We start from the raw sequence: 230,686 nt of genomic DNA on the forward strand, positions 1-230,686 counted from the left end.
CCTGTCAGCTCTTGTGCAGCATCATCTAACTGTTGGTGGGTCGTACTTGCCGGATGTATGATCAACGATTTACTGTCGCCAATATTCGCCAAAAGCGAGAAAATCTTGGTCTCATCGGCTATTTTCTTCGCAGATTCGTAGCCTCCTTTCACGCCGAAGGTCACCAATCCGCTCTGCCCTTTCGGCAAATAAGCATCTGACTGTGCCTTGTATTTACTCGATGACAGGCCCGGGTAGTTGACCCAAGCGACCTCTTTGCGTTGTTCAAGCCACTGTGCCAAGGCCAAGGCGTTTTCACTGTGTTTTTTTATACGTACTTCCAACGTTTCCAATCCCTGAATGATTTGAAAGGCATTGAACGGACTCAACGCTGCACCATGGTCGCGCAAACCTTCTATTCGCACTTTTGCGATAAAGGCAGCAGGCCCCAATGCCTCATGATAGACCAAACCGTGATAACCAGGGGAAGGTTCGGTGAATTCTGGAAACTTTCCGTTTGCCCAATCAAAAGTGCCCGCATCGATGATCGCACCACCCAGGGCGGTACCATTGCCGTTGATATATTTGGTCAAGGAATGAATGACAATGTTCGCACCGTGCTCAATTGGGTTCAATAAAGCTGGAGTGGCCACAGTATTATCGACGATAAAAGGTACTTTTGCTTTTTTGGCTTCTGATGAAATCGCCTTTAAATCCAATACGTCAAGTTTCGGATTGCCCACCGACTCCACAAAGACGGCTCGGGTATTCTCTTGTACCGCATTCCCAAAATTTGACGGATTGGTCGGATCTACAAAGGTCGTGGTGATGCCCAACCTCGGCAAGGTCACATTCAACAAATTATAAGTGCCCCCATATAGACTATTGGAAGACACAATATGGTCGCCAGCCTTTAAGAGTACCAACAACGTAGTGTTCAAGGCGGCGGTACCCGAAGCGGTGACCACCGAAGCGATGCCACCCTCCAAGGCGGCCAAGCGCTGTTCAAGAATGTCATTGGTCGGGTTGTTGATACGGGTATAAATGTTGCCAAACTCAGCCAGTGAAAAAAGGTTCGCGGCATGGTCGGCATTGTTGAACACATAGGCTGTGCTCTGATAAATGGGTACTGCCCGTGTACCTGCGTTGGTGGTCACATCGTGCCCAGCGTGCAGGGCATTGGTAGAAAATTTTTGATCGCTCATGATTTTAATTTTTTTTAGGTTAACGATTAAATTAAAAACACAATGATCATTTCGCTTCCGCGGAATGACATAATCAAAAAGTTACAAGAAAGAAATATCGAGGTTATTCGATGGTTGCTATCTTTTCCTATCTCGAGTACGGTCTTATTCGACAAGAGATCCTGAAACTCCCGATAGCTATCGGGACAGGACAAGGATAGAATGTAGCACCTTCTCCGCAAAGAGCGGAGGGTTGCCAAGGCTTCATAGGGTCTATTCCCTCCACCTTTCTTGATAACTATTCAATACGTGTTTGAACTTCGAACCACAAATATAAGTGCAGATTTTTCTAAAATCCTAATGATTTGGGAAATTTTCACATACTATCAGACTATTTGGGTAAAACTGAAAACTCTAAATTGGAGTCTGTAAACACCGTATGGGTCTGGGTTTTAAAGTCGTCTTCCGCTGCTTTGAAAATATTCTCAACGTATGTCTGCGGATTCAAGTCAATCAATGGAAACCATGTGCTCTGTACCTGTACTTGCAGTTTATGACCTTTTTTGAAGGTGTGAAATACATCTTGCAATTTGATATTGACGTTTGTTTTTTGGTTGGGCACAAAAGGTTCTGGACGGGAAAAACTATTTCTAAACCTACCACGAAGCACCTCACTGCGCACCATTAAATGATAATTGCTCATTTTTAAATGATCTTGCATCTCATCATTGGTTTCGACATCAGGTGGGTGTACATCGATGATTTTTACGATCCAGTCAGCTGCTGTACCTGTTGTTGCGACCTTCAAATTCGCCAATATGGGTCCTGCCAAGGTCAAATCTTCTTCCAAAACATCGGTCTCGAATACCAGTACATCAGAACGGCGTGCTGCGAAACGTTGGTCATCGGTCATGTATTTTCTGGGCGTGAACACGGTTTTGACATCCTCAGAATAGGGTACCGGTTTTTTGATATCGCTGACAAATTTAATTGCTGACATATCTTTTTGTTCTGAAGTCAATGCTTCGTTTTCAGAAAGAAACATGGTTCGCTTTTGTATCGCCTTTGGGGGCCAAGAGTCGTATGCCGCCCATTCTTTCGCGCCCGAATCATATACATAGGCTTCGGGGAGTCCCGTTTTGCCATCGCCTTCCCCTTTCAAAAAATGGTGAAAGAACTTGGTTTCTATCTTATCTTGGTAAAACTCTGAAATGGAATCCCCGAAATAATAGTTGCCCACCAAGCTGCGTCCGTTACGCCTTGCCCAACGGCCATGGTCCCAAGGGCCAAAAACCATGGTATTATAGGCTCCTTCGTTATACTTTTCAATGTTCTTATAGGTTTCCAATGGTCCGTATAAATCTTCTGCATCGAACCAGCCACCCACGATCATGGTGGCCACATGCGATTTGGTCTTGTCAAGATGTTGGATCAAACCGCGGCTTTGCCACAATTCATCATAATTGGGGTGCTCTTTGAGCTCATTCCAGAAAAAATCATCCGTCATCTCGTCTGGGGCCAAGCTGGGTTTATCCCCAATATCATATTCAAAGAAGGAATTGAGATTTTCCAAAGGGCCCATATCCAGAAAAAATTGATATTGGTCTTCGGTGCCAATATCAGGCAAGGTGTACCAAGCTGTATCAATGGGCTTGTCTCCGTTGGGCCTTGGTGTGCCAAATAAAGAAGTAATTCTAAAATAACTCAATAAATAGGCTCCATTGTGATGAAAATCATCAAAGTAGAAATCACCTATGCATGCTTGCGGTGATGATGCCTTCAATGCTGGATGCGGATCAATCGTACCATAAGTAGCATAAAAACCGGGATACGAAATGCCCCATAGACCCACTTTGCCATTGTTGTTCTCTACATTGTTGATCAGCCACTCAATGGTATCATAGGTATCAGAACTTTCATCAATCTGATCGTTTGAGGTTTTTTCAGGAATATAGGCCCGCATATTTTCATAATGGCCCTCGCTCAACCAACGGCCCCGTACATCTTGGTACACCACGATATAACCCTCTTTCATCATATTGATATTGGGACTGATCTGTTTTCTGAATTGTCCCTCACCATAGGGTCGAGAGCTATAAGGTGTTCGTTGCATCAAGATGGGATATTCTCTTGAAGTATCTTTCGGGGAATAAATCGTGGTATGCAATTTCACCCCATCGCGCATCTCAATATCGACTTCTTTTTTGTTGTAATGGTCCGCTACATAATTTTCTTCGACAAGAGTTGTCTTGGCTGCTTTTTTACAGGAAACAATGACCGCAAAAGCCACAAAAAATAAAATGAAAACATGAAAGCGCAATTTCATTTCGATAGGTTTTAGTAAGTGCCTAAAACTACGAAAGAAATCTTTTTATATCCAGATTCCTGCTTTACCATATGAATGACAGGACTACAAGCCAAAAGCAACTTTCACCTGATCGACCATATCCAGTTTTTCCCATGTGAAAAGCTCGACCTCCATTTCAACACGGCCGTTATAGGGCGATTCAAAAATCTTGGTCACCATCTGTGGTTTTTTGCCCATATGGCCATAAGCGGCGGTTTCTAGATAAATCGGATTTCGAAGTTTCAATCGTTCTTCAATGGCAAATGGGCGCATATCAAACAATTCGGCCACCTTTTTGGCAATTTCACCATCTGAGAGCGATACTTTCGATGTGCCAAAAGTATCGACGAAGACAGATGTGGGCTCTACCACTCCAATGGCATAGCTGACCTGTACCATAATCTCATCGGCCACACCGGCCGCCACCAAGTTTTTTGCGGCATGGCGAGCGGCATAAGCCGCACTTCGGTCTACTTTGCTGGGATCTTTACCACTGAATGCCCCACCACCATGGGCACCTTTGCCGCCATAGGTGTCGATGATAATTTTTCTGCCTGTAAGTCCTGTATCCCCATGCGGACCACCGATCACAAACTTTCCTGTCGGGTTCACGTGGTAGGTAATATTGTCAGTGAACAATTCTTGTACATATTTGGGCAATTGTGCTTTGACCTTGGGAATCAAGATTTCAATTACATCCTTTTTGATCCGGGCCAACATATTCTCATCGGTATCAAATTCATCATGTTGGGTCGACACTACTATGGTATCGATACGCTGCGGTACATTATCCTCAGAATATTCAATGGTCACCTGTGCTTTCGCATCAGGTCTTAGATAGGTGATTTCTTTGCCTTCTCTCCTTAACTCTGCCAAAGCCTGAAGAATCTTATGCGAAATATCCAATGCCAATGGCATATAATTCTCCGTTTCTTTGGTCGCGTAGCCGAACATCATACCTTGATCACCGGCACCTTGCTCTTCTTTTGACCCACGATCGACCCCTTGGTTGATTTCTTGTGACTGCTCGTGAATCAACGAAATCACCCCACATGAATCACCGCTGAACTGATACTCGCCTTTCGTATACCCAATTTTGTTAATGGTATCACGGGCAATGTTCTGCACATCTAAATAGGTGTTGCTCTTCACTTCACCGGCCAGAACCACCTGCCCCGTGGTGACCAATGTCTCGCAAGCGACCTTGCTATTGGGGTCAAAGGCAAGAAAATAATCAAGTAAGGCGTCACTGATTTGATCGGCCACTTTATCGGGATGGCCCTCACTGACAGATTCAGAAGTAAAGAGATAAGGCATGCATACTATTTTTTCAGAAAGATTTGACGCTACAGCCCAAAGAAGTTTACACCACTTTTTAGCATTTCTTAGTGAGGTTGTAATCAGTCAAATCTGTCCTCTAGTTTCGAAAGGCAAAAGTACATATTCACCAACGAAATCAAAATTTTGTTTTGAATTGTTTATAATGGAAAACGGTTGCGCATTTCAACATAATTTTTTCAGTAAACCCATTTGAGTTTGTATATTGCAACCCCCCGATTTTAAAATGGAACCATAGCAATTTCCACAAAACTAAATACACCATGCATATTGCAGTTGCCGGAAACATTGGAGCTGGAAAGACCACCCTGACCACTTTATTGGCCAAACATTATAGATGGGAGGCCCATTTCGAAGATGTGGTCGACAACCCCTACCTCGATGATTTTTATACCCAAATGGAACGATGGAGCTTCAATCTGCAGATTTACTTTTTGAACAGTCGTTATCGGCAAATTCTGAAAATACGTGAAAGCGGCAAAAATGTGATTCAAGACCGTACCATTTATGAAGATGCACACATCTTCGCCCCCAACCTGCACGCCATGGGACTCATGACCAATCGTGATTTTAGCAACTACAAGAGTCTTTTTGAGCTGATGGAAAGTTTGGTGCAACCCCCCGATCTGTTGATTTATCTGCGCAGTTCGATCCCTAACCTTGTAAATCAGATACACAAAAGGGGACGTGAATATGAAAACAGTATCTCCATAGACTACCTGAGCCGCTTGAACGAGCGCTATGAGGCATGGGTGAACACCTATGAAAAGGGCAAGTTATTGGTGGTAGATGTCGATGAGGTCAACTTTGTCGATAAACAAGAAGATCTGGGCCAGGTCATCACTAAAATAGATGCCGAGATCCATGGGTTGTTCTGACCGGCAGCCTTCTCATCAGGTGCCTGAAGCGGAATTTCGTCACTTTGATTTGCGCCTTCATAGAAATATCAAAACGTTCCCTCATCCAAAAGGTGCGTTCCCTCATTCTTGGTTTTTTGCTTCATGATTTCAAGCTAGTTTCATCTTGATTACTAACAGGCCCTTTAAAGGCCAAAAATTGTAAAGATGGAACCAAAGAAAAATCCAAAGTCAAACCTTGAAAAAGACCTAACGCTTTACTTCATGATAGGGCTGGTCGCAGTACTATCGATGAGCTATACAGCAATTGAATGGAAAACATATGACAATGTCATTACATGTCCTATAAATCCTGATTTTGACACCGATATGGGAGAAATACCCCCTATGACCTTTCAAAAATTGCCCCCTCCACCAAAACCCAAGATTCAGGCGCCTCCGATAATTGAAATTGCACCTGACGATGAAGAAATCATTGAAACTGTAATTGAATCGAATGAGCCTGACCAAAGTACTGAAATCGTGAATTACACCGATATAGATGTTGCCGATGTGGACGAACCTGAAGAAATTCCCTTTTCAGTAATCGAAAACGTACCCATTTTTCCGGGCTGTGAGAATGCCACCAATCAAGGGACTTGTTTTCAAGAAATGATGCAAAAACACATTAAAAAGAACTTTCACTACCCTGAACTGGCCAAAGAAATGGGGTTGCAGGGGCGTGTCAATGTGATATTTACCATTCAAAAAGATGGCAGTATCAGTGGCATCAAAATGCGCGGACCACATGAAGTTTTGGAAAGAGAGGCAAAAAGAATTATTTCGAAGTTACCGAGAATGACCCCAGGTAAGCAGCGTGGCACCCCGGTCAAAGTGCCATTCGCCATTCCGATTACATTCAAGTTGCAGTAATCTACCATAAGACATTACTGAAACGATAAAAACAAAAAACCACGCCAAAAGGCGTGGTTTACACTTATTATATATTCGAAGTTCTATTTCTTAGTCGATATCGATAGTACTGTTGTATTCTTCGACCGTTTTTTTCACTTCTTCTTTGGTCGCGCCAGTGAACTCGCGCACCTCTTCTTTTCCATCGACTATCGAAGTGACCACCGCTTTATAGGTGCCCTCATCAGTTGTGTTGATTTCAACTTTCACCTGTTTTTCCATAGTTTCAACCGCATCGTTCAACACATTTATTTCTATCGCTTCTTGGTGCAACATGCCCATCTCATCAGCAGGTGCAAGGCTTACCAAACTTGGGGCGATCACCAAGGCCACTACCGACATCAATTTCAACAAAATGTTCAATGATGGGCCAGAAGTATCCTTGAAAGGATCACCGACGGTATCACCCACAACGGCTGCCTTGTGCGCATCAGAACCTTTGCGGCCTTCGCCCTCGATGGTCTTCTTGGCATTGTCCCATGCACCGCCTGCATTTGATTGAAAAATCGCCATCAATACGCCTGCAGTGGTCACCCCGGCCAAAAGACCGCCCAACATATCGGCACCGCCCAAGAAACCAACGGCAACGGGCACGGCAATGGCCAAAAGACCCGGCAATACCATCTCTTTGATGGAAGCCGTGGTTGAAATGGCCACACATTTTTCGTATTCGGCCAATCCGTCGGCAGCATCAAAAATCTTTCTATCGGCTTCTGAAGCCTTCGAAAGGTCTGAATCGTATTTGCGCATGACTTCCAACGCCGCTTTCAATTGGGGAATATCTTTAAACTGACGGCGAACCTCTTCGATCATTGCCATGGCCGCACGGCCCACAGCATTCATTGAAAGGGCCGAGAACACAAAGGGAAGCATACCCCCGACCAATAGTCCCGCCATAATCTTTGGTTGCGAAACATCAATGGACTTTACCCCTGCCGTTTGCATAAAGGCAGCAAAGAGTGCCAATGCGGTCAAAGCCGCAGAAGCAATCGCAAATCCTTTTCCAATGGCTGCAGTGGTGTTGCCCACAGCATCCAATTTATCGGTACGCTCACGTACTTCACTCGGTAGTTCGGCCATTTCGGCAATACCCCCGGCGTTGTCAGAAATAGGCCCATAAGCGTCAACGGCCAATTGAATTCCCGTATTGGCGAGCATACCAACGGCTGCAATGGCTATTCCGTAAAGACCTGCAAAATGGTGTGACACCAAAATCGCAGCAGCAATCAAGATGATGGGAACCATGGTAGACATCATACCTACACCCAGACCTGCAATGATATTGGTGGCAGAACCAGTCTCAGACTGCCGTACGATAGAGTTAACCGGTTTTGTGCCGGTACCGGTATAATATTCGGTCACCTTACCAACCAAAAGACCGGCCACAAGACCTGCAATGGTAGCCCAAAAGACTCCCATGGCACCAAATGGCAATCCTTCAACCGATTCTGGAATAAATGCATTGATCAAAAAGTAAGAAGCCACCAACATTAAACCGGCAGAACCAAACTCGCCAATGTTCAATGCCGTTTGTGGATTACCTCCTTCTTTTACACGCACGAAAAATGTTCCAATGATAGACATTACAATACCTACTGCGGCCAAAGCCAGTGGCAGATAGACCGCTCCCAAACCGTCAAAACCTGGAGTAACTATGATTGCCCCCAATACCATGGTACCGATGATCGATCCCACATATGACTCAAAAAGGTCGGCACCCATACCGGCCACATCCCCTACATTATCTCCAACATTGTCAGCTATGGTAGCGGGATTCAATGGGTGGTCTTCAGGAATACCTGCTTCAACCTTACCCACAAGGTCAGCACCTACATCGGCCGCTTTGGTGTAAATACCACCGCCCACACGGGCAAAAAGGGCAATCGAAGATGCGCCCAAAGAGAAACCAGAAAGTACGTTCAATACTTCACCGATACTCCAGCCTTGTCCGCTATATAACATAAACAAACCGCTGAGACCAAGCACCCCAAGGCCTACAACACCAAGGCCCATTACCGAACCACCGGCAAAGGCGACTTCCAAAGCCTTGCTCAATGAGGTTCTCGCTGCGTTGGTGGTGCGAACATTTGCCTTGGTGGCAACTTTCATACCGATAAAACCGGCCAAAGCGGAACAAATGGCCCCCACGATGAAAGAAACCGCGACCATACCGTTCGACCCTTCTTCATTTTGACCTTTGAAGAATAACAATACGGCCACTGCGGCCACGAAGATGGCCAAAATCTTATACTCTGCCTTAAGAAAAGACATGGCGCCATCGGCGATATTCTTGGCAATACGTGCCATTTTTTCCTCTCCGACAGCCTGTTTTGAGACCCATGCATTCTTTACAAAAACATAGAGCAGTCCCAAAACTCCAAATCCCCATAAATAAGGTACAAGTGATTCCATAAATAAAGTTTTAAGGTTTTTTAAGTGGCTGCAAAAGTAGTAAAATGGGCCTTAATAAAAAAAGCCCTCTTTCGGGTTTAAAAGAAGGCTTTCCTTTTCATAATGAATTCTTTAAATCATGAAGGTTCGTTTTGTCTTATGGTCGCTGTTTTCGTAGCGTTCGACACATTTTTGATAAATCTCCCTAGCCTTTTCGGCACCGCTCCATCCACCGGTATCGACCTTTTTCTCTTCCAAATCCTTATATACCTGAAAGAAGTGCTCTATTTCTTTCAATCGATGTGGATTCAAATCTCGTATGTCATCGTTTTTGCTCCAAATGGGGTCATTGACCGGTACGCAGATAATCTTTTCATCAGGACCCTTTTCATCGGTCATATGAAAAACACCTATGGGCTTTACCTGCATCACCACCATGGGAAAAGTGGGCTCTGTACCCAAGACGAGCACATCAAGTGGGTCTTGGTCCAATGCCAAGGTTTCAGGAATAAAACCATAGTCGCCCGGATACATCATCGATGAGAACAAGGTTCTATCGAAACGGATTTTATGCAATGTGAAGTCGTATTCGTATTTATTGCGGCTGCCTTTCGGAATTTCTATGAGTACATCAAAGGTAACCTCTTCGTTTTTGGCCATGTTCCAGATTTTAGGGTGCAAAATTACGCAGAGAAGACTGGTAATTAAAAGAATTGGAAATTTATTTAGAAGCTGAACCCAAAACTTCCGGTAATGCCAAAGGCCCGGGCATCTGGGTTGTCCAAATAATTTCCACGGAAGTTAAAATCGATACGAAAAATCTTGAAAATATTACCGATTCCGAAAGAATACTCCCAATAGATCTGGTCTTCTGGTGCCACCAAGGGAATGTTACTGGGCGAACTCAAGGCGATGTTCTCATCTGACAAAGAACCCCAAGCACCTCGTAGCCCAACTATTTCTCTCAAGTTGAACTTGCGAAGCAACGGAATACGTGAGAAGATACGGCCATTGAAATTATGTTCTAGATGCACCGTTGCATAGGTATCGGTCACGAACTCATAAAAATCAAGGTTCGGAAAGGTGTTATATAGCGAAAAAACCGTCTGGTTGCCCGGTATCACACTCAATAGCCCCAAGGGTACCCCACCAAAAGTCTTTCCCAGCTCAACGGTGCTCAATAGCCTACCAAAACCACCGACCTGCCAAGGTTGGGTGTATGAAAACTGTATTCTTTCATATTCAAAATCACTTTTCATGAATCCCTCGAGGCCTTTTGTATAGTTGAGCACCAGTGTGCTATAATTGTCATTGACATCACGGCGCTCGACTCCATAGCCAATGGTTCGCTTACCGGGGGTGTAGATCAATGTGGTGTTGATATCGAACTGCTTTACTTCAGAAGAAATTCCCGTGGGTGATTCCGGGTCTATATAGTCTAAGCTGAATTGATCGGGCAAAGCAGAACTCAACGTTCGATACGATCCTCCCAGCCTAACCCTAAAGTTTTTTAAAGGTTCCATTTCCAAGGCCAGCACCGATAGGTTGATATTGCTCAATCTGTTGTTGTTGCCCACTGTGACCAAAGCCGATGAAGCGATACTTCGCCCCAACACATCTGTGGTGCTCGTCAGGCTGATGCCCAGCTGTTCTATATCACGTCTATTGCCGCCTGACAAAATAAGCCTGGTCTTTCTATCCAACAAAAACTTGCCAGAAAAGCCATGTTTGAACTTTCGATCATCAAAACCATAGGCCATATATCCTTCCAATCGCCATGGGTCATTTTGGCCAAAATAGGTTCGTGCACCTCCACGCAACCGTATTCCCTCGGCATCATTGAACCCGAAAGTGCTGTAAATGTCCCCGATATCGAGATTCCATTTGTCGATTTCAATATAACCAGACCCCAGTACGCTCACAATGTTATAATAGGTGTTGAATTTGGGTACCGTCTTTAAGGTATCGAGCAATTTAAATATACCGGCTTCGTCTTTGCTCAGGCTTTCCAATCGAGCGTCTCTCCAAAATAAACTGTCGCGCTCGAACACACGGGGGTCGTATGGGTCTGATTCGGCCTCGTAAAACGTCTTGGACTTGTCAAGATCGAACACATAATTATCATAAACCGTTGTGCGCTTGCCATACACGCCCCTAGATTTCTCCTTCTTTGAAAAGGCAAAATCGCTGAGCATATAATCTCGTTTCAGCAAAAAAACAGAGTCGTTGACCACCTCAAAATCTTGCTCGATGTAGATTTCCTTGACCCAGTTTATGTTGGCACTCTTGGTGACCTGTAGATTGATATTTTTTATGGCATAGGTGGTATCGTTCACCCAAAAATCTCCTTTGAAGGTCAATTCGTTCTTTCGCCGCGGATAGTAGATGATGTTGTAACACCATTTGCCATCGATGAACGTACTATCAGAAAGCACATAATTGTACACATCGACCCCAGTTCGTGATAGCGGACTTGTGAAACTCTTGTCAAAGAATTTCAGGTAATTGTCATAGACATCATAATCGGAATACAGATCTTCAACAAATGCCGTAATGGCTTGATTACCAGAGAATCCTGAACTTTTATTCCCTAGAACATCTTCCTTTTCGAGTTCATGGCGATTGTCACCGTACACTTTTGAAGATACCTCGTTCAAGAAAAGCGGTAGATAGGTCTTGCCCGTGATGCGCGAGGTGTCAAGGTCTTCAAAAATGAATTCCAACCCCTTGAAAAGCTTGCTCTTGATCAAAGCACTGTCAATGGTGTTAAGGTCAAACTCTACCTTTTCATATTTATCATATTGGTAGCTCTTGAACTGGCGTAGACCGTTCACTCTTTTTTTCGCCCATATTTTCTTGAGGATGTCAATGGCCGGATTGTTCTTTTTTGATTGTTTTCCGGTATACACGATCACTTCCTGCAATTGTTCCGCAGCTTCGGAAAGGTTGATTTCCAAATTATAGTTCACTCTTCCCGACAAGGCGATTTCCTTGGTTTCATATCCGATGTATGAAACCACCAGGGTAGTGTACGTTGCATCGGATTCAAAGTAGAACCGGCCATTTTCATTGGTGATGGTGCCTTCGGAAGAATTTTTGAAAATCACGTTCGCAAAGGCAATGGGATCGCCCGATTCATCAATTACAGTACCACCGGCCTTGGTTTGCCCAAAGGCCAAAAAAGGAAGCATAAGAAAAATAAATAGGAATCTTATCATGTTTGATAGGTCGATAGCCCTGCATTTTGAAATAATGCCAGGTTCTTTTGGATCAATTTGGTTTTGGGTAGAATTCTATCAATAACCGTTCCTTAAAATGAAGCCTCGCCGACGTTGGTCGGCGAGGCTAATATACCTTACAATTTTATGCACACTACTTATATAACACTTTCTTAACAGCCTTGATAACATCATTGCTATTGGGCAACCATTCTTGCAGTAGTACGGGTGAATAGGGTGCCGGTGTGTCTGCAGTGTTGAGTTTCACGATCGGAGCATCCAAGTAATCAAAGGCTTTGTCTTGTACTTGGTATATAATCTCGGTGGCCACATTGCCAAAGGGCCAAGCCTCTTCCAAGATTACCATTCGATTGGTTTTCTTGACGGAGTTGAGGATCGTCTCATAATCCATCGGGCGCACGGTTCTCAAATCGATAACCTCACAGCTGATGCCCTCTTTTTCTAGCTCATCGGCTGCTTTATAGGCCTCTTTAATGATTTTTCCGAAAGAAACAATGGTGACGTCAGAACCTTCCCTTTTTATTTCGGCTACCCCGAGCGGAATGGTATATTCCCCTTCTGGCACCTCGCCTTTATCGCCGTACATCTGCTCTGACTCCATAAAGATAACGGGGTCGTCATCACGTATAGAAGATTTCAAAAGGCCTTTGGCATCTGCGGGATTCGAAGGAACCACCACTTTTAGGCCAGGACAATTGGCATACCAGCTTTCAAAAGCCTGCGAGTGCGTTGCCGCCAATTGACCGGCTGAGGCCGTAGGACCGCGAAACACGATCGGAATATTGAACTGCCCACCTGACATTTGCCTCATCTTTGCCGCATTGTTGATGATCTGATCGATGCCCACCAATGAAAAGTTAAAGGTCATGAATTCTATAATGGGGCGATTGCCGATCATGGCAGAGCCAACACCGATACCTGCAAAACCCAATTCTGAAATAGGAGTGTCTATGACACGGTCAGCGCCGAATTCATCGAGCATGCCCTTAGAGGCCTTATAAGCCCCATTGTACTCTGCCACTTCTTCTCCCATAAGGTAAATGGAATCGTCTCTGCGCATCTCTTCTGTCATGGCCTCTGCAATGGCCTCCCTGAACTGTAATGTTTTCATATCGTTTTTTCCGACTGGTGATTCTTAAAAAAATGCAAGCAAAAATAGGAAAATATATTAGGAAAGGAGTGCTTGCAAAACTCAAAAAAAGAACAAAATTTATTATGCATGCATAATAAATTATTGGATTTTATACCTATCTTTGGCGTCAAATTTTTATCACTATGAAGATATTGGTCTGCATTAGCAATGTCCCTGATACGACCTCAAAAATCAACTTTACCGATGACGATACCAGATTTGATGCCAACGGTGTACAATTTGTTATCAATCCGAATGATGAGTTTGGCCTGACCCGTGCCATGTGGTTCAAAGAGAAGCAAGGTGCCACGGTTCATGTCGCCACGGTAGGCGGGCCTTCGGTCGAGCCTACCATGCGAAAGGCCCTGGCCATTGGTGCCGATGAGGCAATTCGTATCAATGCCGAACCCACAGATGGTTATTTTGTCGCTCGCCAGTTGGCCGAAGTGGTCAAAAACGGTGGCTACGATCTGGTTATCGGCGGAAGGGAATCCATCGACTATAACGGAGGCATGGTACCCGGCATTATGGCCACCTTGCTCGACATGAACTTTGTCAACACCTGTATCGGACTTGAAATAGAGAATGGCCAAGCCACGGCCATTCGTGAGATCGATGGCGGAAAAGAAAAATTGGAGGCCTCACTGCCCTTGGTCATCGGCGGCCAAAAAGGATTGGTTGAAGAAAGTGATCTTCGCATTCCGAATATGAGGGGTATCATGATGGCCCGTCAAAAGAAATTGAATGTGGTCGATCCTGTTGATGCACCTTCTTTGGCCAAAGACAGAAAGTTCGAAAAACCAGCTCCGAAAGGACCAGTAAAATTGGTCGATGCCGGAAATGTCGGTGAACTGGTAAATCTTTTGCACAACGAAGCCAAGGTTATATAAATTCCATTTTTAGGAAATCAAACAAAAAAATATGTCAGTACTCGTATATACGGAATCATACAACGGAAAATTTAAAAAAAGTGCCTTTGAAGTGGCTTCTTATGCCCATGAAGTGGCCCAGAACATGGGCGCTTCGGTCACCGCTATTTCATTCAATGCTGAAAATAATCACGAATTGGGCGATTACGGTGCCTCAAAAGTGTTGAACATACAGAATGTCGATCTAAAAACGTTCAATGCCAAGGCCTATGCAAAAGCCATTGCAGAAGCCGCAAAAGCCCAAGGTGCCAAGGTCATTATTATCAGTTCAAGTACCGATAGCAAATTTTTGGGAGGCATATTGGCCGCTAAGCTCAATGCCGGATACGTACCCAATGTTGTGGGTGCACCTGAAAGCACCGATCCCTTGGTCGTTAAGCGTATGGCATTCAGCAACAAGGGCTTTGCCCATACCGAGATTACTGCTGAAACTGCGATCATAGGGGTTTCGAACAATGCCTTTGGCATACATGAAAACAAGGTTTCTGCCAATGTCGAAGATTTCAGTCCTTCTTTGGGCGATGCCGATTTTTCGACAAAATCACTGGAAGTTGACAAAGTAGTCGGTAAGGCGACCATCGCCGATGCCGATATCGTGGTCTCTGGTGGTCGTGGATTGAAGGGTCCTGAAAATTGGGGCATGATCGAAGAATTGGCAGCTGTTCTCGGCGCGGCCACGGCATGCTCAAAACCCGTTTCAGATATGGGCTGGCGGCCCCATAGCGAACATGTGGGCCAAACCGGAAAACCTGTTGCCAGCAATCTTTATGTCGCCATAGGTATCTCTGGGGCCATACAACATTTGGCGGGAGTCAATGCCTCGAAAACCAAAGTGGTCATCAACAATGATCCCGAGGCCCCGTTCTTTAAAGCGGCCGATTATGGTATTGTCGGTGATGCGTTCGAAGTAGTGCCGAAACTCATCGAAAAATTAAAGGAATTTAAAGCCCAAAACGCTTAATTTTTGTTAATTTGTCCTTTCGAGGGGCTGTTCAGATAGATGGCAAAGCCGCCTATTTGAACAGTCTTTTTTGATTTGAGAAGGATATATGAGTTTAGTACGGCTAAAAATAAAGGGAATATCGTATAGTCAGACACAAAATGGGGCCTATGCACTCATTTTGAACGAGGTCGAGGGTGACAGAAAGCTTCCTATTGTCATAGGGGCCTTTGAAGCGCAGTCCATTGCCATTGCACTGGAAAAGGAGATCAAGCCCCCGAGACCCCTGACCCATGATCTATTCAAAAACTTTTCCGATCGCTTCGACATTGTGGTCAAACAAGTCATTATACATAAATTGGTCGATGGCGTCTTTTATTCGAGTATCATTTGTGAACGCGATAAAATTGAAGAAATCATCGATGCCCGAACCAGTGATGCCATAGCATTGGCCCTCCGTTTTGATGCCCCTATTTTCACCTATAAGACCATTCTGGACAAAGCAGGGATTTTCCTCAAGTTTTCTTCGAAGGAAAAAGATGAAGATGAAGGTGATGATAGTATCGTGGTCGACGAAATCTTGCAAGAAGGAGAGACCGTTGAAATCGAATCGAGCGGCAATGAAGGCTACCGCGAAATGACCCTCGAAGAGCTTCACAAAGAACTGGACAAAGCCGTAGCCAATGAAGATTACGAGAAGGCGGCCAAACTGCGTGATGAAATCTCGAAGCGCAAATAACCAATAACCACTCTATGGGAAAGAGATTTCTAGGTTTTACTTTATTTTTTTTGTTCATATCCGTTTCTCTTTTTTCTCAAGATACCATTCCCCAAGAAACTATGGCCTCAATGGCCGATACGGTGACCATTGATGATTTGGCACCGAAAGATGAGATCGTTCCCAACCAAGGGTTTTCATTCGGGTCGTTATGGCGCGGCATGTTGGGCATGCTGGTTTTAATTGCCATTAGCTATTTGTTCAGTTCAAATCGAAAGGCCATCAATTGGAGAACTGTGGGGCTTGGGCTTTTGGCACAGTTTCTATTGGCCATTGGGGTATTGAAAGTGCCTTTTATACGGGCCTTTTTCACCATCATGGGCAAGGCTTTCAACAAAGTACTGACCTTCACAGAAGCTGGTACAAAATTTCTGTTCAGTTCGATGAGCACCAATGAAATTGAGGAGCCATTGATCACCTTTGCTATCATAATTTTGCCAACCATCATCTTTTTCTCAGCGCTGACCTCTGTTTTATTCTATCTGGGAATCATTCAAAAAGTGGTCAAGGGTCTCGCCTGGGCCCTTACCAAACTTTTGAAAATATCTGGAGCGGAAAGTTTGAGTGTTGCCGGAAACATCTTTTTGGGCCAGACCGAATCACCGCTAATGATCAAGGCCTATCTTGAAAAAATGAACAAGTCAGAGATTTTACTGGTGATGATCGGGGGCATGGCCACCGTTGCAGGTGGGGTCTTGGCTGCCTATATCGGATTTTTAGGCGGTACGGATCAGGCCCTACGAGTAGAGTTTGCCCGTCACCTCTTGGCAGCCTCGGTCATGGCAGCACCAGGGGCCGTTGTCATTTCAAAAATTTTGGTGCCCCAAACAGAAGCCATCAACAAAGATGTAAAGGTATCAAAGCAGAAAATTGGCTCGAACCTGCTTGATGCCATGGCAACAGGCACTACCGAAGGGCTCAAATTGGCGGTCAACGTAGCGGCCATGCTGTTGGTCTTTGTGGCCTTCATCGCCATGATCAATTATATCTTTCTAAAAATGGGTACTATCGGAGGGCTCAACGACTGGATCCAGAGTAACACACCCTACGCTGCTTTGTCGCTCGAAATGATACTCGGGTACATTTTTGCCCCTCTGATGTGGTTGATAGGTGTCGCCAAAGAAGACATGGCCCTGATGGGCCAATTATTGGGCATCAAGCTGGCTGCCAGCGAGTTTGTGGGCTATATTCAGTTGGCCGAACTCAAAGATGTCAATAGCGTACTGCACTTCAAATACAACAAGAGTATCATCATGGCCACGTATATGCTCTGTGGTTTTGCCAACTTTGCTTCCATTGGCATACAGATCGGAGGTATTGGCAGCTTGGCGCCCGGACAGCGCAAGACCCTCTCCAAATTTGGCATGAAAGCCCTTTTGGGGGGCACCATTGCCTCGTTACTTTCCGCTACCATGGCGGGAATGATTTTGGGATAGGAAGGTGAAAGGTATAGGGTAAAAGATGTCAAATAGCAGATTTTTAGAAAGGATTGATCTTTTATGAGAAACTTCAGGGATTTGGAAGTATGGCAAGATGCCAGAAATCTTGTGAAAGAAATTTACCATTTGACCAAGCAATTGCCCGAATCAGAAAAGTACGGGCATACTTCACAAATCAACCGATGCGCCATTTCCATTCCAACAAACATTGCTGAAGGTTGCTCCAAATATTCACAAAAAGACTTTATACGTTTTCTTCAGATAAGCTTAGGTTCTTTATTCGAATTGGAAACCCATATATTGCTTTACACTGATTTACAGTTAGTTGATACAAAAAAAGCGACCGCATTGATTGAAAAAATTCAGTTACTTCAAAAACGGATAGCATCGTTGATAAAATACAATAAATCATAGCCCAAAACCCTTTACCCTTTACCCTTTACCCTGTACCTTTATGGGCTATGAAACAATATCACGATCTTTTAAAGCACGTTCTAGAACACGGCAACCAAAAAAGCGACCGTACCGGTACGGGCACCATCAGTGTTTTTGGCTACCAAATGCGGTTTGACCTACAAGATGGTTTCCCCATGGTGACGACCAAAAAGCTGCATTTGAAGAGTATCATTCATGAACTGCTATGGTTTTTGAAAGGGGATACCAATATCAAATACCTGCAGGAAAACGGCGTGCGCATCTGGAACGAATGGGCCGATGAACATGGCGACCTCGGACCTGTGTACGGCCATCAATGGCGCAACTGGAACAGCGAGGGCATTGACCAGATCAAAACGGCCGTTGAGATGTTGAAAAACAATCCTGATAGCCGTCGCATCATCGTTTCGGCCTGGAACCCCAGCGTGCTGCCCGATACCACTGTCTCGTTTTCAGAAAACGTGGCCAATGGCAAAGCAGCCCTACCGCCCTGCCATGCTTTCTTTCAATTCTATGTAGCTGACGGTAAATTGAGCTGCCAGCTTTACCAGCGCAGTGCCGATATCTTTTTGGGCGTACCCTTCAACATTGCCAGCTATGCCCTGTTGAATTTGATGATGGCGCAAGTTTGCGGCTACGAACCGGGCGAATTCATCCTCACCTTTGGCGATGCCCATATCTACAGTAATCATCTAGAGCAGATAGAACTGCAACTCAGCCGTGACCTGCGGCCCCTGCCCACCATGGTACTGAACCCTGAGGTGAAGGACATTCTCAACTTTACGTTTGAAGACTTCACCTTGTTGAACTATGACCCGCACCCGCATATCAAAGGGGTGGTCGCTGTTTAAAATAAATATCACTCCAAAATTTCGAGGGTGAATCTTAGAAGCAAGCAAACTATCAACCAAAGTGTATTTTATATGAATAAATTGAACCCTGTCATCTTTTTTGTCCTTTTTCTCACTATGTCAATCAGCGGGTATTCTCAAATAACCTTTGAAAAGGGGTATTTCATTAAAAATTCTGGAGAGAAAGTCGAGTGTTTGATAAAAAACCAAGATTGGAAGAACAACCCAATACGTTTTGATTACAAATTGTACGAAGGTGACCATGTCAAAATTGAAACCATTCAAAATGTAAAAGAATTTAGGATAAACAATACTTTGAAATATGTTCGCCATAAGGCAAAAATTGACAGGTCTAGTGGCTCTGTCAATACAATGAGTGAAGACAGCCGACCTATATTTAGTGAAGAAGAGGTTTTTTTAAAGATTTTGGTTGAAGGCAAATCGTCTTTATATCAATATACCGAGGGCAATTTGTTCAGATACTTCTTTGATACTGAGGAAGTAGCTATCACGCCACTGGTGTTTAAACGCTATAAAACCAGACATTACCAAACAAAAGGTTACGAATCAAAAAGTTTTAGAGTAGCACAAAATGATGCATACAAGCGACAACTATGGAACAACCTCAAGTGCGAAGAATTATCTAAAAAAAGGTTTGAAAAATTGAAATACACAAAAGATGATCTTATAAACATCTTCATAGCTTACAACCAATGCGTCGATCCTACTTATATAGGAACAGAACAAAAGCAAAAAAGGGACTTGTTCAATCTAACACTAAGGCCCCGTTTGAATATCTCATCACCAAGCACTCCCGACCCCGTTATCGCATCAAGGAACATAAACTTTGACGATAATCAGAGTTTCGGATTTGGACTTGAGGTAGAGTATATTCTTCCTTTCAACAAAAATAAATGGGGTATTATAGCCGAGCCCACCTACCAATATTATAGTGCTGAAAAAGATGTAGAGAACAGCAGCATTTCGGGAGGTAGAATCATTACAACGTTTGATTACTCCTCAATCGAGGTGCCAGTTGGCATCAGGCACTATATTTTTTTAAATGACTCTTCGAAACTTTTTATCAATGTAGGTTATACTTTTGATTTCACTTTAGACAATTTTGTTGAATTCAGAAGAGCCGACAATTCAATACTTGATTCTTTTGAGTTTTTAACAGGTGAGAATCTTGCTTACGGAGTAGGTTTTAAGTTTAAAAACCGTTACTCTGCAGAATTTAGATACCAATCTTCTAGAGATATTCGCTTTTCTGGATCTGCCTATGAAAGCATGTCCTTCATTTTGGGGTATACAGTGTTCTAGAATCATCGTAACGAACAACGGCTATCTTTTACAAGAATAGATTTCATCATTTTTAAAGATTAAAGCGCCCAAACTCTCGTCTGGGCGCTTTCGAACAATCAAACAAAGCGTACTTGGTGCTTTTCTCTTCCCTAAAAAATTTTCTTTTTCATAGTTACATAAATTTTTTCTGCAAAAAGCAACCGCTTCGCTTTCGCACAGCCTAATTTCTTGTCACGGTAATGGCGTTTGAAAGTCCGTACAAGCCTTCGAGATCAGCCACATTGTTGCCCATGGCCAGACCGGTGAGCCCATCTTCGTAGCGCATATACCATATCAGGCACACCCCAACGCCCGCTGCATCAAAATCGACATTTTCAACATCGCCCAATGTAGGTGGTAAGCCCAAAATATTGTTCTGGTCATCGGTAATGACCCAAGTACCATTGCTGCCCGTGGCATTGCTGCTATCTAAGGTGATACCACTGACCATATCGGGCGTACCGTCAACGGTAAATTCAAAGGGGCCACCTGAAATAGTGCCTGCATTGGGGTTGCGATACACGCTAATGGAATTTGACAAGGCAAAGTAACCTCCCAAATCGCCTGCATTTTGACCTGCTTCAAGACCAGTGATGCCATCTTCGTAAGTCAAGTGCCAAATCAGGCATAGGCCCACACCGGCACCATCAAAATCAACGCCTTCTACAGCCTCCAATGTTGGGGGCAGACCCAGAATGTTCAAATCGTCGTCGGTGATGACATAGGTCTGGTTGCTTCCGTTGAGCATGGCATCGTCCAAAGCAATTCCGCTCACCATATCGGCTGTACCATCAACAGAGAACATAAACGGACCACCCGATAGCGTACCGGCATTCAGTGCGTTTCTGGTCACGGTAATGGAGTTTGACAAGGCATAATAGCCATCAAAATCAGCAACGTTATTGCCAGCTTCCAATCCCGTTAGGCCATCTTCATAGGTCAAGTGCCAAATTAGGCAAATACCAGCGCCGGCAGCATCAAAGTCAACGCCTTCGACAGCCTCTAATGTTGGGGGCAGACCCAAAATGTTGTTCTGGTCATCGGTAATGACATAGGTTTGGTTCGAACCGTTCAAGTCAGTATCATCTAAAGTAATGCCACTGACCATATCAGGAGTGCCATCGACCGTGAATTCGAACGGACCACCAGACAAAGATCCACCGTTCAGTGCATTTCTGGTCACGGTAATGGAATTTGACAAGGCATAGAACCCATCAAAATCGGAAACATTGTTACCTACTTCCAACCCCGTCAGGCCATCTTCGTAGCGCATGTACCAAATCAGGCATATCCCTGCACCCGCTTCATCAAAATCAACCCCTTCGACCGCTTCTAGAGTAGGTGGAAGACCCAAAATGTTGTTTTGGTCATCAGTGATCACCCAGGTCATATTGGTGCCCAAAGCATTGCTGTTGTCCAATGTGATGCCACTGACCATATCTGGTGTACCATCGACAGTAAATTCGAACGGGCCACCAGCAATTGTACCGGCATTCAGACCATTTCTGTTGACTGTCACAAAATTCGAGAGGTCAAATTCTCCGCCGAGATCGTCAAGGTTCTGGCCCATTTCCAAACCTGTTAACCCTTGATTATAGGTCAAATGATAGATATAACAAGAGCCTTCGCCCGCTTCGTCAAAATCTACTCCTTCAACAGCCTGTAAATCTGGGGGCAGGCCCAAAATGTTTCGGCTGTCGTCGGTAATGACATAGGTCTGCATATCACCGTTGCCATCAAAATCGGCCAACGAAATACCACTGACCATATCTGGTGTGCCATCGACCGTAAAATTGAAAGGTCCTCCTGATAAACTTCCCGCATCAAGTACTATCGGAGCATCATCGGTATCATCTTCCTCACAACTGAAAAGAAAAACTCCGAAAGAAAATAAAAGTAAAATTGTTTTTAAATTGTTCATAGCTGTATGTTTTTAAGTGTTGTGGCAAAGAAATCGGCGAGGTGTTGCAAAAACATCACATAAAAATCATATTTGTTTACGTGCTGAAAACCAGTTAGTTAAAATAAAATCAATTCAATTTTTGCAAGAATTGGCCTTTTTTAACGACCATTCTGAAACGAACCGGACATTTTGTGGAAGTCATTGTGAACTTTCCGTGAGATTTTACCCTTTATTTCGCCATGATGAAAAAAGTATTGGTCATTGAAGATGATACCGAGATCATCCACTTGTTGGAAATTCATTTGAAAGATCTGGGCTGTGACGTATTGTCTGCCTGTGAAGGAGACACCGGACTGCGCATGGCCATCAATGAAGTGCCCGACCTAATTATATTAGATGTGATGTTACCGGAAATGGACGGTATCGAGGTCTGCCAAAAAATACGGGCCAATCAAGTAAAGTCGCCCATTATGATGTTAACGGCCAAATCTGAGGAAATCGACAAGGTACTGGGCCTTGAGGTCGGTGCCGATGATTACTTGACCAAACCTTTCAGCGTGCGCGAGTTCATTGCACGGGTCAAGGCCATTTTCAGGAGGCAAAAGATGGATACCCAAAAAGCTGACGGAAGCAAGAACAATGGCTCCATGCAATTTGATAACCTTACTATTGATGTGGAAATGCGAAAAGTGGCCTTGGATGGAAAAAGAATAGAACTCTCACCCAAAGAGTTTGAGCTGTTGGTGCTGCTTTCTTCAAATCCTGGTAAAAGCTATGACCGCACCAAACTTTTGAACCTCATTTGGGGGTATGATTTTCAGGGGTATGAGCATACCGTGAACTCACACATCAACCGTCTGCGGTCAAAAATCGAACCTGATATGGGCAACCCCAAGTTCATTTTGACCACTTGGGGCGTTGGCTACAAATTCAATGAAGAACTATGAAGCACTCACTACTTTCAGATAGGCTCATCGTAAAATTGTCATTGTCATTCTTGGCCATCTTGGTTTTGGCCGGGGTCGGGTACATGTTCACGGCCCTTTATCTTTCAGACAATTACTTTTATGAGACCTCACAGCGCCTTCATGCCAATCTTGCGCAAGACCTAATTGATGAAAAGTTCGGTAATGAGAGTCCGTTTGACGAAGAGGGCAATGTGAACAAGGCCTTGTTTGGCGATATCATGCATGACATGATGGCCGTGAACCGTGCCATAGAGGTCTATTTATTGGACAAAGAGGGTTATGTGATGTATTCGGTAGTTTTAGATCATGATGCCCCCGAGACCAATCAGAAAAAAGTGGCATTGGGGCCCATCAACCAATTTATAGCGCAAAATGGTGAAGGGTATATTTTAGGGGATAATCCTAAAAATCCCGATGTGCAAAGTGTGTTTTCGGCCGCTCCTTTTGATAAAAATGGAAAGGAAGGTTACGTCTATATCGTTTTGGCAAGTGAAGATTACTTAATGACCCGAGAATCGCTCATGAACAGTTATTTTTTGCGATTGGGGTTACGGGGCTCTATTCTCACCTTGATTTTTGCCGCTCTCTTAGGAATACTTTCTATCTGGTATCTCACTAAAAACCTTCGTAAAATCGTCTATGCGGCCAAACGTTTTCAACAAGGTGACCTCCATTACCGTATCGAGGATGCCAAAAAAACCGATTTGGCCGGGGTCGCCAAGACCTATAATGAAATGGCCGATACCATTTTGGCAGATGTTGAGAAAATCAAATCGCTCGAAAACTTACGCCGTGAACTGATCGCCAACATTAGCCATGATCTTCGAACACCACTTTCCATTATACAAGGGTACATCGAAACCCTTCAAATGAAGAATACCCAACTGAGTACCAAAGAGCGGGAAGAATACTTGATCACCATCAATAAGAGCTGTGAACGCCTATCAAAACTTATTGCCCAGCTCTTTGAGTACTCAAAGCTTGAAGCCAATCAGATCGAACCCCAAAAAGAACCCTTTTTGATCACCGAACTGGCCCATGACATTTACAGAAATTACAAAGTCTTGGCAGCGCAAAAAAATATTGATTTGCAATTGGAAATGGAAGAGGGTATTCCTTTAGTGTTTGCAGACATCTCATTGGTTGAAAGGGCTATACAGAATTTGATGGACAATGCCTTGAAGTTTACTCCCGAAGAGGGTAAAGTGATTGTCAAGATCATTCCGAAAGAAGCCAATGTAGAGATCGTCATCAAAGATTCGGGGCCAGGTATCGCCAAGGCCAATCAGGCCTTGATATTTGAGCGATATCGCCAAACCAAAACCGGGCAAGAAAAAGAAGGTGCCGGTCTCGGACTTGCCATTGTCAAAAAAATCATGGAATTGCACAATGCCAGTATTAAGGTATTGAGCAAGCCAAACGAAGGCACTTCTTTTAGTTTCAGTTTGCCCGTTTACAGTGTCACATGACCATTGACCCCATTGATTAAGTCAAGCGGTATCGGGCAATTTCCGTATTTTTAGCAAAATACCTGCTATGATCGTTACCGATTCGCTTCTCGATTTTTTTCTCAAGACCCGAAAACACACTGAGAAAATATGCAAGCCCCTTGAAAACGAAGATTATGTCGTGCAACCTGTGGTCGATGTGAGTCCGCCGAAATGGCATTTGGGGCACACCACTTGGTTCTTTGAAGAGTTCATATTAAAACCTTATGCCAAAGATTACAACGTCTTTCACGACGATTTTTCTTTTGTGTTCAACAGTTACTATGAGACTGTGGGCAAAAGGGTCGTTCGGGCAAACCGCGGCAATCTATCTCGACCCTCGGTCAAAAAAGTGTATGAATATCGAGACTATGTGACCAAGGGCATTAAAAATCTCTTTCAGATCGAGCAATCACCCGAATTGTATGATTTATTGGAAATCGGCATCCACCATGAAAAGCAGCACCAAGAGCTTTTGTTGACCGATATCAAATACATTCTGGGCAACAATCCGCTGCTTCCGAAGTATTCAGACGATTTTGAAGACCATCCCATAGAAAAGCATGAACGCGAATGGATCGCTATGGATGAAGGTGTCTTTGAGGTCGGGCACAATGAAAAAGAATTTTGTTATGACAATGAGCTGGGTCGGCACAAAGTCTATCTACAACCCTATCAAATCGCCAATAAATTGGTCACTAATCAAGAGTATATCGAATTTTTAAAAGATGGTGGCTATCAACGGTTTGACCTTTGGCATGCCGAAGGGTGGGATTGGGTGAACGCAAACAACATCAATTCTCCCCTGTATTGGCACAAGATCGGAGCTGAATGGTACCATTACACGGCAAAAGGCTTACAAAGAGTCTCATTAAATGCCCCAATCACCCATATATCGTATTACGAAGCCTTTGCATATGCCCAATGGAAAGGTTTGCGATTACCCACAGAGTTTGAATGGGAGGCAGCCCAACAGTTTTTTCCATGGGGCAAGCGGTGGGAGTGGACCGAGAGTGCTTACCTACCCTATCCCAATTACAGAAAAGCCGAAGGTGCCCTAGGTGAGTATAACGGTAAGTTCATGGCCAACCAAAAGGTGTTGCGGGGCGGTTCTGTGGCCACACCAGAGAAACATACCCGACCCACCTATCGAAACTTTTTTCATCCACATTTACGTTGGCAGTTCACGGGATTAAGGTTGGCGCAATAATCACGACAAACCATCTATGCAAGAAAAAACAGCTACGGCTTTGAATACTGATTTTGCCCAAGAAGTACGAGAGGGATTGACCGACTACCCAAAGCATTTATCCTCAAAATATTTTTACGATGAAGTCGGTGACAAATTGTTTCAAGACATCATGGCAATGCCCGAGTACTACCTGACCGATTCTGAGTTCAATATCTTAGAGACGCATAAAGAGGGTATCTCAAAACTTTTTATGGGGAATGGAGGCGCTTTTAGTCTTTTTGAATTGGGGGCTGGCGATGGTAAAAAAACCAAGATCTTACTGCGAAATTTGGTCGAAAAAGAGGCTGATTTTGACTACCGCCCCATTGATATCAGTCAAAATGCACTGAACCAACTGGAAGCTTCTGTATCTTTTGAAATTCCCGAAGTGCGCATTAATACAATTCAGGGCACTTATTTTGAGACCTTGGCCGATATTGCCAAACAGAACGGCAGACGTAAGGTGATTTTGTTTCTTGGTTCGAACATCGGAAACCTTCTGCACCCGCAGGCAGTTGAGTTTTTAAAGAACATTCGTGATATCTTGAACGAAGATGACCTTGTTTTCATGGGGTTCGACCAAAAAAAGCATCCTCAGAAAATATTGGATGCCTACAACGACAAAACCGGCATCACAGAAGCCTTCAACAAAAACCTATTGGCAAGGATCAATAAAGAATTGGGGGGCAATTTTGAACTTGATAATTTTTTGCACTGGGAAGTCTACGACCCAGAAACAGGTACGGCCAAAAGTTATTTGGTGGCCAAAAAAGCACAAAAGGTCTTCATTGAGGCCCTTGGCCTAAAGGTGAATTTCAAACAGTGGGAAACCATACACACCGAAATCTCACAAAAATATGACGATGAGGTGGTCAATTGGCTGGCCGATAAAGCAGGATTAGACATCATTGCACAGTTCAGTGATGGACAAAGCGAGTATAGGGATTACGTATTCAAAAAGAGTCAAAGATGAAAGCCATTTGGAACAATCGAGTGATAGCGGAAAGCAACGACACAGTGGTCATTGAAAATAATCACTACTTTCCTGCTGATAGCATTAAGGAAGAATATTTCAAACCCAGCGGTACCCATACCACTTGCCCATGGAAAGGCGTAGCTTCTTATTACACTATTGAAGTTGACGGGAAAAAAAATATGGATGCGGCCTGGTACTATCCTGAGACCAGTGAATTGGCCAAAAGCATAAAAGGCCGTGTGGCCTTTTGGAAAGGGGTCACCATTGAGGAATGAACCTCAACGGCGACCAGTTATTTTTTTATTATAGTTCAAGAACAGCGTTCTCGGCACCAGCGTAATCATTCCACTGGTAACGGTCGGCCGCCTCGTCGTTTACATAGTTACCGTCAACCAAATAACGGAACTCATAAGAACTCTCGGTCGCTAGGTCAAAAGTACCTTTGAACGAACCGTTCTTTAATTTCTTCAACATGCTGCCCTTAGGGTTCCAATTGTTGAAATCACCCACTACAGCCACTTTTTTTGCCTCTTCTGCAGGTACCGTAAAGGTTACCTTGCATACCGGCTTGCTTTTCAAGTATTGTTTCTTTATTGCCATGATGAAATAATTTTCGAATTAAAATTCAGGACAAAGCAAAATATAAAAGCATTAGCAGTCAATAGGTTAGATACGATTTAGCAATTTTTTAAAAAACCGATCCCAAGATGGGCCGCTTTATCAAAAAAGAGATGCGATTTTGAGCTATTCATCAAACAAAAGCACTTTTTTAACAATCATTAACAACCGTTAACAATTTTTGCAAGCTCTTCCAATTCTTGCAAAGTGTTGTAAAAGTGAAAGCTAAGTCGAATTCCATCGCCTCTTTGGGCGCAAACGATATCATTTTGCCTCAAATGTTCAAGAAGGGTTTTATCTCCTTTTATATTGAAAATGGTACTGTGGGCAATTCTCTTTACTACGGCTTCTTCCAACAATCCCATATCTCCAAAAAGTTGCTTGCCGGTTTCAGAAAGGGCTTTGTTATGGTTTCCTATTTTTTGAAGCCCGACCGCTTCTAAAAAGCTGAGCGAAAAATTCAGGCTTCCGAAAGTAAGGGAGTTCAAATGGCCCGGTTCAAAATGTTTACAAAACCGAAAGTTGTCCTTTTTGTCAAAATCTCCCTCAACTGAACCAAAACCAACAGATTTTGGCATAAATCGCTCTTTGCTCTTCTCTTTAAAGAGCATAAATCCGTTGCCATAGCCCGAAAGCAACCACTTATAACCGCTGGCTCCAAGAATATCGATGCCCGATGCAGAAAAATCAAAGGGGAACATACCACAAAACTGTGTGCCATCGGCAACAATTATCAAGTCTTTGAATTCATTCTTCAAATCCTTTAGAAAATCGAGGTCAATGAGAATTCCGTTCAGCCATTGCACCAAGCTCAATGCCAGAATATCGATATGCCTATTTTTGACCGCCTCATAAATTTGGGACTCCAAATCATCGACCATGGCCAAATATTCAATATCAAAGTCTCGAAATTCAAAGGGCCAGTTCAGCGAAGGATAATCGTTGCTCAACAGCAATACCTTGGCTTTTTTTGGAAAAGAGTCCAACAACATGTTTAAGCCAATGGTGAAATTGGGTGTCAGGGCTATATTTTCGGTAGGGCAGCAAAAAAATGAACCCAAACTTTTTCGCGTTTCCGAAATAATTTTTAGTCCTTCGACGAACAGCCCACTTGCTTTCATCAGCAAATCGAGTTCATGTTCTTGCCGCCATTCAAACAGTGAATCGTAAAGCGGACCAGCGGCTGCGGTATTTGCATAAATACCATGCTGTACCGCAGGGAACTGTTTCCGTATTTGGTCGATTGTCACTTTACAACGCCTGTTTTCGGTTATCTTTGTTGCTAAAGATAGCCAAAGATGTTCTCGAAAAAGAAATCAGATCCTGAAATAGGCCTTGAACAACATGAGCTGCTCGAAAATGCCCAAAAGCGGATCAAACAGAAGAAACGATTATTTTCACATTTCGTCATTTTTTTGATCGGAAGTGTTTTTTTGGTGCTCATCAACAAAATTTTGAAGTATGGTGAATCGTACGATTGGTTTATTTGGGCCATCTTGGCGTGGGCTTTTTTGTTTTTGATCCATGCATTCAACGTGTTCGTGACCCACAAATTTATGGGACAGGAATGGGAACGCCTACAGCGAGAAAAATTGGTCGCCAAGCAAAAACAGCGTATTTCAGAACTTCAAAAAGAAATCGAGACCGATTTTCCGATGTCGGGCATCAATAAAAAAAAAGAGCAGTGAGGTCATTGAGCGAAGTCGAAATGAGCAAACTCATCATCATTGCAGCCGCAGGCGAAAACAACGCTTTGGGCATCAACAACGATTTGCCTTGGCACTTACCCGATGATTTCAAGCGGTTCAAGCAATTGACCTCTGGCCATAAAATCATAATGGGTCGAAAAACATTGGAAAGTTTCCCTAAACCGTTGCCGAACCGAGAGCATATCGTGGTGACCAGCCAGAAAAATTACAGTCCGAAATTCGAATGCCGAGTGGTGCATTCATTGGAGGAGGCCATTGCCCTGACAAAAAAAGATGAACGATCTTTTATCATTGGCGGCGGTGAAATCTACAGACAATCGATGGATTTTGCCACCCATATCGAGCTTACCCGTATTCACGCCGATTTTGAGGCAGACACTTTTTTCCCTAAAGTAGATTTGAATGTTTGGCAATTGGTCAAGCAAGAATATCATCCTAAAGATGAAAGACATCAATATGATTTCACGTATCTGACCTATACTAAAAAGTAGGCTATCGCGGATTATTTGGTGTTCGGCCAATCAAAATTCTGAAGTTAATGACCATATTTCCACTACTTGTACCAATTCCATAAAGGTAGAGTACCAAAACCAAATAATCTTGAATCTTGGCTTTACTCAATTCTTTAATAATAAAAACGCAATAAAAAGAAAGACATTTTTACATCTTTTATCTTTGCCATACGTTAAGAACCGGATATGCGTTTCATCAGTATGTTTTTGGCCTTTCTGATACTGTCATGCCATCTTTATGGGCAGACAAATGAGACTACCGTCGATAGCCTTGAACGGGTCTTAAAGCGGTTTCCTTCCCTAAATAAGGAGCGTGTCGATGCTTTGAACGATTTGGGCTATCGCTATTGGATCGTCAATTCAAACAAGTCCGTTTTAAATGGCACCGAGGCTTTGACATTGGCCAAAAAACTTGTTTATCCCCAAGGAATTGCCAAAGCCAAGCGGGTTCTCGGAGTAGCCTATTGGACACTTGGCAAACCCAAACTTGCCCTTGAAAACTTGACCGATTGTCAAAAAACATATGAGGAGGTCAGTGATTTGGAAGGTGCTGCCAATTGTTTGATGAACAGCGGAATGGTATATGCCGATATCGGAGACTTGGACAAGGCACTGGACATTTATGAACGCTCTATCGAAAAATTTACCCAGCTCGATCTGAAATCGCGCATTGCCACCACCTTCAACAAAATTGGTTTGGTACTTATGCAAAAAAATCAACTCACGGAAGCAAAAGAGTATCTAACCAACGCATTGAACATGCATTCCGATGACAAGTTTTTTTATGGTATGGCCGAAGCCCATAGTTTACTGGGCAGGCTGTTCATTCTCGAAAATGAGTTGGAACAAGCCGACTACCATTTGAAAAAAGCAACGACTTTGGGAGAGACCGTAAATGATGTCGACGGATTCATTGGCAATCTTATACAATATGGAAAATTACAGCGTCTAAAGGGGGAATATGAAGATTCAGAAAACCACTTGTTGGAAGCTTTGGAAAAAGCCGAGCAAAATAAATTGCGTAAATATATTTTAGAAGCCTATCAAGAACTTAAACTATTAAAAAAAGAGCAAGGCCAGTTGGAAGAATCACTTTCATACTATGATGCATTTATCAATTTAAGGGATTCGATTTATGATATCGACAAATCCAAACAGATCGCTGCACTAGAATTCAATAACGAACTTACCAATAAAGAAAAAGAAATTGAATTGCTTCAAGAAACCAAGCATTCACGTACATTGATGAATGTTTTTCTGTCTCTATTACTGGTGACCCTGGCCATTACGGCATTGCTTATGTTACGACATCAAAAGCAACGCGAGAAAAGGGAAACTGAACTTTTAAAATCAAAAGAGGCGTTGGCTCGAACAGAATTGGAAAATGCAGCATTGAAGCAACGTGAATTGCGTCAACAATTAGAGTTCAAAAACAAAGAGCTTACCTCGTACACCTTAAATTTTGCACAAAAAAACGAACTGTTTCTACAACTACTCGAAAAAATAAATCTACTTGCAGACACAACCCAGACCAAACGAACAAAATTGCTTTCTGAAATAAAGCGTACCATAAAACAGCAGGTCAACGTTGACAGGGATTGGGAAGATTTTAGGCGGCATTTTGAAGAGGTCCATACCGACTTTTATAGCAGATTAAAAGAACTGCATCCAGACATCAGTGCAAACGATTTGAAAATTTCTTCGCTCACGCGGCTGAATCTGAACATAAAAGAAACGGCGAACATTCTAGGCATTTCACCTGAAAGTGTAAAAACCGCACGTTATCGCCTTCGGAAAAAATTGGGAATAGAACCCGATAAAGAGCTCTTGGATTACTTTTTAGACATTGAAAAAGCGTAATCATACGCCTTTCACCCTTTTTCTTCATCTTATAAAGTTAAAATTCTACACTTTGTAAATATTTGTTTATCAAATACTTACATATTTTTGTCCACTTCATGTTCCCCAAAATTTAAGGCAATCGATTTTTTGTACACTTCACGTATTGGACCGTACACCAATGGTCTACCCCATTTGTTTTCAACATCTTGACTTCCGAAATACTTTTGCCCTTCGAAAATTAAAAATTGTGAAAAGATGAACAGTCCAAAAAAAATGATGGAAGACCGCACGACCGTAAAGGTCATATGGTTGAGAAGAAAAGAAAACGTAAAAAGAAAGTTGCACAGAAAACTATTTTAAATGAAAGAAGTCTTGGCAAGTTTGCCCACACCTACAGAATTGATTTTTAATCCGATATCATACATCATATTTGCCATGTATGGTGGCCTGATGCTCTGGGAGACCCTTTTCCCTGCACGACGATTGCCCAAAATCAGGTTTTGGAAACTAAAGGGAATGCTGGCTTTTGCCTTTTTCTTTTTCCTATCCTCATATCTGCCTTTGTTTTGGGATGGTCATTTGGCCAATTATCAGGTTTTTGACCTGACCAGTTTGGGAACTTTTGGTGGAGCCGTTGTAGGGATACTCGTTTATGAATTTGGGGTCTATGTATGGCACCGTGCCATGCACAAAAGTGACACCCTTTGGAAGATATTCCACCAAATGCACCATAGCGCAGAACGTTTAGACAGCTATGGGGCATTTTACTTCAGTCCGATGGACATGATTGGTTTCACTTTTCTAGGAAGTTTGTGTTTGGTAGTGGTGGCAGGATTTACCCCAGAGGCAACAACGTTGATAATTCTGGGGACCACGTTCTTCTCCATTTTTCAGCACAGCAATATCAAAACCCCTAGATGGTTGGGTTACATTATACAAAGACCCGAGGCCCATGCCATTCACCATGCCAAGGGCATCCATGCCTACAATTACTCTGATATTTCCTTATTTGATATCATATTCGGTACGTTTAAGAACCCAAAAAAATACGAACATGAATCGGGGTTCTATCACGGTGCATCAGATAAGGTGTGGAAAATGATAACCTTCAAGGATATAAGTAAAAAATAGAACTTATGGTATCGATGAAATGGAAATGGTCGATAGTAATTTTCAATTTGGTCATGCTGGCATTCGTATCCTGTAGCAAGGAAGGGGAAACGGAAAGTCCCTTGCCCAATGACCCGAAAGAAGGGGTGATTTTGCTCCCACTAGTGATTCATGTAGTACACAATGGCCATGAGATTGGGGAAGAAACCAATCTTTCAATTGAGCAAATCGAAAGACAAATAGAGATTCTCAACGAAGATTTCAGAAGAAAGGAAGGGACCAAGGGGTTTAACGATCATCCCGATGGGGGTGATGCCATGATTGAATTTGTATTGGCCAAACGAACTCCCGAAGGTTTGCCCACCAATGGGATAAACCGAATCGACACCACAAAGATTGCAGAACCGTTACTTGGGCACAGCTTCAACGACTATGCGAAAATTGGGTATTGGGACCCGACCCAATACATCAATGTTTGGATCGCTCCGTTGCCCGAATCGTTCGAATGTATACTATCAGGACAGGCAACGGGCCCCGAGACAGACCTTCCCGGAACTGAGTTTTTGAGTTTGCCAGGTCCGGGGGATGCTGAGGGCATTATCGTCAACTGGAAAAGTTTTGGGGAATCGGACACAAATTGCCATACCAAATACGGAAGGACACTGACCCATGAAATGGGGCATTATTTGGGGTTGTTACATACTTGGGGGGCAAGTGATTGTGAAAACAATGACTATTGCGATGACACTCCTGCAGTCGACAAGCCTGTTTTTGGCAGCCAGCCCTTTTTGGGTTGTAAGGGAGAAACCGTCATGATGGGCAACTATATGAACTGGTCCCATGATGAGGTCATGAACATATTCACAAAAGACCAAATAGCCCGAATGCACTATGTGTTGGAAAACCATGAAGGGAGAAAAGCACTACAAAGCAGTCCGGCATTGGATTGACTTTAACAAGGCGATGGAAAGAACGAAACACTCCTGATCATCCCAAATTAAAACGAATCACTTAGAAAGCTCCTTCTTTCATTCATGCCCTTCCTATTCGGTAAGGGTCTTAATTCATTTCATTAAACAAAAAATAAAATGGAAAGATCTGGTTTTTCCAGCAAAGTTGGATTTATAGCCGCAGCCGCAGGTTCTGCTGTTGGTCTGGGGAACATTTGGAAGTTTCCCTTTGAAGTAGGTGAAAGCGGAGGTGCCGCTTTCGTGATCGTTTATCTGGCCTTTTGCCTTATTCTTTGTTTTCCTTTAATGGTAGCTGAAATTGCAATTGGTAGAAAGGCCCAGAGAAATCCCGTTGGCGCGTTCGTTGCCCTGGGATATGGCAAATGGTCTATTGTGGGCAAGCTGGGCATCTTGTCCTGTGTACTGATTTTGTCTTTCTATAATGTAGTTGCGGGTTGGTGTTTTGGCTATTTTGTGGAAATCTTGTTGGGTAATTTTTCCATAGGTGAGCAGTTCCCCGTTTTCGTTAAGGACATTATCAAGGTGGGAAGCTATTCCATTCTCTTTATGGCGACCACAGCTTATATAGTATCCAGAGGAATTTCCGGGGGAATTGAAAAGGCCGCCAAAATATTGATGCCTGTTTTGTTCACTATCATTTTGGTGTTGGCCGGCTATGCCATGACCCTGCCCGGTGCATCAAAAGCGACCCAATTCTACCTTTTTCCCGATTTTTCAAAGATTACCGGTGAGGTGGTCTATAATGCCTTGGGGCATGCATTCTTCTCCCTCTCTTTGGGGATGGGGGCCATGATAACCTATGGAAGCTATGTGGGCAAAAAAGACAATATCATTTCTTCCGCAGTGGCCATAACCCTACTGGATGTGGGAATCGCATTTATGGCAGGACTCATGTTGTTCCCAATGGTAATCTCGCAAGGACTTGATGCACATGGAGGTGCCGGGTTGGTGTTTATGTCACTTCCTGGGGTATTTGGTAATATGGGTCCCGTCATGGGCTTGGTAGTTGGGATTTTGTTCTTCCTACTATTATCTTTTGCAGCCCTGACATCCACCGTGTCCATATTGGAGATTCCCGTTTCCTATTTGGTCGACGAAAAAGAGATGAAAAGACCAAGAGCGGTATGGCTGGTTGCAGCCGGAATTTTCGTCTTGGGAATACCTTCATTGTTATCGAACGGTTATTCAGGTTTCTTCACAAAGTTTATCACCTACTTTGGAGCATCTGACCCAACTGATTTTATGACATTCATCTCTGATGTGGCCAGCAATTCATTCTTGCCATTGAACGGCTTTCTTATAGCTCTTTTTGTGGCTTTCGTTTGGAAAAAGGAAAATCTGTTCGAAGAGGTTTCCAACGGAAATAAGCGTTTCGCAAATACCCTGATTGCCAATTTCTTGGGGTTCTCCATCAAATACTTGTGTCCGTGGATTCTCGGAATCGTCTTTGTCCTGAATGTTCTGGACACATTTTTTGGGCTGACCCTATTTGGATAATAGCATGGCTACCCATGAAATCAATAAGCCACTAGCTGTTTCCAGAAAGTTTGGCAAATTTGTACTCAGAGTCTGCCTTACAAACCATAGAAAAACCAAAGAACTTACAGCGTTCTTGTTGTTTGTTGTCATAGAAATCGGACAGACACTAAAAAAAGAAATCTAAGAAACCCGAAAAAGATATGAAGCATGTTAATCCGAGAGGCCACACATAACGATTATGATGCAGTATGGGATATTTTCAAACCGGTTATAAGCACAGGTGACACCTATGTTTTTGATCCGGAAACCCAAAAATCCGATTTAAAATAGCATTGGTTTTCAAGTGCTGTTCGAACGTACGTCTTGGAAAAAGAGAAAAAGATATTGGGCACCTATATCATTAAACCCAATCAGATTGATTTGGGATCACATATTGCCAATGCCAGTTACATGGTACACCCAGAGGCAAGAGGCCTGGGAGTTGGCCAATCGTTGGGAAAGCACTCGTTGATCACAGCAAAAGAACTGGGGTTTCTTGGGATGCAGTTCAATTTTATAGTGAGTACCAACAAAGCGGCAATAGCGCTATGGATCAAATTGGGTTTCAAAATCATCGGAACCGTTCCAAAGGCATTTAAGCACAACCGTTTGGGATTGGTGGATGCTCATATCATGTTTCGGGAACTTTAGTCTTTGAAGTGCAAATGACTTTTTCGAAGACTTTGTTTCAAAGTTTAAGCACTTGTAATGCGTATTGAAGTACCAAAGAACCCACATTTTATAAGGATACCAAAAAGTAAGCCTACAAATACGCCACTAAAAATCCAAAAAGGATATTTTGGTTTCTTTTCGATTTACAAACGTATTTAAAACGGTCAAATCTTTGTTCGTGTAGAATACATACTGCGGATTTCTACTGAGTGCAGAATTCAACAGTTCTTTTTTTTCCAAAACATTTTTTGTCTGTCTCGCGACAGCTTCACCTGAATCGATGATTTTGACATGTGGGGGCAATAATTTTTCAAGCACAGGAATCAGATAGGGATAATGTGTGCAGCCTAAGACCATACAATCAACATTCTCTTGTACCATTGGGTGTAGATAGCCTTTTAGAAGTTGCTCGGTCTCTTCAGAAGCTGTCTTGCCCGCCTCTATCAGTTCTACCAATCCCCTGCCTTCTCTTTCGAACACTTCGATCCCTGAAGCGTGTAGCTTTGCCGTACTGTTGAAAAGATCGCTTGCCAAGGTACCTTTGGTGGCCAACACCCCCACTTTTTTCGTCTTGGTCTGTAGGGCAGCCGGTTTAATGGCCGGTTCTATACCGATAAAAGGCACTGAATAATGCTCGCGTAGATAGTCAATGGCATTGGTCGTTGCGGTATTGCAGGCCACCACTATAAGTTTACAATCTTTTTCGAGCAAGAGTTCTACATTGTTGATACAGCGTTCAAGAATTTTCTCTTTTCTTTTTTCACCATAGGGCGCATGTCTACTATCGGCCAAGTAAATGGTGCGCTCGATGGGCAGCAGCTTTGTGATTTCCTTCCAAATGGAGGTGCCGCCTACCCCAGAATCAAAAATACCAATAGGTGAATCCATATTTCAACAAAAAAACCGCTCTCTTTAAAGGTAAAGAGAACGGTTCCAATATCCTTATCAAAATGATTTTAGAAGCCCAATTCTTGCTTGACCTCGGGCAACAAGTCTTTTCCTTTTGCCACAATAAGGCTCAACCCCGGGCTGGCATCGATAACATACTCATAACCTTGGGCGGCCGCTACCTTCTCAATGGCAGTTTTTGCCTTATCGGAAATAGGGGCAAACAGTTCTTGCTGCTTTTTTTGCATTTCTTGCAATGCCGCTTGACGCGCTTCTTGAATGTTTCTTTCATGGCCTTGAAGCTCAAGGGCACGTTTTTCGTTTTCTTCTCGCGTTTTTGAAGCAGACTCATTTTGGTATAATGTAGCTTTATTCTGAAATTCTTTAAAAGATTCTTCAATATCAGCTGTATAGGTTTCCTCTAACTTCTTCAGTTCAGCCTGGGCGGCTTTCATCTCGGGCATTTCAGACAACAGCTGTTGCACGTTGATATGGGCCACTTTACTTTGTGCATTTACAAAACCCGTAACTGCTACAAACAATACCAGTGCTACGGCGATCTTCTTTACATTTTTCATGATTCTAAGTTACTATTAATTGAGTATTTTACTTTTAATTTAGTTTTTGCCTTTATTATTGATTCGTTGAATCTTTCTGCTGTTCTTGGGCCTTTTTACGCTCTTCCAGTTTTGCCTTACGTCTGGCTTCTCGTTCTTCCAACAATTTCTGTCTTCTTTCTTCGTATGCTTTTTTGCGTTCTTCTCTCAATCGCAATGCCTCTGCCCTTCTATCTTCGGCCGCTTTTTTCTTGGCATCTTTTGCCTCATCGGCCTTCTCTTGACGTTCTTTCAAGGCTTCACTGATCTCTTTGTCAACTTCGGCCTCTTGCTCTTGAAATTCTTTCAATCGGTTGTTGAGCTTTTCTTTTTTGTTTGATTTGCTGACCTTTCGTGTCCTTGCAATTTCCCTCAAAACCAAATCGCTGATATCGTGTCTTTTTTCGGAGTACAACATTACGACATCTGCTGATTTATCGAAAATAAAATCATATCTTTTGTTGCCTCCTATTTTCTGCACCTCATTGAAAACCTGGTCTTGTATGGGCTGTATCAGCAGTTGTTTCTGCAGTACTAAATCACCTTGAGGGCCAAACCTGTCTTGTTGATAATCCAACATTTCTTTTTCAAGAATCTGGATTTCCTCTTCACGTTCGGTAATCAATTCGTCAGTGAGCAATACCTTTTCGGCCATCAAATCTTTCTTCATCTGCTCGATAGTGCTCTGCTTCAGCTCAATCTCTTGTTTCCACTTAGCGGCTTTTGTATTCAATTGTTCGCTGGCTTCGCGATACTCTTCGACATTCTCAAGAATATACTCCATATCAACGTAACCAATGCGAACGCCTCTTTGTGAAAACCCAAAATAGGATGCTAAAACACAAACCACAAAAAAAAGAACTTTTCTATTCATTTTGAATTTCCGCTTTGTACATTGAAAATATCGTGCCAAAATTAAGAATTCATTTAAAATGAGGTATTTAGCTCAAATGAAATGGCCCATTATTTTCATATTGGTTAAAATTGTTGACCGATGATGAAGTGGGTCTGCCAACCACTTGGGCCTACAGAACCCGGATTGGCATCTGTATCGAAGCCATATCCAAAGTCTATTCCCAAGAGACCAAATGCCGGCATAAAAATTCGCAGCCCCAATCCAGCCGATCTCTTTAACTCAAACGGATTAAAGCTATTAAAATTGTTAAATGAGTTACCGGCTTCCAAAAAAGCAAGACCATAAATAGAAGCCGATGGTTTCAGGGTAAACGGATACCGCAGCTCTAACGAGAACTTATTGTATATCAATCCACCCTCGCGTTCTTGTTGACCTGTAATGGGGTTTACGCTCAACGGGGTCAGTGAGTTGTTCTCATAACCTCTTAACTGCACTATATCACGACCATCCAAAGTAAAATTACCAAGGCCATCGCCCCCGACAAAAAATCGTTCGAAAGGTACATCCCCGATATCATTGTTATAGTTGCCCAAGAAACCAAACTCAGCATTGGTACGCAGTACCAGTTTATCGACCAGTCTTGTGAACCAATCACCACGAAATTTCACCTTGTAGTATTCCAACAATTTAAAGCGCTCTTCTTCTATTTCTTGTAGTTCGTTGATCTCGGCCGTCGTAAGTGGGGTTCCATCGGTGGCACTTTCAGCAATCTCATCGCTTCTCTCTTTCAGAGCCTTGAAGTCTTTGTTGCTGAAAAGTGAGTAAGGGGGTGTAAATTTCGCGGTAATCTCGAAATTAGAGCCTGTTAGGGGAAATATTCGGCTAGGCCCTTGTGAGCTTCTTGAAATACCGAGAGTATACGTCAAAGCATTCGAGGTACCATTACCAAAATTGAACAGGCCAATGTTATAGTCATTGAAATCATATAATTGATACCCCAATGCATGGGATATAGTAAAAAAATCATCTGGCCATTGCACCCTCTTGGCCAAACCTGCCGAAACGCCAGTGATTGAAAAGCCCCGATCTCTGTCAACCTCAAACCGATTTCTACTCGTCGGGTCAAACTCGGTCGCAAACTGTTGGGTTCTTGAAAATGAGAGGTTAAAGCGCACAGGTTTTTTGCCACCCAACCAGGGTTCGGCAAAGTTTAAGCTATATACCCTAAAAGTTCTGCTCGCCTGTACACGTAACGCAAAGGTTTGCCCATCACCCATGGGCACAGGTTTGTATGCTTTGCCATTGAAGATGTTCTGTAGTGAGAAATTGTTGAATGAAAGACCCAAGGTGCCAATAAAGCCACCACCGCCATAACCACCTTGCAATTCTATCTGGCTTGACCCCGACTCTACAAGACTATATTTTATATCTACTGTACCCGCATTCGGGTTTGGATTTTCAACATCAGGTACAATTTGTTCTGCATCAAAGAAGCCCAACTGGCCTAGTTCCCTTATACTTCTAACTATATTTTCTTTGCTATATTTCTGCCCGGGGCGGGTTCTTAGTTCTCTATAGACAACATGGTCATTGGTTTTGTCGTTGCCCACTACCGTGACATGATCAAGAAAAGTCTCCTTACCTTCAATGATCCGTATCTCAAAATCGATGGTGTCATTGACCGCTGAAACTTCAATAGGGTTTATTCTTGAGAAAAGATATCCGTTGTTCTGATAGAGATTGGTCAAATCTTCTGCATCAGGCTTTGAATCGTCTGCTATACGCTCTTTCAAGAGCACACCATTGTAAGTATCTCCTTTTTTGATTCCCAAAACTTGACTCAAGCGTCTATCCGTATAGACTGAATTGCCAACAAATTCTATGTCGCCAAAGTAATACTTGTTGCCTTCTTCCAGTGCAATCTTTAATTTAATGTTCTTTTCATCGACCTTTATAAAGGTATCTGACAATATTCGGGCATCTCGATAACCTTTTTCGGCATACGTATCGATAAGGTTGTCTAAATCTTCCTTATAGTCTTCCTCGATATACTTTGATTTTTTCCAGAAACGGTAGAACTTCTTTTTCTTGGTATTCTTCAGTGATTTTCGCAATCTCTTATCGGAAAACTTTTCGTTACCCTCAAACTCAATGGCATTGATTTTGACCTTATCGCCTTTTTTGACACTGATCACCATGTTCTGGGTATTGGTGCCGGTCGTATCAGGGGCGGTTACAATGTTCACTTTTGTATTGAGGTAGCCCTGTTTCTTGTATTTATTCTGCAAAAAGTTCTTGGTATTGGCGATCAGGCTCTCCGTAATCTTCTTACCCTTTTTTAGGTCGGTATCGTTGATGATGTCATCTACCTTGCGTTTTTTGACCCCGTAGATGGTAACATTTTGCAATGTAGGACGCTCTAATATATTTAGCTCAAGAAAAATCTTCTCGCCCTCAATTTTTGTGTAGTACATAGAGACATCGCTGAATAGTTCGAGTCCCCACAATTTTTTGATGACCCCACTGATCTCTTCACCAGGAACCATGATTCTCTGACCGATCCTAAGACCTGTATACGTCTTTACCGTTTGCTCGTTATAGCTTTCAAGACCCGTTACCTCTATTCCGGCCAGAACATATTCTTTGCCACTTTCCAATGAGGTTTCTTGGGCTTGGAGTAGAGGTTGGCACAGAATTAGTAGAAGTAAAGCTTTTAAGTGTCGGCACAGGTGTTTCTTTAGTCCGTCAACTGAGTTGTTCGCTAGTTTTTCCAAATCTTCGTTCTCTATTTTGGTAACTTAAGATAGCTTGCATCAAATGTTGCTCACTAAAATCGGGCCAAAATACGTCAATAAAATATAATTCTGCATAGGCTATCTGCCAAAGTAAAAAATTGCTTATCCTGTGTTCGCCACTGGTACGGATAAGCAAATCGACGTCTGGCAAAAAATGCGTGTAAAGATGGGCATTTATAACGTCTTCATCAATATTTTCAGGTGAAATTATGTTATTTTTAACTTTGGAACTTATAGCTTTTACGGCCGTTTTTATCTCTTCCCTTGACCCATAGCTAAGTGCCAATGTCAAGGTCGTTCCAGCATTTTCTGATGTCTTTTCAATGACCTCTTTCAATTCGTTTGATGCTTTCTTGGGGAGCGAGTCCAATCTTCCGACAGCATTGAGACGAATATTGTTTTTATTGAGGGTTTTCAGTTCTTTTCTAAGTGATGCCACCAAAAGGCGCATGAGTGTTTCAACCTCTAACTTGGGGCGATTCCAGTTTTCGGTAGAAAATGCATAGAGTGTGAGGTACTGTATTTGCAGACGGGCACATTGCTCAACAGTTCTTCGCACGGCTTCGACGCCATTCTCATGACCGAAAATGCGCATCTTGCCCCGTTGCTTGGCCCATCGTCCATTGCCGTCCATGATAATGGCAACATGTTTGGGAAGCTTATTAATGTCTATTTCTTCATTGTTGTTCATCTTACTCAAAACAATCTTGGCAAGGCTTGCGTCCAAAAGTATATGTCAGGGTAAACCCTGAGAAAACATACCAATCATCGCTCAAAATGTTACCGAACCTAAATTGTTCAAAGTTAGAATTTTCAGGATTACTGGCATCTAAATTGTCGGTAAAGGTGTAACGCGCCCCTATTTCTGCACCCAAGATTAAAAATTGGTTGAGGCGAAGTTTCGCCCCGACCGTCATGGGTATGGCAAAGCTACCATCTTTTTGGCCAATATCCTGCACCTGCAATGCATCAAAATAATGGAAATCGTATCGAAAATATGTAACCCCGGTATAAAGGTAGGGCGTGAAGGCACGACCCAGCTTGTGAAGATTGTACTCCACAAAATTAAACTCAAGGCCCGCGGAAATCTCCAGCACCGAATTATCGATCACATATCCTCTTTGTTGACGTGAAGACTTGCTCGATTTGGTATCATCAGCTGTGAAAGAACCATAAATTACACTGCCGCGCCAAGCATATCGTTTACTTTTGTTCCACTTGAAAACACCTCCAAAAGCGATACCTGACGGCAATACGTAGTTGGTTCTACCAACATCGCCGATCATGTTCGTTCCGCCTCCAAATAGGCCAATCTCGTAGGTCTGCGCATTCATTTTAAAAACGATGCACATGAAAAGCAATAACCATTTTCTCATATAGATATTAAAAGTGTAGTAATGAGTGTGCCAGAAATTCGTCTTTAGACCTATTACGGATTGTTCTCTTTGTTAAACAGTTTTTGGGCCTTTTTATTGTTTGGGCACCTATATCAATTACGACGATCTTCGCCCCATAAAAGTTTGTTACGAAGGGTCTTTAAGAAGCTTTCTGATTTATATTCCACCATTTTGATAGCAAACGATGATTTCTTTATGGTGATTTGCTTGCCATTGGGTATTGTGGCAATGCGTGAATCAAGTGAGACCAAGTGATTTTCTTCCCTACCTGAAACAATAAGCCTAATCTCGGTATCATCGGGTATGACCAAAGGTCTCGCGTTAAGGTTATGCGGTGCAATAGGCGTTAGCACAAGGGCTTTGGTACTTGGTGAGATAACAGGCCCTCCGCAGCTCAAAGAATAACCTGTAGAGCCGGTTGGTGTGGAAATAATGAGCCCATCGGCCCAATATGAGGTCAGATATTCTTCATCGAGGTAGGTTTCAACGGTTATCATTGAAGTGGTGTCTTTACGGCTGACGGTAATTTCATTCAATGCAAAATTCATATCGCCGAACTCGGGCACTTCAGAGTCTAAACAAATTTCAACCATACTGCGTTCTTCGATGGAAAAAGCCCCGGCAGTAAATTCGGTGACCACTTTTTTGACCTCCTCCTTTTTAAAGGTTGAGAGAAATCCTAAGCGACCCGTGTTCACGCCCACGATGGGGATACCCAGTCGACCGATATAAGTTATCGCCCGAAGCATGGTACCATCTCCTCCAAAACTTACAAAAAGATCGAATGATCCATCTAACCCTGATTGTTGATCAAAGGTGCCATGGCCCACTTTTTTTCCATCAAAGAGTTTTTTGTTGAACTCTTTTTCAATATAGATCTGGGCTTCGACATTTATCAGCTCATCGTAAAGGGTCGAAACATAAGAACGGTCGTCTTCATGAAGCACTTGACCATAAATCGCGACTTTCATTCTAAACGTTTAGGTATTTGTCAAGGTAGTCTGACCGTTGTTTCAAATCTTCCATGAACTGGTCATCATTGTTTCCAAAGAGTATGGTATAGTTGTAGCGCCTGAATGTTTGGGTGATCTCATTGAGGTTGCCGTTGTTGATCTTCATGGTAATCTCGATGACATCGTTTTGGTTTCCGGTCACAAAAGCACCCAATAGCTTGGCATTATTGCTCTCGACAATTTGTGATATCTCACTAAAAGAATAGTCTTTGATACCTTTCGCCACCACTAAAATTCCACCAGGTTCGGTGAAAAAGGGCGTGCCTATGAAAGACCCCACCACATCGTTCAGATAATAATAGCCCATCAACGTATTTTCACCTGACAATACCGGTGTTACATTGGCTTCATTTCTTGCAAAATTTTCAAGCACATCAAGCCATGATGTTTCCTTGGTCACATGAAAGGTCTCCAGTGAAAATCTAAACTCCTCGATTTTTTTGTCGGGCTCGAAGCAGCCAAGGTCATTTTCTGCCAGCAAGCCCAAATAAGTACCATCCTCAACTACCCCGATGTGTGAGAAAGTGGTTTCCTCGAAAAACTTAATGACCTCTTTCAAGGTATCCGATACCTCAAAAACGGGAAGTGTGGTCAATATCTGGTCTTGAATCTGCATGGGTTTTAATTGAAACGCAAAATACGATTTTTAAATCGCAAAAGGTGTGCCCATTTTGTATTTTTGCCCTCTTAAAAAGACAGGCCCAATGACCAAACTCAGTGTCAACATCAACAAATTGGCCACCTTGAGAAATTCAAGGGGTGGCAATATGCCCGATTTATTGCAATCGGCAAGGGATATAGAAGCGTTCGGTGCCCAAGGCATCACCGTTCACCCTAGGCCCGATGAGCGCCATATTCGTTACCAAGATACCCGAGCGTTGAAAGAAATCGTCACCACAGAGTTCAATATTGAGGGCAACCCGATACCAAAATTCATCGATTTGGTACTTGAGGTCAAACCCACCCAGGTTACCTTGGTACCCGATGCCGAGGATGCCATCACCTCAGATTCTGGGTGGGACACGATAAAGCACAAAGATTTTCTTGTGGAGGTGATAAGCACTTTTAAAGAGAACGGTATACGAACCTCTATTTTCGTCGATCCGGTCGCAAAAATGGTCGAAGGTGCGGCAAAGACCGGTACCGATCGCATAGAATTGTATACAGAAAACTATGCCAAGGCTTTTGCAAAAGGTGACAAGGCGGGCATCAAGCCTTTTGTGGAAGCTGCAAAAGTGGCACACGATACGGCACTGGGCATTAATGCCGGTCATGACCTAAACCTCGAAAACATTCAATTTTTCAAACAAAACATACCACATTTGTTAGAGGTTTCCATAGGGCACGCACTGATCTGTGAGTCAATTTATTTAGGCCTTGAAAATGTTGTTAACATGTATTTACACCGCTTGAAATAATGCACACCTTACATTCAATTATTCTTGGGGAAGGAACACCGCTTATCATTCTACATGGCTTTTTGGGGATGGCAGATAATTGGAAGACCCTTGGTACGCAATATTCTGAAAATGGGTTTCAGGTGCATTTGGTCGACCAACGGAACCATGGCAAAAGTTTCCATTCAGATTATTTTGACTTTGAGATCTTGGCCGATGATATCAAAAACTATCTACATTACCACGGGCTTTCCTCAGCAGTGGTCATGGGGCACTCAATGGGCGGCAAAGTGGCAATGCAGTTGGCAGTCGATTTTCCTGAAAGGGTCGATAAACTGATAGTGGCCGACATTGCCCCGAGATACTACCCGCCCCACCATCAACACATTATGGATGCCTTGAACAAGCTTGACTTTGACACCATTACATCACGGAAGCAGGCTGATGAAGCGTTGGCACAATACTTTCCCGAATCGGGGATTCGACAATTTTTGCTTAAAAACCTATATTGGGTGACCAAAGAAAGATTGGACCTTCGCTTTAATCTGAAAGTGCTTCAGAACAAGATGGAAGAAATCGTTGAGGCCATTCCGCCCCATTCCACCTACTCAAAACCCACACTGTTCATCATTGGAGACCGTTCTGAATATGTTCAGCCGTCAGATCATGGCATAATCAAAACCCATTTCCCAGAGGCCATTATTGAAACCGTTGAAAATGCAGGGCACTGGCTACATGCCGAAAATCCAAAAGAATTCTTTAGAAAATCAATGGCTTTTTTACAACGCTAAAGCGTACTTTGCGAGTAAATATCATATAGAACGTCTCTCTATCACAAAGTCAGGCCGCCAATGTTTTTTAGTGCAAGGCTCTGTGCCCGATATCGATTGATACGAAAAATCCTTACTTTTATATGGATGTCATTGGGCATCTCTTTTTTGTACGTTAAAACCTGAATAGCATGAAGTCAATACTTAGAATTTTGCTCAGTGCCCTCGCCGTGGTCATCTTGTCATATGTCTTGCCCGGTGTAGGGGTCGATTCGTTCACCACAGCCATTATCGTGGCCATTGTCTTGAGTTTGTTGAATTTCTTGGTCAAACCCATTTTAGTGATTTTGACCTTGCCGATCACCATTGTCACCCTCGGTCTTTTTTTATTGGTCATCAATGCCATTATCATTCTGTTGGCAGCCAAATTCATCGGTGGTTTTCATGTCTCTGGCTTCTGGTGGGCCATTCTGTTCAGCTTGCTTCTATCGCTGTTGCAATCAATTTTATATTCCCTTTTGAAAGAGGACAAATAATAGTGGTTGCACGACCACTAAAGGAAACTTAAAAACTTGTGGCAGTCAGTTTAATATGCTAATTTTGCCACCCTTTTTGAGGGTTAAATCAATGCAGATGAACATCACGAAAGAACAAATTGATGAATTGAACGCGGTGGTCAAAGTGGCCATCAACAAAGATGATTATGAAGAGCGGGTCAATAAAATATTGAACGACTATAGAAAGCAGGCCAATATTCCTGGGTTCCGCAAGGGGCAGGTTCCTCTCGGGCTCATAAAAAAGCAGTACGGTAGGGCCGTATTGGTCGATGAAGTCAACAAATTGCTGCAAGACAATCTGAACAAATACCTTACAGAAGAAAAGTTGGATGTTTTGGGCAACCCACTTCCCAAACAACAAGATGATTTTGATTGGGAGAGCGATGAGTTCGCATTTGAATTCGAATTGGGTCTCGCCCCAAATTTTGAGGTAGAGCTAAAGACCAAAAAACCGGTTGTACAGTATAAAATTGTCGCTGATAAAAAGATGGTCGAAGAGCAGGTTGACCGTATCAAAAAGCAATATGGTAAATTGTTGGCCAAAGACCTTGTTGAAAAGGGGTTTGAAGTCACCGGAACCTTCGCCAACGAGGAAGAAGAAATCGAGAATAAAGCTACCATTGAACTAGACAAACTCAAAAGCAAAAAGGCCATTGATGCTTTGGTAGGAAAGAAAGTAGGCGATATCGCCACCCTTAAAACCAAGGGACTTTTCAAAGAGGACTATATGCTTTTGGGCGCTTTGGGCATCAACCATGAAAAAGGCCAAAAGTTAGATGTTGAAGTGACCCTTACGATTGAAGAAATCAATGAAAGACAACCTGCGGAATTGAACCAAGAGCTGTTCGACAAACTCTATGGAAAAGACAAGATAACCTCTGAAAAAGAGTTGAAAGAAAAAATAAAGGAAGATAGCGAGAAGCAGTTTGAGCAACAATCAGACCAGAAGCTTTTGAACGATGTCACTGAAAAGCTGATTGAGACAACATCGTTTGACCTACCCTCTGAATTCTTGAAAAAATGGATTCAGATCAGTGGCGAAAAGGTACTCTCTGAAGACGAGGCGAAAGATGAGTTTGAACGCTCTGAAAAAGGATTGAGATATCAATTGATAGAGGGCAAGATCATCAAAGAGCACGATCTTCAGGTACAGCTCGAAGAGCTCAAAGAATTTGCCAAGGGCTTCATCAAGTCTCAAATGGCACAGTATGGCCATATGGACCCTCAAGAAGAAGAACTTGAAAATATTGCCAATCGTGTGCTGGGCAATCAAGACGAGGTCAAAAGGCTCTCTGAGCAATTAATGAGCCAGAAATTATTGAACCTCTATAAAGAAAAGGCCAATTTGAAGACCAAGGAAGTGACCTATGACAATTTTGTAAAAGAAGTGTATCAATAATTTACCAAATAAAATAAGTATCTTTACAGTGCCGAAAATGCTATTTTCGGCACCTTTTTTTTAAAACCTTTTGATTTAAATCGAATGGATTACGGTAAAGAATTCAAAAATTACGCCACCAAACATCGTGGTATCAACAGCCTATATTATGAGCAACTGGTCAGTAGCCTGTATCCAGTGAACATGACGCCCAATATCATCGAAGAACGTCAATTGAATGCCATTGCCATGGATGTCTTTTCACGTTTAATGATGGATAGGATAATCTTCTTGGGCACGGGCATCAATGATCAAGTGGCCAATATCGTGCAGGCGCAACTGTTGTTCTTAGAGAGTGCCGATGCCTCAAAAGACATACAAATCTATATCAATTCGCCAGGCGGAAGCGTTTACGCAGGTCTTGGCATTTATGATACCATGCAGTTCATCAAACCAGATGTCGCCACTATTTGTACTGGTATTGCCGCATCGATGGCTGCCGTTTTGCTCTGTGCCGGCGAAGCGGGCAAAAGAAGTGGTCTGACACATTCGAGGGTCATGATACACCAGCCCATGTCAGGGGCCCAGGGCCAGGCCAGTGATATCGAGATTGCGGCCAAAGAAGTGCTTAAGATAAAAGACGAACTCTACCATATCATCTCAAAACACTCAGGTCAGCCGTTCGAAAAGGTATATGAAGATAGTGACCGTGATTATTGGATGAAAGCCGAGGAAGCCAAAAAATATGGTATGATCGATGAAATTTTGGTAAGGGAAGATCAATAAAACGACTTATCCGTAAGCCAATAACCTGTTTTTGGCTAAACTTGTAGAACAAAACATAGTTTTCAACGTTTAGAAACAGCAGTTAATTCTGATTTTATGGCAAAGGAGAATCTGGAATGTTCATTTTGCGGAAGAAAAAAGCCCGAGACCAATCTTTTGATTGCAGGTCTTGATGCGCACATCTGCGACCGATGCATCGAACAGGCCCATACGATCGTTGCCGAAGAATCAAAGCAATCGAAGAGCAACGACCTTTCCTCTGAATTGGTGCTGAAGAAACCCATGGAGATCAAAGGTTTTCTAGACACCTTTGTCATTGGGCAAGAGCGTACCAAAAAAGTGATGTCAGTAGCTGTTTACAATCACTATAAGAGACTTTTGCAACCAAAGGGCAATGAAGATGATATTGAGATACAAAAGAGCAATATCATCATGGTTGGTGAGACGGGTACCGGCAAGACCTTGATGGCAAAGACCATAGCAAAAATGCTAAATGTACCTTTGGCCATTGTCGATGCCACTGTATTGACCGAGGCAGGTTATGTGGGAGAAGATGTTGAGAGCATTCTGACCCGATTGCTTCAAGCGGCCGATTACAATTTGGAAAAAGCGGAAAGAGGCATTGTCTTCATCGATGAGATAGATAAAATAGCTCGAAAGAGCGACAACCCTTCCATCACCCGTGATGTTTCGGGCGAAGGGGTACAACAAGGGCTTTTGAAGCTATTGGAAGGTACTTTGGTCAACGTTCCGCCGAAAGGGGGCAGAAAGCATCCCGATCAAAAATTCATCGAGGTCAACACCGAGAATATCCTTTTTGTCGCAGGCGGTGCCTTCGATGGCATTGAGCGCATCATCACCAAACGTCTCAACATGCAAGCGGTAGGTTACAGTGCTTCAAAGGCAGAAGACGACCTTGATAAAAAGAACATTCTTCAATACATTATTCCAAAAGATTTGAAGGAGTTTGGGCTCATCCCCGAAATCATCGGAAGATTGCCAGTGCTTACACACATGAACCCTTTAGATGAAAAGACACTTCGGGCCATTTTGACCGAGCCCAAAAATGCCATCATCAAGCAATATGAAAAATTGTTCGATATGGATGGCATACAGTTTACCATCACCGAACAGGCCCTCGACTTCATTGTTAAAAAAGCGGTTGAATACAAGCTTGGTGCCCGTGGCCTTCGATCACTTTGCGAAGCCGTTTTCACCGATGCGATGTTCACCCTGCCCAGTACCGACGAACAAGAATTCAAGGTAACCAAGGCTTACGCAGAAGAAAAACTATCGCATGAGACCGTAAAGAAATTGAAAGCGGTTTCTTAGTTAGATCAACTGGCGTTTCGGGTCACTTTTTGTAGCAACTCAAGACAGATATCCCCTATGATTTTTTCATCGGTATAGAGCTGATGGCCAAAACTGGGTATAATACGTAAACTTACCCCTACTTCCTTGGCCCATTTCATATCTGGCTTGAATTTGTCACATTCGCCATAAATCAGATTCAGCTCACAATCGGGATGTTCTTTTTCAAACCGTACCCTTGTGGCCGAGAGGGCCGTCAGAGACTTCATGGGCAGTCCGCTTAAGGCAGCTTTCCAGACGATGGTGCCCCCCGTACTGAATGCTAGATAATGACTGGCCTTTTCTTCCTTTTTTAAAAGATGGGCAGCGGCCGTTTCAATACCGCCATTTACAAACGCTTCATGAATGTTCTTTTCGGTACAGATAGGCACATCAAGATTGGCCAATTGTTGGCAATCATAAAATGAAATATCGTAGTACTGTTGAAGATAGCCAAAGTAAGAGGTGATCCAGAGGCCCTTTTTGACCCCCCACATGTCAGAGACAACAACAAGTTTTTCAGCCATAACTTTAATTTCTGTTTGGTAGTAGTAAGGTTATATTTAAGATGAGGGAACTATCTTATCGGTTCAAACTTCAGCCATAATGAACACAAAACCATATTTTTTTGTTCAAAAGAGAGATTTGTTCGATAAGAAGCAAGAGTTTACGAAAACGTTTTCGTAAATAGATGTTATGGACAGTTTCCCCTAGGATCTAGGGACTATTATTTGGTGATTCCGTTCATTTGCAACAGTTCTTCCATATACTTGCGATTATTGCACAATCTAGGAATTTTATGCTGCCCGCCCAGTTTATCATTGCATTTCAACCACTCATAAAAAAGATGTTCTCGGGCCACGTGTATCTTGGGCATGCCCAACGTCATGTTGTTGTACCGTTTGGCCTCGTAATCTGAATTCAGCGACTTCAGGGCATTGTCTAAAAACTCGGTAAAGTAATCAATATCTTCAGGCGGTTTGCCAAATTCGATCAGCCATTCGTGCCCCCCTTTTTCACTTTGGTTCATAAAAATAGGAGCAGCGGTATAGTCTTTTATTTGGGCGTTTGTCTTCTTACAGACCTGCCTTAGTGCCTCCTCGGCATTTTCAATGATCAATTCTTCACCGAAAGCGTTTATGTGGTGTTTTGTTCGGCCCGTGACCTTTATTCGGTACGGACTCGTAGAGGTAAAGCGTACGGTATCCCCAATCTTATAACGCCACAAACCTGCATTGGTGGTAATGACCACAGCATAATTCACTCCCGTTTTGACTTCCCAAATAGGAATGGCCCGTTGGTTTTCCTTTCCATATAAATCCATAGGAATGAATTCATAGAAAATACCGTAATCGAGCATCAAGAGCAAGTCATCGGCATTATTGCGATCCTGTATCCCAAAAAAGCCCTCAGAGGCATTGTAGATCTCATAATACCTGAAATGCTTACGGGGCAGTAATTTCTTGTACTGTTCTTTATATGGGGCAAAACTGACACCCCCATGAAAATATACCTCTAGATTGGGCCAAATCTCGAAAAGATGGTTTTTTCCCGTTGTTTTGATCACTTCATTGAGCAAGACCAACATCCATGACGGTACGCCCGCCATACTGGTCACGTTTTCGGCCACGCTTTCTTGAATTATGGCACCCAACTTCGACTCCCAATCGCCCATCAGGGAAACCCTGTTGCTCGGCGTACTACTGTATTCGGCCCATAATGGCATATTATCGATGAGAATGGCCGACAAATCACCAAAAAAAGTGCCGTTGTCTTCGTACAGTTCTTTACTGCCCCCCAATCGCAGGCCCTTGCCAGTGAACAACTGTGAATTTTCGTTGTTGTTCAAATACAGGCACAACAGGTCTTTACCCGATTTGTAATGGCAATCTTCAAGTGCCTCGATGCTCACGGGAATAAACTTGCTCTTCGCATTCGTCGTACCGCTACTTTTTGCAAACCACTTGATCTGTGTGGGCCAAAAAACATTTTGTTCTCCCCTTCGTGTACGCTCTATGGTATTCGCAATGCCCTCGTAATTCACTATGGGTAACCTGTCGGAAAAATCTTGATAGCTGTCAATTGATTCAAAACCGCATTGCTTGCCCAGTTCGGTATCTTTGGCGAATGATACCAATTGTTGCAACACCTCGTTCTGCACCTCATCAGGATATTTCAAAAAGAGCTCTATTTGGTGGTAGCGCTTTTTGAGCAGCCAAGAGGCGATCGAATTGAACAACGGTATGGGCATTTTTGGTATATTTAGCCGAGCAAGCGGTAATTGCTAAAATAAGAAACTTCTCATTTTTTCACCCATGTTGTACGAAGGCGTTTTACGAAAAATGCACACCGAAATCGGTTCACCGGTTCAGTATTACCTACTGTTCGAAAATGATTTTTTGAACATGAACCAAGCCCTTGACAAATCATTGAAGATCGAATTCATCAAATTTCAGTGCTTGAACTGCGGCGAAGATTTACCGATCTACCGTCAGGGGTTCTGTAAAACCTGTTTTTATGAAACCCCGGTCGCTGGAGACTGGATCATGAAACCCGAACTCAGCACGGCCCATTTAGATAAAGAGGATCGCAACCTTGATTACGAAAAAAGAATGCAGTTGCAGCCCCATGTGGTGTATTTGGCCAATTCGAGCAACATAAAGGTGGGCGTGACCCGAAAATCGCAGGTACCCACCCGTTGGATCGATCAAGGGGCCCATGAGGCCATCGAAATCGTAGAGGTGCCCAACCGTTATTTGGCGGGCATTACCGAAGTGGCCCTGAAAGCACATGTAAGCGACAAGACCAGTTGGCAAAAGATGTTGAAGAACGATATCGAAGATCTAGACCTTGTCGAATGGCGCAGCAGGTTGAAAGCCCATGTGCCCGATGAAGTGGCCGAGTATTTTATCGATTCAAATACAGAGACCGAAATCGAGTTTCCGGTACTGCAATACCCTGAAAAGGTAAAAAGCCTGAATTTGGGCAAAACCCCTTCGTACCAAGGCGTTTTAAAGGGCATCAAAGGGCAATACCTCATCTTTGAAGACAATACGGTGTTTAACGTGCGGGGCAGTGAGGGGTATTTTGTGGGGATTGACATCAACTAACTAGCCTATAAAATAAGTATGGCTCATAGCCTATATTGCTGTTTTGCAATTAATTGCGTTAAAAATGTTTGCTGTAGTCTATCAATTTATCGTCAAAGAGAATAGGGAATCTGATTTCATAGATGCATGGAAACAATTAACACGGTTAATTTATGAACATGAAGGAAGTTTGGGTTCTAGACTACATAAACAAACTGATAGGGTTTATCTGGCCTATGCCCAATGGCCCGATAAAGAAACATGGAAAAACTCTGGAAATACACTTCCAGACTCTTCTGGCAATGTTAGGTCAAAAATGAGGGCGTCTTGTGCTAAAATCGAAATTCTGTATGAATTGGATTGTACCGCAGACTTGTTGAAATCAAAACCTAAACCACATTAAGATACGGCTTGGCCTGATCATCACTCCACAGAATCTTTTTTCTTTTTGCCCAGCAGACCGCCCAAAATATTCTTGGCCGCTTTTTTGGCCGCATCTTCTGTTGAAACCGAATCGGACTGTGTAGCGGTACTGTCTTTTTGTTCTTCTTTGAAGATATCGCCAAGTATGTCTTTTTTTGAGGTAGTAGTCGAATCTGTTTTTGTGGAATCTTCTGTATCGCCCCCGAACAGTCCCCCGATCAAATCTTTGGCGGCATCTTTGCCCTTGTCGACCATTTTCTGTTTTTGGATCTCTACCAATTGTGCCGTCAGTTTTTTGACCCCTGAGGTCAGGTCGGTGCTCACATTTGGATTGGTATAGTTGCCCCCGATAGTGGCGATAACCGGTATGGTCAAATTCTCTAAGCTGTTATCGTCAATTTGGGAAATCAACTTATTGACCTCGGCCCCCAAATACTTCGCGGGCACATCCAACGTTGCGGAATATTGCAACTGTTGGTCAAAGGTATGGTTGCCGTTCACCTTGATCGCAATGTCTTTATAGGTCAAATCGAAGGGCTTTACCTGCACTTTTCCATTGTTGAACGATAGTGAGGTCTTGAGTCCGTTCAGATCTAGCTCTTTCAAATCCAAAAAGTTCAACTTATTGTCCAAGCTGCTCAGCAATGGTGCATTTTTTGGGTTCAGTTCGGTTGAAAACAGTTGTGCCAGCACATCACCTGACAACGAAGCCAAATTAGGGGTGAAATCGTCTTTCAGGTTACCCGATAGCACAATGGAAGAATTCAATCTACCCTCAATCACCTTGGCAATCGGGGCCAATACTTTCAGAAGCTCCATAGACGCAAACGACTCAGAAATCTTAAAATCGTCGATGCCCAAGGCCATATCAAAAACGGGCACCTTTGGTTTTGTGGATACTTTTCCGTTCAGATTCAGTTTTCCACCGAACAAAGATGAGGTAAGATTTTGAAGGGTGGCCGTTTCGTCTTTCACGAGCAATCGGCCTGAAACCTCGGTCAGGTTGAGATTGTCATAGATTACCTGATCGGCCGTGGCATCAATGGTACAATCTAAAAACGAGGGAATCTTCACGCTTTCTTCAATAGGGGAAGAGTCTTGTGTACCACCCGCTTCCGTCGTTTCCCCTACCATGAAATCATCAATAGCGAACGTCTTTGAATTCAACCTGAAATTACCTTCAATGTTCTCGTTGTTGAACAGATACCCCAGCAGATTGGTGATGGTGCCATTGGCATTGAAATCGGTGCGGCCTGTTTTTCCTTCAAAAGAATTCAACGCGACGGTCTGCGGATTAAAGGTCATGGAGGCCGTATTTATCGCCACCGGATGCTTCAGCTCCGGAGATTTGTATTCAAATCCGCTTACGCCCATCGTACCCGTGGTCTTGGTATTTTGATATTGGTGCTGCTCTACCGAAGCCATATCAAAGGCCGTGGATACATCTGCCGTCAAGGTGCCTGAGAGATTATAGTCTTCAGGCACTGGATAGGCCTCGGAAATATTGGCGAGATTGATTTTACCGTCTAAATCGGCGCCTACCCGGGTATTGCCCAATAAGTCGGTAATACGGGAAACCATATCGAACCTATCCCCATCAATTTCAAAAGACAGTTTTTTGATGTGAACATAGGTGTCTTCGGCAATGCCCGTTTGATTGGCCACCTCGGTATCGATGAACACATTTTTGACCGATTTGGGCAAATCAGGATACTTGAACGAAGCGTTATCGGCATTGATATTGATGATGAACTCGGGAATGTGTTCTTCGTCGACAATACCCTCAAACTTTCCATCTACCTCAAAATTGCCCGTGGTCTGCACGTTTTCGATGTTCTTAGAATATTCTTCGGGAATCACGGCCAGAAAGTTTTTGAAATCGGAAGAAGGGGTCTCAAATGTGATGGCTACTTCTTGGTTGTCTTCATTCACCTTTACAAATCCATCAAAAACCAACGGTAATTGGTTCACCAAGGCCTTGTTCTCTAAAAAAGTGTATTTGTTCTCTTTTAAATCAATACCGATAAGGGCCTCAAGGGCTACCTTGTGGTTGTTGAGATAATTGGTGCTATCCATCTCGAACAACACCTTTGCCTCGGTATTGGTGCGTAGTTCTGAATTTTCAAGTGAGAGGTCTCCTGTGCCCGAATGGTTCATTTCTGAAATGACCAGTTTTAACCCTGAAACAGCATCTAGATAACTGATCTTCGAATTGTTGATGGCGTACGATTGCAGATCAAAGGTAAAATTGCCGGAAGTGTTTTCTGAAACTGCACCACTTTCACCACTTTCTTGGGCGATATCGTAATTGGCATTTTCATCGGCATCGACCTTAATGTTCAAATTTGCCCCATCAATGACCAAGCTCTTGACGCCTATGGGCTCATCGGCACCCTTGAACAGTTCTTTGATGGCCATCGTAAGCTGTATGTTCTCTGAGGCAAAAAGGGTATCACCTTCAAAAGGTTGTTTGTTGACCAGTGAAATGCCCTTCAACTTCACTTCGGCATTCGGAAAACTGGCGAGCAAACTCAGATCGGCTTCCTCAAAATCGAGTGTGGCGTTCACATTCTGGTTTACCTTGTTCTTAATGATATCGGCAATCTTTCCTTCCAAAAAAAAAGGAACGGCGATCAAGAGTCCGACAAACAGCAACAATACTATCGCGACAATGCGTATGATTTTCTTTTTCATGGATTTGGGCAATCTTTAGAATTAGGGAAATCAATGCAAGGCAATCTCCTCCCCTATTTTCAACTTAAATCGTTTTCTGAACATATATACGAAAAGATACAGCAATGGGGTATCAAGAAATGCTATAATTATCTTAAAAATAAAGCCGCTGACGACGAGGCCATAAAATTTATTCCAAGGCAGCACACCAAAGACGCACAATAAACCCACCACTGTCAAGGTATCGATGAACTGTGAGGTAAAGGTGGAAAAGTTGTTGCGCAACCAGAGCAACCTACCCTTGGTGAGCCTTTTCCAGAAGTGATAGATCGAAATATCGATGTATTGGGCCGAGAGATAGGCCAACATCGAGGCCAAGACACCCAGAGGGGTAAGGGCAAAGACTTTGGTGAACGTCTTATCATCAACTCCTGAGGAAGGAATAGCCGGGGCCTCATTGGCGACAAAAATGATCAGTATTGAGAAAAACGAGGCAAAAATGCCGGCCGTGACCACTTGATTGGCCTTTTTCTTGCCATAAATCTCTGAAATAAGGTCGGTAATCAAAAAAGTGATGGGATAGGGCAAAATACCCACTGATATCTCAAATAGCGGGGCCCCAAAAATAGTGGCATCGCCAAAGGGCTGCCAATAGAAGAATTTTTGAAAAATGAGGTTCGAGACCACCAATGAGGTGATGAAGAGTGCCCCAAGATACAAGTAGATGGAGAACGCAAGTTTTTTGTCTTTTGGCGTCATCCGCGCTTATTGTATGTTCAAGGTATAGGGCATGCGGGCCTGAATGCCCTCTTGTTGTATCATTTGTTTGAGATCGCGAAGCACTTGATAGGCCTCTGGACCGATTTCTTCCTTGATAAACGATTGGCCTATACTGCTTTTTACGCCTTCAAGATCGTCCATTAAACGTTCAAAATCTGATTTGTACTTTGGATATTTGAGCACCCCATATGATTCTAGTTCAGCAAGCTCAGCAGCTTTTGACAGGGCATCGTCCAAACCGCCCAAAGCATCGACCAAACCCAATCTTTTGGCATCAACACCGCTCCACACACGACCTTGCGCAACAGCATCGACCTCGGCGAGAGACATGCCCCTGCCGTCTGCCACTCGTTTCAAAAAAGTCTGGTACGTATCTTCGATACCTTCTTGCACCACGTTTCGAAATGAATCTGACATAGGCTCAAAAAGGGAATAATCGACTGAATTGGCATTGGTACCCACCTGTTCGGCATTGATGCCGATGTTATCGGCCAATTCACTGACATTCGGTATTGTGCCAAACACCCCGATAGAACCTGTGACCGTGGTCGGTTCGGCCACAATATGGTCGCTGGCCACCCCTATGTAATAGCCCCCTGAGGCAGCCACATTTCCAAAAGAGACCACCATGGGCTTTTCTTTTCTGGTCAATTCGACCTCACGCCAAATAATGTCGGCCGTAAGGGCATTGCCCCCAGGGGAGTTTACCCGTAGCACAACCGCTTTTATCCTATCGTCTTCCCTTGCTTTTTTCAAAGCACGGGTAATGAGACCTTGCCCCAAGTAGTCTTTGTCTCCCTCGCCATAAAAAATTTCCCCTTGGGCATAGATAAGGGCAATTTTATCATTGCCGGTGGCCAGCTTTTTACGGTTGGCCAATTTTGCATAATCAACAAGTTTGACATACTCGATATCATCATCTTCGGAAAGGCCCAGTTGGGTTTTGATCAGCTGGTGGTACTCATCTGTGAAGACCAACTCATCGACAAGACCATTGTGCACCGCATATTCTGGCATTCTAGCCCCCAAGGTATCAGCAATGTTGTTCAATGCCCTGGTACCGATACCCCGTGATTCGCCAATATCGTCGATCATCACATTCCATAATGATGTAATCAGTTCTTTGATCTGTTGCCGGTTCTCATCACTCATTGAATCGGTCAAAAAAGGCTCTACGGCACTTTTATATTTACCATGGCGCACCACCTCCATTTTAATTCCGCTTTTTTCTTGTAACTCTTTGTAATAAAGTACTTCTGTGGCCAGCCCTTTGAAATCGATGCCCCCTTGCGGGTTCAGGTATAGCTTGTCTGCCGAACTGGCGAGATAGTAATCTTTTTGCGTGTAGAAATCTGAATAGGCATACACAAATTTGCCGTTCTCCTTGAAATCTTGGAGTACTTTCCTCAATTCTTGTGCCTGTGCCATACCGGCCATTAAAAAACCTGTGTTCAAGCTGATGCCCTTGATGTTCTCATCATTCTTGGCCACCTTTATGGCATGCAAAATTTCATCAAGCCCCATACCAACCTCAAAAAGGCCCGCAAAAGGGTCTGACTCATCCTTTCCCTGATAATCGTAAATCGGTTCTGTAAAACTGATTTCCAAAACGGAATTCTTTTTTATGGTAACCGTGTCATCAGCACTTCCCATCAAAGCCAGTAAAAAGAAGAACATAATGAAAATGATGCCAAAGGCAATCAAACATCCCAAGATAGCTGCCAAAAGATTTCTCAAAAAATTCATGGTACCCGTTTAATTGAATCGCAAAGATAACCATTGTCACAATGTTTTGTTTACTTTGTTGACCATATCATGGACAAGGCACAAATCGCATATTTATCGATAGGGAGCAATCTTGGTGACCGCCACAACCTGCTTCAACAGGGCATTTTTGAGTTATCAAAACATGTCGGAAAAGTCTTGAAGATATCATCGGTTTATGAAAATCCCCCGATAGGTTTCAATGGCGAACCATTTTTCAATGCCTGTCTTCAACTCGAGACCAGTCTATCGCCTAATGAACTGCTCGAAAGTCTTCTAAAAATCGAAAGGAAATTTGGTCGCGTGCGCTCAGGCGGCAAGAACTTTGGGTCAAGATCATTAGATCTTGATATCATTTATTATGGCAAAGAGATCATCAGCACATCGACCTTGACCGTTCCGCACCCTGAAATGGCCAATCGGCGTTTTGTACTGAGGCCATTGACCGACATAGCACCACAATATTATCACCCGGTTCTCAAAAAAGATACCCGAAACCTGTTGCAGCAGTGCACTGACAAAAGCGAAATGCAAAAACAGCCTTTCAAATTGTATACGTCACGAGTGGCTCTTTTTTCACGGTTGCAATTCATGGCCATCGAGGGCAATATCGGGGTCGGAAAGACCACTTTGACCAAAAAAATAGCACAGGATTTCAATGCAAAATTGATTTTGGAGCGTTTTGCCGATAACCCTTTCCTGCCTAAATTCTATGATGACCCCTCGCGCTATGCCTTTCCGTTGGAAATGTCATTTTTGGCCGATCGGTACCAACAATTCATGGACGATACCACCCAGCTCGACCTTTTCAAGAATTTTTTGGTCAGTGACTACGATATTTTCAAGTCGCTCATCTTTGCCCAAATAACACTGCAAAAAGAGGAATTCAACCTGTATCGCAAACTGTTCAATTTTATGTACAAAGAGGTCAAGAAACCAGATCTATATGTTTACCTCTACCAAAGCCCCAAACGTTTACTCGAAAATATAAAGAAGCGGGGACGACAGTATGAACTGAACATAGAAGCGGGCTATTTAGAAAAAATCAACCGGGGCTATCTTGACTTTATCAAGGGATTGCCAAAGCAAAATACTATGGTCATCGACCTAGATGAACTTGACTTTGTGGCCGATGAAACCGACTATGAAACCATCTTGGAACAACTGCAACTTAGAATTGCCACACTTTTTTCTTAACAAAGTTTTATGAATTTTACTTGCATATAACGATTGGTTTTATTTTATTAGCCCCAGTTTTACTGAAACTAACTAACTCAAACTATATGCAAAACCCTGTCTTCGTGTCAGGGTTTTTCTATTTCAGGCCCTCCAGCTTTGACCAAATATCCCAAACGACCACTCCTGCACAGACCGAAATATTAAGTGAATGTTTGGTGCCGTACTGAGGAATCTCAAGCACTATGTCACTTGCCGTGACCACTTCTTGTTGTACGCCCATGACCTCATTGCCGAAGACCAGGGCGTAGGTTTGGGCATTGTCTACCTCGAATGAATTGAGCATGGTCGCCCCCTCTGCCTGTTCTACGGCCACTATCTTGATTTTTTGAAGCTTCAGTTCTTCAACCAGTTCGAAGATATCTTTTCGATATTCCCAATCAACGCTCTCAGTGGCCCCCAAGGCTGTTTTTCGAATGTCTTTGTGCGGAGGCCGGGCCGTAATACCGCAGAGGTATATTTTTTTGACCAAAAAGGCATCGGCAGTTCTGAAAACAGAACCGATGTTGTTCAGGCTACGAATGTTATCGAGAACAATGACCACCGGAATTTTTTGAGCGCCCTTGAAAGCGGCCACATCTAAACGGTCCAATTCTTCATTTCGCAATTTGCGCATACGTATTTTTCAACTATTGCCCCGAAAATATCAACAAAAATTTTTGGGGCATTGGTAAAACCATATTTTCGGTAAAAATACCCTTTTACGGTTTGGCAACAACAAAGAAAAGTAAGAAGACAACCCCTTTGATGCAGCAGTACAATGCCATTAAGACCAAGCATCCTGATGCTTTGTTGCTCTTTCGGGTGGGTGATTTTTATGAAACCTTTGGTGAAGATGCCATCAAGGCCTCAAAGATTTTGGGCATTGTGCTCACCCATCGCAACAATGGGGGCGACCAGACCGAATTGGCCGGTTTTCCACACCACTCATTGAACACTTATTTGCCGAAGTTGGTGCGGGCCGGTGAACGGGTGGCCATATGCGATCAACTTGAAGACCCGAAGCAGACCAAGACCATTGTAAAAAGGGGCGTGACTGAATTGGTTACCCCCGGGGTGGCTTTGAACGATGACATTCTCAATGCAAAGAGCAACAATTTTTTGGCGGCCGTTCACTTCGGAAGGAACAAATTGGGCGTTTCTTTTTTGGATATTTCCACTGGCGAATTTCTCACTTCGGAGGGCAACTTGGAACAGATCGACAAACTTCTACAGAACTTTTCGCCCAATGAGGTATTGCTTTCAAAAGACCATCGCCAAGAGTTTTTCGAATCGTTTGGAAACCACTGGCATACTTTTTTTCTAGAAGATTGGATCTTTCAGGCCGATTATGCCGAAGAAAGCCTTAACGGCCATTTCAAGACCAAGAGCCTTCAAGGTTTTGGTATTGACCATTTGGCCCAGGGCATCATAGCTTCAGGTGCGGTTCTACACTATCTTTCAGAAACACAGCACCGTCAATTACAGCATATCAGCAAGTTACAGCGCATTACGGAAGAAGAATACGTTTGGATGGACCGTTTTACCATCCGTAACCTTGAACTCTACCAATCGACCCACGAGAATGCGGTGACCCTGCTCGAAATCATCGACAAAACAATTTCTCCCATGGGTGGCCGATTGCTCAAACGGTGGCTGGCACTTCCGCTGAAGAACCCTGAAAAAATAAGGGAACGGTTGTCGATCGTCACCTATCTGTTGCCTAAAGACGCCTTGCTTGAAAAGATACAGCACCATATCAAACAGATGGGCGATTTAGAACGTTTGGTCTCCAAATTGGCAACGGGCAAAATAAATCCGAAAGAAGTGGTGCATTTAAAAAATTCACTCGAGGCCGTCTTGCCCATCAAAATGGCAACGGAACAAAGCGAATCCGCAACCTTGAACGTTCTTGGCCAACAGCTCAATACCTGTGAGCCACTTCGTACCAAGATAAAGCAAATGCTGTACGAAGAAGCCCCCGTTAACATCTTAAAGGGCCAAACGATAGCCAAAGGCTATTCGGAAGAGCTCGATGAATTGAGAAATCTGGCCTTTTCAAGTAAAGACTATCTCGACCAAATGCTCGAACGTGAGATGGGGCAAACGGGCATTTCTTCATTGAAAATATCCTCAAACAATGTATTCGGGTATTACATAGAGGTACGCAACACCCATAAAAACAAGGTGCCCGAGTCTTGGGTGCGCAAGCAGACCTTGGTAAATGCCGAGCGCTATATCACTGAAGAACTGAAAGAATATGAGGCCAAGATATTGGGTGCCGAAGAACGCATCGCGCAGCTCGAGCAGCAATTGTTCGAACAGCTGTTGGTATGGCTGCAAGAGTATATCGGCCCTATTCAGCAAACCGCCCGACTGCTGGCCAAATTGGATTGTCTTTGCGGATTTGCCCAACTGGCCAAGGAAAACGGGTATACGGCCCCTGAAATCGATGACTCGACCCAAATTCGAATCAAGGGCGGCAGGCATGCCGTGATCGAAAAACAGTTACCGTTGGGTGAGAGCTATATTGCCAATGATGTCTTTCTGAACCGTGATGACCAACAGATCATCATGATCACGGGTCCGAATATGAGCGGTAAATCCGCCATTTTGCGGCAGACGGCCCTTATTGTGCTGCTCACCCAAATGGGAAGCTTCGTACCTGCAGAAAGTGCTGCCATAGGCCTGGTCGACAAGATCTTCACACGGGTCGGGGCCAGTGACAATATTTCGATGGGCGAATCGACCTTTATGGTCGAGATGAACGAAACGGCCTCTATTTTGAACAACCTTTCAGAGCGCAGTCTAGTGCTGCTCGATGAGATAGGGCGGGGCACCAGTACCTATGACGGTATTTCAATAGCTTGGGCCATTGCCGAATACCTGCATGAGCACCCTGCCCGTGCCAAAACGCTTTTTGCCACCCATTACCATGAACTGAACGAGATGACCGAAACCTTTGACCGCATCAAGAATTATAATGTTTCGGTCAAAGAACTTAAAGACAATGTACTTTTTCTACGAAAATTGGTCCCTGGTGGCAGTGAACATAGTTTTGGCATACATGTGGCGAAGATGGCGGGCGTGCCCCAGCAAGTGGTGCAAAAGGCCAATAAAATTCTAAAGAAGCTTGAAAAATCGCACAGTAGTGAAGAGATGACCGATACCCTACAAGCGGTGAACCAAGAAATGCAGCTGAGCTTTTTCAACCTTGACGATCCCTTGCTCGAAGAGATCAAAGAAGAGATATTGCACCTTGACATCGATACCTTGACGCCGGTCGAGGCCTTGATGAAGCTCAACGAGATCAAACGCTTGCTCACCAAAAAGAAAAGGGCCTCATCGTAAGAGCCTGTCTAGGGCACGAACATAAAAGGTTTTCACCAAAAGTTCTTTTTGATTCAAAGAATTATTTTAAATTTGCACCTGCCTATCAGCAGACGGGCCCGCATCGATAAAAAGGTGTTTTTGTTCTTATATAACATGCGAAAATAGCTTCCCGATAACTATCGGGAGTAGAGCGTCGAAACTCAGTGGTAGTTTTCGCTTTTTAAAGCTATTTCGCGGCATTTGCGAAAATAGCTCAGTTGGTAGAGCGCCACCTTGCCAAGGTGGAGGTCGCGGGTTCGAATCCCGTTTTTCGCTCTACTTCGACTCCGCTCAGTCACCAAGGGTGGAGTTTTTTTTTAGAAATGAGTCCAAGAAACGCTCGGGTGGTGGAATTGGTAGACACGTTGGACTTAAAATCCAATGGCCATTGTGGCCGTACGGGTTCAAGTCCCGTCCCGAGTACAAAGAGATTGGCCGAGATTTTATCTCGGCCTTTTTCTTTAAAAAACAACTCCCGGCACAATACAGTGTATACTTAATTACAGTAGAATTTTCGACTGTAAAATCTTACCTGATTCGCTATCTTTAGGGCAATGGCAGAAAAGTCTGTTTTGGCCAGCGCACCAATTCGCCTGCTGCTAAGGTAGACGACGTGAAACGTGCCATACCGTGACCATTGTCAATAAACTTAATACCTACCTCCTATGATTCAAATAGTCAAAACAATAATGCCAAAAGCGCTGTTCTATACCGTTCTCATCGGATCATTACTGCTTACATCCTGTAAGCAAAAAGAGAATGAAGTGAACGACGGTACAGATCAAGTAGATATGTCTGTTCTAAAAAAAGAGATAGCGTCTCGTCTTCGTGATTATGAGAACAATTTGCGAAATGGAGACTCGATTGCTTTAGGTGCAATGTACATGGAAGACGCAGAAATAATTCCCTCAACTGTCGGTCGAGAAAATATTGTTAAGGCTTTCGGAGCTATGATCAGAGATGGCATTACGGGCTCAAGTTTTAAAACCGTAGGTTTATGGGGCAATGATCAGTTACTTGTTGAGGAAGGTACGGGTGAGTGGTCTCATGAAAGCGGCCAAGTTGTTGGTCGTGGAAGGTATCTTTTGGTTTGGCAAAAAGACAATGGCGAATGGAAAATATTGAGGGACACCTGGTTTCCAGAAAAGACGGACTAAACACCAATGCACAATAATACCTATAATTCAGGGTGGTTGCATGCCACACCAACCCGCCCGAACGTGCCGTTCGGTACAGGCGGGAATAAAAGTATTAATCAACAGTTGGATTTGTCACGCTTCGTCAAGCTCAGCACGGGCTTTTGGAAATCTCACGATTAACAACGCCGCCACAAACCATGGCCTTGACCGTTGGCAATAATGTGAAAAATAAAAATATGAAAAAATCATTTCTTCTTTTCTTCAGTTTGGTTATTACTGGTTTATCATTTGCACAGTTAACCGACAATACGAAACGTGAAGGAGATAAAGCAGACCCTGCCATTAATCCGATCTATGCGTATTATGAATGGAAAAACGAAATTCCTGATGATTGTCCCTATGAACGCTCTGAAGACATTGCCAAAGTCATGTTCACTGGCCGATTTGCCAATTATACAGCTGCCGACACTTGGTATTTGCAATCTGCAAGCGATGGAAATCTCTATTCTCCCTGGACCGATGGGGAAATGGAAGGCTTTTCGACAAACTCAAATATTCGATCAAATGCAGTGGGGCAAGCCAAGGTGATTGGCAAAGATCCTGTCAACCTTAAATTTGAAAACCTTGGCAGAATGTGGGCGGGTGGCACCAATTATTACCCTTGTGTGAGTCTTATCGCAGATGACGTTTTCTATATAGGCACGTACAATGCCTTTAATCATGAAGGTTATTTTAATGGGTTTAGATATTCAAAAAATTGGAATCATTTTACGGCCAATACAGAGCCCGAATGGCAAAACGAATATTGGATCAACGCCATTGATCCAGATGGTAACTTTTTCAATGAGACCGGTAAAGCAAAATTTCGTACTGTTCATGCGGTAAACTTTGCCAAAAATAACAAGGCGGAAGATGGTCGCATTTATTTGAGCGCACATGGATATAGCTCCGGAAGTGGGCAAAACAACTGGGATAAAGGTGACGCCATCTATTTGTGCAGATCTGATGCAACACCCGGGGGCATTACCAAAGCAGAAAGCTATGAGTTTTTTGCAGGGCATGCGAAAAATGGCAAACCAATATGGGCCAAGGGCGTAGAGAATGCCAAGCCTATTGTGGATTGGCCCGACCATCTTGGTAGTGAGTCCATTACATACTTTCCAAAGATGGAAAAATATATCCTCATGACCTGCAGGTTAAAGGAGAATGAAGAAAATCTTCCCTACAACATTACCATTTTTTGGGAAGCAGATGAGATATCAGGGCCTTACAAAATTGTTCACTACATGAAAGATTGGGGGGCTCAAACTTATTTTCCCAACATAACACCCCAATTCATCAATGAAGAGGGCACGAGTGCATGGATGACAGTTGCAAGCAATTATAGCGTGCAGAACATCAATCCTCACCAAAATCGCTATGCGGCTTCAATGCACGAGTTTGCTTTTGTTTTAAAAGATACACCCTTTAAAGAGGTAAAGCTGAATCTAAAAAACATTGCCCCATTGGCGAAAGTTTGGGCAACATCATCTGAAGAAGACAGTAAACCAGAGGCCGTTATTGATAACGTCATTGATATTGAAAACAAGGACAAAACAAAGGAGTGGATTTCTCACGAAGGAAAAGGTGCCATGATCAAATTGGAATGGGATGAAGAAAAAGTGATAGACAGAATACGAGTATATGACAGTCCGGCCAGCGACCGTTGGACCAAGGAAGGCTATTTTGTATTCAGTGATGGTTCCATGGAATGGATGTATGCCGCCCCCTCAAATAGTGCCCAAACTCCAGCAGAGATCAAATTTCCACCAAAAAAGGTGAAGTGGGTAAAGTTTACCATCACCGACGGATTTGCTGAAATGTCAACTGCGTGGCTTCCCGGGCTGAGATTGGGGGTTTCGGAGATTCAAGTATTTGAGGTTAATCGATAAACCATTGCCAACAATGTATACCATTAAATCATAAAAAATACCAAATGAACATGCGCTATATTTCAATGACCGTTCTGGTCTTTCTGCTAAGTTGCCAAACCAAAAAGAAAGAAGTTAAAGATGACGTTCAAAGTGTTGCCCCAGAAAAGGCCCTAAAAAGGTCTGTTGAGACCAATGTTCTGATTTCTAACCACCTCCCCAAAATTGAAATTAAGGTGGATAATGAATTTGACTTCATTGGTCAATTTGATTTTGAAATACTGGCATCTTCCGATGAATACCCTGAAGATGTGCAAGGGAAACCAGTAGCAGCGGGCGAACGATATATTTTTGCCGCCATTGATGATGATCGTTACATAAGCAAGCTCTTTATAGTTCAGTTTGAAGGATTTTTGCCCGAAAATGATTTCATATATAACTATAATTTTAGTGCCGCAGACTCCATAGGTGAAAATAGATATCGTCACAATACCTGGTTCTATGACAGTAAAAAATTGGCCCAAGAAAATCCGAATGGAGAAGGTGCTAAAACAAGAGCTTTTTTAGAAGGTAAAGGTTATGTGCTGGAAGATGAATTTATGATGTCGCGTTTTGTCGGTTTGGCCAGTGAAGACAGAAAAAACGAAATCATTATTTTTTATCTCGAAATGCTGAATAAAACTACTGGAATCTCTTTGGAAGAATATGAGAATTCGATAGACGATGAGAAAGCTGAGTCTATCAGAAATTCATTTGTAGAGCGCTCGAGAAAGAGTTTTGACATAACCAAAGGATAACGAACGGTATACTGCTATGGCCATAATTCATTGTGTTTTAGTACCACACCAAAACAAATGGCTGATTATGGAAAGTCCTAGTCCATAGAATTGCTTATCGAATAAATATTTGGAAAGCCATAGTAGTCACCATAAATATCTTTGGAAATACCCGATTCATTAACTTTGGTGAACATCGCCCCATTAAACCGGCCAACAACCGTGAATAATCTAGCGCTTGTCGATAGAATTTGACATTTTGGCATAAATGTTCGAACTTATATAGCTTTTTGCTTTGCAATAACCTATGCAATTATTGGTAGATTTTGGCGTTTGGTTAAGTAAAAGATTATAAAAAGTTTATGATTGTCAACTGTAATTTTGGCACAATATTTTAGTCCTTTAATATGGAATATTATGCGGAATGAAGGAAATTTCGCATCATTTTAATTTTTTTTTGTTATGTTTAAAAATCTTTTCAAATACATATACGAGAACATAACAAACCAACTAATGACAAGAACGTCCACGATTATTAGAAACAACCGCGGGGAGGATACAGGTCTGAGGGGTAACAACGATGGGTCATTGACAGTTGATAAGACTGTCTTCTTCAAAAGGCCAGTAGTTAGAGAGCTTTTAACAGAAATTAGCGAAAAAGTATTGGCTAAAGCCGGTAAATAAGTCGGATTATGCCTTATAATTTATTGTTGCTCCCATTAATAGGGGGGTACTTCTTCATTACCACTTTTGTCTATCTAAAATATAAGTACAGACGCTTATCAGCCCAAAGAATACTGTTTGCATCGATAATAACGGGAACCATTTTTCTTTTCATTGTTTTTATTATAAGAGCGATTTTGTATTGGTATTTTCCTGAACTTAAGGATCTCGTTTTACTTAAGCTCGATAATTTTCCCTTAAGAAAAATCGATTATCTATGGACTGCCATCTTCACCTTTCTATTAGCATTCATAGGAACTCATGTAGCCAATGGGGTATTATCAATAATAGGGTACCGCGGTTTGCCCAACCCGATGGCCTGGGCCGTCAAACGCTATGGAAATGAATTGGAACAACTGTTTATGCAATCTGCAATCGATGGGTCAGCTATCCAAATTACATTGAAAAATAGAAAGGTCTATATTGGTTTTGCAACAGAAATACCAAAACCCGGGGAGACCAATTATCTAAAATTGACCCCGATTCTAAGTGGTGCCAGAAAAAGTGAGACCATGGAATTTAGGGTTACCACAAATTATTTTGTCGCTCTCAAGGAAATTGAGAACGAATATTTTGGCGCACCTCGCTTCAATTATGATATCACGATAAAGCAAGATGAAATCCTGACTGCAACCCCATTTAATCCTGAATTGCAATCATCTTTGGAAAAAATGGAAAAAAAGAACTAAGGACGATATTGTTAACACAAAAGGCATATAGAAATACCATTAGCAAAAATCAATGAATTAGAACATTTGCTGATAAACCTTTTTTTGTCTTCTTATCACTGATATGGTGCTTGATTATTTCTGCTTTATGCCAAATATAGTTCTGCACCCCTAAGAAATGAATATACTTGAAATTTAAAGGGTAACCTCTCACCCAATGTGCAGAAAAGCCAAAATCTAAGTTTCGGTCTTTTAATCTCCTTCTTCAAGTTCAAAAATCTCATTGACCGAAATGCCGAACACTCTTGAAAGTTTTAACGCCAATAGCGTTGAGGGCACATAACGGTTTTTTTCAATGGAATTGATGGTCTGCCGTGACACACTCAACAGGTTGGCCAACTCTTCTTGGGTCAAATCTTTTATGGCCCTTTGTACCTTCAAATTGTTTTTCATTTCATTGCACGCTTCAACATATTGAAAAACATGATCTGAATCAACAGAATGAACAAAATCACCTGAAAGTAACTAGTACTCATTTCTGCTTTGCCATTGACCAAATAATTTACTCCATATTCCACATACGGCTGTATAAGGGTGTATAAGACCCCCATGATGAATGCCAGTCTATAGCTCAGCCCCCTAAGACTTACCATCAATTCATCTTCAACCTTTTCTTTTGAAATGGACACTATTAAAAAACCCAGAATCATCAAGTTGTGCATTATAGGTTTGACCCACTCTGGCCCATCGACAAATTTGTTGGCCACCATGAGCAAAAAAGCTGCGATGACAATGATCCATCCTATTTTTTTATACCGATTTGACAATTGAAAATTGCCCCAGCGACGTAGTTTGGCAACTTCTGACTCACAAAACTCTTTCATAATTATACGGTTTAATCACTGTAAAAGTATAGTTTTTTTTACTTAATGACAAATAAACTTTACATTTCATTACAGCACACTTCTTTGATTCCCGTTGAACCGTGATGTGCAAATACTGTCTCCGAAATACAGATGGATTTTCTAATTTTAAAAGATGCTAAACTAGATTGTCCATGAAAACCACCATCATCTCTGACATACACGACCATGTCTGGAACCTTCAAAAAGCACTTGAAAGGCCCGAATTACAGGCTACGGAGGCACTTATTTGCTGTGGTGACCTTTGTTCACCCTTTATAATCAAACTTTTGGGGCAAGGGTATGGTAACCCAATCCACATCGTGCTTGGCAACAACGACGGTGATGTCGCTTCTATCGTTAAAGTGGCCCAAAATTTTTCGAACATCCATATTCACGGCGAATATTTCAGGGGTGATTTGGGAGGCATCTCGGTTGCCGCAAACCACTACCCCGAAAAGGCTCGATCGTTGGCCGAAAATGGGGGTTATGATGTAGTCTGCTATGGTCATAACCACATCTTGCTCGCTGATGAAATGGTCGGTGATACCCTACTCATCAATCCTGGGGCCATTATGGGCTATCATGGCGGCGAACTAAAAGACCTGTCCGCCACTTTTTTGGTTCTGGACACCGAGACACGCGAAGCAACAGTTTATCACTTGTAGAAACACTTTGCCGTAAAATGCAGTTTTTTTCTCCCATCCCATAAAAAAACCTATTTTTAGTGCACCGCATCTTTTGGCTTTTCTATGTCAAAGTTCAGACGACTGATAAAACTTGTAGGGCCTGGGCTATTGTTTGCCAGTATGGCCATCGGCACCTCGCATCTGGTGCTCTCTACAAAAGCAGGTGCCCAGTATGGCTGGGTTATGGTCATCCCCATCATTTTGGCCAATGTACTGAAATACCCCTTTTTTGAATTCGGTGTCAGGTACACCAACGTGACCCACAACAGTTTGATACAGGGGTATCGAAATTTGGGCAAAAGCTATCTCTGGGTCTATGCACTGGTAACCGTAGTATCTATTTTCACATTATTGGCCGCCCTTTATGTGGTCACTTCCGGATTGCTCATCAATCTTTTAAAGATATCGGGAATAAGTATCAGCATGACCGCTTTGGGCCTTTTTGCCTTTATCAGTACCCTGCTCATCATTGGGCGGTATAAATTTCTGGAGAATTCATTGAAAGTGGTCATTTCCATCTTGTTTGTGGCCCTTTTGGTCACTACGGCCATGGTACTGTACAAAGGCCAAATCGAGCCCGTTGAAAATTTTCAGCGACCTGAAATATTCAACGAAGTGGGCATTTTATTCCTTATCAGTCTTATGGGATGGATGCCCACAGCCGTCGAGGCCTCTGGATGGGTAAGCTTATGGAGCATCGAAAAACTTAAGGCCACCGAAGAAAAACCAACAGTCAAAGAATCGCTCAGTGAGTTCAATCTGGGCTATTTTATGACAGCCCTGCTCGCCATTTTCTTTTTGATCATTGGTTGGATGACCTTATACGGTTCTGGCACAGAGCTTAGCGGCAATGCGGTGGTCTTTGCCGATCAAGTGGTCAACCTTTTTACCGCCCATATTGGCAACTGGGCCTATATTTTTATAGCGGTGGCGGCCTTTGCCACCATGTTCAGCACCTGTATGACCGCTCATGATGCCATCGCTAGGGTCAGCCTCGATGTGTTGGACAAGTTGTATCCCAATAAAAAAGTCTTTACCCAAAAATCTTCTTCTTTTGCCTTAACAGTTTTGCTCATGGCTCTTATCAACTGGATCGTCATCACGCTGTTCAGCGCCAATATGGGGCAATTGGTGGCCTTGGCCACTTTCGTTTCTTTTGTGATGGCCCCTATCGTGGGCTGGATGAATCTCAAGGCGGTACTGGGCAAGGATATGCCCATGGCCTACCGTCCCAAAAAAGGACTGCAGGGACTTACCTATGTCGGAATGGTCTTTCTTTCGCTATTTGCACTTTACTACTGTTGGGTGCTCTGGTTCTAACGGCACACCATTCAAAATCAATCAAATAGAATATTGTCGTTCAAGATCACAATAAGCGAACGCTGGTTCTGTAGGTGCAGCATTTCCAAACAAAACGCCCCGTTGTGACAATTGTTCAAAATTTTCTGTTCACCATACCCAATGGAATACAAAATATTGGAAGCGGGCACACCCTTTTGAAGCAAGTATTCTTTAATGGCATCTGACCGGCCCTGAGTCAACCTAAAGTTTGCTGCACTACCGCCACGGCTATCGGTATGGGTCTCGATGCGCAATTGTACCGCGGGAAACTGCCCAACAAAACTCACTACTTTGTCCAACTCCGTGGCAATTTCAGGAGTAATCTTCTTTAGGCCTCTACCAAAGTAGAATTTACGGAGCTTGATTACCTTTTGGTCTTCTTTTTCTTCTACCAGATCATCGTATGCTGCTAGGCCTATAGGTATCTTGAAACCTTCCTTTTGATCTAATCCTTCCAAAAATTGGAGTTTTTCGGCAAATAGTGAGTGTCGATCTTTGGTGGCCTGTAAAACTACCTCTTCACGCCAAGGAATCTCCAATCGATAATCACCATCTTCATTTGTGTATACCTCTTTTAAGACACCGCCATTGCCATCCATTACACGTACAACAGCTTTGGCCACTCCTTCATCATTATCGTATGACTTGATGACCTTTCCACGCAGCGCAATCGTTTTTAGACCTGGTTTTCGGTCTACCTTGAACCCATAGATATCATCCTTGCCTTTACCCCCAGGCCTGTTTGACGAAAAGTAGCCCAAAAGCCCATCGCCCTCATTCTTAATAATGAGCCCAAAATCATCGTCTGTCGAATTGATTCCCAGACCCAAGTTTACGGGAATACTGAAACTGTTCTCCCCTTCCAGATTACTCTTATAGGTATCCATGCCACCAAGGCCATAGAAGACATCTGAAGAAAAATAAAGACTGTTCTCAAAAATAAATGGGGCTATCTCATTGCCTGGCGAGTTGATACGTGACCCTAAATTGACCGGTGCCGACATAATTTGGCCGTTATTGGTAGCGACATAATAGAGGTCGGTGCCCCCATAACTATCCTCAAAATTTGCCGCAAAGTAAAGCCTTCCGGTTTCAGCATGGTAGAACGGGTAATAGAAAGAGGTGCTCAGGTCACGCAATAAAAGCCTAAAAGGGCCATTGATGATCTGCATACCTATTGCCAATGCATTCTTGCCATTGTCATCGAAGGCCAATTCACCATCCTCGGTATTTGAAAGCACATACAGAATCGCATGTAAATTATCTGAATAATAGGGTGTTGCCTTATGGTAATTGGAAGTTGGTACGCCCGTATAGGGGTTGGGATTCAAGATTTGACCGTCAGCACCGATTTGCCCTACAAAAAGATCAAGGTATGATTCAGCCATCGGGGCATATTGCTTTTTATTTTCTTGTGGCCGACCGCTACTGAACAACAGTTTCTCTTCATAGAATGAAGGAGCGAAATCTGATTGCGGACTGTTACTTTCTACATTGAAAATCTGATAGTCCAATTCGTTGGCCACGTTCGATTGAAGCAATTCTCTATTGAAATCGGCATTTTCAAGGAGCTCTTGTTGCAAGTTGTCAGCTTTGGTGGCCAAAAAAGCCATCACCCTTTCGTTATTGCGGGTCTTTGAAAAACTTTGCAACATCTTGTTGAAGTGATGGTTACCCATTAAACTGTCTTTCTTATAGGCTTCAAGATACATCTGTGAGGCCTTGTCAAAAGCATTGGTCTTAAAATAGGCATCTGCCAAATTCAGCTCTTGCTGGGGACTCAGACCCTTTTCGGCCTTTTGGGCCTCATACTCCGCTATGGCCTGCTGGTAGGCATACTGAAAGAAATAGTTATCGCCCTTCGATTTTTTGTCTTGACCGGCCATACAAGTGAATACCAGTATAAAAACAGCCCATAAAGTAGATTTCATGATCTTCATCTTAAAAAAATCTCGGTGAATCTATTTGTTTGGGTTTCCCCTTTAATTTATTCTTGTTTTTACTGCCCTTTGTACGGGAACCACCATCACCACGGCCTAAGTAAAATTTCAATATGGCCTCGTGGGAGCCGCCACTGAAATCACCCAATCCGTTGGTATTGTAATCATACGAATAACCCAAGAACATGCCGTTCGAAATCTGGAAACCTGCCAAACCACTAAAGGCGTTGTCGAAACGATAAGCGGCCCCAATGGTCAATGCATCGATGAACTGAAAGTTCGCCGATAGATTTACATTTACCGGAGCACCGCTTATGGCATTTACTAAAAAAGCGGGTTTGAACTTTGTACGGTCTGACAAATCAAAAACATAACCCCCAATGAAGTTATATTGCATTTTTTCGGTTACCAAGGTCGCCACTTCATCATCCAATAACGCATTGGTCAAAAAGTTGGGAATGGAAAGCCCTAAATACCAATTGTCATCATACATAAAAGTACCCGCACCAATGGTCGGATTGAAATTGTTCAACTCTTGTTGCGTGATTACGGGTTCATTCGGATTCTGAAGATTGCCTTTTGATAAATCTATATCGAAAATTGCACCGCCCACGTCTATACCAAAAGACAGTTTTGCGGTTTCAGAGATATTGACCTGATACGAATATGATATATCAACGAAAGTCTGTGTGACAGGGCCCAGTGCATCGCTTATGGCATTGATTCCTATACCCATTTTCTCGTTTCTCAAGGGGAAGTTTCCCCCAAATCGAAAATTTCTGGGTGCGCCGGGTATATCTATCCATTGACTTCGATACAAGCCAGAAATCTCGGCATTTTCAACCGTGCCCACATAAGCCGGATTGAAACTACCTATATTGTACATGTATTGGGTGTACTGCGGTTCAATTTGGGCATTACACAATATCACTGCTTGTAGCATTACAAACAGCAGTAATAGTGGTTTTTTCAATGCACTCTCCATGAACAAGTCAGATTATCGTATGATTTGAATCCAGCCCTTGGTCGGTTCTGACCCATCACCTAGATCCAAAATATAAAAGTACGTGCCTTTGGGCAAATTGCCATTAGTTCCAGTACCATCCCAAGTGCTATCATAGCCTGAGGCGCTGTACACGCTATTGCCGAAACGATCGAACACCTCAAAGGTATTGTTCGGAAAATCTTGGTGGCAATTCAATACCAAAAAGTCATTTATACCATCGCCGTTGGGCGAAAATATGTTGCAAATGGTACCACAGTCTTCACAGGGGCTTCTCCCTATCCTTATCTCTACCGTTGAAGTGTTGTTTGTTTCATCGGCATCCAACGGAAAGGAATCAAGCAATAGGGCAGTGTTCTGCAAATCGCCCGCTACAACCACTGTTATGGTAATTTCTAACGTGTTGGATTCTTCGGGCAGTATTTCATCTATCTGCCAAACCCCTGTAATTGGATCGTACGTTCCTGTTGAAGCCTGATGGGATTCATAATCAAATCCTTCGACCAATACATCTTGAACCGAAACGTTGATGATGCGATCCATGGTCAAATTCGTAAGTGTTATGGTAAAGGTTATCTCTTCACCCAACAACGGAATGGCGTTGTCAACTTCTTTCAACACTTCCAAATCGATGGGTTCTGCATCACAATCGGGCGTCAAGAAAGGGTCACAGTTATCCAAAGGATCGCTGGCACGATCGGGAACTGCGGTTGTGCTTGGGTCATCGACCACCAAAACCTCTTCGCCATCGGTGAGTCCATCGTCATCGGTATCAGGGTCATTTGGGTCGGTGCCCAAATCGATTTCCTCTCCATTGGTCAAGCCATCACCATCGGTATCTACTATACAATCGTTTACTGTTATGGATACTTCTACTGATTGGTCGGTACAAGGGGGTTGTGCCGTATTGGTTGTAAAGGTAAATACGTAATCCCCATCGGGCAACCCTTCAAAATTCACTTGATTTTGATCATCGATAATCACATCGCCTCCTGAAGGATCAGTGGTAATGGTCCAAGTGCCAGGGTCAGCTCCGGTCAACGTATCATCTAAATCAATAAGGGTAGGTCCACCATTTCCCGCCACATTACAGGCAACCGTATTGGTCGGTACACCAGGGTTGGGCTCATCGTTGACCGTGGCCACTACTTCAACTCTCTCTGAGTCACAGCCATTTGCGGTCGCTTCAACATAAAAAGAAGTGGTTGCTGAAATACTGGGAGTGACAAAAGAGGTACCCGTGCCTAAAATGGCGCCCCCTGTAGCGACATCATACCAATTCAAGGTGCCCCCTTGACTTGCCGTAGCTGAAAGGGTCACCGTACCCTCACCACATCGCTCACCACCCTCGGTGCTTTCGACTGTTGGTGTACGGTTCAGCACCAATGTTATCTCTAAGGTCGGGCTCGCGCAGTTATTCGCTTCATCGAAGAAAAATCCGAAATAGGTGCCGGGAGCACTTACTTGACCGCTTCTATGTGCCGAGGTTACCAATGGGTCAGGATTGGTGCTCCAGGTCAATACGCTGCCAGCAGGAGCTGAATTGGTCACATAATCGTCTAAATCAACATCGATCGAGTCACAGAAGTTTGTGGGCTGGGAAGTATCTAACGTAGGGGCGGTAGTACCCGCATCGCAAGGCAAGGCACAATCGGTTACAGAAACGGTCAAATTGACCGACTCATCGATACAAGGTGCCTGTGCCCCTGAAGTGGTAAACGTAAACACATAATTGCCATCAGGAAGCCCCGAGAAATTGATGATGTTACCCGGTAATAATATGACACCACCTCCAGAGGGGTCGGTGGTTATGGCCCATGTTCCGGCATCTTCACCTGTCAATTGATCATCGAGATCTACAATGCTATTACCATTAGCTGGCACACTGCAGGCCGCAGTATTGCTAGGTGTACCTGTGGAAGGCGTTGTGTTCAACACCAAGGTCACCGAAAGTGTCGGACTTGCGCAGTCGTTCACATTGTCCCAATAAAATCCGTAATAGGTATCCGGGGCATCGGTCACTACACTATTTGCCAAATGGGCGCCCGTATTTGAGGGATCGGGATCGGTACTCCATCTCAACTCTGCATCTGTAGGAAGGATGCTGACCACATAGTCATCCAACTCTTTTATAAAAGTGTCACAAAAAGATGTGGGTTCATCTGCATCCAATACCGGGGCATCACTACCTGCAGCACAGCTGTCATCATCTTGTATCACCCCCAAACCTGTGTCATCTGAAAAAGTCACCGATGCATTTGATGGTGCAGACAAGATAACGGTAAAATCTTCTGAACTTGGCGTTTCAATAACATTGTCATTCAATATACCAACTGAAATGTTCTTGGTTTCGGTATCATTGCCATTAAAGGTCAATTGCGCAGCATTTGCCGTATAATCAGATCCGGCTATCGCCGTGCCATTAGCTGTGGTGTATGATACGGTAAAACTACTAGAAACGCCCCCGGTCAAGGTCACGGTAAATATGGCATCACCATCACTCTCATCAACCGTCACATCATTGATGGACAGGGTAGCTGTATCGTTATCGGCAATGGTCACCGTGGCCTGATCGTCAGGTGCCGTCGCCACCGCATAGCTCGTGCCCGTCGCTAGGGTGAGCGTCACGGTCTCAGTGGGCTCAACCGTGCTGTCATCAACCGGGGTGACCGTCACCGTGGCCTGTTGCTGGCCATTGGCAATCGCAACGCTGGTGCCCAGCGCCGCATAGTCGGCGCCCGTGGCCGTACCGCCCACAGTGTAGTTCACCGTGATCGCGGAACCCGTGTTGTTCACCTGGTCAAGGCCTATAGTGAACTCGCCCGTCTGGTTCGAGGGGGTGTTCTCGGCGGCGTCGGCATCGCTGGCCGCCACCGTGGCCGTAAAGGAGTCGTTGTCGGCTATGGTCACCGTGGCCTCGTTGTCGGGGGCCGTCGCCACCGCATAGCCCGTGCCCGTTGCAAGGGTGAGCGTCACGGTCTCAGTGGGCTCAACCGTGCTGTCATCAACCGGGGTGACCGTCACCGTGGCCTGTTGCTGGCCATTGGCAATCGCAACGCTGGTGCCCAGCGCCGCATAGTCGGCGCCCGTGGCCGTACCGCCCACAGTGTAGTTCACCGTGATCGCGGAACCCGTGTTGTTCACCTGGTCAAGGCCTATCGTGAACTCGCCCGTCTGGTTCGAGGGGGTGTTCTCGGCGGCGTCGGCATCGCTGGCCGTCACCGTGGCAGTGAACGCGTCGTCATTGTTTATCGTGCCCACCCCCGTGCCGTCCGTAATGGTGCCGTTCGTCGCCCCGCTCAGCGTAACGTTGAAGGTCTCGTTGGCCTCAACGTCGGTATCACCGTTGACCGTTACCGTCACCGTGGTGCTGGGGTCTCCGTCATCTATGGTGCCACTACCGCCGACGATGGCCACATAGTCAACCCCCGCAGTCGCATTGCCGCCGCCGGTGTTCACCGTGAAATCTATGTCCTCGAACGCGTTGGCCCCGCCGTCGACGCTTACCGTGAAGACAAAGTCGGTCGTGCCCCCGTTGCCCTCTGCAAGGGCGACGTCGTCGATGCTTATCGATTGGCTGTCGTCATTGTTTATCGTGCCCACCCCCGTGCCGTCCGTAATGGTGCCGTTCGTCGCCCCGCTCAGCGTAACGTTGAAGGTCTCGTTGGCCTCAACGTCGGTATCACCGTTGACCGTTACCGTCACCGTGGTGCTGGGGTCTCCGTCCAGTATCGTGCCGCTGCCGCCGACGATGGCCACATAGTCAACCCCCGCAGTCGCATTGCCGCCGCCGGTGTTCACCGTGAAATCTATGTCCTCGAACGCGTTGGCCCCGCCGTCGACGCTTACCGTGAAGACAAAGTCGGTCGTGCCCCCGTTGCCCTCTGCAAGGGCGACGTCGTCGATGCTTATCGATTGGCTGTCGTCATTGTTTATCGTGCCCACCCCCGTGCCGTCCGTAATGGTGCCGTTCGTCGCCCCGCTCAGCGTAACGTTGAAGGTCTCGTTGGCCTCAACGTCGGTATCACCGTTGACCGTTACCGTCACCGTGGTGCTGGGGTCTCCGTCCAGTATCGTGCCGCTGCCGCCGACGATGGCCACATAGTCAACCCCCGCAGTCGCATTGCCGCCGCCGGTGTTCACCGTGAAATCTATGTCGCCGAACGCGTTGGCCCCGCCGTCCACGCTTACCGTGAAGACAAAGTCGGTCGTGCCCCCGTTGCCCTCTGCAAGGGCGACGTCGTCGATGCTTATCGATTGGCTGTCGTCATTGTTTATCGTGCCCACCCCCGTGCCGTCCGTAATGGTGCCGTTCGTCGCCCCGCTCAGCGTAACGTTGAAGGTCTCGTTGGCCTCAACGTCGGTATCACCGTTGACCGTTACCGTCACCGTGGTGCTGGGGTCTCCGTCCAGTATCGTGCCGCTGCCGCCGACGATGGCCACATAGTCAACCCCCGCAGTCGCATTGCCGCCGCCGGTGTTCACCGTGAAATCTATGTCGCCGAACGCGTTGGCCCCGCCGTCCACGCTTACCGTGAAGACAAAGTCGGTCGTGCCCCCGTTGCCCTCCGAAAGGGCGACGTCGTCGATGCTTATCGATTGGCTGTCGTCATTGTTTATCGTGCCCACCCCCGTGCCGTCCGTAATGGTGCCGTTCGTCGCCCCGCTCAGCGTAACGTTGAAGGTCTCGTTGGCCTCAACGTCGGTATCACCGTTGACCGTTACCGTCACCGTGGTGCTGGGGTCTCCGTCCAGTATCGTGCCGCTGCCGCCGACGATGGCCACATAGTCAACCCCCGCAGTCGCATTGCCGCCGCCGGTGTTCACCGTGAAATCTATGTCGCCGAACGCGTTGGCCCCGCCGTCCACGCTTACCGTGAAGACAAAGTCGGTCGTGCCCCCGTTGCCCTCCGAAAGGGCGACGTCGTCGATGCTTATCGATTGGCTGTCGTCATTGTTTATCGTGCCCACCCCCGTGCCGTCCGTAATGGTGCCGTTCGTCGCCCCGCTCAGCGTAACGTTGAAGGTCTCGTTGGCCTCAACGTCGGTATCACCGTTGACCGTTACCGTCACCGTGGTGCTGGGGTCTCCGTCCAGTATCGTGCCGCTGCCGCCGACGATGGCCACATAGTCAACCCCCGCAGTCGCATTGCCGCCGCCGGTGTTCACCGTGAAATCTATGTCGCCGAACGCGTTGGCCCCGCCGTCCACGCTTACCGTGAAGACAAAGTCGGTCGTGCCCCCGTTGCCCTCCGAAAGGGCTACATCGTCTATACTTATATCATTTTGACCAAAACCAGATAAACCTACTAGAAAAAGAAGGATGAAAACAGTTATTTGTAGGGAATCTTTTTCTCTAAAGAAGCCAAAATTCCTTAAGTAGGACCCTATTTGTTTTGTTAGATTGTGGACCAAAACCTTGTATTCTTTTCAGTATTTGGGGAACGCCAATATTACTAAAATTCAAATGATTGTACCAACATAAAGGATTAAATCTAAGTTTCCTTGGATAAAATACCTAATTGCCTGAGCATATGGTTCTAACCCAACTGAGCGGAACTCGTTTCCATGGTGGAATCAATCTTTCTGACCAAACCTTGGAGTACTTTTCCCGGGCCTACTTCCACAAAGCTTTTGGCACCATCGGCGATCATATTTTGAACACTCTGCGTCCATTTTACGGGAGCTGTCAACTGGGCAATGAGGTTTTCCTTTATTTCTTTGGACACCGTAACGGCCTTTGTGGTCACATTTTGATAGACCGGACAACTTGGTTCATTGAAATTTGTTTCGTCTATAGCTGCTGCCAATTCTTCTCTGGCGGGTTGCATCAATGGTGAATGGAATGCCCCTCCCACCGGAAGCACCAATGCTCTTCTGGCTCCGGCTTCCTTCAGTTTTTCACAGGCAGTGTTCACGGCATCGACTTCCCCAGAAATGACCAATTGCCCCGGACAATTATAATTCGCAGGCACAACGATCCCTTCGGTTTCGGCACATATCTTTTCTACCACGGCGTCTTCCAATCCCAATACGGCAGCCATGGTGCTCGGTTGGTTCTCACAGGCCTTTTGCATCGCCATGGCACGTTGTGAGACCAGTTTGAGCCCATCTTCAAAATCTAAGGCACCATTGGCAACCAGTGCGGAAAATTCGCCTAGTGAATGGCCCGCAACCATATCAGGTTTGAAACTATCGCCCAATGCCTTGCCCAAAATCACGGAATGTAGAAAAATGGCTGGCTGGGTTACTTTTGTCTGCTTCAGGTCATCAGCTGTACCTTCGAACATGATATCAGTAATGGAAAAACCTAGAATGTCATTGGCGCGCTCAAACAATTCCTGTGCTTCTGAATGATTTTCATAAAGGTCTAATCCCATGCCCACAAACTGGGCGCCCTGACCGGGAAAAATATAGGCTTTCATAGTGTTTGGTTTAGTGGCGCAAAAATAGACAAATTTTTAGGTTCAGTATTTCTTGAACATGATCCCATCTTAAGTTTAACACGAATTGCACGAATTAACAATACGCTATTATGGGTCGGGGTTTTAGAATTTGTCATTTCTATTTGAACCAACCCGAATACTTGACATAGTTATTGGCGATACGATCAATCTCACCGGCACTCAACTCAGAACTTACCTCTTTCAGTTTCTTCGCGGGCATACCTGCGAAAATGGTACCTGATGGCACATGGGTACCTTGGGTGACCACTGCCCCGGCCGCTATGATGCTATTGCTTTCAATAATGCAATCATCCATCACAATGGCCCCCATACCTATGAGCACATTGTCTTTTACAGTACAGCCGTGCACAATGGCGTTATGACCGATAGATACGTTATTGCCAATGGTAGTAGGTGACTTTTGGTAAGTACAGTGAATTACGGCTCCATCTTGCACATTTACCTTGTTGCCCATTTTAATAAAGTGCACATCGCCCCGTACCACTGCATTGAACCAGATACTGCATTGGTCGCCCATCGCCACTTCTCCCACAATAGTGGCATTTTCGGCGATGAAGCAATCGTCTCCAAAACTTGGGGATTTTCCATTTACGGGAAGAATTGTCATAATCTTGAATTTGGTAGCGAAAATTACTTAAAAAATGATAGCAAATTTGCTTTTTGGGAAGCCGAAACCGAGAGTTCTTTGCCATTCGACAAGACTACACTGCCTCCTTTGCCCTTTTTATATTTTCTGATTTCGTCAATGTTCACCAAATACGATTTGTGGATGCGGGCAAAAGGGAAGTCTGATAAAGCTTCCTCAAAATATTTCAAGGTTTTGCTGACCAGTATTTTCTTTTCCTTTAGAAAAATCTCCGTGTAATTGTCATCGGCCTTGCAGAAGAAAATATCAGATACCTCCAATACCTGAAAACCGTCTTGTTGGGGCAATGTGATCTTACCCTCTGCCCTTTTTATCTTTGGTTGCAAGATTCGGCCCTCCAATGCATTTTCTCGCACTTTTACCTCACCTACATACGCTACGGCATTAATGAGTTCGTCAATATTAATGGGTTTCATCAGATAATAGGCTGCATGGCTGTTCAGGGCATCGATCGCATATTGGTTGTAAGCGGTCACGAACACGGTCTCAAAAGTCCGGTCAGGTATGGCATCCAACAGATCAAAAGCATTGCCGAAAGGCATTTCCACATCTAAAAAAACAAGGTCGGGTTGTGTCTCTTCAATCAACTTCACCCCTTCCTTGATGGTTGCGGCCTCACCTAAAAGGGAAACATTTTTGCAATATTTATCGAGGTAACTCCGTAAAATCTCACGGCTATTCGCCTCGTCTTCAACTATGACCGCTTTTATCTTCATCAATCTTTTCTAAGTTTTAGGATGACTTGGGTGCCTGTCTTGTCATCGTACAGATCACGTACACTTACATCAACCTTGTTTTTGTACATATCATTGAGAATGGCAATTCGCTTTTTGATATTGCCCATACCCTTCGATTTTTGCTTTTTCTGATTGGATGTCTTGAGCGCTGCTGAACGCTTTCTACCGATGCCATTATCACTTATCGATATTTGAAGCAGGACTTCGTTCAGTTGTTCCATCCCAATCTTTAAAAAGCCCTTTTCTTCTTTATAGCGTAAACCGTGCCATATGGCATTCTCGATATAGGGCTGTAAAAGCATGGGCGGAATCCCAAAAGCATCAACATCTACCTTTTCATCGATATGGATCGTATAATCGAACTTATCGGGAAACCTCGAATGCTCAAGTTTTACGTAAAGTTCCAGTAATTCCAATTCTTTTGAAAGTGGAATGAAATCTTCTTCTGAATTCTCGAGTACGGCCCGCATCAGCACAGAAAATTCACTTAGAAAGCGATTGGCACTTCGCTCGTCACTTTTCGCAATGAAATTGTTCACCGAATTGAGGGCATTGAATATAAAATGTGGATTCATCTGTGAGCGCAGTGACTTTAAGGCCAGAAGGTTGTTCGCCAATTTCTGTTGCCTGTTGCTCCGGTAGTAGAAAAAGGCCGTTGAAGCCATCAAGAATAGCCCGAAAATCAGCGAATAGATAATCCATTTTTGTCGTTTGTTGCTTTCTTCAGAAAGCTGTCGCTCAGCCAAGGCCAAACTATATTTGCTCTGCGAAAGCTCCCTGTCTTGTTCAAGGCTTGCAATACGATTCTGTTTAGTGACTATCTCACGGTTCAGTCGTACCACTCTCGAAATTTCCTGCTCTTTGCGCACGTAAAGGGTATCGACCAATGAGACATAGTCTTGATAGGTCTCCAATGCCTTATTGAAATCACCTTGATAACGATACACCTCTGACAGTTTACGGGTCGCATCTTTCTGCACTACAAGATCGTTTTCATTATCGGCCTCGGCAATACTTCTTTCTAAATACGGAATGGCCTCATCCAATTTCTCTTGGGCGATGTAGGCATTGGCAATTTTATAGTTGATACGCTGTGCGGTGATGGAATCACGGGTAATATTAGATTTATCTGCCGCAATGGTCTCGGCAGGCAACTGCTCAAGTTCTTTCAGACTTTTCTTTCGAAGCTGGATTTCATCATCGAATCGTCTCTCATCATTATAAAAGTCTGCCACTTTTTCGTTCTCTTGAATGGCACGTTGTGGGGCTTCTTGTTTCGATAACCGTAGTGAATTTGAGAAATAGCCCTCAGCTTCTACGGGACGTTTTTCTTTGGCATAGGTTTCGGCGATTTTTGAGTTCAGGTCGGTCACCTTTGGCGAAATCTGATTTTTCTCCGCAACGGTCAATGCCTGGTTATAAAAACCCAAAGCTTTGTTTTCATCGCCAAGGCCTTTATGGGCATCTCCCAAGCCCTCATATAATTCTACCCGTTGATAGGGCACCATTTTCTTAATATCCAAAAGTGGTTCAAAAGTTGCCGTTGCTTCTTGAAATTGCCCGTTGCGAACGTATGTTTCCCCTAGTAATAACGATGTCTTAACCGTACTTCGCAGTTCAAGGGCATAGTTGAAATTATCAATGGCCAGATCATACTGTTTGTGATATTGATAAATCTCTCCCAATACGGTATAGGCATGCGCCAACTCTCTCTTGTTTCCTCTTTTGCCCAAATTCTCAATGGCCTGCACCACAAAATCTATACTCTTTTCGATACTTGCTTTTTTGTAATGATTGGCCGAATCAAGAAAGACCTTATGGTCTGCCCTACTTTTTTGAACACTGCTGGGGTCGTAATCCTCTACCAGTACCAAGATTTCCTCATCAGATGTAATGCGATGCCTGACCGTTTCAAAATCAAGGTTCTCGACAATCAGCATATCGCCCATTTTTACTCGAATTCGAAATTCACCGAGGCCGTTGGTTATGGTGTATTGCCCTTTATCTGTTCTGACCTCGACCCCCGAAATCGGCATCTGACCATCTTTGCTCTTGACCGAGCCTTCGAGCATAAAGGTATTGGCGCCCGTATCTCGTGACTCTTGTGAAAAAAGAAATCCACAAAGCAGCATGAATACTATCGTTATGTAGTCTTTTCGGTTCATTTTTAAGCAATACCCAAGGATAAACTTACTCGTTTTATCGCTTACCAAAAAATGCTGAAATGCCCAAACAGTCAAAAATATTGGGTGTTTTGCCCACTAAGCTAAAAGCATATGCACGTTCACTCACCAAAAAGGCATGTTCACTCATTATTGATTTTTATCAAAAAAGTTCAGCAATACTTTTAGCGCTATAATTCAAAAACAATTCGACTATGAGAAATGCAAAACAATTATTGACCACAGGAGTTCTGGCCCTCACCTTAATAGTGCCCCTGGCCTGTAGGGCAAACACGGAAAAAAGTGAACCAACGGTTTTGTTGGCCGATGCCAAAACGCACAAACCCTCGAAACAATATGTCAAAATCGCCTTGTTGCTCGACACAAGCAACAGCATGGACGGACTCATCAACCAGGCCAAGGCACAACTTTGGGATATTGTCAATGAGTTCACCTACGCCCGTTGTGGCAATGACAGTCGACCATCATTGCAAATTGCGCTTTATGAATACGGCAATGACCATCTTTCATCACGCGAGGGCTATATACGGCAGGTCATCGGTTTTAGTAGTGACCTTGATGAAATCTCTGAAAAATTGTTCTCATTGACCACCAATGGTGGGGAAGAATATTGCGGCCAGGTCATCAACACCTCGTTAAAACAACTTGAATGGGGAAAGAACAGAGATGACTTGAAGATGATCTTTATCGCAGGCAATGAACCTTTTACCCAAGGCAAATTGAATTACAGGGATGCCGCCTATCAGGCCAAAGAAAAAGACGTTATCGTCAACACCATTTTCTGCGGTAATTATGAGCAGGGTATTTCAACCCAATGGAAAAAGGGGGCAGAACTTACAGGTGGAGATTATATGGCCATCGACCATAATCGCCAAATCGTACATATTGATACCCCCTATGATGACATTATCATACAGTTAAATTCAAAATTGAACAATACCTACATCTCGTATGGATATGCCGGTGAACGAAAGAAACAGATGCAAGTGGCCCAAGATGCCAATGCCGAAGCCCTTGAAGAAGTGGTGGTCGTAAAAAGAGCCGTGAGTAAAAGTTCAAGACTTTACAATAATTCGTCGTGGGATTTGGTAGATGCTTCTGCAGACAAAGAATTTGATGTATCAAAACTCAAAAAAGATGAACTGCCTACAGAGCTCAAAGGAAAATCAACAGCCGAAATTGAAAAGTTCATTGAAGAAAAGAAAGCGGAACGTACCCAAATTCAAAAACAGATTCAAGAATTGAACGCCAAAAGGGAAGCCTATATCGCCAAAAACCAAAAGGAAGAGGCCGGTGAACTAGAGAATGCCATGATCTCGGCCATTAAGGCGCAGGCCGCCAAGAAAAACTATAGCTGGGAATAATCGTTATTGTTGAACACCATTTCGGCCCTGGGAAGCCCAGAGGGGGAAATCTCTTCACATCGGATTTCTCGTCCAGTTTTGGACTCGAAATGGTTTTTCACTTTTTAAAACTAAACCACTATAGACTGAACGCCCATAGGTTTCGATGCGCAATGAAATTTCTTTTTGTTAAATGTTCATGGTCAATAGTGATAGCACTATAACCATTCACCGATAACGAATAACGTTTTGAACGATAAAAATTTATAGAAACCGAAGGTAACCGCGATCAATACCGATGGCTATCGGGATCAGGGTTTTAAACTTTAACTGGATAATAAAGATTTAATAATTCGCAGCTGGGCAGTAGCAATCATATCGGTTGCCCCTTTCTTGGCCAATATCATAACCCAATGTAATCTGGTGAAAACCACCGTTGTCAAACCGAATATCGCCCATTTGGTATGAATAATTGTAAGAGAACATGAATTTGCCCCAATTGACCCCTACAATGGGGGTGAACAATTGTAAACGTTGTTCACCAAAGCTTCCGTCTTGTTGAAATTGCGCGCCGTCAAAACTTCTTCGATATGAAAGTCCGCCCCAAATGGTTCCAAAGCCGACATCCTTATATACCTTGGCATTGAAATCAACCGTTTTTTCTTCAGTGAACTCGGTCATTTGAAACAAAACGGAAGGCTCTACCCGCCACTCACTTCTTCCAAAGACATATCCGACAGAAAATAAATACCGCCGCAAATTATCAAATTCGGCCGCTGTATAGAGGTCACGGCCCGTACCGAGCAAATTGAGTATGGCAGCATGGGCATAAAACTCGAAAAGACTGTATGAGACACCCAAATCGATATTATAATAACTTGTGGTGTTTTTAACCCCGGAAACCACTGGATCGGGAATAACAGACCTAAATTCGGTCTCATCAAGACTGCTTAAAATAATCCCTGCACTAAGTCCGAACGAGAGTTGGTTCAACACCCTGAAATCGCCGGCCAAGCGCAAGTGGTGCGCATAGGTCATTTTAAACCCGACTTGCGAATGGTATCCGTTTGAATCGTTGAACAGAATACCGCCTACCCCACTTCTATCACCAACCCTAAAATGCGCATTGAACGTCTGTAAGCTTGGCGCCTCATCAACATTGAACCATTGCTTTCTGGCGGTAAGCCGCAATTTGCCTCCCTCTCCAATACCGGCCATCGATGGATAGACCAAATAATAATTGTCTGCCAAATAATCGAAATATACGGGAATGCCCTCTTGTGCTCGAGAGTTGATACTAAATGCAAACAAAAGTGCCAGTACGAACAAAAGGCGTTTCATAAAAAAGTTTGGGGTCAATTTCATCAAGTGGTGTGTTCGAACAGTAACTATAACGGTTAATGTAATACATTATTATATATTTCAGGCTTCATATTTCCTTTGTATTTTTGAAAAAAAATCTTATGAAAGAATATCATATAACCGTTGTTGCCACCAACAATCCCGCTATATTGAAATTCGAGGCCAATGATTTTCTGGTCAAGGGCAGCTACGAGTTCAAGAACATTGACGAGGCCAAAGATTCACCACTGGCGCAGCAGCTATTTTATCTTCCTTTTATAAAGACCATTTATATTTCTGGAAATTTCATTGCCCTTGAGCGTTTTGACATTGTTGATTGGAAAGATGTCAAAGACGAGGTTGCACAACAATTGGTCGAATATCTGAATGCCGGAGAACCCGTTGTCAACGAGCCTGAATTTTCAAAAAAACAGGCGATTACAGTCTATGGTGAGGTGACCCCAAACCCAGCGGTCATGAAATTTGTGGCCAACAAAAGAATTGTGCCCGCCACTTTTGAATTCAAGAATATCGATGAGGCCAAAGATTCTGAATTGGCGAAAGAACTCTTTCACTTTCCATTTGTCAAAGAGGTCTTCATCGATGAAAACTATGTTTCGGTCACCAAATATGATGTAGGCGATTGGGATGAGGCTGCACCACAGTTGCGAGAGTTTATCAGGGGTTTTCTGTCAGATGGTAAAGAAGTGGTATCATCAAGTGCCATCAGCAAAGAATCAGAAGCACGTTCGCAATCTGCAGAAAAAATTACGCTCGATGACACTTCAAGGCAGATAGTCGACATTCTTGAAGAATATGTCAAGCCCGCCGTGGCCAGTGATGGGGGCAATATTGTTTTTCAATCGTACGAAGAAAACAGCGGTACGGTCAACGTCATTTTGCAAGGGGCCTGTAGCGGTTGCCCATCATCGACCTTTACCCTTAAAAATGGCATTGAGAACATGCTCAAGAACATGCTCGGCGATAAGGTGAAAGAAGTGGTCGCCCTTAATGGCTGATTTTCCATTTTCCATAAGAGAATTGTGCTTATTATTTCATAACTTTAAGGAAATCAAAAATCATTAACTATGGCAGTTTTAAAAGTAATAGAAGTTTTGGCAAATTCTGATGAAAGTTGGGAAGATGCCACTCAAAAAGCAGTAACGCAAGCCGCTAAATCGGTCAAAAACATACGTTCGGTATATGTCAACGAGCAAAGTGCCACCGTCAAAGATGGCAAAATCGATGATTACCGTGTAAACGTAAAAATTACATTTGAGGTCAAATAAACGGCTTTGAAAATGTATTGAGCGCCCGTTTGGGCGTTTTTTTTTCACCATTCGGTATCATTATGGCAAAATATCTTTCTATTTGCACGCTTTTCGTGTTTATGTTAAATGCCTGTGCACAAAAAAAGGATGAGATGAGACACAAGTACACCAACGCATTGATTGATGAAACGAGTCCATATTTGCTACAGCATGCGCACAATCCCGTGAATTGGCACCCCTGGAAGCCCGAAGTGCTTGAACGTGCCCAGAAAGAGAACAAGCCTTTGCTCATAAGCATTGGCTATGCGGCCTGTCATTGGTGCCATGTTATGGAAAGGGAGTGTTTCGAAGATGAAGAGGTCGCCAAATTAATGAATGAAAGCTTTATCAATATCAAAATCGACCGTGAAGAGCGCCCCGATGTCGACCAAATCTATATGGACGCCATTCAAATGATGTCGGGTAATGGCGGTTGGCCACTGAACATTGTGGCATTACCTGATGGACGGCCATTTTGGGGAGCAACTTACGTGCCCAAAAAAAATTGGTTGAAATCGTTGGCCCAACTCGTTGACCTCTACAATAACCAACCTGAAAAGATACAGGGTTATGCCGATGATTTGGCAAGAGGCATCAAGGCCATCAATTTAATCGAAAACAAAGAAGAGGGTGATTCATTTACCACTGAACGGCTCAACGATGCCATTGGTAATTGGTCAAAATACTTCGATACGTATTTGGGCGGCTATAAAAGGGCTCCCAAGTTCATGATGCCCAATAATCTGGATTTTTTACTGCATTATGCCACGGCCAATGAAGATGATTCAGTAATGGAATATGTCAATACCACACTTACACGTATGGCTTATGGCGGCATCTTTGACCATGTGGGGGGCGGATTCTCACGTTATTCGGTTGATATGAAATGGCATGTGCCCCATTTCGAAAAAATGCTGTACGACAATGGCCAATTGATCAGTTTGTATGCCAAGGCCTATGCTGTCACCAAAAATGAGCTATACAAAAATGTGGTTGAAGAGACCTTCATTTTTATAAAGGAGGAATTGACCGATGCGAATGGCGGATTCTATTCCTCATTAGATGCCGACAGCCTTGATGAAAACGGTGAGTTGGAAGAAGGGGCTTATTATGTTTGGACGGAAACGGAACTACAACAATTGCTCCAAGATGATTTTGAGATCTTCAAAGATTATTTCAATATCAACTCTTATGGCCTTTGGGAGAATGGAAACCACGTGCTGATACGCGACAAATCCTCTGAAGAAATTGCCGAAAAGCACGGGATTTCTGGCGATGAACTCATAAATCGCATCGATAACGATCTGGCAACATTGAAGGAAGCACGTCAGAAAAGGGAAAAACCCCGTCTCGATGACAAAATACTGACCTCTTGGAATGGTTTGATGCTTCAAGGCTTGATCGATGCCTATCGCTATCTGGGCGATGAAGCCTATCTCAATACGGCCTTAACGAATGCCGAGTTCATAAAAGAAAATATGCTTAAAAGTGATGGCGGACTTCATCGTAACCATAAAGAAGGCAAAAGTACCATCAATGGTTTTTTAGATGATTACGCCACAGTAATAGAGGCCTATATTTCTTTATATGAAGTCACTTTTAACGAAACTTGGTTGAAAGAGGCCAAAAACTTGACTGATTATACCATTGAACATTTTCAAGACAAAGACAACAAACTTTTCTATTACACCTCAGACGAAGATGCCTCGCTCATTAGACGCTCGGTCGAAACCTATGACAATGTAATTTCTTCATCGAACTCGATAATGGCAAAAAATCTATTGAAATTGCATAAGCTTTACCATGAAGAGCCCTATGGTGATATTGTTCGTCAAATGGTCAATAATGTTCAGGATAATTTTGCGGAAAACGCCCAGAGTTTTGCCAATTGGCTGCATTTGGTGATGTATGGCAACAATAACTTTTATGAGATTGCCATTATCGGTGATGACCATCAACGTTTGGGTACTGAAATTGCAAAAAGCTATATTCCCAATAGTATACTGGTCGGGGCTGAAAGAGAAGGTAATATCGAGCTATTGAAAGATAGGTACAGTGAAGGGGAAACATTGGTATACGTATGTATAGAGGGCACTTGTAAGCTACCCGTCACCACTGCCCCTGACGCACTGCGGCAAATTCAGTCCTTTCGATAAGGTTAACAATTTCTTTGATTCAAAAAACTTGACTTCACCGCTAATTTTCTTATGTTGAATAATGAAAAATAATGTCTATGGAACAACTAAAAGACTACGAACAGCATATTGAAAGAGCCTTGGATTGGTTCTGGAACCTACTACCCAATCTTTTATTGGCGGCAATAATTCTCATTGTCGGGCTTTGGGTCATTAAATTCATAAACAGGTTGGTTCGAAAATTCTTTGAAAAGAAAGACTACGACCCCGCCCTTGAATCTTTTCTGCAAAGTTTCATAAGAATCACATTAAAAGTTCTGTTATTAGTCTTGGTGGTCACCCAATTGGGGGTCAAAACCTCGTCTTTGGTCGCCATGATCGGTGCTGCTGGTCTTGCCATAGGCCTCGCTCTACAAGGGTCTTTGGCCAATTTCGCGGGTGGCGTACTTATTTTATTGTTCAAGCCTTTCAGAATCGGGGATTGGATATCGGCCCAGGGTGTGGATGGCGCCGTAAAGGAAATTTCCATTTTCAATACCAAATTGAACACCTTTGGCAACCAAATCGCCATTATTCCCAACGGGCAATTGGCAAACGGGAATATCATCAACTACAATGCCGAACCCATGCGAAGGGAAAACTATGTAGTGGGAATTGGGTATGGATCCAACATAAAAACCGCGAAAGACATCTTATTGGACATTTGCGCCAACGACGGGCGTATTCTAAAAGAACCTGCCCCAGAGGTCTATGTAGACAGTTTGGGCGATAGTTCGGTAAACCTCACCCTCAGGTTTTGGGCACCCAATGAAGTCTTTTGGCCGGCACGGTTCAACCTTATTGAGCAGTCTAAACTTCGTTTTGACGAAGCAGGTATCGAAATTCCTTTCCCACAACGGGTGGTACACCAAATCGATGACTAAGTTTTCTTTTTCTGTAGGATAAAATCTTTGAGGTAATAAGGTTCAAAATAGGCCACATCTTCGAACTGGCCCGTTTCAAATTTTTTATGGGAGAGTACGGCCATTTCCTTTGAGGAAGGAAAAGCCCCTGTATGAAAAATGAAGTTTCTATCTTTTGGCAGTATTTCCCGGCATTTTTCTGCACCACTGCCGATCAAATGTATTTTTGGGCGCTTTGAAAACTCCATGAACGATGCTGCATCGATCACTTCTGCCCTCGTTTCCCTGATTTCTTCACCATGATGATCATATACGGCCGAATAGACTTCCATTCTACGGGCATCCAACATGGCAACGATCACTTCATCTTCGCTCACATCAAGCTGGCTAGCCATGCTCTCAAGGGTCGGAACGGAAATCAAGGGCACATCCAAAGAAAAACAGAGTCCTTTTGCCGCCGACACCCCTATGCGCAAGCCGGTATAGGAGCCAGGTCCCTTGCTCACGGCAATGGCATCTAAATCTGAAAACGCCATTGAAGCCTCTTGCAGTGCCTGCTCGATAAAGACATGGAGCTGTTCTGAATGGGAGTAGTTCGCTGAGTTTTCTTCCTTCAAGCACACTAGGTCGCCTTTGTCCGCAATGCTGACCGAACAGTTGGTGGTCGCTGTTTCCAAATTCAGGATTTTTGCCATTTGGCGAAGATAAAAAGACCTGACAGGTTTTAAAAACCGTCAGGTCCAGCTATTAGGATGCACATTTTTCTAATCTAACCTCAAAGGAATACCAAAGTAAAACTCGAGTATCTTCAATCTGAAGATATAGTCATATTTGGTACGAACGACATCGGCCTCGGCATTATCCAATCTTGCCTGCGCTTGGCTGAAATCAAACGAGTTCATCAGTCCGACATCAAAACGCTCTTTGGCATACTCATAGGCTGTTCTTCTCGCCTCAAGGGTTTTTTGTGCCGCTTCATAGGCCTTTTCAAAGGTATTTACATCAACATACGCCTGTTGTATGTTCGACTCTAGTTCGAGTTTGGTCTGTTCTAATTGCAGCCTTGCGCTTTCAAGGCTGATTTTTGAGCGCTTCACATTGTTTCGGGTGCTCCAGCCATTGAACAGGGGCACGTTGAGCGAGAAACCATAAGCCAACCCATCAAACAAATACAATTGATCGGTAAACGGTATTATTGAAAAATCTGTGGGCATACCATCTGTATCAAATGCCGTGGGAACAAGGTTTTGATCTGAATACCGTGTGTTATAATTTATGAATGCCGACAATGAAGGGTAATTTGCACCCTTAGCGATCTTTAAGTCTTCTTCGGCAAGTTCTACATTCGATTCTGACAATTTTATATCATTTCTAAATGTCAACGCCTTATCAAAAATTACTTTTGCTGAATTGTCTAAAATATCAGAAGGAGGTACGTCAAACGATTCATCGGCAATATCAAAATTCTCATAATCGGTAATTTGAAGTAATTGTGCCAAATTCACTCGAGAAATCAATACCAAGCTTTCCCCATTGATGATCTGCTGTTCTTGATTGGCGGCAGTGGCCTCGATCTCCAATAGGTCACCCCGTGGTACTACACCAGACTCTACCAGTTCTTTCGTACGCTTCAAATCTTGCTCTGTCACCGCATACTGCGCCCTGAAGACCTTTAATTGTTCTTTGTTGCTCAACACCTGTAAATAGGCATTGGCCACATTCAAGCGAATATCGTCTCTCAGATCATCTAATCGATATTGGTTGGCAATGGCATTTAGTTTGGCCCTTTGCAACTGTCTAATATTTCGTAGTCCATCAAAAAGAGTCCAAACCGAAGTTAAGTTACCCGTAAAGTTAAGCTGCGTATTCACAGGTTCTTGAGAAGTTGGGTTAAATGATAAACCCAAGTTTTCGGTTAAACGTGCATCACCGTTCAAATTTGGCAATAAAGCACCCAGGGCATCTGATTTATCGATTTTTGCATTTTCAAGATCGAGTTCAAATTGCTCTATGGTCAGGTTATTGTCAACAGCATAGATAACGCATTCTTCAAGCGTCCATTTTTTCATCTGGGCGTTAGCAAGGCATAAGGCAAACAGTGCTAACAATAGTGTCAGTTTATTTCTCATTCGTTTTTTGATTTTTGTTGGTAATTGGCTATTGTTGGTGCCTACTCGTCAGATTCTTCACCTTCCTCCTCTTCTTCTAGGCCTTTTTTGATTGGTTCTGTTTTGTTCCATTGCTTCACGTTGTCTTCTTCGGTCAGTCCTGAGAGTATTTCTACATTGATTCCGTCAGAGATACCGATTTCAACATCACGCCTTTCAAACTCTTGTTCTCCGGTGGCCACCTCAACATAGGGCTCGTCGGTTTCTTTATCGAATTGTAGCAACGCTTCCGGTATTACCAAAATGCTGTCTTTTTTCTCTAATGTCAATGAAGCATTGGCGCTATAACCTGCCCGCACCATAAAATCATCGTCTACATTGACATCGCCCTCAATCTTGAATTGAACGGCACCTGCCTCTTCGACCCCTTTGGGCGCTATGAACTTCAATGTGGCATCAAATTCTTTATCTTCAATGGCACCTAGGCTTATTTTCAATGGCATGCCGACTTCAAGCTTACCGACCTCGCCTTCATCGACCTTTCCTTCAAAAATCATTTTGCCCAAATCGGCAATGGTGGCAATCGTGGTACCGTCATTGAAATTATTGCTCTGAATAACCTGATCGCCCTCTTCAACAGGAATTTCCAAAATTGTTCCGTCAACCGTGGCACGAATATTTGTATTGGCACTGGCAGAGCCACCCGCAGAACCCCTAAGGATTATCTGATAATCATTTTGGGCATTTTCAAGTTCTAATTTTGCCTGTTCATATTGTAATTGAAGGTTTAGAAAATCTTGATTTGAAACCACACCCCTGTCAAAAAGGGTTTTATTTCTATTATACTCTATTTCAGAGTTCTTGAGGGCCACCTTGGCGTTGTTTACCCGGCCTCTTGCCTGAAAAAGGGCCTGTTCATTAGGCACCACCCTAATAAGGGCAATCAAATCACCCGTTTTTACCTCATCGCCCTCTTCATTGTATATCTTGTCGATAATGCCCGAAATCTGTGGCTTGATCTCAACCTCTTCTTGGGGAATCACCTTACCCGTGGCCACAGTCTTCTTTTCTATGTTTGAAATAAAGGGGTTATGGGTTTCGTATTCTATCGGTGACTTGCTGTTAGAGCTGATAAAGAAAGATGCGGCCCAAAGGGCACCGATTACCAAGACTGCAAGTCCTACCCATTTTAGAATTTTCTTCATTTTCTGATTATTTAGTTTCTTATATCCAGTTTTTTATTCTTCTCTCAATGCATCGATCGGCCGAATGCTGACGGCCCTTTGCGCTGGTATCAGCCCTATGAGCACACCTAAAACCATCATCAACATGAATGCCCCCACCACCAGTGGTATCGGCACCGTCGGATTGGTATATGGAAAATCAATGCCCTGTGTCGCATTATCGACAATTTTTAGCACTACCGCCCCTAAGATGATCCCTATTATTCCTGAGATCAATGTCAAAAAGAGGCACTCCAAAACAATCAAGGTACGTACTTCACCGGGCGTGGCACCCAAGGCCCTTCTCACGCCCAATTCTTTGGTACGCTCTTTGACCGAAATCAACAGAATGGCCCCGATACCGATAATACCCGCCAAAATGGTGGCTATGCCCACTACTAACGAGATAAAGGTCAACCCTTTCGAGAAGCCCATAATCTTATTGAATACTTCGCCCAAATTGAATGTGCCAAATGCCCTTTCATCAGTTGGATCTACGCGGTGTATGGATTTGAGAACCGATTTTACATCTTCTTCAACCTGAACCACATCGGCATCATCGTAAGCGGCAATAGAGAACCAGCCAACATTTTCGCCAGAATTGTACAATCTTCGATAGGTTGTAAAAGGGATAAAAATGTCGCTATCTGAGTCAAAGGGTGCCGTTTGTACAAATTTGTGAACCCCGACCACTTGAAAATAGATACCATCAATTCGAATGTACCCCCCGATCGGGTCTTCATCTTCTTCAAACAATTCTTGTTGGGTGCGCTCACCGATCACACACACCTTTCGAGCCTGCTCAATATCATCGTCGTTGATAAAACGACCACCGTCATATATCTTTTTGGTGGCGATTTTCGTAAAAACAGGAAAATCGCCATAAACAGGGTAACTGCCTGATTTTAATCCTCGGGATATGGATGCCGGAGAAGAACCAAAAGTGCCTTTTACGTTTCTAGGGGCGATATATTGAATTTCAGCGATTCGGTTTTCAAGTACAGTGGCATCACCAAGTTTCAACTGTAATTGTCTTCCTGTCTTGAAGCCTGAATAGGGTTTGCTGGTACTTTGCGCCCAAGCAAAAAGGCTGTTCATGGCTACTGTTTCAAAAGACTTTTCAAAACCGTTGTCCATTCCTTTAGCGGCACCTGACATGGCTATGTAAACAAAAATACCCCAGAGTACCCCAACGATGGTAATTATGGTGCGTATTTTATTTTTTCGGATGGATCCGAAAATTTCTTGCCAGGTATTTCTATCAAATAACAATCTCATCTTATTCGTCCCTTAATGCCACTATGGGTTTGATTCTTGCTGCACGTCTCGCGGGAATATAACCGGCCAAAGCTCCGAAGAGGATCAAAAAAACGGTTGCGATAATGGCAAGGCCCGTGTTGATATATGGATTCTTGATGAAGAAATCCTCAAGACTGGTACCAATCGATTGCAATACGACCAGACCAATCAACATGCCTATATAACCAAACGCTGTGGTAATAAAAACAGATTCCAATAAAATAGATCCAATGACCGAAGCCGGTGTAGCCCCCAAAGCCTTTCGAATACCAATTTCTTTGGTACGTTCTTTTACCACGAAAACCATAATATTACTGATCCCGATGATACCTGCCACCAAGGTGCCCAAGGCAAATACGGATGCAATAATGCCCAGTATATTGGCGAACTGCTGGTTTTGTTTTAGTTGGTCGGCCACATTTCTGATAAAAAGCCCATTTTGGTCTTCAGGGCTTATGTATTTTTTCTCCTTCAGAAACTTTTCTAGACTTGTTTCAAAAGCCATTGCCCCTGCATATCCTATCTCTGGTTTGAAGCCAAGAATGATTTGATCGATCTTATCAGTGTTTTTTTCAATCAACTGTCTGGTGGTATAGGGCAAATAAATATATCGCTCTTCATTGTCGCCCCCATCATCTTGAAAAACCCCGATGACCTTAAATGCACTTCCTCCGATATCGATGTATTTGCCAATAGCGTCGACTGCGCCGAAAAGGTCTTGTTCCACCAACCTGCCAATGACCGCATATTTGGTCTTCTTGGCAATATCTTCTTGATTGAGGTACCGCCCCTTCATCATAATGGTCTTTTCATTGAATTGATGACCGGGGGCCACGGCCCTTGTGTTGTAGTTATTTGACTCTTCACGGTACTTCACCAAGGCATTTCTACTTATTCTTGGGGTTATATAGTCAACAAAGAGCGCAAAGTTCTTCTTGATATCGGCCAAATCAGAATTATCGAATTCTATTCTTCTTCTTGATTTGTAACCTTTATATGGCATGGTCGTTCTGCCGGGAAATAGGAAAAAAGTATTGGTGGCATCGTCGCTGAAAAACTCATTGAAGGTGTTCTTCAACCCATTGGTCAAGCCTACCAAAGAGACAAAGATGAGAATACCCAAAGCCACTGTAAATCCCGCCAAAAATGTGCGGAGTTTATTTTTCTTGATGGATATGAATATTTCTCGCCAAGTATCTCTACTGAACATATGCGGAGGCCCTTACCTGTTTTATTTTTTCGTCTTTTTCAATGACACCGTCCTTTAGATAGACAATACGTTTGCACATATGCGCGATATCATCTTCGTGGGTGACCACCAAAATGGTGTTTCCTTGATCATTTATCTTTTGAATGAGTTCCATGATCTCATATGAGGTGGTACTGTCTAGAGCACCCGTCAACTCATCGGCCAACAAAACCTTTGGCTCGGCCGCCATGGCCCTTGCTATCGCCACCCGTTGCTTTTGGCCACCAGAAAGTTCGTTCGGTAGGTGGTGCGCCCACTCTTTGAGACCCACTTGCTCTAAATACTTCATTGCCTTTTCTTGACGCTCTTTTCTGGGCATTCTTTGATAGTACAGTGGCAATGCCACGTTCTCTAAGGCGTTTTTATAATTGATAAGGTTGAAAGATTGGAAGATAAACCCTAGAAACTTGTTTCGATATTGGGCCGCTTTTGTCTCTGAGAGGTTTTTGATCGGAACCCCATCCAATGTGTATTCTCCTGAATCTGCTTCATCCAACATGCCCAAAATGTTCAGCAGGGTTGATTTTCCAGAACCAGACGAGCCCATAATGGCCACCAATTCACCTTCTTCAATTGAAAAGTTCAATCCTTTGAGTACATGCAGGGAATTGCTTCCCATTTTATAGGATTTGTGAAGATCTTTGATTTCTATCATGATTGGTTTGTTAGCTATCCCGTAACGAAGATTCGTACAATATGACTCACAAGATGTTAAATTGTTACAAGAATTGAATAAAAATTTTGTTAAATGATCAGTTGGCCGTGACTTCTGGCTCAACGTTGTTCCAGACCTTGATTTTGTCATCTGGACCAACGCCTGATTTTACCTCCACGAAAATACCATCACTGATACCGAGCTGGATCTCTTTTCTTTCGAATTGTTGTTCGCCTTTTTCGATTTCAACAAAAGGTTCTTTGGTCTCTGTATCAAACTGTACCAAAGCTTCTTTTAAAGCTAGAACGCTGTCGGCCCTTGCCAGAATAATGGAGGCATTGGCACTCAGGCCAGCGCGGATGAAGGTGGTATCCTCTTTTGTCAAAGTGCCCTTAATCTCAAACTGGATCGCTCCATTTTCTTCTTTTCCCTTTGGTGCGATGTAATCGAGAACTGCATCAAAAACTTGATCCTCAATGGCCCCTACGGTAATTTCCAACGGAAGGTTTTCGGTTATTTTACCGACTTCAGATTCATCGACCTTGCCTTCAAAAATCATTTTCTCAACATCAGCTATGGCGGCTATGGTAGTTCCTTCATTGAAGTTGTTGCTCTCGATAACCTGATTGCCCTTTTCGACGGGTACATCTAAGACCATACCGCTGACCGTAGAGCGAATGAGGGTATTGGCCTGGTTGCCATAACCACTCGCCGTACCTGTTTTGATGATGTCGTATCTTTTATTGGCGGCATTGTACGATTGTTTTGCTTGGTCAAACGTGACTTCGGCCCGTTCAAGGTCTGCTTGGGAAATAACCCCTCTATCGAACAGGGATTTTTGCCGATCATAGTTACGCTTCTGATCGTTTAAATTGATTTTGGCCTGATCGATCGCGTCGCGAGCATCATTGAGCGCATTCAAATTAGGGACCACTTTGATTTTGGCAATCAAATCACCCGACTTCACATAGTCACCTCCCTCAACATAAACTTCTTCGATTACCCCTGAAATATTGGGCTTTATCAATACTTCTTCTAAAGGAAGGATACTTCCCGTAGCCACGGCTTTTTTTATGATGGTCTGTTTTGACGGTTTTTCAGTTGAATAGATTACCGGATCTTCAGCATCCTTTTGATATAGATAGTACATCGCTCCACCGAATCCGATTAAAATGATCAGGAGAATGATAATGGTTACTGACTTCTTCATTTTAATTATTTTGATTGATATTTAATTATTCATTTCTTAATGCCTCAATGGGTCTGACACGTATAGCACTCTGTGCGGGTATGAACCCTGCCAACAGCCCCGATATCACCAATACCAAAAGTGCGGTCGCGACCACACGAACGCTTACACTGGGGTTCATGAACATGTCTACCGGCCCCACATTTGCCAAAAGCGCATTGACCGCATAAATAAAGAGTGCCCCAAAAATTATACCGGCCATTCCTGAGATTATGGTCAAGAATATCGACTCTAATATGACCTGCTTCTTAATCGACCAAGGATGTTCGCCCAGAGCCCTTCGTATGCCGATCTCTTTGGTACGTTCTTTTACCACTATGAGCATGATATTACTGACACCGATGATTCCTGAAAGCAAAACAAAGGTTCCCACTATTATGGCAATCCATCGCATACCGGCAAAAAGGCTCTCTACGCGGTTATATTGTTCATAGAGATCGAAATGGCCTATCGCGCGATGGTCTTCAGGATGCACTTTGTGCTTTTTCTTCATCACATCGATGATTTTTTCCTTGAGCACCGATATCGAGTGGCCATCTTCGGCAGTAATGGCCATCCAGCCTACATCTTCGCCGTAATTGAAAGCCTGCGAAAATGAAGTAAAGGGGACAAAAATTTCTTTTTGGGCTTCTTCGCCCCCATCACTACTGTTCTTTTTATACGTACCTACCACCAAAAAATTGACACCTTGAATCTTGATATAGGTACCCAACACCTCTTCATTCTTATCATAAAGATCATTTTTCACTCCTTGCCCAATAATGGCCACCTTGCGCTTTTCGTTGATATCGTTATAATTGATAAACCTACCGGACGTCACGGTCATGGGGTCTTGGTTGATAATTTCGGGATAGTCGCCATACACATTGTACGCACCGGCATTGAGCCCCCTTACCACATTGTTACCGCCCGAACTGAAGCCACCTAGTTGGTTTCTTGGAGAAAGAAATCTCAGATTTGGCACATTATCCCTAATGGTCTGTACATCTTCGCGCTTAAATTCGAAACTCCTATCTTTTGGCAGGCCTTGGTAAGGTTTTGTGGTCCTTCTTGTCCACATGAACATGGTATTGGTGGCAATATCACCGAAATCTTGGTTAATACCATTCTCCAGCCCTTTGCCTGCCGCCAAAAGAATGATGAGTATGAAAATGCCCCAAAAGACTCCAAAAGCGGTCAAGACGGTTCTAAACCAGTTACTGGTCAATACCTCCAAAATTTCTTTCCAACGATCTCTATTGAACATGGTTATTCGTCTCTCAGTGCTTCGATTACTTTTATTCTGGCAGCCCTCCATGCTGGGAAAAACCCAGCGATCGTTCCTGCCAATATCAGTACCAGAACGGTCGCTACCGCAACTTTTAAGTTTACAGATGGATTTACCACATAGTCAATCTCAACATTTGGCCCAACGACTTCTAACAACAACATACTCAGTATGAGTCCTCCAAATCCTGAAATAGCCGTTACAAATATCGATTCGTGAAGAATCATGCCCACAATCGACCAAGGTTTCGCGCCCAAGGCTTTTCGAATACCTATTTCGCGAGTTCTTTCCTTAACGACAATCAACATGATATTGCTTACGCCCACTACTCCAGCGATGATGGTACAGACACCTACGAACCAAAAAAACAGTTTGATGTTGCCGGTAAGGCTATAATACCGCTTAGCTTCTTCAAGGGCACTCCAGACCTCGACCGCACTGGTATCATCAGGTGCCACGGTGTGAACTTGCTGTAAATGTTTTTTTAGCCCCTCTTTGAACATCGTCGCTTCGGCCACAGCTTGGTCAAAATTCTCTTTGGGCGGCAAGGTATACGATAGTGTGTTTAAACGATCACCGCCATTAAAAACCTTTTGTGCCGTTGTTATAGGAATATAGATTCGCTCTTCTTCGCGGTCTTCATATTCTTTAAAGACACCGACAATTTTGAAGGGAATGCCACTTATCTCAATGAATTCGCCTATTGGAGTTTCTACTTTGTTGAACACATCGGTCCTTATTTTCCTTCCGATAACGGCAATCTTGGCGGTTGATGCATAATCTTGGTAGTTGATAAACCGTCCTTCAATAATTCTGGTGTTCTCGATGAATTGAAACTGATCCGATACCCCCTGTATACTATACACCAAAGCTTCTTTGCCATAGTTTACCGTGACATCACGTACAAAAAGCCTTGGTGATTGATATTCTATTGTTTCAGAAAAAAGTTTGCCTGAAGAGTCAAAGTTCTCATTGGTCAGCTGAATGCGCCGGCCGGGGTTGAGCCCCTTGTACTCTTTTGAAGTGACTCCTGTCCATACCCATAAACTGGTAGTCGCATCTTGTTCAAACTCACGTTTGATACCATTCTGCATACCATTGCCAAAACCCAAAAGCACTACCAAGATGAATATGCCGGATGCTACGGAAAGGCCCGTCAAAAAAGTACGAAGTTTGTTCTTACGGATGGTATCAAAAATCTCTTGCCATCTTTCAAGATCGAACATAGGTTGGTTGTTTGATGATTGATGAAGTACGCTATCGTACCTTAATAAGACAATAGATAGCCCACTTTGTTACAGTAACACGCCAAAAAATATGTTAAAATTTTAGCATCTATTTTTTCAACTTTCGGTACACAAAGAAAAAAATCGTGGCCACAATGATATAGGGAATGGCCATCAAATAGAGAATGCCATCATTTATACCCTCGGCCGTACCGCCTTCGGCCTCACTTTCCAAAACGGCCCGACACATAGAGCATTGGGCTTCCGCCAAGCTTGGGAGCATTATGAAAACCAGTATGAAAAAGACCGTTCTTTTCATTATTGGTAATAGGGTGAAATCATCAAATAGACCACTACCCCCGTTATGGCCACATATAACCAAATAGGAAAGGTAATCTTTGCCAATCTTCGATGTCGTTCAAACTGTTTCAAATACGCCCTTGCATACGTTTTCAATACCAATGGAATGATCACTATCGACAAAAGGATATGGGAAATAAGCACAAAAAAATAAACATATCTGAGCAATCCCTCTCCCCCAAAGGGTGTCGAATCTGAGGTCATATGATAAGCCACATACATCAACAAAAACAATAATGAGAGCGCGATACAGGTGGTCATCAGCCTTTGGTGCAAGACCCTTCTACCATTTTTGATGGCAATTACGGCAATAATCAACAAAATGGCGGTCACGGCATTGATGGCGGCATAAATAGGCGGCAAAAAAGACAAGGGTTCCACGTTCGGAAGTTTGACCCCGAACAACAATGCCACTACAACAGGAATTGCCACCGAAACGATATTGATGATCCTGTTGAATTTTTTCTCTTTCAAAACCACATCTTCTATCATTCTTGCAAAAGCTTTTTAATGTCTTGTTTCAACAACGAAATCTGTTCTTCTTCTCCTTCGGCATTTACGCCCTGTTCTTCGGTCACCGTGCCTCGATAATAAATAATGGGATTACCATGTCTGTCTTTTCTTGAGCGAATGTATCCCTCTCTATCGACCAAAGCAAACATTCCCGAATGTTCAAAACCGCCGGGTGCATCTTCGGCTTCACTGGCCACGATATAAAAGCCTTCTTCGGCCAGACGGTAAATTTCTTCTTGGTCACCGGTCAAGAGATGCCAGTCTTTATCGACAATACCGTTCTTTTTGGCATATTTCTTAAGTATAGAGGGGGTATCGTATCGCGGGTTAATGGTAAACGAAGCCACTCCGAAATCGTCATTATCGGTAAAGGTTTGCTGTAACTCGACCAAGTTTTTGGTCATCACCGGGCATATGGTCGGGCATGTGGTAAAGAAAAAATCGACCACATAAACCTTGCCCAGATAGTCTTCGTTGCTGACCCTTACACTATCTTGGTTAATGAAAGAAAAGGAAGGTACTTTTCTTTTCTCACCTGTTTGCTTGTTCTCTATATAGGTCAATTCACCTGATGGAATGGCGGCAGCCGACCTTTCGTCCCTGACCACATCGCCCTTGGCCAGACGGTCGACAATTTTGGGCACGAAAATGATACCGAAAATCAAAATCACCAAAGACACCCAAATGTAGTTGTACTTTCGCTTGTTATTCGCTGTTGTCGGCATTGTTCTTCTTTAAGGCGAGTCGATATTCGGCCAAGATAATTTTTACGTCGTCTCTCATCTTATTGTTCAGGTCTGCAACAGAACTTGTGTCAAAACCATATTTCATTCCCTCGTCTTCATCATCGTTTCTTCCGCGCAGGTTTCCCTCTTTGTCGATAATGAAAACATGGGCGGTGAACAAATCATTTTCTAAACTTAAATCAGTCTGCAGGCTTTTGAAAAGCCTTTCTATGTCAGATGGGTCTCCATAGACAAAATTCCAGTTCTGTGTATCGGAAAAAGTGCCCAATTCTCCTTTAAGTTCGGCCACTTTTTCTTCAGAGCCTTCTGGAACGACCATTACAAACTGCAGATCTTTAAACCCATCGAAGCGCTTGTATATTTTTTGGTTAAGGTTGAAGACATTGCCCTTACGCTCATCTATATTGTTTCCCAAAAAACCCAAGATGGTGATTTTTCCGTTCAAAACGGCATCTCCTTGAAAGCTTTCAAGCGAAGTGATATTTTCGGTCAGAATGGGAAGTCTGCCAAAGTTATTGACCCCCGAGGCAAAAAACAGGTAAGCTACCAGAGGAAAGATGAACAACACTACCAAGACCACCGTCTTCTTCATATTGCAAATTTACGACCCAACAAGAAGATACCCATGCTATCGGAACAAAAAAGACGGCCATTTGACCGCCTCTCTTATGCTATTTTTTGAATCTTAGAAATTCCATGCCAGAAAACCCTCTTTGAAGACCGTGTAAACGTAATCGGCTTCATAGAGTAAGATGAACACAAGGTAACACACCAAGAAAATTGGCGTCCATACAATGGCTCTACGAAGTGAGCTTTTTTCGTCACGAAGGTGCATGAAATCCCATGCGATATAGTAGGCCTTGACCAAAGTCAATACAATGAAAATCCAGTTCAACAACTTCATGCCGATGAAATAGTTCTTGGTCAAGATTTCAGGCTTGGTGATCCCAAGACCCACTTCTATTGCCGTGACTATGGTCAAAAAAATGAGTACTCCCCAAATTTTCTGGGTGTTTGACCTGAACTTTAGAAGCCCCCTGAATATTTCCAATTTATGATCGTGCGCCATAGTATCAAATGATTTTTTATACCAAATAAAAGAATGTGAATACGAATACCCAGACCAAATCGACAAAGTGCCAGTACAGTCCTACTTTTTCAACCATTTCATAATGGCCACGCCGTTCATAGGTGCCCAATATGATGTTGAAGAAAATAATGATGTTGATGACCACCCCTGAAAATACGTGAAAACCGTGAAAGCCGGTGATGAAAAAGAAAAAGTCGGCGAACAATCGGCTACCGTACTCGTTTCGAATCAAGTTGGCCCCTTCTACCACTCGAACTGCATTGTTCAATCTGGCCAAAGCTGCCTCTCTTTTAAAAATTGCTTTCTCCCCTGTTTCGCCCAAGTTACTGTAATTACGCTCTAATTCTTGTAATTTGGACTGGTCAGAAGGATTTTCAGATGAACGTAATTGTTCAACATCGGGAATAATTTGCTCTGCACGCATCAAAATACCCGGATTGGCCTTGAAGCCCTCTATCACCTCATTTAACGAAAAAGATGTTTTATAGCCCTCGGCCTCATACCAAATACCTTCATTGCTAACATGCTTCACGCGGTCTTCGGGCAACACTTTCGCAAAGTCGGCCAATGCTGCACGTTCACCCGAATCAGCTTTCACAAATTGAAGAATACGCCCCCCTTTGGTTTCCAATGCGCCAAAATCGCCTTTGATGAACGTGGCCCATTCCCAAGCTTGAGAGCCCACGAAAATGGCGCCCCCAACAATGGTCAAGAACATGTACAAGATCACTTTTTTCTGCATCATGCGATGGCCGGCATCAACTGCCAGTACCATTGTGACCGAAGACATGATCAGTATAAAGGTCATGAACGCCACATAGTACATGGGGTAATTGCCGTGAAAAAAGGGCACGTGGGTAAACACCTCATCGGCTATGGGCCAAGTCTCGATAAACTTGAACCTTGAAAATCCATAAGAAACCAAAAAACCTGAGAAGGTAAGTGCATCTGAGACGATGAAAAACCACATCATCAATTTGCCGTAACTGGCTCCCAGAGGTCTGTTGCCCCCTCCCCAAACTGTTCCTTCCGATTCGGTCGTCACCGCTGTATCCATAAAAACCGTTGTTTTAATAAAGCTTTAGCAAAAATAAACGTTTTGACGTATTCTGAAAATCCAATTACTGATGAAACCCCAAATTTTGAAAAATTATTTTACAAAGTACATGAACAATAACAGATAAACCCACAACAAATCCAAGAAATGCCAAAACGAAGCCCCCAATTCAAGCCCCAACATATCACTGGGCCGATATTTGCCCCTGAGTTGTTGAAAGATGACCACCAGCAACGAAATGAGCCCTGCCACCACGTGCAAAATATGCACAAAGGCAATCAGAAAAACATACGACATTTTGATATTGCTGGTCGGGCCGGTAAAATAATACCCGCTCTGCAGCATTTGTGAAAAACCATAAAATTGAAAGCCAATGAACCCCATACCCAGCAACAAGGTCACCAGCAACCAGAGTGAGGCATTTTTTTGATCATCTGCCCTGACAGCCTTTTTTGCAAAAATATAGGTAAGGCTACTGACGATGATGAGTGCGGTACTGATGAAGAAAGCCGTAGGCAGTTCCAACTCCTGCACCCAATCATCACGCTTGCTGCTGACGATGTATGCGCTCGTCCATCCGGCGAAACCCATGATGAGGCTTCCCATACCGAACCATAGCAGCATTTTTCTTGAACGTTCCCTTCTTTCTTTTCCGGTTCCTTTTGTCAAATCCATATTCAAATCAACTTATCCACTACATACACTATTTGCATCAGTGTAATGTATGAAACGCTTGCCAACATTAAATTTCTGGCAGCTTTATTATCCTTTTTTTCATATAGGCGAAAAGCAAAGCCCAGCATGACCAGGCCCATCAAAAGCACCACTATTGCTGCCGTGATCGAAAGATGCAACCGGCCCGTAAAACCAAAGACCGGCATAATGGAGATGACGATCATCCAAATGGTGTACAATATGATCTGCAGGGCAGTGCCATTGTCTTTTTTTCCTGTGGGCAGCATTTTGAAGCCTCCCCGTTTGTAATCTTCGTCGAGCATCCACCCCAGTGACCAAAAATGTGGGAATTGCCAAAAAAACTGAATCATGAAAAGGGTGCCAGGTTCGATGCCAAAATCGTTGGTGGCCGCCACCCAACCCAACATAAAGGGTATCGCCCCGGGTATTGCCCCCACAAATACCGAAAGGGGCGTGACGGTTTTTAAAGGGGTATAGGCGCAAGTGTACAGAAATATCGATATGGCGCCGAACAGTGCTGTTTTCGGGCTCAGAATGTAGAGCGAGACCACGCCAAGCACCGTCATGGCAATCGCTACCGTCAAAGCGGTGGCCACCGACATGCGCCCTGCCGGAATCGGGCGGTTCTTGGTGCGTTTCATCAACGCATCAAGGTCACGTTCGATAATCTGGTTGTAGGCATTTGAGGCACCCACCATACAATAGCCCCCAAAACCGAGCAATAAAACCGAAAGCGGTTCAATGGTGTAGGCACCCAAAAAATAGCCGGCAATGGAAGAAAACACCACACTGACCGCCAAACGCACCTTGGTGATTTCTTTAAAATCAGTAAAAATCAAAGACCAAGTTGTGTTTTTGACCGTGCTTACCGCCGACTTCATGTGGTATCGTTATCAGCCTGCAAAGATACGTCTGCAATGCTTCTTTTGCAATTATCAATGTCATTTCGACATGAGCCAGCTTTCGGCGGACGATTGAGAAATCTTTTAGTTGAATGGATTTCTCAGTCGCGATGCTCCTTCGAAATGACGTTTTTATGATCGCGAATCATATATCTCATGCGCCACCGCAATATTTTTGTATGCCACACGAAAGAATCTATGTGGTAACAGGGTCATTTGCAATGCCAGTGCCAGCGTTTTTGATTTCTTTGACAAAAAAAACCCCGACATTGCTGTCGGGGTCTCTATATCGGAAGATAAGCTATCTATTGTAGCTTAAACGTAATCGGAATACTGAACGGAACTTTTACCGGACGCCCCCTTTGTTTACCGGGAGTCATCTTAGGTAGTTTTTGGATGATACGCAATGCCTCGGCCTCTAAATTTTTGTCCGGGCCGCGCATTCTGATGTTGCCGATGCTACCGTCTTTCTGGATGACGAAGATGACGTTCACCCTACCTTGAACCCCCATTTCTTGGGCAATTTCTGGGTAGCGGAAGTTTTTACGAATGTGCTTCTGCATCATTTCCTGGAAACATGACTTTTTATCTTTTGCCCCTTCACAACCTGGAAAAATCGGCACATCTTCAATAACGGCAAAAGGAACGGAAATATCTTCCTCGACCTCTTCTACTTCAACCTCTTCTACCTCCATGACCTCTTCTTCTTGACTGGTCTCGGTCGACTCGATCACCGTTTCTTCCACCTCCTCTTCATCTTCCACAACCTCTATTACCTCTGGGGCAGCTGGTGGCGGTGGCGGTGGCGGGGTTTTTATTTGTTCGGTCATTGGCACTTCTTCATCCAACTGGTCTTCTACATTGAGCGCAATATCATAATCGTTGACCTTGTCATATTTCTTCCATTCCATCGAGGCATATATGATGCCCAATACGGCTGCTAGGCCGATGACGAAATACAAGGCACTATTTTTGTTCACATCTACATGAGGATTCTTCTTTGGTTCCATCTTCCTTTTAGATTTTAGTATTTGCTAATTTAATTTTTTTTGTTTAACGCAGCAATTTAATTTTTGATTTTAACCCGCCCTGGCCTTGAAAAATGCCGAAATAACAATAGAGCGGCGGTTAACGCTCCCAGACAATTGGCAAAAAAGTCGCCCCATTCTGCCGAGCGATCGGTAGTTACCGTGTGCTGTAACACTTCAATAATAGAACCATATGCGACTGCGGCCAAAAACAACCAAAGCAACATTTTCTTGAGCCCGAACCCTTTGGTTGGATCTTTGAACGTGGCGTGCCCACCCAACCAGACAAATCCAAAATAAAAAGCAAAATGGGCAATCTTATCAGAGTATGGAATATCAATGGTATTGGTATCCAAATCGGAAAAAGAGAACAGGCTGAGCATGGTAACCAATATGATCCAGCCAAAAAATGAAATGGTGAATACGGTACGTTTAGGCACCGATCAATGCTTTGTAATCTGAAGCGCTCAAAAGATCTTCAACTTCAGAAGCGTCGCTGATTTTTAATTTGATCATCCAACCTTCCCCATAAGGGTCTGAATTCACTTTTTCAGGCTCATCTTCCAAGGCCTCGTTGAATTCAATGATTTCACCGGCTAGGGGCAAGAAAAGATCCGATACGGTCTTTACCGCCTCGACCGTGCCAAAGACCTCTTCCCGGTCTAAGGTCTCATCAACGGTCTCGACTTCAACATAGACAATATCGCCCAATTCACCTTGAGCAAAGTCAGTAATGCCAACTGTGGCTACGTCTCCTTCAATTCTTACCCATTCGTGGTCTTTGGTGTACTTTAAATCTTCTGGCAAATTCATTTTGTCAACTATTTTCAATGCCCACAAAAATAATGGAATATTGAATGCTTTTCAAAGGTTTTGAAAATAGATTATTCTAGAATGCGGGTTGAACATACTTATAGGACGCAAGACGGTCTAGTTTCCAAAATTATACCGCAGCGTAAAGCCCGTGTTGATGGTGGTCTGGGGAAAAGCCGTCGATACCGCAAACTTTGAGAACGAATGGTCATAGAAGAACAAGGCGTTCAGGTTCTTGCTCAACGCATAATCGGCCGTAAAGTTGAACGACCAAAGGTTTTGGCCCGCGGTAATCTGGTTGTTGTCGATATCGAGATTGCGAATGATGGTGATATTATCTCGAAGCGATAGATCGGCCTTCAGGTTCAGGTCACCCTTCAAGCGGGTACGCTCGCCGCCGATATTGGTCACAAATTTCACATCTTTAAAACGGTACCCCAACCCAAGGGTATATTCCTTGCCATTGATTTCGGTCAGCAGGTTATTGTCAAAACTCAACGAGAGGGTTCTATCGGTACGCACCTCGGCCAAGAAGCTAAAGGAGTTCTTCATTTCAAAATCAACACGAACCAAAGGATTGAAGGCATCGTTCAACACAACATTGTTGATGATGTTGTCGGGCAATAGGTCGCCTGTTTCAGGGTCTATTGCACTGTTTTCCTTTTCTAGATTGGTCTGGAACGAGTTGATGCTATATGCTGCACGGTAGCCATGTGTCAATGAAAAACGGGTAAACTTTTTCTTGAACCATTTGTTTTTCATCAGGCCGGTGTATTTGATGTTCCAATTGGGGATGGGAATATCACGAAAGGCATCCAAGTTCACACGGTTTACATCTTGCCCCGTGTAGGCCGCAAAAAAGGCTGGAAGCAGTACCTCTTGCTGGGTCTTGCCATAGCGCTCGGGAAAACCATCTTCGTCCAATTCACCAGGGGTCTCGCCCCTATCTGAAACCAAACGGTTGGCAATGGTGATACGGTTCGCCTTGAATTCTTCAAACGTTTCCGAGTCAAATTCATCGCTCTTTCTAAAAGCCGTACCGATCATCATGGTCGAAATGGTGAAATTGCCAAAGTTGTTGCCCAAAAGATTTTCATACTCAAATACGCCATTGCCCAAATCATTTACTTGAAAATTCTCTTGGTAACTGTTCGAAATCTGGCGATCAGCCGTGAGGTCAATGGTCAGCTCTTGTGTTGGTTGGGCGGTCGCGGTAATGGCCAATTGTTTGGTAGAGTTTTCCAGATATTGTGAATTGAACTCTGAAAAGGTCGTCAACCAACCCCTTCTGGCCGCCTCAAAACGCACATCGGCCTGACTACCGAACACAAAGCCCAATGAAGGCCTGGCCGTACCGATAAAGCCGATGGATTGGGTATACCCGGGCAGTACCTTACCATTGTTTTCGGCATAGTTCACATTCACCCTTTTGACCATGGTCACGATATCGATCAGCGTATTAAAGGCCTTGCTCGTCTTTTTCTGGGGTTTTTGGTCTTCTCCCCCATCAGCCGGATTGCCCGCCTTGTCTCTACGAACCGGGGCGCGCTGGTTGGTCGGAATCTTGCCATCACGTTTTTTCAGGCCTATGGCATCATAGAATCGTTGCATGGTCATATTGGCCGTTAAGTTATGGGTGTTGGCGTTCTGTATTGTGTTGATCTGTTCCCCGGGGTTTTCTTCCTGCACCACCTCATTCAAGGCATCACCTCCGCGTTGCCAGTCAAAATTGCTGGTATAGGTATATTGTGCATTGATAAAATCTAAGAATGGTATTTTATCAAACGGCAGCTCATAGTTAAGTTGCATCTGCTGCGAGTGGCGATTGGGCTCGCCGACATCAAAGAAACCATCCCACAGATTCAGATCTTGGTTGATGCCCGAATCAGGGTCTCCGGGAGTGTTGAAGTAGTTTCTGACAATGTTATTGTTCGATCCCGTCAACTGTAACCGAAGTGATTTAGAAAGACTATAGTTCAAGGCATATTGCCAGTTGAAAAGGTAATTTCGCTGTTGCAAGAGTGGTAGATCGAGTGCCTCTACCCCAGGTTCAAGCACATCTCTAAAACGTTGTTGGTTGAACGATCGGTTGTAGTTCGCATTGACCGAAAGACTGGTCGGCAGTACGTTAAAATTCAATTCTTTCAACCATTGCCAATATTTACCGGTGAACAGCGAATCTTTTTTTGCAAATGGCGCCACGGTGGCCGGTTTGAAATTGTGGTTATAGACAAAGCCCGTGGTGACGTTCTGGTCGCGCAGCTCGGCTATCTCAAAATCACGGTGATTGGTTTCGTTATACGAATAATTGAAAGTGAAATTTTCAATGTCAAAGAAGTTTTCCTCAGCCTCTTCGCCCCTCTCTTTTCGCACCCCGATCAAGTTGATGCTCGTTCGTTTCGTATAATCTTCGGCCTGCTCCCTAATGGTTTCGGCTTCTTGGGCAGTTTCGGCCGCTGCAATACGGTCGTCTAATTTCAGGTCATCATAGACAGGGTCAAATTCTGGGGTGATCAAGGTCTCTGAAATACCGTAGTTGAACGGTATCTGTAAGCCCCATTTTTTAGGGAATAACTGCCCTACATTTATATTGGTCACCACATCGTACGAAATGGCATCTTCACGTAAACGCTCATTGGGCAACTGATCGATAGAACCAAAACCAGAGGTGCTGCGATTCGCCGTGGCCGAGATATTGGCGAAATCGGCCATATTGGCATCCATGGCCATAATGGCCGCCCAGCCCCCATTGTTGTCGAGACCCGCCAAACGAAGCTCATTGAACCATACTTCACCCCTTGCCGGCACATCATCAATGTTCTTTACCCCCACCATCATGGCACGAATGCTACCCAATGAAGGATTACCCCTGATACCGATACGGTTTCTCCCCAAAGTACGTGGGGCAAATTCATCTACGGGCACCACCTCTCCGTCGATCACTTCATAATAGTTGATCTCGCCCAAACTTTCATTGGCAATACCCAACGACTTGACCTTGTTCAAGTCAGAAAGGGCAATGTCTATTTCATTCACACTGGGCCATATCACATCGGCTGCACTAGACCCAAAAGGTGTAAATTGTAAAGGCAACTCGATTTGGTAGAAATTTTCTGAGAAATCTGTTCCGATCCTAAGGAAGCCCACCAGAGGGGTATCATCATTCGAATAATCAGTATCAATTATCTTTTCTGCATGCATGAACATTTTGATGCGTTCATATTGCCTAACATCTATGTTCACGTTTTTGAACACTCCGCGAGCGTCTTGCGCCTCTAGGTTCTCGACGACAAATGACAGCGATTGTTCATTTTGGCGTATGATGGTGTTGTTGTTGTTCAACTGTTCACGAATAACGCCCGGTGGCAACACGTAAGGTATCGGGGTACGGCCGCTGTTCTCTTCGATATTGACCGTGTTGACGTCGGTGACCGTACCATCATCAGAGGGATCATCTTCGTCGGCTTGCAAGGTATTGGTATAGGTTCGCCAGTCGCCACGAACCAAATCCAAGGTCGCGAAACGAAGCACCACATCATCTGAAAAACCGGTAAGGTACATTCGCATAAAACTGATGGAACGAAAATCGGTGATGCCCCCGACCGCATCGGTAAAATCACTGAGCGGAATCTTATACTGGATCCAGCGGTAGTCGACCTCAGAACCATCGGGAACCCTTGAGCCAGTGGCTACACCCTCACGTATGTCGGTCACATATTGGTCGTCGATCGTGGTATTGGGCCTTATTTGAATGCGATATTCGTAGTAACTGTTCACTGTGTTCATGGTCAGGTCACGATCCACATCTTCAACATCTGGTAAGGTGGTCGAGCCCCGATCGGTATTGGTCACCGTTACAGGCGAGTTACCCTCTGGATTATTGAAATCGATATAACGCTCTAAAATGCCCCCTTCGCGGTTCAAATAATAGATATAGTTATCTAAGGCCGGGTCATCTGAAGGACCATTGTATATCGAAGCCTCTCCGGTATCATCCAAACCATCAAAACCAAGATCCTGTAATGTACGGTTGGTCTCATCGGCATCAAAGGCATAGACCAATGACTGGGTAGCAGGCACCTCGCCCCAAGAGGTCGGCGCCACCAAATCGTTGCTATTGACCCCGGGTAGGCCATTTTCATATTGCTTTTTGCCATCTTTGAGCACATCTTCAGAAATATTGCCCAAATTGAGCACCAGCTCACCACTTGAAGTGGTATTGCCATCAACATAGGGATCCAATACCCAAAACTGCACAAACTCAACATTCGATTGCTCAAAGTTGGTACTGCTCAACGAACGCATGATACCGCCCCATTTTTCTTGGGGCAGTTCCGCATCAAAATTGGTATTGGTGTTATACGGTCCCTTTTGGTTCGGATAGTAGGCCACATCCAATGTACCCTGTACCTGAGTCTGCCCTTGGGCGACATCGGTGACAGGAAATACCTCATCGATGAATACGCGTCGTGTCTCGTTGGTCGAGATATCGCTGTCAGTAATACCCGAAGGTCTTTGGTTGGTATAGAAAATCGGATCGATGGTGTACCAGGCCATTTTGGCACGACCCTGTCCGGTCAACAAGTTATCGGGGTCTTCAGGTGAGCTGCCGGGCAATTGGCCTCCTGTAAAGAACTCCAATGGCGGGCTGGCCAACATCCACCCTAAAGACGATCGAATGTCAATCAGGGCCTGGGCGCCTTCAAAATCATCGAGATAAGTGGTCGTTTCTCCTTGAAAATCAGCATTCTTTGGTGAATTGGGTTTCAAAACGGCCACTTCGCCCCTTACCGACAGGTTAGAAGGCACATCGGTATCAATGTTCGGCAGTTTGTTGACCAATCGTGTCAAAAAAGGCACTTCGGTACTGAAATTTCCGTTAAGGCCAAAAATGGTGTTGTTCACGGGTTCTATACCAAAATTTGATTTTTGGGTCAACGGCCGCTCGTTCAGATTCAAAAGGGTACCCCCCAATACAAAATTTTCATTGAATTGATGTTCGACATTGATCCCTGTAAACCTTCTTGTCTGCTGCCCAAATACGGCATTGTTCTCAACAGAAATATTAATAGGGGTGTTTGAGGCCTCAAGACTGGGGTCGAGCAATTGTACGGTACCTGCCTGATAATTCACGGTGTAATCGATGCCCTCTTGCAATTGACGGCCACCGGCGGTCACCCGTACCGAACCCCGTGGTACATTGAAAGCCCCTATAGGGATACCGTTGGCACCCTCTGACTTATAGCGCCCTTTGAGTTGAAAACGGTTCTTTTCAGCATCTTGCAATGAAGCTGCTTTGGTCAGGGTATACATATTTCGAAAGACATACTTCTGTTGGTTGGCATTGAAGCTTTGTTCATTCGGAGCACCATAATCCCCTCCTCCCAAAAGATCAAAAAGGTATTCCCCAAAAGGCTCCACTTTGGTGAAAATGATATTTCCTGATTGTGTATCAATTGTGATGCCGGGTATATAGTCAAAAAAACCGTCACCGCCCGATTGCACATCATTGTAGATGTTCAAACGGTCAAGGTTGAACACGTTCAGTAAAATACGCTCTTCCAAGGGCTTGCCATTGGCGCCCGCCGAAATGGGAAAAGGTTCTACCGGAGTGATATAGTTTCTGGGCGTCGGGTCTGAATAGAGAATGTTGAAATTGAAATCTTCTTGGCTGAGTTGAAACGCTCCCGTGGCATAGATGTTCTTCATCATCAAATCCCAAATCGGATCTTCGACGTTGGTAATATTGCTCTTCAACAATTTTAAGATAAGGGTATTGTTCTCGATTATGGGATTCACCCCACCAGAGACCGTAGTGGCATCGACACCCCCATTGGCAAACTCACCCACTTGAAACACCTCGCCCTGAAAGGTATATTGAAAGGCAACGCCCAAGACCTCATCATTGCTCAGTCGCTGGTTCAATGAGATATATCCCAATTGCGAATCGAATCGGTAATCACGGCCTACATCCAGTTTTCGGGCATTTTCAAGTATGGCGTAATCAAAGCCTTGGTTGGCATTGTATCCGGTAATATCAAACCCTGCCTCAACCGTGGCAATGTCTCGAATGGCAGCCGTCAAAGCGCCTCCAGCACCTATGAGCGTTGGGTCATAATCGTTTGCACCATTTTGGGGAAGCACTTCAGTGCCTACAATATTGAAGAACCCAGCTGGTGCATTACCTGCAATTCTGGTTATCTCACGGCCATCATCGCCCAATCTTGATTCCCCTAGATCTTGAATAGCGACCACGTTTCGCACGTTCAAGGTCTGCTGGTTTCGGTTGGTCACCCAGACTTCCAATCGGGTAATCTGAATTTGGCTTTGAATGAAAGGATAGTTGGCCAATGCATCATCGTAACGATCCCTGAAATATTGTGCCAAGAAAAAGTGTTTGTCCTCATCATAGTCCAATGCGGTCAGCGAGAATTCATTCAAGGTACCGCCACCCTGGGCCACCACTGTATTGTTCTGTGATTGCTGTTCAGAAAAAACAGCAGTTACAGTCGTTTTACCAAACTGCAACTGCGTTTTTACCCCAAAAAGACTTTGCGCGCCGGTAATCAATGAACTGTTGAGGGGCATGTTCACATTACCGATTTCTATCTTTTTGAGAATATCATCTTCTGTGGGGGTATAATCGAGTTTGACCAGATTCTGAAAATCAAAGGTCGCTTCGGTATCATAATTGGCCGTCACCTGAAGCCTTTCGCCCACCTTGCCCAAAAGGCTCAGACTGATTCGTTGGTCAAAGTCGAAAGACAGATTTGTACGATTTCTGGGCGATAGTGCCGGATTGTCATTCTTTTGCCAAAGAATGCCCAGATCCATGGCCACAGAACCCTGGGGAATGACCTCAATGGTGTTTCCACCAAAAACGGACTCAAAAAAGTTGCTGTTGACGTAGAAGTTGGGAAGCAAGTTCTTTCGGGCTTCTTCACTGCCTTCCTTTTTTCCCGTAAAGGCATCTATCTTATCTTGAAAGTACGTTTTCATACCCTCTTTGCGAACCAGCTCATAATACTGTTCAGGGGTCAGAAAAATAGGATAGTTGATATTGAAGTTGCCGACGCTCTCGGTATATACATAGCGATCCAAAGCAGGGTCGTAGGTATATTTGGCCACAATGCTGTCAGGGTTTTCGAGCAAAATCTTACCAAGTGAGATCCCTGTCTTGACTGAATCTACAGCTTGTTCATCAGTATCTTGGGCCACTGTTGAACATATTACCCCAAATACTGCTGCAAAAAAGAAAAAATACTTAACCAACGATACGTTAAGAAATCGTTTTGCCCCTCTTTTCAAACTGGTTATAAATTTTTCAGCGCCTGTTTAATAATGTCCTCGACGCTTAAGGAGGAATCTTGGCTCAAAACCTTGTCAACGACCTTTCCAGATTGCCGTCGGGTGAAACCAAGAACCTCTAATGCAGATAACGCTTCTTCTTTGGTTGTATTGTTTGAAGGAAGGGAAACTTCATCCATATCATAAACTTTCAAAATCTTGTCTTTAAGGTCAACAATTACTCGTTGGGCGGTTTTACCGCCTATACCCTTGATAGCCTGTATGGTAGCCACATCACCCCCTGCTATGGCATCCCTTATCTGGTCGGGGCTCAGTGATGATAACATCGTTCGGGCAATGCTCGAACCAATGCCCGAGACCGATAACAACAATCGAAAGATCTCACGCTCACTGCGCTCGGCGAAACCAAAAAGTGTATGTGAATCTTCCTTTATTTGAAGATGGGTGAAAAGTTTTATGTTCTCTTCGTCTTTTATTGAGGAAAAAGTATGGAGTGAAATGTTCAAAAAATACCCAACCCCATTGCATTCAATGATAACATAGGTTGGGTTTTTCTCGACCAGTTTTCCTTTTAGATGGGTAATCATACCAGATTGTTGTGTTATTGGTTTGTTGGGTAAATCTCGAAGCGCCTGTTACTTTTTCATTTTAGCCTTTTTTCGCTTTTCGCGCTCTTGTGCATCGACAACGGCCACTGCGGTCATGTTGACCATTTCTTCGACACTTGCACCCAATTGTAGAATATGGGCCGCCTTTCGAAGGCCGAGCATTATGGGCCCTATGGAGTCTGCATCATGTAGGCCTTTCAAGAGCTTGTAGGTAATGTTCGCCGATTCTAAATTTGGGAATATCAAGGTGTTCGCTTGTCTGCCCGCCAACTTTGAGAACGGAAAATTGTTCTGGCACAGCTCCTGGTCCAAAGCGAAATCGGTCTGTATCTCGCCATCTACAATAAGCTTTGGATATCTTTCATGGAGTATTTTTACGGCCTCCCTGACCTTATTGGCATGTGGGTGGGTCGAAGAACCGAAGTTCGCATACGATAACAAGGCCACCACTGGCTCGAACCCGAACGTTGCGGCCAAATTGGCCGTCATCTTAGCAATCTCAGCCAATTCTTCGGCTGTCGGGTCTACATTAATCGAAGTATCTGCCAAAAAAAGTGGGCCTCGCGGGGTAATCATAATATTGACGGTTGAAGCCTTGGTCACTCCAGAAGCCTTGCCCAGTACCTCAAAAACAGGTCGCAATACTTTCGGATATGCCCTTGAATTGCCTGAAATCATACCTTCGGCGTCGCCTTCGTGCAGCATCATCGCCCCGAAGTAATTTCTTTTTCCCATGTTGACCCCGGCGCTATATTTGGTTTCGCCCTTACGTCTTCGAGACTCCCACAACTTGTGTGCATATTTTTTTCTGAGTTCTCGGGTTTCTTCGCCCCGTGGGTCTATGATCGGCACTTCGGCATCGAAATCAAGCTCTTGCTTCAATCTCTCGATATTGTCTTTATTGCCAAGAAGGATGGGCTTTGCGATGCCTTCGTCATGTGCGATTTGTGCGGCTTTTAATACATCGAGCACATCTGCTTCTGCAAATACGATACGTTTTGGGTTCACTTTTGCGCGATTGTGCAGCGAGCGCACTATTTTATTGTCATTGCCCGAGCGCTGGTACAATTCTTCTTCATATTTCTTCCAATCTTGTATGGGTGCCCTTGCCACCCCACTTTCGATAGCCGCTTTGGCCACTGCCGGTGGAATCTTGGTGATCAACCTCGGATCGAAAGGTTTTGGAATGATATAGTCTTTGCCGAATGTCAAACGGGTAATATCATAGGTGATGTTTACCTGTTCAGGTACTGGTTCTTTGGCAAGGTCGGCCAATGCCCGAACAGCTGCCATCTTCATTTCTTCGTTGATTTTCGTTGCCCGAACATCTAAAGCACCCCTGAAAATAAATGGAAAACCCAGTACATTGTTCACTTGGTTAGGGTGGTCTGATCGGCCCGTCGCCATGATGATGTCACCGCGGGTCTTGCAGGCCAAATTATATTCAATCTCTGGATTCGGATTGGCCATGGCAAAAACAATGGGGTTCTTGGCCATTGATTCCAGCATTTTTGGAGAGACGATATCTGCAATCGAAAGCCCAATGAACACATCGGCATCTTCCATGGCCTGCTCAAGGGTGTCTACCTTTCGGTCTGTGGCAAACTCCAGTTTTTCTTTGGTCAGATTTTCCCGGTCTTTTCGAATTACGCCTTTGCTATCGAGCATGACCATATTTTCCCTTTTTGCTCCAAAGGCCTTGTACAATCGAGAACATGAAATAGCGGCTGCCCCCGCCCCACTGATCACAATGGTCACTTCATCAATCTTCTTTTCTGCCAGCTCAAGGGCATTCAATAGTGCGGCGGCAGAAATGATGGCCGTGCCGTGCTGGTCATCATGCATGACGGGGATATCGAGCTCTTCTTTTAAACGACGCTCTATCTCAAATGCTTCCGGTGCCTTGATATCCTCTAGATTGATGCCGCCAAAAGTGGGTGCGATAATTTTGACCGTCTCTACGAATTTATCTACATCTTCGGTATCTAATTCTATATCGATGCCGTCGATATCGGCAAAAATCTTGAACAAGAGGCTTTTGCCCTCCATGACAGGTTTTGACGCTTCGGGACCTATATTTCCAAGTCCCAAAACGGCTGTTCCGTTAGAAATTACGGCCACCACGTTTCCTTTGGCCGTGTAGCGATACACCTCTTCTTTGTTCTTATCGATCTCAAGACATGGCTCTGCCACCCCAGGTGAGTAGGCCAGTGCCAGGTCACGTTGCGTAGAATAGGCCTTGGTGGGCACCATCTTTATCTTGCCCGGTTGGGGTTTGGCATGATAGACAAGAGCCTCCCGTCTTCTTTTTTCCTTACTCATGCAGTGCTTCGATTTGTGGTCAAAGGTAAGGTATTCCCAAATTTGGAAAACACCTTTTGCCCCAGTATGAAATCACGATCCTATTTTGTACGTACCGTACTTAAGCATCAAGACTTGTATCCAATTTATCTTTTGGTAAGTTTAGTCGAATTGCAAAAATGCCCGCAACTATGAAGAACACTCCCGCAAATATTATGGCCCAGGTAGCATCATTGTTCAAAAAGTTCTTGATTATGGGTCCGAAACTCACTGTTTGTATCAACATAGGAATCACGATCATCATGTTGACAATTCCCATATAGACCCCCCTACGTTCTTCTGGAATTACCTTTGAGACCATTGCATACGGTATGCCCATCATAGCTGCCCACCCAATACCGAACAGCACCATTGGGGCGAGTAACAGCCACTTGTTCGCAATAAAAGGCATGCTCAACATGGCTATACCCGTTAAGAACAGACAGACCACATATACCAACTTTGATCCTATTTTGGCAGCCATGGGCACCAATGCCAGTGCCACTAACATGGTCACAAAATTATAGGTTCCGTTCATCAAACCTGCATGACCCAGCGCCTGTTCGGCCAGTGATTGTATCTGCTCGGCAAATGACATGTCTTGTGCGCTGATTTCAGCACCTCCCCTGAACGATTCCATGATGGAATCAAACCTGGCATTATCTTCATTCGATATTCCATAAAGACTGGTTCGCAGCATGGGCGGCATAAATTGCCAGTACACGAAAAGGGCATACCATTGAAATAGATATACTGCGGCCAATTTCCATAAAAACCCTGGCATTTCTCCAATGGCCTCTGCCGCTTCCAAAAGTGGATCCAGCGTATCTCCCAATTTTTGAATGGTGCGATTGTCTGTATTTTTTTTGATAAGACGATAAAGAAAATACAGCCAAAAGAAAGCGTACACCAACATTATGACCACCAAAAGGTTGGTATTGTGCCATAATTCTGGAAAGATATTGGCGGTCAGATAACCCAATAATAACGGAACGGAGAAAATGACCAAAAGCACACTCAATATCTGTATGATGGGTGCCGGGGTATCTTCATTGTGCCTTTTGATTTCTTGAAGCTCTTCATCTGTTGGTGGGATTTCCGGAGTTTTCCAAACCGACCACATTACGGTACCAATTGAGGCCAAAGCCCCTAAAAAGAATGAATAATAAACCCAAGTCGGTATCGATGAGGCACCCTCATTGGCAGCATCGAAAAGACCTCCGGTCTCAGGCGTGCTGAACCAGTGTTGAAACATAAAAAGCGATAGGTTGGCCAACGTAATGCCCGCTCCGACGAACAAGCTCTGCATCTGGTAACCAAAGGTCAATTGACTGTCTGGCAACTTATCGCCCACAAAGGCCCTATAGGGTTCCATTGCGGTATTGTTACCGGCATCCAAAATCCATAATAATCCGACAGCGAACCATAATTCTGGACTAAAGGGAAAAGCGAAAAGACACAAGCTCGCCAGAATGGCCCCAATCAAGAAAAAGGGCTTTCGTCGCCCGCCCCATTTCGGTGACCATGTCTTATCGGAAATAGCACCGATTATCGGTTGAATCAACAAGCCCGTTACGGGTCCTGCCAAATTGAGCAATGGCAGTTCATCATGGTGGGCCCCCAAAAATGAGAAAATGGGACTTACGGCAGTCTGTTGCAGACCAAAACTGAATTGGATTCCGAAGAACCCGACGTTCATGTTCCAGATTTGCCAGAAGCTCAATCTGGGCTTTGTGATTTTTACCATGTTCGAGTCAGTTTGTTAGTTGGTTTTTCCATCCATTCCTTAAAATAATGGAAAAGTATTGCCTATCAAGATAGCATATTTAATGAATGATTGAACAAGATCTGTCCAAAAAACACACAAAAACTGTAACGAAAACGTTTGAAATCGTTAATTACTTTATGAAATCGATATTTCTCTTCAAGCCACTGAACTTGGTACGCTTGACCGCTGATTTTTTGAAGATTTTTTTGAAAACATCCTCTGTGATCTCTTGCCAATCTTTTTTTGTCATGGACAACAATTCGGGATGCGGATCAAAAAGTGGCTCTGAGTGCGATTTTGAGAATCGGTTCCAGGGGCATACATCTTGGCAGATATCACAACCGAACATCCAATCGTCAAATTGGCCCTTGAACGCCGTGGGAATTTCATTTTTTAACTCAATCGTGAAGTACGAGATACACTTGCTGCCATCGACCACGTAAGGTTCAACGATTGCTTCGGTAGGGCAGGCATCAATACAGGCCGTGCATGTGCCACAATGATCGGTCACCGGGGTATCGTATTTCAACTCTAAATCGACGATCAGTTCGGCGATGAAATAGAACGACCCCACCTCTTTGGTCAACAGGTTGGTGTGTTTGCCCATCCATCCCAATCCGCTTTTGGCGGCCCATACCTTATCCAGTACTGGTGCAGAATCGACAAAAGCCCGACCATGCACTGCGCCGATTTCCTCCTGAATGAAGTTCAATAAACTTTTCAACTTGTCTTTTATCACAAAGTGATAATCGGTGCCATAGGCATATTTAGACACCTTAAGGGTGTTTTGTGGTTGGGTTTCTTTCGGATAATAATTCAACAACAAAGAGATGACCGACTTTGCCCCGGGCACCAGCTTTGTTGGGTCGAGGCGTTTGTCAAAATGATTTTCCATATACCGCATCTCACCGTGCATGCCATTTTTGAGCCACTTTTCCAATCGGGGAGCTTCTTCTTCCAAAAACCCGGCCTTTGAAATGCCACATGACAAAAAACCAAGGCGTTTGGCTTCGGTTTTTATAAGATTGGTATGAACTTGCCCATTATTCACAATCCGAAGATAGTACTATCTCCAAAATAGCAAACTTCTATCTTCATTTCATAAATTAGGCACTTGGCACTATATTTTGATTCATGTGGAAGAAGTTTTCTGGATCGTATTTCTTTTTAATGATTCTCAATCTCTCATAATTACCCTTGTAACTTTGTTTAACACGATTTTGACCTTCGTGCATCATAAAATTAACATACCCTCCTCCACTGCTATACGGAATCATGGCATCGTAATATTTTCTCGACCAATCTCTAATCACCTTCTTGTCTTTAGGGTCTTCGGATACTCCGATAATGACCTGAACCCATCTCACATCGCGATGTGCCCAAGCTGTATCTTCTAAAGCTACTTCATGTGCTTTACCATCGACAGGATACAAATGCATTGTTGACTTAGCTGTAGGCATCGCATTCGCAAATTTTAGGTGTTCTTTTATACTTTCATCTGTAAGCTCATTCATGTAGTGGCCTTTCCAATACCACTGAAGTCCAGGTGGGTAAGCCCAATCAAAAAGGCTGTTCAAGGCCGGCAAGGGCATTTCGGTTACCGCATCGAGTATAGGCGGGCCAAATTCTCGTATTGGTTTAAAAACCTTTTCGACTTCATCCATTGACCCTGTATAACACCAAACAACGCCACAAACTTTTTGATTTCGAAGCGATTCAGGAAATGCTTCTGCATCAGGCACGGTTAAAAAAGCAAAAAATCCATAGAGATCTTGCGAAGCATTCTTGGTAAAATGGTCATAAAAATTCATCACTTCGTCAGCACTTTCCAAAGGCCAAAGCATGGGGCCGGCAAATACATTCTTTATCGCAATCAAATTAAACGTGAATGAAACCACAACGCCAAAATTTCCGCCACCACCTCGTAAGGCCCAAAATAAATCTGGGTTTGTGTTTTTGTTGGCCGTCACAATTTCTCCTGATGCAAGTACGACCTCAGCTTCAATCAGATGGTCGATGGTCAAACCTGCCTTTCTTGTTAAAAACCCAAGTCCGCCCCCCAATGTCAATCCTGAAATACCTGTGTAACCATTCACACCAATGGGTAAGGCCAGACCATGCTCATGGGTTGCTTTATCAACATCGGCAAGGGTATTTCCTGGTTCAATTACGGCCCTGAGGCTATCAACATTAACTTGAATGGACTTCATTTCATTCAGGTCAATTACCAAACCATTTTCTACCAATGCCAAACCGGCACCATTGTGCCCACCCCCTTTAATAGCTATTTCCAAACTGTTATTTTTAGCAAAATGAATGGCCTGTACCACATCATATTTGTTTTTGCACTTCACAAATAGTTTTGGCCGTTTGTCTACCATTGCATTATAGATACTTCGCAAAGTATCATATTCAGTATCGGTCGGCAATACAATACGACCATCAATTTTCTGTGCCAACTTTTCAATTTCCATTTTCTAATTTTCGCTTTGCATCTTAGAAATTTTTTCCAAAACAAAGTCATTCAGTTTGATCATTTCCTTTTCAGGACTAAAATCAATAATTATAGCATCTTCATCAACGATAAGCGTGTGACCCGGTGGCATGTAAAAAACTTCTCCCGAAACGATTTGCTCGGTTTGGCCCTCTTTATTAATGACTCGAATTTTTCCCTTTTCCAAATAGCCCCAATGGGGTACTTGACATAGGTCGTCTTTCAATCCTTTTAAGATTGGAGTAAAATCGGTACCAGCTTTTAGCTCATTGATTGCAACTGTCATTCCACCCCAACCATTGACCATGTTGATAATCTTATCTTTAGGAAAATTCTCTTTGGCGATATGTGTTTGCCCCTCGAACTTGCCTGTTTCAAGTACTACCTTTTGTGACCTTAGGTTCGATCCAACCAAAATTATCATTGCTATTGTAAATAGGGTTGTCGTTTTTCTGGTTTGTCTTTTTTTCATCTTTGTCTTGGCTCTAGTTAAAAATGTTCTAGCGAATACAGTATATGCTGTATCCTAATATTTACATCTTAAAACTACACTGTCAATAAAACCGCAACTGTCAGAATTGTTCCAAATGTTGAAACTTTTTTGACTCTCTGATAAAATTCCAAGACTATCGAGCTGCTTTACCAAAAACATTGGGCAGTACATCAAATCGTTTACGAAAAACCCGAGTGAAATAGGTAGGGCTATTGAAACCACAATCGTAGGCCACTTCCGCTACGGTCTTTTCACCCGTTTTTAATGCCCTTATAGCTTTTTTCAGTCGGAATTCAGTAAGTATTTTGTTTGGACTGAGGCCAGTTAAAGCTTGCATCTTTCTGTGCAATTGTGTTTTACTCAGTCCAAATTCTTGTCGAAAATTTTCGGTTTTGAATGAGGCATCATTAAAATTTGATTCCAGTATTTTATCTAACCGTTCAAGTACGGAATAACCTGAATCATCAAAAAAAACTACGACATCAGAATCAGTAGACACTTTTTTGTTGGTCAATTCGACAGTATTTTTAGTGGGTAAATCGATAAAGATTTTTCCGTTATTCCCCAATCTAGAAAGTACCCTGACCACTTTTTTGGTCTCCCCGAACAAATCATTGCTATGTTCATCTACCGGTTTTCCTGTAGCAATACCAAAACTGAATTCGAGTTTTCCCTCTAAAGCTTTGAGCATAATATGAATTTCAAGAGCGCACACAACGGCATCATGGGCATCAATAAAGGAAGTCATGATACTTTGCTTGGGCAATTTTACAATACTACCCTTGTTTTTCTTTACAATCGCTATCAATTTGGATTTCCATGCCTCTGAATTTTTTGAAAAATCAACTATGTCAACAAGTACCAGTGTTCGATAACCACTATCTATATCACCTGATAGTGTCAATGCCAGATCTTGCTCATTTTGTAGACCCTCACCCATGAATGGCAGAAATTCATTTTCTGTTGAGACTTCAATGACATTGCAAGCTCCTACACCATGGGCCTCCTTATGACTTTCAACACATGCTTTCCTATTCGGGCTCTCCATCAAACAAAAAATGGCTCCTTGTTCCAGATTCAGATAATACCGCTTGTACACTAGGCCATGTTTGTTCTGAACGGCCACATCCCGCAAATGCCCTTTGTATGCATCTTCTTCGGTAAATGCATCATCTTCAATTTTATGAAAATCCATGAATAAAGGCATCCGTACTAAATGGATTGAGGTTAATCAGTTTAATTTAAGAAAATAAATTACTGATTAAAAAACCGAGGTGCCTGACTTCGGTTTTGATGTAGTGAATGACTCTCTTTCTGACGGTTATTCGTTAGCGGTAGCGGGACTTATTTTCGTTGACATTTCTTGTACCGAATTCACAGGAAAGCCCCCTTTTTCGGCATGTTCCCGAATCAAATCTTGGCTTTCGGCTTTGTAGACACAATACACCTTATCATCGGTCACATAGCTGTGCAACCACTCTATTCCGGCTCCCATTTCTTTCAACACTGAACATGATTTTTGGGAGATGCCTTTAAGTTCTTCAGCGGTCAATTGCCCCGCATTGGGAATTTCACGTTCGATCAAATACGTTTTCATTGTGGTTTTTTCATTTTTTGCCTTTGCCATTTTGGTGTAGATCACTTCTTGTTCTTGGGCATTGACCGCCCCGTGAAAAAAAAGACATCCCAGAAGGGCTGCCATCAATACATTACATTTTTTCATGATTTAGCTTTTAAGGATTTAACTTCCTCAAAACTAAATTGCTACGCCATAGAAAAATAGTACTCCCGAACCAAGAAATGAGAAAAATGGTTCAGGTCTACATGGCCTTTTGGTATGCCAAGGGAGACATACCAAACCGTTCTTGAAAGCATTTGGTGAAGTATGAAGGGCTGCCAAAACCACAGTCAAAAGTGGTTTGGGCAATGTTTCGGTCGGTCTTGAGCAGTTCAAGTGATTTTTTCAGTCTATACTCCCGTAGCATTTCATTGGGCGACAACCCCAAAATTGCCTTGCTTTGGCGATAGAGTTTTGATTTGCTCATACTTGTTTTTTTACAGAAATCCTGCATACCGAATTGTGGGTTTGCATGGTTATCCCACAACACATCAAATATCAGTTGCAGCACATTCTCATTTGCCGGTGAAATAGATGTGAAGGCAGCTTCGTCATTGATGTTGTGCTGGCCATCATCTTTATAAAGCTCATTGATAATGGAAGCCAATACCGTCTGATTGGGTGTACCCGTCCGACACAGGTATTCTGCCATTCTAATGACATCTCCAAAAATGCTCTTATCTTTTGTGACCGGCATTCCGGCATTGAGGGCCATTCGCAAATTTATCAACTCACCGGCCACATGAAGCCCTTTTTGCACTGCTGCAGCACAGGCGACAGCTTGGGTGACCGATACAAAAGAGGCGATAAACCGTTCTCCTTTCAGCTCTACCTCACGGCCTTGGTTTTCATTTACCTGATCCCGAATGATTTCATGGTAAAGTACCAGCAATTTTTCCGCTTTTTTGGCTCCCATTTGGTTTTTCAACAGTCGAGAATCCTCGGCTTGGGCAACCAAAATGATGCGAAAAGCCGGGTCATTGAAAATTTTGAGATTGGGGTCATCGGAATCGTAATATCCCTCGGGATCCGTTACCCGGCCCAAAAAGGCCTCTACCACGTTACTGTTCACCTGAACAATTTCATAGGGGATAAGGCCATGTGCCCTATCGTGCATTTTCTTGACAGCCTCTTCATTTGGAGCATCGATTAGGCAGAAGGCACTGCCCCGATCTTCATAGACCCAATAGGTCATGCAACGACAGCCATATTCATCTTGTATCAACAAATCTTCACGATGTGCCTGTGCCGCATGCTTGGCCTCAATTCCCGGTACGATATGTCGGTCCATGTAAATGGGCATATCACTTTTGATTCAAAATGTTCTTGGTTTTTTAAAGAAAGGGAACTTTTGCTACTGAAAATAAAAAAAATGGTTCAATTAATAGCAAAAATGGTTCAGAACCAAGGCATTAATAAGAAAAAACAGAAGCTTAGCTTAACAATGCATAGCGATGCTCGTCCCAAAAACTCCCGTTTTTAAAGACTGCCTTTTTCGCGATGCCCTCTTTATAAAATCCGTTTTTTTCTAAAACCTTCATTGAAGCTACATTGAATTCAAAGGTATTCGCAAAAATCCGTGCCAATTTTAAGTCTTCAAAGCCATATTTCAAGATTAATTCTACAGCCTTACTGGCAATGCCCCTATTCCAAAATGGTTCACCAATCCAATAGCCAAGCTCAGCAGACTTACTGTAAACATCTTTTTGTAGAATCAAGCCGATGACTCCGCAGAATTGACCATTGTATTCAATGGCAAAGTTTTGTTGAACTTCTTCATTCTGTAATTTTAGAAAGGCTTCAGCGTCTCTTTCGGAATAGGGATGTGGAAAATGGTCCCTAACATTGTTCCATATCTTTTTGTTATTGGCAAGTTTCGCCATGGAGGCAATATCTGATGGGCGCAATGCCCTTAACTTTGTGTTATTGAATTTCACCAGATAGCGTTAGAAAACAACATTGATAGGCATAAAATGCAAAAGTCTTAAAACAACCCTTGTTGGTCTCCTCCCTTGATTCTACCCAAATGTTTATAGGCCAACTCTGTTACTTCACGGCCGCGGGGAGTGCGCATGATAAAGCCCTGTTGGATCAAAAAGGGCTCATAGACCTCTTCAATGGTCTCGGCACTTTCTGAGACCGCTGTCGCCAAGGTGGTAATGCCGACCGGACCCCCTTTGAATTTATCGATTATGGTGGTCAGAATTTTATTGTCCATCTCATCGAGGCCATGGGCATCGACGTTCAAGGCCTTGAGTGCGAACCTTGAAATATCCAAATCGATATTGCCATCGCCTTTTATCTGGGCAAAATCGCGCACCCTTCTCAATAAGGCATTGCTAATTCTGGGAGTACCACGGCTGCGACCGGCAATTTCAATAGCTGCGTCATTGGTAATGGGCACTTTCAAAATATCGGCACTACGCTGTACAATGGTTGAAAGCAATTCGGTGTCATAATACTCCAATCGACTGGTAATGCCAAAACGGGCACGCATTGGGGCGGTCAACAAACCTGAACGGGTGGTGGCACCTATCAACGTAAAAGGCGCCAAATTGATCTGTACCGAGCGGGCATTCGGACCCGTTTCGATCATGATATCGATTTTATAATCTTCCATGGCCGAGTACAGGTACTCTTCCACTATCGGACTCAACCGGTGGATTTCATCAATGAACAACACATCACGTTCTTCTAAATTGGTAAGCAATCCGGCCAAATCGCCTGGTTTGTCCAATACCGGACCGGAAGTCACTTTGATGCCCACACCCAACTCATTCGCCAAAATATGGGCAAGTGTCGTCTTCCCAAGGCCAGGGGGGCCATGAAAAAGGGTATGGTCCAACGCTTCACCACGAAGATTCGCAGCCTGTACAAATACCTTAAGGTTTTCCAACACCTGTTCTTGGCCCGTAAAATCGTCAAAAGAAATGGGCCTAAGGGCTCTTTCAATATCGAGCTCTTCTTGTGAGTACTGTTCGCCTGTGGGATCTAAATATTCGTTCATGCAAAACAAATATAACGTAATTACGCCATAAGATTTTTAAATGGGAGGCGGCAAAACCGTATGCTGAATTATTGTATTTTCACCTTATGGGCACAACTACCTATAGTGAGGGGCTCTTACCGTACATCCCCTTTTACTATGTCATTTGGTCTGACGACCTTTTATCGGCCTCAGAAGTACAAGTAGTAAGACAAGCATTTGAATCGGACGAATCATTGTCTGATGATGATAAAACAATACTAGGGTCTTGGTTGGATAAGGAAAATCCGCCAAAAGATGGGGAGATCAAAAAATGGCAGCAACTGATCACCGAAAGCCATGTTACCTTAATCGAGAGTGAAATCTATCCCTTGGAGACATTTTCGCAAAAAGTGGCTCAGTTTTATGGCGGTCACGGTAAACCCAACGAGCAGCTACAAGAGATTGAACGCAATTTGGGTATTCAGCCCAATCACTACAACCATCTTTTCAATGTAGAAGTGGTGCATCAACCCTTCTCAAACCACTACGACGGATCGAAAATCGACATCTTGCTCAACGCAGCATATGAAAATGAGCTAAAAGTTTTCAGGGAATTTTTGGAGCAGCCCATTTTTAAATGGGAAATTCTACGCGACAAAGAAGAGGCCCGTTCAAAGGTATTGGAGCAACTAAAAGTCTTGTCATCACATGGGTGGGGTGCCTTGGCCTATCCCAGGGCGTATGGCGGTAAGGAAAACATTGAAAGCTATGCCACCATTTTTGAGCATCTGATGTATGTAGATGGCAGTTTGGCGGTCAAGTTCGGCGTGCAATTCGGCCTTTTTGGTGGTAGTGTACATCATTTGGGCAGTAAAAAACACCATGATCTGTATCTTGAAGATACAGGTTCGGGCAAACTGTTGGGCTGTTTTGCCATGACCGAAACAGGTCACGGTAGTAATGTGCGGGGCATTAAAACCACGGCCACCTATGTACATGGTGACCGGGCCTTGGTCATTCATACCCCGGGCAAAAATGACAACAAAGAATATATTGGCAATGCCCTGCATGCCACCATGGCCACGGTTTTTGCACAATTGATCGTAGCTGGAAAAACTATGGGCGTACATGCCGTTCTGGTGCCGTTGAGAAATGATAATCACGAGTTATTGGAAGGCATCCATATTGATGATAACGGCCATAAACTGGGCCTAAATGGTGTCGATAACGGTAAAATATGGTTCAATCAGGCAAAAGTTCCCGTTGAAAACCTACTGGACAGGTATGGAAGCATTGATCAAAATGGTAAGTACCGATCTGAAATCAAAAATGCCAACAAACGCTTTTTTACCATGTTGGGCACACTGGTCGGGGGGCGCATCTGTGTGGCAAAGGGTGCTTTGGCCGGGTCTAAAATGGCGCTTACCATCACTACCAAGTACGCCCTGAAAAGAAGACAGTTCAATGATAATATCAAAATACAGGAAGATTTGTTGATAGATTACCCCAGTCATCAACTTCGACTGATACCTAAAGTCGCCTCGGCCTACGTGTATCACATTGTACTCCAAAGGGCCATGCAAGACTATGCCCAAAGTGAACATAAAGACAAAAGAAAAATAGAAACCCAAGTGGCCGGGCTGAAAGCGACCGTTACCCACTTTTCGACAGAGACGATCCAAGAATGTCGTGAAGCTTGTGGCGGTAAGGGATATCTGCTTGAAAATCGAATTGCCGACCTTAAGAACGATACTGATATTTTCACCACTTTTGAAGGTGATAATACGGTGCTTTTACAACTTTGCGCCAAGGGTGTACTTTCCGATTTCAAATCAGAATTGAATTCTGGTGGTTTTGTAAGTGTTCTGAAACTACTGGGCACAAGAATCTCCGATAGGTTCGCGACCATCAATCCCGCTTACGTCAATAAAGTTGACAGTACCCATCTCTACAACCATAAGTTTCATTTACATGCCCTTGATTTCAGATTACGAAGGCTGACCTACACCGCTGCCATGCGCATCAGAAATTACATCAAAAAAGGAATGCCCAGTTATCAAGCTTTTCTAAAGGTACAGACCCATCTCATCGAATTGGGCAGGGCCTATAGCGATGCCCTGGCCATGAAATGGTATTATGATTTTGTCGTTAAGATGGATGATGGTGACCATAAAGAGTTGATGTACCAACTGGGTGCCCTTCATGGACTATCGATCATTCGAAAAAATGCCTCTTGGTATTTGGAGCAAGGGTATTTTGGCAGTACCAAATCAAAGGCCATACGACAACGGGTCGAGCGTTTGAGCACTGAGCTCAGGCCACATATCAACGCTTTGGTCGAAGGTTTCGGCATACCTGACCAACTATTGACAGCCCCGATAGCCGATTAGTTTTTTTTGATCAATTGGGAAGTATCCAAAAATTCCAAAACCGTGATTTTTGGTGTTCCGTATAGATAGGTCCTGGCATTGCCCTTTGAGCTCAGTTCTAAATCGCGATAGGCATATACATTGACATTTGCCGATTCTTGAACGGTTAACTTGATCGATGCGGCTTCCATTCGTTCGCCTTTCAGTTTTGCATTTCCGTGTACCGCTGCAACCAAATCATCAGAAGTACCCTCAAGTACAATATTGGCATTGTCTTGCACCTGTAACCTGGTAACGCCATTGACCGTATAGATCGAAGGTTTTGCCCTGCTCTTGAGGTTGATGTTCAACGAATCAACATCGAGATTGAAGTCACCAGAACTGGCATCTTCCATGTTCAAATCCAAAACCGAAGCATCGGCCTTTAGGTTCAATTCTGAATCACCGAAAGCATCTATGTACATTATATCGTTTGAAATGATGTCTTCACAAACAATACTACCTGCGCGCATCGTCACCGCTTTCAATTCATCGAATTCTATTGTGATATTGAATTTTTTCTTCGATGTTACGGTATAAAAGGAAGAAATGACCAGTGTGCTGTCTTCAACCTTAAATTTCAGAATATCGACCAAATTATCATCAGCTTCTATACGATAGCCCGGTCCGAAAGATTTTTTCAATTTAATATCCAAATCATCGTTCAGCACTATGGCATTGAAAGGGGGCAATTCATCATTCACTTCGGTCACCACGCGGTTTCCCTTGATCTTTGGTTTGCGTTGGGCCACTGATGAAATCACTGACAGCAACAATAATGGTAGAATGAGTTTTTTCATGACAGACAGGCTCTTAATATTTTTAAAGATATAAATTGAGAAACAATATCAGTGCCAAAGTCACCAACAAAAAACCCATCCGTCTGGGATGGGTTCTTGCAGTTATTACTGAAACCTAATGGTTGAGTTCTTCTTCGTTCTCTTGTAATGGTACGGTCTGCGGCACAAAGTCTTGATCTGGAATAATGTACTCTCCATTTTCATATGTCTTGCTATAGTCATATGCCCAACGATGTACATGAGGTATCGCGCCCGGCCAGTTACCGTGTATATGCTCTTGTGGTGCGGTCCACTCTAGCGTAGTGGCTTTCCACGGATTAAGGGGCCCTCTCTTACCGTAGAAAATACTTCTTATGAAGTTATAGGCAAATACCAATTGTGCACCTGCGGTGATAATGGCAAACACCGTCATCAACACCTGAACATCGGTCAATTCATCGAACATGGGAAATGCGGTGTTCTGATAGTATCTTCTCGGCACCCCTGCCATGCCCACGAAGTGCATGGGAAAGAAAATTCCGTAAGATCCAATGGCCGTTATCCAAAAGTGGATATAGCCTAGATTCTTGCTCATCATGCGCCCTTGGAACATTTTCGGGAACCAATGGTAAACCCCGGCGAACATTCCATACAAAGCTGAAATACCCATCACTAAATGAAAGTGTGCCACAACGAAGTACGTATCATGCACATTGATATCCAAAGCACTGTCACCCAAAATGATACCGGTCAGACCTCCTGTTATAAAAGTCGACACCATACCGATCGAGAACAACATACCAGGGTTCAACTGTAGGTTTCCTTTCCATAAGGTGGTAATCCAGTTGAAGGCCTTTACGGCAGATGGAATTGCAATCAACAATGTGGTAAAGGTAAAGACAGATCCCAAGAAGGGATTCATCCCTGAGATGAACATGTGGTGCCCCCAAACAATGGTCGAAAGAAACGCAATGGCCAGTATGGAGGCAATCATCGCACGATATCCGAAAATCGGTTTCCGGGCATTGACCGACATCACTTCTGACACAATGCCCATCGCCGGTAAAATCACGATATAGACCTCAGGGTGCCCCAAGAACCAGAAAAGGTGCTCGAACAACACGGGCGATCCGCCCTGATAGTGCAACACCTCGCCTTGAATAAAGATATCGGAAAGGAAGAACGAAGTGCCAAAACTTCTGTCCATTATCAATAGTAAAGCCGCTGACAATAAAACAGGAAATGAAATGACCCCGATTATTGCGGTAACAAAGAACGCCCATATGGTCAAGGGCAATCTGGTCATCGACATACCCTTGGTTCTCAGATTCAATATGGTAACGATGTAATTCAATGAGCCTAAAAGGGACGATGCAATGAATATGGCCATTGACACCAACCATAAGGTCATACCCATGCCCGAACCGGGCTGTGACATGGGCAGGGCGCTAAGCGGTGGATAAATCGTCCAACCTGCTGCTGCAGGACCTGCCTCGACAAATAGCGAGATCAGCATGATGACAGATGAGGTAAAGAACATCCAATACGAAAGCATGTTCAGAAAACCTGAGGCCATATCCCTTGCCCCTATCTGCAACGGAATCAACAAATTGCTGAACGTTCCGCTCAGCCCTTGGGTCAGCACGAAAAATACCATTATGGTACCGTGAATGGTGACCAAGGCCAAGTACATGTCCGCATCCATCACCCCATCAGGTGCCCATTTACCGAGAAATGTCTCAAGTATTGGGAATGATTCACCTGGCCAAGCCAACTGCATTCTAAAAAGCAATGACATCGCGATGCCTATAAAACCCATTACCAAAACACCTGTTATGAAGTATTGCTTGGCAATCATCTTATGGTCTTGGCTAAAGATGTATTTGGTTATGAAGGTCTCTTTATGATGATGCCCATGGTCATCATGTCCGTGTCCATCGTTATGATTGTGCGCTGCTGCAGACATAATCTTTTTATATTATTATTCTTTTTCCAATTTTTATTCTTCTATCACTTCTACTGCGACTTCTTCAAGAATCTCTTCTGCTTCGCCAGTTGCTGCAGGTGTTACCTCGGTTTCAGGTTCATCAGACAAGAGGGTTTCGGCAAAGGTCTTTTGTTCGGCCATCCATTTGTTGAACTCTTCTTCTGTTTCAACAATGATCTTCATCTGCATATTATAGTGCGACTTACCGCAAATCTTGTTGCACAGTAGAACATAATCAAATTCCCAAGGGTCTGAATCAGGTCGCCCTTCAGCAGCCCATTCGGCCCTAAGGGCGTTTGTTCTTTTCACTTTTTCGACCACATCAGGGTTTAAACGCATCTGCTCAGTAGTTATGGTGGGCGTGAACGAAAACTGGGTAATCATGCCCGGTACACAGTTCATCTGCGCCCTGAAGTGTGGCATATAGGCCGAATGCAGTACATCTTGTGATCGCATCATGAAATTCACCTTTCTACCTACCGGAAGGTGCAGTTCTTTTACAATGACATCATCTGTGCCGTTGGGGTCGGCCTCATCAATGCCGAGCACATTGGCCTTGTTGATATCGATCAGCCGCACACTGGCATCGCCCAATACGTTGTCTTCACCTGCGTATCTGGCTGTCCAATTGAATTGTTGTGCATATAGCTCAATGATCAAGGGGTCGTCTTCTTCATTGACATCCATGATATTGGTCCAAGAATAAAGCCCCCAGATGATCAATCCTGCAAGAACGATCACGGGAATGATGGTCCATATAAACTCCAATCGGTCATTATCTGCAAAGAAAAGTGCTTTTTTTCCCTTTTTGCCCCGATACTTATATGCATAGTAGTGCAATAATGCCTGTGTAATGAACTGAACAAAGAAGATGATGGCAAAAGACACCCACATCAGCGTATCATAACCCCCGCCATGTGCAGAAGCTGCCTCTGGCAATAGCACTTTCGAGTACTTGGCGAAACTGAAAATGGTGATGCCATAGATAAAAATCAAAAAGCCAAACATCAGATAACCATTGCTATTGTTATCACCATCATCGGCAATTTCTGATTTCGAGGTCTCGGCCCTTAGTTGTGACAATTCAAAAATCTTGGTCATTTGCCAAATTGCAATGGCCACCAAAACCAAAACTGTCAATATCAATAGTGTTGTCATTGTATCTCTTTCTTGCGCTTACGTATTGTTAATAGTGAAACTGTCTGCTTTCTTCAAGAAATGGATTTCTCTTGGGTTGTAAAGGTGCTTTTGTCATGGCCGTGAACACCCAGAAAATAAACAACCCGGCAAAGAAAAGGATGCCTCCGATCTCTGAAATGCCTATTCCCCATTGATCGCCTACGGTGGCCGGCATGACCATATTGAAAACATCTAGGTAATGGCCCACCAAAATAATGATACCGGTCATGATCACAAACCAGTTAACCCGCTTATAATCACTATTCATCAATATCAACAAAGGAAATATGAAGTTAAGGGCCAACATACCGAAGAAAGGCAGTTTATAATCTTCAATTCTTGTAACAAAGTAGGTCACCTCTTCGGGAATATTGGCGTACCATATCAGCATGAACTGGCCAAACCAAAGATAGGTCCAGAAAATACTGATCCCGAACATGAACTTTGCCAAATCATGAATGTGACTATCGTTGACTTCGGTCAAGTATCCTTTTGACTTTAGATAAACGGTCACCATGGCAATCACCGTAATGCCTGAAACGAACATGCTTGCAAAGACGTACCAGCCAAACAAGGTACTGAACCAGTGCGGGTCAAGGCTCATAATCCAGTCCCAAGACATCATGGACTCGGTGACGAGATAGAATACCAAGAATCCGGCAGAGATCCTGAAATTCTTTTTGAAATTTGAAATATCATCTGATTCATCCTGTGCCAACGAGAGTCTTCTTGAGTATTCGCGGTAGAAAATCCATCCACCCAAAAACAGGGCAGCACGTATCAAAAAGAACGTCGGATTCAGATAACCGGCTTTACCTTGTAGCAATTTATCGTGTGCGACCACGTCGGCATCCATCCAAACAAATAGATGGTTCATATGCAATACCGATAATACGAGAATCACAAAAACAATGATCCCACCGGGCACCAGATAAGCGGTAATGCCCTCCATGACCCTGAAGAGCATTGGGGACCAACCTGCTTGGGCCGCACGTTGAACGGCATAAAAGGCCAATACGCCCAAGGCGATCATGAAGAAAAAGAAAGCAGCGGTATATAATGCCGCCCAAGGCCGGTTCTGCAATTGGTGCAAGAGATGCTCATCATGTGAGGCATCGTGGCCCTCATCATGATGGGCAACGGTTTCCCCGTGGTCACCTCCATGGCCATCATGATGTGCGGCAGCGACCATTTCTTTGGCCTCCTCAACCGTACTTGGGGCACTCAAAAAGCCCGTTGCAAGACAAATGACTCCAAGTGCCATCAGTATAAAAGATCCTATCTTGAGTCTGTTTGAGAACGTGTACATAACCTCTTCTACTATTTTGTTAAGTCTTGCTTTAATTTCATGACATATTCGGCCACCTGCCACATTTCTTCTTCATTTGCGAACTGGGATGCATAAGAGCCCATTGAGTTCAGCCCATAGTACATCACATAATAGCTGCTACCTACCGTAATGTCCCTACCAGCATCGGCATAACTGGGAACGCCTAGAATTTTTTCACGTTTCACCAAAGTTCCTTGTCCATCACCTTTGTTTCCATGGCAAACAGCGCAGTAAATCGCGTACAACTCTGCTCCCTTGGCCAAGTTATCTTCCATCGCCAATGAATCTAAAGGGCTTTGTTGTTCTCTTGCCAACTCGCGCCCCTCTGGGGTATTTTCGAACCCGTAGGGCATCCACCCCCTCGAAATGGTATTCTCAGCGGGCTGAAGGGCCGCAGTACCTTCGGGAAAAAGACCATTGTCAACACCCTCATATGTTTCGTAACCTACCGGTTCGTACATATTGGGCATAAACTGGTAATTGGGCTCGTTCTTATCAGCACAGGCCGATATTGCAAGAACGAGAGCCAAAATCGATGTTATCTTTACCAACTGCTTCATATCTTACCCCTATTTTTCTATAGTATTGACTTCGACAGCACCGGTTTCCCAAAGCAGTTCTGTCAATTCCTTTTCGTTGTCGTGCACCCCCACTTCCATTAAAAAATGGTCATCGGTGGTTCGTATATCAGGATTTTCAGCTTTTTTGAAAGGCCACATCTTGCTTCGTAAGTAAAATGTGATCACCATCAAGTGGGCGGCAAAGAAAACTGTCATCTCGAACATAATGGGCACGAAGGCCGGCATATTGTCCAAATAAGTAAAACTTGGTTTGCCCCCAATATCTTGCGGCCAGTCTTGAATCATCATATAGTTCATCATCACGATTGCCACGGTCAGCCCAAGGCAGCCGTACATAAACGATGTGATGGCAATTCGGGTATCGGCCAGCCCCATCGCTTTGTCGAGCCCATGCACGGGAAAAGGTGTATATACCTCTTCTATATGATGGTGTGCCGACCTGACTTCTTTGACGGCCTTCATCAAGATGTCATCGTCATTGTAAAGTGCGTGTATAACCTTTGAAGCCATAACTACTTTTTGTTTTTTAGTTCTTGCGCCTGACCGGCCCAGTCATCTCTTTGTGCCCTACCCGGGAAAGAGCCTGTGATCGAATCTAATAGATCGTATTCTTTCTCGGTCATTCGGCTGACCTGCTCGAAAGAATAAATGCCGATCTGGTTCAGTGCTTTTTCCATTTGCGGACCGATACCTTTTACTTTCTTCAAATCATCGGGGGTATCCGTTTCGGGATCAAAGGTCCCCAATGAGTCGAGCAAGGTCGATACGTCTTTTGACTTATCTTCTGTTTCTTGAACTTCAGCTTTTTTCACTTCTTTCTTCGCAGAAGGCATTTGGTACATGGCCTTGCCCTCTTCTCGAAGTCTTTTATAGCGCTCACCCGACGATTTCAAAATCGATTTTACCTCTGCTTGGGCAATCACGGGGAACGTTCTCGAATACAACAAGAACAATACAAAGAAAAATCCAACGGTGCCTATAAAAATGCCCACATCGACAAAGGTCGGCGAGAACATTGTCCACGATGAAGGCAAATAATCCCTGTGCAATGAGGTTACGATGATCACAAAACGCTCGAACCACATTCCAATGTTGACCACTATCGAAATGAAGAACGAAAACATAATGCTTGTTCGCAACTTTTTGAACCACATGAACTGTGGTGAGAACACGTTACAGGTCATCATCGACCAATAGGCCCACCAGTAAGGCCCGGTGGCCCTGTTCAAGAAGGCATATTGTTCGTATTCCACACCAGAATACCATGCGATGAACAGCTCAGTGATATACGCACAGCCCACTATCGACCCTGTGATCATGATGACGATGTTCATCAGTTCGATATGTTGTACCGTTATATAGGCCTCAAGATGGCATACCTTTCTCATGATAATCAATAGGGTCTGCACCATGGCAAAGCCAGAGAAGATGGCCCCTGCAACAAAGTATGGAGGGAAGATGGTGGTGTGCCAACCGGGTATCACCGAGGTGGCAAAGTCGAACGATACGATGGTATGCACCGAAAGTACGAGCGGTGTGGCCAAACCGGCCAATACCAATGACACTTCTTCAAAACGTTGCCAGTCTTTGGCACGGCCTGTCCATCCAAAGCTCAATAGGCTGTATATTTTCTTTTGGAATGGTTTTACCGCCCTGTCACGAATCATCGCAAAATCAGGAAGCAGTCCAGTCCACCAGAAGACCAATGAAACCGATAGGTAGGTAGAAATCGCAAATACGTCCCAGAGCAAGGGTGAGTTGAAGTTTACCCAAAGCGACCCGAACTGGTTCGGAATTGGCAACACCCAATACCCCAACCATGGGCGCCCCATGTGGATAATCGGAAAAAGCCCTGCTTGAATCACCGAGAAGATGGTCATGGCCTCAGCAGATCGGTTAATGGCCATTCTCCATTTTTGCCTGAACAACAAAAGTACCGCTGAAATCAGCGTACCGGCGTGACCGATACCTACCCACCAGACAAAGTTGGTGATGTCCCAGGCCCAGTTAACGGTTCGGTTGAGTCCCCAAACTCCGATACCCGTTGAAATCGTATAAATGATGCATCCGAGACCCCAAAGAAATGCCAACAGGGCAATGGTAAAGACAATCCACCACTGTTTGTTCGCCTTTCCCTCTACCGGAGCGGCTATATCAACCGTTACGTCGTGATATCCCTTATCACCGAGTACTAGGGGTTTTCGAATAGGTGCTTCGTAATGCGACGCCATAATGTATCTTCTAGTTGCTTACTTGGTTATTGTTATGCCTCGTCTATATTTCTGACCTTTACATGATAGAACACATTGGGTTTAGTACCCACATGCTCTAGCAGATGGTACATTCTATCATCTTCTTTCAACTTGGCCACTTCGCTTTCTTTGTCGTTCACGTCACCAAATACAATGGCACCTGAGCTACAAGCTGCAGAACATGCAGTTTTGAACTCACCATCTTTGATTTGGCGGCCTTCTCTCTTAGCGTCCAAAATGGTCTTTTGTGTCATTTGGATACACATCGAGCATTTTTCCATCACCCCTCTTGAGCGAACATTCACATCAGGGTTTAGAACCATCTTGCCAAGATCGTTGTTCATATTGTAATCAAACTCGTCATTGTCACTGTAGAGGAACCAGTTGAACCTTCGAACTTTATATGGACAGTTGTTGGCACAATAGCGTGTACCCACACATCGATTGTAGGCCATGTGGTTTTGCCCTTGTCGGCTGTGCGATGTTGCCGCTACCGGACATACGGTCTCGCATGGGGCATGGTTACAGTGCTGGCACATGACCGGCTGAAAGGCCACCTGCGGGTTCGCAGACGGGTTTTCCAACTCGAGCATGGTGTTCCTATACCCTCCCTCGGCGGTATCTTTTGTGTCAACGTCTTCACTGAACGTTTCTTCTGACGAATAGTACCTATCGATACGCAACCAATGCATATCGCGAGACAATCGCACCTCTTTTTTACCGACCACCGGAACATTGTTCTCGGCATGACAGGCAATCACGCAGGCACCACAACCCGTACAGGCATTCAAATCAATCGACATGTTGAAATGGTGCCCAATGCTTCTATCAAACTCATCCCATAAATCGACCGAAGTGGCAGGAACCTCGTTATGGTTCAATGACACTACAGGAATCGGATTCCACTCGCTATGGTCTTTGGTATTGAATATTTCAAGTGTGGTCTCTTTGATGATATCGCCACGACCCATTAGGGTATTGTGCAGCTGTATACAGGCAAACTCATGCTCGCCCGATGCTTTTTCAATCGTAACCGATTGTACATTGTTGAATTCTTTGTACAGCTTGTAGGCGTTTACACCTGTTCGCATGTCAGCTTTCATACCGGCTTGCTTGCCATACCCAAAGGAAAGACCTATGGTTCCGACGGCCTGCCCCGGCTGTATGATCACGGGCACGCCATCAATGGTTGCACCATCAACGGTCAACTTTGCATAGCTTCCGTTCAAACCTCCATTGGCCACGTTCCAATTCTCAAAGCCCCACTTTTCGGCATCGGCTTTTGAAACGGTCATATAGTTATCCCAAGAAACCCTTGAAATGGGATCGGGAAATTCTTGCAACCAAGGATTGTTCGCCTGACGACCGTCACCCATGCCCACTTTCGAATACAGCACCAGTTCGGTACCGCCGCTTGTCGCATTGGCCAACGAACGAACGGCTGAAGCGATAGAAACAATAGTAGATTCTACATTTTCTTCAGAAGTTTCTTCTGGGTTTGCCTGTTGTTGGGCACCTTCTTCAGCTTCAACACTTATATCTCCCTGGGCAAAAACCCCATCGTGCAAGGCTTGGTTCCAACTACCGCCATTGAGAATGTTCGTTTCCCATGTTTCACGAAGGTAATCGTAATAGGTTTTGTCACTATCCATCCACTTTAGCAAAGCTGTCTGAAACTGTCGGGTATCGAACAGCTCTCTAATAGTGGGCTGCGCCAAAGTATAATGCCCTTTCTTGAATTGTGCATCGCCCCAAGATTCTAAATAATGGGGAGCGGCAGCAACATAATCAGACGATTGGGCCGTTTCATCATTATTGAATGAAAAGCTTACCGAAACATCTACCCTGTCAAGGCCGGCAACAAATTCATCGGCATTGGGCAATGTATACACGGGATTGACTCCGTCCATTATCAAAAGACCGATGCGACCGGCATTCATTTCACCGATCAAACGGTTGATTTTTGCGGTATTTCCTTGGCGGATATATTTTGGGTTTTCGGCATCAAATGCCACGCTTCCCAACATTTTGTTGATGGCGAGTACAACTGTCTGGGCATTTACATCATCTAAACCTGTGATAACTACGGCTTTGCTACCTGCTTTGCGTATTTGCATGGCGATGGCATCAACTGCACCATCAACCTCAGATGTCCCTCCTCCCACACTGCTTCCATTGAGCTTGCCGTACAGTTTTGCCAAGGCAATTTTCTGTTGGGTCGGTGTCAGCGGAATTCGTTTATCGGCATTGGCACCGGTCAGTGACATATTGGACTCTAACTGGATATGCTTCGACATCTTTCCGTTCTTTGGAACACGACCTTTTGCATAACCATCGTCATAACCGCCACCTTGCCAATCGGCCAAGAAATCTGCACCGAAAGAAACAATGAGACCTGCTTGTGAAAAATCATAGTCTGGCAGTGCCCTTTCACCATATGCGGCTTCAAAGGCATTCAGGGCCGCATCCTCAGAAATGGCATCATAGACCACATGGTCGACATTGCCATAGGCTTCTGAAAATTCAGCTACCAATCGTTCTGTCGATGGGCTCGCATAGGTCTGTGTGAGCAATGCCACTTTTTGGTTCGAGTTTTTGAGGGCGTTCAATTTTGCCCTTACCGTGGCATCAAGAACATCCCACTCAATGGGCTCTCCATTGGCCATTGGCCCTTGCACCCTTTTACTGTCGTACAGCGAAAGCACAGAGGCCTGTACCCTTGCATTGGCACTACCTTTGACCTTGGCCTCGGTATTGTTCTCTATTTTAATGGGCCTGCCCTCTCGGGTCTTCACCAAAATACTGGCAAAATCAAATCCGTCGGCGATGGTGGTAGCATAATAATTGGCGACACCGGGCACTATTCTATCGGGCTGCACCACATAGGGAATGGACTTTCTTACCGGCCCTTCGCAGGCGGCCAAAGAAGCCGCAGCGGTACTGAAACCCACGTATTTCAAAAAATCCCTTCGGTTCGTGTTGGTAGCCGACAAATTCTCTTTATCACCCAAAAACTCGTCAACCGGAATTTCTTCAACGAATTCATTCTGTCTAAGCGTCTCAACAATGGAATCGTTCGGATTCAACTCCGCTTCACTCTTCCAATATTTCTTGTTTGATGCCATATAACTGAAATAACTTCTTCTTGATTAATAGTGACACTTACCACACTCCAATGCCCCCATCTGCGCTGCCGTCAACTGCTCAACTCCATATTTTTTGGACAATTCGGCGTGTATTTTTTCATAGTACGGGTTATCGGCCAATTTTACATTGGTCTCACGGTGACAATCAATGCACCAACCCATGGTAAGGGGTGAATATTGGTACATGATCTCCATTTCTTCAACCGGGCCATGACAGGTCTGGCATTCAATACCGGCAACCGATACGTGCTGTGAGTGGTTGAAATAGGCAAAATCGGGCAGGTTGTGTATCCGCACCCATTCTATAGGTTGGGTCTCGCCCGTGTAGCGTTGGTTTTCTTCATCCCAGCCCACTGCCTTATACAATTTTTTGATTTCGTTGGTATAGAACTCATTGGTATAACCATTGGCCAAATCTTCGGCACTGGGCCCTTCAGGATTGCCCTTGTACTCATAAATCGACTTATGACAATTCATACATACATTCAATGAAGGAATGCCAGAATGCTTTGATGTTCTTGCCGAAGAGTGACAGTACTTACATTCGATTTTGTTATCGCCGGCATGGATCTTATGGGAATAATGGATGGGCTGAACAGGGGCATATCCTTGATCGATACCTATTTGCATCATCCACGCAAAGGCATAATAAGCGCTTGCCAAAAGCAGAAAGATCACCGATACCAAAACCAAGAATTGATTTTGCACAAAAGCTTTCCAAATCGGGATGCGCTTTTCTTTTTCCTTCTCAAGTGCCACCCCATTGGCTTCAGCGATACGTTTCAAGGTTCGGTTCACCAAAATCAGCATGAGCACCAAAAGGGCTAAAATAAGTATCAAAGCGCCCAATACCATTTCATTTGAAACACCGCCCGATGTTTCTGCCGTGGCTCCGGCATCTGCGGTTTCAGCTTGTGCTACAGGGGCTGGTGGCGGCGCTTCTGTGTAAGCAATGATATCATTGATATCCTGGTCGCTGAGCGTTGGAAAAGCGGTCATCGCCGCTTGGTTGTATTCGTTATAAATTCTATTGGCATAGTCATCGCCAGATGCGATCATGCCCGGACTGTTTTTGATCCAACTGTATATCCAATCACAGTCCAGTCCCTCTTCTTCCATCAACCTCGTGGTGGCATTGGCCAAAGCCGGGCCCGTCATCTTTCTATCCAATGCATGACAAGCGGCACAGTTCTGGTTGAACAGCTGTTTTCCCTTGACAGGGTCACCCGGTCCACAGGGGCCTTCATCAGAAGCTGCTTCCACAGTCGCTGCCTCGGCATCTTCTTGCGCCAAAACTGGATTTGAAATAAGAAAGAAAAGAAATAAACTTAGACCTAAAACCGTTGAAAATTGAATGCGGTGTAAAACCTTTTTCATATTAGCGTAAATTCTAATAGACTGTGGCACGATAATTACTATTGATACTGTGCTTGTTAGCATTACCGCGGCCCAAATTGCTGTCAAAAATACGACATAGGCCGTATTTTTTAAATGTTAAGGTATTTATAATATACAATTTATAACTATTCTAAATAAGATGAAAAAAGTTTGTTTAAGGCTCAAAGAATTATTTTTGTTTTCTTATAGTTCCATTTACATGAAAAATATCTCAAAAACCTTTGCCACAGTTGCATTTGCATTGGGTTTTTTCTTCATTGCAAAGGCCCAAGAGGGCACTGTGAACATTCAACAAGATGAACGAATCGACAAGCTGATGACCGTCTATAAATCGGTCAATTCAAAAGCGGAATTCTATCAAATTCAAGTAGGGTTCGGCAGTTACGAAAAAGCCCAAAATCTGAAATCACAGGTCGATATCGATTTTCCCGGATGGTATTCCAAAATCGAGTTTGAGTCCCCTACCTATCGTGTGCGTTTGGGCCGTTTCAAAACAAAACTTGAGGCCGAACGCAAGTTTCTGGAAGTGCGAAAAAAATATCCGAGTGCCATGTTGCTCAAACCCGAAAGTGACTCGCGCTGATTTTCTATGTTGGTCCACATAAGAACTGTGGCCCAATGAATCGATAAGGCTTACAGTTTTTTCTTGACGGCCACCTCTTGGAAAGCTTCTAGGGTATCACCCTCTTTGACATCATTGTAGTTCTTGACCTGAATACCGCAATCATAACCTTTTGCCACTTCTTTCACGTCATCTTTGAAGCGTTTCAGCGAGGCCAGCTCACCTGTAAAGATGACCACGCCATCCCTGATGAGGCGAATCTGGGAATTTCTAAAGATTTTACCACTGGTCACCATACAACCTGCAATGGTTCCGATCTTAGAAATCTTGAACGTTTCGCGCACTTCGGCCGTACCCGTTACTTCTTCCTTGATTTCAGGTGACAACATGCCTTCCATCGCATCTTTCAAGTCGTTGATGGCATCATAGATGATCGAGTAGGTTCTGATGTCGATCTCTTCTTTTTCGGCTATATCGCGGGCATTGCCCATGGGTCGTACATTGAAGCCGATAATGACGGCATCGGAAGCACTTGCCAACAATACATCTGATTCTGTTATGGCACCGACACCCTTATGGATAATGTTTACCTGAATCTCATCGGTGGAAAGTTTTTGGAAAGAATCGGTCAACGCTTCAACGGAACCATCGACATCTCCCTTCAAAATAATGTTCAGTTCTTTGAATTCGCCAAGCGCGATACGTCTTCCGATTTCATCCAATGTAATATGACGCTGTGTCCTGACCGACTGCTCACGCTGTAACTGGGAGCGTTTTGCGGCGATCTGTTTGGCTTCACGCTCATCTTCAAGTACATTGAACTTGTCACCAGCCTGCGGGGCACCATCCAATCCCAATACCGAGATAGGGGTGGCAGGGCTCACTTGCTTCACATTCTTTCCACGCTCATCGTGCATTGCCTTGATCTTACCGCTATGGGTACCCGCCAAAAGGTAATCGCCTATTTTAAGGGTACCTTCTTGTACCAGAACCGTAGAGACATATCCACGGCCTTTGTCCAAAAAGGCTTCCACCACGGTACCATTGGCCAACTTGTCAGGATTGGCTTTCAACTCAAGCAATTCAGCTTCCAACAGTACTTTCTCAAGCAACTCATTTATGCCCTCACCTGTTTTGGCCGAAATATCGTGTGATTGAATTTTACCTCCCCAATCTTCCACAAGCAAATTCATGCCGGCCAATCCTTCTTTGATCTTATCTGGATTCGCAGTAGGCCTGTCTATCTTGTTGATGGCAAAGACAATCGGCACCCCGGCCGCCTGGGCGTGGCTAATGGCCTCTTTGGTCTGGGGCATGATATCATCATCGGCAGCCACTACAATAATGGCAATATCGGTTACTTGGGCACCTCTGGCACGCATCGCGGTAAACGCTTCGTGGCCCGGTGTATCAAGAAAAGTGATTTTTTGTCCACCTTCCAATGTGACACCATAGGCGCCGATATGCTGGGTGATACCCCCACTTTCACCAGCGATGACATTTTCTTTTCTGATGTAATCGAGCAAAGAGGTCTTACCGTGATCAACGTGGCCCATCACCGTGACAATGGGAGCCCTTGGCTTCAAATCTTCAGGATTGTCTTCTTCAACTTCGATGGCCTCTTCAATCTTGGCGGTCACAAATTCTACCTCGTAACCAAACTCTTCAGCGACAATGCTGAGCGTTTCGGCATCAAGTCTTTGGTTCATGGTCACCATGATACCCAGTGACATACAGGCCGAGATGATCTCTGTAGTCGAGACGTCCATCATAGTGGCGACCTCGTTCACGGTCACAAACTCGGTCACTTTCAATATCTTGCTCTCGAGTTCTTGCTGCTCTAGATCTTTTTCTGTCTGTTGGCGGTGGAGGTCTCTCTTTTCCCTTCTGTATTTTGCGCCCTTGCCCTTGCTTGATTTTCCTTGGAGTTTTTCAAGGGTTTCACGCACCTGCTTTTGCACTTCTTCTTCTGTGGGCTCTACCTTTGGGGCACTGAAACGCTGCCCCTTTTGACCCCTTCTGGCTTTGCCGTTGGCGGCCTTATCGGAAGCGGTTTTGCTCACAATACGCTTTCTGCGTTTTTTTCTGTCAGCAGCAGCATCGGGTTTGCTCTCCTCTTTTTTCTTTTTTGGTTTGTCGAATTTCGAAAGATCGATTTTATCTCCGGTAATCTTTGGCCCCGAAAGTTTTTGGTACTGCGTTTCAATGGCCTGGGGCTTGGGAGCAGGTTCAACTTCTTTTTTGACCTCTTTGGGCTCAGGCTTTACAACCTCTTTGGGTTTTTCTTCAACCTTGGCCTTGGGCTTTTCCTCAACCTTTGGTTCAGGCTTTTTTTCGAGGTCTATTTTACCTACCGTTTTGGGTCCTGAAAGTTCTGCTTTTGCCTTGATTACCTCGGCAGTGCCACTCCTTTTTTCACGTGCCAGACGACGCTCTTCTTGCTCTTGCTCTATCTGAATACGGAGTGCTTCCTTTTCTTTGAGCTTCTCTTCGGCCACCTCTTTTGAAGCTACCTTTTTGCTCTTATCGGTCTGGAACTCATCTAACAGTACTTGGTACACTTCATCACTGATCTTTGTCGTGGGCCTTGCTTCTACCTCATGTCCCTGAGAAGCTAGATAATCCACGGCACGATCCAGTGAAATGTTCAATTCCCTGAGTACCTTGTTTAATCTTATTGATGGGTTTCCTGCCATAAAAAGTTCGCTATCCCTTTAAAATTCGCTGCTAATATAAGTCTAATCTTCAAATTCCTCTTTAAGGATCCGTATGACCTCAGCCACTGTCTCCTCTTCCAAATCGGTACGCTTCACCAAATCATCTGCCTCTTGCTCAAGTACGCTTCGAGCGGTATCCAATCCGATTTTTTTGAACTCCTCGATGATCCATGCATCGATTTCATCAGAGAACTCGGTCAATTCGACATCTTCTTCGACCCCTTCCCTGAACACATCGATTTCATAACCGGTCAGCTGTCCTGCCAAACGGATGTTATGCCCCCCACGGCCAATGGCCTTTGAAACCTCTTCTGGCTTCAAATACACTTGGGCGGTCATCTTTTCATCATTGAGCTTTACGGATGTTACCCGTGCCGGGCTCAACGCACGTGTGACCATCAACTGTGGATTGTTCGTCCAGTTGATGACATCAATATTTTCATTGCCAAGCTCACGTACAATTCCATGTATTCGCGATCCCTTCATGCCCACACAGGCACCCACAGGGTCGATTCTATCATCATACGAGTCAACGGCAACCTTTGCTTTTTCACCGGGTATGCGCACCACCTTCTTGACGGTGATCAAACCATCGAACACTTCCGGAATCTCTTGAAAGAACAACTGTTCTAAAAACTTTGGTGAGGTACGCGACATGATAATGGCCGGCTTATTGCCCTTCAATTCGACACTTTCGATGATGCCACGAACATTGTCACCTTTTCTAAAGAAGTCAGAGGGTATCTGCCTTTCTTTCGGAAGGATGATCTCATTGCCCTCGTCATCAAGCAAAATAATCGCTTTGTGACGTATGTGGTGCACCTCTGCCGTATAGATTTCACCCTCAAGATCTTTGAACTGTTTGTAGATAGTGGTATTATCGTGCTCATGAATTTTGGCAATGAGGTTTTGGCGCAAAGCCAAGATGGCCCTACGGCCAAGATCCATCAATTTCACCTCTTCAGACACATCTTCACCCACTTCAAAGTCAGGCTCGATTTTTCTTGCCGCCGTAAGCGAAATCTGTTCATTGGGCTCTTCAACCTCACCATCTTCAACCACTATTCGGTTTCTCCAAATCTCGAGATCGCCCTTGTCAGGGTTGATAATGATGTCAAAGTTCTCGTCAGATCCAAATTTTTTCTTCAACGCATTGCGAAACACTTCCTCAAGAATGGCCATCAACGTTACCCTGTCAATGAACTTGTCATCTTTGAACTCGGAAAAAGATTCGATGAGCGCAAGATTTTCCATTTTTAACCAATTAAAATTTTAAAACCACTTTTGCTTCTTCAATATCAGTCAAGGCTATTTCTTGCCTTTTCTGAACTGTTTGTTTGCCCTTGCCCACTGGCTTGGGTTCACGAGCTTTCCACTCGATCGTTATGCTATCATCAGAGGCCGAGGTCAATACGCCCTCAAATTCTGCGTTAGTTGTCTTTATCTTCAATTTTCGGCCGACATTTTTTTTGTACTGTCGGGCATAGACCAAAGGTGCCGTTGCACCCGCCGAGGTAACCTCCAAAGAAAAATCTTCTTCTTCCCTATCAAGGTTGTGTTCAATGGCCCTGCTCACATCGATACAGTTTTCTAGGCTTACCCCTTCATCACCATCGATTACCACCTTTATCTTGTTGTCGGATGAAATGGAAAAATCGATCAAAAAAAGTGATTCGTTCTTCTTCAAAACATCGTGCAAAAGCTCGGCAACCTTGTCTTTCAGCATAGATTTAAGTAATAAAAGAGGGGACTCGAAGTCCCCTCATGAATACTTTACTATCCGTTCAGTGGTGCAAATATACGATAAATCTGCTGTCTACAAAATCGTGCTGTAGAAGAGTGGTTCGTTCATTTCTCTTTTTCAGAATGCCTGATATATTTTTCGACCACGACCGCGGTTACTATCACCAAATAGAACTGGCCGACCAGCCCTACCAACATCGCCGCTTTTTGCGCAATGGGAACTACCGGAACAATCTCCCCGTAGCCTATGGTCAACAAAGTGATGTACGAATAATACAGTATGGCCTCACTGAACACGCCCATATCTTTATTCTCCAACAATATGCCCTGAAATGCCCCTGGATGTGTCAACTCAATGGACATGAACAGAAAAAATGCCAAAAAGCCCAATGAGATATAACCGCTCATCAAACCCATAATGACGTTCTTGTTCACGTATTTGGCCCGCCATACTTGTTGAATGATGTTCCAGGTCACGGCGATATGGAACACAAAATAAATCGATAGACGCATCAAAATGTTTTCTTGTGATTCTTGCCTATTGATCATCGCACTACCAAAAATGATGGCCGAGGCGATAAACAACAGTATAAAAAACCAGGTCAGCCGCTTGCGCTTTGAAATCATCAAAATACCGGCAAGTATGCTTATCAAATAAAGTATTGGCAATACGGTAAACTCAAAAAAATCGGCGGGCACCAATAATGACCCAAAAAGTATGGCCAATTGGGTGCAAAGAAAAATTTCAAAACGATATTTATATAATTTCTCGATCATAGTTCAAAATGGAATGGATCTTGACCTCTTTTTGCTTTCCCTTTAACAGCACGCTTCCCAAGAATTTCGTAGCTGATTGGGCATCATCATGCAAATCATTAAGGAGCTTTTCAGAAATCAACAGGGTGACATTATGTGTGTTGCACTCTGCCTGTATTCGAGCTGATGTGTTTATGACGTCACCGTGGTAGGCTACTTCCTTTTTTATCACCCCAACTTCGGCGACCATAAGCACACCACCGTGCAAACCGGCCTTAAACTCAGGGGAAGTCCCGTATTTGTTTATGTAGTAGTCATTTTTATCGAGCAATTTTTGTTTGAAAGCAAAAAAAAGTCGGACACAATTATTGTTCGACAACCCTTTTTCATAAGGCCAACTCAGCACGGCTTCGTCACCAACATATTGATAAATTTCGGCGTCGTAACCAGGCACTACTTCATTCAAATCATAGAAACAATCTTGAATCAATTGGCTATACTTGAAGTGCCCAAGCTTTTCAGCAATGGTCGTTGAAGATTTAAGGTCTAAAAACATAAAAATACGTTTCTCTTCTTTTGGCTTCCTGTATTTTCCGAAAAGCATTTTCAAGAAAACGCCTTTGCCAAATTTGTCGTTCGCAATTTGAATAAACGATGAGACCAATGTAGCCAAAGCAATGTATATGATGATTGTCCAAAAGGTTTTGTCGTATACCCACCATCCTCTATTGTTGTTAATCCCCATGTCGTAAACCAGATTACTTATTTCAATGGTCAGGGTCGAAAGAAATACAATGGTAATAAGGTATATGAAAGAGCTTATAATTAAATTCAGCCCGATTGAGACCTTTTTAGAGAGGTATTTATCTAAAAAGAATTCTATAAATGCACTGAGAAAACCAATACCTAGGCCGAAAAGCACGAACATAGATAGCGCTCTGGAAAAGCTATATTCAACAGGAGTTGATACCCCCTCTTCTTCTGAAAGGCCGTAGTATCTAAAAATGGCAAAAAGTGCCATGGCAATTATCCAAAAAACAACTGACCGCCCAAGCTGTTTAAAAAACTCTTTCAGGTTCTTGTTTTGATAATTCATCACTACTCATCCAAAAGTGCCTCATTAAATTGATATCCTTTATAGCTTACCTTGAACAGCGCACTGTACAAGGCAGGTATGAACAATAGGGTGATGATGGTACCGAACAACAAGCCGATCATAATGCTTACCGCCATACCTTCCCACATTTCACCTCCGCTCAGGTAAAGCGGAATCAAACCGAGCACTGTGGTAAACGTTGCCAACAAAATGGGCCTGAACCGTTGTAAGCAAGCAGCGATCACGGCGTCTTGTTCAGAGCGGCCCAGGTCATTCTGTTCAATTTCCATTCGGTCGATCAATACAATGGCGTTGTTGATGACGATTCCTGCCAATGAAATGACCCCCAAAAAGGGCATGAAGCCAAAAGCCTCCCTAAATACCAACAGCCCTATGACCACCCCAATTATCGCCAAGGGAATTGTCAATACCACCATGCTCATTTTTCTAAATGAATTGAACTGTATGATCAATAGCAAAACGATTATAAAGCCAGAAATGGGCAAATATCCGATAACCGACCCCATACTCTCAGCAGTGCTTTCGGCATCACCGCCAAATTTATAGGTGTACTGTTCTGGCCAGTTTTGCATTTGCTGCTCCAGCCAAGGTGTGATTTCGTTAGTAATCGCAGAGGCATTGGCCCCATCCCTTAGCTCACTGCTGATATTGATGGTTCTTCGAAGGTCGAGTCTCTTTATTTTGGAATATTGCCATGCCGGTACGATCGAGGCCACTTGTAGCAAGGGCACTGTCTTACCCGAGTTTTGTGAATATACGTTCAATGTTTCCAAAGATGCAAGTGATTGCTGTTGTGTGGCATCACTGCGCATCACAATGGGAATGGACTTGTCTTCTTCGCGGTATTCGCCCGTTTGAAACCCATCCAATACCGTTTGTAGTGAGGTTGCGATATCTTGATTGGTAATGCCCGCCATTTGTGCCCTGCTCTGATCGATTTCAATCAAGAACTTTTTACTTTTTGGACCCCAATCGTCTTTTACATTTTTTGTACCTGAAATACCTGAAAGCCGTAATTTGATACTCTCGGCTATTTCCGCCAATTCATCGGGATCGCTACCCGAAACCTTTATTTCAATCGGAGTACCCGAGCCTCCTGCCCCAAGCGCCCCTACTTTGATATCGGCATTGGGAAATCTGCCAAAGGCAAATTTGTCGAGTTTGGTGATCATCGCATTATTTTCATTAAAGGATGAGGTATTTACCAGAATATGCGCGTAGTTTGAATTGGCCTCATCGGGCGAATAGCCCAAATCGTATGATTCAGGACCTTCCCCGACATAAGAAGACCAATCGACAATGCCCAAGGTTCTGGTTGCATTGGTCTTCAATGAGTCAGACATATATTCTTCCAACTGTCTGACCACCTCGGTGGTACTTTCAATCTTATTGCCCTCAGGAAGGTTGATGTCTATGGTAATCATATTTCTATCACTGTCAGGAAAAAAGATGAAGGGAATCTTTGTAAATCCGTACAACGAAATGAAAAAGGCAATGAAAATGCCGATAATCACCTTATACTTATTGGCCAGCGCCACCAAGATCAAATCTTTGTAGTACGCTTTCAGTTTGTCAATGGTTCTATCGACAAGACTTGGTTTTTTCTCGCCTTTGGGCTCAACTTTCAAGAAAAGGTAACAGAACATCGTAATGATGGTAAGTGCTATGAGCCAAGACGATGTCAGGGCAATGGTGATCACCACAAAAATGGGGCCCACGATATCACCCATGGTGGTCGGCGACAGATAGAACGAAAGAAAAGCTGCCGATGTGGTCAAGGTAGATATCAACAAGGGCATCCAAAGCTCAGAAAAGGCATCAACGGCCGCCTTTTTCTTTTCAACGCCCTGTTCAAGCTTCACCATAATGGTCTCGGCGACCACTATCGCATTATCGACCAGCATACCGAGTGCCATGATCAATGCCGCCAAGGTGACCTGGTTCAGACCGACATCAATAAGACCCATGACCATAAGGGTCATGATGGTCACAATGGGTATTAAACTGGCAATGACAAACCCGGTTCGAAAACCAAGAAAAATCAACATTACCAATAAAACAATAGAGATAGACTGTAGCAGGTTGATGATGAAATCGCCTACCTTAACATCGATGTAAGTGTCGAGTGATGAAACACGTGTCAGTTCTAAACCGACGGGGAGCCTCTTTTGCCAATCTGCCACTACGCCGTTCACGGCCTCACCAAGTGATACGATATTTTTGTTCTCTTTCAAGTTTACATGTAGTGAAATGGCTTCACGACCATTGACGCTCACAATTTGGGTAGGTGGGTCGATATATCCCTTGGTGACCCTTGTGATATCTCCCAATTTTACCAGTTGGGAGCCATCGCCCACGGCAATTAAAATCTCGCGAATATCATCGACTGAATCAAAGTTTCCGGTCGGTTCTAAAATGATGCGTTCATCGCCCACGTTCACCTGCCCCCCAGAATTCAATATATTGGTGGCCGAAATACTTTGCTGAAGCCTAGAGGCCGAGAGGCCATATTCTTTCAAACGGGTATTGTCAAACTCAACAAAGACCCGTTCTTCTTGAACACCGCCCAGTTCAACTTTTGCGGCATCGGGCAGTTTTATGAGTTCGTCCTTGATATCATCGGCATATTCTTTCATTTCGGTATACGAATACCCATCAGAGGTGAGGCCCACAACAATACCGTACACATCGCCCACACCATCATCGTTCAGGTTGGGCATAACCCCGCTCGGCAAACCTTGAATGGCATTCAATTTACGGCGCAACCGATCCCAGACGGCTTGCATGTTTTCTTTGCTCACCTCATCTTTCAAGGTCACGCTTACGACAGACAGCCCGGTGCGTGAGGTACTACCGACCTCATCCAGTTCGGGAAGTTCTTGTGCCACCTTTTCGATTTTATCGGTGACCAATAATTCTACCCGTTCTGGGCTAGCCCCCGGAAATTGGGAAACCACCGTGGCCACCCTAACCACATAGGGAGGCATACTATCACGCGATAAATTGAAATACATCGACACCCCCAAAAGAATAATGGTAGCGAGAACCATGAAGGTTATTCTGTTCTTTTCGATAGAAAATTTGGCTAGATTCATGTTGGTTCTTGCTTGTGCCTATTGCAGTTTTACTTCTTGGCCATCCAACAGGGTCTGCAATCCGGCGGTGGCCACTTTTTGTCCGGCAGATAGTCCTGATAAAATCTCAAAGCCCTCTGTGGATAGATTGCCAATGACCACGGGTTGTTTCTTCACCTTTGTGCCATCACCATCTTCCTCTATCAAAAAAACAAAACGTCCATTACCATCTTCTCCAACAGCATTTGTGGGTACTACCAAAGTATTTTTGCTCAACCCCTGGTCTTGAAAATCAAACGCGACATTGGCCGCCATGCCACTCTTGATGGCATCACTTGGGTCGATGACGGTCACACGAATGGGGTAGGTCGCTGTATTGGCATCGACCGCCGGTGCCACTTCGGTAACCTTGCCCTCGAATGTCTCGCCTGGTAACGAAGAAAAATCAATATTGACTTTCATGCCCTCAGCAACCCTGTTGATAACGCTTTCAGGCAGGCCCAATGAGATTTCCATATCGGTACCTGCATTGAGGATCGCCACAGATTGCCCGGGCTGTACATTTTCATCGATCTCGGCCGAAATTGAAGCTACGATACCGTCTTCGGGGGCATAGATATAGCCATAATTGATCTGGTCTTGCTGTATCTCGACCCCACGTTGGGCCGATTTATAGCCTTCTTCGGCATTTTTGAAAGAGTTTTTGGCCGCTTCAAAATCACTGAGGGAAGTGCTTCCCTTTTCATACAAAGAACGTATTCTGTTCAGATTGAGCTTGCTGGTATTCATCTGCGAGGCCGCACTGTTCAACTGGGTGACCGCCTGTTCATAGGCCAGCCGCGACTGCACATTATCAAGTTTTGCCAAAAGCTGGCCCTTTTTGGCCTTTTGCCCAAGCTTCATATCAAACAGTGTGATGATTCCTGAATTTCTGAAACTGAGGTTAATGATCTTATCGGTACGGGCAGTACCACTGAAAACCCGTACTTTCTGGCCTCCCAAAAAGCCGACTTCGTTATACTTCACGGGACGTAGAAGTGTTTCAGATTCTTTTTTTTCTTCCCCGCAAGAAAGTGCCAATAACCCTATACTACCCACTAAAAAGGCGTTCATCAAATATTTCATCGGCCTGTATTTTCTTTTGTTATTTTTCATTGTTCAGATATTCGAAGAATCGTTGTTTAAAGGCATTGTTATCCGCTTCAGCGTTCAGCAAAAAGTAGTAGCCAAGAAAACGTTCCAATTGCAGTGCATTGATCAAAAAATTGTATACCGCATTGGCCCTTGCCAATTGGGCATCCAAGAAATTGTTCTGTGCATCCAGTAGCTGTACTATATTGACGGCACCCTCTGAATAGGAAGCTCGAGTAAGCTCTAGGGCCTCAGCTGCCGTTTCTTCCGATATTTTCGACAATTGAATATTGGACATTTGGTTCACTAGGTTCAATACCCCATTTCTGACGTTCACCGCAATGCCCAATTCTAAATTGTCTTTGTTGATCTCTAATTGATCCTTTTGGATAAGTGCGGTTTGTCTATTGATATTGTTCAAGTTCTGATTGATAATTGGAATGGAGATACTTGCCCCGGCAGTGTAATAATTGTCTACCAATCCAAATCCCAAATTTGGCGGAACGGTACTCCCCGCCCCTGAACGATTAAAGGTAGAGTTGTACTGCCCTTGTAAGGCAACAGTAGGCAAAAAACGACCAAAGCTGTTTAATCGAATGTTGCGATCGGTGGCTTCAAGGTTATACCCCAAAGACTTTAATTCAGGGGCATTTTTATAAGCCTCTTGAATCAAAAAATCGGTGAAAGACTCTTGTAAGGTGGGGTTATCCAACAAACTGAATAATTCGTCGTACTTATATTCTTCAAAAATACCCTCATCCATTTGCACATCGGCCACATCGATTTCTAAATCGGTCGGATTGTTCAAAATCTGATTTAAAAATAGAAATCCCTGTTCCAATTGGTTAATGGCCTCGACCATAGCTTGGGTGTTCTGGGCCATTTCACTTCTAAAGCGAAGCATATCGGATTTACCGGATTGTCCGGCTTCAAAATTCTGTTTCGATATTTCAAGATTTCTTTTGGTCAAATCCACATTCCGCACCTGTATCTGGGCATTTGCCTTGAGAATCAATACATTGAAATAAGCATTGGAAGCATTGAAAATCAAATCTAATTGAGCGGCGTTAAAATCTTCTTGCTGGGCTTTTTGCAGTTTCTTTTGAATGGCAATATTGGCGTTGGCCGCTTCAGAGAAAATGGTCTGATTGAGCGTAAGGTTTCCGGCGGTGGAGAACTCTGGGTTCTGTCCGTTGCTAATTTCTGCAAGATCGGGATCCACATAAGAAGCGGTACCAGAAGCGGTAAGGGATGGTAAATAATTACTGGTGGCCGTCTTTACGTCTTGTGTGGCCAAATCAACATCTCTTTGATCAGACTGAATGGCCAGATTTTGTTCTAGGGCCTGATCGATTACCGTGAGAAGGTCATATTCCTTTTCAGACAACACGTTTCTGAACTCACCAACAAAATCCGTTTCCGCAATCAAACTATACTTAATGGGAAATTCTATAAATTCAGAAGTATTATAGTTTATCGTCAACCTTGGATTGTAATCTATGAAAACAGGCAATTCAGCCATTGGTGTTCCTGTGATATAGGCTTCAATATTTAAGGCGATACGCCTAAAAAATTGATCTAAATTCTCTTCGGCCTGCAAAGTGGCCAAAAAGCCCATCTTTACATCTGCAGGGCCATTGACCGTAAACGATGGCATTTTGCGCTCGATAAGTTTCTGAATCAATATTTTCTTTTCTTCCGTAGCCATGAAAAACCCACCGGCCATGTACAGGGCATCAATTTCATCCAAGTTGGCAATGATGTCATCAACAGACTCAAATTTTATCAGGCGATAACTGGCATCTAACGAGGCCAATTCGGCATCAAAAATTTCCTTAAGGGGCAAGATTTCAGCAATTGGGGCATCTACGGCAATTCCGAGGTTTTTAAAATCACTGAGCTCCTTAAATCGGTTCAAATCTTCTTGATAAGATTCCGATTCTATCAAATAGGTGAAATTTTCAATTCCAGAACTGGTCTTTGAAAGATCTAATTGTTGCACATCCCTGTTTACCGCCCCAAACAGTATAGTAGGTTTCCGATGGACAGTCAGTGGACTGATAATTTCGTTATTGAGTACCCCAAAAGCCAAAATGATATCGATATCACTGTCTAAAAGTCGATTGTAATTGCTTCGGGCCCTTTCTGGATCAAAATTACTGACCAAAATGGCATCTTCAGGAAATTCCATATTGGCATCTTCACCTACCACCGCTTTTATTTCACCTTTCAATTGCTGCACCAAGGGGGCCAATTCTGGGGTTTGGTTGTCTAAAAGCATCCCGATTTTATAGGTCTGCTTCGTTTGTGCTAAGGCAAAAACCGAGAACAAAGACAATAGAAGTAAGGGCAGTTTTTTCATCGGTCGGTAATTTAAAAATAGTTTGGGATAGTCCTGTTACACCTTAAACACCACCATTGCCAACACCCCACTATAAGAACTGCAACAGGTTTAAGTGTTCAAAGTAAGTTATTTTTTGAAGCCAGCCAATAGGAATCTGCCATTTATATACAGGAATCTGCTATTTATACACAAAGTAGGGCTTGGGGGAAAGTCAACACCAAAAGGGCAGCATAATTATCCCGCCCAATTTTGTCACAAAAAAAATCTGCTCAAGATAGCTATCGAGACAATGGTTTCTAACTCAAAATAGCAAATTGATCAAAAGGCATTTATCATCGAAAGACCAAGAGTCTTTGCTATTCATTTCCCTTGGGCTTAAGTTGAAGTTTGGCAATAAGCTTTTCGATGGTCAAGCCCTGTACCAAAATTGAAAAAATGACAATAACATAGGTGATCACCAAAAACAAATCGCGCTCCATGCTCTCAGACAACCCGAGGGCCAAAGCAATGGAAATTGCTCCCCTGAGACCGCCCCAAGTCATGATGAGGGTGGTATTTGGAACAAAATCCAATCGTTTTTGAAAAAGTTGTACCGGTATGACCAGAGAAAGATACCGACAGGCCAAGGCTATCGGAATGGCCAATAATCCGGCATAAATATAGGTGGTATTGAATTCTAGCACCAACATTTCCATACCGATCAACACGAACAAAATGGTATTCAATAGAATGTCTATCAGTTCCCAAAACTTATCAACGTAATCCTCGGTTAGTTCTGACATGGCGTGTTCCCGGGTTTTGGTTCCGCCGATCATGAGTCCTGCCACCACCATGGCCAGTGGGGCAGAAACATGAAGATGGGTGGCCACCAGGGTACCGATCATTACCGTGGCGAGGGTAATAATGACTTCAATATTATAGTCATCGATTTTTTTTAGAAAATAATAGGTCAACCAGCCTAGAACGAGGCCTAAAAGCAACCCTCCGAAAACCTCAACCACAAACAGCTCGAGAATACCGGACAGTGAAAAGCCGGTTCCTGAACCACTGGCCAATCCAAAAATGGTCAAGAATACCACTACACCCACACCATCATTGAACAATGACTCCCCCACAATTTTAATCTCCAATTTTTTGGGTGCACCCGCCTTTTTTAGAATGCCCAAAACGGCAATCGGATCTGTTGGGGAAATCAACGCCCCGAACAACAAACAGTAAATGAACTGCACGTTTAGTCCGAGTACCATTAACAAGTAATATACTCCCGTGCCCACCAAAAAAGTAGAAACCAAAACGCCAAAAGTGGCAAAGACCAATACGGGCCAACGTTGTTCCTTTAATTTTTGTAGATCGGTGTGCAAGGCCCCCGCAAAAAGCAAAAAGCTCAACATAATATCCAACAAGACCACCTTGAAATCTATTTTCGAGATGATAAAGCGCTCTGCCTGTAGCAGCGTATCGTCATAATAACTCAATGCAAAAACCCCCAGTGTAAATAAAATGGTGATCAAGGTCAGCCCTATTGTATTGGGCAGTTTAATAAATCTTACATTGAGGTACCCGAATACGGCTGAGAGAAAGACAAGAATGCTGGTAATGACAAAATAGTCCATTCTAAAGAAAAAAGTGGTTGATTACTTTGTTACGGCCTTCAAAATAGAAAATAATTAAAGACATCTGAAAGTCTTACAAAATGAATTTTGTTTAACCTTATGGTAATAGATGTAAAAATCTTCAAAGAGATAATAGGTTTATGGGTTTGAACCCACTCAAACCAACCGTTCGGTACGGGCTGGTATGGCACAAAACAAAAATGAATTATAGCCCTTGTTATAGTGTGTTTTTCAGGTAAATTCAGCCTGGCTTTTTCAGTCCAAAATCATGTGGATGGTCTACAATTCGTTTCCAGGTTGCAATTTGCCCACAGTGCCACATGGTATGTTTGATATTCCAATCTATCGCCTCAAATTTCGTTTTAGCTATTGGATGTGGAACTTTAGTGGGTTCGACGGCCTTGTGCAAGTCATTTACAGATAACGATTCAATTACGCTTAGGGAATGTCTTTGCATATATTCCAAATGCTCCTTTAGTTGTTCTGGCTTGGTTTCACCGATCATATCTTTTGCAAAGGTGTCGTATCCACTCATTTCGGTATACCCACGTAAATTCAGTTTTTCAATCAATTCAAAATCATGCCCGACCGTTGTCAAAATAGTGTGGTAATAAATGCTGATGATTTGATGGCCGACCTGCCAGCTTAGATTTGACCCGATTCCATCTGCCAAGATTTCCCACTTCTCGGTGGGTACGGGAGCAATCAGCTTATTAGTCCACTCAAATGCATTTTTTGTCTGGTTAACAAGAATTTGGATTTCAGTCATTTCGTCAGTTTTTAAACCTTGTTTCGAATGCATACACCCTAGAAATGTAGATCAAATGATCTGCATATTCTTTACTATGTGAAACTATTTTAAACAGTATTCGATTAAAACTCAATCGTAAACGATTCCGTAATCCTTTATTTGATCTATTGATTTTAAAAAAGATTTGGAATAATTACATCGAATATCAATAAGTATAAAATAACTCCTACCATAATTCCTATAGCAAAGGCCTTCCAGTTTTTTTTCTTTTTGTCATTCATCTTATCGTTTATTTGAACTTTACTTGTTGTCCGACCACCATTTAATTACCTGCTTGGTAAGTAATTCAGATTCTTGCTTTTCAATGGAAAATCCGTAGTTCACGGATAGCTCATGATGGATAGCTTCCCGAAGTTTGAATTCATCTGCCCCTCTATATAACAAACCAAGGCACATATGGTTAACGGAGTCGAACTCATCCAGAGGAGAGTCTGGAATCAGGTTCCAGGAATTGATTAAATCCCTTAGACTTGAAAAATGAATCTTATATCTCTTTTTAAGCTTTGTGCTCATCGTTTATTTAAACTTTTTCTCTAACCTTTTTAGAACATAATTCATAATCAGGATGCAAAGTATCAATGCTCCAAAAAATATTGAAAGAGAAATCCAGTTGGAGCCCAAATGGTCAAATCCATAAGCCAAGCCTACCCCGAGAATAGTTAATAGTCCGAAACCCAACGTTACAAATAACAGACCATATAAGAACTTAACTAATTGAATCATCGTTTATTTGAACTTGGTCATGTCTCCTTTGTTTTACGAGACATTGTTATTGACAGGTTTTTAATTTCTGCACGGTTTTAAGTATCCCGTCCTCCTGGAGATGTTTAAGCTCAATTTCGCTGTCCGAAATGGAAACAATTTGGAATATATTCTTTCTTTCGGTTTGTCCAATTGAAAAAACCAAAAAAGCATTACCCATATATTTGTCCACAATCCAAAACCCAAAGTCCTCCCGGTTATGATTCCACAGATTGTTTCTTCTATGGGGGAGTTCTAAAAACTTATCCCGATAAAATTGTTCTAAGGTGAAATCCAATTTATAACCTTGAACCGAGTCTATGCACTTTTGTCCTAAGAATTGAGTTATTTCTTCTTTTGTCAATCCTGTTTTGTGACTTAAATCAAGCTTCCTGAATACATGCATTACATTTTCTCCCATGTCGATTTCCACAGAATCTTGATTCAAAGTAGAAAATGTCAATTCAAATTCATCATGGTACAGAGCTTTTAAAATTTGATTGTCATAATCGATTTGAACCTTGGCGGTCGAATCCGCACCTAACATCCCCAATCGGTGATTATCAAAATCGATGAAAAAACCTTCAGTACCACTGGTTATTCCATGGATTGAATCGTGAATAAACTCTCTAGGGTTATAATCAAGCCAAACCCCTTCTAGCTTTTGGGCTTCACAGCTTATAAGCCCAATTAGGAATAACATGATTAGATTATATTTTCTCAAGCTTTGAATCCTTTATTTGAACTTTACTTTTCCATTCCAGCCTTTCAAAGACATTTTGTTTCGATTGCTGTTTTGGCCTCTTCCTTTCCTAATTTCAAGGCTCGCTTATCCCATCAGTCATGCCAAAATCGTTATATAATTCAATCTAACAATTGCAATACGCTTAACACTACACAATGGTCTGTTGCTTTTTCGTTACATAGTACTTTGGTTTCCAACACACACCATTTGTTTGCCGGCCTAAAAAGCACGTAATCTATTTTTGCCCTTGGGTCGCTTGCCGGTGCCGTAGGGGTATTTTCTGCATCTGATCGTTGCCATTGCTTAAACAGAATCCCCATGGTTTCACTATCTGGTCTGGCATTGAGGTCTCCGGCCAAAATTGTAGGTATGTCGTTTGTTGCAAACAATTCATTGAGTTGTTTTGCTTGATTGATCCTATCGGTCTCATCTCTGGTATGATCTAAATGTGTACCTATAAAACGAATAGGGTCTCCGCTTTTTAACTGCACATTTACTTCCAATGCAGCACGGGGTTCTTTGCCTTCCCCAGCTGCCAAAGCATGGTTTTTGGTATGTAAAAATGAATATTTGGAAAGCACGCCCTCACCATATTCACCCCCGTTGTAAGGCATCGCTTTTCCGAATAGCGGCGCCATTTTTGTGCGCTGGCCCAATTCGGTGGCCAAATCGTAACCCAAGGCCCTTTTGGTCTTAAAATCCACTTCTTGCAAGGCTACCAGATCAGGGGCTTCATTATTGATGATGGATGCCAATAGATCCAAATCGAATTTTTTATCGGCGCCAACGGTCTCTCCATGGTAAATATTAAAGCTGAGTACACGAACGATGCGCGTTGAATCTACTTTTGTTTGTGCGTTTGTGTGAAACACACCGCATAGGAGTAACAATAAAAGCTTTTTCATCTTCATTTATTTCAATTGTACGGTCGTTGTTACCGCTGGATGGTCACTGGGCCATGCCCCCTTATGCCCATTGTGCATATGCGATGACAATGCTTTGAGGTTTTTCCCCTTATAATAGATATAATCGATTCTATAGGTCAACCTTTCTGGTGTCATGGTCGGTTCTTCATAGGTAAGGTCGGGGTTTATTTCCCTAAAGGAATCACTAAAACCCGCTTCGTGCATTACCTTGCTTACGGGCCATTCGACCACAAGGCCATGGTGCCATTGTTTTGTGGTAGCCACCCAGTCTTCATGGGAAGGTGAGTTAAAGTCGCCCCCAATAATGAACGGAATCGTATCCGTATTTTGGATCCTGGCATCCAGCTGGCGAACGATTTCCTTTATTTCTTTGTGTCTTGTCTCGCCCTCACCTGCTATCAGTTTTTCGGCAGTGGCATCAGGTTTCTCGCTATCGCTTCGCCATGCAGGCAGGTAATGGATCCATAAGCTCGCCAGATTTATTTTTTGTGTTTCGCTTAATTGAATTTGGGTCACACCACATCGAAAAGCATCATAAATCGGTGCCGTTTCTAAAATGGGATATTTGCTCATGACCGAAATATTGGTGCTTGCCAAGTAAAAATAGTAGCCCAATGCATCGGCTATCAATGCTCCCGACCCATAGGTTTCTTGCATCATGACGATATCGGTCTTGGTGTCTTTTATGAAGTCGATGACTTGCTTTGGGCCGATTTCCCTGCCATGTCTGCGCCCGCCATGCCAAATATTCCAGGCCATTAGGTTCAATTCTTCTACCCTATCGGAAGTCGGTCGCGGCAATGTTGCGGCAGGAACCAGCGCTTCGTATTTTTTGGCAATGGTAGTTGCATGCAAAACCCCGCTATGAATCTTAAATTCGTCCAAAGCACCCTGAAATGATGGCGACTCCATATCGGCCAGGGCATCATTGGCCAATACCGTGGGCAGTTCGCTGTTCAGACTGCCGATCCCTTTAATGTTGTAAATGGCCACATTGACCCCATCAAAGTACATACGGGCCTCATTTTTTACCCTATCGACGGTAAACACTATAAAATGCCATTGATTGTCATTGATTTGTTGTCGCGGTGATGTGGGACGATAATCCAATCGGTGTTCACCATCGCCAATGTTCCATGCCCAACTTCCATCAGGTTGACAGGTTAGGGCCCATCCCTTATTTTTTCCACTGGTTCTGCTATGGCCAAAAGAATGATTGGTGGTATAATCTTTAATATCGCCCGAATTCCAGTCTTTGTTGGCAGCGATTACTTGATATTCGTTGTTTTCGGCTTTTGTTTGCACCCAGACCTCAACCGAAAAATTTTGGTTTTCCCATAGGGGGGCCAGTTGGTCATCGGAACCGATTTTCAGATGGCTTTTCAAAAAATAGTTCGCCTTGCCCGAAATGCCCTGCTGAATAGAGTCTTTTCCATTTACACGATATAAATTTGATTGCCCAGTATCATCTATGGTTACGGAAACCACTACCTCGGTTTTCGGTGGGTCTTGAAAGGCGTATCCGTAAGCGGCACAAAAGCCCAATATGATAATGAAAAGCAGTCTCATGGCCTTTTATTGTCCATTTTTCCTAGTTTACGCGGTGAAGCTTTACTGCTAAATACTTTTTACAAAGCCCCATGATCATATTGAAACCTTTACGTTTTGTTCCGTGATGGTACTATGCATGGTATGGGCATGTGGAATCTTCAATTCATGAGGAGTGGGCGGAATGAACTGTGTTTCCCTACCTTCTAAGTGCAATGTGCTTTTTTCCATATCTAAAGTTAGAAGGGTATACAGCGGATTGCGGTACGGACAGGTTTTGCTGAGATTGGGGTACGCAGCTTCTATGTGGGGTGCGAAACGGTGGTATTGGTATTTGTCCCCGACCCATTTATAAGACATGCTGTTAATCTGTATGTACGGAATATCATTAATGGTCTTTACATAATCGGTATGGTGATGCCCACTGAAACAGGCGATGACCTTCGATTGTTTCGTTGAAATTTTGGCTTCTTCGAAAATGGCCCTGATTTCTGCTCCATTAGCGACGCCCCCTTCAGCCTCCATACTCTGATGACAAAATACAATGGTCGGTTTTCTTGTGTTTTCCAAATCGCTTTTCAGCCATTCTTTTTGTTCGTCACCAATATAGCGATCATAGCCCGACCAAGGTTTTGGGTTTTTATCGTTACCGTCCAAAACAATAAAGTGCAGCCCGCCATGATCAAAGGTATAGTAGCGTTTTCCCATTTGCCACCACGTCATCGTCTGCTCTCGTGTAAAGCCCAGATCGAGCATGTCGTGATTGCCCAATACATGATATTTAGAGCCTTCAAATTCGTTCCAAACATCCAAAAATGGTTGGTTGCGTTTTCGTGGCAGGGCAAAATCACCCAATTGAATGATGAAATTCGGCTGGCGTTTCTTCATATCTTCCATAAAAAACCGCAGCCTTTCCACACCATCATGAATGATGTCTTGATGCACATCGGCCACGATGCCGATTCGTAACGGTTTTTTGTCAAAGATGCCCTCAAACGCCTTTAAGGGTATTGGCATTGCGGCCATTGCCCCCACTGCCAATGATTTTTTGACAAAGTTTCTTCGTTCCATTATTTTCGACGTTTTAACGGTGTCTAAACCTACCCATGGTTTGATGGATAACTTCTTTCTCTTTTACCAGCAATTTATTCAATTTTGTCGTATTCAGAACGTAAACCTGTTTTACTCTTCACCATGCCTTACCTCGTTAAATGGTAAATTTTTATTCTTCCTGAAATCAAAGCTGCCATAGAAGAACAGGCGCATGGTATGGTTGAGATTGTAAACATTGCCCGCAGCGAGTTGCTGATAGACCATCATATATCCGCAGTCCACTTTCCAATGCTTACTCAATTTGTGCTTTATGCCAACAGTTAATCTGTTCTGGTTAAAGGTGTTGAAGATTACATCTTTACCAAAATTTAGGTGTGTTTCATTAGCTAATATAAATTCTGTGGGCCCACCCTGTTTAAAAGGAAATCCGGCACTGACCAGAAATCGAATACGGTTGACAAAAGAATCGTCTCTTAATGATTGGCCGTCCTGCACATTATTGAAAAAGCGTTGCTCCAATCTAATTCTGAACAAAGCGTTCATCTTTTCATAACGTCTAGATATACTTAACTGCTGGTAAATTCTATTCTCGTTTTGAAAACTGTCCCAATCACCGGTCGGGGTCAACCAAAGGTGCGCATAACCTACCGCTAACCGAAGGTTGGCATTTAAATAATACTGCCCGCCTACACGAAGGAAATAGAAATTGGGATCCGCCAAAAAATTGTTTCTGCGAACATGGATATCATTCAATAGGGCCCAACGATCGGCAATTCTGAATACATTGTTTGTTGAAATCCAAAATTGAGCATTCTCATTTACAACTTTTTCAGGTAGCTCTTGACCGTAAGATGAGTGACTTACCAAAAACAGCACTAAGATTGCCCCAATAATGATAGATTTCAACTGACTTAATTTAGAGAATAAAATTCAGTGGTGTTCGATAAAACTTTTTATAATCTAACATGAATGTCGGCAACGTTCTTATCGTTACTTATCGCTTTTCCTTCAATGGTCGGGAATACGAAGAAGTCGCCATAAACACTACCCGAAAGACTATGAATATGCGAAGATACTTTAAAAGCACAAACCTTAAATTATCTGGTCAAGACAAATCATAAGGACTTGAAAGTATGCAAATAAAAATGGAATTTTTTGAGGGATTGTCAAGATTTTGCTTTTGCCGACCCTAGTTGTTCAAATAATCATTTTATTGAACTTTTCTCAAGATACTAAAATCCGAATGATGAAATGTTTTAAAATAGGAAGGCCGCGCCTTTATCTATGGCTAAAAAATATTCCAAACTACTTACGTTATGACTATTATGTAAGGTTTTCGCTATAAAGGAATGTGATCTATTGGGTAATTACATTCAGTACTTTTCAGGCACGAAAGTTTGATATGTAATCGGAGGGCGAACATAACCTTCATGTTCAGGCAAAGCAGGCAGCTCTACCGGCGGATATTCTGTTTTTTCGTAGGGAATCTGACTAAGGACATGACTGATACAATTTAGCCGTGCCTTCTTCTTATTGTCCGCATTCACTACATACCAGGGTACCTGTTTGGTATCTGTATGGGCAAACATGTCATCTTTAGCTTTGGAGTATTCCAACCATTTAGAGCGTGACTTCAAATCCATTGGACTAAATTTCCATCGCTTCAGGGGATCATTTATCCGGCTCTTAAAACGTTTTTCCTGCTCTTCGTCACTTACAGAAAACCAGTATTTCAGAAGTATAATACCCGATCTGACGAGCATACGCTCAAATTCAGGACAGGAACGTAAAAACTCGTGATACTCATCTTCAGAACAAAAACCCATTACTTTTTCTACACCCGCTCTGTTATACCAACTTCTATCAAATAGCACAATCTCCCCCGCAGCGGGTAAATGTGCCACATACCTCTGAAAATACCATTGAGTCTTCTCTTTTTCCGTAGGCACGCCCAAAGCAACCACCCTGCATACACGAGGGTTCAATGGTTCGGTAAATCTCTTGATTGTACCTCCTTTGCCAGAAGCATCTCTGCCTTCAAAGATAATTACCACCTTCAAACCTTGAGATTTTACCCATTCTTGAAGGTGAACTAGCTCTTTAAATAAACCATTGAGAGCCAACTCGTAGCTATCTTTTTCACCATTGCTAGATTTATTATTCACTTCTCCCATATCCAAATTTAAGCAAAAACAAAGCACATAGCAGCTGCAATTATTTTTTGGATAGCATCTTACATTGGTCAAAGAACACCTCTGTAAGGCGGTATTGCTCTTTGTATAAATCTTCCTTACAGATCCTTTATTTGAACTTATTAATTTGTCTTTGAAGAATAAGCACGTAAATAATAGTGAGCAAAACGAAAAATCCAATTGCAGGAATCAGAGCATTCAACTCTATTTCACCATCAGTATATAGATATCCCAATTCAGATACTGTTCCACCCAGTAAAAGACTAATTATTGCTCTAACCCACCATTTTCTTATGACAATCATCGTTTAATTGAACTTTTAAAGAAACTTTACCAAATCCCTTCCCCCGTACAGAACTCTTACTATACGTACATATCCTTTCAATTTACGATAGAAAATTATATGGGAGACATATGGAAAACTGAAAAGGCCTTCCTTAATTTCCCTTCTATCCTTTCCAATATCTGGATTCTTGGCAATTGCTTTAAAATGGTCGTTCAGGCCAATCAGGTATTCGATTGCTTGGGAAGCTCCAAAACGGTATTCACCATATTCGAATATATCCTCAATATCATTGTCTGCTTCTTGCGATAGAACGTAGCCTTTTATCACCCGTTCTTTTTTGAAGCAATGATCTCATCCATTGTTCTGGGACTATCGGGGCCGTTCCAACCCTTCTCTATCTCGCTTCTAAGATCCTCAATGACCTTGTCCCTATAAATTCTATGCAGACGTATGGCATCACGGATTACCTCACTATTGTTCTGATATTCACCGGTCGCCACTTGTTCGGCAATATATTCTTCCTGTTTTTTTGTGAAACTGATATTCATGACAAACTTTTTATCTCACTCAAAAATACATGATTTGTCCATATTTAGCAAATATGGACATTAAACGAATCGTTTGTTTGAACTTTTATCATGTTTTAAAACCCTTGCTTTCAAAATTCCATAACAGTCTATATCAATTTTTCACCTCTAAAAATTGGAAGCACTTCTCTATCTTATGATTGCCAGCATCCCTGCCTTTCAAGGTGAAAACTAAGGCTAAACGTTCAGTATTTCACGTCTGTTATCGTATCCCGGTGTCTACATCTATATTGAGCAGCAGCGTCTCTCCTGATTTGATTGAAATTATCGCTGGCAAATTCGTGCCAAACCGATGTTGTTTTTCAAGGTCTACAAGATAGCTGCCTTCGGAAAGTTCAAATCTGTAGGTTCCATCCAAATCAGGTTGAATTTGGCCAAGCTTCGTAGATTTATCCGTTGTCCAGACTGCAATGGGCCAGGTCATATAGGTTTCTTCGGTTGGTTGACACGCGGGATCGGGTGGAAAGGTCTCCACCGGACATAGCGGACCAATGGTAACCTTTCCTGCTAAAAAGCCTTCCTCATCAACCTGTTTTTGTTGATCACAACTGCTAACGCTAACAAATAGGCAGGTAACGGCCAAAAGGACACAATTTTTATAGGCATGCGCTATACGCTTCATTACTGATGCCATGGGGTTCCTCATTTTTTGCAAGGCGTTGGGGTTTCTTATATAAAAATAGCTAAAATTACCTTTTTGATCGCCTCTAGGCGAGAAGGACATCGTTTATTTGAACTTTGGTTTAACTCAGTTCTTTATTGTAAATGGTATTATTTACATTGATCATATTCCTTAACAATTCTTGGCAAATCAGATTCACTTAAAGTTCTATTTTTCAGTTTTGTCACTAAATCTGGGCAATCTGAGAAATATTTCATTGCACTTTTGCGGAAAGATTTTGTGAACGGACCCACTTTGATCAAAGGAGTTGCTGTTCTCTCATATTTTCGAATCACATAATATTCATTGTAATCAGTAGGGTAAAACCCTGTAGAGGTCATATTGCCATTAACGTCTTGGCCTGTAAATACTTCGCTTACCATTCTTCCATATAACCTGATTTTGTTGCCCGTGTAAATTCTTTTGAACAATTGTACTTTGCTTTGTGAGGTTCTTATATATTCAAAAAGGGAAATTTCACCATCGTAACCTTTAAATATCAATTTTTGGGCACTTGTATAATCATATCTTATTGTTTTTCCTCCTTGATTTTCTTTGAATTTTATTTTTTGGGAGTTGGCAATTGCGGCTCTATTTATCATTGGTATTTGTATAAAGCCTTTGAGCGTATCATTATTTCTCAGTATCAGCTCTCCGTATTTCCAATTGTTTTGCCCATATGATGATATGATTGTCAGTAAGAAAAGCGAAAATATGGTTCTAAATTTCATTAGGGCTATTTAAATTGTTTATAATGGTAATGTGCATGATTAGTTGCACGCCGTCTGCGTTAGCAGCGGGCGAGATGGCGCGCTGGCCAAAACGGAAAATGTCCGCCTGAAACTAAAGATATTCGATTGCAGGAAATTCACTTGTTGAATTTGCGCCCGCAATTAATTATACACCGTGTTGTAAAACGTTTTCTAAAATCTTATATCAGCTACTTTCTCGTCTTTATAATAAAGTTCGTAAGCTGATTTTAGGTTTTTAGTAGGGATTCCAAAGTACAATTCACCAATTAAGTTTTTAGAACTGGCCTCACCAAAATAGACGATACTCAATTTGGGATTATCTTTTTTTCCAAAATTTATAGGTATTTCCAAATTAGAAAAACCGTCCATGTCATAATCATAAAAATAGTCTTTAACTGATTTGTCAATTGGAGGTCCGTAGGTAATAGGTTTTCCTTTTTTGTCCATTATTTCACTTTTCCGATAAGCTGGAGAATAAGCTAAACATCCGACAGGACAAGCGTAACCAACAAAATCAGATAATCTGTATCGAATCTTATTCTTGGTATCTAAAAGTGATAATGCGCTCAATTTGGCTTTATTCTCTGGTTTTGCTTTAATCTTAACTTTGATCAATACTTTACTAAACTCATTATTGGTTATTTTGACTTGACTGAATCGGAAAAGTCCTTGCTTGTCGACAGGCTTTGTTTTTTTTATCTGAAATAGGACTCCTTCTTTTGTTATAGTTTGTGAGTGAACGCCAATAGCTGCACAAAGGAGAATAATGAGGGTTATTCTTTGCATAAATTGTTTAAGTGTTTTTGATTAAAATGTTTTACAACATAGGAATATAGATCATATGGTCTTATGTGTGAAACTAAGTTAAGATAATTTCAAAGCGTTTCGAGGAGAAAATATTGTAATAATGTTCGTTCTTGTACACGTACAACAAAAAAGATTCTATTATAAATTATTGACAATCAGCATTATAAGAAAATTCTTTGTTGGCCTACCAAGACCTGCTTCGGCCACGCTCAGCATAGACTTCTCGCTCTGATTTTGTTGCACAAAAAAATCCCACCCCCAATCGGGAGCGGGATTAGCCCAACTTCGTTGGCCTACTAGGACTTGCTTCGGCCACGCTCAGCATAGACTTCTCGCCCTGATTTTGTTGCACAAAAAAAATCCCACCCCCAATCGGGAGCGGGATTAGCCCAACTTCGTTGGCCTACTAGGACTTGCTTCGGCCACGCTCAGCATAGACTTCTCGCCCTGATTTTGTTGCACAAAAAAATCCCACCCCCAATCGGGAGCGGGATTAGCCCAACTTCGTTGGCCTACTAGGACTCGAACCTAGAATGACTGAACCAAAATCAGTAGTGTTGCCAATTACACCATAGGCCAGTACCATATTCAAAAATCATCCGACTTTTGAGCGTGCAAATTTAAGACAAACTTTCATTACGACAAATAAATTTCACCAGAAACCAAGAACGATTGAACGCCCGTCAACCTGTTAAACCTTTTGCAAAAATAACAGGGCATCTGACCAATATTTGGTAAATTCGCCCCGATTGGTTAACACCACATTTCTATGTTTGCAAAGAACTTCGCCAAATGGGATACCCTCATCGGATGGGCTTCCTTTACCATCGCCTTGATCGTTTATGCCCTGACCGTTGAACCCACGGGAAGTTTTTGGGACGCCGGTGAATACATCAGCACCTCTGCCAAATTACAGGTCGGCCACCCCCCAGGGGCGCCACTGCTTCAAATGATCGGCGCTTTTTTTGCCATGTTCGCCTTTGGCGATACCACCAAAATTGCCCTGATGGTCAACTGTGTCTCAGTGGTCTCAAGTGCCTTTACCATACTTTTCGCCTTTTGGACGATTACCAACCTCGCCAAAAAACTGATTTCGGGCGACAAAAAATTTACCAACACCAAGGCCATTGCCGTTTTGGGCAGTGGTTTGGTCGGTGCCCTGGCCTTCACCTTTTCTGATAGTTTTTGGTTCAACTCGGCAGAAACGGAAGTCTATGCCGCAGCGAGCCTCATTTTGGCCCTCCTGTTTTGGCTAGGGCTCAAATGGGTCGACAATTTGCATGAACCCCGGGGCCATCGCTGGCTTTTGCTCATCTGCTTTGTCATCGGGCTTACTTTTGGCATCCATTTTATGGGCTTCTTGGCCATACCCGCGGTGGGCTTGTTGTTCTATTTCAAGCGCTACAAAACGACCACGGTCAAAAACTTCTTGCTGGCCAATATCGTTGTCATCGCCCTTTTGATGCTGGTCTACAAATATTCATTGACCTATGTCTTGAAATTATTCGGTTGGAGTGAGGTCTTTTTCATCAACAGTATTGGCCTGCCCTTTAATTCGGGCACCATTATCATGGGATTGATCTTCATCTCTGCCTTTTATTTCGCCCTGCGTTACACAAGAAAAAACGACTTTCAAACAGGGAACCTCATCGTACTTTGCCTAATGTTTCTGGTACTCGGCTTCTCGTCTTGGCTATTGCTTCCGATTCGTGCCAATGCCAAAGTAGTGGTCAATGAGAACAATCCTGAAGATGCCAGGTCGCTGTTGGCCTATTACAATATGGAGCAATACCCCGGGGTCGATAGCCCGTTCTACGGTGAATATTTCTCAGGTAGCTTTGGCGAGCCCGGTGACTATGTAGATGATAAGCCCAAATACGAGAAAGATGAAAAATTGGGCAAGTATGTGATCGTCAACAACTATAAAGATGCCATTCAAGGACCGAATCCGAAACATTTTGGGTTACTGCCCCGTATGTGGAGCCAACAACATGCCGAAAACTACATGCGTTTTTTTGGTGTACTCGATTTTCGCATCAAGGCCGAATATATTTCGAACAATGAGCTTCGCGAAGCGGTGAGGCAATTTCGTAGTGCCTATGATTCAGGCGAATTGGATACCGAACAATATCTGCGTTTTTTGAGGGAGTTTGAAGAATATATCGAAGTAGAGCCCCCCACGTTGTGGCAGAACATCAAATACCTTTTCAATTTTCAATGGGGCTATATGTACGTGCGTTATTTCATGTGGAATTTCGTAGGCCGCAAGAACGATGTGCAGGGGCGCTATGATGGCAACGGCGAATGGTTGAGCGGTATTGGTTTTATCGATGGCCTGCGTTTGGGAAGCCAAAAGAACCTGCCCCAAGACTGGCTCGACAATAAAGCGCGAAACACCTACTTCTTTTTGCCCCTACTCTTGGGCATCATCGGTATTGTCTTTCAGATTTCCAAAAATCCGAAGCAGTTCTGGGTGCTCTTCATGTTTTTCATATTTACCGGAGTAGCGATACAGTTTTACACGAATCCCTATATTTTTCAACCTAGGGAGCGGGATTATTCACTGGTAGGCTCTTTCTACATTTTTGCCATTTGGATAGGTCTTGGGGTCTATGGACTTTTTGAGGAAGTGCGAAAGCTGTTGAAACCAAAAATGGCGGCCCCGTTGACCACGATACTGTGCTTGGCAGCGGTACCCTTGTTGATGGCCTTTCAAAATTGGGATGACCACGATCGCTCTGCCAGATATACGGCACGATCTACGGCAAAGTCCTATCTTGACTCTTGCCAAGAAGATGTGGGCGCCATTCTGTTTACCATTGGCGACAATGACACCTTTCCACTTTGGTACGTACAAGAAATAGAGGGCCATCGAACCGATGTGCGCATTGTCTGTACCAGCCTCTTTGCCACCGATTGGTATATTGACCAGATGAAGCGAAAGGCCTATGAGAGTGACCCGATACCCTCACAATTGACCCATGATAAATACAGTTACGGTACACGTGATGCCGTATATTATCAAAAGGTGGATCCGATTTTTGGCAGGGAAGTCTCTGAAAGCAGATGGCTGATCAAAGATTTCATGGATTGGATAGGAAGTGATAATCCACAGACAAAGTTCAAATTCATATTAGAGAAAAGTGGGGCAGATTTGAGTGAATACCCTGAAAGCAACCTTGACGTGGTATACTACCCGACAAATAAAATCAGGGTGCCCGTGAACAAGAAAAATGTACTTGAAAGCGGTCTGGTGAAAGAAAAAGACAGTGCGCTCATCGTCGATTATATCGATATCGACCTGCCCAGGAGCGCCCTTACCAAGCAAAGGATACTCATGCTCGACCTTTTGGCCAACAATGATTGGAAACGCCCCATCTATTTTTCTGGCGGAAGCTTTGACAATGGCGAGTACATATGGATGAAAGATTACCTTCAATTAGATGGTCTTGTTTACAAGCTGGTGCCCATAAAAACCGAATACCAAGGGGTGTTTGAAATGGGCCGAATAGACAGTGATCTGATGTACGATATCGTGACGAAGTGGGAATGGGGCAATTCTGGCAGTTCAGCCATTTACCATGATCCGCAGACCCGTTCGCAGGGGCTGTCGTTCAGGGGTAACCTGGCACGCCTTTCAGAACAGCTTATCGACGAGGGAAAAATCGAAAAAGCCAAGGAAATCATTGAAATGGCCATGACCAATATGCCTGTCGAACACTTTGGCTTCTATGCCTTTGTAGAGCCATTTGTCGATGGCTATTACAAAGTGGGCGAGACGACCAAGGCACGCGAACTGTTCAACAAGCTAAAGACCATATACCAAGACCGTTTGGCATATTATGCAGGGGTTCCGTTGGATGAGCAGTATGAAAACATTGAGGACATTCTGGGCGATATGGAAGCCTACCGTCGCAATATTGATATTCTCATTGAGAATATGGACCGTGATTTTGCCGAAAAGGAAACATTGATCTTCAACGAATATTTGGAACGATTCACACAATTTGCCCCTTCAGAGCGGGAGCTATTGCAAGAACCCGAGCCCGTTCTCGATAACCAAGATACCCTTGATACCCTAACCGTAGAGGGCGCAGCAGTTGAAATGGATACTGCCACAGCACCCATCGAGGAATAATAAGGCCCTTGTTTTCGAAGAAATGATTAGATGTACTCGTTGAGAATGCCGATGAGCGTGTTGGCATCTTGCTCACCGCTTTGGCGCCAGACCATCTCTCCTTTTTTGTAGATCATCAAAGTGGGCAGCCCCTTGATACGAAGGGCCTGTGAAAGCTCTTTGTTTTTATCGACATCGATTTTGATGACTTTTCCTTTGTCGCCCAAAGCCGCCGCCACATCGCGAAGAACAGGATGCATCGAAGTAGATTGTTCGTTCCATTCCGCATAGAAGTCCAATAGCACAGGAATGTTCTGATCGATAAGTTCACCAAACTTTGACATAAGAAACGATTTGGTTTTCAGGCCAAAAGTAAGAAAAAATGTTAAAGTTATACGTGAGGTCAGGCGTTTGAAGCGTTGATTGTCGTTAAATTCACGTTAAAGATTTCTTCTTGAGCGTTATCACCGAAATTTCGGGCCAGATTCCCACACGCCCCGGATAGCCAATAAAGCCAAAACCACGGTTCACATTGATGAACTGCCCCAATTCTTCATACACACCTGCCCAGTATTTGTAGCGCCACTTCACGGGGCTCCATTTAAACCATCCGGGTATCTCGATACCGAACTGCATGCCATGCGTATGGCCGCTCAACGTGAGGTGGTAGTGGTGTTCATCTTGAATGACCTCCTGCTCCCAATGTGAAGGATCATGGCTCATCAATATCTTGAAGTCATTGCCGTTGATTTTTGCCGTTGCCCTTTTGAGGTCACCAGCTTTTTTGAACCCCCCTGCTCCCCAATTCTCTACCCCCACCAAGGCAATGCGCTGCCCTTCTTTCTCTAAGTAGCGATGTTCATTCAACAAAAGGTCAAAACCCATATTTTTTTGGAGTTGCTTTAAATCTTCAAGGTTCTGGGCTTTGGCATCCTCGGTCTCCCAAGAGATATAGTCACCGTAATCATGGTTTCCCAATACCGAAAATTTACCGTCAGGGGCTTCGAGGGTAGCGAACAAATCTTTCCATGGATCCATTTCACTGGCCATATTGTTGACCATATCGCCCGTGAACAAGATGACATCGCTTTGCTGTTCGTTGATAAGGTCGACACCGTACTCAATTTTTTTGCGGTCGTCGAAACTGCCACTGTGTATATCTGATATCTGGGTAATCCGGTACCCGTCAAAGGCATCTGGCAAATCGTCAAATTCAAGCTCGTACTTCAGTACTTTATAATTGTACTTGCCCTTGTACATGCCCCAGAGCAGGGCACCAAACGGCAGTGCTGCAATACCTAGGGCAACAGTGCTCAAAAAACGCCTTCTTGCCGGTAAGCTGAATTCTTTCTGGGTCACGAAGATTTTTTGGTATGCGCCGGTCACCAACCTAAAAATATCCTCAGAAAACAAAAAGATGATGGTGATCAATTGAAAAGAGAGCATCGCTATCAAAAATCCGAAAGCATAACTTTTGGGCTTGGTGAGCACCCTACCAGGGCCGCCCCATTGAAACTGATAGACAAAGTTTCCGATGATCAACAAGGCCAGTAAGATAAAAAGATAGTGTATCCATGGTTGACGTATCGCGGTCTTTATGGCCTGAAGCGCATAAAACGCCAACACGAGGTAAACGGCAATAAAAAAAATCCAGCGAATCATAGCTCTTTTTACAAATATATTTCATTCATGGGCAGCACTTGCCCTTTTACCACACTATTTGAGTGCCTGAACAATTTGACGAACGGTCTGTACATTCGTTACAGCTACCTGTGTTTCGTTCAAGTGTTTTTGCGAATTCATGGAGATTTTGTCTTTTATGGAAATCGCCTCACCGAATGAAGAGCCCGATAGGTGCAGGGCCCGTAACCCTGCCACTTTGAATTTCTTGGCATTATCGGGATGTATGCCCCCACCGGCCATTAAGGTCATGTTTTTGGTGGACCCCTGCCATGATCTTAATTTTTTTAATCCTTTATCGGCCGTGGCTTCTTGGCCTGAACTCAACACGGTATCAACTCCCGTGGCCTCAAGTTGTTTGATGGCTTCCTCCGGATTCGAAACCCAATCAAATGCCCGGTGAAAGACAAACTTCAATGGCCTTGCCAAATCGACCAACTCTTTGGTGCGTTGCACATCTACGGAAAAATCTTTGTTCAAAACTCCTGAAACGATGCCTTCAACACCCAATTCTTTACAGAATTCGATATCTTGTCCCATCACCTCGAACTCCGTTTTGGTGTAGGTGAAATGCCCGCTACGGGGGCGCACCAATACATGCACGGGAATCCGGACTTTTTCTTTGACCTTTTTGATGAGCCCATACGAAGGGGTAATGCCCCCTACACCAAGTTCAGAACACAGTTCGATACGATCGGCTCCCGCGGCTTCGGCATTGATTGCCGATTGCAATGAATTTGCACAGACTTCTATGAGCATTTGGCTATATTTAGCTCCCTAAAATAAAAATCCATTTCATGAAACGACGAAAGTTTCTCAAAAATTCAACTACGGGTACAGCGGCACTGGTCGCTACCCCTTTGATGGTTTCCTGTAAAAATGAAAAGACCACTGCTTCACTTTCAGAAAGCGACCAAGTACCCATCAAACCCATAGCTGTCTGCACCTGGAATTTTCAAAATGCCACTGCCAAGGCCTGGGACGTATTGAAAATAGGGGGTTCGGCCCTTGACGCCGTTGAACAGGGCGTTATGGTCGAAGAAGCCGATGTGACCAACGAAACGGTCGGTAAGGGCGGTCGGCCCGACCGTGATGGCCATGTGACCCTCGATGCCTGTATCATGGACAAAGACGGTAATTGTGGGGCCGTGGTCTATCTTAAGAACATAACGCACCCCGTTTCCGTGGCCCGCAAGGTGATGGAAGAGACCCCCCATATCATATTGGCGGGAAAGGGTGCCGAAAAATTTGCCTACGAACAAGGATTCAAAAAAGAAGATCTGTTGACCGAAAGTACCCGAAAACAATATGAAGAGTGGAAAAAAACTTCAAAATACGAGACCACAATCAATATTGAGAACCACGATACCATCGGCATGTTGGCCATCGATAAAAATGGTGATATCGCAGGGGCCTGTACCACAAGTGGCATGGCATACAAAGTGGCAGGTCGCGTAGGCGATTCGCCCATTATAGGCGCAGGGCTCTATGTCGATAACGAAGTGGGCGGAGCCACTGCCACCGGTGTCGGTGAAGAGGTCATTCGCACCGTGGGCAGTTTTTTGATCGTCGAATTGATGCGGCAGGGCAAATCACCCCAAGAGGCCTGTGAAGAGGGCGTCAGACGTATCATGAAAAAAAATGAGGGCCGTGAAGATTTTCAAATCGGGTTTTTGGCCATCAACAAGCAGGGCGAAACAGGTGGCTATTGCGTGCACCCCGGTTTCAGTTACCAAAAATATGACCCAAGTGGCCATGGGAATGTTGTTTCCAATAGTTTTTATTAATCGAATACATCTTCAAAATGAAATCAGGTGAACTGATCAAGCCCTTTTCTTTCAATGATTGAGAAGTTGGGGTATTTCAAAAAACTTACTTTAAATCAAGCCTCTAATTTCTTGCATCTTTTCCCTATTTTTAAAGACTGGTTAAATTAAACTATCGACTAATAACCATTACCTATTAACGGATACATGTCTGACCAAAAACGTCTCTTCTTACTCGATGCCTACGCTTTAATCTTCAGGGGCTATTATGCCTTGATAAAGAATCCGAGGATCAATTCAAAGGGTATGGACACCTCGGCCATTATGGGTTTTGTGAACTCTCTCTTCGATGTCATCAAACGCGAGCAGCCCGATCATTTGGCCGTAGCCTTTGACAAAGGGGGCAGTGTGGAGCGAACCGAAATCTTCGAAGAATACAAGGCGAACAGGGACGAAACGCCAGAGGCCATAAAAATAGCCGTCCCTTACATTCAAAAAATATTGGAGGCCCTGAAAATTCCTGTGGTGGAGTTGGAAGGCTATGAAGCCGATGACCTTATCGGCACCTTGGCCAAGCAGGCCGAAAAAGAGGGGTACAAAACATATATGGTGACCCCTGACAAAGATTTTGGGCAACTGGTTTCTGAAAACATCTTCATGTACCGACCTGCCCGAATGGGCAACGGCATTGAAATTTGGGGCATCCCCGAGATACAAAAACGATTTGGGGTCGAACGGCCCGAACAGGTGATCGACTATCTAGGCATGATGGGCGATGCCAGTGATAATATTCCCGGCCTACCAGGCGTGGGCGATAAAACCGCCAAAAAATTCATTGCCGATTTTGGCTCTATGGAAGGGTTGCTGGCCAATACAGACAAGCTCAAGGGCAAAATGAAAGAAAAGGTCGAAGAGAATGCCGAACTCGGTCGCCTATCACGGCAATTGGCCGAAATAAAGACCGATTGTGAAGTGACCTTCAATGCCGAAGACTATGAAATGTGTCCGCCCGATGCCAAGAAAGTACAAGAAATTTTCGAAGAACTGGAGTTTCGTAGGCTGCGCGAACAGTTCATCAAAATCTTTTCGGGCGAAACAGCGCCCCAGACTCAGGTAACGAGCACCGAAACCGCCAAAAAAGTAGCGCAAGTTGCCGGTAGTGGGCAGTTTTCTTTGTTTGGCAACGAGGGCGAGGCACCGGCCACCATCAAAGATGTGAACAGCCGCAATACCGTTTCTGACGTTTCCCATTTTTATCAAAGTGTTTCCAAAGGGTTGGGCATGCGTCTTTTTATGGAGAAATTGATGCAACAGCCATCCGTTTGTTTTGATACGGAAACCACTTCGATCAATCCGTTGGAAGCCGAACTCGTGGGCATCGCCTTCAGTTGGACCGTGGGCAAAGGTTTTTATGTTCCTTTCCCAGAAGAAAAAGAAGCCGCCAAAGAACTGATAGAACAGTTACGTCCCTTTTTTGAATCAACGACTATCGAGAAAATCGGACAGAACCTGAAATACGATATCAAGGTAATGCAGAATTATGGGGTCGAGGTCAAGGGCAAGCTGTTCGACACCATGTTGGCGCACTACCTCATCAACCCAGATATGCGGCACAATATGGATGTATTGGCCGAAACCTACCTCAACTACACGCCCATTTCGATTACCGAACTCATTGGCAAAAAGGGCAAGAACCAGTTGAGCATGCGAGAGGTCACACTTGAAAGGCAGACCGAATATGCGGTTGAAGATGCCGATATCACCTTTCAACTGGCACAAAAGTTCAGGCCCGAACTGACACAGGCCAGCACCATGAAGCTGTTTGAAGAAATCGAAGTGCCATTGTTACGGGTGCTTGCCGATATGGAACGTGAGGGCATCAATCTCGATGAAGGTTTTTTAAAGGAATTATCGAAAAGACTCGATACCGACATTAAAAAACTCGAGGAAAAAATATACGAACAGGCCGGTGAGCAGTTCAACATCGCCTCTCCAAGACAACTGGGCGATATTCTCTTTGGAAAGCTGAAACTCGTTGAAAAACCCAAGAAGACGAAAACAGGGCAGTTCTCTACCGCTGAAGATGTTCTCTCATACCTCGCCAAAGACCATGAAATCATTCAGAATGTACTTGACTACCGCGGACTTGCCAAATTGAAGAGCACTTACGTCGATGCACTGCCCAACGAGGTACAAAAGCACAGTGGCAGGGTACATACCGACTATATGCAAACAGTGGCCGCCACCGGGCGATTGAGCAGCAACAATCCGAATTTACAGAACATCCCCATTCGCACAGAACGTGGACGACAGGTTAGAAAAGCCTTTATCCCAAGAGATGGGAACCATGTGCTGCTCGCAGCTGACTATTCCCAAATAGAATTGCGCATCATTGCCGCCTTGAGCGAAGAAGATACCATGATCGAGGCCTTTAAAAATGGCGAGGACATACACGCCTCAACGGCCTCAAAGGTCTTCAATGTGCCGATTGACCAAGTGACCCGAGAACAGCGCGGCAATGCCAAGACCGTGAATTTTGGAATCATTTATGGGGTTTCGGCTTTCGGACTTAGCAACCAGACCGACCTCAGCCGTACCGAAGCCAAAGAACTTATCGAAACTTATTACAAGACCTATCCGAAGTTGCGCAATTATATCGGCGACCAAATCGATTTTGCCCGTGACAACGGTTATGTACAGACGGTTTTGGGCCGTCGTCGGTATTTGAAAGACATCAACTCGAACAACCAAGTGGTAAGAGGGGCGGCCGAGCGAAACGCCGTGAACGCTCCCATTCAGGGAAGCGCTGCCGATATCATCAAAATTGCGATGATCAATATCCATAAAAAACTGTCAGAAGGTAAATACAAGACCAAGATGCTGTTGCAGGTGCATGACGAACTGGTCTTTGATGCCCATAAACCCGAATTGGACAAGGTCTCAAAACTGATAAAATCTGAAATGGAAAACGCCTATGAACTGGCCGTACCCTTAGATGTTGAAGTGGGCATTGGCGAGAATTGGTTGGAGGCACATTAAAAAATTAGGACAAAAAATGAAAAATAAAAAACAGTAAAACCACTCTTATGAAAATTATTAAATTCCTTTTAGCTTCTTCTTTTTTACTTATATCATCTATCGGCCTTGCACAAGATGCACAGCCAAACCGTTTTGATTTCGGTAAAATGTGGTCTTTTGAGAACCCGCCCAAAGAGTGGTTCAAAGAAGCCTATAATTTCGAACCCGGTGATGATTGGTTCACCGATGTGCGAAAATCATCGTTACGGTTCGCAGAATGGTGTTCTGCCTCTTTCATTTCACCAAATGGACTGATCATGACCAACCACCATTGTTCGAGAAGCGTGGTGGGGGCCCTGCAACAAGAAAATGAAAATTTTGACACCCAAGGGTTTTATGCCGTAAACCAAAGTGATGAAAGAAAAGCCGAGGGGCTATTCGTGGAACAACTTCATATGATCGCCGATATCACCGATGAAGTGATGGCATTGACCAAAAATCCCGACAATGACCTGCACAAAGCGCAAATGACAGAAGACGCCCTTAAAAAAATATCGGAAGAGTATGGAAAAAAGGAAGCATGGTCTGGACTGCGCTTAGAACCTGTCACGTATTACAGTGGCGGCAAATTTTCGCTTTATGGATATAAAAAATACGAAGACATTCGGTTGGTCTGGATTCCTGAGTTGGATTTGGGATTTTATGGCGGCGACCCCGACAATTTCACCTACCCCAGGTATAATTTAGATGCCACTTTCTGGAGGGCATATGACGAAAATGGCAATCCTGTTGACAGCTCTAAAAATTACTTCAAATTCAATCCCAATGGAGCCAGCGAAAATGAGGTAACCTTTGTGGTGGGCAATCCAGGAAGCACCGAGCGCTACAGAACCATTTCCCAATTAGAGTACGACAGGGACTACAGGTACCCTATGATTCTTAGATTTTTGGAAAACCGGCATCAAATTATGATGGAAGAGTACAAAGCCCTAAAAAGTGACCCTTCAAAAGAACTGGAAGCCCAAGAAAAATTGAATGATGCATTCAGTTTCTCAAACTCCATCAAGGCCATTGGCGGCATTATCGATGGCTTGAAAAACCCTGAACTCTTTGAAAGAAAAGTGGCCATGGAAAAACATATACGGTCAAAATCCGCAGATTTGGATTATTGGGACAATCTAGCAACTGCCTACAAAAAACTGCTTCCCCATTCTTGGGCGGTAATGCACTTGGGAGCATCACCCTATAGGGGAAAGGCCCTTATGCTAATGCACCAGATGTACAATTTTGAGAACATGGTGGCAGAAGAAATAAGTGAAGACGAAATGACAAAGATCAAATCGGGAATCTTAGAATTGGCAAAAGAACTCGATACACCAAAAGAAAGGAGATTGTTAAACGTAGTCTTATCAGAATTGGAGGCCGATATTTATCAAGGAGACAACACCGTTACGAAATTACTTGCTGGCAAATCGATAGATGCTTTTGTTGATGACTTCTTCGGCAGTACGGTTTTCAAAGATGAGAGCAAGGTCGAAAGCATCCTTTCCGAACCGAAAAACTTGGCCGACAACACTGATGTATTGATGCAAACCGCAAGGGTACTGATATCAAAATATAACGATGCGGCCTTAGAGTTTGAATCCTCTTCCCCTTACAGAAGAGGTCTCGAAAGCAAGATTGCCAACCAGGTGTTCAATGTTTATGGTGCAGGCCTGCCCCCCGACGCCACTTTTACCTTGAGAATATCTGATGGGGTGGTCAAAGGGTACGAATATAATGGTACAGAGGCGCCATACAAAACCACCTATTATGGACTTTACAACAGGCATTTCTCAAACGACAAGGAATTTCCATGGGCACTGCCCGAACGATGGAAAAACCCTCCCACGGAGTTCTTGCAATATCCCATCAATTTTGTCAGCACAAACGATATTATCGGGGGCAATTCAGGAAGTCCGATCATCAACAAAAACAAAGAAGTTGTCGGGTTGGTCTTCGACGGTAATATTGAATCACTCCCTTCAAATTTCATTTTTGACGAAGAATACAACAGAACGGTCTCAGTACATTCAGGTGGTATTTATGGCGCACTGAAATATATTTACAAAACCGACAGGCTATTGGATGAGTTGACCAAATAAAAACCCATACAAAGCCAATATCAGAAACCCATCAAACCCAAAAGGGCAACGCCGATTTATGGGCGTTGCCCTCAGCTGTTAAAGTAGGTAACAGAACCAACCTAAGTATGAAAAGAACGATTCAATTTTTGGGGGCCTTCATATGGTTGTTCAGTATGACCGTTTGCGTTCATTCGCAACAAAAGCCCCCAAACATCATCTATTTTCTCGCTGATGACCTGGGTTATGGCGAAGTGGGTGCCTATGGGCAGAAAAAAATCAAGACCCCGAACATCGATGCACTTACCGCATCGGGCATGAAATTCACCCAACACTATTCGGGAGCCCCCGTTTGTGCCCCTGCGCGGTACATTTTGCTCACGGGAAAACATGCCGGTCATGCCTACATTCGCGGCAATGATGAATGGGCGGCGCGTGGCGATGTATGGGATTATAAAAAAATGTTCGCCGATCCCAACTTAGAGGGCCAACGCCCTATTCCCGAAGAGACGGTTACCCTGGCCGAACTGCTCAAGACCAAAGGCTATACGACGGGCATCTTTGGTAAATGGGGCCTCGGCGCCCCCAATACCGAAGGGGTGCCCAACCGACAGGGCTTTGATGAATTCTACGGCTACAACTGCCAACGGCAGGCCCACAACCTGTATCCCGCCCATTTGTGGGAAAACGAGGCCAAAATACGGTTGCGAAACCCCTTGGTGCCCCCGCACCAAAAACTGGATTCCCTGGCCGACCCCAACCAGGGAGCCGCCTATTCAAAATTTTCGCAAGAAGACTATGCCCCTGAACTGATACATGAAAAAGCCCTGGCCTTTATGGAAGACCATCAAGAAGAGCCCTTTTTTCTGTATTATGCCTCCCCATTGCCCCATTTGCCCCTACAGGCACCAAAAGAATTGGTTGAGGCCTATAGGCAAGAGTTTGGTGAAGAAGAACCCTATACGGGCGACAAGGGGTACTTTCCCAACCAGCACCCCAAGGCCACTTATGCCGCCATGATTGCATACTTAGACCGACAACTGGGCGAACTGGTCGCCAAATTAAAGGCTTTGGGCATTTATGACAACACGCTCATCATTTTTACAAGCGATAACGGCCCAACGTACACGGGTGGTGTCGATTACGAATTTTTTGAAAGCTCAAAACCTTTTGGCAATGGCCACGGCAAAACCAAGGGTTTTGTCTATGAGGGTGGTATTTGTGTACCCATGGTGGCCAGTTGGCCGGGCCATATCAAACCGGGCAGCAGTACCGACCACATTTCAGCCTTTTACGATGTATTGCCAACACTTTGTGATGTGGTGAACATAACACCACCGAAAGATGTTGACGGCCTTAGCTTCAAACCTGTTCTGTTGGGCGGGCCACAGCCCCAACATGATTTTCTGTATTGGGAGTTTCCCAGCTATAATGGGCAACAGGCCGTACGAATTGGCCAATGGAAGGGCATTCGCAAAAACATCTTTGACGGCAATATGAAGGTAGAACTCTATAACCTTGAAACCGATATTGGTGAGACCGTCAACGTGGCCGACCAACATCCAGAAATTGTATCACAAATAGAAGCCATCATGCGGCAAGAGCATGTGCCCGCCATCAACAAAAAGTTTCGGTTTACGGAATTGGGGGATAAATAATTGTATTCTAATGTTTTTCCATATTCTCAAAAAAGCCGGACTTCGAAGTAGTATTGACCATAATTTGTTGGAAATATAATAATGAATCATAAAAACTTGCTATGCAATGTTTGAAATTCAATCAGCTGAAAATCGCTCAAAGAGCCTGATTGAAATAAAATGTTATCTATTTTTTTCAAAAGATATTCTGTAAAGTAATAGTCAATTTCCTTTTGGCCCGAGTTAAAATTTTTTCTAAAACCACCTAAACGTCTAAAACATCCAAGATCCAGATATTCTACTTTGTAAGGAGCGAATAGTTTTATAAACCTCTCTGTTCTTTCTTCTTTTTGTTCCTGGTTTCCAGGAGTCACAATTCCAACTTCTTTCATCTGCAATTGCAATGTGCTTTTGTCTAAAAACCTGTTCACCTTAGTATAATAGCTACTTATGTCTGAAAAACTTAATCCTTTAAATCTTGAGTCTATTGCTTTAAGGTAGAAAACTTGCTTTCTTGCAGGGTTAAAAAACATTTCAAATTTATCCTTGAAAAACTCATATAAAATCAGAAAATAGAGTGTTAAAATTGTTTCCAAAAAATTTCCTTCTCGATTATTTCCTTTGATAAATAAATTGGGAAGTTTAAAAGGATCCTCATCTGATTTCAAGCTTTTAATATTTGCCAATATTGAATACTTGTTTAACACCTTTTTAATCTTTCGAGGATTGGTGAAATCAATTTCGACAAAAAAATCATTTATCGCCCTGTCTAATTCATACTTATTTTCACCTAAAGTGATTGGGCTAGAATCAAAAAATTGACTTACCAATAATTTGAAATTTATTGGTTTTGGTATAGCAAAAGAAATATCAAAAATCTTCTCCAGATATTCATTGGCTTTTACCACCTCTTGGTATTTTGTTTTGACAGCTTCATTAACGGCTTTTTTATCTACTCCGCAAAAGAAAATAGTTCTTTGTCCATAGGTGAAGAACAGTTTTAATGCAGACAAAAGATTCAAAACGTTCTCAGGTTCGCATCTATCCAAATCATCAATGAAAACAATGTTATAATCCTTTTTGTTTTTAGCTTTTATCTTGTCTTCAAATCGTTGAAATTCCTCTTTGAATTCTTTTTTGAGTTCTGTAAATGATTTTTCCTTTTCTGATTCTAACTCTTCAGTCAGTGGTTTTCCATCAAACTTTAAGCCTGGAATTGAAATACTTACGGATTTTGTAAATCCTCTTAACAATTTCGAAGCAACTTCGATAAAATCTTTGGCTACATCGTCTAATGCATCGGAAGATTCAGAAATCAAGAACTCAAGTAGAGAAAGTGATAAATTATTATCTGTTTCGAATTCCCACGTATCAAAAAAATAAGTGTTGAAGTGCGGTCTAAGTTCTTTTTGAAGATACTTCATCAAAGTACTCTTGCCGCTTCCCCACTCCCCATAAAGTGCAAACATTTTTATTTCAGAAAACCGGTCTTTATTCTTTTCTAGGAATAATTTAATCAAATCTCCTTTTTCAATTATTCCCAGATAGTCATTTTCTTTGGTCAAATCTTCAATAGGAAGATTATTAAGAAGTTTGGCATCCATTCAAATCATTTTAGATAAATGTAGCCTAATTCCTATAAAAACAAAAAAAGGCACCCCATTGGATGCCTTTTCGATATCTATAATTTGTTTTTGTCTACCAGCCCAGAGCCAGTTTAAACTTTGATTTCCGTTCTTTTTTTGTTTGCCTTTTGACTTCCCTTAAACGGGCCTCTTTTTCAACATGGGCAAACAGTTCCATTGAAAAGGGATACGTCTGCCAAACGTTCGGATAATGCACTAACTTTTTCATAAAACAAGTATTTTAGAAATACACCGCAAAATTGTGGCGAATGGCAGGGGTGTAAAACAACAGAATTCACCTATTTCTATGCTATTTTAACCTATCTATCTATTTTTAACAATTCTTTAGGGTAAAATGTCATATCATGAAGGCAATAGCACCATTCTATCCGAAATACCGGCTCTCTTTTATTGGTATTACTCCAGATAATCGCCGATTTCCACAATATCATACTCTGTGCGATTCTTGAAAAAGTCCATTAGAATTGCACGATGTGCCGCCCCCAAAATGACCAAGACACGTTCATCGGGGCCTTGAATATGCTGGGTGATGTTCTTTAGAATAATCATATTGCGCTGGTACCAAACCGCGTTCACGGCAGCCCCTACCTCATTTTCCGAATCGCCAATGTCTAGCAATTCTCGCAAGTAAAGGCCATTGCCCTCCTTGTCGGAAGCCTCGTTGTTCATACGTCGCAGAAAGGGTGCCAGTTGCATTTGCTTTAAAACCTCCGTCTCATGGGCCGTGTACGATTTGGCATAGTCAACAATGGCCTGAAACCTATCCATGCTATTATGTTCTTCACAGTATTTCAAGACCTGTTCAAAGGGCATGTCCATTTTATGGTCAATGGCATAAATGGAGTCGTGCTGTAATTGGTACGCCAAACGAAATCCGACCTGATAGGTTTCGCTCAAGGGCAGTTCAAAGGTTTTTGATCGATAGTCTTGATAACGCTTTTGAAGGGTGTCCTGTCTTTTCAAGGGATACTCGACTAGAATCTTGGTCGGTTCGTATGCTTTTAGCCGGTCGACCAACTGCTGTATTTCTGTCTGTCGTTTTTCACCTGCGACCTCTTGCATGACAATGCCTGCGATATCAGTGCTTCCTCCGAAGTGGAAAGTGCCCAAAAGGGCAATCTTTGGTTTGGTGTTCGTATCTGGATGCTGCCCGCTCGCCACCAGTGAAATCAAAAGGGTCATACATAGAAAGGATATGGTTCTCATCGTGCCATTTATGGGTTGCCTACTTTGAAAGACGACACTTCTTAATCGCAGGTTACATTTTTTTGAAGAAAATTGGGAGTGTTTGTGGGAAGCATGCCATTGGCCGTTAAGTCTTGTAATTCTCCCCTATTTGATCCAATACCTTTAAGAAGGTCTCGAACTCGATGACATCTAAGTGGTTGATGGCCTGTTTTCGAAGGGCGAAAGCATGAGGCAGTACCTCTTCGATGATTTGTTGGCCTTCAGGGGTCAATTCGAGTTTAAACCTTTTTTGGTCGCCATCGAAGCGTGTCTTATTGATCCACCCCTTGCGTTCGAGTCCGCCGATGACCCGTGAAATGGTCGCCCGATTGCGAAAATTTGATTGCACGATATCTCGTTGTGAGGCCCCATCGCCCAGTTCGTAGATCTGGTGCAGAATCACCCATTGTTCAATGGTCATATCAACACCCAATCCATCAAATTTTCGCAAATAGGCATCCTGTACCTTTCGCAGCACAAGATCAAGGTGCAATCCGATTCCTGATATTTTGTCTATTTGGCTGAGCATTGCTATTAAAATTCCATACTAGCCTGTCAAAGCCCCTCTAAAGGTCACACTTTGATAGGCTGGGTGTGGCAAGCAGTCTTTACTAAAATTTTCTTACGAAATCATTTTCGTGAGCCAAAATTACGTATTTTTGTTGCATCAACAACAAAATTGGTTCAAAATCAAAAAAATAGAGATCATGGAAACGACAGCCATCCCCAAAATTCACGATGCCGCCAAAGATTTCATGCCCATCAACGGTACCGATTACATTGAGTTATATGTGGGCAATTCACGGCAGGCAGCCCACTATTACAAGACCGCATTTGGCTTTCAATCATATGCCTATGCCGGACTCGAAACCGGACTCAAAGACCGCGAGAGTTACGTGGTCATTCAAGATAAGATACGGTTGGTGTTGACCTCTCCCTTAAAAAGTGGTACCGATATCGGTCGTCATATCGACCAACATGGCGATGGGGTGAAAGTAGTGGCTCTTTGGGTCGATGATGCCAAATACGCCTATGAAACCACCATTGCCCGAGGGGCAAGGTCATACATGGAGCCCGTTACCGAAGAAGATGACCACGGCAAGGTGGTACGTGCGGGTATTCACACCTATGGTGAGACGGTCCATATTTTTGTGGAACGCAAAGATTACAACGGAATCTTCTTGCCCGGATATAAAAAATGGGAGACCCCTGATTACAATCCCACGCCCACAGGCTTAAAATATGTTGACCACATGGTCGGCAACGTAGGTTGGAACAAAATGAACCATTGGGTCGAGTTCTACGAAAAAGTAATGGGCTTTGTCAATATTCTCTCGTTTGATGACAACGATATTTCTACCGAATATACCGCTTTGATGAGCAAGGTGATGAGCAATGGAAACGGTCGAATCAAATTTCCCATCAACGAACCTGCCGAGGGCAAGAAAAAATCACAGGTCGAAGAGTACCTCGATTTCTATGAAGGCGAGGGCGTGCAACACATTGCAGTGGCCACCGATGATATCATCAAAACCGTTCGCGACCTTAAAAATCGTGGCGTTGAATTCTTGCGTGTGCCGGCTACCTACTATGACGCGGTGACCGACAGGGTGGGCAAAATCGATGAAGATATTGAACCACTTAGAGAGCTTGGTATTTTGGTCGACCGAGATGATGAAGGTTACTTGTTACAGATTTTTACCCGTCCTGTAGAACCAAGACCCACTATGTTTTTTGAAATCATTCAAAGAAAGGGCGCACAGTCGTTCGGAAAAGGTAACTTTAAGGCACTCTTTGAAGCCATTGAGCGTGAACAAGAGATAAGAGGAACATTGCACTAACGAGTTATGAGTGTAGCGTTTAGAGTTATGCCCAAAACATACTCACAACTCATAACCCATAACTCAGAACTCTACACTCAGAACCCATAACTTTAAAAAAAATGCCAATCTATCATAAACTCGGAAAGATTCCCCAAAAACGGCACATCCAGTTTGAAAAGCCTGAAGGGGGGCTATATTATGAGCAGTTGTTCGGCACCATCGGTTTTGATGGCATGTCTTCATTGCTCTATCATATTCATAGGCCTACACAGGTAAAGGAAGTTGAAAAACCTCTGGATGTAAATCCGAAGATCGCGGTAGCCAAAAACATTACCTCCCGAAAATTGATAGGGTTTGATATCAAGCCGAAAGATGATTTTCTCGAGGCCCGTGAACCCCTTTTGGTGAACAGTGATGTACATGTTGGGCTAGCTGCGCCGAAGAAATCCCTGACCGAGTATTTTTACAAGAATGCCGATGCCGATGAGATGCTGTTCGTTCACAAAGGTTCAGGTACCTTGAAGACTTTTTTGGGAAACATTCCCTTTGAGTATGGCGATTACCTGATCATACCCCGTGGCATGATCTACCAGATTGAATTCGATTCGGAAGACAATCGCATTCTCTATGCGGAGTCGTTTCACCCTATCTACACTCCCAAACGCTACCGCAACTGGTTCGGGCAATTGTTGGAGCATTCTCCCTTCTGTGAGCGCGATTACAAACTTCCCCAAGATTTGGAGGTCCATGATGAAAAGGGAGCGTTTCTAATGAAAATCAAAAAACAGGGCATGTTGCATAGTCTGGTCTATGCCACACATCCCTTCGATGTGGTCGGATGGGATGGCTATAATTTCCCTTACGGATTTTCAATCCACAACTTTGAACCGATTACGGGTCGTGTACACCAGCCACCACCCGTGCACCAAACCTTCGAGACCGGGGCATTTGTGGTATGTTCGTTCTGCCCAAGGCTGTACGACTATCATCCAAAAGCGATTCCGGCGCCATACAATCATTCCAACATCGATTCTGATGAGGTATTGTACTATGTCGATGGCGATTTTATGAGCCGTACCGGTATTGGCCCGGGCTACATTTCACTGCACCCGGCAGGTATTCCCCATGGGCCACACCCAGGCACTTATGAGGCCAGTATCGGCAAAAAGGGAACAGAAGAGCTAGCGGTCATGATCGATACGTTCAAGCCGTTACAACTTACCGAGAATGCCATGAAAATCGATGATGGCAAGTATTACAGCTCTTGGTTAGAATAAACTAAAAACACAAAAATGTCATTTCGATGGGGTGAAGCGGCAAGAAATCTAGATTTCCCGATTGTTGCGTACCGATAGCCATTGGGAGTTATCTGAACCCATTTCAAAATGACAAAACACATCGCTATAGCATGATCATAAACATACCTGAAAACTCAGATTTTTCGATCCATAACATTCCATTCGGAATTTTTTCCACAAAAGATAGAAGTCCGCGTGCCGGTGTTGCCGTAGGCGACCATATTTTAGATTTGGCGGCCACGGCAGAATTGGATGTATTTGATTTCAATACAGCGGTATTCGAACGCAAAGACCTCAACGATTTCATTTTTTTGGGAAAGGAAATCACCTCAAAAGTTCGAAAAGACATTCAACATTGGCTACAAGATGATGCCTCGCCATTGGCAGGAAAACCAGAACTTTTTGTGAAACGGTCAGAGGCCCGGATGCACATGCCCGTTTGCGTGGGCGACTATACCGATTTCTATTCGAGCATCGAGCATGCCACCAATGTGGGCAAAATGTTCCGCGACCCTGAGAACGCCCTGTTGCCCAACTGGAAGCATATTCCCGTGGGGTACCATGGCAGGGCAAGTTCGATAATTATCAGCGACCAACCCATTTATCGCCCCAAGGGCCAGACCTTGCCAAAAGATTCGAACACACCCGTTTTCGGTCCATCACAGCGATTGGATTTTGAGCTCGAAATGGGTTTTGTTGTTGGAAAGAAAACGACCTTGGGCGAATCAGTCTCTACGGCTGAAGCAGAAGACTATATCTTCGGATTGGTATTGTTCAATGATTGGTCGGCCCGTGATATACAGAAATGGGAGTACGTGCCTCTAGGACCTTTTTTGGCCAAAAACTTTGCCTCTTCCATCTCGCCATGGATAGTTACGTTAGATGCTCTGGAACCATTTAAAGTCGAAGGGCCTGAACAAAAACCCGAAGTACTCCCCTATTTGCAATATGAGGGAAAGAAGAATTATGACATTGATCTAGAAGTGGCCTTGGCCCCCGAAAACGGCGAAGCCGAAACGATATGCCGTTCCAACTTCAAATATATGTACTGGAACATGGCCCAACAATTGGCGCACCATACGGTGAACGGTTGTAATGTTCACGTAGGCGACATGATGGCCTCAGGTACCATTTCAGGTAAGGGTGAAGATTCATATGGCTCTATGCTTGAACTGGCCTGGATGGGCACTAAACCCCTGACATTGAAAGATGGTTCAGAACGAAAGTTCATCAATGACGGTGATACGGTCGTCATGCGTGGCCATGCCGAAAAAGATGGCAAGCGGGTAGGTTTTGGTGAGGTGAGAACTAAGGTGTTACCCGCAAAATAGAATGGAAAGCATTAAAACCGTTACGCCGAAAGACCTGTCGCAACCTGATTTGCACAGCATTTTACTGAGTGCCGTGGCACCGCGCCCTATATGCTTTGCGAGCACTATTGACAAAAAGGGAAATGTGAATTTGAGCCCGTTCAGTTTTTTCAACGTCTTTAGCTCGAATCCGCCCCTGATGATCTTTTCACCGGCCCGAAGCGGCCGTGACAACAGCACAAAGCATTCATACCAGAATGTGAAAGAGGTGCCCGAAGTGGTCATCAACATCGTGAACCACCCGATGGTCGAACAAATGTCGCTGGCCAGTACCGCTTATGAAAAGGGCACCAATGAGTTTATCAAGGCGGGCTTTGCCCAAGTGCCCAGTGAGAAGGTCGGGCCCCCACGGGTAGGCGAGGCACCTGTCTCATTCGAATGCAAGGTCACCAAGATCATTGAATTGGCCGAACTGCCTGGAGCTGGTAACCTCATTTTTGCCGAAGTGGTGCTCATACATATCAACGAGAAATACCTTGATGAACAGGGAGGTCTAGATACCACAAAACTCGATTTGGTGGGCCGTATGGGCGGTAGCTGGTACACCCGTTCGAGCGGTGATTCCTTATTCGAAATTCCGAAACCCATTCGAACCAAGGGCATTGGGGTAGATCAATTACCAGAAGGAATTCGCGAAAGCGAAATATTGACGGGCAATAATCTGGGCAGATTGGGCAATGTGGAGAAGCTTCCGACCGAAACGGAAATAGAAAATGCCGCTACCCTATCTGCTGCCAAAGGGGCGTCCACGAAACGAGAACTTCATCAGGTCGCCAAAGAACAATTGGAAGCCGGCGAAACCGAATTGGCGCTGGCCGTATTGCTATATGCCGAAAAAATCGATTGATGGAAAAGGGAATCGAATCCATTTTTAAACCCTATCTAGAACCCAAGGAGATTTATAAGGGCGGGAAAAACCTGCCTGAAAATCCCACCCAGAAGATTTATAAACTGTCTTCGAACGAAAATCCCTTGGGGCAATCGCCCAAGGCAACGGAAGCATTATTAAAAGCTGCCCAAAATTTGGCCCTTTATCCCGATCAGACCGATATACGCCTGCGGAAAGCCTTGGTCGATCATTTTGGTGGGCAACTGACCGTCGATCAATTTATTTGCGGCAATAGCGGTTCTGAAATCATCGATATGGTTTTACGGGCCTTTATCAACGAGGGTGACGAGGTGATTTTTTCGAACCCCTGTTTTTTGCCCTATTCGGTGTTTTCTCGATGGTACGGAGCCAAACAGATCGATATTCGATTAAAAGACCCTGATTATTCTTTGGATGTGGAGGGTATCTTGAGCGCCATTACCAAACGCACGAAAATCATCTTTCTGACGAGTCCGAACAACCCGACGGGCACCTACATTCAAAAAACCGTTCTAGAGGATTTCTTGGCAAGGATTCCCAAAAATGTTCTTGTGGTGTATGATGAGGTGTACCGGCACTTTGCAGATGCAGATGATTATGTAACCGCATTGCCCTATGTACTACAGGGCCATAATATTGTCGCACTCAACAGTTTCTCAAAGACCTATGGCTTGGCAGGGCAACGTATAGGGTACTGCTATACCACCCTGAAAATTGCAAATTACATCCGTCAGATACACAAACCTTTTCTGTTGCCCCTAACCTCTATCGAAGCGGCCATAGGTGCCCTGAATGACCATGGGTTTGTTGAAGAGACCGTGAAAACTGTTTTACGGGGCAGAAAATTTTTCGCTGGTGAATTCGACCGATTGGGCATCAAATACTGGCCAAGCCAAGCAAATTTCTTCATTATCGACCCCCCGATACCCGAGATGAAATTCACCGATGCCCTGATGGATGAGGGGGTTATGGTGCGGCCTGTTTCGCAATTCGGGGCCCTTGGAAAAGTACGGATCACCGTTGGTGATCAAGAGGCGAATGAGGCCTTGGTATCTGCCCTAAAAAAAATGTAGCTTCATTCGCATTCTTCTGGAATCTCCCTGGCAATTCTTTGTCTGTAGTTGCTGATTTCTTGATTGAAGATCGATGAGCTGGTCGCTCTTGCCATTCTTGACCTCAAATCTTTGAGATAATCGGTATTCAAACAACCCACTTGGTTTATGATGGAAATAGACTGGTCTATAAAGCCAATCAGAAATGAAGGGGAATCATTTTTTAAAGACCCGTATTCCAACATTCCTATATTTACCCCTAAACCGTATAATCCAGAACAGCTAGCCGCCGTGCTGTTTGGCCCGGCTCCTTTTTTATACATATACCGTATTTCATAATCATAAACGTCATCATTGCTTGCATCAGTGGTAGTGGCAATACGTACAGTGAAAAAAGCTTCATCAGAAATACTTGACAAACCGATTTTGATGGAAAAACGACTTGATCTCGGTAAATGGGAACCTCCCAGGGCATATGCATAATTCGTGCCCCCAATTTCAATTCCGGAAAAGCCTGATTTCTTATCCCTCAACAATGCGGAGCCGGTGCTAGTACCTCCAATGGTGACCTTGGCACTATTGTTATAACAGTTCCCTGAAGTTCGATTGGCTGATATTGTGGCGTTTACGGTTTGCCCCACCTTTAATGTGGAAATATCTGAATCAAACGACCATGAAAATGCATAAGATTCTGTACAGCCATCATTCAATTTTAAATATGTTTCTACCCTACCTCCCCTACTATCGGCCTGAACGGATATCGGTTCCCGTTTTTTGGTCTCATAGTAGCTATAATAAGCTAGGCCTTTATCTATTGAGGCAAGTCGCAAATTATCGGATTGAGCTGTAACCGTTACGGCAAAAAAGAGGAGTACTGTAAGCATTGTCAGTTTATTCATGATCTTCAAGGTTTTGTTTTAATAGAAAATATCCCACCGAATACCGTTGGTCAAGCTATGGCAATAAAACACCATAAGTTCATTGCCCGAGGGTTCCAACTCTTCATCTGAAACTCCATTGAAAATGAACGGAATATTTGCCTCTGCAATGGCTTCTTCAGAAGACGGGAAAAATATCTTTACATTAATTGATTCACCATCACTGACCAAGCCCAATGAACGATCCGCTTCTTCGGTCGGTGCAAGATCAAATGATTCTTGGTCTCCATCAGGGTAAGTGATCAAAAAGTTAAAGGTGAGCCCGGCCTCATTGCAATTATTGGCCCCATTATTCAAAAATGAGGCAAAAAACTGTGCTTCGACAAGATTTTCCAAATCTTCTTCCTCTTCACAGGAAAAGGACAGAAACACCAGCAAAACTGCCAGTAGAAATCTTCTGTTCATACTCATGGTTTTCATGATCTGCCTACTTAGAAATTGTCAACATCAGGTTTTATGGTCACGGTCACATCGACCGTGATGCCCACCTTAAAATCGACCGGATTATGGGAAAGGGTGCCAAAATAGCTTATCAAAACTGTTTGAAAGTTTTCATTGAATCCCTCTTCGATCGAACCAAAACCCTCTTCAATGGTAAAAACATCATTTCTGAAATCGGCTTCGGCAACGTTGACACCGGTATCGGTGATCGGGATGGTCCTTTCAATATTGTTTATGAGTCTAAATGAGAATCCACCTTCAACAACAACAGCTTCTTCGTTTCCTTCAAAATCGATATAGGAGTATCTTATTCTGTTTATCTTGATTTTCTTGACCTCACTGTTGTCACCTATCACCTCAGCGACTTCGGGGTCGGCAGCGATGTTGTAACTTGCGGTTTCCGTTCTTATGGATATCGGATCGGAAATGTCGCTTACGGACGATCTACTGGTTATGTTCAAATCACCCTCAAATGTCAGGGTCACATCAAATTCTTCCTCTATCAACTCTTCCAATTCTTCACAGCCCAATAGGGGCAACAAAAGAAAAAAGCAGAAAAAGAATGGTTTTGTTTTTTTCATAATCTCGATTATTTATACTTGAATTTCTAGGGTCAGGGTAGCATCTATGGTAACATCAACAGTAAACTCGATAGGGTTGTCAGATACACTTCCCACATATTCGAGTTCAAGGGTGCTAAACCCCGTCAGATTATTCAATAGACTATTGATATTGGTGAAGTCACCATCGATAATATTAGGATTGGGGGTTGTTGCCGCTTCGAACAAGTTTACTTGCGGTGTGCCAAAAACATCCGGCGCCGCCACTATCAGGGGAATTTGAAATTCTGCAGCCACCACTGCATTTTCATTGCCGGCCACATCTTTATAGAAGTACCGTATTCTATTAATGTTAATGGCGGTTACCTCCGTTCTATTATTGGTTTCACGAAACTCGTCAAGTTCAGGTGCATTGGTCAGGTTTATCACCGCACTTTCAGAAAAGCTGACCGCTTCTGTTGGATCACCCGTGGGTTGTATATCAATGTGTATTTGACGATTGAACGACACATTAACATCAAATTCTTCTTCCAACAGCTCTTCCAGCTCTTCACAGCCCCATAGGGGCAATACCAGGATAAGGCAAAAAAGTGGTTTCAGGACTTTCATAATTACTTGATTATTAGTGGTTAACCGCAAGCTATTGGAATACATCCCAAAAAAAAATACCTAATGTTAGGTATTTGTTTGAAAATGAAAGGCTGGTAGGTTTGACCATAACAATAAAAGCCAGCAGCCATGAAAAAAACCATATTTCTTCTGCTATGCCCACTTTTTTTGATGGGACAATCCATTGGATACATCGAAGTGGTGCACGAGCGAAAAAATGACCCTTATGTTGAACTGAGCGCCAACAAAAATGGCGGAACCGCCATTTTCAATCGAACATACCGCACGGGCTGTGTGGGATCTTATGAGATTCGTTGGACATTTTCAAAAGACCTCGCCCTTCTTCAACCGGGTGAAACTTTCGATGTCACCTTGCAATGTGTAAGTTGCCGTACCCCCTGTGGCTATAAATGGGGCATCGCAGATGTCATGGCTTCGAACAATGTACTAAAAATACCCGGCTATCAAGAGTACACCTATAATGGCAATATTGGTCTGGTCGGCAAATCAGGGAGCAGTTCAGGGGTTTTTGATTGGCAGCCGGCACAACTTTCGAATACCTATACCTTCAAATACCAACCCAAAAAATCAGCAAAGTACACGGCGATTGCCTTTACCATAGTCGGACATCGTGTCTACTATGTGTTCGGAGAAGGCTCAAGTCCCTCGGCAGGTGGTATAAATTGTCATACCCTTTTGGGGCTGGGCAAACTGGTCAACAGTTTGGAACTGGGGGCATATGAAGGGTACCCTTGGGACTGGATGGATAAGACCATCGACTATGCCCTAAACCATATCAAGGCCTCAAGTTGCCTAAGCGATACGTACCTGAGAGACCTGAAATCAAGAATGTACAGGGCAAGCGATACCCGCATATTCTATGCAGAAATACAAACCTATTCGCAAAAACTTGAATCGGAGGTGGCTTCGTCGTGTTCGGCCTGCTCGAGCTGTACCCAATAAGGTGAGAAAATCTTTGAGCAACCACCATATTTTCAACCACAGCCAAAAAACGTGAAACGCACCGTCAATTTTGAAGAATTAAGGCATCTAAAACTCGAAACCGAGGCGACAAAGAGTTTTGATGCCCTCATCCACTGTATGGAAAATCGGTTCACAGGGCTTCCCCTGTTTCACAAAAGCATTCATCTTAAGGTGCTAAAGTTTGAGAAAATCATTGAAAATGAAGTGGAAATACCATCATGGCAACCATCGGTATTCGCATCGGCCGCTCCCCATCTGAAAAAAGACCTGTTCGAATTATTGAACCATGCCCGAAACAAGAAAGGCCGTAAAAGTCTTGGACTGCTTTTTTTACGGGCAAAGGTATTTCCCCACTTGCTCAACCAAGAACTACAAAAAAGGGCTAAATCGATATCTCGGACAGGGCAGCTACTTTGTCGATGGATCGGTCCCCATATCGATGCTCCGGTCATATTGGCCGTTCTTTCGATAAAAACCCATAATCGATATGAATCATTGGCCGTTGGCCTAAAGGGAGTGAGCACCTACCGAAGTGCGCTTTATCTACGGCCTTTGAAGGGTGGAACCCACTATGAAATCGAGGCCGGTCTAGACGTGGAGGTCTTACCCAAACACCTTGCCCATCGGATGGGTCCTTTTCTTGATGCCACCCAGTCGTGGCTGCTGCCAGATGATTTTTTCGATGGCTATTTGAAAAATTATTTGATCCCGGAAAAGGAGGATATCGTGAACAAGCTTTGTCAGTATGTTTTCAACAAAGACCTGCACCACGAAACACGACCCGCTCACTTTAGAGCTACAGTATCGAACGAATGGAAGCCCGTATTTAATCGAATCAACAAATAAGACACAGCCCATGTACAGGTCAATCTTTCTTTTGCTATATATGGTTCTATCGATTGAATCCGCATCCGCCCTACAGAGCTCAGTTACCAAAGGAGGCTCTTTTGAAGGCCTTGAATTTGAACTGGCCAAAAAGGCCGACGCCATTGAAGTGTATACCAAGAAGCATCCGAAAAAGGGGTTCATTGAATATCGGGCCCATGTCGAGTTGAATGAAAGCAGCATACAGAACATGCTCGACTTTTTTGCAGATTACTCGCAACACCCACTTTGGATATACAATTGCACCGTCTCAAGAGGAATAAAGAAAGGTGGCGACGCTTATCTATACCAAGTCTGTCGTTCGCCTTGGCCCTATAAAGATCGTGACCTAAGTCTTTCGGTACGTACCGAGTGGAGTGGCGAAAACCGGGCCATGGTGCATTTTAGCTCTTCGCCCAGTATATTCAAAAAAAACAAAAAACAGGTTCGAATCGATGATTTTGAATCGACATGGACGGTTGAAAAGGTCGGAGAAAAGGTAAAAGTCACGGTACAGGCCCGTTTTAACCCCAAGTTGACGGCCGGTGGACTGTTTCTCGGTTCATATGCGGTCAAAATCCCTTTTGAGACCCTTAAAAAGCTTAGACAGTGCTATAAAGCAAAAAATTGATACATTTAAAGTAATGCCCATCAAGCGATTGCATATCATTATCACCTTTTTGTGCCCGTTGATGTCGATTCAGGTCTTCGGCCAGACACGTACGGTCGACAGTCTAATGGCAGTACTGCAAGAAACCGATTCGAAAGAAGATAGGGCCAAACTTCAGGTACGATTGTCGAAGGCGCTCGAGCGTATCGATATTGCCAAGAGCAAGAAGTTTGCAAAGGAAGCCTTGCTTTTTGACAATGATTCCCTAAAAAGTGAGGCCCACAATCAACTGGGCCGGGCCAGTTTTTATCAGAATGAGTTAGACTCTGCCTCGTTTCACTTTACGAAATCCATCGACCTGCTCAATGATTTGGACCTTCAAGACCAGGCCGCCTCGGTCAGAATCAGTTTGGGTGCCGTACAGTTAAGAAAGGGAGAATACAGAAATTCGGTGACCACCTTGATTACTAGTGCAGCCTATTTTGAAAACAGCGGTGACAGCATCAATATGGCCAAATGCTACAGCAACGTGTCAACGGCTTTCGGCGAATTGGGAGATTCGCAAAAAGCCATTGTCTATGGCGAAAAGGCATTGGCCATCTTTACCCAAAAAAACATGCTGCCCTTCAAGGCCGTTACCCTGCCCAATCTTGCCGGGGAATTCTTGAAACTGGGTGACACCACAAGGGCAAAATCCTATTTTCTCCAGGCAGAAGCCTTGGCAAACCAGCGCAATGACCAGTTCTCTCTGGCAAGAATTTACAACAATCTCGGTAATATGTACCTTGAGACCGATCATGACGAATCTGAGAAATACCTCACCAAGGCGCTTGATATACGCAAGCAGACCAAGAACAACGATGGCATCGGCACCCTTTACAACAATCTGGGCTATTTACAACTGAAAAAGGGAAATGCGCTGAAAGCCATTCCCTATCTCAAGACCGCCCTACAGTTCGGCCAAGGCTCAAATGCGACCACCACCTACAACAATCTGTCAGATGCCCATAGACAACTGGGCGACTTCAAAATGGCCCTGTTCTATGAGCAACAAAAGAACGCCCTGAACGATAGCATCTTAAAAGTCGAGAACCAAAAGGCCATCGCTGAAATTTCGACCAAATACGAAACCGAAAAAAAGGAAAAGGAAATCTTGAACCTTCAAAACGCCAATCTGCAGACCGACATGAGGCGAAGGCAGAACAGAAACCTCATGTACGGGGCGTTTGCGCTTCTATTGGTCGCCATCATTCTCACATATGCCTTCATAAAGAATTCGAGAAAAAAACGGATTATCGCCGAGCAATTGCAAGAATTGGAAAGTCAAAAGGTCGAAAGGCTTCTCAAAGAACAAGAATTGACAGGAATCGATGCCATGATAGAAGGCCAGGAAAAAGAACGGCAGCGTATCGCTGAAGACCTGCATGACAGTTTGGGAGGAAAATTATCGGCATTGAAACTATTTGTCGAAGATATTAAGAAAAGTGATCAGGCATTATATGGTAAAATAAAGACCGTGTTGGATGAATCGTACGACGATGTGCGCAATATTTCGCACCAAAAAAATACGTCGGCCATGATAGAAAAGGGGCTGATTCCGGCGGTCAATATGGTGGCCAACCGGTTGAAATCGACCGAGAAACTGCACGTTGAGGTCACCAATATCGATTTAAAGCAGAAAATTCAGAACTTTATTGAGCTACAGCTTTTCAGAATCATTCAAGAACTGCTGGCCAATACCATAAAACACGCCAAGGCAAAAAATGTAAACATCCAGTTTTCTGAAGAAAATAGTACGCTAAACGTACTTTATGAAGATGACGGCATCGGTTTCGACACCGAGAACGTCGATTCTGGGGTCGGTCTGAAAAACATTGGAAACCGAATTCAAAAAATTGGGGGCTCGCTTGCCATTGATTCAAACCCCGGTGCCGGCACCACCATAATTTTAAACGTACCGATATGAGTGTGAAAATCATCTTGGTCGATGATCACAAATTGTTTTTGAATGGATTGGAATCCATTTTAAAAAATGAGTTGGGCATCCATGTGGTCGGTACAGCCACCAACGGCCTCGAATTATTGGAGCTCATGGAGCAGCATACCCCACAAATCATCCTTACCGACATTCGCATGCCCATTATGGACGGTATCGCCATTACCAAGCTATTTCAGAAGAAATATCCCAAGACATCGATCATCGCCTTGAGCATGTTCGATCAAGAAGACGATGTGGTCGAAATGCTCGATGCCGGGGCAAAGGGCTATATCATAAAGAATGCTGAGAAGGAAGAACTGGTCGAGGCCATTCATGCCGTCTCGAAGGGCGGTCATTATTTCAGCCCGAAGTTCAAAGGAATCCATGAAAAATGGACCGCTCAGGAAAAACAGGTCAAAGACCTAAAGCTGACACGCCGTGAACGACAAATTCTGGCCCTGCTCGCCAGGGGAAAAACCAGTCAACAAATGGCCAAAGAATTAAATCTTAGCCGGTTTACCATTGATACCCATAGAAAGAACATACACAAAAAATTGGGCATCAAAAGCAATTTGATCTTGGCAAAACAAGCGGGCAAATACCTTGATGATAATTAAGGATAAAAAAACGCCGCGCTATTTCTACTGCTTGGTGAAAACCGCTTCTGCACCTGCGTAATTGTTGGCATCGATATCTTCACCGGCAATGACCAATGTACTGTTGCCTTCAAACGCAATGGTAATGGTTTCGGTAGTGCCGTTGCCATCGTCCAATGTCAATTGGTCGCCCTCAAGTACCCAAGTGGCCGTCTCTGTGTCACTCTGTGTCGGGCAATCGATATCCAATCCGCCCGTGCCCACATTCTGTTGTAGGTAGTTGATTTTATCTTCGCTGGTTACCGTACCATCGGCATTGAAGGTGAAGCTGATCAAAAAACAATCTTGGGCCGCCAAAAAATCGACGACTTCGTCAACAAAATTAAGCGAGCCGTTTTCTTCAAAACGTGCGTCGGTCAAATTCCAAGTACCGACCAAAGAGGCCGTTTCCATTTCATCATTGTTCTCTTCATTGTCGGTAGAACAAGCTATAATGAAAGTACAGGCCACGAACAGGGGAATAAAAAATCGTTTCATGGTAGTCAAATGTGAGATGTTTGTTCTTTTCAAAACGAGAAAATGGGCATAATAGTGTTCTTACGCATCGATTCCCTAAAAAACAAAGCGGTATGTAGCCTTCAGCAAGAAGATGTTCTGTGGTTTTTGACCAAAGATATTGTCGCCGAGACTTGTGAACAATCCTTCTGAAGGGTCACCTGATTGCGAGACGTCTTGCGACCATACCAAGAAGATTTCCGATCCTGGAATATACTCCCACCTGATGACCAGGTTTGAGCGGAACTGAACAAACGAAAAATCGGGATTGTCAAAAGTGAAATCAACATTGCCATCCACATCTTCATCTATAGAAAACACATCATCTGCGAACGTTGTTTGATCAGCGCCGTATTGTACAAACCGATCTTCAAAGACCTTGGCCGTGGCATTGGTCACATGCTTGAAGTTTGAATATCTGCCCCTCGAGATGAAAGGTTGCCCCCAATACTGTACCGTTAGATTCGGATTGATATTGTAGTTCAACCGCAACGACATGCTCAAGGTACGCTGCTCTATTTCACCGTTCAGATAGCGCACACCATTATCTGTATCGATATTGTCAATGTACTGAAGCTTGTCATTGTTTATACTGTATTCAGGAAACACCGAAATTCTCAAGGCATTGATAGGTTGATATCGCACCCCAAACTCAATGCTATATCTTTTTAGACTGTTATCGAGCGCCCTTCGGCCAAATTGAAAAAAGTTGAACCGAACTTTTTTTCGGTTATCGGTGCCCACGCTGTTCCAGAAGCTCATCCAAGGCGACCGTCGAAGTCTAGGCCCACCGCGCAGGGCAAAGTTGGAATACTGTATGGGCGCATAATTGAACCCTAGATTTGAAAACCAATTGTTGTCCCAATTCTGCCAGCTATTGGTATTGAACTGAAGGTAATTGTGGTTGCCCCCAAAATCCCATGCGCTCCAATGGTTATAATTAATGCCAACCCTTCTAAAGGTACTGTCAGGCTTCAAGGTACGATAACCTACCCAGGTGTAGTGCCTGATGTCATCTGATTCACGCTGAAATCCGATATCGTTGAGTTCCAGTTCGGGCGAACGCCATGTACCCCCGGTCTCGAACATAAAATGCCCGTTGCCCACTTTTCCCAATTGCAGATTGCCTCCCGTGCCGGTCATCGAGGTTCTTTCGGGGTCAACCTCAACATGGTCTGAGTCGACCCGCTGAAATAAATGCGTAATGGATTCTTGGGTATTTTGAATGGCCTCTGCACTGCCCCGTACATGGCTCCAATTGAAATTTCCTCCCAAATACCAATCGCGGTCATTCCATTGGTGTTTGAAATCAAAACCGCCCGTATAGGCCTGACGATGCAAAAAACTGATGTTTTGGCCAAGGGCATCCCTGTTCACGGCGGTGAAAATGCCTCCGATATACGAATTTCGATCATTGAAGTCTTTCTGCAACCTGCCCACAAAATAATTCGTCAAGGGCTCGACCACTTCTTTGCGGCGTTCGCCATTGTTATCTATCGTGGCAAATTTTCTGGCCGTGACACTTTCCAGCACACCAATGGCCCAGCCATCTTTTGTCTTTCCGCTGAACTTGGCTGCACCTATTATTTGTGTATTTTCAGGAATATCGACAAACTCGCCGTCTTCGGTATCGGGAAAACCCTGCGGACTTCTACCTATTCGGCGACTATAAAATACGTTATCTGACCCAAAGGTATTGCCCGCTTGTGATTGCGAGAGCCTGAAGTCGAAAATATTATTGTTCTCTACAAAAAAGGGGCGCTGTTCACGAAAGAAAATCTGAAAACCATCCAAAGCAATGGCCGAAGGGTCTGCCTCAACCTGGCCAAAATCAGGATTTACGGTCAAGTCAAGGGTCAAGTCATTCGTAATTCCAATCTTGGCATCCAATCCCACGTTCAAATCGGTTTCATTGCCATCTCGAAAGGGATTGCCGTCTTCAGCTTCATAGGTTTCACCACTGGCAACCGTATAGGGCTGTATCTCCAATTGTCTTTGTGGCTCGATGTTCTTCAACCCGTGCAGTTCGCCAAATTCGCTGACCCACCCCGGAGCATCCAAGGGTACGCGTTGCCACAGTGAACGTTCCTCCTCCCTAAAAAATCTTCTTGTTGACTGTAGCCCCCAAACGGCATTTTCTTCTTTACTGAACTTTATCTGACTGAACGGAATCTTCAATTCGGCCGTCCACCCATCATCATCAATATTGGTACGGGTGTACCAAATAGGATTCCAACTATCGTCCCAGTTATTGCCATTTTCAGAGACCAGTTCATCACCTTTTACGCCTGCAGCGGTCACCGTAAATGAAAAGGCGGTACGCTTATCATGGTAGCTGTCTATATTGAACTCTACCCAATCACCATCAAAGCCGTCGCGCCGTGACATTCTTCTAACAATGTTATCAGGTTCGGCATCAAGGCATCGTACCCCTATATATAGATATTTGCTATCATAGACAATCTTAAATTTTGTTTGATAGCTTGGCGGAGTGTTTTCATCTGGCTGGTTCTCTATGTAGTCGCCGGCCCAATCAACTATGTCCCAAACTTGGTCGTCAAGTTTGCCATCGATGACAGGTGGGGCGTATTCTCCATTTACCTGTGAGGTCGTGTAAATTTTTTTAGGAATAAATTCAGGGGCTGGTTTTGGTTCTTTAGATTCTTGGGCAAACGACACTAAGACATAGAAAAAAAAGACAAAGAACAGGCTGGTGGTCGTTTTCACAGTGAACTAGCTTCTGATTGATGCTCTCTAAAGACCACAATTTTTTTATGTAGTTACAGTTTTTATACCATTTTTAACATATTTTTTTAAAAAAACCATCACGTCAATTCTTTACGGGATTCTAGTGCGAAGAAGACAAAAAATATTACGGAACAACCGTTTGTAATTCAATGTAATAATTGTACATTTGCAGCCCGTTTGACGGAATTGCATAGTTGAACCCATAATTTTTTAGGTTTGGATACATTGAGTTACAAAACGATTTCAGCCAATAAAGCGACAGTTGACAAGCAATGGCTATTGGTTGATGCCGAGGGGCAGACATTGGGCCGATTGGCTTCAAAAGTGGCCAAGTTGCTACGCGGAAAACACAAGCCCAACTTCACGCCCCACGTTGATTGTGGAGACAATGTAATTGTCATCAATGCCGAAAAAATCAATCTTTCCGGCAACAAATGGAACGATAAAGTGTACTTACGATATACAGGGTATCCCGGGGGTCAGCGTTCAACTACGGCAAATGAGCTATTGGAGAAGCACCCCGAAAGGCTTATTGAAAAATCAGTGAAAGGCATGTTGCCCAAAAATAAACTGGGTGCCGAGCTATTCAGAAACCTTAAAGTATATGTGGGTGCTGAACATAACCATGAAGCACAAAAACCAAAAGCGTTTAACCTAAACGAGTTCAAATAATGGAGACGATCCATAAGATTGGCAGAAGAAAGACGGCAGTGGCCCGCGTGTATGTTTCTGAAGGAAAAGGTACCATCACCGTAAACAAAAGAAATTTCGAAGATTATTTTACCACGGCCACATTGCAGTATAAGGTAAAGCAACCTTTTGCCCTTACTGGAAATGAAGACAAATACGATGTCAATATAAACGTCTATGGCGGGGGCATCACCGGGCAAGCCGAAGCGGTTCGCCTAGCATTGTCGAGGGTACTTTGTGAAATCGATGAAGAGCATAGGGGGGTTTTAAAGCCAGAAGGCCTGCTTACCAGAGACCCAAGAATGGTCGAGCGTAAGAAATACGGTCAGAAAAAGGCCCGTAAGAAATTCCAGTTCTCAAAGCGTTAAGAGTTTTCGATGTGGTTTTTCCATATCATTTTACATATTGAAGTTCATTGAAAATCCTGATGCTACAGTGTCAGGATTAAATTTTAACCAGTTGTCGTTGTTCCAAAGAACAAAACAACCCTTTGGAATTTAGTTTAGCATCTAAATGTAAAGGGCGATGTGCCCAAGCACTGACCACCTTTGCATTGCTATCTCAACGGAACGTAAACTAATTACAAAAATGGCAAGTAAAACAGAAGTCAAAGACTTACTCGAAGCAGGTGTTCATTTTGGGCACTTGACCAGAAAATGGAATCCGAACATGGCTCCCTACATCTATATGGAGCGCAACGGAATTCACGTTATCAATCTCTACAAAACCGTAGCGAAGTTGGAAGAGGCCAAAGAGGCCATGAAAAAAATCGCTTCCTCGGGGAGAAAAATCCTTTTTGTCGCCACCAAAAAACAGGCCAAGGACATCGTATCCGATAAGGTCTCAAAAGTGAACATGCCCTACATCACCGAAAGATGGCCAGGTGGTATGTTGACCAATTTTGTCACGATCAGAAAGGCAGTGAAAAAAATGACGGCCATAGATAGAATGAAAAAAGACGGAACCTTTGATACGCTATCAAAGAAAGAACGTCTTCAGGTAGAACGTCTTAGGGCGAAATTGGAGAAAAACCTAGGCTCTATTGCCGATATGACCCGTTTGCCAGGTGCCATCTTCATTGTTGACACCATGCGCGAGCACATCGCGGTAAAAGAGGCCCAGAAATTGAACATCCCCATCTTTGCGATGGTCGATACCAATTCTGACCCAAGACCGATAGATTTTGTGATCCCATCAAATGATGATGCGGGTAAATCGATTGAAGCCATACTAACACAAGTGACCGAAGCGGTTGCGGAAGGTTTGGCCGAAAGAAAGAATGAAAAGCAGGCTGCAGCTGAAGTTGAGGAAGAGGTGAAAGAAGTTTCGAAAACTACCGCTACCGTAATCGGTGAGGAAGATGATGAGCCTGTCAAAGCACCAAAGAAAAAAGCAAAACCTGTTGAGCAGACCAAAGAGGAACCCACTGAGAAAGTGGGCGAGGTCAAGGAAGAGCCCCAAGTAGAAAAGAAAGAAGAGCCCAAGGCAGAAAAAAAGGAAGCCCCAAAAGCTGAGAAAAAAGAGGCAACACCAAAAAAAGACACTAAGGCAGACGATCTGACAAAAATTGAGGGTATTGGCCCCAAAGGTGCAGAGGCACTTACCAAAGCAGGTATCGGAACCTACGCCGATCTTGCCAAGGCCAAACCTGAAAAAATCAAAGATATCTTGACCGAGGCCAGTTCAAGAATGGCCCATTTAGATCCCACAACATGGCCAAAACAGGCCAAGATGGCCGCAGACGGCAAATGGGACGAGCTAAAAGAATGGCAAGATGTAGCCAAGGGAGGGGTTGAGTAAGCCCACGCAAAAAAGTTAACTGATTTACTGAAATACCTAAATAATACAGAAATGGCAAAAATCACAGCCGCTGAAGTAAATAAATTGAGAAAAGCCACTGGTGCTGGAATGATGGATTGCAAGAAGGCATTGGTAGAAGCCGATGGCGATTTTGACAAGGCAATCGAAATTCTAAGAAAAAAAGGCCAGAAAGTGGCCGCCAAAAGAGCAGACAGAGATTCTTCTGAAGGAGCGGCCATCGCAAAGGTAAATGACAAAAAAACCGAAGGGGTCATCATATCACTGAATTGTGAGACCGATTTTGTGGCCAAGAACGAAAGCTTCGTTGCCTTGGCCAATGAATTGGCCGATTTGGCATTGGGCCACGATAACAAAGATTCTTTTCTTTCCGCTTCGTACAATGGAATTACCGTAGAGGAAAAGTTGACCGAGCAAACCGGGGTGATCGGCGAGAAAATCGAAATCGGAAGCTTTGAAAAATTAAGCGCTCCCTTCGTTGGATCTTATATTCATGCTGGCAACAAGATCGCCACATTGGTAGGGCTGTCGGCCGCCGTAAATGGTGCCGTCGATGCTGCCAAAGATGTTGCTATGCAAGCCGCGGCAATGAACCCTATCGCACTCAACGAAAGTGAAGTCGACCAAGAGACCATTGATAAAGAAATTGAGATTGCCAAAGATCAATTGCGCCAAGAGGGCAAGCCTGAGGCAATGCTCGACAATATCGCCAAAGGAAAACTAAATCGATTCTTCAAAGACAATACTTTGGTGAACCAAGCATTTATCAAAGACAGTAAGCAAAGTGTTTCGCAATACGTGAAATCGGTAAATTCTGATTTGGAGGTCACCGGATTCAAAAGGGTTGCTTTAGGATAACCCGATTACACTTTCCAACGCATAAGAAAAAGGCCCGATTTTGACATATCGGGCCTTTTTCGCTTGTAGAAGTTCTATTACTTCGATCTGATCATAATATCTCCGTTAAAGGTCTTGAACAACATTTCAGGACCACCGCCATTGATGGTGCCGTTCACCCATTGTTCGACTTTTACGCGATATTTTCCTGAAGATGTGTTCTTATCGACTTGCGGTTCACTTTTGGAAATGACCATATCAAAATCAGTATAGACATCGCCCATATCAGATTTAGCCTTGACATTTGCCTTTAACGATTTTGGAAAAGTAATGTTCACATCGCCATTAAAACTGCTAAAGGCCATCTCCTTACCCTTGGTGATGGAATTGAAGCCCACGACCAACTCGCCATTTGTGGTATTGGCCACAACAGAACCACTGACCGATTCTAAAGTGATATTGCCATTTACATTACTTATCTCCATCTCACCGTTGACCCCTTGAACAGTGATGTCACCATGGTTCACCGTTTTGAGCTTTAGTGAAAAATTACTGGGCACTTTGATGAATAGGTCGGTTTTTTTGTTCCAAAGCTCATTTTGAATTTGAACCACGTTATCATTTTCTTCAGCCCCAATGTTAAGACTTGATATGGAAATTTTCTTCATTCCATTTTTACTGCTTGACTTTCTTTCATCACATTCACCGCAATCGTCATCTTCGCTCACGGAAGCTTTTACGATCACCTCTTTGCCATCATAGGCTTCAACCTCGATAGAACCGGTCAACTGATTGACAATTAGTTTTCCAGGGCTCTCCGGGTTACTCAAAGGAACCGTGAACAAATCAATGTTTTTTTCCTGTGCTGAAAGCGCACCAAATGTAAGTAAGCACACAACCGTAATTATATAATTCTTCTTCATGATATTTAGATTTTTTTGATAAATACATTTCCGTTTAGGGTTTCGAAATCAAGTTGTACCGCACCCTTTCCTATCTGAACCACTGGAGTGGATTCATATTTATACTTTCCTTTTTTTCTGGCTACATCTTTATTGGTTCTGACGTATTGTCTTTCAATATCAAAATCACTGAAGAGTTCGCCATTCATACTTTTAAAAGAGATCTCGGCACTCAACGCACTTTGATAGGTAATGTTGATGTCACCGTTCAGGGAATAGTACTGGGAGGCCTCATCGGGGTTTCGTGAATAGGAAACATTGACCTCTCCATTAATGCAATGTAGTTTGGTTCTCCCTTCCACATTTTTCAGATCAATGCCACCATTGATATTGTTTACCTTGATAAAATTTCCACTGGTATTGGCGACATAAATGTCCCCATCGTTTACAGTTCCAATGTTCAGATTGACCCCTTTGGGAACCTTCACCTTGAAATTCAATCGATGTTGATACTCGGGCTCTTCATAATTGTTGCACCAGTTGAACCTCAGGCCTTTCTCGTTATACTCAATATATGGCGCATCAGGACGCACTATTATTCGATTCTCAAGTTCTGAAACCTTTAGGGTGAGTTCTTGTTTCCCCAAATCTAAATGCTCTTGGGTATCTGCGGTTATTCTTTTGTTCACCACCAGTTGTACGGTGGTACCAGAATAACCTTCAACAGTTATGGGGCCAAAAACATTCTGCAGCACTAAAGTGTTTTGTTCGCTTTTTGTTTTGAAGGAAAGCTCTTTCTTTATGGTTTCTTCAAAAACCTTCTCTTGGGCCTGTACCAGGTCTGGCAATAGAAATAGCGCCACTGCCATCATTGTCAATTGCTTCATGATTTTAAAAATTTGACTGTTCATAATTTGATTTTTGTTCCGATGGAACAAGTTGATGAATAAACTAAATGATCGATTCTATGGTATGTTCTATTTTTTTCTTCACCAAGGTGTCGAGTTTCTTTTCTTTCAACAATTTTTTAAAAGGCTCGACCGATTTCTTTTCTTGCAATGCCAACATCAGATTGGCCAAAGTCACTTGTACGATCGGTGATTCTTGATTGGGAATCGACTGCACCAAACCTTGCCGTACCATTGCATGATCCGCATAATTGGCCAATGATTCAATGGCCGCCAACCGTACATTCACATTATCATCATGGTTGAGCGTCAGCAATAGTGCATTGACCACTTGTTCATCAACACCATTGAACTTATTGGCCTCACTTACCCCTTCAAGCCGTTGATTGGCAGAAGGTTGCTCCAATAATGTCAAAACCAGTTTTTGGCGAACCGCTTCGGTATCGTTCGATACCATTTTCTGCCCAACATTGGCAGTTCTATCATTCAAGAAATATCCCAACCCCAGACCGATCAACAACAACATCATGCCAAAGGCCAGTTGTGGTCTCGTGATATCAAAAGGTCTTGACCAGAATTTTGGCTGTTTTGCGGTCTCTTTCTTAGAAGTTTCTACATGCAGCATGTCAAAGAAGCGTTCATCCATTTTTGTTGAGGGCTCTGGCGTTGTCAAAGCATCCAGATCATTCCAAGTCGCCTGAACCGCTTCCCATTGATTTCGATACGCCTCATTTTCACTCAAAAACAACTCGAACCCCTCCTTATCTTCCTTAGAAAGTCTTCCAGAGAGATAATCCATTGCCAAGATTTCAAAGTTTTGCTTTTTCATGATCGTTATCTTTTTTCCAATTCAAAAAAAATGGTCCGCAATTCTTGAAGGGCCCTATGCGCCTTCACTTTGGCCGCACCTTCAGAACAGCCCAAGACCTCACCTACTTCACTGAATTTCAACCCCCTGTATTTACACAATAGCAAGACTTCCCTCTTTTTGGGCGATAATCTTGAAATAGCGGTATTCAGTTGATACCGCGTTTCTTCTACATACAAATGCTCTTCAGGGCTTTCAACATCTTCATCTTTCAAGTGTATTTGCGACAATTCATGTTTCGTTCCGTTTCGAGACAACTTCTTGAAATGGTCATAGTATACATTTCTGGCCATTTTGTACATCCAAGCCCCAAAAGAACCCGTGCCAGTGAAAGTATGTTTGTATTTCAACATGCGAATGAAAACCGTTTGTACCATATCTTCACTGGTATGTGAATCGCGGCTCATGTTGTAAAAAAAACCGAAAAGATTTCGTTTGTGTCTTTCATACAACAAACCCAGCTTATCAATATCACCTGATCTTACCTTGAGCATCAATGCATTATCGGTCAGTGCTTCCAATTAGGTCGATTTGCTTATTCAAACGATTAAACTGCCACTTTTGAAAATGGTTACAAAAATTACACTTTTTTTATGCAAAAAATTTTGCGCCCTGATATCTTGGCAAAGGCCCTTAAGAATTTTGATTATTTTTGTTCGGACTTCAACAAAGCGTAAATGCGATACAAAAGAATTCTCTTAAAGCTTAGCGGAGAAGCCTTGATGGGCGAACAACAATACGGCATCGACCCCAAAAGATTGGAAGAATATGCCGAAGACATAAAAGCCGTGATCGAAAAGGGGGTAGAGGTGGCCATTGTTATTGGCGGAGGAAATATTTTTAGAGGTCTCTCAGGGGCAAGCCAGGGCATGGATCGTGTTCAAGGCGACCATATGGGCATGCTTGCCACGGTCATCAATGGACTTGCGCTACAAAGTGCGCTCGAACTTAAAGGAGTGGAGACCCGCTTGCAATCAGCCATCAAAATCAATGAAGTGGCCGAGCCTTTCATCAGGCGACGGGCCATGAGGCATTTAGAAAAAGGCAGAGTGGTCATTTTTGGGGGAGGAACGGGCAACCCCTATTTTACAACCGATTCTGCCGCCGTATTGCGTGCAATAGAAGTTGACGCCGATGTCATTTTAAAGGGCACCCGTGTTGATGGCATTTACACTTCCGACCCAGAAAAAGATAAAAGCGCTACCAAGTTCGATTCGATCTCTTTCAACGATGTGATCACAAAAGGCTTGAAAGTGATGGACACCACAGCCTTTACCCTGAGCCAAGAGAACGAACTGCCCATTGTGGTTTTTGATATGAATACCAGGGGCAACTTGATGAAAATCGTGTCCGGTGAAAAAATTGGAACCGTCGTCAATGTCTGATCGGCACACAGATTGATGGTTCTTGCGTAAATTTATAACTATGAACGAAGAGATTCAATTCATTTTAGATTCGACAAAAGAAAGTATGCAGGGCGCCATGGAGCATCTTGAAAAAGCATTTATTAAAATAAGGGCGGGCAAGGCGAGTCCGGCCATGCTTTCGACCGTAATGGTCGAGTATTACGGTTCGCAAACCCCATTGTCGCAGGTGTCCAACATCAACACCCCCGATGCCCGAACCATTTCAGTGCAACCATGGGAAAAAAGCCTGTTACCCGAAATAGAGACCGCCATCATGAATGCCAACTTGGGCTTTAACCCCATGAACAATGGTGAGATGGTCATCATTAACGTACCGCCATTGACCGAAGAGCGCAGAAAACAATTGGTGAAACAGGCCAAATCTGAAGCTGAAGATGCGAAGATAAGTGTACGCAATGCCCGTCAAGAGGCCAACAAAGAGCTCAAAAATCTTGACATTTCAGAAGACCGGCTGGGAAATGCCGAAATCGATGTACAAGAACTTACAGATACGTACACCAAAAAAGTAGATGCCATATTAGGGGTCAAAGAATCTGAAATCATGAAAGTATAAAGCTTTTAGTGTTTCTTTTTTAGGAGCACTTTGCATCATTTTCTACCTTTGCGCACAACTTAGCTCGCATGCCAAAACAACGCTTTCAGGGATTCTGGCCCATCGTGGCCCGCCTCATCCTTCGAAATAGAATTTTGATTCTCTTGGCCATCGCCACTGCCACTGTTTTGTTGGCCCTACAATGGAAGAACATGCGCTTCTCGAATACCGAGGCCAACATTTTGCCCGATGACCATGAGGCAACCATAAAGTACAGTGCGTTCGTAAACCTTTTCGGTGAAGAAGACAATGCCATTGTCATGGCCATTAGGGACAGTTTGCTGTTTACCCCTGAAAATTTCAACCGCTGGAACAAGTTGAGCAAGCAATTGGATGCCTTCCCTGAAATATCACTGGTTCTTTCCACAGATAACCTACAGCAACTGGTCAAGGACAACGAACTGCAAGAATTCGTATTGCAACCCTTGATCAATGGGCAGGTCAAAAACCAAACCGAGATCGAGGCCATAAAAACAAAACTGTTTGAAGAACTTCCCTTTTACGAAAACCTGCTCTTCAACAAAGAGACCCAAACGCTCAGGACCATTCTTTACCTTGACAAGGACATTCTGAACACCGATGTCAGAAATGATTTTATATTGACCGATCTACAGAGCATCGTTGAAAACTTTGAAGAGGAAACTGGTCTTGACATAAGGGTTTCGGGCATGCCATATATCAGAACTTGGAACTCGAAGACCATTATCGATGAAATAGGAAAATTCATTTTGGCCGCTTTATTGGTCACTTCAATCATCTTTTTCTTCTTTTTTAGAAGCTTCAGGGCGACCTTCATATCAATGTGCGTGGTTATCATCGGTGTCATGTGGGCCTTTGGGTTTTTGGGGCTTTTTGAATACGAGATCACCATCTTGACGGCCCTCATTCCCCCATTGATCATTGTTATCGGCATACCCAACTGTATTTTTCTGATCAACAAATATCAACAAGAGGTCAAAAAGCATGGCAACCAAGCCTTGTCACTACAGCGGGTCATCTCCAAAATCGGTAATGCAACGTTGATGACCAATGTCACCACCGCATCAGGGTTCGCTACTTTTATGATCTTGGACAGTGACCTGTTGAAAGAATTTGGTATCGTTGCCTCGATCAATATCATCTGCATCTTCATTCTTTCACTGTTGATCATACCGGTTATCTATAGCTTCATGTCGCTGCCCAAGACAAAACACTTGAAGCATCTGAACAAAAAATGGATCGATCTTTTTGTGGATTGGATGGAACGCATGGTGCGCCACAACCGAATCGCCGTTTATGTCGTATCGCTAATAGCCCTGGTGTTGAGCATTATAGGCATCTATCAAATCGAAATTACCGGAAGTCGAGTGGAAGACTTGCCCAAAAACACCCATTTCTTTAAGGACATTCGATTTTTTGAGGAAGAATTTGATGGTATCATGCCCGTCGAGATTGTAGTGGATACCGAACGGAAGAAGGGGGTCATGAAACCTGCCACCCTTAGAAGAATGGATGAGCTGGGCACCGAAATTGAAGATATTCCCGAACTTTCACCGACAGTGTCTGTCGTAAATTTGGTAAAGTACTCAAAACAGGCCTTTTATAATGGTATTCCTAAATACTATCAATTGCCGACCTCACAAGAGAGCACTTTCATCATGGATGTTGCCCGAAAATCTTCAGAGAACAGCAATCTGCTCGAAAGCTTTGTCGATAGTACTGGTCAGATTGCCAGAATGACCACTTTCATGCGCGATGTAAAGACCGATCGCATGGAAGAAATTGAAAGCGACCTCATCAAGACCATAAACAAAGTTTTTCCTGCCGAACGGTACAATGTGTATATGACGGGCAAGGCCTTGCTTTTTTTGAAAGGCACCAAATATTTGGTAAAAAACCTCTTGCTGTCCTTGGCTTTGGCCATTGGGCTCATATCGATTTTCATGGCATATCTGTTTCGTTCGTTCAGAATGATCATCATTTCTTTGGTGCCCAACCTATTGCCATTGGTCATTACGGCAGGGCTCATGGGCTTTTTGGGTGTTCCCATAAAGCCATCTACCATTTTGGTCTTTAGTATCGCCTTTGGCATTTCGGTCGATGATACCATTCACTTTTTGGCGAAATATCGACAAGAATTGACCGCTAACCGCTGGCAGATCAAAAAATCGGTCTATGCCGCACTTAGGGAAACTGGCGTGAGCATGTTCTACACATCCATCGTGCTTTTCTTTGGGTTCTCAGTATTCATCATATCAAGTTTTGGTGGCACCGTAGCTTTGGGTGCGTTGGTATCGGCAACCTTATTGTTTGCCATGTTGGCCAACTTGATTTTATTGCCGTCGTTATTGCTGTCACTTGAACGAAGCATTGCCAATAAAAAAGTACTTAAGAAACCACAGATCGATATCCTCCCAAAGGAAGAAATCAACTCAAAATAATGACCCCGTTGACTGAATTGTCTCAACGTTTATAGGCTTCTTGACCACAAAAAACTATCTTTGGGGCTTAATTTTTGAATAGCGAAGTATGCAACTTTTTTCTGTCAAAGAACTGCTTTCGACCACCCCAAACTCACAAGAAGTTACGGTAAGGGGTTGGGTCAAAACTTTTAGAAGCAACCGTTTTATTGCATTGAATGATGGCTCTACAATTAATAACGTGCAGTGTGTGGTAGACTTTGAGAACTTTGACGAAAACACCATAAAGTCAATTTCAACGGGAGCGGCCGTAGAGGTGTCTGGCACCCTGGTTGAAAGTCAAGGGCGAGGTCAATCTGTGGAAATCCAAGTCAATGAGCTTAAGATTCATGGCATGGCCGACCCCGAAACATATCCCATACAGCCCAAAAAGCATTCGCTTGAATTTTTGCGGGAGAAAGCCCATTTAAGGGTGCGCACCAATACCTTTTCGGCCGTGATGCGGGTTCGTTCGGCTTTGGCATTTGCCATTCACAGCTATTTTCAACAAAATGGATTCTATTACATGCATGCCCCCATCATAACCGGTTCTGATGCCGAAGGCGCCGGTGAGATGTTCAGGGTCACTGCTTTAGATGCTAAAAATCCTCCTTTGAACGATGAAGGTGATGTAGATTATAAAAAAGACTTTTTTGGCAAGGAGACCAATCTGACCGTATCTGGTCAGTTGGAAGCCGAGGCCTATGCTATGGGATTGGGAAAGGTATATACTTTCGGACCCACTTTTAGGGCCGAAAATTCGAACACCTCGAGACATTTGGCCGAGTTTTGGATGATCGAACCCGAAATGGCATTTTATGATCTTGATGCCAATATGGACCTTGTTGAAGATTTTATCAAGTGGGTGTTGCGATACGTGCTTGAAAACTGCCCTGATGACTTAACGTTTCTCGAACAACGTTTGCTTGATGAGGAAAAAACCAAACCCCAGGCCGAACGTAGTGAAATGTCGTTGAGCGAAAAATTGAGGTTTGTCATTGACAACAACTTCAAAAGGGTCACGTATACCGAAGCGTTTGAAATCTTAAGGAACAGCAAACCCAATAAAAAGAGAAAATTCGAATATTCAATTGATGAATGGGGTGCCGATCTGCAGAGCGAACATGAGCGCTTTCTTGTGGAAAAGCATTTTAAGTGTCCGGTTATTTTATTCGACTATCCGGCTAAAATAAAGGCTTTTTATATGCGGCTGAATGAAGATGAAGAAACTGTACGGGCCATGGATGTGCTCTTTCCCGGAATTGGTGAAATCGTTGGTGGCTCGCAAAGGGAGGAACGATTGGAGGTTTTGCAACAAAAAATGGCTGCGCTTGATATTCCTGAAGAAGAGCTTTGGTGGTATCTTGAATTGCGCAGATTTGGGACGGCCGTTCATAGTGGCTTTGGTCTTGGCTTTGAACGTTTGGTGCAGTTCGTCACGGGCATGGGCAACATTCGCGATGTGATTCCCTTCCCGAGAACGCCGCAGAACGCCGAATTCTAAATTGAATTCTTTAACTTTATAAGAAAGGGTCTTTTTGATTTATGCTGAAACAACACCTACAATTTAAGCTTTCGCAAAAACTTTCGCCCCAACAGATTCAGTTGATGAAGTTGATTCAACTGCCTACACAGGCCTTTGAACAACGATTAAAGCAAGAATTGGAAGAAAATCCGGCGTTGGAAAGTGGCAAGGCAGAAGGCGATGGCCTAGAAGATGAATACGGTGAAAGTTTTGATGAATCGAATGACAATGAGACCATTGAGGCCGACGAAATCAATATTGATGATTACTTAAGTGATGATGAAATACCCGATTATCGCACGCAAATAAGCAATTACAGTGCCGATGATGACGAAAAAAGTGTGCCCTATGCCGCCGGTATTTCGTTTAATCAATATTTACTGAACCAACTCAATACGGTATATCTAGATGATCAAGAATGGGCCATTGCCGAGTTTTTGGTCGGTAGTGTCGATGAAAGCGGTTACATTCGAAGACCTCTGAGCGACATTGTCGATGATCTTGCCTTTACCCAAAATGTCTACGTTGACGAAGAAAAGGTCAAAGAAGTATTGAAAACGGTTCAAGCACTCGACCCGCCAGGGGTGGCTGCCTGCTCTCTTGATGAGTGTCTCATTATACAGCTGAAAAGAAAAACAGGTACCCCCGCCGTAGAATTGGCCATTTCAATTCTTGAAAAGTCATTTGATCATTTCACCAAAAAGCATTATGATAAACTCTTGCAAAAACATCATATCTCAGAGGAAGAACTTAAAGCGGCCATTGCTGAAATTGAAAAATTAAATCCAAAACCAGGAGGGGCCTATTCAGGAAACAACCGTGTTATCGAACATATTGTTCCCGATTTTTCAATACGAATCGTTGATGGAGAGCTTGAACTGACCCTCAATGGAAGAAATGCCCCTGAATTGCATGTTTCGAAAGAGTATAGCAATATGCTCCAAGGCTATAAGAATGCCAAGGAAAAATCAAAAGATCAAAAAGATGCGGTACTCTTCATCAAACAAAAATTAGACGCCGCCAAGTGGTTCATCGATGCCATCAAGCAACGACAACAGACGCTCTACATTACCATGAGCGCCATCATGCAGTACCAAAAAGAGTATTTTTTGACCGGTGATGAGCGAAAGTTGAGACCTATGATCCTAAAAGACATTGCAGATCGCATCGATATGGATGTCTCTACCGTATCACGAGTGGCCAATAGCAAGTATGTAGATACGCCCTATGGTACCAAACTCATCAAAGATTATTTTTCAGAGGCCATGAAAAATGAACAGGGTGAAGATGTATCAACAAAAGAAATCAAAAAGATTTTGGAAACCGTTATTCGCGAAGAAGACAAAAAGAAGCCGCTCACCGACGATAGTCTTGCCAAAATTCTAAAAGAAAAGGGATATCCAATAGCCAGAAGAACCGTAGCGAAATATCGGGAACAAATGGACATACCCGTGGCCAGGCTGAGAAAGAAAATCTGATGGGTCGATTCTTATACGCCATTTCCTATGTTTTTCATCCTTTATTGGTTCCGATCACGGGTACCTTGGCCTATTTCTTGGTCACGCCCAAACTCAATTCCCTTGAGGAACAGAGCGGCAATATTTTGCCCATTTTCATTCTCACGGTCATCATTCCGATTATATTTTTTTTCATCCTGAAAAATTTAGGGGTGGTACACTCTATCTTTGCTGTTTCCAAAAAAGAGCGTAGCTATGCACTGAGCATCAACATCATTCTTTTTTTGATGATTTTGCTCAAAGTGATTCCGCAAAACTACATCGGTGAACTGTATTACTTTTTTATGGGGCTTGTAACAGCCTATATTGCGGCCCTGCTGTTACTCTTACTAGGCTACAAGACAAGCATTCATATGTTGGGCATGGCAAGTCTGCTGATGTACTTGATCGGATTGAGCATTCATTTCGAAGTCAATATTACATTGGCCCTGGGAGGGCTTGTGATGGCAACGGGACTTGTGGCCACCTCACGGTTATATATGAGGGCCCATAGTTGGGTCGAATTGGTCATAGGTTTTATTTTAGGAAGTCTTTCCCAACTCCTGGTCTTGAAATTTTGGTTATAGGATATAGAAAATCAATCCAATCCTAAAAGACCTCATCTCTATTGGTGAACCGTTGTCAAGTACCACTCCGTCATTTAGAAGTGTGCTTAAGTCGTAATAGAAATTTATATTCCATGTGTTGTAGCCGAAGCGCACGTACGCTCCGTATTGAAAGTTTCGAATGTCATCGTTCTTAAAGCGATCGGAACTTTCATCAGTAACCAACCTAGAGCTTCTGGCAAATACATAGGCAAAATTGATACCGCTGTAGATACGCCAAAATTTATATTCAACATCGGTAGAGGTACGCCAACGAAACTCGACGGGTATCTCGATGGCATGGGTCTCAAATTTACTCCTTCTGAAATCATCTAAATCGATTATGGTATATGTGATCTCATCACCATTTTGTGATGCCCTCAGATTGGTATAGTAAGAATTGACGGCATAGCCCAGACCTAGGCCAAAACCAACATTTCTTCTTTGATTGATAGGAATATCTTTAATGAAACCTGCTATTAGATTGTACGAAAGACTCCTTTGAACCACATCTTCTGGCTTCTGCAACAAAAAATTATAGCCTACCCCGACATAAAACTGATCTTCAAGGTACTTTGTGCCAGCATACTCACTTTCGGGATACACCTGTGCATGGGTCAAAAAACATGTAGCCAAAAGAAAAAAAAGAATGGGTTGCCTTACCATATATCAATAGCATCAATTTGGATGTCGTACCTCAAATTAAGCATTTAAAGTCATCAAGAAAAAATGTCATTTTTAAGATCTTTGCAAAAAATGAATTTGAACCATAGACTCTGTTTTTAGAGAACAATCTTTCATTGGAAGTTTGATAAAAAAACGCCCCAATAATTTTTGGGGCGTTTTCAAACTAAACTTGAAAAACTATTTCAACTTAGTTTATATTGTTAAAGGCATTGCCTTCATAGGTGGTATAGTTCACTTTAAGTGCATTTACCTTTCTGAGCTCTTGCTTGATGTCAGAAATCAGCCCCATATTGGCATCTTTATCTACCTTCAACGCTGTGGTCAATACATTTTGAAGTTCTTGGGGCTTTTTCGCCCTTTCAGCCAAAATATAGGTGCCTACTTCACCGACATCGGCGAACTTATCGTTTAATTGTATTTTCGGTTCGGTACCGAAAACCTTTTGATATTCTTTGATGGGCTTGCCCACATAGATGTAAATAACCCTGTCTTTTTTCTCGAGTTTCTTCACCTCGCTCGCATTGGGCAGTGTGTTCTGCACCAACAAAGAGCTATCTTTCATCGTGGTAACCGTCATAAAGAAAAATAAAAGCATAAATACGATATCTGGCAACGAAGCCGTTGATACCGCCGGTAAATCGCCATCTTTTTTCTTAGCAAATTTTGCCATAATTCCCTTTTATTATATTAACTGCCTGTTGAGGTTTCTGCCTCTGAAAGTTTCTGCGGAAACATATCTTGAACTTGCTTCACCTTATCTTTCAAATCATCCCTTATACCTGAAGGGGTCTCGGGATTCAAGTATTCAGCTTCCATTTCTGTAAAGTCCCTTCCAAACAGACGTTGACACTCGCGATTTCTAAGATCGTTGTACGCCCCTACCAATTCATTCTGAACGGTAATATAGGTAGCATACTTTGTTTCTCTATCGTTCTTCAGGGATACGATGGCTTTCGACGGGTTATCTGATGATGAGGGGTCTTTTCTTCCCTTACAGTAGTTACAGCTACCATCGGCACCATTGTCTAAAAAAGCTACCGCAGCATTACGAAGATCTTTCAGTTCCATCAACTGGTCCTCGACCAACAATTGGCCGTTCTTGTTGATGTTGACCGTGAAGATATTTTTCTGCTTAATCACCACATCGGTATCTGGCGGTTCTATCGGCGGCAACATTCTATCAAGTCCTGCATCTGTCTCTATGGTGGTGGTCACCAAGAAAAAGATTAAGAGCAAGAATGCGATATCGGCCATGGAACCTGCATTTACTTCGGGTGCTCCTTTTCTTCTAGGCATAATTCAATTTATTTTATCTACCAGTAAACATTTTCTTCAAACCGGGAATTACCATTAAGGCAACGGCAATCACGGTAAGTATAAAAAACACGTTCAGCCCCATTCCTATGGTTTTGACCGTACCTTCGGTCGTTTCTACGCCTCTATCGGCCATTGCGCTCACCACTTCAGCATTTCCTGATGAGAGCCCGTAAGAAATGGCCACGATGACGGCCAATCCACCTAAACCAAAAAGTGCTTTCTTAAGGCTGCCTGGTGTACCGAACAACTTTTTAAGGGCAAAAAAGAGACTAAAAATAACGGCTATCGCCAACAAGAGGTACATTATCAAGAACATGAAGTTCAAAGCTCCACTGTTAATGGCGTTGGGATCGTCACCGTCAGGCATCGCAAACCAGAGCCCGGCAGCCACCAAACCAATGACAATCAGTACTATCTTAACTATTTTGTTCATATCTATAGATTATCCGGTTTGCAATTATTTCTTGTGTGCGGCCAACATATCGATCAACGCAATTGATGAATCTTCCATGTCGTTGACAATGCTATCAATTTTTGCAATGATATAGTTGTAGAAAATCTGCAGGATAATCGCCGTGATCAAACCGAATACAGTTGTCAAAAGTGCCACCTGAATATCACCTGCAATCAAAGAGGCACTCAAGTTACCTACTGCGGCAATTTTCTGGAAAGCCTGAATCATACCGATTACCGTACCCATGAACCCAAGCATGGGGGCAATGGCAATGAACAATGACAACCATGATACATTTTTCTCTAATTGACCCATCTGAACGCCTCCATAGGCAACAACTGCCTTTTCTGCAGATTCCAGTCCTTCACCGGCGCGGTCAAGGCCTTGGTAATAAATGGAAGCTACGGGGCCTTTTGTATTTCGACAAACTTCTTTGGCTGCTTCGACACCTCCAGAAGCCAATGCGTCTTCGACTTGTTGTCTCAACTTGGAAGAATTCGTGCTTGCCAAATTTAGATAGATGATTCTTTCAATAGCGACGGCCAAGCCCAATATCAAGCACAAAAGAACGATGCCCATGAATGCAGGGCCCCCTTGAATAAACTGTTCTTTCAATACTTGTGTAAAACCTTTGCTGGCTTCAGCAGCAGCTTCATCTTGCAATAAGGCGGCAGATGCCGTAGTAGTGCTTAAGATAAACATTCCGGCAGTAGCCAGAGTAAAGGATATTTTTTTCATTTTCTCAAACTTAAATTTTAGTTAGTTAATAATGTTAAAGATAAAAAAATTTTGTTACCAAAAAATAAAGATCGTAGCAGAGAGGAAGGGATTCGAACCCTCGATCCGCCGTTGAGCGGATACACACTTTCCAGGCGTGCGCCTTCGACCACTCGGCCACCTCTCTATTTACAAATAGTTAGGCCGAACAATAAACAAAAATTTTGGCATTAAACGAAATTTAAGGCGTTAATTTTGGTTCATTTCTCCTCGTAGAACCGTTTCAAATTTAGTTTTGAAGCTGTCATTTGAAAACCCATTGGCCAAAAGCCACATAGCCTTGGTTACCGCGGCTTCAGTAGTAATATCCTTACCGTTAACGAGTTGTAACTGCATCAATCGACGACTGCTTTCATACTTGCCCATGACCACACTACCACCAGAACATTGGGTAACATTTATGACATGCAGCCCTTTCTCGATAGCCCTTTTCAACTCATCGAGAAACCAATCATCAATTGGGGCATTGCCCGATCCGTAAGTTTCAAGAACCAAGGCTTTTAGGCCATCAGCCCCCAGGGCAGCTTTTAAAAATTTTTGCCCCATACCCGGGAACAGTTTTAACACCCCGACATTGGCGTCCATTTTTTTGTGGGCCCTAAAAGGCCTTGACCCATTATCTTCTTTGTATAAATAAGTATGGTTGAGTTTCAGATGAACGCCAGACTCTGCCAAGGGTGGATGGTTCATCGAGGCGAAGGCTTGAAAGTGTTCGGCGTTGATCTTTGTGGTTCTGTTGGCCCGGTACAATTTATATTCAAAGTACAGGCAAACCTCTTGCACCATTGCCTCGCCATTATCACGGAGTGATGCTATCTGTATGGAAGTAATCAAATTCTCTTTGGCATCGGTGCGCAAATCACCAATGGGCAACTGCGAACCTGTGAGAATAACCGGTTTTGATAGGTTTTCAAGCATAAAACTGAGTGCTGAACCCGAGTAGCTCATGGTATCGCTACCATGTAATACGACAAACCCATCAAAAGCATGGTAGTTATCTTCAATCAGGGTGGCGATGGTGGCCCAATGCTTCGGATTCATATTCGATGAATCGATGGGCCTAGAGAAAGTGATTCCCTCAAGATTACAATCCAATTGGTGCAATTCTGGTATATTGGCGATAAGCTCATCAAAATCGAACGCTCTCAAGGCACCGGTCTTGTAATCTTTGACCATGCCTATAGTACCCCCTGTATAAATCAATAGAATATTGGCTTTTCTACCCATTGATGTCGTTTAAATGCCAAAAACTGCTTTAGAGTTTTCAGTGGTTATTGCCGCAATCTCGCCTTTAGGCATATCATATATCAAACTCAACTTTTCCAACACTAAGGTCAAATAGGCACTTTCGTTACGCTTTCCTCTATAGGGCACTGGCGCCAAATAAGGTGAATCGGTCTCCAGAACAATATGCCTCAAATCGATTTGATTCAAGAATTGGTCAATTTTGCCGTTCTTGAAAGTGACCACCCCCCCGATGCCAAGCTTCATATTGTACCCAATAGCTTTTTCAGCTTGTTCCTTTGTTCCTGTGAAGCAATGAAAAATACCGTACAGATCATCGTCCTTTTCTTGCTCTAAGATCTCAAAAATGTCATCAAATGATTCCCTGCAGTGTATTACAACGGGGAGCCTGTTCTTTTTCGCCAAGCGAATTTGATGCACAAATGCTTCTTGCTGTTGTTTCAGAAAGGTTTTGTCCCAGTAGAGGTCAATACCGGTTTCTCCTATGGCATAGCATTTGTGTTGTTCCAGTACCTTCTCGACGTGCCCGAGCTCTTCTTTGTAATTCTCTTTGACATGGGTAGGGTGTAACCCGGCCATCAAAAAAACATTTTCAGGATATTCTTTTTCTAACCGAATCATTGCCTCGGTATAGCCCGAATCAATAGCCGGCACAAAAAAACGTTTTACTCCAGCATCAAGTGCTCGCCCCATCATTACGTCACGGTCTTCATCAAAGGCCTCACTGTACAGATGGGTATGCGTATCGGTCAAGATCATGACGCAAAAATAGGTTTATCTTTACGAAATGAAATCGCTACGAAAATTTCTTCAAAAAAAAGATTACATCAAGGTGCCTTTGGTGTTTACCGAAACCAAACATTTTGAACTCTCTGCAAAGATAAATGGTGTGTCAGGCCGTTTCATTCTCGATACCGGTGCCTCGAATACTTGTATCGGAATCGACAAAATCGAGTTCTTCAAAATGGCCTCAAAAGAATCAGAGATCAAGGCAGCAGGGGCAGGAGCCATTGATATGGACACGCTTATCTCTACCAAAAATCATATTGAAATCGGCGACTGGAAAAGAAGAAAACAAAAAGTAGTGCTTTTTGATCTTGTTCATGTGAACCAGGCATTGACGAACCATAGTGCATTGCCCGTAGACGGTATCATCGGTGCCGACATCCTCAAAAAAGGAAAGGCTGTCATCGATTACGACAAGAAATGCCTCTATCTCAGAATCAAAAAGTCTTAAAGTTCCAAGGCTTTTTTTACATCGCCATCCATCAACAATTCCACCGGGTCTTCGAGTGCTTCCTTCACGGCGACCAAGAATCCGACCGACTCACGGCCATCAATGATGCGGTGGTCATATGACAATGCAACGTACATGACCGGCGCAATGACAACGGCCCCATCTTTGGCAATGGGCCGCTCAACGATGTTGTGCATCCCCAAAATACCACTTTGGGGCGGATTGATGATCGGTGTCGAGAGCATGGAACCAAAAACACCGCCGTTGGATATGGTGAATGTGCCGCCCGTCATTTCGTCGACGGTTATCTGACCTTCACGTGCCCTAATGGCCAATCGCTTTACCTCGGCCTCAACACCCCTAAATGTGAGATTCTCGGCATTACGTATTACGGGCACCATCAATCCTTTGGGCCCAGAGACGGCAATGCTGATATCACAGAAGTCATAAGAAATCATTTCTTTTCCATCAATCATCGAATTGACCGCAGGGTACATCTGTAGCGCACGAATCACCGCTTTGGTAAAGAACGACATAAAACCCAAACTGACCCCATGTTTTTCTTTGAACGTTTCTTTGTATTGTTTTCTGAGTTCAAAGATGGGCGACATATCGACCTCATTGAAGGTGGTCAACATGGCCGTCTCGTTCTTGGCGGCAACCAAACGTTCTGCCACTTTTCGGCGAAGCAATGATAATTTAGAGCGGGTCTCACCCCTATTGCCCCCTGTCGGGGTACCCATTGAAGGCACAGCTTTCATCGCATCGTCTTTGGTAATGCGGCCATCGCGACCCGTACCTGGGACTTCTTTGGCATCAATGCCCTTTTCATCCAAAATCTTTTTAGCCGCTGGTGAAGGGGTGCCAGAAGCGTAGGTTTCTTTTTGGGGTTCTTCTTTTTTAGGAGCTTCTTCTTTTTTGGGAGCTTCCTCTTTGTTTTCTTTTGTGGTTTCAGTTTTTGAATCACTGCCCCCTTCTGGTTTTTTGGCGCCCGTATCTATAAGGCACACTATTTCGCCCACAGCTACGGCATCACCCTCTTCGGCCTTAAGGGTAATGACCCCACTTTCCTCTGCTGGCAATTCTAACGTTGCCTTATCTGAATCGACTTCGGCAATGGCTTGGTCTTTTTCTACGTAATCGCCATCTTCGACCAACCACTCGGCTATTTCTACTTCAGTTATCGATTCACCCGGCGAGGGAACTTTCATTTCTAAAACCATCTCTGATCACTTTATATCAAGTTCTTATTTTCTAATTGCAAAATTATCTTTTGTCTTGTCAAAAACATAATCGATGACCTGTGCATGCCTTCTTTGCGAACGAACAGCACTACCGGCCGCCGGTGCACCATAAAATCTTCTTGAGGCTACCCTAAAATTCTTGGCCTCGTCGAGATGCATCAGCAAATGGCCCCAAGCACCCATATTGCGGGGTTCTTCTTGTGCCCAGACCACTTCTTCGGCGTTTTTGTATTTTTTGATGATTGCCCCTATTTTTTCAGTTGGAAGTGGAAAAAGTTGCTCAAGGCGTACCAAAGCCACATCTTCTCGCCCCAACTCATCGCGTTTTGCCAATAGGTCGTAGTAAAATTTGCCCGTGCAGAAAACGAGTGATCTTACCTTATCTGCCTTGACCAAGCTATCATCGATGATCTCTTGAAAACTGCCTTTTGCCAAATCTTCTTTGGTCGAGACCACCTTTGGATGCCTTAACAGGCTTTTAGGGGTCAGCACCACCAAAGGTTTTCTGAAATCCGCTTTCATTTGACGCCTCAATAAATGGAACATATTGGCAGGTGTGGTCACGTCGGCCACATACATATTGTCTTTCGCACATAGCTGAAGGTAGCGCTCCATACGAGCGGAAGAGTGTTCGGCCCCCTGCCCTTCATAACCATGGGGAAGCAGCAGTACCAAGCCATTTTGCAGTTTCCATTTGTCTTCGGCAGCTGACAGGTATTGATCGATCACTATTTGTGCGCCATTGCTGAAATCACCGAACTGTGCCTCCCAAATTGTCAGGGTCTTTGGGCTTGCCATGGCATAGCCATAATCAAAGCCCATGACCGCATACTCAGAAAGTAGCGAATTATAGATGTGGAACGTACCATTTTGGTTTTTTCCCATTTCATTCAACAATATCACTTCTTCTTCGTGCATCTCGGTCTTAATGACCGCATGACGGTGGGAAAAGGTTCCTCTTTCAACATCTTGACCGGTCATTCGCACATCAAAACCCTCTTCGATCAACGATGCATAGGCCAATAACTCACCCATGGCCCAATCAAGTTTGTTGTCTTCAAAGTACATCTTGTGCCTGCTTTCGACCAATCGAACCAGTTTTCTTAGAAATTTCTTTTCTTCGGGAAGCTTGGTAATGCTCTCAGCTACTTCGTTCAACTTCTTTAGGTCATATGAAGTATCGATATCGGCAAGCATGGGTTTTTCCGTCACCCGTTTGAAACCCTCCCATTCATCTTGCATGAAGGGTGTGATTCGGGTTTTTTCAACTTTTCGGGAATCCATTAAATCTTCCTCCAGTTGCTTTTTGTATTCTTTCTCAAGGGTCTTTACATAGTTCTCATCGATGATTCCCTGATCCATCAATTTCTGGGCATAGATATCCCTCGGATTGGGATGCTTGGAAATTGATTTATAAAGCAAAGGTTGGGTAAATTTAGGCTCATCGCCTTCATTATGACCATATTTTCTATACCCCAGCATATCTAAAAACACATCTCTCTTGAAGCGCATGCGATATTCCAAGGCAAAAATTGCGGCATGTACCACTGCCTCTGCATCATCTGCATTGATGTGCATAACGGGAGACAAGGTCACTTTTCCGACATCGGTACAATAGGTCGAAGACCGTGCGTCAAGGTAATTGGTGGTAAAACCGATTTGATTGTTTACCACAATGTGTATGGTGCCCCCTGTGTGGTACCCATCTAATTGGGCCATCTGAATCACCTCATATACGACACCCTGGGCTGCAAACGCGGCATCTCCATGTACCAAAATGGGCAGTACCTCAGAAATATTTTCTTGATGTGAGCTATCTTGTTTTGCACGGCTTATGCCCTCTACCACTGCATTGACCGTTTCAAGGTGTGATGGGTTCGGTGCAATGTTCATGTTGACCATTTTGCCCGAATCGGTCTCTCGCATTGATGTCCATCCCAGATGGTATTTTACGTCACCATCAAAAATTGTTTCTTCATAATCCTTACCATCAAACTCACTGAAAACATCTTTGGGCGACTTGCCGAAAATATTCGTCAGTACGTTCAATCGGCCCCGGTGAGCCATTCCCATTACAAATTGTTTTACCCCGGCATTGGCAGCCTTTTCGATAATGACATCCAAAGCGGGAATAAGAGATTCTCCGCCTTCTAGGGAGAACCGTTTCTGGCCAACATATTTTGTGTGCAGAAAACTTTCAAAAGAAACGGCTTCATTGAGTTTTCCGAGGATGTGCTTTTTTTGACCCGATGAAAAACTTGGGTGGTTGTCATTGACATTGAGCCAATTTTGAATCCACTGAACAAGCTCGGGCTTTCGAATGTACATGTATTCGACCCCAATGGCATCGCAATAGATACGCTCGAGGTGCTCGATTATTTTTCGCAACGGGTTCGAACCGATACCGATAATGCTGCCTGCATCGAACACGGTATCAAGGTCATTTTCGGCAAGTCCGAAATTTTCAATGTCTAGGGTGGGCAAATATTTGCGCCTTTCCCTAACGGGATTGGTCTTTGTGAACAAATGGCCTCTCGTTCGATACCCATCTATCAAACGGATGACCTGAAACTCTTTCTGTAACGACTGGGGCACCTCGACCAGTTGCCCATTGACCGTTGCCGTTGCACCGTTTGAAGAAGTCGCTATGTCAAGATCGTCAAGTGAACTTTCCAATCCAAAATCAAAACCCTGAAAAAAAGCCCTCCAACTGGGCTCAACACTATCGGGACTGGTCAAATATCTGTCATAGAGCTCAGCAAAAAAAGAGGTATGGGCCGCGTTTAAAAACGAGTATTTATCCATTGCAATTATGCCGCTAAAATGGTATCACAAAATTTAACCAAAAGTACAACAAATACGCCATATAGCTGTATATTGAAAATAAAATACCGTTATATGACTGCGTTCAGCCCCAAGGCCATTTTGGGCATGTATATTTTATCACTGTTTTCGATTACCGTCATATCTGCACAGCAAAATCAGAGCGATTTTTGGAGCCGCGTTCGACTTGGGGGTGGGTTCGGGCTTGGCTTTGGCAACAACACCTTTAACCTTCAAGTTGCGCCCAGTGGCATCTATCAGGCAAATGATCATTTTGCAACGGGGGTCGGATTGCAATTGAATTATTCGAAATTTGGAGATGATACGTTTTTGGCATATGGTGCCTCTTTTATGAATTTCTACAACCCTGTTAGGCCAATACAGCTTTCGGCTGAGCTAGAACAATGGCGTGTTAACCTTTCGTCAGATGGTGTGACGGGCGTTGCTGTTGATGATAATTATTGGTTGACAGCGTTGTTTTTGGGGATAGGATATACTAATGGAAATGTCACTTTTGGCATTCGGTACGACGTACTATATGATGATGAGCGAAGCATCTATGTCGATCCACTGATGCCCTTCATACGTGTCTATTTTTAGTCTTGGCCAAAAGAAGACCTTGACCAAACCTTCTGCCATTCACGCTTTAGTACCAGAAAAGCAACTCCCTCGGCGACTTTTACAATATCGTCTGAATCAATTTTTTTAAATTCCTTTTCTGGGACATCGACCACATAGAGCAAGTTGAGATAGTCATCAAAATGCTCTAACAAAAGCACATACAATTTCTCTTTCAACAACAATAACAGGTCTTGGGGCTTGACGCTTGACGACAGCTTGAAATCGATGCCGGCCAATACAAAGTCTTTCTTCAGTTGTTCGACCAAACCTTGATAAAGTTGTTTTGTTTGGGCTTTTTGCAAAAGTTCCAAACCACTCTCTAAGTACATATATCGACCTGAAAATTTATTTGCCAATGGTGGTTGTCCGCCCCTTCGTTGATAAGGAAGTTTATTTTCTGATTTTTTGTTCCCATTTCCAAGCCGAGGCCATGGCATCATCAAGAGTAGAGAGGGCTTTCCATCCCAAGACTTCGTTTGCCTTTTTGGTATCGGCATAAGCTTGAATGACGTCGCCAGGTCGTCGAGCTACCACCTTGTTGTTCAGTTTTTTGCCCGCTACACGTTCAAAACTTTGAATGACCTCCAATACCGAGCTTCCTTGTCCCGTACCAAGGTTGAACACTTCAAAATTTTCTTCATTTTTCTCCTCAAGAAGTCGCTGTAGTGCCACTACGTGCGCCTTGGCCACATCGACCACGTGTATATAATCCCTGATACAAGTGCCATCAGGTGTCGGATAATCATCACCAAAGACCGAAAGCTGTTCGCGCAAGCCTACCCCGGTCTGGGTAATAAAGGGTACAAGGTTCTGGGGCACTCCGATGGGCAATTCGCCTATCTCGGCACTAGGGTGCGCCCCGATAGGGTTAAAGTAACGAAGTGCAATGGCCGCCAATTGCGGATTCACCTTGCACGTATCACTGATAATCTCTTCACCGATCTGTTTTGTGTTGCCGTAAGGAGATTCTGCAGCTTTCACCGGTGCATTTTCAGTGATGGGCAACTCATCGGCTTGGCCATAGACCGTACACGAAGAGCTAAAAATAAAATTGGCCCTACCCTTTTTTACCAATTCTTGAAGTAGATATACCAAAGTGCCCAAATTGTTCTCATAATATAGCAAGGGCTTCTCAACACTTTCACCAACGGCCTTGGAAGCCGCAAAATGAATGACCCCCGCAATGTCATCATACTCTGAGAAAAAATCGCGCACTTTCTGTTTATCGCGCAGATCCATTTGTTCGAAAATGGGTTCTTTGCCCGTGATGGATTCAATTCCGTTCAATACTTCTTTGGAAGAATTTGAAAGGTTGTCGATAATGATCACCTCAAAACCCTCATTCTGAAGCTCAACCACAGTATGCGAGCCTATGAAGCCGAGACCACCGGTCACTAGTATTTTCATGTCAGTCGTTAACGAATTTTATTACCAAATCGGTTATGAAGTCAATCTGCTCATCATCAAGCTCGGTGTGCATGGGCAGTGAAATTACTTCTTGGACCAATTGATTGGTAACCTTGAAATCATCTTCATTGTATCGCTCATCTGCGTACGCCTTCTGTTTGTGCAACGGAATCGGATAGTAAACACCACAGGGTACACCATTGTCATTCAAATGTTGTACCAGGGCATCTCTTTTGCCATTGGTGATGCGCAAGGTATATTGGTGAAAAACATGGCAATCGCAGGTGTCACATATACCATCACAATCATTCACCGTTTTTGGTCTTATGATATGTTTTTGATCCCCGAAAGCCGTGTCATACTTTTGGGCCGCATTTCTCCTTTCTTGGTTATACTCATCAAGTCTCGGAAGTTTTGCCCGCAAAACGGCTGCCTGAATACTGTCCAATCTTGAGTTGACGCCCACTACATCATGATGGTAGCGCACATACATGCCATGGTTTACAATGCCCCGAATGATATTGGCCAAATCATCATCATTGGTGAAAATGGCCCCACCATCACCATAGCATCCCAAATTTTTGGAAGGGAAGAAAGAGGTAGAGGCCACATGGCCTATGGTACCTGCTTTTTGCTTTTCTCCATTTTTTGAGATATGCGCGGCGCCTATTGCCTGTGCGTTGTCTTCGATGACAAATAGATTATGCTTCTTGGCCAAATCCATCAAGGCATCCATATCGGCGCACTGCCCAAAAAGGTGTACGGGCACAATGGCCTTTGTCTTCGGCGTTATGGCCCTTTCGACCGCCTTGACATCAATGTTGAAGGTGTCAGGGTCTACATCGACCAGCACGGGCGTCAAATTTAACAGTGCAATGACCTCAACGGTGGCCGCAAAGGTGAAATCGGCAGTAATGACCTCATCACCGGGCTGAAGGCCCAAGCCCATCATACAGATCTGTAGGGCATCGGTACCATTGGCACAGGGAATCACATGCTTGACCCCCAAATAATTTTCCAGTTCTTTTTGAAAAGCGTGCACATCCGGGCC

General features: G+C 43.7%; 196 protein-coding genes, 4 tRNA genes, 1 pseudogene and 1 riboswitch (2 of these 202 only partly in view). Of the genes and pseudogenes, 73 read left to right on the forward strand and 128 right to left on the reverse strand.

The genetic code is table 11. The annotated features are described in order from the left end of the window. The 3 genes from L0P89_RS03405 to metK all read right to left on the reverse strand — a co-directional run. Positions 1-1,184, reverse strand: partial view of an O-acetylhomoserine aminocarboxypropyltransferase/cysteine synthase family protein gene (locus tag L0P89_RS03405; RefSeq protein WP_235266996.1) — the 5' portion only. 109 nt of this gene lie to the left of the window's left edge; only the first 1,184 of its 1,293 coding nucleotides appear in the window; the start codon lies at positions 1,182-1,184; its stop codon lies off the left edge, out of view. Positions 1,185-1,358: 174 nt separating this feature from the next. Further along, positions 1,359-1,464: riboswitch (SAM riboswitch) on the reverse strand. Between the two features lie 90 nt (positions 1,465-1,554). Continuing rightward, complete coding sequence (locus tag L0P89_RS03410) at positions 1,555-3,489, reverse strand: CocE/NonD family hydrolase (RefSeq protein WP_235266997.1); 1,935 nt, start codon at positions 3,487-3,489, stop codon at positions 1,555-1,557. 84 nt (positions 3,490-3,573) lie between these two features. Then, positions 3,574-4,827 (reverse strand): methionine adenosyltransferase, encoded by a 1,254-nt coding sequence (gene metK, locus L0P89_RS03415; RefSeq protein WP_235266998.1) that lies wholly within the window; start codon positions 4,825-4,827, stop codon positions 3,574-3,576. 284 nt (positions 4,828-5,111) lie between these two features. Between metK and L0P89_RS03420 the strand changes: the two genes are divergently transcribed. Both L0P89_RS03420 and L0P89_RS03425 read left to right on the forward strand, forming a co-directional pair. Next, the gene (locus L0P89_RS03420; protein WP_235266999.1) at positions 5,112-5,726 is read left to right on the forward strand and encodes a deoxynucleoside kinase; all 615 of its coding nucleotides are present in this window, start codon (positions 5,112-5,114) and stop codon (positions 5,724-5,726) included. Between the two features lie 186 nt (positions 5,727-5,912). Beyond that, on the forward strand, positions 5,913-6,617 hold the full coding sequence (locus L0P89_RS03425; protein WP_235267000.1) for a TonB family protein: 705 nt from the start codon (positions 5,913-5,915) through the stop codon (positions 6,615-6,617). Positions 6,618-6,707: 90 nt separating this feature from the next. On the opposite strand, the gene L0P89_RS03430 is transcribed toward L0P89_RS03425, so the two are convergent. From L0P89_RS03430 to L0P89_RS03445, 4 genes are all read right to left on the reverse strand, one after another. Further along, on the reverse strand, positions 6,708-9,068 hold the full coding sequence (locus L0P89_RS03430; protein ID WP_235267001.1) for a sodium-translocating pyrophosphatase: 2,361 nt from the start codon (positions 9,066-9,068) through the stop codon (positions 6,708-6,710). A gap of 111 nt (positions 9,069-9,179) precedes the next feature. Then, on the reverse strand, positions 9,180-9,707 hold the full coding sequence (locus L0P89_RS03435) for an inorganic diphosphatase (protein ID WP_235267002.1): 528 nt from the start codon (positions 9,705-9,707) through the stop codon (positions 9,180-9,182). A 65-nt stretch (positions 9,708-9,772) separates the two neighbouring features. After that, on the reverse strand, positions 9,773-12,265 hold the full coding sequence (locus L0P89_RS03440; protein WP_235267003.1) for a DUF5686 and carboxypeptidase-like regulatory domain-containing protein: 2,493 nt from the start codon (positions 12,263-12,265) through the stop codon (positions 9,773-9,775). A 154-nt stretch (positions 12,266-12,419) separates the two neighbouring features. After that, the gene (locus tag L0P89_RS03445; RefSeq protein WP_235267004.1) at positions 12,420-13,397 is read right to left on the reverse strand and encodes a pyruvate dehydrogenase complex E1 component subunit beta; all 978 of its coding nucleotides are present in this window, start codon (positions 13,395-13,397) and stop codon (positions 12,420-12,422) included. A gap of 164 nt (positions 13,398-13,561) precedes the next feature. On the opposite strand from L0P89_RS03445, the gene L0P89_RS03450 reads away from it, so the two are divergent. The 7 genes from L0P89_RS03450 (at position 13,562) to L0P89_RS03480 (ending at position 20,113) form a co-directional block, all read left to right on the forward strand. Next, positions 13,562-14,308 carry an electron transfer flavoprotein subunit beta/FixA family protein gene (locus tag L0P89_RS03450; protein WP_235267005.1) on the forward strand — a complete coding sequence of 249 codons (747 nt, stop codon included), beginning with the start codon at positions 13,562-13,564 and terminating at the stop codon, positions 14,306-14,308. Positions 14,309-14,339: 31 nt separating this feature from the next. Then, positions 14,340-15,308, forward strand: a complete 969-nt coding sequence (locus tag L0P89_RS03455) for an electron transfer flavoprotein subunit alpha/FixB family protein (protein ID WP_235267006.1) — start codon at positions 14,340-14,342, stop codon at positions 15,306-15,308. Positions 15,309-15,396: 88 nt separating this feature from the next. After that, the gene (locus L0P89_RS03460) at positions 15,397-16,026 is read left to right on the forward strand and encodes a bifunctional nuclease family protein (RefSeq protein WP_235267007.1); all 630 of its coding nucleotides are present in this window, start codon (positions 15,397-15,399) and stop codon (positions 16,024-16,026) included. Positions 16,027-16,040: 14 nt separating this feature from the next. Continuing rightward, positions 16,041-17,501 (forward strand): NupC/NupG family nucleoside CNT transporter, encoded by a 1,461-nt coding sequence (locus L0P89_RS03465; RefSeq protein ID WP_235267008.1) that lies wholly within the window; start codon positions 16,041-16,043, stop codon positions 17,499-17,501. 63 nt (positions 17,502-17,564) lie between these two features. Then, positions 17,565-17,918, forward strand: coding sequence for a four helix bundle protein (locus tag L0P89_RS03470; RefSeq protein ID WP_235267009.1), 354 nt, complete (start codon positions 17,565-17,567; stop codon positions 17,916-17,918). Positions 17,919-17,965: 47 nt separating this feature from the next. After that, positions 17,966-18,790, forward strand: coding sequence for a thymidylate synthase (locus L0P89_RS03475; RefSeq protein WP_235267010.1), 825 nt, complete (start codon positions 17,966-17,968; stop codon positions 18,788-18,790). Between the two features lie 72 nt (positions 18,791-18,862). Continuing rightward, on the forward strand, positions 18,863-20,113 hold the full coding sequence (locus tag L0P89_RS03480; protein ID WP_235267011.1) for a porin family protein: 1,251 nt from the start codon (positions 18,863-18,865) through the stop codon (positions 20,111-20,113). Positions 20,114-20,315: 202 nt separating this feature from the next. Here L0P89_RS03480 and L0P89_RS03485 read toward each other — a convergent pair whose 3' ends face one another. Then, entirely contained in the window at positions 20,316-22,055 is a 1,740-nt protein-coding gene (locus tag L0P89_RS03485) for a hypothetical protein (protein WP_235267012.1), read from the reverse strand. A 224-nt stretch (positions 22,056-22,279) separates the two neighbouring features. On the opposite strand from L0P89_RS03485, the gene L0P89_RS03490 reads away from it, so the two are divergent. The 5 genes from L0P89_RS03490 (at position 22,280) to L0P89_RS03510 (ending at position 26,974) form a co-directional block, all read left to right on the forward strand. Beyond that, a complete protein-coding gene (locus L0P89_RS03490; RefSeq protein ID WP_235267987.1) occupies positions 22,280-22,984 on the forward strand; it encodes a response regulator transcription factor in 705 nt (234 codons plus the stop codon). After that, positions 22,981-24,474, forward strand: coding sequence for a sensor histidine kinase (locus L0P89_RS03495; RefSeq protein ID WP_235267013.1), 1,494 nt, complete (start codon positions 22,981-22,983; stop codon positions 24,472-24,474). Before L0P89_RS03490 ends, L0P89_RS03495 begins: the two co-directional genes overlap by 4 nt. A gap of 67 nt (positions 24,475-24,541) precedes the next feature. Then, the gene (egtB, locus tag L0P89_RS03500; RefSeq protein WP_235267014.1) at positions 24,542-25,702 is read left to right on the forward strand and encodes an ergothioneine biosynthesis protein EgtB; all 1,161 of its coding nucleotides are present in this window, start codon (positions 24,542-24,544) and stop codon (positions 25,700-25,702) included. Between the two features lie 16 nt (positions 25,703-25,718). Next, positions 25,719-26,696 (forward strand): L-histidine N(alpha)-methyltransferase, encoded by a 978-nt coding sequence (locus L0P89_RS03505; protein WP_235267015.1) that lies wholly within the window; start codon positions 25,719-25,721, stop codon positions 26,694-26,696. Next, entirely contained in the window at positions 26,693-26,974 is a 282-nt protein-coding gene (locus L0P89_RS03510) for a DUF427 domain-containing protein (RefSeq protein ID WP_235267016.1), read from the forward strand. The genes L0P89_RS03505 and L0P89_RS03510 overlap by 4 nt, the downstream gene beginning before the upstream one ends. A gap of 28 nt (positions 26,975-27,002) precedes the next feature. Here L0P89_RS03510 and L0P89_RS03515 read toward each other — a convergent pair whose 3' ends face one another. Both L0P89_RS03515 and L0P89_RS03520 read right to left on the reverse strand, forming a co-directional pair. Beyond that, a complete protein-coding gene (locus L0P89_RS03515) occupies positions 27,003-27,299 on the reverse strand; it encodes an isoamylase early set domain-containing protein (protein WP_235267017.1) in 297 nt (98 codons plus the stop codon). Between the two features lie 179 nt (positions 27,300-27,478). Further along, entirely contained in the window at positions 27,479-28,567 is a 1,089-nt protein-coding gene (locus L0P89_RS03520; RefSeq protein ID WP_235267018.1) for an aminotransferase class V-fold PLP-dependent enzyme, read from the reverse strand. 48 nt (positions 28,568-28,615) lie between these two features. Here L0P89_RS03520 and L0P89_RS03525 point away from each other — a divergent pair, with 48 nt between their 5' ends. The 7 genes and pseudogenes from L0P89_RS03525 to L0P89_RS03555 form a co-directional block, all read left to right on the forward strand. Further along, entirely contained in the window at positions 28,616-29,005 is a 390-nt protein-coding gene (locus L0P89_RS03525; RefSeq protein WP_235267019.1) for a 2TM domain-containing protein, read from the forward strand. A gap of 20 nt (positions 29,006-29,025) precedes the next feature. Beyond that, positions 29,026-29,517 (forward strand): dihydrofolate reductase, encoded by a 492-nt coding sequence (locus tag L0P89_RS03530; protein WP_235267988.1) that lies wholly within the window; start codon positions 29,026-29,028, stop codon positions 29,515-29,517. A gap of 207 nt (positions 29,518-29,724) precedes the next feature. Beyond that, positions 29,725-31,398: a tetratricopeptide repeat protein gene (locus tag L0P89_RS03535; protein WP_235267020.1), complete on the forward strand. Its 1,674-nt coding sequence runs from the start codon at positions 29,725-29,727 to the stop codon at positions 31,396-31,398. Between the two features lie 342 nt (positions 31,399-31,740). Continuing rightward, a complete protein-coding gene (locus L0P89_RS03540) occupies positions 31,741-32,511 on the forward strand; it encodes a sterol desaturase family protein (RefSeq protein WP_235267021.1) in 771 nt (256 codons plus the stop codon). Positions 32,512-32,516: 5 nt separating this feature from the next. Beyond that, a complete protein-coding gene (locus L0P89_RS03545) occupies positions 32,517-33,440 on the forward strand; it encodes a M43 family zinc metalloprotease (RefSeq protein WP_235267022.1) in 924 nt (307 codons plus the stop codon). 138 nt (positions 33,441-33,578) lie between these two features. Further along, entirely contained in the window at positions 33,579-34,958 is a 1,380-nt protein-coding gene (locus L0P89_RS03550; RefSeq protein ID WP_235267023.1) for a sodium-dependent transporter, read from the forward strand. Positions 34,959-35,300: 342 nt separating this feature from the next. Next, positions 35,301-35,630: pseudogene (locus L0P89_RS03555) on the forward strand (N-acetyltransferase family protein); the annotation flags it as partial. Between the two features lie 126 nt (positions 35,631-35,756). On the opposite strand, the gene murI reads toward L0P89_RS03555, so the two are convergent. The 8 genes from murI to L0P89_RS03595 form a co-directional block, all read right to left on the reverse strand. Continuing rightward, positions 35,757-36,539, reverse strand: a complete 783-nt coding sequence (gene murI, locus L0P89_RS03560) for a glutamate racemase (protein WP_235267025.1) — start codon at positions 36,537-36,539, stop codon at positions 35,757-35,759. A gap of 68 nt (positions 36,540-36,607) precedes the next feature. Then, entirely contained in the window at positions 36,608-37,117 is a 510-nt protein-coding gene (locus L0P89_RS03565; RefSeq protein ID WP_235267026.1) for an OmpH family outer membrane protein, read from the reverse strand. Between the two features lie 55 nt (positions 37,118-37,172). Next, positions 37,173-38,009 (reverse strand): OmpH family outer membrane protein, encoded by an 837-nt coding sequence (locus L0P89_RS03570; protein ID WP_235267027.1) that lies wholly within the window; start codon positions 38,007-38,009, stop codon positions 37,173-37,175. Positions 38,010-38,113: 104 nt separating this feature from the next. After that, the gene (locus L0P89_RS03575; RefSeq protein ID WP_235267028.1) at positions 38,114-40,765 is read right to left on the reverse strand and encodes an outer membrane protein assembly factor; all 2,652 of its coding nucleotides are present in this window, start codon (positions 40,763-40,765) and stop codon (positions 38,114-38,116) included. After that, complete coding sequence (locus L0P89_RS03580; RefSeq protein ID WP_235267029.1) at positions 40,737-41,477, reverse strand: isoprenyl transferase; 741 nt, start codon at positions 41,475-41,477, stop codon at positions 40,737-40,739. The genes L0P89_RS03575 and L0P89_RS03580 overlap by 29 nt, the downstream gene beginning before the upstream one ends. 1 nt (position 41,478) lies before the next feature. Next, positions 41,479-42,162: a DUF6089 family protein gene (locus L0P89_RS03585; protein WP_235267030.1), complete on the reverse strand. Its 684-nt coding sequence runs from the start codon at positions 42,160-42,162 to the stop codon at positions 41,479-41,481. A 113-nt stretch (positions 42,163-42,275) separates the two neighbouring features. Next, entirely contained in the window at positions 42,276-43,154 is an 879-nt protein-coding gene (locus L0P89_RS03590) for an NAD kinase (protein ID WP_235267031.1), read from the reverse strand. 1 nt (position 43,155) lies between these two features. After that, positions 43,156-43,812 (reverse strand): CBS domain-containing protein, encoded by a 657-nt coding sequence (locus L0P89_RS03595; RefSeq protein WP_235267032.1) that lies wholly within the window; start codon positions 43,810-43,812, stop codon positions 43,156-43,158. A gap of 88 nt (positions 43,813-43,900) precedes the next feature. On the opposite strand from L0P89_RS03595, the gene L0P89_RS03600 reads away from it, so the two are divergent. From L0P89_RS03600 to clpX, 6 genes are all read left to right on the forward strand, one after another. Further along, entirely contained in the window at positions 43,901-44,614 is a 714-nt protein-coding gene (locus L0P89_RS03600) for a pyridoxine 5'-phosphate synthase (RefSeq protein ID WP_235267033.1), read from the forward strand. Then, positions 44,614-45,384, forward strand: a complete 771-nt coding sequence (locus L0P89_RS03605) for an alpha/beta fold hydrolase (protein ID WP_235267034.1) — start codon at positions 44,614-44,616, stop codon at positions 45,382-45,384. The genes L0P89_RS03600 and L0P89_RS03605 overlap by 1 nt, the downstream gene beginning before the upstream one ends. Before the next feature lie 170 nt (positions 45,385-45,554). Further along, positions 45,555-45,899, forward strand: a complete 345-nt coding sequence (locus L0P89_RS03610) for a phage holin family protein (RefSeq protein ID WP_235267035.1) — start codon at positions 45,555-45,557, stop codon at positions 45,897-45,899. A gap of 97 nt (positions 45,900-45,996) precedes the next feature. After that, positions 45,997-47,319, forward strand: coding sequence for a trigger factor (tig, locus tag L0P89_RS03615; protein ID WP_235267036.1), 1,323 nt, complete (start codon positions 45,997-45,999; stop codon positions 47,317-47,319). Between the two features lie 84 nt (positions 47,320-47,403). Continuing rightward, positions 47,404-48,084 (forward strand): ATP-dependent Clp endopeptidase proteolytic subunit ClpP, encoded by a 681-nt coding sequence (gene clpP / locus L0P89_RS03620; protein WP_235267037.1) that lies wholly within the window; start codon positions 47,404-47,406, stop codon positions 48,082-48,084. A 96-nt stretch (positions 48,085-48,180) separates the two neighbouring features. Beyond that, positions 48,181-49,416 carry an ATP-dependent Clp protease ATP-binding subunit ClpX gene (gene clpX / locus L0P89_RS03625; RefSeq protein ID WP_235267038.1) on the forward strand — a complete coding sequence of 412 codons (1,236 nt, stop codon included), beginning with the start codon at positions 48,181-48,183 and terminating at the stop codon, positions 49,414-49,416. A 5-nt stretch (positions 49,417-49,421) separates the two neighbouring features. On the opposite strand, the gene L0P89_RS03630 is transcribed toward clpX, so the two are convergent. Both L0P89_RS03630 and L0P89_RS03635 read right to left on the reverse strand, forming a co-directional pair. Continuing rightward, a complete protein-coding gene (locus L0P89_RS03630; protein WP_235267039.1) occupies positions 49,422-49,961 on the reverse strand; it encodes a hypothetical protein in 540 nt (179 codons plus the stop codon). Positions 49,962-50,161: 200 nt separating this feature from the next. Continuing rightward, on the reverse strand, positions 50,162-51,685 hold the full coding sequence (locus L0P89_RS03635; protein ID WP_235267040.1) for a GH3 auxin-responsive promoter family protein: 1,524 nt from the start codon (positions 51,683-51,685) through the stop codon (positions 50,162-50,164). A 64-nt stretch (positions 51,686-51,749) separates the two neighbouring features. Between L0P89_RS03635 and L0P89_RS03640 the strand changes: the two genes are divergently transcribed. Both L0P89_RS03640 and L0P89_RS03645 read left to right on the forward strand, forming a co-directional pair. Then, positions 51,750-52,544 (forward strand): DUF2797 domain-containing protein, encoded by a 795-nt coding sequence (locus L0P89_RS03640; RefSeq protein WP_235267041.1) that lies wholly within the window; start codon positions 51,750-51,752, stop codon positions 52,542-52,544. 64 nt (positions 52,545-52,608) lie between these two features. Beyond that, on the forward strand, positions 52,609-52,926 hold the full coding sequence (locus tag L0P89_RS03645; RefSeq protein WP_235267042.1) for an antibiotic biosynthesis monooxygenase: 318 nt from the start codon (positions 52,609-52,611) through the stop codon (positions 52,924-52,926). A 20-nt stretch (positions 52,927-52,946) separates the two neighbouring features. Here the strand turns inward: L0P89_RS03645 and L0P89_RS03650 are convergent, their stop codons facing one another. The 3 genes from L0P89_RS03650 to sppA are packed head-to-tail and all read right to left on the reverse strand — an operon-like array spanning position 52,947 to position 58,145. Continuing rightward, complete coding sequence (locus L0P89_RS03650; RefSeq protein ID WP_235267043.1) at positions 52,947-55,640, reverse strand: AsmA-like C-terminal region-containing protein; 2,694 nt, start codon at positions 55,638-55,640, stop codon at positions 52,947-52,949. A 30-nt stretch (positions 55,641-55,670) separates the two neighbouring features. Next, positions 55,671-56,378 (reverse strand): queuosine precursor transporter, encoded by a 708-nt coding sequence (locus L0P89_RS03655; protein WP_235267044.1) that lies wholly within the window; start codon positions 56,376-56,378, stop codon positions 55,671-55,673. A 6-nt stretch (positions 56,379-56,384) separates the two neighbouring features. Next, entirely contained in the window at positions 56,385-58,145 is a 1,761-nt protein-coding gene (gene sppA, locus L0P89_RS03660) for a signal peptide peptidase SppA (protein ID WP_235267045.1), read from the reverse strand. A 69-nt stretch (positions 58,146-58,214) separates the two neighbouring features. Here sppA and folK point away from each other — a divergent pair, with 69 nt between their 5' ends. Beyond that, positions 58,215-59,360 carry a 2-amino-4-hydroxy-6-hydroxymethyldihydropteridine diphosphokinase gene (folK, locus tag L0P89_RS03665; protein ID WP_235267046.1) on the forward strand — a complete coding sequence of 382 codons (1,146 nt, stop codon included), beginning with the start codon at positions 58,215-58,217 and terminating at the stop codon, positions 59,358-59,360. Positions 59,361-59,478: 118 nt separating this feature from the next. Here folK and L0P89_RS03670 read toward each other — a convergent pair whose 3' ends face one another. After that, positions 59,479-60,015 (reverse strand): RNA methyltransferase, encoded by a 537-nt coding sequence (locus L0P89_RS03670; RefSeq protein WP_235267047.1) that lies wholly within the window; start codon positions 60,013-60,015, stop codon positions 59,479-59,481. 131 nt (positions 60,016-60,146) lie between these two features. Between L0P89_RS03670 and mutS the strand changes: the two genes are divergently transcribed. The 7 genes from mutS to L0P89_RS03705 all read left to right on the forward strand — a co-directional run bounded on the left by mutS (position 60,147) and on the right by L0P89_RS03705 (position 67,987). Beyond that, entirely contained in the window at positions 60,147-62,729 is a 2,583-nt protein-coding gene (gene mutS, locus L0P89_RS03675; RefSeq protein ID WP_235267989.1) for a DNA mismatch repair protein MutS, read from the forward strand. 224 nt (positions 62,730-62,953) lie between these two features. Further along, positions 62,954-63,026: transfer RNA gene (locus L0P89_RS03680), tRNA-Gly, on the forward strand. 62 nt (positions 63,027-63,088) lie between these two features. Then, positions 63,089-63,173: transfer RNA gene (locus L0P89_RS03685), tRNA-Leu, on the forward strand. A gap of 242 nt (positions 63,174-63,415) precedes the next feature. Beyond that, positions 63,416-63,907: a DUF4440 domain-containing protein gene (locus L0P89_RS03690; RefSeq protein ID WP_235267048.1), complete on the forward strand. Its 492-nt coding sequence runs from the start codon at positions 63,416-63,418 to the stop codon at positions 63,905-63,907. 218 nt (positions 63,908-64,125) lie between these two features. Further along, entirely contained in the window at positions 64,126-65,820 is a 1,695-nt protein-coding gene (locus L0P89_RS03695) for a hypothetical protein (protein WP_235267049.1), read from the forward strand. A 44-nt stretch (positions 65,821-65,864) separates the two neighbouring features. Beyond that, positions 65,865-66,596, forward strand: coding sequence for a hypothetical protein (locus L0P89_RS03700; protein WP_235267050.1), 732 nt, complete (start codon positions 65,865-65,867; stop codon positions 66,594-66,596). 671 nt (positions 66,597-67,267) lie between these two features. Further along, complete coding sequence (locus L0P89_RS03705; RefSeq protein ID WP_235267051.1) at positions 67,268-67,987, forward strand: hypothetical protein; 720 nt, start codon at positions 67,268-67,270, stop codon at positions 67,985-67,987. Between the two features lie 231 nt (positions 67,988-68,218). Here the strand turns inward: L0P89_RS03705 and L0P89_RS03710 are convergent, their stop codons facing one another. Together L0P89_RS03710 and L0P89_RS03715 are read right to left on the reverse strand one after the other, a co-directional pair. Beyond that, a complete protein-coding gene (locus L0P89_RS03710) occupies positions 68,219-68,419 on the reverse strand; it encodes a helix-turn-helix transcriptional regulator (RefSeq protein ID WP_235267052.1) in 201 nt (66 codons plus the stop codon). After that, positions 68,416-68,850: a hypothetical protein gene (locus L0P89_RS03715; protein ID WP_235267053.1), complete on the reverse strand. Its 435-nt coding sequence runs from the start codon at positions 68,848-68,850 to the stop codon at positions 68,416-68,418. The genes L0P89_RS03710 and L0P89_RS03715 overlap by 4 nt, the downstream gene beginning before the upstream one ends. Before the next feature lie 173 nt (positions 68,851-69,023). On the opposite strand from L0P89_RS03715, the gene L0P89_RS03720 reads away from it, so the two are divergent. Then, a complete protein-coding gene (locus L0P89_RS03720; RefSeq protein WP_235267054.1) occupies positions 69,024-69,536 on the forward strand; it encodes a YfcE family phosphodiesterase in 513 nt (170 codons plus the stop codon). 84 nt (positions 69,537-69,620) lie between these two features. Beyond that, positions 69,621-70,877, forward strand: coding sequence for an NRAMP family divalent metal transporter (locus tag L0P89_RS03725; RefSeq protein ID WP_235267055.1), 1,257 nt, complete (start codon positions 69,621-69,623; stop codon positions 70,875-70,877). A gap of 17 nt (positions 70,878-70,894) precedes the next feature. Here L0P89_RS03725 and L0P89_RS03730 read toward each other — a convergent pair whose 3' ends face one another. From L0P89_RS03730 to L0P89_RS03760, 7 genes are all read right to left on the reverse strand, one after another. Then, positions 70,895-72,829: an OmpA family protein gene (locus L0P89_RS03730; RefSeq protein WP_235267056.1), complete on the reverse strand. Its 1,935-nt coding sequence runs from the start codon at positions 72,827-72,829 to the stop codon at positions 70,895-70,897. Positions 72,830-72,839: 10 nt separating this feature from the next. Further along, a complete protein-coding gene (locus L0P89_RS03735) occupies positions 72,840-73,823 on the reverse strand; it encodes a type IX secretion system membrane protein PorP/SprF (protein ID WP_235267057.1) in 984 nt (327 codons plus the stop codon). Positions 73,824-73,835: 12 nt separating this feature from the next. Continuing rightward, positions 73,836-79,256 (reverse strand): Calx-beta domain-containing protein, encoded by a 5,421-nt coding sequence (locus L0P89_RS03740; protein WP_235267058.1) that lies wholly within the window; start codon positions 79,254-79,256, stop codon positions 73,836-73,838. Between the two features lie 125 nt (positions 79,257-79,381). Continuing rightward, positions 79,382-80,266, reverse strand: coding sequence for an ACP S-malonyltransferase (gene fabD / locus L0P89_RS03745; RefSeq protein ID WP_235267059.1), 885 nt, complete (start codon positions 80,264-80,266; stop codon positions 79,382-79,384). A 139-nt stretch (positions 80,267-80,405) separates the two neighbouring features. Continuing rightward, positions 80,406-80,915, reverse strand: coding sequence for a gamma carbonic anhydrase family protein (locus L0P89_RS03750; RefSeq protein ID WP_235267060.1), 510 nt, complete (start codon positions 80,913-80,915; stop codon positions 80,406-80,408). 23 nt (positions 80,916-80,938) lie between these two features. Next, positions 80,939-81,670 carry a LytR/AlgR family response regulator transcription factor gene (locus L0P89_RS03755; protein WP_235267990.1) on the reverse strand — a complete coding sequence of 244 codons (732 nt, stop codon included), beginning with the start codon at positions 81,668-81,670 and terminating at the stop codon, positions 80,939-80,941. Continuing rightward, entirely contained in the window at positions 81,670-83,856 is a 2,187-nt protein-coding gene (locus tag L0P89_RS03760; protein ID WP_235267061.1) for a tetratricopeptide repeat protein, read from the reverse strand. Before L0P89_RS03760 ends, L0P89_RS03755 begins: the two co-directional genes overlap by 1 nt. 212 nt (positions 83,857-84,068) lie before the next feature. Between L0P89_RS03760 and L0P89_RS03765 the strand changes: the two genes are divergently transcribed. Then, on the forward strand, positions 84,069-85,238 hold the full coding sequence (locus tag L0P89_RS03765; protein ID WP_235267062.1) for a vWA domain-containing protein: 1,170 nt from the start codon (positions 84,069-84,071) through the stop codon (positions 85,236-85,238). A gap of 324 nt (positions 85,239-85,562) precedes the next feature. Here L0P89_RS03765 and L0P89_RS03770 read toward each other — a convergent pair whose 3' ends face one another. Then, positions 85,563-86,558, reverse strand: coding sequence for a type IX secretion system membrane protein PorP/SprF (locus L0P89_RS03770; protein ID WP_235267063.1), 996 nt, complete (start codon positions 86,556-86,558; stop codon positions 85,563-85,565). 122 nt (positions 86,559-86,680) lie between these two features. Between L0P89_RS03770 and L0P89_RS03775 the strand changes: the two genes are divergently transcribed. From L0P89_RS03775 to L0P89_RS03790, 4 genes are all read left to right on the forward strand, one after another. Continuing rightward, positions 86,681-87,577 carry a NifU family protein gene (locus L0P89_RS03775; protein WP_235267064.1) on the forward strand — a complete coding sequence of 299 codons (897 nt, stop codon included), beginning with the start codon at positions 86,681-86,683 and terminating at the stop codon, positions 87,575-87,577. A gap of 69 nt (positions 87,578-87,646) precedes the next feature. Beyond that, a complete protein-coding gene (locus L0P89_RS03780; RefSeq protein WP_235267065.1) occupies positions 87,647-87,847 on the forward strand; it encodes a dodecin family protein in 201 nt (66 codons plus the stop codon). A 134-nt stretch (positions 87,848-87,981) separates the two neighbouring features. Then, on the forward strand, positions 87,982-90,024 hold the full coding sequence (locus L0P89_RS03785; RefSeq protein WP_235267066.1) for a thioredoxin domain-containing protein: 2,043 nt from the start codon (positions 87,982-87,984) through the stop codon (positions 90,022-90,024). A gap of 77 nt (positions 90,025-90,101) precedes the next feature. After that, complete coding sequence (locus L0P89_RS03790) at positions 90,102-90,926, forward strand: mechanosensitive ion channel family protein (RefSeq protein ID WP_235267067.1); 825 nt, start codon at positions 90,102-90,104, stop codon at positions 90,924-90,926. On the opposite strand, the gene tsaB is transcribed toward L0P89_RS03790, so the two are convergent. From tsaB to ruvB, 32 genes are all read right to left on the reverse strand, one after another. Continuing rightward, the gene (gene tsaB, locus L0P89_RS03795) at positions 90,923-91,600 is read right to left on the reverse strand and encodes a tRNA (adenosine(37)-N6)-threonylcarbamoyltransferase complex dimerization subunit type 1 TsaB (RefSeq protein WP_235267068.1); all 678 of its coding nucleotides are present in this window, start codon (positions 91,598-91,600) and stop codon (positions 90,923-90,925) included. The genes L0P89_RS03790 and tsaB overlap by 4 nt on opposite strands. Positions 91,601-91,669: 69 nt before the next feature. After that, positions 91,670-93,034 (reverse strand): TolC family protein, encoded by a 1,365-nt coding sequence (locus L0P89_RS03800; RefSeq protein WP_235267069.1) that lies wholly within the window; start codon positions 93,032-93,034, stop codon positions 91,670-91,672. A gap of 41 nt (positions 93,035-93,075) precedes the next feature. Next, positions 93,076-94,218 (reverse strand): efflux RND transporter periplasmic adaptor subunit, encoded by a 1,143-nt coding sequence (locus tag L0P89_RS03805; protein WP_235267070.1) that lies wholly within the window; start codon positions 94,216-94,218, stop codon positions 93,076-93,078. 33 nt (positions 94,219-94,251) lie between these two features. Further along, positions 94,252-95,514, reverse strand: a complete 1,263-nt coding sequence (locus L0P89_RS03810) for an ABC transporter permease (RefSeq protein WP_235267071.1) — start codon at positions 95,512-95,514, stop codon at positions 94,252-94,254. A gap of 1 nt (position 95,515) precedes the next feature. Further along, positions 95,516-96,745: an ABC transporter permease gene (locus L0P89_RS03815; protein WP_235267072.1), complete on the reverse strand. Its 1,230-nt coding sequence runs from the start codon at positions 96,743-96,745 to the stop codon at positions 95,516-95,518. After that, positions 96,735-97,439 carry an ABC transporter ATP-binding protein gene (locus L0P89_RS03820; protein WP_235267073.1) on the reverse strand — a complete coding sequence of 235 codons (705 nt, stop codon included), beginning with the start codon at positions 97,437-97,439 and terminating at the stop codon, positions 96,735-96,737. The genes L0P89_RS03815 and L0P89_RS03820 overlap by 11 nt, the downstream gene beginning before the upstream one ends. A 97-nt stretch (positions 97,440-97,536) precedes the next feature. Continuing rightward, positions 97,537-98,649 (reverse strand): efflux RND transporter periplasmic adaptor subunit, encoded by a 1,113-nt coding sequence (locus tag L0P89_RS03825; protein WP_235267074.1) that lies wholly within the window; start codon positions 98,647-98,649, stop codon positions 97,537-97,539. A 25-nt stretch (positions 98,650-98,674) separates the two neighbouring features. Further along, positions 98,675-99,934, reverse strand: coding sequence for an ABC transporter permease (locus tag L0P89_RS03830; RefSeq protein ID WP_235267075.1), 1,260 nt, complete (start codon positions 99,932-99,934; stop codon positions 98,675-98,677). Between the two features lie 2 nt (positions 99,935-99,936). Next, positions 99,937-101,181, reverse strand: a complete 1,245-nt coding sequence (locus L0P89_RS03835) for an ABC transporter permease (protein ID WP_235267076.1) — start codon at positions 101,179-101,181, stop codon at positions 99,937-99,939. 109 nt (positions 101,182-101,290) lie between these two features. Further along, positions 101,291-101,500 carry a hypothetical protein gene (locus L0P89_RS03840; RefSeq protein WP_235267077.1) on the reverse strand — a complete coding sequence of 70 codons (210 nt, stop codon included), beginning with the start codon at positions 101,498-101,500 and terminating at the stop codon, positions 101,291-101,293. Further along, entirely contained in the window at positions 101,500-102,033 is a 534-nt protein-coding gene (locus L0P89_RS03845) for a DUF420 domain-containing protein (protein WP_235267078.1), read from the reverse strand. The genes L0P89_RS03840 and L0P89_RS03845 overlap by 1 nt, the downstream gene beginning before the upstream one ends. Beyond that, positions 102,030-102,779: an SCO family protein gene (locus L0P89_RS03850; protein WP_235267079.1), complete on the reverse strand. Its 750-nt coding sequence runs from the start codon at positions 102,777-102,779 to the stop codon at positions 102,030-102,032. The genes L0P89_RS03845 and L0P89_RS03850 overlap by 4 nt, the downstream gene beginning before the upstream one ends. Further along, positions 102,760-103,392, reverse strand: a complete 633-nt coding sequence (locus L0P89_RS03855; protein ID WP_235267080.1) for a hypothetical protein — start codon at positions 103,390-103,392, stop codon at positions 102,760-102,762. Before L0P89_RS03855 ends, L0P89_RS03850 begins: the two co-directional genes overlap by 20 nt. 93 nt (positions 103,393-103,485) lie before the next feature. Further along, positions 103,486-103,869 carry a cytochrome C oxidase subunit IV family protein gene (locus L0P89_RS03860; protein WP_235267081.1) on the reverse strand — a complete coding sequence of 128 codons (384 nt, stop codon included), beginning with the start codon at positions 103,867-103,869 and terminating at the stop codon, positions 103,486-103,488. Positions 103,870-103,885: 16 nt separating this feature from the next. Next, positions 103,886-104,947, reverse strand: coding sequence for a cytochrome c oxidase subunit 3 (locus L0P89_RS03865; protein WP_235267082.1), 1,062 nt, complete (start codon positions 104,945-104,947; stop codon positions 103,886-103,888). A gap of 93 nt (positions 104,948-105,040) precedes the next feature. Then, positions 105,041-105,622, reverse strand: a complete 582-nt coding sequence (locus L0P89_RS03870) for a heme-copper oxidase subunit III (RefSeq protein ID WP_235267083.1) — start codon at positions 105,620-105,622, stop codon at positions 105,041-105,043. 2 nt (positions 105,623-105,624) lie between these two features. After that, on the reverse strand, positions 105,625-106,524 hold the full coding sequence (gene cyoE, locus L0P89_RS03875) for a heme o synthase (RefSeq protein ID WP_235267084.1): 900 nt from the start codon (positions 106,522-106,524) through the stop codon (positions 105,625-105,627). Positions 106,525-106,850: 326 nt separating this feature from the next. Further along, a complete protein-coding gene (locus L0P89_RS03880) occupies positions 106,851-107,555 on the reverse strand; it encodes an energy transducer TonB (protein WP_235267085.1) in 705 nt (234 codons plus the stop codon). A 56-nt stretch (positions 107,556-107,611) separates the two neighbouring features. After that, entirely contained in the window at positions 107,612-108,013 is a 402-nt protein-coding gene (locus tag L0P89_RS03885) for a VanZ family protein (protein WP_235267086.1), read from the reverse strand. Further along, positions 108,006-108,386 (reverse strand): glycine cleavage system protein GcvH, encoded by a 381-nt coding sequence (gene gcvH / locus L0P89_RS03890; protein ID WP_235267087.1) that lies wholly within the window; start codon positions 108,384-108,386, stop codon positions 108,006-108,008. The genes L0P89_RS03885 and gcvH overlap by 8 nt, the downstream gene beginning before the upstream one ends. Positions 108,387-108,503: 117 nt before the next feature. Then, entirely contained in the window at positions 108,504-115,604 is a 7,101-nt protein-coding gene (sprA, locus tag L0P89_RS03895) for a cell surface protein SprA (RefSeq protein WP_235267088.1), read from the reverse strand. Positions 115,605-115,699: 95 nt separating this feature from the next. Further along, on the reverse strand, positions 115,700-116,281 hold the full coding sequence (gene ruvA / locus L0P89_RS03900; RefSeq protein WP_235267089.1) for a Holliday junction branch migration protein RuvA: 582 nt from the start codon (positions 116,279-116,281) through the stop codon (positions 115,700-115,702). Between the two features lie 48 nt (positions 116,282-116,329). After that, on the reverse strand, positions 116,330-118,624 hold the full coding sequence (locus tag L0P89_RS03905; protein WP_235267090.1) for an NADP-dependent malic enzyme: 2,295 nt from the start codon (positions 118,622-118,624) through the stop codon (positions 116,330-116,332). A 100-nt stretch (positions 118,625-118,724) separates the two neighbouring features. Next, a complete protein-coding gene (locus L0P89_RS03910) occupies positions 118,725-120,389 on the reverse strand; it encodes an MFS transporter (protein WP_235267091.1) in 1,665 nt (554 codons plus the stop codon). Positions 120,390-120,540: 151 nt separating this feature from the next. Further along, on the reverse strand, positions 120,541-121,461 hold the full coding sequence (gene queG / locus L0P89_RS03915) for a tRNA epoxyqueuosine(34) reductase QueG (protein ID WP_235267092.1): 921 nt from the start codon (positions 121,459-121,461) through the stop codon (positions 120,541-120,543). 55 nt (positions 121,462-121,516) lie between these two features. Further along, positions 121,517-122,884, reverse strand: a complete 1,368-nt coding sequence (locus L0P89_RS03920; RefSeq protein ID WP_235267093.1) for an FAD-binding oxidoreductase — start codon at positions 122,882-122,884, stop codon at positions 121,517-121,519. A 3-nt stretch (positions 122,885-122,887) separates the two neighbouring features. Beyond that, positions 122,888-123,376 (reverse strand): hypothetical protein, encoded by a 489-nt coding sequence (locus L0P89_RS03925; RefSeq protein WP_235267094.1) that lies wholly within the window; start codon positions 123,374-123,376, stop codon positions 122,888-122,890. 154 nt (positions 123,377-123,530) lie between these two features. Continuing rightward, positions 123,531-124,592 (reverse strand): nickel-binding protein, encoded by a 1,062-nt coding sequence (locus tag L0P89_RS03930; protein WP_235267095.1) that lies wholly within the window; start codon positions 124,590-124,592, stop codon positions 123,531-123,533. Positions 124,593-124,718: 126 nt separating this feature from the next. Beyond that, a complete protein-coding gene (locus L0P89_RS03935) occupies positions 124,719-125,120 on the reverse strand; it encodes a DUF4242 domain-containing protein (RefSeq protein ID WP_235267096.1) in 402 nt (133 codons plus the stop codon). 97 nt (positions 125,121-125,217) lie between these two features. Further along, positions 125,218-126,318 carry a nickel-binding protein gene (locus tag L0P89_RS03940; RefSeq protein WP_235267097.1) on the reverse strand — a complete coding sequence of 367 codons (1,101 nt, stop codon included), beginning with the start codon at positions 126,316-126,318 and terminating at the stop codon, positions 125,218-125,220. Positions 126,319-126,448: 130 nt separating this feature from the next. Continuing rightward, a complete protein-coding gene (locus L0P89_RS03945; protein ID WP_235267098.1) occupies positions 126,449-126,952 on the reverse strand; it encodes a GNAT family N-acetyltransferase in 504 nt (167 codons plus the stop codon). Positions 126,953-126,999: 47 nt separating this feature from the next. Further along, positions 127,000-128,022 (reverse strand): Holliday junction branch migration DNA helicase RuvB, encoded by a 1,023-nt coding sequence (gene ruvB, locus L0P89_RS03950; protein ID WP_235267099.1) that lies wholly within the window; start codon positions 128,020-128,022, stop codon positions 127,000-127,002. Between the two features lie 86 nt (positions 128,023-128,108). Here ruvB and L0P89_RS03955 point away from each other — a divergent pair, with 86 nt between their 5' ends. Continuing rightward, on the forward strand, positions 128,109-130,373 hold the full coding sequence (locus tag L0P89_RS03955; protein ID WP_235267100.1) for an acyl-CoA dehydrogenase: 2,265 nt from the start codon (positions 128,109-128,111) through the stop codon (positions 130,371-130,373). Here L0P89_RS03955 and L0P89_RS03960 read toward each other — a convergent pair. From L0P89_RS03960 to L0P89_RS04000, 9 genes are all read right to left on the reverse strand, one after another. Further along, entirely contained in the window at positions 130,370-131,191 is an 822-nt protein-coding gene (locus L0P89_RS03960) for a GIN domain-containing protein (RefSeq protein WP_235267101.1), read from the reverse strand. The two genes, L0P89_RS03955 and L0P89_RS03960, sit on opposite strands and share 4 nt — an antisense overlap. Before the next feature lie 115 nt (positions 131,192-131,306). Further along, positions 131,307-133,136, reverse strand: a complete 1,830-nt coding sequence (locus tag L0P89_RS03965) for a cbb3-type cytochrome c oxidase subunit I (protein ID WP_235267102.1) — start codon at positions 133,134-133,136, stop codon at positions 131,307-131,309. Between the two features lie 33 nt (positions 133,137-133,169). Then, positions 133,170-134,315: a cytochrome c oxidase subunit II gene (locus L0P89_RS03970; protein WP_235267103.1), complete on the reverse strand. Its 1,146-nt coding sequence runs from the start codon at positions 134,313-134,315 to the stop codon at positions 133,170-133,172. Positions 134,316-134,343: 28 nt separating this feature from the next. Continuing rightward, positions 134,344-135,645: a quinol:cytochrome C oxidoreductase gene (locus L0P89_RS03975; protein WP_235267104.1), complete on the reverse strand. Its 1,302-nt coding sequence runs from the start codon at positions 135,643-135,645 to the stop codon at positions 134,344-134,346. 11 nt (positions 135,646-135,656) lie between these two features. Next, on the reverse strand, positions 135,657-136,226 hold the full coding sequence (locus L0P89_RS03980; RefSeq protein WP_235267105.1) for a c-type cytochrome: 570 nt from the start codon (positions 136,224-136,226) through the stop codon (positions 135,657-135,659). A gap of 9 nt (positions 136,227-136,235) precedes the next feature. Next, positions 136,236-136,757 carry a DUF3341 domain-containing protein gene (locus tag L0P89_RS03985; RefSeq protein WP_235267106.1) on the reverse strand — a complete coding sequence of 174 codons (522 nt, stop codon included), beginning with the start codon at positions 136,755-136,757 and terminating at the stop codon, positions 136,236-136,238. Positions 136,758-136,759: 2 nt separating this feature from the next. After that, positions 136,760-138,478 carry an NrfD/PsrC family molybdoenzyme membrane anchor subunit gene (nrfD, locus tag L0P89_RS03990; protein ID WP_235267107.1) on the reverse strand — a complete coding sequence of 573 codons (1,719 nt, stop codon included), beginning with the start codon at positions 138,476-138,478 and terminating at the stop codon, positions 136,760-136,762. Between the two features lie 32 nt (positions 138,479-138,510). Then, the gene (locus L0P89_RS03995; RefSeq protein WP_235267108.1) at positions 138,511-141,624 is read right to left on the reverse strand and encodes a TAT-variant-translocated molybdopterin oxidoreductase; all 3,114 of its coding nucleotides are present in this window, start codon (positions 141,622-141,624) and stop codon (positions 138,511-138,513) included. Positions 141,625-141,648: 24 nt separating this feature from the next. Further along, positions 141,649-143,022 carry a c-type cytochrome gene (locus L0P89_RS04000; RefSeq protein ID WP_235267109.1) on the reverse strand — a complete coding sequence of 458 codons (1,374 nt, stop codon included), beginning with the start codon at positions 143,020-143,022 and terminating at the stop codon, positions 141,649-141,651. Positions 143,023-143,242: 220 nt separating this feature from the next. On the opposite strand from L0P89_RS04000, the gene L0P89_RS04005 reads away from it, so the two are divergent. Next, positions 143,243-143,626, forward strand: a complete 384-nt coding sequence (locus L0P89_RS04005; RefSeq protein WP_235267110.1) for an SPOR domain-containing protein — start codon at positions 143,243-143,245, stop codon at positions 143,624-143,626. A gap of 50 nt (positions 143,627-143,676) precedes the next feature. Here the strand turns inward: L0P89_RS04005 and infB are convergent, their stop codons facing one another. The 23 genes from infB to L0P89_RS04120 all read right to left on the reverse strand — a co-directional run bounded on the left by infB (position 143,677) and on the right by L0P89_RS04120 (position 169,788). Further along, positions 143,677-146,301: a translation initiation factor IF-2 gene (infB, locus tag L0P89_RS04010; RefSeq protein ID WP_235267111.1), complete on the reverse strand. Its 2,625-nt coding sequence runs from the start codon at positions 146,299-146,301 to the stop codon at positions 143,677-143,679. Between the two features lie 42 nt (positions 146,302-146,343). Further along, positions 146,344-147,576 (reverse strand): transcription termination factor NusA, encoded by a 1,233-nt coding sequence (nusA, locus tag L0P89_RS04015; RefSeq protein ID WP_235267112.1) that lies wholly within the window; start codon positions 147,574-147,576, stop codon positions 146,344-146,346. 10 nt (positions 147,577-147,586) lie between these two features. Then, positions 147,587-148,048, reverse strand: coding sequence for a ribosome assembly cofactor RimP (gene rimP / locus L0P89_RS04020; RefSeq protein ID WP_235267113.1), 462 nt, complete (start codon positions 148,046-148,048; stop codon positions 147,587-147,589). A gap of 122 nt (positions 148,049-148,170) precedes the next feature. Continuing rightward, on the reverse strand, positions 148,171-148,842 hold the full coding sequence (locus L0P89_RS04025) for an ion channel (protein WP_235267114.1): 672 nt from the start codon (positions 148,840-148,842) through the stop codon (positions 148,171-148,173). After that, positions 148,823-149,917 carry an adenylate/guanylate cyclase domain-containing protein gene (locus L0P89_RS04030; protein ID WP_235267115.1) on the reverse strand — a complete coding sequence of 365 codons (1,095 nt, stop codon included), beginning with the start codon at positions 149,915-149,917 and terminating at the stop codon, positions 148,823-148,825. The genes L0P89_RS04025 and L0P89_RS04030 overlap by 20 nt, the downstream gene beginning before the upstream one ends. A 2-nt stretch (positions 149,918-149,919) precedes the next feature. After that, positions 149,920-153,033 (reverse strand): efflux RND transporter permease subunit, encoded by a 3,114-nt coding sequence (locus L0P89_RS04035; RefSeq protein WP_235267116.1) that lies wholly within the window; start codon positions 153,031-153,033, stop codon positions 149,920-149,922. A gap of 18 nt (positions 153,034-153,051) precedes the next feature. Continuing rightward, positions 153,052-154,167 (reverse strand): efflux RND transporter periplasmic adaptor subunit, encoded by a 1,116-nt coding sequence (locus L0P89_RS04040; RefSeq protein ID WP_235267117.1) that lies wholly within the window; start codon positions 154,165-154,167, stop codon positions 153,052-153,054. Beyond that, a complete protein-coding gene (locus L0P89_RS04045; RefSeq protein ID WP_235267118.1) occupies positions 154,157-156,505 on the reverse strand; it encodes a TolC family protein in 2,349 nt (782 codons plus the stop codon). The genes L0P89_RS04040 and L0P89_RS04045 overlap by 11 nt, the downstream gene beginning before the upstream one ends. 338 nt (positions 156,506-156,843) lie before the next feature. Continuing rightward, positions 156,844-158,100, reverse strand: a complete 1,257-nt coding sequence (locus tag L0P89_RS04050; RefSeq protein ID WP_235267119.1) for a cation:proton antiporter — start codon at positions 158,098-158,100, stop codon at positions 156,844-156,846. Between the two features lie 241 nt (positions 158,101-158,341). Continuing rightward, positions 158,342-158,902, reverse strand: a complete 561-nt coding sequence (locus tag L0P89_RS04055) for a DinB family protein (RefSeq protein ID WP_235267120.1) — start codon at positions 158,900-158,902, stop codon at positions 158,342-158,344. 249 nt (positions 158,903-159,151) lie between these two features. Next, complete coding sequence (locus tag L0P89_RS04060; protein ID WP_235267121.1) at positions 159,152-159,424, reverse strand: hypothetical protein; 273 nt, start codon at positions 159,422-159,424, stop codon at positions 159,152-159,154. 256 nt (positions 159,425-159,680) lie between these two features. Further along, the gene (locus L0P89_RS04065; RefSeq protein ID WP_235267122.1) at positions 159,681-160,355 is read right to left on the reverse strand and encodes a hypothetical protein; all 675 of its coding nucleotides are present in this window, start codon (positions 160,353-160,355) and stop codon (positions 159,681-159,683) included. A gap of 161 nt (positions 160,356-160,516) precedes the next feature. Beyond that, positions 160,517-161,302, reverse strand: coding sequence for an endonuclease/exonuclease/phosphatase family protein (locus L0P89_RS04070; protein ID WP_235267123.1), 786 nt, complete (start codon positions 161,300-161,302; stop codon positions 160,517-160,519). 6 nt (positions 161,303-161,308) lie between these two features. Further along, a complete protein-coding gene (locus L0P89_RS04075; RefSeq protein WP_235267124.1) occupies positions 161,309-162,892 on the reverse strand; it encodes an endonuclease/exonuclease/phosphatase family protein in 1,584 nt (527 codons plus the stop codon). Between the two features lie 75 nt (positions 162,893-162,967). Next, the gene (locus L0P89_RS04080; protein ID WP_235267125.1) at positions 162,968-163,942 is read right to left on the reverse strand and encodes a metallophosphoesterase; all 975 of its coding nucleotides are present in this window, start codon (positions 163,940-163,942) and stop codon (positions 162,968-162,970) included. Positions 163,943-164,053: 111 nt separating this feature from the next. Then, complete coding sequence (locus L0P89_RS04085; protein ID WP_235267126.1) at positions 164,054-164,830, reverse strand: DUF2490 domain-containing protein; 777 nt, start codon at positions 164,828-164,830, stop codon at positions 164,054-164,056. A gap of 467 nt (positions 164,831-165,297) precedes the next feature. Continuing rightward, a complete protein-coding gene (gene ppk2 / locus L0P89_RS04090; RefSeq protein WP_235267127.1) occupies positions 165,298-166,098 on the reverse strand; it encodes a polyphosphate kinase 2 in 801 nt (266 codons plus the stop codon). A 337-nt stretch (positions 166,099-166,435) separates the two neighbouring features. Further along, positions 166,436-166,729 (reverse strand): type II toxin-antitoxin system RelE/ParE family toxin, encoded by a 294-nt coding sequence (locus L0P89_RS04095; protein ID WP_235267128.1) that lies wholly within the window; start codon positions 166,727-166,729, stop codon positions 166,436-166,438. After that, entirely contained in the window at positions 166,726-166,950 is a 225-nt protein-coding gene (locus L0P89_RS04100) for a type II toxin-antitoxin system ParD family antitoxin (RefSeq protein ID WP_235267129.1), read from the reverse strand. The genes L0P89_RS04095 and L0P89_RS04100 overlap by 4 nt, the downstream gene beginning before the upstream one ends. A gap of 241 nt (positions 166,951-167,191) precedes the next feature. Beyond that, positions 167,192-167,635, reverse strand: coding sequence for a hypothetical protein (locus L0P89_RS04105; protein WP_235267130.1), 444 nt, complete (start codon positions 167,633-167,635; stop codon positions 167,192-167,194). A 125-nt stretch (positions 167,636-167,760) separates the two neighbouring features. Next, the gene (locus L0P89_RS04110; RefSeq protein ID WP_235267131.1) at positions 167,761-168,381 is read right to left on the reverse strand and encodes a hypothetical protein; all 621 of its coding nucleotides are present in this window, start codon (positions 168,379-168,381) and stop codon (positions 167,761-167,763) included. 192 nt (positions 168,382-168,573) lie between these two features. Beyond that, positions 168,574-169,188: a hypothetical protein gene (locus L0P89_RS04115; RefSeq protein WP_235267132.1), complete on the reverse strand. Its 615-nt coding sequence runs from the start codon at positions 169,186-169,188 to the stop codon at positions 168,574-168,576. A gap of 528 nt (positions 169,189-169,716) precedes the next feature. Then, positions 169,717-169,788: transfer RNA gene (locus L0P89_RS04120), tRNA-Gln, on the reverse strand. 190 nt (positions 169,789-169,978) lie between these two features. Between L0P89_RS04120 and L0P89_RS04125 the strand changes: the two genes are divergently transcribed. Further along, positions 169,979-173,347 carry a DUF2723 domain-containing protein gene (locus L0P89_RS04125; protein ID WP_235267133.1) on the forward strand — a complete coding sequence of 1,123 codons (3,369 nt, stop codon included), beginning with the start codon at positions 169,979-169,981 and terminating at the stop codon, positions 173,345-173,347. A gap of 26 nt (positions 173,348-173,373) precedes the next feature. Here L0P89_RS04125 and L0P89_RS04130 read toward each other — a convergent pair whose 3' ends face one another. From L0P89_RS04130 to L0P89_RS04140, 3 genes are all read right to left on the reverse strand, one after another. Further along, on the reverse strand, positions 173,374-173,670 hold the full coding sequence (locus tag L0P89_RS04130; protein ID WP_235267134.1) for a thioredoxin family protein: 297 nt from the start codon (positions 173,668-173,670) through the stop codon (positions 173,374-173,376). Positions 173,671-173,761: 91 nt separating this feature from the next. After that, on the reverse strand, positions 173,762-174,988 hold the full coding sequence (locus tag L0P89_RS04135) for a metallophosphoesterase (protein ID WP_235267135.1): 1,227 nt from the start codon (positions 174,986-174,988) through the stop codon (positions 173,762-173,764). A 54-nt stretch (positions 174,989-175,042) separates the two neighbouring features. Then, positions 175,043-175,765, reverse strand: coding sequence for a copper homeostasis protein CutC (locus tag L0P89_RS04140; protein WP_235267136.1), 723 nt, complete (start codon positions 175,763-175,765; stop codon positions 175,043-175,045). 38 nt (positions 175,766-175,803) lie between these two features. Here L0P89_RS04140 and L0P89_RS04145 point away from each other — a divergent pair, with 38 nt between their 5' ends. From L0P89_RS04145 to L0P89_RS04160, 4 genes are all read left to right on the forward strand, one after another. Then, positions 175,804-176,793 (forward strand): isoaspartyl peptidase/L-asparaginase family protein, encoded by a 990-nt coding sequence (locus L0P89_RS04145; protein ID WP_235267137.1) that lies wholly within the window; start codon positions 175,804-175,806, stop codon positions 176,791-176,793. A 186-nt stretch (positions 176,794-176,979) separates the two neighbouring features. Then, entirely contained in the window at positions 176,980-179,811 is a 2,832-nt protein-coding gene (polA, locus tag L0P89_RS04150) for a DNA polymerase I (RefSeq protein ID WP_235267138.1), read from the forward strand. Between the two features lie 47 nt (positions 179,812-179,858). Beyond that, positions 179,859-181,934 carry a S46 family peptidase gene (locus tag L0P89_RS04155; RefSeq protein ID WP_235267139.1) on the forward strand — a complete coding sequence of 692 codons (2,076 nt, stop codon included), beginning with the start codon at positions 179,859-179,861 and terminating at the stop codon, positions 181,932-181,934. A 107-nt stretch (positions 181,935-182,041) separates the two neighbouring features. After that, a complete protein-coding gene (locus tag L0P89_RS04160) occupies positions 182,042-183,571 on the forward strand; it encodes an arylsulfatase (protein ID WP_235267140.1) in 1,530 nt (509 codons plus the stop codon). 86 nt (positions 183,572-183,657) lie between these two features. On the opposite strand, the gene L0P89_RS04165 is transcribed toward L0P89_RS04160, so the two are convergent. From L0P89_RS04165 to L0P89_RS04180, 4 genes are all read right to left on the reverse strand, one after another. Beyond that, positions 183,658-185,154, reverse strand: a complete 1,497-nt coding sequence (locus tag L0P89_RS04165) for a P-loop NTPase fold protein (protein WP_235267141.1) — start codon at positions 185,152-185,154, stop codon at positions 183,658-183,660. 94 nt (positions 185,155-185,248) lie between these two features. Further along, entirely contained in the window at positions 185,249-185,404 is a 156-nt protein-coding gene (locus L0P89_RS04170) for a hypothetical protein (protein WP_235267142.1), read from the reverse strand. Between the two features lie 188 nt (positions 185,405-185,592). Further along, a complete protein-coding gene (locus L0P89_RS04175; RefSeq protein ID WP_235267143.1) occupies positions 185,593-186,402 on the reverse strand; it encodes a DUF5694 domain-containing protein in 810 nt (269 codons plus the stop codon). A gap of 106 nt (positions 186,403-186,508) precedes the next feature. Then, positions 186,509-186,952 carry a MarR family winged helix-turn-helix transcriptional regulator gene (locus L0P89_RS04180; RefSeq protein ID WP_235267144.1) on the reverse strand — a complete coding sequence of 148 codons (444 nt, stop codon included), beginning with the start codon at positions 186,950-186,952 and terminating at the stop codon, positions 186,509-186,511. 178 nt (positions 186,953-187,130) lie between these two features. On the opposite strand from L0P89_RS04180, the gene hppD reads away from it, so the two are divergent. From hppD to L0P89_RS04205, 5 genes are all read left to right on the forward strand, one after another. Next, positions 187,131-188,264: a 4-hydroxyphenylpyruvate dioxygenase gene (gene hppD / locus L0P89_RS04185; RefSeq protein ID WP_235267145.1), complete on the forward strand. Its 1,134-nt coding sequence runs from the start codon at positions 187,131-187,133 to the stop codon at positions 188,262-188,264. 101 nt (positions 188,265-188,365) lie between these two features. After that, complete coding sequence (locus L0P89_RS04190; RefSeq protein WP_235267146.1) at positions 188,366-189,523, forward strand: homogentisate 1,2-dioxygenase; 1,158 nt, start codon at positions 188,366-188,368, stop codon at positions 189,521-189,523. Between the two features lie 131 nt (positions 189,524-189,654). Beyond that, positions 189,655-190,875 (forward strand): fumarylacetoacetase, encoded by a 1,221-nt coding sequence (fahA, locus tag L0P89_RS04195; RefSeq protein WP_235267147.1) that lies wholly within the window; start codon positions 189,655-189,657, stop codon positions 190,873-190,875. Between the two features lies 1 nt (position 190,876). Next, positions 190,877-191,761, forward strand: a complete 885-nt coding sequence (locus L0P89_RS04200; protein WP_235267148.1) for a flavin reductase family protein — start codon at positions 190,877-190,879, stop codon at positions 191,759-191,761. Beyond that, a complete protein-coding gene (locus L0P89_RS04205) occupies positions 191,761-192,855 on the forward strand; it encodes a histidinol-phosphate transaminase (RefSeq protein WP_235267149.1) in 1,095 nt (364 codons plus the stop codon). Before L0P89_RS04200 ends, L0P89_RS04205 begins: the two co-directional genes overlap by 1 nt. 2 nt (positions 192,856-192,857) lie before the next feature. Here the strand turns inward: L0P89_RS04205 and L0P89_RS04210 are convergent, their stop codons facing one another. The 4 genes from L0P89_RS04210 to L0P89_RS04225 are packed head-to-tail and all read right to left on the reverse strand — an operon-like array spanning position 192,858 to position 195,382. After that, positions 192,858-193,733, reverse strand: coding sequence for a hypothetical protein (locus L0P89_RS04210; RefSeq protein WP_235267150.1), 876 nt, complete (start codon positions 193,731-193,733; stop codon positions 192,858-192,860). A gap of 18 nt (positions 193,734-193,751) precedes the next feature. Then, entirely contained in the window at positions 193,752-194,177 is a 426-nt protein-coding gene (locus L0P89_RS04215) for a hypothetical protein (RefSeq protein ID WP_235267151.1), read from the reverse strand. A gap of 26 nt (positions 194,178-194,203) precedes the next feature. Beyond that, the gene (locus L0P89_RS04220; protein WP_235267152.1) at positions 194,204-194,794 is read right to left on the reverse strand and encodes a hypothetical protein; all 591 of its coding nucleotides are present in this window, start codon (positions 194,792-194,794) and stop codon (positions 194,204-194,206) included. A gap of 12 nt (positions 194,795-194,806) precedes the next feature. Then, positions 194,807-195,382, reverse strand: a complete 576-nt coding sequence (locus tag L0P89_RS04225) for a hypothetical protein (protein WP_235267153.1) — start codon at positions 195,380-195,382, stop codon at positions 194,807-194,809. Between the two features lie 129 nt (positions 195,383-195,511). On the opposite strand from L0P89_RS04225, the gene L0P89_RS04230 reads away from it, so the two are divergent. Genes L0P89_RS04230 through L0P89_RS04250 form a run of 5 tightly spaced genes read left to right on the forward strand, consistent with a single transcriptional unit; the run spans position 195,512 to position 200,435 of the window. Continuing rightward, a complete protein-coding gene (locus tag L0P89_RS04230) occupies positions 195,512-196,345 on the forward strand; it encodes a hypothetical protein (RefSeq protein ID WP_235267154.1) in 834 nt (277 codons plus the stop codon). 51 nt (positions 196,346-196,396) lie between these two features. Next, entirely contained in the window at positions 196,397-197,212 is an 816-nt protein-coding gene (locus L0P89_RS04235; protein ID WP_235267155.1) for a hypothetical protein, read from the forward strand. A 10-nt stretch (positions 197,213-197,222) separates the two neighbouring features. Beyond that, complete coding sequence (locus tag L0P89_RS04240; RefSeq protein ID WP_235267156.1) at positions 197,223-197,861, forward strand: hypothetical protein; 639 nt, start codon at positions 197,223-197,225, stop codon at positions 197,859-197,861. 13 nt (positions 197,862-197,874) lie between these two features. Beyond that, positions 197,875-199,806 carry a tetratricopeptide repeat protein gene (locus L0P89_RS04245; RefSeq protein WP_235267157.1) on the forward strand — a complete coding sequence of 644 codons (1,932 nt, stop codon included), beginning with the start codon at positions 197,875-197,877 and terminating at the stop codon, positions 199,804-199,806. After that, positions 199,803-200,435, forward strand: a complete 633-nt coding sequence (locus tag L0P89_RS04250) for a response regulator transcription factor (RefSeq protein WP_235267158.1) — start codon at positions 199,803-199,805, stop codon at positions 200,433-200,435. Before L0P89_RS04245 ends, L0P89_RS04250 begins: the two co-directional genes overlap by 4 nt. Positions 200,436-200,459: 24 nt before the next feature. On the opposite strand, the gene L0P89_RS04255 is transcribed toward L0P89_RS04250, so the two are convergent. Both L0P89_RS04255 and L0P89_RS04260 read right to left on the reverse strand, forming a co-directional pair. After that, positions 200,460-200,951, reverse strand: coding sequence for a lipocalin family protein (locus L0P89_RS04255; protein ID WP_235267159.1), 492 nt, complete (start codon positions 200,949-200,951; stop codon positions 200,460-200,462). A gap of 75 nt (positions 200,952-201,026) precedes the next feature. Beyond that, positions 201,027-203,696 carry a DUF5916 domain-containing protein gene (locus L0P89_RS04260; protein WP_235267160.1) on the reverse strand — a complete coding sequence of 890 codons (2,670 nt, stop codon included), beginning with the start codon at positions 203,694-203,696 and terminating at the stop codon, positions 201,027-201,029. Positions 203,697-203,933: 237 nt separating this feature from the next. On the opposite strand from L0P89_RS04260, the gene rplM reads away from it, so the two are divergent. The 4 genes from rplM to tsf all read left to right on the forward strand — a co-directional run bounded on the left by rplM (position 203,934) and on the right by tsf (position 207,083). Then, a complete protein-coding gene (gene rplM, locus L0P89_RS04265) occupies positions 203,934-204,389 on the forward strand; it encodes a 50S ribosomal protein L13 (protein WP_235267161.1) in 456 nt (151 codons plus the stop codon). Further along, positions 204,389-204,775, forward strand: coding sequence for a 30S ribosomal protein S9 (gene rpsI / locus L0P89_RS04270; RefSeq protein ID WP_235267162.1), 387 nt, complete (start codon positions 204,389-204,391; stop codon positions 204,773-204,775). Before rplM ends, rpsI begins: the two co-directional genes overlap by 1 nt. 220 nt (positions 204,776-204,995) lie before the next feature. Further along, positions 204,996-206,207: a 30S ribosomal protein S2 gene (gene rpsB, locus L0P89_RS04275; protein ID WP_235267163.1), complete on the forward strand. Its 1,212-nt coding sequence runs from the start codon at positions 204,996-204,998 to the stop codon at positions 206,205-206,207. A 51-nt stretch (positions 206,208-206,258) separates the two neighbouring features. Further along, positions 206,259-207,083: a translation elongation factor Ts gene (gene tsf / locus L0P89_RS04280; protein ID WP_235267164.1), complete on the forward strand. Its 825-nt coding sequence runs from the start codon at positions 206,259-206,261 to the stop codon at positions 207,081-207,083. A 77-nt stretch (positions 207,084-207,160) separates the two neighbouring features. On the opposite strand, the gene L0P89_RS04285 is transcribed toward tsf, so the two are convergent. The 4 genes from L0P89_RS04285 to L0P89_RS04300 form a co-directional block, all read right to left on the reverse strand. Next, positions 207,161-207,985, reverse strand: coding sequence for a DUF4097 family beta strand repeat-containing protein (locus L0P89_RS04285; protein WP_235267165.1), 825 nt, complete (start codon positions 207,983-207,985; stop codon positions 207,161-207,163). Positions 207,986-207,990: 5 nt separating this feature from the next. Further along, positions 207,991-208,851 carry a DUF4097 family beta strand repeat-containing protein gene (locus tag L0P89_RS04290; RefSeq protein WP_235267166.1) on the reverse strand — a complete coding sequence of 287 codons (861 nt, stop codon included), beginning with the start codon at positions 208,849-208,851 and terminating at the stop codon, positions 207,991-207,993. A gap of 64 nt (positions 208,852-208,915) precedes the next feature. Beyond that, complete coding sequence (locus tag L0P89_RS04295) at positions 208,916-209,701, reverse strand: hypothetical protein (RefSeq protein ID WP_235267167.1); 786 nt, start codon at positions 209,699-209,701, stop codon at positions 208,916-208,918. Positions 209,702-209,706: 5 nt separating this feature from the next. Then, positions 209,707-210,261 (reverse strand): RNA polymerase sigma factor, encoded by a 555-nt coding sequence (locus L0P89_RS04300; RefSeq protein WP_235267168.1) that lies wholly within the window; start codon positions 210,259-210,261, stop codon positions 209,707-209,709. Between the two features lie 156 nt (positions 210,262-210,417). Here L0P89_RS04300 and pyrH point away from each other — a divergent pair, with 156 nt between their 5' ends. The 6 genes from pyrH (at position 210,418) to L0P89_RS04330 (ending at position 217,805) form a co-directional block, all read left to right on the forward strand. After that, complete coding sequence (gene pyrH, locus L0P89_RS04305) at positions 210,418-211,125, forward strand: UMP kinase (protein WP_235267169.1); 708 nt, start codon at positions 210,418-210,420, stop codon at positions 211,123-211,125. Positions 211,126-211,165: 40 nt separating this feature from the next. Next, positions 211,166-211,720 carry a ribosome recycling factor gene (frr, locus tag L0P89_RS04310; RefSeq protein WP_235267170.1) on the forward strand — a complete coding sequence of 185 codons (555 nt, stop codon included), beginning with the start codon at positions 211,166-211,168 and terminating at the stop codon, positions 211,718-211,720. 68 nt (positions 211,721-211,788) lie between these two features. After that, positions 211,789-214,179 carry an RND family transporter gene (locus L0P89_RS04315; protein ID WP_235267171.1) on the forward strand — a complete coding sequence of 797 codons (2,391 nt, stop codon included), beginning with the start codon at positions 211,789-211,791 and terminating at the stop codon, positions 214,177-214,179. An 88-nt stretch (positions 214,180-214,267) separates the two neighbouring features. Continuing rightward, positions 214,268-215,701 (forward strand): asparagine--tRNA ligase, encoded by a 1,434-nt coding sequence (gene asnS, locus L0P89_RS04320; RefSeq protein WP_235267172.1) that lies wholly within the window; start codon positions 214,268-214,270, stop codon positions 215,699-215,701. A 41-nt stretch (positions 215,702-215,742) separates the two neighbouring features. Further along, positions 215,743-217,200 (forward strand): RNA polymerase factor sigma-54, encoded by a 1,458-nt coding sequence (gene rpoN / locus L0P89_RS04325; protein ID WP_235267173.1) that lies wholly within the window; start codon positions 215,743-215,745, stop codon positions 217,198-217,200. After that, positions 217,200-217,805 carry a hypothetical protein gene (locus L0P89_RS04330; protein ID WP_235267174.1) on the forward strand — a complete coding sequence of 202 codons (606 nt, stop codon included), beginning with the start codon at positions 217,200-217,202 and terminating at the stop codon, positions 217,803-217,805. Before rpoN ends, L0P89_RS04330 begins: the two co-directional genes overlap by 1 nt. On the opposite strand, the gene L0P89_RS04335 is transcribed toward L0P89_RS04330, so the two are convergent. The 8 genes from L0P89_RS04335 to L0P89_RS04370 form a co-directional block, all read right to left on the reverse strand. Further along, positions 217,800-218,459 carry a porin family protein gene (locus tag L0P89_RS04335; protein WP_235267175.1) on the reverse strand — a complete coding sequence of 220 codons (660 nt, stop codon included), beginning with the start codon at positions 218,457-218,459 and terminating at the stop codon, positions 217,800-217,802. The two genes, L0P89_RS04330 and L0P89_RS04335, sit on opposite strands and share 6 nt — an antisense overlap. A 238-nt stretch (positions 218,460-218,697) precedes the next feature. Then, positions 218,698-219,180, reverse strand: coding sequence for a biopolymer transporter ExbD (locus tag L0P89_RS04340; protein ID WP_235267176.1), 483 nt, complete (start codon positions 219,178-219,180; stop codon positions 218,698-218,700). Positions 219,181-219,197: 17 nt separating this feature from the next. Then, positions 219,198-219,806, reverse strand: coding sequence for an ExbD/TolR family protein (locus L0P89_RS04345; RefSeq protein ID WP_235267177.1), 609 nt, complete (start codon positions 219,804-219,806; stop codon positions 219,198-219,200). Between the two features lie 13 nt (positions 219,807-219,819). Then, on the reverse strand, positions 219,820-220,260 hold the full coding sequence (locus L0P89_RS04350) for a hypothetical protein (RefSeq protein ID WP_235267178.1): 441 nt from the start codon (positions 220,258-220,260) through the stop codon (positions 219,820-219,822). Between the two features lie 24 nt (positions 220,261-220,284). Then, on the reverse strand, positions 220,285-221,019 hold the full coding sequence (locus L0P89_RS04355) for a MotA/TolQ/ExbB proton channel family protein (RefSeq protein WP_235267179.1): 735 nt from the start codon (positions 221,017-221,019) through the stop codon (positions 220,285-220,287). Positions 221,020-221,096: 77 nt separating this feature from the next. Next, a tRNA-Ser gene (locus L0P89_RS04360) sits at positions 221,097-221,185 on the reverse strand. A gap of 62 nt (positions 221,186-221,247) precedes the next feature. Beyond that, the gene (locus L0P89_RS04365) at positions 221,248-222,285 is read right to left on the reverse strand and encodes an asparaginase (RefSeq protein WP_235267180.1); all 1,038 of its coding nucleotides are present in this window, start codon (positions 222,283-222,285) and stop codon (positions 221,248-221,250) included. Between the two features lie 9 nt (positions 222,286-222,294). Then, positions 222,295-223,062: a TatD family hydrolase gene (locus L0P89_RS04370; protein WP_235267181.1), complete on the reverse strand. Its 768-nt coding sequence runs from the start codon at positions 223,060-223,062 to the stop codon at positions 222,295-222,297. Between the two features lie 28 nt (positions 223,063-223,090). Between L0P89_RS04370 and L0P89_RS04375 the strand changes: the two genes are divergently transcribed. Then, positions 223,091-223,540, forward strand: coding sequence for a TIGR02281 family clan AA aspartic protease (locus L0P89_RS04375; protein WP_235267182.1), 450 nt, complete (start codon positions 223,091-223,093; stop codon positions 223,538-223,540). Here L0P89_RS04375 and odhB read toward each other — a convergent pair. Together odhB and L0P89_RS04385 are read right to left on the reverse strand one after the other, a co-directional pair. Then, positions 223,537-224,763 (reverse strand): 2-oxoglutarate dehydrogenase complex dihydrolipoyllysine-residue succinyltransferase, encoded by a 1,227-nt coding sequence (odhB, locus tag L0P89_RS04380; protein ID WP_235267183.1) that lies wholly within the window; start codon positions 224,761-224,763, stop codon positions 223,537-223,539. The genes L0P89_RS04375 and odhB overlap by 4 nt on opposite strands. Before the next feature lie 24 nt (positions 224,764-224,787). Next, entirely contained in the window at positions 224,788-227,589 is a 2,802-nt protein-coding gene (locus tag L0P89_RS04385) for a 2-oxoglutarate dehydrogenase E1 component (RefSeq protein ID WP_235267184.1), read from the reverse strand. A gap of 93 nt (positions 227,590-227,682) precedes the next feature. On the opposite strand from L0P89_RS04385, the gene L0P89_RS04390 reads away from it, so the two are divergent. Then, the gene (locus L0P89_RS04390; RefSeq protein WP_235267185.1) at positions 227,683-228,207 is read left to right on the forward strand and encodes an alpha-ketoglutarate decarboxylase; all 525 of its coding nucleotides are present in this window, start codon (positions 227,683-227,685) and stop codon (positions 228,205-228,207) included. Here the strand turns inward: L0P89_RS04390 and L0P89_RS04395 are convergent. The 3 genes from L0P89_RS04395 to L0P89_RS04405 form a co-directional block, all read right to left on the reverse strand. Continuing rightward, entirely contained in the window at positions 228,204-228,557 is a 354-nt protein-coding gene (locus L0P89_RS04395) for a hypothetical protein (RefSeq protein ID WP_235267186.1), read from the reverse strand. The genes L0P89_RS04390 and L0P89_RS04395 overlap by 4 nt on opposite strands. A gap of 61 nt (positions 228,558-228,618) precedes the next feature. Continuing rightward, positions 228,619-229,635 carry a UDP-glucose 4-epimerase GalE gene (galE, locus tag L0P89_RS04400; RefSeq protein ID WP_235267187.1) on the reverse strand — a complete coding sequence of 339 codons (1,017 nt, stop codon included), beginning with the start codon at positions 229,633-229,635 and terminating at the stop codon, positions 228,619-228,621. Between the two features lies 1 nt (position 229,636). Next, positions 229,637-230,686, reverse strand: the 3' portion of a protein-coding gene (locus tag L0P89_RS04405) for a DegT/DnrJ/EryC1/StrS family aminotransferase (RefSeq protein WP_235267188.1). 105 nt of this gene lie beyond the right edge of the window; the window shows 1,050 of its 1,155 coding nt (coding positions 106-1,155); the start codon falls outside the window, past its right edge; the stop codon is at positions 229,637-229,639.

The organism is Muricauda sp. SCSIO 65647, from assembly GCF_021534965.1.
GTDB lineage: Bacteria > Bacteroidota > Bacteroidia > Flavobacteriales > Flavobacteriaceae > Flagellimonas_A.

Excerpts from the sequence above, each read along its gene's own strand:
- L0P89_RS03410 (WP_235266997.1), bottom strand. The coding sequence starts at position 3,489 with ATGAAATTGCGCTTTCATGTTTTCATTTTATTTTTTGTGGCTTTTGCG.
- metK (WP_235266998.1), bottom strand. The coding sequence starts at position 4,827 with ATGCCTTATCTCTTTACTTCTGAATCTGTCAGTGAGGGCCATCCCGAT.
- L0P89_RS03420 (WP_235266999.1), top strand. The coding sequence starts at position 5,112 with ATGCATATTGCAGTTGCCGGAAACATTGGAGCTGGAAAGACCACCCTG.
- L0P89_RS03425 (WP_235267000.1), top strand. The coding sequence starts at position 5,913 with ATGGAACCAAAGAAAAATCCAAAGTCAAACCTTGAAAAAGACCTAACG.
- L0P89_RS03430 (WP_235267001.1), bottom strand. The coding sequence starts at position 9,068 with ATGGAATCACTTGTACCTTATTTATGGGGATTTGGAGTTTTGGGACTG.
- L0P89_RS03435 (WP_235267002.1), bottom strand. The coding sequence starts at position 9,707 with ATGGCCAAAAACGAAGAGGTTACCTTTGATGTACTCATAGAAATTCCG.
- L0P89_RS03440 (WP_235267003.1), bottom strand. The coding sequence starts at position 12,265 with ATGATAAGATTCCTATTTATTTTTCTTATGCTTCCTTTTTTGGCCTTT.
- L0P89_RS03445 (WP_235267004.1), bottom strand. The coding sequence starts at position 13,397 with ATGAAAACATTACAGTTCAGGGAGGCCATTGCAGAGGCCATGACAGAA.
- L0P89_RS03450 (WP_235267005.1), top strand. The coding sequence starts at position 13,562 with ATGAAGATATTGGTCTGCATTAGCAATGTCCCTGATACGACCTCAAAA.
- L0P89_RS03455 (WP_235267006.1), top strand. The coding sequence starts at position 14,340 with ATGTCAGTACTCGTATATACGGAATCATACAACGGAAAATTTAAAAAA.
- L0P89_RS03460 (WP_235267007.1), top strand. The coding sequence starts at position 15,397 with ATGAGTTTAGTACGGCTAAAAATAAAGGGAATATCGTATAGTCAGACA.
- L0P89_RS03465 (WP_235267008.1), top strand. The coding sequence starts at position 16,041 with ATGGGAAAGAGATTTCTAGGTTTTACTTTATTTTTTTTGTTCATATCC.
- L0P89_RS03470 (WP_235267009.1), top strand. The coding sequence starts at position 17,565 with ATGAGAAACTTCAGGGATTTGGAAGTATGGCAAGATGCCAGAAATCTT.
- L0P89_RS03475 (WP_235267010.1), top strand. The coding sequence starts at position 17,966 with ATGAAACAATATCACGATCTTTTAAAGCACGTTCTAGAACACGGCAAC.
- L0P89_RS03480 (WP_235267011.1), top strand. The coding sequence starts at position 18,863 with ATGAATAAATTGAACCCTGTCATCTTTTTTGTCCTTTTTCTCACTATG.
- L0P89_RS03485 (WP_235267012.1), bottom strand. The coding sequence starts at position 22,055 with ATGAACAATTTAAAAACAATTTTACTTTTATTTTCTTTCGGAGTTTTT.
- L0P89_RS03490 (WP_235267987.1), top strand. The coding sequence starts at position 22,280 with ATGAAAAAAGTATTGGTCATTGAAGATGATACCGAGATCATCCACTTG.
- L0P89_RS03495 (WP_235267013.1), top strand. The coding sequence starts at position 22,981 with ATGAAGCACTCACTACTTTCAGATAGGCTCATCGTAAAATTGTCATTG.
- egtB (WP_235267014.1), top strand. The coding sequence starts at position 24,542 with ATGATCGTTACCGATTCGCTTCTCGATTTTTTTCTCAAGACCCGAAAA.
- L0P89_RS03505 (WP_235267015.1), top strand. The coding sequence starts at position 25,719 with ATGCAAGAAAAAACAGCTACGGCTTTGAATACTGATTTTGCCCAAGAA.
- L0P89_RS03510 (WP_235267016.1), top strand. The coding sequence starts at position 26,693 with ATGAAAGCCATTTGGAACAATCGAGTGATAGCGGAAAGCAACGACACA.
- L0P89_RS03515 (WP_235267017.1), bottom strand. The coding sequence starts at position 27,299 with ATGGCAATAAAGAAACAATACTTGAAAAGCAAGCCGGTATGCAAGGTA.
- L0P89_RS03525 (WP_235267019.1), top strand. The coding sequence starts at position 28,616 with ATGTTCTCGAAAAAGAAATCAGATCCTGAAATAGGCCTTGAACAACAT.
- L0P89_RS03530 (WP_235267988.1), top strand. The coding sequence starts at position 29,026 with ATGAGCAAACTCATCATCATTGCAGCCGCAGGCGAAAACAACGCTTTG.
- L0P89_RS03535 (WP_235267020.1), top strand. The coding sequence starts at position 29,725 with ATGCGTTTCATCAGTATGTTTTTGGCCTTTCTGATACTGTCATGCCAT.
- L0P89_RS03540 (WP_235267021.1), top strand. The coding sequence starts at position 31,741 with ATGAAAGAAGTCTTGGCAAGTTTGCCCACACCTACAGAATTGATTTTT.
- L0P89_RS03545 (WP_235267022.1), top strand. The coding sequence starts at position 32,517 with ATGGTATCGATGAAATGGAAATGGTCGATAGTAATTTTCAATTTGGTC.
- L0P89_RS03550 (WP_235267023.1), top strand. The coding sequence starts at position 33,579 with ATGGAAAGATCTGGTTTTTCCAGCAAAGTTGGATTTATAGCCGCAGCC.
- murI (WP_235267025.1), bottom strand. The coding sequence starts at position 36,539 with ATGGATTCACCTATTGGTATTTTTGATTCTGGGGTAGGCGGCACCTCC.
- L0P89_RS03565 (WP_235267026.1), bottom strand. The coding sequence starts at position 37,117 with ATGAAAAATGTAAAGAAGATCGCCGTAGCACTGGTATTGTTTGTAGCA.
- L0P89_RS03570 (WP_235267027.1), bottom strand. The coding sequence starts at position 38,009 with ATGAATAGAAAAGTTCTTTTTTTTGTGGTTTGTGTTTTAGCATCCTAT.
- L0P89_RS03580 (WP_235267029.1), bottom strand. The coding sequence starts at position 41,477 with ATGAACAACAATGAAGAAATAGACATTAATAAGCTTCCCAAACATGTT.
- L0P89_RS03585 (WP_235267030.1), bottom strand. The coding sequence starts at position 42,162 with ATGAGAAAATGGTTATTGCTTTTCATGTGCATCGTTTTTAAAATGAAT.
- L0P89_RS03590 (WP_235267031.1), bottom strand. The coding sequence starts at position 43,154 with ATGAAAGTCGCGATTTATGGTCAAGTGCTTCATGAAGACGACCGTTCT.
- L0P89_RS03595 (WP_235267032.1), bottom strand. The coding sequence starts at position 43,812 with ATGCAGATTCAAGACCAGATATTGACCACACTTCCCGTTTTTGAGGTA.
- L0P89_RS03600 (WP_235267033.1), top strand. The coding sequence starts at position 43,901 with ATGACCAAACTCAGTGTCAACATCAACAAATTGGCCACCTTGAGAAAT.
- L0P89_RS03605 (WP_235267034.1), top strand. The coding sequence starts at position 44,614 with ATGCACACCTTACATTCAATTATTCTTGGGGAAGGAACACCGCTTATC.
- L0P89_RS03610 (WP_235267035.1), top strand. The coding sequence starts at position 45,555 with ATGAAGTCAATACTTAGAATTTTGCTCAGTGCCCTCGCCGTGGTCATC.
- tig (WP_235267036.1), top strand. The coding sequence starts at position 45,997 with ATGAACATCACGAAAGAACAAATTGATGAATTGAACGCGGTGGTCAAA.
- clpP (WP_235267037.1), top strand. The coding sequence starts at position 47,404 with ATGGATTACGGTAAAGAATTCAAAAATTACGCCACCAAACATCGTGGT.
- clpX (WP_235267038.1), top strand. The coding sequence starts at position 48,181 with ATGGCAAAGGAGAATCTGGAATGTTCATTTTGCGGAAGAAAAAAGCCC.
- L0P89_RS03630 (WP_235267039.1), bottom strand. The coding sequence starts at position 49,961 with ATGGCTGAAAAACTTGTTGTTGTCTCTGACATGTGGGGGGTCAAAAAG.
- L0P89_RS03635 (WP_235267040.1), bottom strand. The coding sequence starts at position 51,685 with ATGCCCATACCGTTGTTCAATTCGATCGCCTCTTGGCTGCTCAAAAAG.
- L0P89_RS03640 (WP_235267041.1), top strand. The coding sequence starts at position 51,750 with ATGTTGTACGAAGGCGTTTTACGAAAAATGCACACCGAAATCGGTTCA.
- L0P89_RS03645 (WP_235267042.1), top strand. The coding sequence starts at position 52,609 with ATGTTTGCTGTAGTCTATCAATTTATCGTCAAAGAGAATAGGGAATCT.
- L0P89_RS03650 (WP_235267043.1), bottom strand. The coding sequence starts at position 55,640 with ATGAAAAAGAAAATCATACGCATTGTCGCGATAGTATTGTTGCTGTTT.
- L0P89_RS03655 (WP_235267044.1), bottom strand. The coding sequence starts at position 56,378 with ATGACGCCAAAAGACAAAAAACTTGCGTTCTCCATCTACTTGTATCTT.
- sppA (WP_235267045.1), bottom strand. The coding sequence starts at position 58,145 with ATGAATTTTTTGAGAAATCTTTTGGCAGCTATCTTGGGATGTTTGATT.
- folK (WP_235267046.1), top strand. The coding sequence starts at position 58,215 with ATGGACAAGGCACAAATCGCATATTTATCGATAGGGAGCAATCTTGGT.
- L0P89_RS03670 (WP_235267047.1), bottom strand. The coding sequence starts at position 60,015 with ATGCGCAAATTGCGAAATGAAGAATTGGACCGTTTAGATGTGGCCGCT.
- mutS (WP_235267989.1), top strand. The coding sequence starts at position 60,147 with ATGCAGCAGTACAATGCCATTAAGACCAAGCATCCTGATGCTTTGTTG.
- L0P89_RS03690 (WP_235267048.1), top strand. The coding sequence starts at position 63,416 with ATGATTCAAATAGTCAAAACAATAATGCCAAAAGCGCTGTTCTATACC.
- L0P89_RS03695 (WP_235267049.1), top strand. The coding sequence starts at position 64,126 with ATGAAAAAATCATTTCTTCTTTTCTTCAGTTTGGTTATTACTGGTTTA.
- L0P89_RS03700 (WP_235267050.1), top strand. The coding sequence starts at position 65,865 with ATGAACATGCGCTATATTTCAATGACCGTTCTGGTCTTTCTGCTAAGT.
- L0P89_RS03705 (WP_235267051.1), top strand. The coding sequence starts at position 67,268 with ATGCCTTATAATTTATTGTTGCTCCCATTAATAGGGGGGTACTTCTTC.
- L0P89_RS03710 (WP_235267052.1), bottom strand. The coding sequence starts at position 68,419 with ATGAAAAACAATTTGAAGGTACAAAGGGCCATAAAAGATTTGACCCAA.
- L0P89_RS03715 (WP_235267053.1), bottom strand. The coding sequence starts at position 68,850 with ATGAAAGAGTTTTGTGAGTCAGAAGTTGCCAAACTACGTCGCTGGGGC.
- L0P89_RS03720 (WP_235267054.1), top strand. The coding sequence starts at position 69,024 with ATGAAAACCACCATCATCTCTGACATACACGACCATGTCTGGAACCTT.
- L0P89_RS03725 (WP_235267055.1), top strand. The coding sequence starts at position 69,621 with ATGTCAAAGTTCAGACGACTGATAAAACTTGTAGGGCCTGGGCTATTG.
- L0P89_RS03730 (WP_235267056.1), bottom strand. The coding sequence starts at position 72,829 with ATGAAATCTACTTTATGGGCTGTTTTTATACTGGTATTCACTTGTATG.
- L0P89_RS03735 (WP_235267057.1), bottom strand. The coding sequence starts at position 73,823 with ATGGAGAGTGCATTGAAAAAACCACTATTACTGCTGTTTGTAATGCTA.
- fabD (WP_235267059.1), bottom strand. The coding sequence starts at position 80,266 with ATGAAAGCCTATATTTTTCCCGGTCAGGGCGCCCAGTTTGTGGGCATG.
- L0P89_RS03750 (WP_235267060.1), bottom strand. The coding sequence starts at position 80,915 with ATGACAATTCTTCCCGTAAATGGAAAATCCCCAAGTTTTGGAGACGAT.
- L0P89_RS03755 (WP_235267990.1), bottom strand. The coding sequence starts at position 81,670 with ATGAAGATAAAAGCGGTCATAGTTGAAGACGAGGCGAATAGCCGTGAG.
- L0P89_RS03760 (WP_235267061.1), bottom strand. The coding sequence starts at position 83,856 with ATGAACCGAAAAGACTACATAACGATAGTATTCATGCTGCTTTGTGGA.
- L0P89_RS03765 (WP_235267062.1), top strand. The coding sequence starts at position 84,069 with ATGAGAAATGCAAAACAATTATTGACCACAGGAGTTCTGGCCCTCACC.
- L0P89_RS03770 (WP_235267063.1), bottom strand. The coding sequence starts at position 86,558 with ATGAAACGCCTTTTGTTCGTACTGGCACTTTTGTTTGCATTTAGTATC.
- L0P89_RS03775 (WP_235267064.1), top strand. The coding sequence starts at position 86,681 with ATGAAAGAATATCATATAACCGTTGTTGCCACCAACAATCCCGCTATA.
- L0P89_RS03780 (WP_235267065.1), top strand. The coding sequence starts at position 87,647 with ATGGCAGTTTTAAAAGTAATAGAAGTTTTGGCAAATTCTGATGAAAGT.
- L0P89_RS03785 (WP_235267066.1), top strand. The coding sequence starts at position 87,982 with ATGAGACACAAGTACACCAACGCATTGATTGATGAAACGAGTCCATAT.
- L0P89_RS03790 (WP_235267067.1), top strand. The coding sequence starts at position 90,102 with ATGGAACAACTAAAAGACTACGAACAGCATATTGAAAGAGCCTTGGAT.
- tsaB (WP_235267068.1), bottom strand. The coding sequence starts at position 91,600 with ATGGCAAAAATCCTGAATTTGGAAACAGCGACCACCAACTGTTCGGTC.
- L0P89_RS03800 (WP_235267069.1), bottom strand. The coding sequence starts at position 93,034 with ATGAGAAATAAACTGACACTATTGTTAGCACTGTTTGCCTTATGCCTT.
- L0P89_RS03805 (WP_235267070.1), bottom strand. The coding sequence starts at position 94,218 with ATGAAGAAAATTCTAAAATGGGTAGGACTTGCAGTCTTGGTAATCGGT.
- L0P89_RS03810 (WP_235267071.1), bottom strand. The coding sequence starts at position 95,514 with ATGAGATTGTTATTTGATAGAAATACCTGGCAAGAAATTTTCGGATCC.
- L0P89_RS03815 (WP_235267072.1), bottom strand. The coding sequence starts at position 96,745 with ATGTTCAGTAGAGATACTTGGCGAGAAATATTCATATCCATCAAGAAA.
- L0P89_RS03820 (WP_235267073.1), bottom strand. The coding sequence starts at position 97,439 with ATGATAGAAATCAAAGATCTTCACAAATCCTATAAAATGGGAAGCAAT.
- L0P89_RS03825 (WP_235267074.1), bottom strand. The coding sequence starts at position 98,649 with ATGAAGAAGTCAGTAACCATTATCATTCTCCTGATCATTTTAATCGGA.
- L0P89_RS03830 (WP_235267075.1), bottom strand. The coding sequence starts at position 99,934 with ATGTTCAATAGAGATCGTTGGAAAGAAATTTTGGAGGTATTGACCAGT.
- L0P89_RS03835 (WP_235267076.1), bottom strand. The coding sequence starts at position 101,181 with ATGTTCGATCTTGAAAGATGGCAAGAGATTTTTGATACCATCCGTAAG.
- L0P89_RS03840 (WP_235267077.1), bottom strand. The coding sequence starts at position 101,500 with ATGAAAAGAACGGTCTTTTTCATACTGGTTTTCATAATGCTCCCAAGC.
- L0P89_RS03845 (WP_235267078.1), bottom strand. The coding sequence starts at position 102,033 with ATGATAGAAGATGTGGTTTTGAAAGAGAAAAAATTCAACAGGATCATC.
- L0P89_RS03850 (WP_235267079.1), bottom strand. The coding sequence starts at position 102,779 with ATGCCGACAACAGCGAATAACAAGCGAAAGTACAACTACATTTGGGTG.
- L0P89_RS03855 (WP_235267080.1), bottom strand. The coding sequence starts at position 103,392 with ATGAAGAAGACGGTGGTCTTGGTAGTGTTGTTCATCTTTCCTCTGGTA.
- L0P89_RS03860 (WP_235267081.1), bottom strand. The coding sequence starts at position 103,869 with ATGGCGCACGATCATAAATTGGAAATATTCAGGGGGCTTCTAAAGTTC.
- L0P89_RS03865 (WP_235267082.1), bottom strand. The coding sequence starts at position 104,947 with ATGGATACAGCGGTGACGACCGAATCGGAAGGAACAGTTTGGGGAGGG.
- L0P89_RS03870 (WP_235267083.1), bottom strand. The coding sequence starts at position 105,622 with ATGGATTTGACAAAAGGAACCGGAAAAGAAAGAAGGGAACGTTCAAGA.
- cyoE (WP_235267084.1), bottom strand. The coding sequence starts at position 106,524 with ATGAAGTCGGCGGTAAGCACGGTCAAAAACACAACTTGGTCTTTGATT.
- L0P89_RS03880 (WP_235267085.1), bottom strand. The coding sequence starts at position 107,555 with ATGGAACCAAAGAAGAATCCTCATGTAGATGTGAACAAAAATAGTGCC.
- gcvH (WP_235267087.1), bottom strand. The coding sequence starts at position 108,386 with ATGAATTTGCCAGAAGATTTAAAGTACACCAAAGACCACGAATGGGTA.
- ruvA (WP_235267089.1), bottom strand. The coding sequence starts at position 116,281 with ATGATTACCCATCTAAAAGGAAAACTGGTCGAGAAAAACCCAACCTAT.
- L0P89_RS03905 (WP_235267090.1), bottom strand. The coding sequence starts at position 118,624 with ATGAGTAAGGAAAAAAGAAGACGGGAGGCTCTTGTCTATCATGCCAAA.
- L0P89_RS03910 (WP_235267091.1), bottom strand. The coding sequence starts at position 120,389 with ATGGTAAAAATCACAAAGCCCAGATTGAGCTTCTGGCAAATCTGGAAC.
- L0P89_RS03920 (WP_235267093.1), bottom strand. The coding sequence starts at position 122,884 with ATGGAAATTGAAAAGTTGGCACAGAAAATTGATGGTCGTATTGTATTG.
- L0P89_RS03925 (WP_235267094.1), bottom strand. The coding sequence starts at position 123,376 with ATGAAAAAAAGACAAACCAGAAAAACGACAACCCTATTTACAATAGCA.
- L0P89_RS03930 (WP_235267095.1), bottom strand. The coding sequence starts at position 124,592 with ATGGATTTTCATAAAATTGAAGATGATGCATTTACCGAAGAAGATGCA.
- L0P89_RS03935 (WP_235267096.1), bottom strand. The coding sequence starts at position 125,120 with ATGAAAAAATGTAATGTATTGATGGCAGCCCTTCTGGGATGTCTTTTT.
- L0P89_RS03940 (WP_235267097.1), bottom strand. The coding sequence starts at position 126,318 with ATGCCCATTTACATGGACCGACATATCGTACCGGGAATTGAGGCCAAG.
- ruvB (WP_235267099.1), bottom strand. The coding sequence starts at position 128,022 with ATGAACGAATATTTAGATCCCACAGGCGAACAGTACTCACAAGAAGAG.
- L0P89_RS03955 (WP_235267100.1), top strand. The coding sequence starts at position 128,109 with ATGGGCACAACTACCTATAGTGAGGGGCTCTTACCGTACATCCCCTTT.
- L0P89_RS03960 (WP_235267101.1), bottom strand. The coding sequence starts at position 131,191 with ATGAAAAAACTCATTCTACCATTATTGTTGCTGTCAGTGATTTCATCA.
- L0P89_RS03965 (WP_235267102.1), bottom strand. The coding sequence starts at position 133,136 with ATGTCTGCAGCAGCGCACAATCATAACGATGGACACGGACATGATGAC.
- L0P89_RS03970 (WP_235267103.1), bottom strand. The coding sequence starts at position 134,315 with ATGACAACACTATTGATATTGACAGTTTTGGTTTTGGTGGCCATTGCA.
- L0P89_RS03975 (WP_235267104.1), bottom strand. The coding sequence starts at position 135,645 with ATGTACACGTTCTCAAACAGACTCAAGATAGGATCTTTTATACTGATG.
- L0P89_RS03980 (WP_235267105.1), bottom strand. The coding sequence starts at position 136,226 with ATGAAGCAGTTGGTAAAGATAACATCGATTTTGGCTCTCGTTCTTGCA.
- L0P89_RS03985 (WP_235267106.1), bottom strand. The coding sequence starts at position 136,757 with ATGGCTTCAAAGGTTATACACGCACTTTACAATGACGATGACATCTTG.
- nrfD (WP_235267107.1), bottom strand. The coding sequence starts at position 138,478 with ATGGCGTCGCATTACGAAGCACCTATTCGAAAACCCCTAGTACTCGGT.
- L0P89_RS03995 (WP_235267108.1), bottom strand. The coding sequence starts at position 141,624 with ATGGCATCAAACAAGAAATATTGGAAGAGTGAAGCGGAGTTGAATCCG.
- L0P89_RS04000 (WP_235267109.1), bottom strand. The coding sequence starts at position 143,022 with ATGAAAAAGGTTTTACACCGCATTCAATTTTCAACGGTTTTAGGTCTA.
- L0P89_RS04005 (WP_235267110.1), top strand. The coding sequence starts at position 143,243 with ATGAAAAATATCTCAAAAACCTTTGCCACAGTTGCATTTGCATTGGGT.
- infB (WP_235267111.1), bottom strand. The coding sequence starts at position 146,301 with ATGGCAGGAAACCCATCAATAAGATTAAACAAGGTACTCAGGGAATTG.
- nusA (WP_235267112.1), bottom strand. The coding sequence starts at position 147,576 with ATGGAAAATCTTGCGCTCATCGAATCTTTTTCCGAGTTCAAAGATGAC.
- rimP (WP_235267113.1), bottom strand. The coding sequence starts at position 148,048 with ATGCTGAAAGACAAGGTTGCCGAGCTTTTGCACGATGTTTTGAAGAAG.
- L0P89_RS04025 (WP_235267114.1), bottom strand. The coding sequence starts at position 148,842 with ATGATCGAGAAATTATATAAATATCGTTTTGAAATTTTTCTTTGCACC.
- L0P89_RS04030 (WP_235267115.1), bottom strand. The coding sequence starts at position 149,917 with ATGAATTATCAAAACAAGAACCTGAAAGAGTTTTTTAAACAGCTTGGG.
- L0P89_RS04035 (WP_235267116.1), bottom strand. The coding sequence starts at position 153,033 with ATGAATCTAGCCAAATTTTCTATCGAAAAGAACAGAATAACCTTCATG.
- L0P89_RS04040 (WP_235267117.1), bottom strand. The coding sequence starts at position 154,167 with ATGAAAAATAACAAAAGAAAATACAGGCCGATGAAATATTTGATGAAC.
- L0P89_RS04045 (WP_235267118.1), bottom strand. The coding sequence starts at position 156,505 with ATGAAAAAACTGCCCTTACTTCTATTGTCTTTGTTCTCGGTTTTTGCC.
- L0P89_RS04050 (WP_235267119.1), bottom strand. The coding sequence starts at position 158,100 with ATGGACTATTTTGTCATTACCAGCATTCTTGTCTTTCTCTCAGCCGTA.
- L0P89_RS04055 (WP_235267120.1), bottom strand. The coding sequence starts at position 158,902 with ATGCATTCGAAACAAGGTTTAAAAACTGACGAAATGACTGAAATCCAA.
- L0P89_RS04060 (WP_235267121.1), bottom strand. The coding sequence starts at position 159,424 with ATGAGCACAAAGCTTAAAAAGAGATATAAGATTCATTTTTCAAGTCTA.
- L0P89_RS04065 (WP_235267122.1), bottom strand. The coding sequence starts at position 160,355 with ATGTTATTCCTAATTGGGCTTATAAGCTGTGAAGCCCAAAAGCTAGAA.
- L0P89_RS04070 (WP_235267123.1), bottom strand. The coding sequence starts at position 161,302 with ATGAAAAAGCTTTTATTGTTACTCCTATGCGGTGTGTTTCACACAAAC.
- L0P89_RS04075 (WP_235267124.1), bottom strand. The coding sequence starts at position 162,892 with ATGAGACTGCTTTTCATTATCATATTGGGCTTTTGTGCCGCTTACGGA.
- L0P89_RS04080 (WP_235267125.1), bottom strand. The coding sequence starts at position 163,942 with ATGGAACGAAGAAACTTTGTCAAAAAATCATTGGCAGTGGGGGCAATG.
- ppk2 (WP_235267127.1), bottom strand. The coding sequence starts at position 166,098 with ATGGGAGAAGTGAATAATAAATCTAGCAATGGTGAAAAAGATAGCTAC.
- L0P89_RS04100 (WP_235267129.1), bottom strand. The coding sequence starts at position 166,950 with ATGAATATCAGTTTCACAAAAAAACAGGAAGAATATATTGCCGAACAA.
- L0P89_RS04105 (WP_235267130.1), bottom strand. The coding sequence starts at position 167,635 with ATGAGGAACCCCATGGCATCAGTAATGAAGCGTATAGCGCATGCCTAT.
- L0P89_RS04110 (WP_235267131.1), bottom strand. The coding sequence starts at position 168,381 with ATGAAATTTAGAACCATATTTTCGCTTTTCTTACTGACAATCATATCA.
- L0P89_RS04115 (WP_235267132.1), bottom strand. The coding sequence starts at position 169,188 with ATGCAAAGAATAACCCTCATTATTCTCCTTTGTGCAGCTATTGGCGTT.
- L0P89_RS04125 (WP_235267133.1), top strand. The coding sequence starts at position 169,979 with ATGTTTGCAAAGAACTTCGCCAAATGGGATACCCTCATCGGATGGGCT.
- L0P89_RS04130 (WP_235267134.1), bottom strand. The coding sequence starts at position 173,670 with ATGTCAAAGTTTGGTGAACTTATCGATCAGAACATTCCTGTGCTATTG.
- L0P89_RS04135 (WP_235267135.1), bottom strand. The coding sequence starts at position 174,988 with ATGATTCGCTGGATTTTTTTTATTGCCGTTTACCTCGTGTTGGCGTTT.
- L0P89_RS04140 (WP_235267136.1), bottom strand. The coding sequence starts at position 175,765 with ATGCTCATAGAAGTCTGTGCAAATTCATTGCAATCGGCAATCAATGCC.
- L0P89_RS04145 (WP_235267137.1), top strand. The coding sequence starts at position 175,804 with ATGAAACGACGAAAGTTTCTCAAAAATTCAACTACGGGTACAGCGGCA.
- polA (WP_235267138.1), top strand. The coding sequence starts at position 176,980 with ATGTCTGACCAAAAACGTCTCTTCTTACTCGATGCCTACGCTTTAATC.
- L0P89_RS04155 (WP_235267139.1), top strand. The coding sequence starts at position 179,859 with ATGAAAATTATTAAATTCCTTTTAGCTTCTTCTTTTTTACTTATATCA.
- L0P89_RS04160 (WP_235267140.1), top strand. The coding sequence starts at position 182,042 with ATGAAAAGAACGATTCAATTTTTGGGGGCCTTCATATGGTTGTTCAGT.
- L0P89_RS04165 (WP_235267141.1), bottom strand. The coding sequence starts at position 185,154 with ATGGATGCCAAACTTCTTAATAATCTTCCTATTGAAGATTTGACCAAA.
- L0P89_RS04170 (WP_235267142.1), bottom strand. The coding sequence starts at position 185,404 with ATGAAAAAGTTAGTGCATTATCCGAACGTTTGGCAGACGTATCCCTTT.
- L0P89_RS04175 (WP_235267143.1), bottom strand. The coding sequence starts at position 186,402 with ATGAGAACCATATCCTTTCTATGTATGACCCTTTTGATTTCACTGGTG.
- L0P89_RS04180 (WP_235267144.1), bottom strand. The coding sequence starts at position 186,952 with ATGCTCAGCCAAATAGACAAAATATCAGGAATCGGATTGCACCTTGAT.
- hppD (WP_235267145.1), top strand. The coding sequence starts at position 187,131 with ATGGAAACGACAGCCATCCCCAAAATTCACGATGCCGCCAAAGATTTC.
- L0P89_RS04190 (WP_235267146.1), top strand. The coding sequence starts at position 188,366 with ATGCCAATCTATCATAAACTCGGAAAGATTCCCCAAAAACGGCACATC.
- fahA (WP_235267147.1), top strand. The coding sequence starts at position 189,655 with ATGATCATAAACATACCTGAAAACTCAGATTTTTCGATCCATAACATT.
- L0P89_RS04200 (WP_235267148.1), top strand. The coding sequence starts at position 190,877 with ATGGAAAGCATTAAAACCGTTACGCCGAAAGACCTGTCGCAACCTGAT.
- L0P89_RS04205 (WP_235267149.1), top strand. The coding sequence starts at position 191,761 with ATGGAAAAGGGAATCGAATCCATTTTTAAACCCTATCTAGAACCCAAG.
- L0P89_RS04210 (WP_235267150.1), bottom strand. The coding sequence starts at position 193,733 with ATGAATAAACTGACAATGCTTACAGTACTCCTCTTTTTTGCCGTAACG.
- L0P89_RS04215 (WP_235267151.1), bottom strand. The coding sequence starts at position 194,177 with ATGAACAGAAGATTTCTACTGGCAGTTTTGCTGGTGTTTCTGTCCTTT.
- L0P89_RS04220 (WP_235267152.1), bottom strand. The coding sequence starts at position 194,794 with ATGAAAAAAACAAAACCATTCTTTTTCTGCTTTTTTCTTTTGTTGCCC.
- L0P89_RS04225 (WP_235267153.1), bottom strand. The coding sequence starts at position 195,382 with ATGAAAGTCCTGAAACCACTTTTTTGCCTTATCCTGGTATTGCCCCTA.
- L0P89_RS04230 (WP_235267154.1), top strand. The coding sequence starts at position 195,512 with ATGAAAAAAACCATATTTCTTCTGCTATGCCCACTTTTTTTGATGGGA.
- L0P89_RS04240 (WP_235267156.1), top strand. The coding sequence starts at position 197,223 with ATGTACAGGTCAATCTTTCTTTTGCTATATATGGTTCTATCGATTGAA.
- L0P89_RS04245 (WP_235267157.1), top strand. The coding sequence starts at position 197,875 with ATGCCCATCAAGCGATTGCATATCATTATCACCTTTTTGTGCCCGTTG.
- L0P89_RS04250 (WP_235267158.1), top strand. The coding sequence starts at position 199,803 with ATGAGTGTGAAAATCATCTTGGTCGATGATCACAAATTGTTTTTGAAT.
- L0P89_RS04255 (WP_235267159.1), bottom strand. The coding sequence starts at position 200,951 with ATGAAACGATTTTTTATTCCCCTGTTCGTGGCCTGTACTTTCATTATA.
- rpsI (WP_235267162.1), top strand. The coding sequence starts at position 204,389 with ATGGAGACGATCCATAAGATTGGCAGAAGAAAGACGGCAGTGGCCCGC.
- rpsB (WP_235267163.1), top strand. The coding sequence starts at position 204,996 with ATGGCAAGTAAAACAGAAGTCAAAGACTTACTCGAAGCAGGTGTTCAT.
- tsf (WP_235267164.1), top strand. The coding sequence starts at position 206,259 with ATGGCAAAAATCACAGCCGCTGAAGTAAATAAATTGAGAAAAGCCACT.
- L0P89_RS04285 (WP_235267165.1), bottom strand. The coding sequence starts at position 207,985 with ATGAAGAAGAATTATATAATTACGGTTGTGTGCTTACTTACATTTGGT.
- L0P89_RS04290 (WP_235267166.1), bottom strand. The coding sequence starts at position 208,851 with ATGAAGCAATTGACAATGATGGCAGTGGCGCTATTTCTATTGCCAGAC.
- L0P89_RS04295 (WP_235267167.1), bottom strand. The coding sequence starts at position 209,701 with ATGAAAAAGCAAAACTTTGAAATCTTGGCAATGGATTATCTCTCTGGA.
- pyrH (WP_235267169.1), top strand. The coding sequence starts at position 210,418 with ATGCGATACAAAAGAATTCTCTTAAAGCTTAGCGGAGAAGCCTTGATG.
- frr (WP_235267170.1), top strand. The coding sequence starts at position 211,166 with ATGAACGAAGAGATTCAATTCATTTTAGATTCGACAAAAGAAAGTATG.
- L0P89_RS04315 (WP_235267171.1), top strand. The coding sequence starts at position 211,789 with ATGCCAAAACAACGCTTTCAGGGATTCTGGCCCATCGTGGCCCGCCTC.
- asnS (WP_235267172.1), top strand. The coding sequence starts at position 214,268 with ATGCAACTTTTTTCTGTCAAAGAACTGCTTTCGACCACCCCAAACTCA.
- rpoN (WP_235267173.1), top strand. The coding sequence starts at position 215,743 with ATGCTGAAACAACACCTACAATTTAAGCTTTCGCAAAAACTTTCGCCC.
- L0P89_RS04330 (WP_235267174.1), top strand. The coding sequence starts at position 217,200 with ATGGGTCGATTCTTATACGCCATTTCCTATGTTTTTCATCCTTTATTG.
- L0P89_RS04340 (WP_235267176.1), bottom strand. The coding sequence starts at position 219,180 with ATGGCAAAATTTGCTAAGAAAAAAGATGGCGATTTACCGGCGGTATCA.
- L0P89_RS04345 (WP_235267177.1), bottom strand. The coding sequence starts at position 219,806 with ATGCCTAGAAGAAAAGGAGCACCCGAAGTAAATGCAGGTTCCATGGCC.
- L0P89_RS04350 (WP_235267178.1), bottom strand. The coding sequence starts at position 220,260 with ATGAACAAAATAGTTAAGATAGTACTGATTGTCATTGGTTTGGTGGCT.
- L0P89_RS04355 (WP_235267179.1), bottom strand. The coding sequence starts at position 221,019 with ATGAAAAAAATATCCTTTACTCTGGCTACTGCCGGAATGTTTATCTTA.
- L0P89_RS04365 (WP_235267180.1), bottom strand. The coding sequence starts at position 222,285 with ATGGGTAGAAAAGCCAATATTCTATTGATTTATACAGGGGGTACTATA.
- L0P89_RS04370 (WP_235267181.1), bottom strand. The coding sequence starts at position 223,062 with ATGATCTTGACCGATACGCATACCCATCTGTACAGTGAGGCCTTTGAT.
- L0P89_RS04375 (WP_235267182.1), top strand. The coding sequence starts at position 223,091 with ATGAAATCGCTACGAAAATTTCTTCAAAAAAAAGATTACATCAAGGTG.
- odhB (WP_235267183.1), bottom strand. The coding sequence starts at position 224,763 with ATGGTTTTAGAAATGAAAGTTCCCTCGCCGGGTGAATCGATAACTGAA.
- L0P89_RS04385 (WP_235267184.1), bottom strand. The coding sequence starts at position 227,589 with ATGGATAAATACTCGTTTTTAAACGCGGCCCATACCTCTTTTTTTGCT.
- L0P89_RS04390 (WP_235267185.1), top strand. The coding sequence starts at position 227,683 with ATGACTGCGTTCAGCCCCAAGGCCATTTTGGGCATGTATATTTTATCA.
- L0P89_RS04395 (WP_235267186.1), bottom strand. The coding sequence starts at position 228,557 with ATGTACTTAGAGAGTGGTTTGGAACTTTTGCAAAAAGCCCAAACAAAA.
- galE (WP_235267187.1), bottom strand. The coding sequence starts at position 229,635 with ATGAAAATACTAGTGACCGGTGGTCTCGGCTTCATAGGCTCGCATACT.